The following is a 230,686-nucleotide window of genomic DNA, read 5'->3' as shown; positions in this document are numbered from 1 at the left end:
CAATCACAGTATAAAAAAACTGTGTAATTTTCAGATAGCCGATAAGGTTAGGGTCTGTCAGATCTCCATTCTGGATCTCCATGATGGTGTGCCCGGTAAGGGGTTCCAGCAGCAATTGCAGCCCTGTAATGTATATCAGAAAGAAGCCGATAAAGAATCCAATGAAGGTGACGAACTGCAAAGCGATGGGAGACTGTTTCAGATAACCGGTCATAAACACTTACTGTATTAAATTTGCGTAAATTTACATCGTGAAATCCAGTTTGCAGTGATACTGGTGATCTCCGTCATCTTTTTGTATCCTGCCTCTTACCGCGAGGTAAGGAACTGTTACTTCCCGCTGTGAAAAAGAGTAATATAAAGTATAAAAATAATAACTACAGGAAAACAGCTGTGGTATTTAATTTATGGTGAAGATAGGAAATATTGATCTGGGAGAATTCCCCTTACTGCTGGCACCTATGGAGGATGTGAGTGATCCTCCCTTCCGCGCGGTGTGTAAGGATAACGGGGCCGACCTCATGTATACCGAGTTTATTTCTTCGGAGGGACTTATCCGTGATGCCATCAAAAGCCGGCAGAAGCTGGATATTTTCCCTTATGAACGTCCGGTAGGGATCCAGATTTTCGGCGGGGATGAAGAGCCCATGACCATGGCAGCCCAGATTGTAGAGGCTACCAATCCTGATCTGCTGGATATCAACTTTGGATGCCCGGTAAAGAAAGTTGTCTGCAAAGGAGCCGGGGCCGGCATTCTGAAAGACATTCCTAAAATGGTAAAACTGACGGCAGCCGTGGTAAAAGCCACCAAACTGCCCGTGACCGTTAAAACCCGTTTAGGCTGGGATGATGATTCCAAAAATATTGAAGAGGTAGCAGAGCGTCTGCAAGACGTAGGTATCAAAGCGTTAACCATTCACGGCCGCACCCGCACGCAGTTGTATAAAGGTCATGCAGACTGGACACTGATCGGAAAAGTTAAAAACAATCCGCGTATACACATCCCAATCTTTGGTAACGGTGACATATGTACGCCGGAGCAAGCCATCGCCGCCAGACAGAAATATGGCGTAGACGGGGTTATGATAGGCCGCGCTGCTATTGGCTACCCCTGGATCTTCCGGGAAATCAAGCATTTTATGAAGACGGGCGAACATTTGCCGCCTCCAACTGTTTTGGAAAGAGTAGAAGTTTGTAAAAAACATCTGCGCCAGTCAGTGTCCTGGAAAGGAGACGTTGTAGGAATCCTTGAAATGCGCCGCCACTATACCAATTACCTCAAAGGGCTGCCCCACATAAAAGAATTCAGACAACAATTAGTAACTTACAAGACATTAGCGGAAATAGAGGACGTATTGGACGCGGTTGTTTTACAATACAAGGACCACATATTCGAAAGGACTGCTCCCTCGCTAGCTGAACATAATTTCCCGCCGGCTGATAATGAAATGGCTGGTTGTAACGTTTACGTATAAACGCTCTAACCCCATCCAAACAAAAAATAATAAATTACTTTCACATGACCACAATTAAAAATCTGAGAAATGAAGTCTGGAAAGACTTACAGATTAAAAACAAATCTGCCCTGCGTAAAAAATACGCGGTTTCAAACATGGGGAGAGTGATCAGTTATCATGAAAGTACCGAAGATGGTAAGCTGCTCACGGGTTCTACCGTGGAAGGCTATACGGTTTTAAATGTAAAACCGGCAGACAGTTACCAGTCACTCTACCTGCACAGGGAAGTGGCCAAGCTTTTCAATAAAAAACCAGGCCGTAACTATCGGTATGTTATCCATCTGGACTACGACAAGAAAAACAATAAGGCCAACAACCTCAAATGGGCAACCAAGGAGGAAATGGAGGAACATCAGCAGAACAGCCCGGCCAAACTGGCTTACAAAGAAAAACAACGTAACCGGGTAAAAGGCCTCAAGCTGAACGTAACGAAAGTGAAGAGTATCAAACGCCTGCTGAACAAGCCCGGTAAAAAAACCATGAAACAGATCGCCGAACAATTTGATATCAGCGAAATGCAGCTGTACCGTATCAAAAGCGGTGAAAACTGGGCACACGTAACACTGGATTAAAGCCTGGTTTTCCAGGAATGATCATATATGATGTTGTCTGACTATGGCCATACGATAAGTGTGGCCATAGTTGTTTGACACCGTCCTATCCAGGAAAACCCTACAGCTGCCCCCGGGTCATTTCAGCCAGTACCCTCCGGTAATGCGGACTTTCACGCAGCGCGGGCTCATAGCCCATCAGCACCACCTGCTTCCGGGCACGCGATAATGTTACCAATAATTTACGGTCTACCTCTATCTCTGTTTCTTCCCAGCGGAAGCTGCCCAGGCTTTGCAGCGTATGTACCTGTGCTGCATGGTATACCGCCAGTGATACAATAATAATATCGTTTTCAGAACCCTGAAAACGCTCTACCGTATCGATATTCACCTGCTGAAGTACCTTGTCTTCCGACAACAGCTCCCGTATGAGGCTGATCTGGGTGCGCCATGGCGTCACTACTCCCACCGTATCTTTGGTAAAAGCTTCTCCGTATTGCGCCTGAAGATATCGTAACAACGATACTACCCGCGCGGCCTCCGTTTGGTTCATCTTGGAGGTGGCCTCATAAGGACTGGGGATAAATACCTTCCGACCCAAAGCCAGCACCTGCTTCCAAGACGTCTCATCGACAGCGGGCCCGGGCTCAAAAGCAGTCTGCTGCTGCTCTCGGCCTGAAGCCAGCTGCCCCGCGTAATAGTGATTTACCAGGTTGGCGATACTGTCATGCATCCTGAAATGAGTGTTCAACATGCCCCAGGCATGCCGCCACTGAGCCTGTTTACAGCGATGCATCAGCCGTTCAAAGATGGATGCACGCAGATCATGTATGCCCAAATCCTGCAGCAGCGTGTCTTTTACCCTACAGAAAGATGCTTCCTGGGCCACAACCGGCGGTAGCTGGTTCTGATCACCGATCAGAATAAATTTCCGGAAAGGCATCAATAGTCCCAGCAGCTGGGGTTCTGTCAGCTGTGAAGCTTCGTCCACGATCAGGGTATCAGCCGGGATGCCCATCATCAGCAGCTGTTCCAGCCGGGTGGCCATAGTAGCCACTGTGGCTACAAATACATGGTGGCCGGTGATGTAGGCGCGAGCATTGTCAAGATTACCTTCCAGACACAGCTGCCGTAGCTGCTGTGCTGACTCGGAGCTACGTCCGCCCAGCCGCAGATAACGGACCTGTTTAGCCTCCAGTTTATTACATATTTCATCTACCGCCTTGTTGGTAAAGGCTACCAGCACTACGTGGCGGTGCTGTTTGACCATCTCCCCTACAATAGTGGTGAGCAAAGATGATGTTTTGCCTGTGCCGGGAGGTCCCTGTAGCAGGTAATAGTCCTGCGCTTCCAGTGCCTGCCTTACGATCTGCTCCTGATTGGCATTGAACATGGCCGGTGCCGGAAATGGTAAGGGATGCCAACGGGGTATTTCCAGGCCGAGCAACAGGCGAACGCGCTGTGCATTTAAAGGTGATAATACATGGAATAGGGCTGCAGCCGCAATCCAGTAGTTGGATTCGTAGATATCATGCTCAATAATCCATTCATCAAACTGACGAAAGAAATCCAGTGTCATCTGACGGTTGTTAAGGGAAAAGGTGAGCGTATCTTTTCCCAGATCGTCGATACGGCCTTTCAGCAGCTGTTGCTGCAGGGGACGTAGTTCGGCGCCGGTGCGCGGATAAATGATGGCAGTATCTCCAACCCGGAAGTTGTGGCTAACGGGATCGGCTATATCAAATAATACCGCACTGTTGACAGTATCAAATTCGCGGAAGCATAATCCGGAGATAATATTGAACCGGGCTTCCTTTTCCTCTTCCGTTTGCAGCCATAGGGCTGAGAATCCGTCGGCATCTTCTTCCCGGTTCACTTCAGAAAACATACCGCACTTGGCTTGCAGGTATTCCCTTAATACAAAAGAGAGGTATTGCTGATAATAAGCTTTGGCCTCTGGTGGTGCCGAGTACCAGGCTTTCTCAAAGGCTGTAAAATGGTTGGCGCTGAAAGAAGGTAGTCCGCTAGCGGCAGTGCCGGTGATAGCCGATAATATTTCGTACTCCTCCCCTGCCAGTCGCAGCAACATGGCCACTACCTGGTTACGGAGCAAGAGCAGTTCGTTTTCAGTGCGGTGGGTACTGCTTACGTTCCGGAGCGGACTGGCCGCAGCGGCAGAATATAAAATAGCGGAGCTGCCTTTGCGTTGCCGGCCAAAAGCGGAACGGAGTAACAGGTTGTAGCCTACTACCTGCATCTCGTGGTTCCTCCAGGTATTGAAGTCGGGCGCTTTGCCGCTTTTCAGTTCAAAGATTTCCTTACGATGAGGGTCCTGATCATCTTCTGTCATGAGGTCCAGCCTTCCCTGCAGACCATAACGGGCAGAGAAAAAGGTGGGCTCTATCCTGACTGGTTTATCCTGCAGATCGCATACCGTTGTGTGGAGGTTGCCCCAATGCTGCTGGCGGATGTCCCGGTACATTTCATTCAGTTGTTCGCGACCGTAGGCTGCTGCCTGTAATACGTTTTCGGCCACGGCTTCCACGAAAGAGGTTTTAAAATCTATCTCGCGGTTGCGTAACATCTCGTCCAGCAGAGCGTTGACCAGGTTACCTTTGAACGCTGCAGGAGAAGCCTGCTGCGGTGTAAGCTTTTTTACAAGATACAGCAGGCGGTTAGCGCCCTTGTGGGTAAAACATTCGGCGAGGTCACTGATATCAATGAGCAGGTCGGGCTCCAGTATGACGAGGCTTTCAGCAGTGGTGGTATAAGTGTCCTGGCTGTTGCCCTGATGGCAATGATGTACCAGGATGGTATCGTAAGGCCGCAGCAGCGGATGCAGCGCCACTACCGTAAGATCATCCAGGTGGTTGAGCAGCAGCTCAAAGTCGCCCTGTTCATCGTTCTTAACCTGTATCGCAAAAGTATGTTTCCCGCTATCGTTCAGGTGCAGTGCGCCGGTAGCGGTGACCATACATTTCAGCAATGGTATATCAGCAGGATTATGCTGATAGGACAAGGCAAGCCGGGCATTGCCTGTTGTCAGAAACAGTTGCCGTAAATTATCCGGCTCCGGTTCCTGGTAGACGCAGGCTACTGCAGCGGTGAGCGCTTTGATACACAACAGATGTTCATGGTCCTGCAGGGGGAACATGCCGGCGGTGGCCTGGTTGGTGAGGAGACGCAGGGCTGTCAGCTGCTGGCGGATCTCAGAAGGCACTACCTCTTTATCGAAGTAAAACTGCATTCGTGCAAACAGGTTCCCGAAAGACCGGGATTCTTCGCGCGTAAGGTCGCGGAAGAGGCTTTCCAGTATTTGTTTGTATTGTCGGATTTTTTCTTCGGGGCTGGATGTATGATGCGCTTCTTTTATCCTTGCAAAAAAAGCAGCTGCCTTAAATGTCGCCTGCATAGTTGCAAGATAAGCATTACAGCACTGTTTGCATCAGTGGCCCAATTGTTATACCTTCCGTGAGATTTCTCATTGAAAATATATTTTTATGTCAGCCAAGAAAATAGCCATTATAGGGGGCGGTAACCTGGGGTCTGCCATTGCACAAGGACTGGTGAAGAGTGGTTTTTCCAACCCTGCAGATATTACCGTTACCAAACGTAATACTAGTACCCTGGCCGATCTTAAGGCAGCAGGCGTACAGATAGAGACAGACAATGCCAAAGCCATCCGGCAGTCTGAAGTGATTGTAGTGGCACTGAAACCATACAATGTGCGGGAGGTGTTGCAACAGTTCAGGGAAGAACTGGACCCGGCCAGACATATTCTTATCAGCGTGGTTACCGGTGTCAGCATTGCCGACTTGTTACATATTGTACCAGACATGCCTTTGGTAAGGGCCATGCCTAATACCGCCATTGCGATACAGGAGTCTATCACCTGTATCTGTGCCACCAATACTACCGATGAACAGATCCGGTATGTAAAAACGATGTTTGATCAGCTGGGTGCAACTGTTAGCATCGATGAAAAACTCATGGACGCCGCTACCGTACTGGGTGCCTGTGGTATCGCCTTTGCATTGCGGTTTATCCGTGCCAATATTCAGGGTGGCATTGAGATCGGCTTTGATGTTCGTACTGCCAGCCTGATAGCGGCGCAAACCGTAAAGGGAGCAGCAGAGTTGCTGATCCGTGAAAACCGCCATCCGGAGGAAGAAATTGATAAGGTAACTACCCCCAAAGGCTGTACGATTGCAGGATTAAATGAGATGGAGCACCAGGGCTTCAGTTCTTCCCTGATAAAAGGTATCAGTACATCCTATAATAAGATTGTGAAGGGTTAATTATTACGCGGATAGTCGAAGAAAAGAAATTTTTTGGCGGCCATGTCAAAATCTTTCCAGCTGTCGGTATCTGCCTGAATGGCAAAGATGCCAGTGGTGGGCACATTATCGATGCGGATTTCTTCTGTGAGATAGTTGGCAAAATCGGTAATCCCGGGGTTATGGGCGAAGATGGCTACAGCGTTAAAATCATCATCTATCCGGGTGATCACTTTCAGGAAAGTGGAGGCGTAACAGAGGTACAACTCTTCTTCCAGGAGGATTGCCTGTTTGGGATAGTGCCATTCTTCGGCCATGATTTTAGCGGTGGTACGGGCGCGTTTGGCCGGGCTGGTGATGATCAGTTCGGGAACCATGCCTCTTGTTATGAGGCGCTGGGCCATTTCGGGGGCGTTTTGTTTACCTCGTTTGTTGAGCGGCCTGTCAAAATCATCCATGTCCGGATTGTTCCAGCTGGATTTTGCATGACGGATAAGTAATAGTGTTTTCATGGTCTGAAAACGAGTAATTTACATGGACGAAAATAAGATTTTAAAGGAAGTTAATGTGTTAAGGGTATAATGTTTTCTTCCAGGGGTTGATTTAAGAGAAAATTAACATGCGACAGCGCATAAAAAAAGCGAAGACCATCGGTGGTCTTCGCTTTTTTTTATGTTGATGAAAACTAGTATCCTCTTTCGTTTTTACCTTCCATGAAGTTCATGAAGGCTTTGTTTACCACGCGGTTGCCGCCAGGGGTCGGATAGTCTCCGGTGAAGTACCAGTCGCCCAGATTGTTGGGGCAGGCTTCGTGGAGGCTTTCGATAGACTGGTAGATGACTTCCACATTGGCGTTGATGCCTTCCGGGGTGAGTATTTCAGCGATTTTAGCTGAAATCTGCTCAGGTGTGAAAGGTTTATAAACATTTTTCACTACGTTCTGAGCATGGAGTGTATTGGTGCGTTGCAGCTCTTTACACAGGCCATAGGCTTCCTGCAGGATATGTTCCTTGCCATGATCTTTCAACAGTGCGATGGCAGCCTGGAAGGCAACAAAATCGCCCATTTTACTCATGTCGATACCGTAGCAGTCGGGGTAGCGGATCTGCGGTGCAGAAGACACCACGATGATACGTTTGGGCCCGAGGCGGTCCAGCATTTTAATGATGCTTTCGCGGAGGGTGGTACCTCTTACGATGGAGTCGTCTATCACTACCAGTGAGTCGATGCCGGGTCTTACAGTACCGTAGGTGATATCATATACGTGCTGTACCATTTCATTACGGCTGGAATCTTCCGTAATGAAGGTGCGCATTTTTACGTCTTTGATGGCGATTTTGTCGATACGTATACGACGGTTGACCATTTCGGTCAGTTTCTCTTCATCAAAATCCTTATCCCAGGAGAGAATCCTTTCCACCTTGATTTTGTTGAGATAGTCTTCCAGACCTTTGAGGAGGCCGTAGAAGGCTACTTCGGCGGTATTGGGGATGAAGGAGAAGATGGTATTTCTGAGATCGTTGTCGATAGCTTTGAGTACGGTGGCAGACAGGTTACGGCCGAGGGAGGTACGTTCCTTGTAGATTTTTTCGTCGTTGCCACGGGAGAAGTAAATCCTTTCAAAGGAGCAGGCTTTGCGTTCTTTGGGTTCGAGGATTTGTTCTATGGAGTACTCGCCGTTATTTTTAACGATGAGGGCGTTGCCGGGCATGAGTTCGAGCACTTCATTTTCGCCTACGTTGAAGGTAGTGCGGATGGCGGCTCTTTCGGAGGCGGCTACGATTACGTCTTCGTTGATATAGTAGTAGGAAGGACGGATGCCGTTCGGATCGCGGATCACGAAGGCGTCGCCGGTACCGATAAGGCCACAGGCGTGGTATCCGCCGTCGAACAGGGAGAATGCCTGTTGCAGGATATTTTTAACATTGAGCTCGTTGCGGTGTTCTTCATCTTCTTTAGCAAGAAAGTGATGAACGGTTTCGAGCATTGCGGCGAGGTCGCTGTTTTTATGTACTTCACCAGGGTTTACCTGAACAAATTTAAAGAGCTCGTCGGCGTTTACCAGGTTGAAGTTTCCGGCCATGGCCAGGTTGCGGGCAGGGATGGTGTTGTAGCGTACAAAAGGGTGGCAGAGTTCCACGTTGTTTTTGCCCTGGGTAGCGTAGCGGAGGTGGCCCATCAGGTTTTCACCGAGGAACCGGATATGTCCTTTAAGGAGTCCGGGGTATTTGGTGATTTCGGGCTGGTACTTTTCGATTTCCTGTATCTCTTCCCTGATCTTACTGAAAACATCGCCGATAGCCTGTGGGGCGGCGCTGCGAATCCTGTGCATGAAGGGAACACCAGGTTCTGTGTTGAGTTTTACCGTTGCCACACCAGCGCCATCCTGGCCTCTGTTGTGTTGTTTTTCCATGAGCAGGTACAGTTTGTTCAAGCCATAGAAGACAGTTCCATATTTCTGTTGGTAATAAGAGAACGGCTTTCTTAATCTTATAAATGCCAGGCCGCATTCATGTTTGATCGCATCACTCATCGCTGAAAATTGAAGGTGCAAAGTTACGCCAAAAAAATGCGAATTACGAATTGTGCGTGTTAAGTGGTGAAGGGAGGGGCAAAATGGCGGGGTATCAGGAAAAGAAGAAGAGCGAAAACAAAAGCTAATACGCTTTTATCTTCGCTCTTCAGGAGAATCAGTTTGCATCACTGTGCATCACCGTTATTGTTTGGCAAGGGCTGCCATCCACTGGCTGATGTGAGCACAGTTTTTATATTCATCATCTACGTGTACGTAGAAAGTAGGTATTTTTTCTACCAGCCATTTGTTGATGGCTTCCGCACGTTTGATGTCGAGTGTACGTTGCTGGATACGGGAGTAGTCGTCGGTCAGGTTTTCCCTGTGCGGCTGGGTCCGTGTTTTCAGGTAAACGATCCTTACGCCGGCGCGTCCGTTGTCATCCGTAAAGGATACGGGTGCGGAGATCTGGCCTGGTTTCAGGGTATCGAGCATCAGTACGATATCTCTTTCGGAGGGATCGTCGAGCTGATCAATGGAGAGCAGGGTGCCTTCACCGGTTTTGGACTGGATCATACCACCATCGAATTTGGCGGTTTGGGCATCGCTGTATTTGGCCACTGCTTCAGAGAAGGTGGTTTTATTGTTGACGATCAGGGTGCGGATGGAGTCCAGCTTGGAGGTAGCAGCTGAGAGGTCGGCTTTGGTTACCGCAGCTTTCAGCAGGATATGCTGTACGGTTACGTTGTCGCCGGAGCGTTTCAGCATCTGGATCAGGTGGTATCCGAACTGGGATTTTACTGGTGAGGATATTTCACCTTCTTTCAGACGGAAAGCAGCTGCCATGAAATCGGCATCCCATTGTTTGTCGCCGCGGTTCATGACATATACGCCTTTGTTTTCTTTTACGCCGGGGTCTTCAGAGTACAGGATGGCGAGGGAGCCGAAATCAGACTCTTTGTTGAGCACCCTTTTTTTGAAGTCCTGGAGGCGTTCGATGGCGTAGTTGTCCATTTCGCGGGTTGCTTTTGGTATGAGGACGATCTGGCCTATTTCCAGTTCAGACTCATAGAAGTGGAGGCTGTCTTTAGGGATGGCATCGAAGTAGCGTTTTACTTCGGATGGTGTCACTTTAACAGGCTCAACTACTTTATTGCGCATGGCTTGTGCCAGCAGCCCTTCTTTGATAGGCTGACGAAAACGTTCGCGGAGCTGGTATACAGAGTAGCCGGTAATTTCCTTCATTTTTTCTTTGGTGCCGTAGAGCTGTTCGAAGTAGCGTATACGGTTTTCCATTTGCGCTTCCACTTCTCCATCAGAAACGGGTAAGCTGTCCCTTTCTGCCTGGAGCACCATCACCTTTTGGGAGATCAGCATTTCCATGGTATTGCAAGGTGCCTGGTGGCTGATAGTTCCATCGGGAGAGTTCCGTTGCTGATCTGCGAGGGCGCCGTCCATATCGGATTTGAGGATGATTTTATCACCAACAACGCCGATAATTTTGTCTGCCACCAGTCTCTGGGCGACAGCGGCTTGCCATAACAGCAAGGTCCCTGCAGATAATGCCAAAAGTTTCTTCATACTATAGCGGTAAAGTCCAAAAATAACCAATTAAAGATCAGTACGGTATTAGATATCGACGGATTTAACAAAAGTTTAGATAAGCCTCTGCTTCACGTCGTTTGGGCGGGATTATCAAGAAAAAAAGCTGTCAAAAGCGGGGATATGATATCTCCTTTTCTGACAGCTTTTTTATTATTTCAGCCGGGTCACGAGGGCCTGAGACTGTTATTAGAGTGTTCTTTTTACTTCCACTTCTTCGAAACCTTCGATGATATCGTTTGGTTTGAGGTCGCTGTAGTTGCGGATACTCAGACCGCATTCCATGTTGGCTGCTACTTCCTTCACGTCATCTTTATAACGTTTGAGGGAGGCGAGTTCGCCGGTGTGGACTACGATACCGTCGCGTACTACGTTGATGCGGGTATTTCTGCTCAGCTTGCCATCGAGAACGAAGCAACCTGCCACAGTAACCTTGTCGAAGCGGTAAGTTTCGCGTACCTGTACGTTGCACACCACTTTTTTCTCGATTTTGGGTTCCAGCATCCCTTCCATCGCGCTCTTGATTTCTTCGATAGCGTCGTAGATGATGGAGTAGTTGCGGATTTCGATATTTTCTTTTTCCGCGAGCTTGGCAGCCTGGGAAGAAGGTCTTACCTGGAATCCGAGGATGATGGCATCGGAGGCAGTAGCGAGGAGTACGTCGGATTCGGTGATCTGACCTACAGCTTTGTGAACGATACTGATTACGATTTCTTCGGTAGACAGTTTCTGGAGTGAATCGCTCAATGCTTCCACAGAGCCGTCGAAGTCGGCCTTGATGATGAGGTTGAGCTGTTTAAAGTTACCCAGAGCCAGCCTGCGGCCGATTTCATCGAGGGTGATATGTTTCTTGGTACGGATACCTTGTTCGCGAACGATTTGTGCCCTGCGGTTAGCGAGTTCTTTTGCTTCAGACTCGTCTTCATACATTTTGAATTTCTCACCAGCCTGAGGAGCACCGTTGAGGCCGAGCACCTGCACCGGCATAGAAGGACCGGCTTCGTCCATGCGTTGGCCGCGTTCGTTGAACATGGCTTTGATTTTACCGTAGAAGGAGCCGGACACGATGGTGTCGCCCTGGCGGAGGGTACCGTTTTGTACCAGCAGGGAGGCAATGTATCCACGACCTTTATCGAGGGATGCTTCGACGATGCTACCGGAACCTTCGCGGTCCGGGTTAGCTTTCAGTTCGAGCAGTTCAGCTTCCAGCAGGATTTTTTCCAGCAGGATATCGATATTGAGGCCGCTCTTAGCGGATATTTCCTGGCTTTGGTATTTACCGCCCCAGTCTTCCACGAGGAGGTTCAGTTGGGCCAGTTGTTCTTTAATTTTCTCAGGGTTGGCGCCGTCTTTATCTATCTTGTTGATAGCAAATACCATTGGCAGACCAGCAGCCTGGGAGTGGGAAATGGCTTCCCTTGTCTGAGGCATGATGGCGTCATCGGCAGCTACCACGATTACTGCGATGTCTGCAGCTTTGGCACCACGGGCACGCATCGCGGTAAACGCTTCGTGACCAGGTGTATCGAGGAAGGTGATTTTTTTACCGTTGGCGGTAGTTACCTGATAAGCACCGATGTGCTGGGTGATACCCCCGGCTTCACCGGCTACCACGTTAGCACTGCGGATATAGTCGAGCAGGGATGTTTTACCATGGTCAACGTGACCCATGATGGTAACGATCGGAGCGCGTGGTTCCAGATCTTCCGGTGCATCGATGTCATCTTCCTCTTCAGATTCTTCCACAGCATCGAGGCCGATGAATTCCACTTCATAGCCAAATTCGCCGGCTACGAGTTCGATTACTTCTGCGTCGAGGCGTTGGTTGATGGATACCATGATACCGAGGCCCATACATTTGGAGATTACTTCAGCGAAGCTAACGTCCATGAGGTTAGCGAGTTCACTTACGGAAACGAACTCAGTTACCTGGAGTTTGTTGTTTTCAGTTCCCTGCTGTGCTTTCTGGCTGTTTCTTTCCTCACGTTTTTCTCTACGGTGTTTGGCTTTCACGTTTTTACCGCGACCGCCGCCACCGAGTTTGGCCATGGTTTCCTTGATCTTATTCTGGATCTCGTTTTTATCGATTTCTTTCTCTTCAACACGTTTGTCATCGCGGTTGCCTGGACGGCCATGTCCGCCTTGTCCGGGTCTGTTGAACTGTCCGGGTCTGTTGCCGCCCTGGCCCGGGCCTCTGTTGAAGCCACCGCCCTGGCCGCCGGGTCTGTTTCCACCCTGACCTTGACCCTGGCCTCTGTTGAAGCCACCGCCCTGGCCCTGACCTTGACCTTGGCCTCTGTTGAAGCCGCCGCCTTGTCCCTGACCCTGACCTTGACCTCTGTTGAAGCCGCCGCCGGTGTTTCCACCCTGACGGTTACGGTTATCGCCCTGCTGGTTGCGGTTGTCACCACCCTGCTGGTTACGATTGTGGCCACGGTTGTCACCGCCACGGTTATCGTGGTGGTGGGGGCGGTTTCCGGCAGCGCCACCTTCCTTATCTCCTTCTTTGAAGTCTTTAGGTTGGATTGGTTCCGGTTTTTTCTCGACGATAATGCGTTTGCGTTTGCGTTTTTCGTCGCGGCTGAAGTTGCCTTTGTTATTATCACGTCTGTCAGACTGAACGGGCAGTTCTATTTTACCGATTACTTTAGGACCGGTTAATTTCTCGGCCTGTATATTGGTAATAACGGCCTGTTGTTGTTCCTCCTGGGGAGGAGGAGGTGTTTGGCTGTTATTATCGGCAGCAGCAGGAGGAGGAGTGTTGCGTTGTTCTTCCTTTACGGGCTGTTTAACAGGAATGTTAGCCGGTTCTTTGATTGCAGCCGGTTTTGCCTCTTGTATTACTTCTTCCACTTTGTTAACTACAGGTTTATCTTGAACCGGTGCGGCTTTTTCCGTTTTTTCTGTCGTATCGGTTTTATCTGTTTGCGCTACTTTCTCAGCCTGTGGAGCGGGTTGAGCGGGAGTTTCCGCTTTTTCCGCTTTAGGAGCGGTTTTTTCCACTACTTCTTCGGTACGGGCAGCTGGAGCTGCGGGTTCCGGAGTGGTGACCGGTTTTTCTTCCGGTTTGATGGCTGCGGGAGGAGGAGTTTGTGGTTTTTCCTCTTTAGCCGGGACAGCAGCGGGCTGTTGCGGAGCTGGAGTTGTTTCCGGCTCTGCTTTTTTAGCTACTGGTTTTTTATTACGGTTAAGGGCGTCGAGGTCGATAGTAGTAATGACTTTCGGGCCGTTAATCTTAGGAGATTCTGTTTTAACCACTTCCGGTTCGGCTGGAGGAGGAGTTGGAGCCTTGGGAACTTCCGCAACAGGGGGAGCTGTAACAGCCGGAGGTTCTTGTTTAGGCTTGGGTTCCTCTTTTTCCTGGGCCGGAGGAGGTGTAGGTTGAGCCGGAGCAGCCGCCTGAGGTTCCTTTTTAGGGGTTTCCTTCGCAGGTTCCTGTTTGGGTTCGGGGGCTTTTTCAGCTTTGGGAGCTTCCGCTACGGGTGCAGCCTCTTCTTTTTCTTTCGTCTTTTTAGCCGCAGCCTCCGCTTCCTCTTTCTCTTTCTCCTTCTTCATCTTTGTTTCTAACACGCTTCCTTTGGGCAGGGCTATCTGGTCGCTTTTGCGTTTGTTAGCCTTGTCCTGTTGGAATTCCGACTGCAGAGCTGCGTACATGACAGCCGTAAGGCGGGCATTGGGAGAACCAAAGCCACCCATATCGAAGCCTTTATTGCCAAGGAAATCGATGAGGGTTTCCTTACCAATATTAAACTCTTTGGCTGCAGCCAGCAATCGTGGTGTGTTGTTTGTTGTTTCAGGCATATCGTAATTCGGGCCTCCCCTGTTTCCCGTTTCTTCCAAACGGGATGTTTTTTTACGTTTAAACAATAAATCGAAAAAATCAATTCCCCTTCTTATAAGCCCTTTACCTGGGAAGGGTTCTGGCTGGGCTTTATTCTTTGTCAAACTCTTCCTGTAATATTCTTCTTACATCCTGCACTGTCTCTTCTTCCAGATCCGAACGGCGAACCAGCTCTTCCGTGGTCAGCTCTAATACGCTGCGGGCAGTGTCACAACCTATTCTTTTCAGTTCGTCAATGATCCATCCTTCGATTTCATCTGAGAATTCTTCCAGATCGATATCAAATTCAGCTTGTTCCTGTGCTTCATCGCGGAATACATCGATTTCGTATCCTGTGAGTTCGCAGGCGAGTTTGATGTTTACGCCTTTTTTACCGATGGCCAGTGATACCTGGTCAGGATTGAGGTAAACGGAAGCGTATTTGTTTTCGTTATCCACTTCCATACGGCTGATTCTGGCGGGTGTGAGGGAGCGCTGAATCAACAGCTGGATGTTGGTAGTATAGTTGATGATATCGATATTTTCGTTTCTGAGTTCGCGAACGATGCCATGAATACGGCTACCTTTCATACCTACGCAGGCACCAACAGGGTCGATACGGTCGTCGTAGGACTCTACGGCTACTTTGGCCCTTTCGCCTGGTTCACGAACTATTTTCTTGATTACAATCAGACCGTCAAATATCTCAGGTACTTCAATTTCCAGCAATTTAGCCAGGAAGGATGGATGTGTGCGGGAAAGAATGATAAGTGGTGCATTGTTTTTCATTTCCACTTTCTTTACTACCGCCCTTACATTTTCTCCTTTTTTGAAATAATCTGTTGGTATTTGTTCAGATTTGGGCAAAATTAACTCATTCCCCTCATCATCAAGCAATAAAACTTCTTTTTTCCAAACCTGGTAAACTTCCCCGGTAACAATTTCGCCGGCTTTATCAGCATATTTCTTTACGAGAATGTTCTTTTTCAGGTCTCCGATACGGGCGGAGAGGGTTTGTTTGGCAGCGAGGATAGCCCTGCGGCCAAAGTCGAGGATCTCCACTTCTTCATAAAGATCTTCTCCTATCTGATAGTCTGGTTCTACTTTAATGGCGTCAGAATAAGCGATCTGAGCATTGTCGTCTTCCACTTCTCCGTCGGCAACGATAGTGCGACGGCGTAATATTTCAAGGTCGCCTTTCTCTGTATTTACAATCACGTCAAAGTTCTCATCCGAGCCATACTTTTTCCGCAGCAGTGTTTTGAACACATCTTCCAATACCTTCATCAGTGTTGGACGGTCGATGTTTTCCGCCTCCTTGAACTCGGTGAATGACTCAATCAGGTTAATACTAGCCATGTTTAGTTGTTATATTTTAAAACACGATGCACACCTTTGTGTGCTTTATTTCATTAAGTTTTAAATCCGTTTGTTTGGTCTCTTTCTTTTTGCCGACCGTTTCTTCGATGGTGATTGAGTCATCCATAACTACCAGCAATGTACCTTCTTTCACTGCACCGTCAAGTAGAGTGACCTCCACCTTCCGGCCAATGTTTTTCAGGTATTGCCTATGCAGTTTCAAGGGCTCGTCCAGACCAGGGGAAGAGACTTCCAGAGAGAAGTCGTTGTTGGGAAAGAGCTCACTGGTTTCCAGTAGTGCATAGAGTTTCCGGTTAAAAGACACCAATTTATCTACCGGCACTCCTTTGTCCCCATCTAAGAAGAGTTTTACATTGTTAGTGGGCTTAATTCTGATGTCTACCAAAAAATTGTCGGGATCATTTACCAGCAGTCCTTCTGCTAATTCCCAGATAGCTTTTATCACTTGTTCGTTTGCCATACAAAAAACGAGAAGGGGACAATCTCTCGTCCCCTTCGTTTGAATCATTTTTCCTGATGCAAATTTACAATTATTATTTTGATTGAAAAACAAATTCTTTACCTTGTATAACAAATTATTGACATTGCAGCGCAGAATGTCGACTTTTTAGCATTACTAATCGAACCGCAGCGTTGGCCTCAGTACCTACAAATATTAAACTTGTTTAATGCGAATGTCCTTGTACAGAAAGCTCAATCCAGAATTGCTGGCCTGGCCGGCAGGGTTACTGTGCTTGTTTTTTCTGGACCCTGCAGCCAACCAACCATCACTATGCCTGCTCAAAAACGTCGGCATCCCTTTCTGTCCCGGCTGCGGACTGGGACACGGGGTACATTATTTGCTACACGGACAATGGCAGGAAGCTGTACACCACCACTGGCTGGCTCCCGTAGTGGTTGCCACACTACTCTATCGCACTTTTCAGCTGGCTCGACAACAATACATCGATTTTAAATTACAATAAAACAATATGTCTGATTTTTCATTTGCCATGTTACCTGGTATCGAACAGGAAGAAATGCTGTGGTTACAGGAACTGACCAAAAGCTACAGTTCAGAAAATAAACAACGGTTCCTGGCACTGTATTCAACCCGCCGGAAAGACCCGCAGATAATACTGATCTGCAGCCTCGTCGGACTGGTAGCCGTAGCAGGCGTTCAACGTTTCCTGCTCAACCAGATACTGATGGGTATCCTCTACTTCATGACAGTAGGCTTTTGTTTTGTAGGTACCATCCTGGACGCGATCAACTACCGCAAACTGGCCTGGGAATACAATAAAAAAGAAGCGATCAGTAGCGCCGCCCTGTTGGGTCTGTAATCAGGTAAAGTTAAAGAAACCTTAAAATGGGGGCTTTGTCCGAGTATCGGAATAGTTATTCTGCTACCTTTGTCGGACTATGTTGAGATTTTTGCTATATATGTTTTTGGCGTGGCTGCTGTATAAGCTGGTATTTGACTTTATCATACCGGCTTACAAGGTCACCAGAAGTGTGCGTAAGCAGATGAGCGATATACAACAGCATATGCGCGAGCAGTATGAGGAACAACAATCCGCCCAGGGACAAGGTAGCCAACAGGCTCCTCCTGTTTCCCGCCCGGCATCCAAACCGAGCAAGGACGATTATATCGATTTCGAAGAGATAAAATAGTAATAAGAATGTTTTTTTGAAAGGCCGGTTGTTACAACCGGCCTTTTTATTATCCGGCATTTTGCGGCCTGAAAATATCCAGTATCGTTTTGGGTGCCTGCAGATGGATAGTTTGCAGCCCCACAGCCTTCGCTCCTTCTATATTAGGTAACGTGTCGTCGATAAATAAGGTTTCTTCAGCCTTTAGTCCGTTTTCTTCCAGCACCATCAGATAAGACTCCCTGTCCGGTTTGCGGTAACCCATCAGGTGAGAATAATATGCCTTGTCGAAAAATACCGCCAGAGACGGAATACCTCTGCTCTCCTGCAGTATTCTGTTGAAGGTTTCCAGGTGAATGGCATTGGTATTACTCAACAGATACAGTCCATAATACTGGCGCAGCTGTTGAAGCAACTGAAGTCGTTGTAAAGGGAAGTCGAGCAGCATGGCATTCCAGGCGGTAGTAATCTGTTCCGGAGTCACGTGTTCCGGCACATGCTTTTTCATTTCCGACAGGAAAGCTTCGGGTGTAATATGCCCGGTTTCTAGGTCGTTGAACAGGCTGGAGCCCTTAAACTGGTTGTATAACTCGTTGAAATTCTGTACTCCCAGTGAAGTAAAAGCTTCGTAAGTCCGCTGATAGTTGATATTGAGGATTACTCCACCAAGATCAAAGATGATGTTTTTAATGCCTTGCATATGCGTCTTGAATAGACTACAAAGAAAACGGTTTTTGTTAAGTGTAGGCGTTGACGTGGTTGGGGATAAAAAAAATTTAGGATAATTCGGGAAAATAATTAATTTTGCCGTCCCTTCAAAAGAGGGAATTTTAGTTCTTCGGAACGGCTCCTATAGCTCAGTTGGTTAGAGCACCTGACTCATAATCAGGGGGTCCCAGGATCATGCCCTGGTGGGAGCACACTACACTAAAAGGCTTTCGGCGGATTTTCGCTGGAAGCTTTTTTCGTTTGTATACCCTTCATACAAAGGGTGCCAAAAGATATTGACAGCTGGGGTATTGGTGCTGATATCTACTTTTACAACCGATCTTATGGCCGGATACTTATTGTTGGTGCGCCCCCTACCCCAAACAGCTATACTTATCTACTGGTTTTCCAGTATATGTCGCAGTTGTTGAATCGCCTAATTTTGTATTCCCAGATAAACTATCAGAACTATGCTTTCTCAACTTCGTAATTCGATCCTTATCGCTACTGCCCTATTGCTGCTTACGGCCATCCCGGGCAAAAGCCAGGCTCAGGGTGTATTCGACAACAAACTGCTGAAGAGTGGAAAATATACATTGGCCTGCTATAGCGTAAATGGTGGCAACGAATTGGCGATTGGTACTTTCACGATCGGTATCAACACCACCAATGATAAGCTGGCATTAACCACCGTCATGGCCCTTTCCGGACTGGAGGAGTGGAAAGATACAGCCATATCAGACCTGAGTACCTTCAAACCTATCTATCGTGCATCTCACAATACCATGAAAGAAATGGTGCTGTACTTCGGAAACGATGTTACCGGATATTATCTTGATAAGAAAACAGGAAAAAAGAACCAGATCAAAGAAGCCGGTAATCAGTATTTCATTGACAGCTATACATATCCCTTCCTCTTGTCGCTCCTGCCGCTGACTTCCGGTTACAGTACCGATCTGTCAGTGTACGAATACAAACCAACCAACAATGGCAATGTGAAAAAGGCCATCGTGGAGGAAGTAAAGAACAACATCTACATAAGTAAATTTACCGGAAAGCATGATGTTTGGGAAGTGACAGTGGTGGAACCTTCCACGAATGAAAAGTCGGTTTCCTATATTGACAAAAAGACCCGTCGCCTCTGGCAGGTGGATATGTTTAGCAATGGCCAGCAGATAAAAATGGTGGATACGGAGACAGATTTCAATTCCATTAAGGCTCCTTTCGATAAGGAGGCCACCATGAAAATGGTGAAAGGCGGCAATGCTATCATTTCCGGGCAGGTATTTGCCCGTGATTTCAACGAAAGCAATAAGATGCAGGTGATGAACATCCAGGCGAAGCAGGTAGCTCCCCGTGGTACACAGGTGATCCTGATCCCGTATAATGACTACTTTAAGGAGTGGATCCAGGTAAACGAAGCCCAGCGGAAAAAAGGCAGGGAAGGCATTGCAATTTCGGAAGAAGCGGCCCAGTGCATCAAAAGTACCAGGATATATGACGATGCCGGTCACTTTGAATTTGTCAACCTTATGCCCGGAGAGTATCTGCTGTACACCGAATTCAATTTTGCCCACTCTTATACCCAAAGTGAAGTGGTAGGATATACAGATCACTATATTAACGGAATGTTCCAGAATACTACAGCCAATACCGTGAGTCGGAATTACAGCGTAGGCACCGGGGCGACAGTGAAGAAGGTAGTGACTGTGAGTAAACCCGGGGAAAAAGTGGAGGTAAAACTCAAGAAAACACATGCCTGAGCATATATAAAATTAACAGGCTGTGAATGTAATTTTTGCCTTCCCTGATGATATTTAGCTGGCGGTGCACACTATACTAAGAGGCTTTCGGCGGTTTTTCGTCGTAAGCCTTTTTCGTTTGGGGGACGCTTAACAACCTGTTGTTTCAGATACTGAATTGTTCCGGTAAAAGTATCTACCGCTTTGACAATATTTTCTTTCTTAGCTTTTATGGAAAAAGGGATTCCATACAAAATACACCATTGTTGCTTATTCTCACGCACTGCACAAAAAGAAGCGAGTGGTGTTATATTCCATTTCATTTGGCATGGGCATCTCCATTCTGTACCGCCAGCACCGTCACCTTTTCATAGTTATCCAGGGTGGGCAAATCAGGTATAAAATAAGCCATGGCACATCCTTCCGGATGCGCCATGGGTGTCTGTAAACAATTCACCTATCTGACATTAGTAGGTATACTCCGGAGGAGTGATCCCCTTGCAGCGCAGGTAGGTAGTAGCCTGACCACGATGGTGTGTGATGTGGTCCAGGGCAGCGTAAACGCCGTGGATTTTTTTTTCGTCCGGCGTAATGGCTTCGATGCTCTGTTTCAGGATATCGAAACTTTTATTGAGATACTCTTTCGTTGCCTTTGCGTTTGGAGTGATAGCGGGTGGGTTCCAGTCTGAAGGTGTTTGGAGAATATAATTTTCATTCCACCAGATGATACCGTAACCGATATGGTGCATCAGTTCGTTGAAAGTCCAGATAGCGGTATCGGGTTTGTAGTCGTAGCTGTTGGCCGGCATTGCGGTAGCTACACTGATGGTGTAGTTACGGGCATTTTCCAGTGTGGTTAATAATTGCGCTCTCATATTCAATTGTTTGATAGCAAAACTATCTCACCACAGTGGGGGATATTTAAGGAAAATTGCTGTTTTTTAACATCGTCTCATTTGAGAGGGTGAGAGGCCATATCGTTGTTTATAGGCAGCAGAGAAATGTTCGAGGCTGTTGAAGCCGGTGTCAAAGGCGATACCTGTAATAGGCTGACTGGTATGGCGTAGTTGCAGATGGGCTTGTTTTAACCTGACTTGTAACAGATAGTTATAGGGTGTGATACCAGTCATTTGTTTGAAGGTCCGGTTGAAATGAAAGGGGCTCATATGTCCCATACCGGCAAGTTGTGGCAGGGAAATATCTCCGGACAGGTTGTCGTTGATGAATGTTTTGATGGAGGAGATAATGGGCAGATAATTTCGTTTCTGCTTCACCGTTAGTTCGGGGATGACTTTACCGTGGCCTCCTGTTAGTATGAGTGAGAAGAGATTCATCATCAGCTGTTCCACCCATAGTTGCGGGTAGTGGGGTTTCTGCAGAAGGGTGAAAATATAGTGATGCAGGTATTCCATTTCAGGAGTGGCTTTTATCAGGACAGCGTGGAGATCGGGATTTTTCAGGAACCAGGCCAGTTCACTGCCTTGTTCTTCCAGCAGTCCGATGTTTTCAGGCGGGAAAGAGAAGATGGTGCATTGGTCAGGCATATCATGAACATGGCCTACCCGATGTTCATAGCCAGGCTTGCAGACCAGGAAAAGGCCGTGGTAGGCATCCAGGTCGTTACGGAATACTTTGAAGAGGAAATTGCCCTGTCGGATAAAGGCGATGGAAAACCTCTCCTGGTGTTCCTTCCCTGATATATTACATTGCTGGCACTGACAAAGGAAATTGCGCACCTCACAGATAGGAGAATCATATATAGTTTGAATGATGGCTTCCATTTTATAATAGTTGGATATGGAGTGCTTTAAACAAAGATAGTAACATCCTTTCTTTTATGAAACCCTGGTTTGCTATTCATACCAACCCGGTAACTCCAGCACAGGCACTGTTATTTCACTCAGAAAATAAATTTCCTCCTGTTCTTCCATGAAGATGTTATGATGGTGCTGATGCTGATGCAATAATCCGGACAATTGTTTTTGCTGATAATGTTTCATTAGTGATGCCAGGTGTTCTGTGGCAACGCAGGCCTGCTTAAGTATCGCTTCTTCTTCTGCTTTACTCAGGCAGGATTTTAACCGTTTGTATGATCCGGTACTATCAGTATTTCTCATTTTCCGGTAAAAGGTTGGTTCGCTCCAATTACATTCACTACATACCATTTCCCTGAAGTCGCCGGAGAAAATACTAAAGAGAGAATAAATCTCATTGAGCAAATTATGGTCTGGTTTCATTGGTTTTTCATGTTGGTGAAGAAAAGGAGATATGTTTTAATGCTGTCATCACAGCTGCTTTCAACAAGTTACATCATCATTGCGCAAAGTATTTGCGTGCTGTCTTTTTGCTGAAAAAATATAAAGCAGGAATCCTATCATAATAGCTTTTAGTACAGCAATTATACTGCAGTATCGACCAAAAAAATATGTTTTTTATCATGGTACTATCCTGCTGCTGGCCCGACTCCCCATCGTGCTGTTTTCCCACGTGTAAATCTGTAATCCAACATTGCCAAGATCTGAAAACCTAACGATAGCATAGCTTTAACCCGTACGAATATGTCAAACACATTTAGCTGAGCACTAGTATTTATTAACCATTATCTAACAAACAAGTCTCTATGACACCAAAATCTACCAATGGAGGCACAGCTGTCCGCTGTCTCACATTCATCTGTTGGCTGTTACTGGTACTATTGGCGCCTGATAGTTTCGCGCAGGTGAGCCCTACAGTACCCGCCACGACCCATCAACACAACAAACAGGTAATCGGCTACATTACCCAATGGGATGCCTGGAAAAATGTAGCTGGCACGGTTCCTCTTGGTGGGTATAACCACCTTAATGTGGACTATTCGCAGTACACCATCCTGAACTTTTCATTTTTTGGTGTTGCCCAGGATGGCTCACTGCACAGCGGTGACTTCCGCAACAAAAACATTTATCAGGTAGGTGCTGTCCAGGCCCCTGCCCCGCTGGTGAATGAAGACATCTACAGCAGCTGGGATATGTACCTGCTGTATGGAGAACTGGACGTCCTCTACTATGTCCCTGACGGCAGTTATGCCTACTCTCTGGGATACCGTAACGGTGGTAGCGGATGGACTAATGTCAACACCGGCAAAACCGGCAGTTTCCCGCTCTCCGTGCCCAAACAGGGCGGTGCTCCCGGCATCATCGATCTTGCGCATCAGAAGGGCGTAAAAGTACTGGCTTCCGTAGGTGGCTGGAGTATGTGCAAACATTACCCTGAAGTGGCCGCCGACGCTACCAAACGCGCAAAGTTCATCGCCAGCTGTCAGCAGCTGATGAGCATGGGTTTTGACGGTATCGACTTCGACTGGGAATACCCCAATGATGCTGGTATGAACATAGAACACTACAGCACAGCGGATTATACCAACTTCGCAGTCCTGGTGGAACAGGTGAGAGCCGCCATCGGTTCCAACAAACTCATCACCGCAGCTTTCTCCCCTGCCATCAACAAACTGCCCGGATTTGACTGGCCACGGCTGAACAATGCGATGAACTATTTTAACATCATGACGTACGATTACAACGGTGGATGGTCCAATAAGGCCGGACATAACTCCCCGCTGTATGAATACCCCAATCAGGAATTTCCTGGTTTCTCCATCGATGCTACCACCAAGGGCCTGCGTGCACTCGGTGTTAATCTGAGCAAGGTAAATCTCGGTGCTCCTACCTATGGCCGTGGTGTGATCACCAGTGGCAATGCTGCTGTTAATGCTCCCACTGTGAAACGTGCCGAAACCGTACAGCCAGACGGACCTATTCAGACATCTGCTGACTACACCAACTGGACCAAAGACGTATGGGACGGTACTCCCAATTACAGTTATATAACACAGAACACCGGTGCCGGTTCCGGCTGGACTGAATACTGGGATGACGTGGCTAAAGTGCCTTATAAAACCAAAGGCAATTTTTTCCTTAGCTACGACAACGAACGCTCTGTTGCCGCCAAAGCACAATATATCAAAGACAACAACCTGGCCGGTGTTATCATCTGGCAGGTATACGGAGATATGCTTAATATGACCAGCAGCACAGTGCCAAAAGGAAAGCTGATTTATTGCCCTAACACCACATCTCCCCTTGTTAATAAAATCAATGAAACATTCGCCAGCGGTGGCGGTAGCACTAATGTACCGCCTACTGTGAGCATCACTGCTCCGGCAAATAACGCCACTTTTACTGCTCCGGCCAGTATCACGCTGCAGGCTACTGCCAGCGATTCTGACGGACAGGTCGTAAAAGTGGAGTTCTATAATGGCACTACCCTGCTGGCCACCGATAGTACTGCTCCCTATACCTATGCCTGGAACAATGTACCGGCAGGCAGCTATACTGTGAAAGCGATTGCCACAGATAACAAAGGTGCTGCTACTACATCTGCTCTGGTAAATATCACGGTTAATGGCTCCGGCACTGTTCCGGATACTTCCGGCGGCAAAGTGATTGTAGGCTATTGGCAAAACTGGGGGGCGCCTACGGATGCTTCTCCGTATATCCCTCTCCGTAATATCAACCCGAAATATAACGTGGTGGAAATTGCCTTTGCTACCAGTGGAACTGACCAGGCTACTATTTCCTTTGTGCCTGAAAACGTAACATCAGCACAGTTCCTGGCGGATGTACAATACCTTCAGTCTCAGGGTAAGAAAGTGTTACTTTCTCTTGGTGGAGAAAACGGTTCCCTTAATCTCACATCAGCTACACAGAAACAGTCGTTCATCACGTCCATGAAGGCGGTGCTCGATCAATACAACTTCGATGGTTTTGACCTGGATATTGAAGGTGGTACCAACCTGCAGCTGGATAATGGTGACAAGGATTTCACCAATCCTACTACACCAAAGGTGGTAAACCTGATCGCTGCTGTTAAAGAGATCCTTGCTTACCGTAAGGCGCAGGGTAAAAACGCATGGCTTACCACGGCGCCAGAAACCTACTATGTACAAACAGCCTATGGTTCTACCTATAGCCCGCTGGTAGGTGCTTACCTCCCGATTGTTTACGGACTGCGTAATGAACTTACCTTCATTCAGACACAATACTATAATACCGGCTCTGTAATGGGACTGGACAATGGTGTATACAATCAGGGTACATCCGACTTTATCGTGGCAATGACTGAAATGCTGCTGAAAGGATTCCCTGTTTCCGGTACCAGCCAGACTTTCCCGGCCCTCCGTCAGGACCAGGTAGCCTTTGGCCTGCCAGCTACGCCCAGCGCTGCAGGAGGTGGTTATACTGCACCTGCGAACGTTATAAAAGCACTGGATTATCTGATTAAAGGAAAGTCCTATGGTGGTGCTTACCAGCTGCGTAACCCGGCAGGATATCCTAATGTCAGAGGTATCATGACCTGGTCTATCAACTGGGATAAAGCTAATGGAGACGAATTTGCTACCAACTATTACAATTATTTCTTTGGTAGTACGCCGATCAACAAACCACCGGTGGTAAACATCACATCACCGGCCAACAATGCCGTCTTTACAGCTCCTGCAACTGTGAACATCCAGGCTGCGGCTTCAGACAGTGATGGTGTAGTAACCCGTGTAGCCTTCTACAATGGCAGCACCTTACTGGGTGTAGACAGCGTAGCTCCCTATACCTGGACCTGGAACAATGTAGCCGCCGGTACTTATAGCCTTACAGCAAAAGCTACTGATAATGCAGGCGCTACTACTACCTCTGCAGTGGTGAGCATTACTGTAAACACCGCCGGTAATAAACCTCCTGTGGTGAACATCACATCACCGGCCAACAACGCCACTTTTACTGCTCCTGCAACGGTAAATATCCAGGCTGCAGCATCCGATAGTGACGGTGTTGTTACCCGTGTAGCATTCTATAATGGTACTACGTTGCTGGGTACAGACAGCGTGGCTCCTTACACCTGGACCTGGAGCAATGTGGCTGCCGGCACTTACAGCCTCACCGCAAAAGCTACTGACAATGGTGGTGCTACTACCACTTCTGCAGCTGTGAACATCACTGTTAACGGTTCTACCGGTGGTGGTTGTGATGGTATTCCTGCATGGTCTGCTACTGCAGTTTATAATGGCGGTGCGCAGGTAGTATATAACGGTAACGTATACTCTGCTAAATGGTGGACACAAGGTGACCAGCCTGACAAAAATATAGGTGATGGCCTGCCATGGAAGTTTGTACGTAGTTGTTCCGGAGCTGCAATGACATCTGCAGCAATGGTATCTACCCAGGCAGAACAGGTAGTTGCTTATCCTAACCCGGTAACTGGTCCGGACCTGCAGATACAGGTAAGTGCCAATGCCGGCGAGAAGCTCCTGGTAGAAGTGCTGGACCTGAGAGGTAGCGCACCAATACTGAGACAGATACATACCGCCAATGGAAAAGGTAATCAGCCGCTGCGCCTGGACGTATCCAACGTACCGAATGGTACCTGGATTATACGGGTAACCGGCCAGCAAAGCAAAAAAGTATGGAATGGTAAAATCATAAGGATGTAACCCCCTCTATATATAAAATGCAAAAAGACGCAAAGGAGCTCCCCCTTTGCGTCTTTTGCATTTTATTCTGTTAAATAGGAAGACCCCCCGGTTAAGCCAGGGGGGCCGTTCTTTTCTCATAAACCCACGTTAATAAACTCGTTACTGTTGGCAAAGGTGGCCTGTTGTATCGTACAGCTCTCTGCCGGTATAAACGATCCCTGCGGATCAAACCGGGATATGGGCGATAAAAAGGAAAAAGGACTGGTACTTACAGATACTGAACTACCGTTGACGGATATACGCTGATTTGAATCAAAACCATGTAATATCAATCTGATATATTTAAACTGACTGGTATAGCTGCCAGTTACCTTTGATAGTGTGAGTTTTCCGGCAGCAGGGTCATAAGTGATAGCCCGTTCATAATAGCCACCTTTCTCATATGAAAAACTTTCTCCGTCATCTTCATAATAAACAAATGAGTTGGCCTCATCACCCTTGTAGAGATGAAGGAAAAGTGTGTCTGACGGTTTTTCATGCGTAGACTGTATCAGTGATTGCATAGGAATGATACTGCTACCCTTCACATATACCGGTAAGGTTTTAATGCTAAGGGGAGTAATCACCTCCTGCTGGCCGTTGCTGATAGCGTCTGTATACAGATTATACCACTTTCCCTTGGGGAAATAGATGCTGCCAAACTCTTTGGTGCTTTCAAAAGGAGCTACCATAAAAGCCGGACCGAACTGATACTGTTGTTGAAACCGGGTATCATATACATTAGCATCAAAAGTATTGTTGATCGCCAGTGTGCGTACTACGGGAATGCCTATACGAGATGATTCATACATGGTACTGTAGAGGTAAGGCAACAACCGGTAACGCAGATTGATATAGTTTCTGGTTATTTCAAGGGCTTCTTCACCAAAAGCCCAGGGTTCTGCTGATTTGGTGTTTACACCGGTATGGTTTCTGAAGTAGGGAATGAAGGCGCCTATCTGCATCCATCGGGTATACAGACTTACTGTGGGGTTGCCGGTAAAGCCACCTATATCCATGCCGGTGAAGGGAAAGCCGCTCAGCCCCAGACTGTTCAGCAGCCGGACACCGAGCAGCATATGGTCTTCTTCTGCACGGTTGTCACCGGTCCACAAAGCGCTATAGCGCTGGCTGCCGGCGTATGCTGCACGGGTCAGGAGGAAGGGCCGTTTTTGCAGCGCTTCCCGGGCGCCTTCATAGCTGGCACGCGCCATCTGCAGACCGTAGATATTATGTCCCTGGAGATGTGTGGTGGGATGCCCTTCGAAGTTGAAGATCACATTGTTAGGCATCTTTTGTCCCCAGGTAGCTATTTCGTTCATGTCATTCCAGATACCACTGACACCGTCACGGATATACGATTTTACTTGTTCTTTCCACCAGCTGCGGCCTTTGCTGCTGGTGAAGTCGGGGAAGTGGCACCAGCCGGGCCATACCTGTCCGGTATAGTTTTCCCCATCGCTATATTGAAGGAAGATGTTTTCCTTTTTTCCGCTTTCATAGGCGGCATAACCATTTTCCACTTTTATGCCTGGATCAACGATAACGGTTACACGAAATCCCATTTCCCGTAGACGGTTGGTCAGCTGCTGAGGGTTAGGAAAACGTTCCTTATTCCAGGTGAACAACTTGTAAGCGTCCATGTAGTGGATGTCGAGGGTGATGCCATCGGCAGGGATTTTCTTTTCCCGTAGTGTTTGGGCGATACGTAGTACTTCGGTATCAGGATAATAGCTGTAGCGGTTTTGCTGATAACCCAGACTCCAGAGTGGCGGCAGTGGCATGCGTCCGGTCAGACTGGTATACGATTTAATAATATCTGCCATTTGCGGGTGGTAGATAAAATAGTAGTTCATCTCTCCTCCCCGGGCGCCAAAAGAAGAAAAACGGTTGTTGCTGGCGCCGAAGTTGAAGTCGCTCTGGTAGCTATTATCGAAGAAAATTCCGTAGTTCAGGTGGTGGTGAATACCAATGTAAAACGGAATGGTCGCGTAAATAGGATCTTTGTTGGTAGCATAACCAAATACATCTGAATTCCAGTTCGTATATCCTTCTCCTTTACGATCTAAGTTGCCGGTTTTTTCTCCCAGTCCGATAAACCGCTCCTGCTCCTGCATTTTCTTGTAGGTGGTTACTTCATCACCAATCCACGAGGTTGTCAGTCCTGGTTCATCCTCATTAATCACTTCGCCCGAAGGGCTAAAAAAGCTGATAGCAAAAGGGTTTTTCCGGATGTGCATACGCAGGGAATCCGTAACGATGCTGATTTCGCTGTTGTTCTGTGTTATCTGTGCTTTGATGGTCTGTGGGTCTGTGGTAACGGCATAAGAGAAATCAGCAGACAGCGGCTTTTTGTCCATCCTTACACGAATAACGGCAGGGCTGTATATAGTTATTTCTGCATAAGCATTTTCGGTTTTTATTTTCACCTGTTGTCCTGAAATGCTGACGGTATTTACCTTACCGGCCGTGACGACCTGTGTTTGTGCACGGGAATGACTATACGAAAAAAGAAGCATCAATAGGAAAAATGCCGGCAGCGAAATCTTATTCATGGTCTTGTTGGTTTGCTGAACAAAAAAATCCTCTCCTGCACCCTGCAATACAGAGCGAAGTATCAGATGAGATATTGTATGGTGGATAGTTCTGACGGAACAGGAAGTCCTGTTCCGTCAGAAGGAGTATGGTTTAGTAGCCGGGGTTTTGTGTCAGATTTCTGTTGACAGCAAGATCGCTGGTTGGGATAGGGAACAACAGGTTCCTTGGGTTATCGTTTGGTTTCAGTTGCCATGGAGTGAGGAACTTGCCGAAGCGGATGAGATCCTGTCTTCTCCAGCCTTCCCAGTACAGTTCGCGGCCTCTTTCATCCAGGAGGGTGGCGAGATCGAGTGTTCCCAGAGCGGTGGCGCCGCGGGCTGTTCTGAGTTCATTTACCAGTGCCAGTGCGCCGGCGGCATCTCCTGTGCGAAGTAATGCTTCTGCTTTCATCAATACTACATCCGCATAACGGAAGAAGACGTAGTCATTGCTGGCTTCATTGTTATCTTTTGATTTCTCTGAAGTGTAAAAATCCGGTACGTATTTGATTACTCTGATACCAGTCACTTCCAGATTGTTACCGGATTCTTTGAGTTGTACATCCGGGGTGAAGATCAGCGGATTATCCTTTCTGTCTTTCAGCGGGTTGTGGTGTGCATCGTATTGCTGGCCGATGAGGAAACCTACGAGCATACCGCTGGTGTCAGTAAGTCCGGTGTATGCGCCGCCTCTTCTTCTGTCTGAAGCTTCAAATTTATTGTAGAAATCAGACAGGGTGGCAAAGCCATTCCAGCCGCTGGGGTTCATGTTATAGTGTACGGTAAATTTCCAGCGGGCGTAGGTGGCGTTACCATTGCGGACGGTGCTAAAGCCGGGGCCATTCTGCTGCGTGAAGATGTTTTCTTTTGATTTCACATCATTGTCACGGGCGAAGTTATCGAAGTAGTCGGTGCCCAGGTTATAGGCGCCGGTGGCTTTGATCTGGTCTGCCAGCTGTATCACCTTTTGCATGTCGGCTGCATCAAACGTGGGGGCTGCTCTGTTGAGAAAAGCTCCTTTGTTGAGATAACATTTCATCAGCAGGAAACGTACGGCATCCTGGTTGGCCACATAGGCGGCGGTAGCGGGACGGGTACCCAGGTCTCCCTGTATAGCGTTTAATTCCGCGATGATAAAGTCAAGCGCTTCCTGCGCTTTCATTACTCTGGGAGCGTTCAACAGGGTATCTGAAGGGTTTCTGAAAGGTACCTGGCCCCAGAGGTCCAATACGGTGAACATGGAGAGGGCGCGCAGAAAGCGGGCCTGGGCCGCCTGATTTTTATCGGGTTTAAAATTCAGTACGTTGGTGGCACTGAATTGTAAGGTCAGCAGATTGGTGAATGCATTTTGAATGTGGGCATGGTCTGAGTTCCAGGTATGTTCATGCAGGGCACGCCATACGCCGTTGTCGTCCCAGTCGCCGCCGCGGGTGGGGCCTACGGTTTCATCGGTGCTCATCTGACAGAGGCCCCAGGTGTTACTGAAGTCCTGATAAGGCATCTGAAGGTTGTCGTAAGCTCCTTTTAACAGAGCGGGTACTTTGATCACGGAGTCGGCCTGGCTTTTGGTGAGCGTGGAGCCGAGTTGTTCATTCAGACTACAGGCCTGGAAGCCCACTATTGAAGCGATTACTAAAGTGGATCGGAAAATATATTTAGTCATGATAGTAGTTTTTGTGTGAATGGTTTATAAAGAGAACAGGAGACCCAGCATCACCGTTCTGGCGGTTGGATAGGGTGAGTACTCAATACCAAAGGAGGTAACGCCATTCACATTTTTGTCTGTATTTACTTCCGGATCGAAGCCAGTGTATCTGGTGATCACAAAGAGGTTTTGGCCGGTAGCATATACGGAGGCATTTTTCAGGACACGGCCCACATTACCGATGTTGTAGGTAAGGGTGACGTTATCCAGTTTGAAGAAGCTGCCGTTTTCCAGATAGCGGGAAGATACGGTGATGGGATTGGAGAGGTTTTCTCCGTTGCCCAGCAGTGCCTTGGCGATATTTCTGGAACCGATGTTGCCGATAGGCAGTACGGTATTGGCGGTGTTGTTATATACCTGATGACCGAAGGCACCGTGGCCGCTGGCTGCGAGTATCCATTTTTTGTACACCACTTCTGTATTCACGCCCAGCAAGGTTTTGGGGTTGGGATTGGTGAGATAGTACAAGGTGTTACCATTATCGGCATAGATACCCTGACCTTTATCATCGAAGCCCTGGAACTTACGTACGTAGAAGGTATTGAGCGGATAACCGTTGGCGAGTCGTTGAGCGGTGGCGCCAGAAACACCTTGTCCGCTGATGGAGCCGGTGAGCACAGGAGGACCATCATAATTTTTCAACTCATTACGCAGAGCGGTGGCATTCACTCCCAGTGTCCAGGAGAGATCTTTTTTACGGATGATATCTCCTTTCAGGGATATTTCCACGCCTTTGTTGATCACATTACCAGGGAGATTGATCCAGTAGGTAGAAGCAGGTGCTGGTTGAATAGCGGGGAAGTTGAACAGCAGATTGCTGGTATTTTTGTAGAAGTAGTCGATGTTTCCATAGATACGGCTGTTTACCAGGGTGAAGTCTACGCCTGCATTGAATTGTTTGGACGTTTCCCATTTGAGGTTGGGATTGGCCACGTTCGTGAGTGAGGCGGCTCCGGAAGCACCCAGGCCGTATTGTTCCTGGGCTGCGCCGGCAGGAAATTCCTGGTTACCGGTAGCACCATAACCTACTCTCAGTGCGAGGTTATTGATAGTACGGTTGTGTTTCAGGAAGTCTTCACCGGTGAGGTTCCATTTGGCGGCAAAAGAGGGGAAATAACCATATTTGTTGTTAGACCCGAACTTGCTGGAGCCATCGGCTCTCATGGTACCGGTGATGATATATTTTTCATAGAAGTTGAGGGTCACCCTTCCGAAGAATGACTGCAGCTCTGAGCTGGGATTACGGAAGGAGCTGATGGAAGTGTTGGCCTGTGAAGGAGCCTGCAGGATGTCTGTGTATTTCACGGCGTAGGTAGGGAAACCGTTAGCTCCCAGACCCATACCGGAGTAATCAAATTTCTGGTACTCCTGTCCTACCATGGCGCTGAGGTTGAAGGCAGAAGTCAGTTGTTTGTTGAAGCTCAGGGTGTTGTTGAACAACTGAGTAGTCAGTTCGGCATTACCGTAGTAAGCCTGTCCCTGTTTGTTGATACCTGCGATGTTGATAAAGGAAGCAACCTGTGATTCGCGTTTGCCTACCTGATGGTTAATGCTGTAGAGTGCGCGGTATTCCCAGTTATCGTTGAATTTATAATAGGGAGAGATACTGGCAAGAACATAGCTGATATTGACTTTATCGTCGTAGGCTTCTGACATGGCAAGCGGATTTACAGACTTGCCTTCGTCGAGGATATTGAGGGTGCCATCAGCATTTCTGATGTTCATGGTAGGGTTCCACTGAAGGGCCATACCGATGAGGCTACCGGTAAAACCGGCATCGTTGGTGATGGGGGCCAGTTGTTCGGTTGTTTGGGCCGCCATGATGTTATAATCGATACCGAGTTTTTTGCTTTCGAGGAATTTATTCTGACCATTGAGGGTGGCGGTATATTTTTTCAGGCCGGATTTTTTGATGATACCTTCCTGATCAGTTACGCCGAAGGATGCTCTGTAACGGCCGGTTTCATTACCTCCACTCATGGCGACATTGATATTGTGGGTGATGCCGGTGCGGAGGATAGATTTCATACCATCGGAGCTACCGCCAAAATCGCCGCCGGTTTGATTGTATGTTTTGAGGGCGGCGCGGTATTCATCTGCGTTGAGTACCGGAAGTTGTTTCATAATGCTGCTGGCGCCGGCGGAGTAGCTGACATCCAGACGGGTGGCGCCGGGAGTGCCTTTTTTAGTGGTGATGATGATGACACCGTTGGCACCGCGGGAACCGTAGATGGCGGTGGCAGAGGCATCTTTCAGCACATCCATGGAGGCTATATCGTTGGAGTTGATGAAGTTGAGCGGGTTAGCGTCAGGAGTCTGGCCCAGTCCACTAACGTTGATGGCGGGGCGTGCTACGCGTCCATCCAGCGGAACGCCGTCTACCACATACAGGGGCTGGTTACCTGACCTTACGGAAGATACACCCCTTATACGTACTGTAGTAGAGGCGCCGGGGGCTCCGCTGTTATTGAGTACCATCAGGCCTGATACTTTACCTTGTATCAGCTGGTCGGGGGCGGTAGTAATACCGCGGTTAAATTCGCCGGCTTTCACCTGTGAGATGGCGCCGGTAATATCTTTTTTGCGGGTGGTACCATAACCTACCACCACTACATCGGTGAGGGTGGTGTTTTCGGCTACCAGCTTTACTGCTACATTCGTTTTGTTGACAATGTTGATTTCCTGGGCTGTCTGGCCGATAAAGGAAATGATCAGGGTGGTGGCATTAGGGCTTACTGATACTTTAAAGTTACCATCCACGTCTGTGGTGGTACCGTTTTGAGTGCCTTTGATCTGCACGGACGCGCCAGGGATAGCGGCGCCTTTTTCATCGGTTACCTTACCTGTCACGGTCCGGTTCTGGGCCATGGCCAGCCCCTGTAATAACAGCAGGAGTGAGCATAGGAGGAGATGTCTGAAAAGTCGTGTTTTCATCATAATGTGGATTTTTTGAGCAGTGAAAGAGCTGCCCGGTTTTACCGTGGATTTAATACATTATAAAACAGGTAGTTGCTGCATGTGGAGGCTCGCTCAACATTTTTGAACAACGTGGATCAAGTGAAATAAATGGTTTTTACGTGGGTGGCTTAATGCCCTACATCTAATTGGCGTTTAAATTCAAATTTTGGTTTTACGCTTCCTGTTTGTCAAAGTAAGAAAGCAATATTTAGGTGAACAACTTATACAAGGTAAATATAGAAAATAAAAGGCTATTTTGAGTAGTTTGAAAATGTATAATTCTGATAATCAATTTAATATAAACATATATATTTTTTGTATATATTGATACTTTAAGTCCTTTCCGACGCGTTTTCAGAGAGCTTTTATAGCCATAATCCGGTCTTCGAACTCCTCATTAGGGACCAGTGACCGTTTTTTGATTTTGGTTTTATAAGCATAAATCGTGTTGACAGAATACTCCAGAATGCGGGCAATTTTTTCATTATCAGAGATGCCTATACGAATGAGGGCGAAGATCCTGATATCGGTATTTAGTAATTCATTTTCCTTAAGCATTACCTGGTTGCCTTTTTCAAACAGGGTATTAAATTCTTCCACGAAATGAGGGAATATCTTCAGAAATACCCGGTCAAAATTGGTAAAAAGGTCTTCCCTTTCCTGACGGATATTAATATTGCTGACCAGATATTTAAGTTCTCCTGGTTTGTTTTCGGCCAGTTTCTGCTCCAATGCCTGTTTGATCTTTTCAATTTTGCTGATGTAGGAAGCGGTAATATTGAAGCAATAACCAACATATTCTTCTTTAATCTTGTTGGCTTCGAGTAGCTGACTATTGATTTCCTGTTGTTTGAGATGAGCAGCGGTGATGATTTCCTGGGCTGTTTTCAGTTTCCTGACCTGCCGCGTTACGATAACCGCCAGGATAATGACTGCGATCAGCAACAGCGTTACAATGGCTGCATAGATCAGCAAGGACCTGGTCCTTTCTTCCGCAGTATTTATTCTTTCCTGCTCAATGATGGGTAAAATACTACTAACCTGTACTTTCCGTTGTCTTGCTCCATAAAATACCGCTTCTGCGATGGCCTTTTCAATAAAGCGGGAAGCGTTTTTGATATCACCTTTTTCGAAAAGCAGGGTGGCCAGGGTATACATGGCCATAGTTTCCTTGGTAGATGATTTGATATCGGCGATGGCTGAACGGTACATCAGTTCGATAGCTGTATCGGTCTGGTGGGCATGAAGGTAGATATATCCCAGTGTACAGGCTGCCACAGCCAGCTGCCGGTAGTTGAGCCCGGGCTGATTAAGATCGGGGTAGTTGTTACGGGCGCCGGTAAGGTTACCCATTTTATAAAACTGCAACCCCTTATTGTATTTATATTCAAAGGAAGAAGGCGACATCAGGTGCAGGGCGGAATCCATATATACGCTGCCCTGGTGCGTATAGGCGGGCGAGTAGTACCGGTCCTGATTATAATCGGCCAGGTCATAATAAAACCGGCTTTTCATCAGATAAACCTGTGTACGGATGCTATCGGGCATACCGGTAACGTCTATACTATTAAGAAAAGCGGACGTTTCAGTAAACATACCCGATGACAACAGAATAAAACCAATGCGGGTGCGGGCGTAGGTAAGCCGCAGCGGGTCCTGCAGCTCTCCTGCCAGCTTTTCCATCAGCCGGGCATATACGAAGGCGGAGTCAAAATTAAATACCTTGTATTCTTCATAAAGCTGTTGGTATATACGGTACCGGGTAGCAGGATCAGCACCTGTGTTGGCAAGGGTATGTTTGATGCTGTCTATACCTTTTACCTTCATGGCATCATAAACAGGGGCTTTTTCGATGCTGCGGTTCAACTCCTTCAACAAGCTATCCTGTGGAGGTTTTCCAAATACATTCATCAACAAAGTCAGCAAAACGAGCAGGCAGCCTAAAATACGCGTCATAAAATTTGGATGATAAAAGTCACTGGTAACGCTAAATTTAAGCGACTTTTTTGAAATTATCGGAACCAGTGTTGCCGGGGTTTAACCAGTTTTCTTCAGGCTGTAGTTTAGCGTGCTTTGAATGGGTTGTTTGTCCTTGTCGAGTTGTTGTAGCTCGCTCTCCCCTACTTTCTTGTAAAAGCGTTGCAGATTCTGGTCCTTATCGGGGTTGAGCTGGATAATGACAGCATCCGGATTGTCGGATGGGCCGGGTATTATCACATAAATACCATCGCTGTTGAAGGTTTGGTCTTTTCCTTTTACTCCCTGGTAAACTTCTTTCAGTTTAAAAAACTGGCCTCCACCGGGGCCTTGTTCTTCAAGACTCAGGGTGGTAAGGATACCGTTGCAGTCAGCACAAGGCAGGATACCGGTATAGTTGATCCAGGTGGATTGTGGCGGCAGGCGTGTGCTGGCGGTATTTCCAGGCGTTTTGGCTGCGTGGTGGGGTTGCCGGCATGCAAACAGTACAAGCCCGGTTATTATCAGGAAGTATCTCATACAGTAGGGTTTTCCCGTATAACAACCAGGCGCGTCATTTAGTTAAGGCAGCATATCAGGGTACCAGCTCAAACACAAAAAACTGACTTTCTTCCGCTGCGGAAAAGTTGTTGTCTGCTACAAATACCAGGCTTTTATGGCCATTGGGCAGTACGGGGCCGAAAGTTACGCCTTCAATATTATCAATATATTTCCCCAGTGTGGCAAAATCAAAAAGTAAGGATTTGGTAACAGTCTTTACGCCGGTGGCTGTCTTCAGGGAGTTGATCTGGCTGACATCTGTTGCCTGGTCTATGTTGACGAGGAATACTTTGATTGTGCAGCTTTTTACGCCGGAGGAAAAAGACCGTTCTATTGACAACAGCTGATGCTCGGACAATACCATGATATCGGAAATACCGTTCACTTTGAAGGCGTTGGCGGGGATAGCGGGATGGGCAACGGGTTCCAGCCGGTAAGCGTATTGAGCTATAGCCTGGCGGGTATTGTTGTCAAATTTTATGATGCGGATGATAGCGGTGGTATCCCCTACATCGGCTCTGGGACCGTCTTCATAGCGTGGTTCTTCCAGGCTGACGAAGGTATAACGGTAGTCGGGTGTGAAGCCGAGGCCTTCGAAAACGCCGTTGCGGCGGGGACCGTTGTCTGTGGCCTGCATCCGGAAAGCGGGTGGCAGTGCGAAAGAATCAAGATAATGACCATCGGGTGAGATTTCATATACGCCGGGATTGGTGAGGATGGTGTCTCTGGCATTAACGATACGTTCTCCTTCACTGCTCCATACAAGACAGCCTTTTTTAGCATTGTAGCGCAGGGCCTCCGGGTCGGGTGTGAGAGCAGGATTTACTTTTGCGCCCGGATAGGTGCTGCCATCTTTTTGAAGGAGGCTGGTCATGTTGGTAAAACGAACGCTGTCGAATGACTGCGCCGTGAAATACAGTTTGGCCGTATAGAAGCGTGCAGGCGCCAGCTCGGAGCGGTCGTCGCAGATCATGTAGTACTGTTGCCGGGATGCATCGTAGTCTATCCCGGACAGGCCGCCGGTGACGGTGCCTTTGAAGGGCATGTTATGCGGGATGATCTGTTGGCCGATGAGGCGGAGCTGGCCGAAATTGTTGGCGGTAGCGGTCGTTACTTTGTGGGTGCTGGCACAGCTGGTGATAGCTGCTGTTGCAATCGTCAGCAGGAAAAAACGGATTTTTTTCATGACGGCAATTTAAGTAAAAGGGGCTACAAAAAATTGCGGACAACGTTGTGCCCGCAATCTGTAAAAATGTAGTTCATTGGCAATAGCAAGCTCACACTGCTCTTCCCCTTATTATATTGATCAGGATGGCAATAATGGCAAGTATCAATAAGGAATGTATTAAAGCGCCGGCGGAGTATACAAAGAACCCCAATGCCCATCCTATTATGAGGATCACTGCAATCAGATATAAGAGATTGTTCATGTTTTAAGGCATTTATTCTTCAAATAATATTTAAAATGTATGCCAACCCGCTTAAATGCCTTAAATACAGCTATATGCGGGCTGTTGCAGGACTTTCAGGGTGTGGAAGCTATTCCACCATACGAGAAAAAAAAGGACGGACTGAGCGGAGCGCTGCTATCAGAAAGCATTGTAACAAAAAGAGTTTGCAAAGTGGTCACATTTTTGGGACACTGTAATATTACGGCAGGCTATTTTTTAATCATAAAACGTATTGATCATGCAACAGCAGGAACAGCTTAAAGAAATACTAAGCGACCTCGTTAAGATTAACAACGACCGGATAGAAGGATATCAGCAGGCTATTGGAGCAACTGATGATGCAGACCTGAAAGCTTTATTTCAGCGTATGATTGATGACAGTGTTCGTTATGCTGACGAGCTCAATGCCGAACTGCTGGCCATAGGTGCCGAAAAATGTACTGGCACTACACCTTGTGGTAAGTTATACCATGCATGGACGGACCTTAAAACAATTTTTACCGGACAAGACCGCCATGCTATTCTTTCTTTTTGTGAATATAGTGAAGATGCTGCTCAACGGGCCTATAACAGTGCTTTCAAAACAGAAACGTCTATGCCTTACCGAATAAGGGAGCTGATAGCAGACCAGCAGAAACTCCTACAAAATGACCATGATATCATTAATGCCTATAGAAACGTACAGAAGACAGTATATTAAACCAACCCTTAGTGGTTGGTTTTTTGTGCAGAAAAAACACCAACTGTTCATTTTGTTCAAAATGGAGCAGAATACGGTTGTTCAGGAATAGCGATTTACTTTTGAGAAGCGGTATTCCAATCATACTTATTTTTATAAGTAATATGGCAACTACGGGATTTTTCGGTACAAGGCTGCTTCTTCATCGTGAAGCAGCCTTTTTATTTATCCTGTACTGATAGAGAGAGGAGAAGCAGATGATAGTTGGCTTTTAAAAACAGCTGATTTTGTTCACGCTAACGCATTTTTATTCATTTTGTTCATTTTTATTGCCCGGCTTTTTTATACCATTTACCATCTTATCTTTAATTGATTGAGAGAAGTTACAACCTTGTAATATTGCTTTTTAACCAGCTATGAAAACGACAAAGGTGGCCATAATAGCCACCTTTGTTATTTAACCAAATACCTTATCCCAGTCTTTCCATACCGGCTCATATCCTTTCTGTTTGAGCATCTGTGCGATAGCTACTGCACTTCGTTCATCCGATATTTCAAATTGTTCCAGTGACTGATGATCCGTAGCATAACCGCCGGGGTTGGTGCGGGAGCCCGCACTCATACTCGTAATACCCAGCCGGATAATGTGATCTCTGAAGGATTCCCTTTCTCTGGTAGAAATGCTTAACTCCACTTCCTGATTAAACAGACGATACGCACAGATTAGCTGTACGAGCTCCCTGTCGTTCATTTCCACTTTGGGGGCCAGCCCTCCGGAAAATGGCCGCAGACGCGGAAAAGAGATACTATAACGTGTTTGCCAGTACGTTTTTTCCAGGTATTGCAGGTGAAGGGCGGTGAAGAAACTGTCTGTACGCCAGTCTTCCAGGCCGATCAATACACCCAGCCCCATTTTATGAATGCCCGCACGCCCCAGCCGGTCGGGTGTTTCCAGGCGATAATCAAAGGATGATTTGCGGCCTTTGGGATGGTGTTTCCTGTAGTCTTCCTGATGGTAGGTTTCCTGGTATACCAGTACAGCATGCAGCCCCAGCGGGATAAGTGCCGCATAGTCAGCTTCATCCATCGGTTGTACTTCCATGGAAATATTGGAAAAATGGGGACGCAACAATTGCAGCGCGTTTTTAAAGTATTCCAGTCCCACCTGCTGATGTGCCTCACCAGTGACCAGCAATACATGGTCGTACCCCATTTCCTTGATCACGGCAGTTTCTCTTAATATCTCCGCGTTACTGAGTGTTTTGCGGGGGATTTTGTTGTTGAGACTAAAGCCGCAATAGGTACAGATATTCTGGCATTCGTTGGACAGATACAGCGGAATATACAGCTGCATAGTATTGCCGAAGCGTTGTAAGGTACGCTGTTGGCTTATTTCTGCCATTGGCTGCAGATAGGCCGCTGCTGCGGGTGATATCAGTGCCGCAAAATCGTTGAGTGTGCGGCGCTGGTTGTGCAGGGCCTGTTCCACATCTGCCGCTGTTTTAGCATAGATGCTTTCCTTTACCTCATCCCAGCTGTATTGTTCAAATATGCTTTTAAACATGACCTTGTTTTTAAGTTATACTTCATCGAGGAAGGCCACCAGCGGGCTGGAAGCTACAGCTCTTGCATTGACCGGCGCCAGTCCTGCTTCATAGGCCATACGGCCGGCCTCTACGGCTGCTTTAAAGGCAGTGGCCATTTTTACGGGTTCTTTGGTTACGGCCAGCGCTGTGTTGACCAGCACTGCATCTGCTCCCATTTCCATAGCCCTGGCAGCATGTGAGGGTGCGCCGATGCCGGCATCTACTACTACCGGCACATTGCTTTGTGCAATGATGATCTCAAGGAAATCGGCTGTACACAGCCCTTTATTACTACCGATGGGAGCGCCCAGGGGCATCACCGCGGCGGTACCCACTTCTTCCAGACGTTTGCACAATACCGGATCAGCATGAACATAAGGCAATACCACAAACCCCAGCTTCACCAGTTCTGCCGCGGCCTGCAGGGTTTCTACAGGGTCCGGCATCAGATAGCGGGGATCGGGATGTATTTCCAGCTTCACCCAGTTGGTTTCGAGGGCTTCCCGGGCTAACTGGGCCGCATATACGGCTTCTCTGGCTGTACGCACGCCGGAAGTGTTAGGTAACAACTGTATATGCGGATGCGACAGATGCGGAAGTATATCGTCTGTTTTATGATGTATATCTACCCGTTTAAGGGCTACGGTCACCAGTTGAGTGCCGGAGGCAAGCAGGGCTTCTTCCATCACCGCAGCGGACGCAAATTTGCCGGTACCTGTAAACAGGCGCGAGGTGAAGGTTTTACCTGCAATGGTCAATGGTTGTATCATCATTGCTGATTTAAAAGGTCATAAATATGCTGTACCAGCGGCTGTCGTGCTGCTGCCTGTGTGATCAGGCCACTTACGGCAATGCCGTGAATACCTGTTTGCAGAATAGCCGGTATATCATCGGTCAGGATACCACCGATGGCAACAATCGGTATCTGTATCTGTTGCTGCCGGAGTGATTGCAGAATAGTCTGGTATCCTTCCAAACCCAGTATAGGACTGAGGTTTTGTTTGGTGGTGGTGAAGCGGAAGGGACCTAACCCGATATAGCTGGCACCGTTTTTAACGTGTACAAGTATATCTTCAAGAGTGTTGGCTGTACCGCCTACGATCTTATCTGCGCCTGCAATGGCTCTGGCTTCGGCCACGGTCATGTCTTTCTGACCTACGTGTACACCGGCGGCATCCACTGCTACCGCTATATGTGGGTAGTCGTTGATGATCAGTGATGCCTGGTATTGATCACATATCTTTTTTGCGGCGATGGCTACTGGTAATATGTTTTCGTACGTTTCATTTTTGATACGCAGCTGTATCCATTTACAGCCGGCATCGCAGGCAGCCAGGATATTGTCGGTATGGCTGCCGGTAGCTGTTTGTTGTGAGATATAATGCAGTTTGTTGATCATATGTGATGGTATCCTGTTAGAGAAACATGACTTGCTAATAATTTTTCCGTGTATACTTTTCCGTTAGCACAGGCATCCGGTAATGACTGTCCCTGTGCCAGACAGGCGGTAATGGCGGCAGACAACACACAGCCGGAGCCGTGTTTGGGATATACCGGGCCATGCCCTGCCGGGAACGTATATACGTCGTTTCCGCTGTAAAGTGTGTCTGTGCCTGGTTTGCCCTCATGATGTCCTCCTTTCAGCAGTACGGCACACTGGCCTGCAAGCTGTTGTGCGGCTTCTTCTCCATCGGTCATGCCAGCCAGTAATCCGGCCTCGTGATAATTCGGCGTAAGGAGATACAGTTCAGATAGCAGTTCCTGCCAGGCCTGGTGCTGGATGCTTCCGTGGAAAGTATGTCCGGCGGAGGCTTTGAGCACCGGATCGAGGATGATACGGATGCCGGGTGACAGGTGTTTGACTGTGCGCACCAGTTCCAGCATACCGTGTACATCAGCCATGATACCGATTTTGCAATAGTGGATGCTGTTGGTGGTCAGCAAGGGGTTGGCCTGCGCCAGGATACAGGGCAGCGACAACCACTCCACCGAAATGAAGTCGCTGGCTGTTTGTACGGTGAGGGCGGTACATACGCCCAGTCCGTATACACGGTGCTGTTCAAATGTTTTGATATCTGCCAGCAGGCCGGCCCCACCGCTTGGGTCGAGGCCTGCAAAGCTCATTACGGATGGTCGTTGCTGTTCCATTGTGCCTGAATACGCTGATAATTGTTGACCGCCTGTTCCGGTTGTTGCCAGATAGCGCCCAGCAGGGCGGCGCCATCATAATGCCAGTCTTTTAACCTGCTGATGTTGCTGGCATCAATGCCACCCATGCCTAACACCTGTCTTCCCTTTTTATCGGGAAGAGATTGCGCAAAACGGCCACTGTAGCCCGCTTTGGATATACTGTCAAATACGGGGCTTAACAGCAGCGTGGTAAACTGTGGCGCCATGGAAGTGATGTCTGCCATATCATGGATACCTGTGCTGCAATTCCTGTAGCGTTGCAGACAGAGCTGTAACTCTCTGCAGTTCATGCTTTCCCGTATTTTACCACTCAGGTGGAGGCCCCCCACCGGAAACCGCTGACATACCTGGAAGTTATCGCGGACAATAATGCGTGCATAACAGGCCGGGTCTGTTTTGTCCAGCAAAGCCATGTATTCCCGCGGCTGCCAGCCTGGCTTGCGTAGCAGGATACGATGGGCTCCTGCCTGCAGCAGGTCCGCGATTATTTTTTCTTCTTCGTATATGCGTTCTGGTGAGGTGATGATCCAGATCATGCGGAAGTGTTTTTATTGATATATTTCGCCACCCTGTTCTGCAAATGCTTTTGATTGTTCTGTCATGCCGGCTTCCAGTGCTGTTGTTTCATCGAGGCCCTGTTTGGCAGCGAAGTCACGTACTTCCTGGGTAATTTTCATGGAGCAAAAGTGAGGGCCGCACATGGAGCAGAAATGGGCGATTTTGGCGCCTTCTGCAGGCAGGGTTTCGTCATGGAAAGAACGAGCTGTTTCCGGGTCCAGGGACAGGTTGAACTGATCTTCCCAGCGGAATTCGAAGCGGGCCTTGCTAAGGGCATTGTCACGGTGTTGTGCACCAGGATGGCCTTTGGCCAGATCAGCAGCATGTGCCGCAATTTTGTAGGTGATAACACCTTGCCGTACATCTTCTTTATTGGGCAGTCCCAGGTGTTCCTTGGGCGTAACATAACACAGCATGGCAGTACCAAACCAGCCTATCATGGCGGCTCCTATACCAGAAGTGATATGATCGTAGCCGGGAGCAATATCTGTAGTGAGAGGGCCAAGTGTGTAGAAAGGTGCTTCATGGCAGTGTTCCAGCTGTTTGTCCATGTTTTCCTTGATGAGATGCATCGGCACGTGCCCCGGACCTTCTATCATTACCTGCACCTGATGTTTCCAGGCTATTTTGGTGAGCTCTCCTAATGTTTCGAGTTCTGCAAACTGCGCGGCATCATTGGCGTCAGCGATGCTGCCCGGACGAAGACCATCACCCAGTGAGAAGGAAACATCATGAGCTTTCATGATTTCACAGATGTCTTCGAAGTGTGTATAAAGGAAGTTTTCCTTGTGGTGAGCCAGGCACCATTTAGCCATGATAGAGCCGCCACGGGATACTATGCCTGTTGTTCGTTTAGCCGTCAGCGGTATATAGCGAAGTAGTACGCCGGCATGAATGGTGAAGTAGTCCACACCTTGTTCTGCTTGTTCAATAAGCGTATCGCGGAAGATTTCCCAGGTAAGGTCTTCTGCTTTACCGTTCACTTTTTCGAGTGCTTGATAGATGGGAACTGTACCGATGGGCACAGGAGAATTGCGGATGATCCACTCTCTTGTTTCGTGAATGTTTTTGCCGGTGCTGAGGTCCATGATGGTATCGGTGCCCCAGCGGCAGGACCATACGGCTTTTTCCACTTCTTCTTCTATGCTGGAGGTGACGGCGGAATTGCCAATGTTGGCGTTTATTTTTACGAGAAAGTTACGGCCAATGATCATGGGTTCACTTTCCGGATGGTTGATGTTGGCGGGTATGATAGCGCGTCCGGCGGCCACTTCCTGTCTTACAAATTCGGGTGTGATGAGTTTGGGAATATGGGCTCCCATGCTATTGCCGGGATGCTGATGCCAGAGTGGGTTGTTTTCCCGGAAGAGTTTGTCTGCGTATTGATTTTCGCGGATGGCGATATATTCCATTTCAGGGGTGATGATGCCCTGTTGTGCATAATACAGCTGTGTTACATTTTTCCCGGGAAGTGCGCGGAGTGGTTTGGCGCTGATGCTCATTTGCGGCATGTTATCGCCATGTTGCTGCAGTTGTCTGACGTAGGGACTGGTGTATTGTTGCAGCTGTTCCACATCTCCCCTGTTGCTGATCCATGATTCGCGCAGCCGGGGTAATCCGCGGGTAACGTCGATATCAATAGTCGGATCGGTGTATGGGCCACTGGTATCGTATACGATCACGGGTTCATTAGGGATGGCGTCGCCATTGCGGCCGTTACTGCGTGTATCCGTTAAGGTTATCTTTCTCATAGCCACCTTTACGGGATGGATAGTTCCGCTCACATAGATTTTTTCCGAAGCGGGGAAGGGAGTACGGCTGATGGCCGCGGGTTTTTGTTGCATGATGTAAGAATTTTTGGACATGGGAATTCCGCTTCCGTTTGGTATAACGGAAAAGGGTAAACGAAGAAAATTAATACCGGTTTTTATCCGCCCTGTGTGGCGCGGATAATGGTTATACTATCGGCGTGTTGTAATGGTTGCTGGTCCCAGTTGTTTTTGGGGACCACCTGGTTGTTGACCGCGATAGCGATACCTTTTTGAGCAGAGAGTTGAATAAACTGTAATAGGGCAGCAATAGTTATCCCTTGCTGCACCGCATAAAGTTTATTGTTTACAAGCACTTCCATACGTGTTGGAATTTAAGTGAAACAATAAACTTTAAGGATGTGGAAGATGAGAAAGTTCAGTTACTTTTCCCTACGGCAGTATGAACTGCTTCAGGTACTGAGGGTATCATCTCAGCTTATCCTTATTCAGGATAAACACCCCTAAAGTGATTGTAAAAGTAAAAGAAAAAATGATAACGGAGTGGGAATATTATTTTTCTGTGAGAGATAGAGATTGGGAGCGGGCAAAAAATATGCGGTTGTATATAGTGGTAATTCGTAATTTAGTTTCATGCTAAGGAAACAGTTACCGTCACTATTGCCATTTTTATTGTTATTAATTGCCTGCAAGCAGAAGGCTGGCAGGGCACCGGAAGAGGTAGCTCATGACAGCAGCCTGATAGTTATAACAGATAGCAGCAATGCCGGCGTTACCGACAGCATCGCTGCTGTAACTGATACACTGCATATTGATGCAGCTAAGCTCATAGGGAAATGGATACAGCCCGTAGCGGGCCTGGATAAGGAAATGCAGGGTTTTCAACTGCGTAATAACGGGACAGCCCGTTCTATTAACATGTACACGCTGATATATGAAAAATGGGCGCTGAATAACGACACACTGTTATTGTGGAGTCATTCGGAGGGGGTAAAGGATACCGCTGCCATTGTGGACACCACTATTATCAGGGAGTTGTCAGATACATCGTTGGTATTGTTTCCTATAAAAGCTGCTGAAGGCTATACGGACAGGTACCGTCGTAGCAAATAAACTTCTTAGTTGTAAATCTGCCAGAGTCCTACGAGGCAGGCTACTACCGACATGAAGATGCCGGCGGCGGCGAGCTGCATATCATCGATGTTTTTTCTGCCGATAAAGAGGGAAACAAGACCGATTATGCCGGCAACAGCGCCGGATGTAGCGGCATAGGCAGGCGTTTTGGTGGTAAAGGCAAATGCTGCGGCGATAACGCCGATTACCAGTGCAGCAATGCAGGTTGTTTTTGTGAGTGTGGTTGAGTGTTGCATATATATTTCGGATTTAATAAACAGATGAAGAAAATCGTACAATTATAGGTTACTGCTTACTCCACTTACCTTGTCTTTGTCAGTTACAGGGTGTTCCCAGGGCACTTTAAGCAATGGTCCTACTTCCTGGTAACGGTTATCCGTATATTCATCCAGTCCGTAACGGATGGAGGTGGTATCCGGAACTGCTTTAAATGTGCCGAAAAGGCGATCCCATATAGAGAAAATATTGGCATAATTGGAATCCGTTTCCGGCTGGTAATGGCTATGATGCACCTTATGCATATCGGGTGATACAATTACCCAGCTGAGGATATTATCGATTACTTTGGGCAGCCGTATGTTGGCATGATTGAACTGCGACATAAATGCGGACAGGGTCTGGTAAAACATTACCATCCAGAAGGGTACTCCCATGGAGATGATGGCCGCAAAGAGGGCGGCTACCCGGAACAGACTTTCCACCGGGTGATGGCGCAGCGCAGTGGTAGCGTCAATCTGGGTGTCTATATGGTGTATTTTATGGAACTGCCACATCCAGGCGGCTTTATGTTGTACGAGATGGATCAGGTAAGCGCCGATCAGGTCGAGCATCAGGAGGGCCAGTATGGTATGGAGCCATAGCGGGAGATGGAGCCAGTACAGGAGTCCGAAATGGGAGCTGCTGGTCCACAGGGAGGCTTTGACGATCAGGAAGGCGCAGGCGGTGTTGATGACGAGGGTGGTGAGTGTAAAGAACAGGTTAGTACCGGCATGACGGTATTTGTTGTTACGGAAGTGGAAACGGGGCACCAGGCCTTCTGTGATCCACAGTAACAGTAATCCGCCCACCAGGATAGCGGTACGGTAATAAGATGGAATATTTTCAAAAAATGTTACCATATACTGGTAAGATATATTCGGAACTGTCTTTAACGCTGCTTTAATGCATACTGGAGGTTTTTTCGGGCCGGCAACAATTTCTAACGGGTGGATATTCGGGAGTAACTAATCTATACAATTACTGTTTCTACTGTCGTTTCTATAAGCTGTTTTTCTGTTTACTCCGCTTAAAAATTACAACATTTTGGGGAATAAATAAGCGCTCTTTTCCGCCATGGGCAAAGAAAAAAGCAACCTCTTTGGAAGAGATTGCTTTATATATAAGTTTTAAGCTATAAGCATGTGACTTTTAGTATATCCGTTTGCTTTAGGCGGGACTAAAAGTTACTTTTTTACAGTTTAGTTATTCAGCATCAGTGGCATTACCAGCATGAGCAGATCTTCATTTTCTTCTTTTTCGGAAGGTTTGAGGATACCTGCTTTGGTAGCGGTGGCCAGTTCAACAGTTACTTCATCCCCTTCTGCGGCGTTGAGCATTTCGATGAGGAATTTGGCATTGAAGGCGATCTGCATATCCTCGCCGGTGTACTGGCAGTTCATACGTTCGTTACCTTCAAAGGAGAAGTCTACGTCCTGGGCGGAGAGCTGCAGTTCAGTGCCGGTGATATTGAGAGCTACCTGGTTGGTGCTTTTGTTAGCGAATACGCCTACACGTTTCAGGGCGTTCTGGAAGTCGCTTTTTACCACGGTGAGGCGGTAAGGGTTGTCTTTTGGTATAACTACCTTATAGTCAGGGAAACGGGCATCGATGAGGCGGCAGATCATCTGGGCGCCTTCGTGCTGTACGAAGAAGTGGTTCTGGCTATAAGACACCTTGATTTCAGTATCGTTGTCCGGCAGGGCAGATTTCAGGAGGTTCAGCGGTTTTTTAGGAACGATGAAGCTGTCTGGCTGCGGGCATTTTACGTCTGTTCTTACATATTTCACCAGTCTGTGGGCGTCGGTGGCCACGAAGGTGAGATGTTCAGTGCCCAGCTCGAAGAAAACGCCTGTCATAGCAGGACGGAGGTCGTCGTTACTTACGGCAAAGAGCGTTTTGTTGATAGCTGTTACCAGGCCGGTAGAGGGCATGGTAAAAGATGTGGTTTCATCAGCAGCTGGTTCTTTGGGGAAGTTTTCCGGATTTTCTCCCATTACCTTGTACTTACCATTGTCTGAAGTGATTTCTACAGCGTAGGAGTTCAGATCAATGTGGAAGGTCAGGGGCTGATCGGGCAGATTTTTGAGGGAGTCCATCAAAATTTTCGCCGGGATACAGATCCGTCCGTTTTCTTTGGCTTCCACCTCCAGCTTCACCCGCATAACGGTTTCAAGATCAGTTGCAACTACGGTCAGCTCATTTTTATCAATCAGGAACAGGAAATCCTCCAGAATTGGCAGGACTGTATTGGAATTGATAACACCACTGATCTGTTGTAATTGTTTTAATAAAGTAGAGGAAGAAACAATAAATTTCATGGTCTGTCTATATTAGTTTGCTTGTCATTCTTAGTTGTTGGGGGAGATGTGCCCATCTGCCTGTCCACTCACATGGCACCCCTAAAAAGGTGTAAATGTACTGTAAACAAAGATAGGAAGTTTTGTTATTCTCCCTAATTTCATCACATCTTATACACTAAATATAATCGGTTTTGCACAAGATCTCCGCTATGGAATACATATTTAAAATTAAAATAATGCTAGATGGAAAGCAATATTTATGCAGTTTGATTAGATAAATTGCAATAATGAGTGGTTGATATTGATGGATACAAAAAGAAGGGGGCATTTCTTTTAAATTATGTTCAAATCGGTTACTTTTGCCGCGCTGAAAAATTATTCTAAAACCAACAAAAAATAGCAGGTTATGAAACTGTCTCATTTAGCCGAAACATTGATTGGATCAGAAATCATCAAGTTAGCAGCTGAAGTCAAGGAGAAACAGGCCAAGGGCGAGAAGATCTACAACTTCACCATCGGCGATTTTGACCCGAAGGTGTTCCCTATTCCGGTTGAATTTGAACAGGAAATCATAACTGCCTATAAGGAACACCTGACCAACTATCCGCCGGCCGATGGTGTCGCCGAGCTGAGAACTGCGGTAGGTGATTTTATAGCAGAACGGGAAGGGCTGACCTATGATCCGGCCAAAGAAATTGTGATCTCCTGCGGCGGACGTCCTATCATTTACGCTACCTTCAGAACTATCGTTGATCGTGGAGAAAAAGTAGTTTATGCTACTCCCTCCTGGAACAACAACCACTACACCCACTTCCTGGAAGCAGAACACGTGGTGCTGGAAACAAAAGCGGAAAATGACTTTATGCCTACTGCAGCTGAACTGAAACCGCTGCTGAAAGGTGCTACCCTCCTGGCACTTTGTTCTCCGCAAAACCCTACTGGTACCGCTTTCCACAAACAACAGCTGGAAGAGATCTGTGACTTGGTTATCGCTGAAAACAAAAGCAGGGGTGCCAACGAAAAACCGCTCTTCATCATGTTTGACCAGATGTACTGGGTATTGACTTTTGGTGAAACACACCACTACAACCCGGTAATGCTGCGTCCTGAACTGAAAGACTATACCATCTTCATCGACGGTATGAGTAAGGCTTTTGCCGCTACCGGCGTAAGAGTTGGTTGGGCGCTGGGTCCTGCCCATGTGATCGGTAAAATGAAAGCCATCCTGTCTCACGTAGGTGCCTGGAGCCCTATGGCAGAACAGAAAGCCGCCGCACGCTACCTGGTACAGAAAGAAAATGTGAATAAATACCTCCAGCACTTCAAAGCAGAAATTGAAGAAAGACTGGTGAAAATCTACGAAGGCTTCGACAACCTGAAAAAGGCCGGTCATGCTGTAGAGGCCATCGCTCCACAGGCTGCCATCTACCTCACCGTGAAGCTGGACCTGGTAGGTAAAACCACTGCCGACGGTACTATACTCCAGGACCAGGCTGCGGTAACTTCCTACATCCTGAATGAAGCTAAGCTGGCCCTGGTGCCTTTCTACGCTTTCGGCTCCTCCAAAAACTCCCCATGGTACCGCCTCAGCGTTGGTACCTGCGTGAAACAGGAGATTCCCGAAATGTTCGAAAAGCTCAAATCCGCTCTCGAAAAATTAAAATAATCATACAGGCCCGGGCGATCCCCGGGCCTTTTTTTGCCCCATATTTTTTCACTGGCGATCTGGTTTAATCCTCCACGCTGGTGAGCGCCAGGGCGCTTTTGCTCCGGCAGTCCCCAAACCATCTGGTTTATCCCCAATCTGTGCGTATCACAGAGACTTTCTGCTTTAACAAGAGGTATCTTGTTTATGTCTCAAGGCTGGTGAGCCTCCAGCAACATCCCCAAAGATCTATTCCAGCCGTGAGTACTACGGATACTTTCGGTTCCTGTAGCGCCTTGAAAGGTATCTGATGTATCCCCTGGCTTCTTATTATAACAGCTTTTGCCAGTAGTGCTGAAAAGTCTCCTCTCCTATTTATCCGATCAATCTCCCTTGTTAATTGTTTGATAAGAAGATGATCATCCCAACAAAAATCTCTCACTAAAACAATCGCTGGGTGATCATATTTTATTATTAATACTTTTAAATAACATTGAATTTCAATAATTTAATAGCTATTATTATCATGATTATGTAATTATCTAGTGAGCTATGATTGACTTTTTGACTTTTGTCATCAGAAAGTTAAATACCTGTTAAATAGTCAACCAGCTCTACTATTTTGAAAAAACTTCCTAATTTTGACCTTGAAACTAAAAAAGTCAGAAAGTTAATGCATGCAGAGAATAAAGACGAAATGAGGGACAAGATCCTGGAAGCGGCTCTGAGGCGTTTTACACATTATGGCGCTGCCAAGACCACGATGAACGAGATCGCAGATGATCTCCACTGCTCCAAGGCATCTTTATATTATTATTTCCCGGACAAGAAGGCTATGCACCTGGCTGTACTGGAGAAAATTGCGGAAGCATATTTTACAGAGATGGCCAAAGTGACAGAGAACATCCAGTCGGCTGCCCAGGCTTTATATGATTTAATAGATGTCAAAAAGGTTTTCATCAGTAAGTTTTGCCGTCTGGAGATCTTTAAGATACAGCACGACGGAGCCTCCTCTTTTCAGGAAGGTGTTAAAAGGGCCAAGCTGATAGAGATCGGTGTATGTACAGAAATCATCAAAGCTGGTATTGCCTCCGGTGAATTCAACGTAGCCGATGCAGCACAAACATCAGAACTGATGGTACAAGCACTGGTAGGGCTGCGTTTCTCCGTTCCGGACCATTTTACCAATGACGCAGACCTGGACGAAAAAACGTTTGAACACGTGATTGAAAAACAAAAAATGTTAATCGACATATTCATAAAAGCGATGAAGGCATAAATAAAAGATCATGGTAGCGAGGGAAAGAATTTTAGAGGTGGCATTAAGGCTGTTCAGAACATACGGCGTAAAAGGAGTGACCATGTTTGATATTGCCCGTGACTGCGGCATGTCCAAAAAAACTGTTTATGAGCATTTCTCTGATAAACAGTCGCTCATCAACGAGGGCATGGAGCAGATGATAAACGGCCACAGCGCCGCTTTTCAGGAAACACAGACTAATGCTGAAAATGCTATCGATGAACTGGTCCGTAATATGAAATACATCACCAGCATGGCCAGATCGTTTAACCCGGTTATGCTGTTTGAAATACAGAAATACCATCCGGATACCTGGAACAAAATTGAAAGCTTCCAGCGCAATTGTATCCTGTATGGCATCACAGAAAATCTGAAAAGGGGAATGTCGGAAGGCCTATACCGGCAGAACCTTGATCTGGATATTATAGCGCGCATGCGCCAGCTGCAGCTGGATGCCGCTTTTGACCAGCTTCAGTACCCGGCAGACAAATTTGAAATGCCGGTAGTAATGGAACAGGTCACCGCTCACTTTATACTGGGAATTGCCACTATCAAAGGCCATAAGCTGGTAAACCAGTATTTGCAAATCAAAGAAGAAGAATAACATTAACGTATGAAGCGATTAAAGTTAACGCTTATCCTCTTAATGGGGATAGGGGGATATCATGCCTACGCCCAGGCGCCACTGACTTTGCAGGAAGCGCTGAAGTTTGCACTGAGTAACAACCACCAACTCTCCAGAACAAAAATGGAAGAGGAAATGGGTAAATTCAAAACCCAGGAAGTCCGCTCCCAGGCGCTTCCCCAGGTCAATGCCAGTGCCTCTTACACTGATAACCTGAAACTGGCAAAGTCACTCATCCCCGGTACTGCTTTGGGTAAACCTGCAGACAGCTCCGTGACCATTACTTTTGGTACTCAGTATAGCGCTGGTGTAGGTGCTGAACTGGAACAACAGATCTTCAACAAATCTGTTTTCACTGGTCTGAAAGCCGCCAAAGCAGGCGAAGAGTATTATTCCCTGCAAACACAGAAATCTACTGAAGAAGTGATCTATAACGTGTCTCAGCTCTATTATCAGCTGCTGGTAACACAGGAAAAAATCACGACCATCAACAGTAATATCGAAAAGCTGACCCAGCTGGTGAATACCACTCAGTCACAATTCGATAACGGCCTCGCTAAAAAAATAGACCTGGACCGTATCAAGGTAAATCTGACAAACTATAAAACCCAGCGCACCCAGCTGCTCAACGCATCAGCTACGCAGACTAACAACCTGAAACGTGTTATGGGTATGCCTTTACAGTCCAGCTTTACTATTCCATCAGCATCACTGAAAGATATCGAAAACAAAGCCGCAGGCGTATTGCAATACGATGATATGAACCTGGACAACAGGACTGAGTTCAAACTCATTCAGAAACAGGAACAACTGCAGGAGCTTCAGAAAAAGGCCTACCAGGCAGCATACTTCCCGGTTCTTTCTGCCTTTGGCCGTTATTCCTATAACGGTATGAGCCAGCAGTTTCTGTTTGCCAAAGATCCGGCTAATTCTACTTTCTGGTACGGTGCAGCTTCCATAGGTCTGTCACTTCGTATACCCATCTTCGATGGTTTCGGCCGCCGCTCAAAAGTAAGCCAGGCCAACGTTGCGCTGCGTCAGCTCAACAAACAGAAGGAAGAAATCGCACTCGGTCTGAACACCGAATACGAAAACGCCAAACTGCAGGTACGCACCAATCTGTCTACCATCCATACACAAAAGGAAAACGTGGACCTGGCCAACGAAGTGTACTATTCTACCCAGAATAACTACAAACTCGGCCTCGCCAACCTGACAGACCTGCTGAACGCAGAAACTTCCCTTACTGATGCCCAGAACAGCTACAACGAAGCACTGCTGCAATATAAAATGGCAGAACTGGATATCATTAAAAGCAAAGGCAGTCTGAAAGACCTGCTGAACTAAACATACAAACGAATATTACGATAGACCGCAACTGTGGCGGATATAAACACACAAACTATTTTTGCAGATGAAAAAGTTTATTATCTGGGGCTTAGTAACAGTAGGTGCAGTGGTGCTGATCATGTGGAAGCTTAACGCCAATAAAAAAGCCAATGAAGCCAAAACAAATTTTGTAAAAGAAAGCAATAACGGCGCAGTACCAGTACTGGTACAACATGTATCTACCAACGATTTTACCCAGGGTTTCCTGGCCAACGGCAACTTCGCTCCTATCCGCGAACTGTCTTACCTGGCGGAAACTTCCGGCCGCATCACCAAACTCCTGGTAGATGAAGGCAGCGTGGTAAAACAAGGCCAGGCTATCGCCTACATCGACGGACAGATCGTTAGCACAGACCTTTCGTCTGCAAAAGCCAACCTCGACCAGCTGAAAGTAGATAAAGAAAGATATGAAAGCGCTTTCAAAACAGGTGGTGTTACCCAGAAACAGGTAGATGATGTACGGTTACAGTATGATATCGCTAAAACCAGGTATGAAGCCGCCGGCCGCCATGTAAGCGATACTTACGTGAAAGCGCCTATCTCTGGTATCATCAACAAAAAATATGTTGAGCAGGGTGCTTACCTCTCTCCTGGTAACAAAATGTTTGACATCGTAGATGTATCCAGGCTCAAACTGGCCGTAGCCGTGCCTGAAGCGCAGATAGTTGCCCTGAAAAAAGGACAGAAAGTGAAAGTTACTTCCAACGTGTTCCCGGAAGCCAGCTATGAAGGTACTATCACCTTTATCGCCGCCAAAGGCGACAACTCCCTCAACTATCCGGTTGAAATGGAAGTAAACAACGTAGCAGATAAAGAACTGAAAGCCGGTATGTACGGAACAGCCCATTTTGAAGCACCGCAGGCCAGCAAAACCATGTTCATCACCCGCACTGCTTTTGTAGGTGGTGTAAGCAGCAACGAAGTATATGTGATGGAAGGTAAAGTAGCCAAAAAACGTAAGGTAATTGCCGGGCAGATCATCGGTGACCAGGTGGAAATACGGGGAGGCCTGAACGAAGGTGATACCGTAATCACCAGCGGTCAGATTAACCTCACTGACGGCACTCCTGTAGAAGTACAGGGTGGTAGCAAATAAGCCTGAATCGTAACTGGTGTTTGAACTAATTTTTGCAACATGAAGATTACTGAAGTATCCATAAAAAGGCCCACTATCGTGGTGGTGGTATTTACCATCCTCACCCTGCTGGGCGTCATGAGCTATAAATCACTGAACTATGAGCTGTTGCCGAAGTTCAGTTCACCGATAGTAACCATTGCTACGGTGTATCCTGGTGCTTCTCCCAACGAGGTGGAAAGTACCATTACCAAAAAAATAGAAGATGCGATCGCATCCATGGAAAAGATCAAGAAGATTACTTCCAAATCTTCCGAAAGCCTTTCCGTGATCACGGTGGAGTTGAACAACGATGCCAATGTGGACATCGCACTGCAGGATGCCCAGCGTAAGGTAAACGCCATCCTGGCGGACCTTCCGGGCGATGCCAAACCACCTTCCCTCAATAAGTTTTCATTGGATGACCTGCCAATCATGACTTTATCTGCCACTGCTAAAATGGATGATAAAAAGTTCTATGACCTGGTAGATAAAAAACTGCAACCACTCTTGTCCCGCTTACCAGGCGTGGCACAGGTGTCCCTGATCGGTGGCCAGGAACGTGAAATACAGGTGAACGTAGATCCTTCCAGACTGCAGGCTTATGGTTTGTCTATCTTACAGATCCGTCAGGCGGTAACCAATGCCAACATGGACTTCCCGACCGGTAAGGTAAAAACAGCCAACGAACAGATCCTGATCCGTTTGGCCGGTAAGTATAAAAATGTAGACCAGCTGCGTAACCTGGTGCTGAAAACCACTGCAGACGGTACTCAGATCCGCCTGCGTGATGTGGCCGATGTGCAGGATGCACAGAAAGATGCAGAGCGTATCGCCCGTGTGGATGGTGTAAACGCTATCGCCCTGCAGGTGCAGAAACAAACAGATGCCAACGCGGTGACGGTGAGTCATGAAATGAAAAAAGCCATCGCCACTGTTGAAAAAGATTATGCAGCGAACGGACTGAAAATACTGGTGGCCAACGACTCTTCCGACTTTACCCTGGAATCTGCCGACTCTGTGATTCATGACCTGATACTGGCGGTAATCCTGGTGGCGGTGGTGATGCTGTTGTTCCTGCACAGCATCCGTAGTGCGATCTTCGTAATGATCTCTATCCCAGCCTCTCTGATAGCCACTTTCATTGGTATGAAAATGATGGGTTTCTCCCTCAACCTCATGTCTTTGCTGGGCCTCTCATTGGTGGTAGGTATCCTTGTGGATGATGCGATCGTGGTACTGGAAAATATTTACCGTCATATGGAGATGGGTAAAAACAGGGTACGTGCGGCTTTTGATGGTGTGAAAGAAATCGGGTTTACCGTAACATCCATTACCCTTGTAATTGTGGTGGTGTTTCTGCCGATCTCACTGACTAACGAGCTGGTGTCCAAGATCCTGCGTGAGTTCTGCGTGGTGGTAATGATTTCCACAATGCTCAGCTTACTGTCATCCTTCATGATCGTACCGCTGTTGTCTTCCCGCTTTGGTAAGCTGGAACATATCACAGGAAAAAATATCTTCGAAAAATTCATCCTCTGGTTTGAAGGCCAGCTGCAACGTTTCACCAACTGGATGACCGGTATACTGAAATGGGCGCTGGTTCACAAAACCATCACCCTGGTGGTGTCAATAGGTTTGTTGTTCGCTTCTTTCATGCTGGTTGGAAAAGGTTACATCGGTGGTGAGTTTATCCCCAAAGGTGACCGTGGCCAGTTTATCGTGATGCTGGAAATGCCGAAAGACGCTTCCGTACAGCAATCCAACCAGGCTACGCGTATAGCGGAACAATATCTCAGTAAAAAGAAGGAAATAGAGAGACTGATCACTACTGTAGGCCAGACCAGTGAAGATGGTTTTGGTAACTCTCAGTCTACTGCCTACAAATCTGAGATCACGGTGATCATGGTGCCACTGGAGCAACGTAATGAAGCTGCAGATATCTATGCTGCAAAAGTCAAGAAAGAACTGAAAGCGATGCTTCCGGGCGTGAAAGTGAAAACAACCGACGTAAGTATCATGGGTACTGCCGAAAGAGCGCCAGTAGAACTGGTTGTGATGGGCAGCGAGATGGACAGTGTGATGAGGTTTGCCAAAATAGCCATGGATACGCTGAAAACCATCAGCGGTACCAGCGAGGTGAAACTGTCTGTGGAGGAAGGTAACCCTGAGATCAACGTACAGGTAGACCGCGATAAGATGGCAGCTCTCGGCCTTACGCTCGATATGGTGGGTGGTACCATGCAGACTGCTTTCAGTGGTACTGCAGACGATTCCAAAGTGAAGTTCCGTCAGGGTGACTATGAATATGATATTAACATCCGCTTCGATGATTTCAGCAAAAAGAATCTTCAGGATGTTGCCAACATACAGTTTGTAAATGATAAAGGCCAGCTGATCAAATTGTCTCAGTTTGCTCAGGTAACAGAAGGCTCCGGCCCAAGCCACCTGGAAAGAAGGGATAAAAATACTTCCGTATCTGTACAGTCACAGGTAATGGGACGTCCTTCCGGTACAGTAACGCAGGAGTTTGCAGCCAAACTGGCGAAGATGGAAAAACCAGCCGGCATCAACTACGTATTTGGTGGTGATGCTGAAAACCAGGGTGACTCCTTCGGTACACTGGGCGCAGCCCTCCTGATCTCCATCGTAATGGTGTATCTGATCATGGTGGCGCTGTATGACAACTATATCTATCCTTTTGTGGTATTGTTCTCTATTCCGCTGGCCATCATTGGTGCCTTGCTGGCACTGGCACTGACCAACAATACGTTGAACATCTTTACCATCCTGGGTATGATCATGTTGATTGGTCTGGTGGCGAAGAATGCGATCATCCTGGTAGACTTTACGAACCAGATGAAAGAACAGGGACAGAGTACTTATCAGGCGTTGATACATGCCAACAACGCACGTTTGAGGCCGATTCTGATGACCACCATCGCGATGGTGATCGGTATGTTGCCGATCGCAATGGCTACCGGTGGTGTGGCATCTACCAAAAATGGTCTGGCCTGGGTTATCATCGGTGGTTTGATCAGCTCCATGTTCCTCACCCTGATTGTGGTGCCTGTGGTATACATGGTGGTAGATAAGGTGATGGCGAAATTCGGATGGGGCAAGCTGTCTTCCAAACGTTATATCAGACAACGGATGGTGGCTTCCTACGAAGAAATACCGCTGAATGAAGTACACAATAACTAAGTTATTATAAAGATATGTTACTAACAGTGTAACAGTTGTAGGTTTAGGTAATAGCCGGAATAATCATATTCCGGCTTTCTTTTTTCCGATACTTTGATTTTCACAAATATTACTTTGTTAATCATAAGTACTACCGCATCTCCTCTGGCTATTTTTGTGTAAAATCATTCGCATGAAACTATCTATAGCCCTTTTAACAACATTGATGCTGACGGGGGCCGTTTCCCGTGCGCAGGAAACCATTCACGGTCTGCAGAATCCAGAAAGCACTATTGCTTACAAAGACGGTTATTTCGTTTCCAATATTGGTGCTGGACTTGATCCCGGAGCCAAAGACGGAGATGGTAGCATTGCCTGGGTGAAATCCGGCAAAGTGCAATCACTCCGGTATTTTGAAGATACCCTGAATGCACCGAAAGGACTGGAAATGATCGGAGAAACCTTATATGTAGCCGATATAGACCACCTCAAAGGATATGATGTCCGTAGCCGGAAGAAAGTATTTGATCTGAATCTGGAAGGAAAAGCAGGTTTGTTGAACGATGTAACAGCTGTCAACGACAGCCTGTTGCTGGTAACGGACTCCTTTAAGGGAGATGTGTTGCTGGTGAATACCCGTAAGGTGACCAGCACCTTATTACCAGGTAATATTACCATGGCTAACGGCGTGCTGTACAATGCTGCCACAGATGAGGTATATGTATGCTCTATGGGCCCCAATTTCGACGGCACCGGGCAGCTGTTCCACAAAAAACTGAGTGATGCAGCGGATGCTTTCAAACCTGTGGAAAACTCTCCTACCGGTTTGTTTGACGGGATTGTACAGGTAGATGCCACCCACCTGCTGCTGTCTGACTGGATTACGGTAAAAGAGCCCAAAGGAGGCAACTTGTTTCTCTATGATCTGACGGCTAAAAATTTCCGTAAGATTCCCTTCAAACATTCTCCTGCAGATATAGCGCTGGACAAACGTCACCACGCCTTGCTGGTGCCCGTATTGCTGGACAACAATCTGGAGATATGGCCGCTGGATAAACTGCCTTTATTTCCTCGCCATTAACAACATATGTGATACCGGAAATGGTATCGCTTCTGGTTGTTCATTTTCGTTTAGGCGTAACAGTTGTACTTTTCCTTCCAGCCTGTTTTGCACGATCCATTCGTTGCGATAGGCATGCGAGAGATTATCGAGCCGCATTCCTGCTTCTTCCAGGGCTTGTTTCCAGTCCTGGAAGTTCCAGAAGCAGAAGGTTTCGTGCATTTCGCTGAGCCAGTTATCGTGATAATCTTTTTTGAAAAGGAATTCGCAGGCATCCTGCATAGATAACTGACAGTAGGTAGTATCACCGATGGTCACCCATTGGTGTGCCAGGTGATAACCTTCTGCGTGGCGGAAGTCCTGTGCAAAACGATGGAACAGGGCTTTGGTAGAAAGTTGTCCCAACCAGGCGGCGAGTGTTTGTGTGGTGTGGTTCTCCGGCATAGGCAGATCGTTGGCGCCATCCTGATCGTTGAGCCAGAGGAGTACCGTTTCTGTTCTGTTCTCAGGGCCTACCACGTCTCTATTAATCCATACACCACCGGGTACCAGTTCCTGATAACGGTTTTGTATAAACGAAATAAGATCCTTTCTGCTGCCATAGGATTCTATTTCATGTGTCAGGGAAGAAGTGTGGATGGTATTCATGCTGCCGGGCTCAAATACCAGGCTGGTAACGGCATTTTTTTGAGAGAAGAATACGGAGGGATTGGCAAATTCGCCATTATGTTTGCGTTGCAGGCAGATATCGTAGAGATGCCGGGATACCTCGATGCCATAGAAATCACATTCATGAAGGCGGTCGTCTTCACAGCCCATTTTTATCCAGGAACCTACGGCACAGCCGATATCGCCGATATTGCCGGGTTGTATGTAGGGCGCTGTTTCGCGGTATTTGAGGGCCGCGATATCGTCCATCTGTTTTACATAAACGTTATAGTCGCGGGTGGCGGTTAGGTCGCCGTCGGCCCCGATGATCGGATCTTTCAGGATCTGTTGTACTTTCTCCCCTACCCCATATAACGACCATATCTTAAAAGCGGCAGGATGCAGCTGTTCCAGTACGGTTTTGTTTTTGCGCCAGTCACCGGTCTGAGCGATGAGATGGACGAGGTCCCATGGCATTGGCTGCGTATAAGCGTTAGCGGTAGTGTCCCATTCTGCGGTGAGTATACGAAATCCGCGCTGCATATACATTTCCCGAACACTGGTAGAACAGATGACCACGGTATTTTCTGGGGTGAGAGCGTGGGCGCCTTCACTGGAATGGCGGATGGTTTTGATGGTATATTCCGCGAAATCGTGGATGACCCCTACGTCGTCGATACCGTATACATAGGCCGGTACATCCAGGGAGTTGGAAAATTCCTGGATGATCATTGCGCGGAGATAGAAGGGTACCGGGTTTCGTTTGGTGCCCAGGTGGTTGGCAGAAGTGACTGCAAAGATGACTCCTTCTATGGGCGTCGTGGCCAGTATGTGGCCACTGGCGTCTTTTTCGCCTTCCAGGCTGCATTTGATCAGGCGGTTCAGGTATTTGAACTGAAAATCCGTCAGCAGGTGGTGTCGGCCAGGTATGAGCAAGTACATAGGGTGAAGTTAACAGATTTCCGGAAAAAAGCCCGGGGGCTGAGTCCCGGGCTTTTGAAAATGGGGGTACACTTTCTGATGGAAGAAATAAGAATGATATTATAAAGCGGCTGCTTTGCGGACTTCGTCGAAAGACCAGGTTTGGGTGAGGTGGCCGTTTTCGAAGACGGTTACCAGTACGTCGTCCAGTTCCGGTGCTTCCTCGGCTCCTACAGTTTTGAAAGAACCGTTGTCTTTTACGAGTTTAAGTTTGCCTGCTTTGGATTTTTTGAAGGAGGTCTGGAGGTTGCCGTTGGCATCCATTTCCACGGGTGTTTTCTGTACTTTGATGCCCTGGCCGTTTACTTCTGCGTAAGCACATTTAAGTGCAAATTCCTGGGTGTCGCGGTTAACGCGTTGGAGGAGTGCGCCACCCATGCCCAGTACCAGGTTTTCGGCGCTGATACCGGCCTGTTTCAGGGCTTCAAAGATGGGAGGGATAGAAGAATAGCTGATGCCGTCGCCCTGGATTACGCGGACTTGCGGAGGTAACACCTTATAACCTTTTTCGTTGATGGTGTAGCCGAATTTGTTCATCAGTATTTCAAAAACCTTGAGGAGTGTTTTTACAGGATCGCCGCTGTCGGGGCGGATGACGAGGGTACCTTGTCTGCTGAGGATTTGTTCTTTCAGTTCAGTGCCCCAGTATTCTTCGCAGGCGCGGAAGATATTGTAGGAGTCGGATACACAGGCGATAGTGCCGGTTGGGAAGGTATTGAGCACATGTTTGAAGATCTCCAGCTCACCGGCTTCGCCGAGCAATGTTACGATAGAGTGTTCTGTAGCGGGGATAGAGAGGCCAGGTGCGGTGGGCGCGTTGTAGTAACGTTTGGCGAGCATAGAACCGGCAATGGTATCGCTGCCGGAGAAGCTGACCAGGTGGGCGCTGCCGCCGATACCGGCACTTTCCACAGAGCTGGCGCCACGGAAGCCAAAGTCGTTGAGTACGAAATCCATGCCTGCATAGGCGGCCTCACTGACAGTAGCTTCGTAGTAATGTTTAACCACTTTCCTGATTTCGCGTGACAGTGTAGCTACGGTGCAGGGATACCATACCTGCATCAGCAGTGTTTCGAGGAAGTTGGTGAGCCAGAAACATTCGGGGTCTGTGTTTTCTATGGTCATCAGCACATTTCGTACAGGCACCACCGTTCCTTCGGGAGCTGCTTTGATGCGTACGGGGAGTTTACCGCCGTGTTTATTGATGATATATTCGAAGCGGCTGCGGTCGAAGACGTCATCGCGACCAAAAACTTCCTGCAGTGTAGTGGCGGCTTCGTCCAGTTTTTCTTTGGTGAAGACTACACCTTCCAGGTATTCTTTCAGGAAATATTGCAGACCGTAGAACACTGTTTCGTTGAATTTACCGCCGCGGCTTTCCAGGTAGGAATAGATGTGTTGGGTACCAGGGATGTATAATTTGTGGTGGGAGTATTTGTAAGCGTCGGCCAGGAGGATGAGATTTTCCTTTGTCATATCGGTAAGTTTTAAATCTTATTTAGTGTATTTGTCAACCAGTATCTGAAATAAAGGGATATGTGTGTCAGTGAGTTCCTGTTTTTCTATCAGGGATGGTATATCCTTTACCGTTATCCAGCGGAGGGCTGCGAGATCGTCGCCAGGAGCGGGTTCTCCGAAAAGCAGATCAGCACTGAACAGGGTGGTGATGATTTTGTTTGTTTCTGAACGGTAGCGCCAGTCGTCTATCCGTTGGGAGGCAACATATTCGAGGCTGCTTGTTTCCATGCTGCCACATTCTTCCCGTAACTCCCTGGCAGCGGCTATTTCGAAGCTTTCATCTGCAGGGTCGGAGAAACCACCCGGCAGTCGCCAGTTGTTTTCATTAGGCTTGCGACCTACCAGCAGCTCCTGTTTATTGTTCCTGAACAGGGCGATATCTACTGTCGCATATACAGATGGAAAAAGATTATAGGTGTTATAGATTATACCGGCGCGGAACTCCTCAGTGTCGAATACTTTATCAGATAAAGCTTCACGTAAAGCGGTGGCATTGTAATCTTTTACCGGCGGCAGTGCTTCCGTAGTGTAACGACCGGAATAGGTGCCCATGAAACTATCGCGGCTGCCATATAATACAAATGTTTCGTGGGGGAAGTTGGTTGACAACAGTTCATCCAGCTTTCTGGACCATACTGTGTCACTTTTCTGATCGCTGAGGGGCAGGATAATAATTTCGGGGAACTGTTGTTTGATCATGCGTTCCCGGGTGTAGTAGTCCAGCGGGTTTTTCCGGCTGCCTTTTACAGGGCTTACACCGAGGATGATTAAAACACGGTTGTGTTTTTGTTTCACCTGCCTGATCAGTTCGAGGTGACCTTCATGTAGTGAAGGTGTCTGGAACCTGGCTATAATAACTCCTGTGGGCTTTGTCGTTTGCATATCCGAGCTATTTTGTGTAATTGTTACACAAATGTATAAATGGTTTTGATATCAACAAAATATTTTTTGTAAAAAATACACAAAATGGTCCCAGGGCTTAAGCCCTGGGCTATAGTTGTCTGGTGTATAGACGGTGGTTTTTATTTAAAAGATATATATAAAAGAAGATTATTTACAAGAAAGGAAGAGAAAAACGTTTGGTAGATGTTTTGGTTTACACGGACAAGGTATAGTTTAATAATGCCAGGGAGCACTTGTACATCACAAATTTCCGCAATAACAGATATGCTCCTTCTCCACTCATGAAAAAGAAACAACCTTAAAATAAAAATACCTCCCTATTTACACCAAACAAATATAGCCCAGGGCTTCAGCCCTGGGATCAAATTTCAAAGGCAATGCCCTCTTTTTTTAATTTGAAATATTGTTCTTCGTTGAAGCTGAAGAGTTTGGCGGGGCGGCCCTGAGACACTTGTTTTTGTTTTTCGTTGTGGGATATCAGGATGCCGAGGTGGTTTATTTTTTTCTGGAAGTTGCGACGATCGATGGGTCTGTCGAGGAGTGTTTCGTATAATTTTTCGAGGTCTGCGATGGGGAATTTTTTATCCAGCAGTTCGAATCCGATGGGTTCGTAGCGGATTTTATTGCGCAGGCGTGATACGGCCACATCGATGATGGTGGCGTGATCGAAGGCTAAAGAAGGGAGGTCTTTGATATTGAACCAGGAGGCGTCTTCTGCGTCGGAGCTGGCGGCCAGTTTAAAATTGGTGGGATTCACCAGTCCAAAATAGGCTACAGACACTACCCTGCCTCTGGGATCGCGGCCGGGAAGGCCGAAGGAGTATAGTTGTTCGAGATAGTTGATATTTACCCCGGCTTCTGTGAGCAGTTCGCGGGTAACGGCCGTTTCCAGGGATTCGTCGTCGAGCACAAACCCGCCGGGCAGGGCCCAGCTATGTAGATAGGGCTCTATGGTGCGTTTGATTAACAGCACTACAATTCCTTCTTTGGGAATATATCCGAATACGACCGCATCTACGGTCAGCCTGATGTTCTGTTTTACTGGCAAACTGCTGAGGGATTATTTGGCTTTAATATATTGTTCAATCTGGCCGGTGCCCTTGTGTAAATTTACGAATAAAGGGTTTTTCACCGGATCGAATACGATGATAGTATTCATAGACCAGGGATCTTGTGGTGCCGGCATTTCTATCATCACTTCGAGGCCGTTGGTGCGGTGGAACAGCAGGCTGTCTTTTCCGGCAATATGAGCTTTAAAGCCATGTTGGTCGAGGTAGTCAGTGATTTCCTTGCGCAGTTGCAGCACAGAGTCCATCAGCGGGCTGGCAGCGGGTTTGAATTCCCGGTATACATAACTTTTTTCGGTGATCACGTCATAGGCGTCTTTATTCACCTGGTGCTCACGGGTAGGGTTACACGCAAAAAGCAGGCTGGTAACCGCGAAGATGGAAAGTAATTTTTTCATGATGTGCTGGCTTTAATGTTCATAACAATCGTAGTTGCGCTGCCGGTAAATTTTTCCTTCGCGGAACTCGATAACGGTACAGATAAAGGCGTTCATAATCTGGCCTCTTCTGAATTTCCCTGCATCCACGCCTATTTCCCCGGTCCATTTGGCTTCCACCACAAGGGTATTACCATTTTGAAAGGCTTTGAGCACGCTATAATGCTGCGATTTCAGGATCTGTTTGTTGGTGGCCATACTGTCAAGCATCAACTCGAAATTCCTTTGTTTTACATCTACTGACAGCTGGTTCGGGTATTCTGTCTGTATAACGTTGGGATGAAAAATCTTGGCAAATTCAACCGGATCCGCTGAAAAATTTTCCAGCAGCTGGAAATACCGGTATACGAGGGCCAGCTTTTCGTCCATTTACAGGGATGGGTTGATGAATTACGAATAACAATTACAGCTTACCAACAGATACATATGCTATCCTGTTTGTAATGCAATCTGCGAATTTATAAAATTCGTGTAAATGTAACTCATTCGTTTCCCGGAAAATGCGGGCGGAGTTATTTTCTGGCGGGAGTGTTGTCAAAAGCCAGTTTTTCCATGTTATCCGTTTTAGTGATGATGTCGTATACCAGTTTGATAACGGTCAGGGTGCCATCATAATTGATTTTATCTGCATTATCGTCTGCAGCAGGGATACTTTTGTTGGTATTGGTGCAGAAGTACAGTACCGGAATATTTTTTTTGTAGAAAGAAGCATGGTCAGATGTGGAGGTGCTGCTGGCGTCGTATACCAGTTTGGGCTGTTTGGCGGCTACGCTGCCGATAATGCCGGACCATCCTGGGGAAGAGCCTACGCCGCCGATCTGCAGGCCGCGGGAAGTGTCGAGGTCGCCGATAATGTCCATATTTATCATGTAGTTGACCTGTGACAGGTCTATCCCTTCGCTGTGAGTGGTGAAATAACCGGAGCCAGCGAGGCCCTGCTCCTTACCAGAGAAGGCTATAATGACGAAATTATGGTTTTTAAGTTTGGCGGATTTGAGCATGCGGGCCAGTTCCAGCAGTGCGGCGGTACCGCTGGCGTTGTCATCGGCACCGTGGTAGATAGTGTGTCCCTCTCCTACCCCCAGATGGTCGTAGTGAGCGCCGATGATCACGGTTTTGGAGGCGTTATTGTCGATATAGCCGATTACGTTGGTACCGGTTATTTTCACTGGTATAAAGGCTATCCGGAGGTCTATCAGGAAAGCATCTGCCTCATCAGCACTGAGTTTTTTGCTGATATCATTGCTGACCCATATAGCGGGTATGCTCGTTACGGGCATGGACTTCTCCTGCCAGCCAAGTACTTCTGCGGGGGATTCTTTCCCGTTGAAGAAGATGACAGCCGTAGCGCCTGACTTGGCAGCTATCTGTGTTTGCTGGAGATATTGTTCCAGTTTGCTTTTATGGTTATCCGGTTCCAGCTCGCTGATATTTATGAGCCATATATTGTCCGGTTCATTGACGTTGGGAAGAACTTCGCCCTTGGCGGTTTTGCCGGCACTGAAGGGTAGCGGGATGAACTGCTGACCAGTGGTAAGTTTTTCATGGTTCAGTGTCATGGCGCAGTTATCTGCAGGTTCCCTGCCTTCGCGGATGGTGAACGTCTGGAGGAAGCCGTTGTCTCCTTTGGGGGAGATGGCCATTTGTTCCAGCTGTGTAGAGATATAGGCGGCCGCCAGCTGTTCGCCTGGTGCACCCGACTTGCGGCCTTCCAGCTTGTCACTGCAGAGATAAGTGACATGCTGTTGTAGATTAGACAAGGTTTTTCGGTCATTCTTTTTCTGTGCCTCTACGAACAAGGTAATAGATACCAGTGGTAACAGCCAGGTGATCTTTTTCACGCAATCTTTTTTTGGGTGTGCTGCAAAATTACGAATTACCCCCTGCTAATAGTACAGGGAGGGACGTTCTTTTTTAAGCCCCTATTGCATTTCAAGTATGTTTAATATGATGCTTGGTCTGAAAACCGTCATACGGCGGAAGTGGGTTGTTATTAGTAAAAGGCAAATCCCTATTTTTGCCCCGTTTTAAAAACGAAGTATGAAAAACACACCTTTTACAGAAAAACATATCGCACTGGGCGCCAAGATGGCCCCTTTTGCTGGTTACAACATGCCGATTTCCTATACAGGTATTAATGACGAGCACCAGGCGGTGCGTACAAATGCCGGAGTGTTTGATGTAAGCCACATGGGTGAGTTTATATTGAAAGGCGAGCATGCACTGGACCTGATCCAGCGTGTAACCACCAACGACGCGTCCAAACTGACTGCCGGTAAAGCCCAGTATAGCGCTCTGCCTAATAATGAAGGTGGTCTGGTAGATGATCTGCTGGTTTATTGCATTGAAGAAAACAACGTTTATATGCTGGTAGTGAATGCCAGCAATATTGAAAAAGACTGGAACTGGATAAGCCAGTTCAATACCAAAGGGGTGGAAATGCACAATATTTCCGATAAAACCTGTCTGCTGGCCATCCAGGGCCCTAATGCCACCAGTATACTGCAACCCCTGACTGAAGTGGATATTGTAAATCTGAAATACTACACTTTCGCAAAAGGTGTTTTTGCTGGTGTACCTAATGTAGTGATCAGCGCTACTGGTTACACCGGTTCCGGTGGTATCGAGATCTATTTTGAAGATACTGATGGTGCAGCAGATAAAATCTGGGACGCTATCTTCGCTGCCGGTGGTCCTAAAGGCCTGAAGCCAATCGGCCTGGGTGCCCGCGATACACTCCGCCTGGAAATGGGCTTCTGCCTGTATGGTAATGATATCGACGACCGTACTTCTCCGATGGAAGCTGGTCTGGGATGGATCACCAAATTCACCAAAGACTTCCCTTCCCGTTCTGTTTTCGAAAAACAAAAGACAGAAGGTGTTTCCCAGAAACTGGTAGGATTTGAAATGATTGACAAAGGGATTGCGCGTCATGACTACGAAATCAAAGATGCAGAGGGTAATGTGATCGGCCGTGTAACTTCCGGTACACAGTCTCCTTCCCTGCAGAAAGCTATCGGTCTGGGCTATGTGAAAACAAGCCACGCTGCACTGGACTCCGAAATATTTATCGCTGTAAGGGACAAGGCCCTGAAGGCAAAAGTCGTGAAAGTGCCATTCCTCAGCTAGGAATAGCGGGTGAAAGTTATTAATTTCGTCACGTATGTTTCACACAAAGGCGTAAAGCAGCAATGACGCAGAGACAGCAGTATCTTTATTCAGTCTTTGCTCTCTTGCTGCTTTGCGGCTTTGGGTAGTCAACGGAATTATTTATTTATTGCCATATCTATGCCTACTATTCATTTAACTACCGTTATCTATGCTCCCCAGGAAAGAGTCTATGACCTCAGCCGGAGTATCACCCTGCATAAGCGGAGCATGACGCACCGGCAGGAAGACGCCATCAAAGGTCGCACCAACGGACTGATTAAGTATAACGAAACAGTTACCTGGCGCGCAAAGCATCTGGGCAAAGTGCGGGAACTGACCACTAAAATAGTTGCCATGAAGGAATGGGAACATTTCACCGATGAAATGACAGAAGGTGATTTTACCCATATGAAACATGAGCATCATTTCAAACAGATCGGCAATGGTACGGTAATGATTGATATCATGGATTTTGGCACCCCCTATGGCTGGCTTGGCCGCATGGTGGAACGCTTTTATCTGGTGGGATACATGACCAGATTGCTACAGCACCGTAATGAAACCATTAAGGACTACGCAGAGAGTGAAAAGTGGAGAGTAGTCCTTGATTAATGCATAAATGCAATTGAATGACAGAAAGCAACAAACCCAGCCTGGAAGTATGTCTATCCCCGGCTTTATTACATTTATTTGATGTGAAAAACAGCATCGTGGTCATCATCGATGTACTGCGTGCTACCTCAACCATCTGCACCGCCCTGTACAATGGCGCTGCCAAAGTAATACCAGTAGCTACCGTAGAAGAATGTGTGAATATCGGCCGCGCAATCGATGGCATCACTGCCGGCGAACGCGATGGTAAAGTGGCGGAAGGACTGGTACATGGTAACTCCCCTTTTGAATATCCCCGGGAGTTTATCGAAAACAAAACACTGGTGCTCACTACTACTAACGGCACCAAGTTACTGCATATGGCCAAAGATGCCATTCAGATTATTACCGGCTCTTTTCCCAATATCAGCGCAGTATGCGACTACCTGATCGCGCAAAATCAAAACGTGATACTGGGCTGCGCTGCCTGGAAAGACCGGGTAAACATGGAAGATACGCTCTTCGCCGGTGCAGTGGTAAACCGCATCCGGGAACATTTTGATGTCAACTGTGATTCTGCGATTGCCGCTGAAACACTGTATGAATCTGCTAAAACAGACATCCATCAATTTATGAAACAGGCCTCTCACTACAAGCGTCTTGCTAAATATGGCCTGGAAAAAGATATTACCTATTGCCTTACGCCTGATGGCGCCAATATTCTCCCGATATTTAAAGACGGAGCACTGGTAGGTGTTTAAGGATTAAATGATTTAGGGACTTAGGAATTTGATCCGCTGCAATTCTTCGCTGCATTTCAAATTCCTAAGTCCCTAAATCCCTAAATCATTTAATCTCTAAATTTTTATGCCGTTTGTACCCGTCTTCCCCCTCCAATAATAAACGAGATAAATACAATCACCATTGCCAGCGGATAGGACACTTCCGCAAAAGATGCTCCTGAAGTTATCTTGAATAAGGTGGCGACGATCATTGTACCCAGCAGTGCAACAGCTGCAGGTCTGATGAAGAAGCCGGTAATCAATGCGATACCTCCCACCAGTTCGGAAAGAGTGGCCAGCAGACCCCAGAAAGCAGGCCATTTGCTGATGCCGATGGTTTTCAGTGTGCCGCCCAGGAATTCCCAGGTGGCGGTACCGCCCTGTAATTTCTGAATACCAAAAATCACGAACAATATGCCGAGGCCTATACGTAATACCAGAAATGCGATTTGTTTGTTGTCTTTCATAAGAAGTGTGTGTTTAAGAATGAAGACACAAAACTACAATCCCGGCAAAAGGGAAAACATGGATAAAAATGTGTTTGTGTTGCACTTTTATGCCTGAGGGGTGTTGTCCCGGAATTGCTGTGGAGAGATGCCTGTATTTTTTTTGAAGAAACGGGTGAAGTAGGCCGGATCATCGAATCCGATGCGGTAACCGGCTTCTTTAATGGTAAGTTCGTTGAGGAAGAGCAGCCGTTTGGCTTCCAGGAGGATACGTTCCCGGATGAGGGAGCCGGCGGTTTTGCCGGTGAACCGTTGGGTGATGCTATTCAGCTGCCGCGGCGTAATATGCATTCGGGAAGCATAGTCCTGCACTTCATGCAGTTCATGGAAATGCCGGTGCAATAAGAGTTTGAACTGGAGTAGCTGTGTTTGCGGGGCGCCGGGCAACAGGTGAGCTTCTCCCAGTTGACGTCGCCGGATACGCATGACTTCCATCAAAATTACACGGATATAGGAAAAGAGGATTTGTGTTGCATCATCCCCGCCTCTGTTGAATTCGTCCTGCGCAATGCCCAGCAGGTTGTCCAGGCGTGCCAGCTCCGTTTCCTCCAGCGGTATTACCGGGCAGGCCTGCATATTGTCGAAGAGGAAATGGCCCAGCAGCTGGCTGTCGGGATCATTGCCACTGCTGAAGAATGCCGGATCAAACCGGAGCGTATATCCGTTGGAACCTTCGCGGTTCAATTGATGCACCTGCTCTGGTGACAACAGGAACACCACCGCTCCTTCAAACGGATAAGCCACAAAGTCCACATAATGTACACCCTTGCTGCGATGCAGCAGCAATATCTCATAATAGGCATGCCGGTGAGGGTATTGCCTGGGCATGATCTTCCCTTCATCATTAAAACCTGCAATCAACACATTGTTGGAAAACGGTGGCACCGGAACGGTTACACCATCGTTGATCCGGTGCTGTGGAATAGGTGGTTGCATGTTCAAATGTACAAGTATTTGTTGAAGATGTCCCTTGAGCGAGGGGCTTCGACGGGATACTTTTGACATTCAAAAATGATGATTTATGCAAAAGCAAAACACGCGACGCGACTGGATCAAACAAAGCGGGCTGGCGATAGCCGGGCTGCCGCTTTTATCAAAAATGCCCTACCTTTCAAATGATAAAAACAATGTTATGAAACACTATATCTGTGTTACCTGTGGTGTGCAGTACGATGCTGCGGAGACTGCGCCGGCACACTGTCCTATCTGTGAAGATGAGCGCCAGTATGTGAATCCTGCCGGACAGAGCTGGACCACTCTTGAACAGATACAAAAAGGTCATAAGAATGTGATTGAACTGGTAGCGCCGGGTATATATGCCATTTACTCCACGCCCGGCTTCGCGATATCACAGCGGGCGCATCTGGTAGTAACACCTCATGGGAATATTTTGTGGGACTGTATTACTAACCTGGACGACTCTACGATAGATATCATCCATCGCCTGGGTGGAATCAGGGCTATTGCCATTTCGCATCCCCATTATTTTTCGACTATTGTGGAATGGAGCCATGCTTTTGACAATGCGCCGGTATATGTACATCAGCTGGATGCTTCCTGGCTGGGAAGGCATGATCCGGTGATCCGTTTATGGGAGGGCAAAACGTTGGAGCTATGGGACGGTATGAAGCTGGTGCTTTGTGGCGGGCACTTCCCCGGTGCTAATGTGTTGTACAGCCCTGCGGGTAAAGGAGCCCTGCTGGTGGGTGATGTGATTCAGGTGTCTACCGACCGGAAAACAACTTCTTTTATGTATAGCTATCCTAATAATATCCCGCTGTCTGCTGCGGAGGTGAAGATTATTCAGGAGGCAGTATCTCCGCTGTCTTATGACGCTATGTACGGAGCTTTCGGCAAGTATATCCTGACAGGGGCCCGGGAGGCGATGGATTTTTCTGTGAAACGGTATATCCGGCATATTAGCTAAAAAACGACCTTTATATATGTTTTTTATTTCATGTGAACGTAATTTATTGATAAACAGAGGTAAAATAGTATCAGTAAATATACATTATTAAAAAAATATATAAAATAAATTTTCAGTCCGCCACTGACCCCGCCAGGGGCGGGCAACGGGGAATATGCCACCACAGCGGAATTGTGATTTAACTCTCATTTTGGGTGCTGTTTATTAGAGATTTCTGCTTAGTTTTGTGGATTGCCTTTTTATCAGCGGTTAAAGATTTTTGATATATTTATTTACCCCGTAGACTGATAATAAAAGCAGGCAACAACGTATAGTATGTCGCTACCCCATTTGCTAAAATATGTTTACAATAACGGCACTGATGAAGTGATCCGCAGGGGGAAGCGTATTTTTTCTACCGGGGGCGTAGAGCTCATCGAAGCCGATCCGGTGCTTAAATCAGCTACTTTCCGCGTAAAGAGTGACACTCATGCCAATTACTACCGCGTCAACATCAATAAATATGGTGAGAGCAGCGGTATGTCTGTCCGTTGCCAATGTCCGTACAACCTGGGCGATATCTGCCGTCATGAGGCGGCAGCCCTGTTCCAGCTTCAGGAGATGCTGGACAAAAATCACTTTGAGAGCTTTGAAACCCAGTTTGATCAGCAACACACGCTGATCAAAATGAAATCCATTGATATCAAAACGATCAAGCTACTGGTATCTGCCTCCATCATGGCAGAAGCAGAAACGATCGCCAAACAGCATCCGGCTAAGATATCATCTGCCAAAGATGAAAAGATAGAAGCCATGCTGGTGCTGGATAAAAAGCAATATCCGCTGATCATACAGCGTAATGAGGAACGTTTTTTTGATACTCATTGCACCTGTGATGAAACAGCCCACGCCCTCTGTGTGCATAAAACAGCCCTTTTCCTGCAGCTGCTGCAGAAACACGGGCCTTTTTACTTTGATACGCTGCGTAACTGGGACAAAGAGAAAAATAAACTCCTCTCCCTATATGGCTACTCGCTGAGTGACGACCTCGACGGAAAGTTTGCCTTTTCCTATATGGATGGTAAGCCCTTCCTGCGGGTGCTGGACCCCAGCATCAAAAGAGTAGACGGAAACTCCGCCGGCCGCCAGCCAGCCACCGCTCCGCCGCCACCGGAAGAAACCCTGACGGTAACACAGCGCCTGGCTGCCATATTCAACGCCAACGAGGACTTATACCCTTATTTTAAAATAGATATTGTCAGCGGTGAAGTGAATGAAGACCAGACAGCCTTCGTTTCCCTGGCCAGTAAACTGGACCTCACCAAATATGTTGACTTCTATCAATACAAAGAAAAAGACAGGGAGCTCATAGCCCCTATCCGTAAGTTACAGGGTGCGGAAGTCAGTAAGTTTCTCAGTAAAAACTCCCCATTTGCGGGCATCTGGGAAAATATCACGCATGAAAATGCCGAAGAGCTGCCTACCGAAACCAAAGAGCTGATGCTGGAATACCTGCATCCCAAACTGGCTAAGCTGTTTCCGCAGCTGGCAGAACAGGGCCTGGTATTTTACCTGCCTCAGCGGCAACAGTTCAAAACCAAAAACCTGCAACCGGTCCAGATAGGCGCCGAAAGACTGAAGCTGGTCATCAAAACCAGCAGCGGCAGCAGCCATGTGGAAGTGAACTGTTTTGTAACAATAGAAGGTGAACTGGTCAATGTAGCAGACAACAAGTGGGCAAGCCCGCTGCTGTTCCTCCACCAGAACATGCTGTACCTGTTTGAAACACCGCAGGACGCCCTGCACGTAGCCCTCTTCCAGCAAAACGGTAAACTGAAAATCCCTAACAAGGAATGGCCGGTATATCTCAAGGACTATCTGCTGCCATTAAGCCGGCAGTATGATATCCGCTTCGATAAAGAGCTGCTGGCAGAAATTACCGACCTGGCACCGGAATGCCGTGTATACCTCAAAGAACTGGGCGAAACATTCATCATTCAACCCGGCTTCGCTTACCGTGGCCAGGAGGTAGAATGGAATGATGAAAGCAAGATCACCGTACAGGAAGGGAATAAAGTACTCGTCATCCGCCGTAACAAGGAAGCGGAAGAAGAGTTTGTCGGCAAACTGCGCGCACTGCATACCAACTTCGCACAGCACGACAACAACAACTATTTTTATCTGCGTGCTAAAGAAGCCCTGAAGAACAACTGGTTCTTCCTCTTCTTCGATGCACTGAAAGAAATGAATGTGCGCGTTTTCGGTTTTGATAACCTGCGCAACTTCAAATTCAGTTCGCATAAACCGGTCACCAACCTGCAAATCAGCTCCGGCATCGACTGGTTCGATGCGCAGATTGAGGTATTGTATGGCGACCAGAAAGTAAGCATCAAAGACATCAAAAATGCGCTGGCCAACAAACAGAACTATGTTCAGCTGGCAGACGGCTCTCTGGGCCTGCTGCCGGAAGAATGGCTGCGCAAATATTCACTGTTGTTTAAGGTAGGTGAAGAAAAAGACAAAGGCCTTAAACTCAGCAAATACAACTTCAGCGTAATCGATGAACTGTATGAGTTTATCGATGATGAAGCCGTTGTAATAGAACTGGAGCAGAAGCGTAAAAAACTGCTGCAGTTTGATGAGATCCGTAATATCTCGCTGCCAGATAACCTGAAAGCTACGCTGCGCCCTTATCAGGAAAGCGGCTTCCAGTGGCTCAACTATCTCGATGAAATCAAGTGGGGCGGTATCCTGGCAGATGACATGGGTCTTGGTAAAACCATCCAGGCACTCACCTTCATCCAGTATTATAAAAACAAAAATGAAGGGAAGTGTATGACGCTGGTAGTTTGTCCTACCACGCTGATCTATAACTGGGAGAATGAGATCCGCAAGTTCACTCCCGAAATCCAGCATCATATCCATCATGGACCTACGCGTATCAAAGATGCTGCGGAACTGGCCAAGTTTGATGTGATCATCACCACCTATGGTACGCTGCGTAGTGACATACAAACGCTGATGAAGCTGGAGTTTGATTATGTGGTCCTGGATGAATCACAGGCCATTAAAAATCCGCAGTCCAAGGTTACCAAAGCAGCCCAGCTGTTGCATACCAAAAACAGGCTGGCACTGAGTGGTACCCCCATGCAGAACAATACCTTCGATATTTATGCACAGATGAACTTCCTGAACCCGGGCATGCTGGGCAGCGTAGACTTTTTCCGGAATGAATTTGCTACGCCGATAGACAAGTTCCAGGATGAAGAAAGAAAAGAACATCTGCGTAAACTGATATATCCCTTTATTCTCCGCCGTACCAAAGAACAGGTGGCGAAAGACCTGCCGGAGAAAATTGAAACAGTGATCTTCTGTGAAATGGACCCTGAGCAGCGCCATATTTATGATGCCTATCGTAATACCTATCGCTCCAAGATATTGGGTGTTATTGAAGATCAGGGTATGGAACGTTCACAGCTGACCATCCTGCAAGGTTTGATGAAGCTGCGCCAGATCTGCGACTCGCCGGCTATCCTCAATGATACGGAACAGTATCCCAACCACTCTGTGAAGCTGCATGAGCTGACCCGTGAAATAGCCGAGAATATCGGTAATCACAAGGTGCTGGTGTTTTCTCAGTTCCTGGGCATGCTTGGACTTATCCGGGAAAGGTTGCAGCATATGAAGATACCTTACGAGTACTTCGATGGTAGCACCTCTACGGTAGATCGTGAAAAGGCGATCCAAAATTTCCAGCATAATGATGAATGCCGCGTATTCCTCATCTCCCTGAAAGCAGGTGGTGTGGGTCTTAACCTTACCGCAGCAGACTATGTATACATTGTGGATCCATGGTGGAACCCGGCTGTGGAACAACAGGCTATCGACCGTACTCACCGTATCGGCCAAACGAAAAACATCTTCGCTTACCGTATGATCTGTAAGGATACCGTAGAAGAAAAAATATTACAACTACAGGAACGTAAAAAATCACTTGTTAAAGAAATCATCTCCGACGATAGTGGCTTTGTGAAAAAGCTCACCAAAGAAGATGTATTGTATCTGTTCAGCTAAGGTTATCTTGTTACCTATCAGGTCGAACTTTTCATGTAAGTTTTTTATATTCAATAAATTAACTTATTTAAAAATCGATTATATCTTGTGGGCTTATTTTTAACCCGCAATTATCTCGACCTATGATGCTGAACAAATTCAGTAAAGTACTGGTAGGTACCGGACTGGTATTAGCCATGGCGGGTTGCAGCTCCAAAAACAATGATGGCAGCAACCCCGACAAACCTACAACTGTAGAAGAAGACAAAACGATGATCAAAGCTACCAGCAAGAACCTGGTAGACTGCGTGAAAAACATCAAAGACGGCCAGTTTGTACGCTCCTTGTTTAAGACTGCTGGTCTTAACAAAGGCAACATCACCAATGAAGCCTGGCTGGATGACCTGACTGATGCACTCGATGTAGCTTTCAATCACTTTGAACTGGACCCCAACAACAGTCGCTTTAATTACGCGAACTACGTGGGCAACTACACCTGGAACCCGGGCACTAAAAAGTTTGTGGTGACCAAGGCAGACAACATCACAGTGTCTTTCCCTTCAGATCCTACGACGGCCGTAAACGACTATGTATTCGCGATCACAGAATACAAGGACGCTAAATTCCAGGCGAACGCTTTAGACATTTATCTGCCTACCAGCATTAAAGGCAGCCTGAAAAAAGGAACGGAAGAACTGATGACCATCAACTACTCCGGCGAATTTGGTACCGGTAACTTCCCCATCCCTTCAAAAGTGGTGCTGAATCTGACACTGAAGCCACACAACTTCCTCGTGAAAGTGGAAAAACTGAGCAATACACAGTTCAATGTAACAACTGAACTGCAATCTGCTTCTGATTGTGTAACTGCACTCAATGCAAAAGTGACTTTCAAGGATGATGATTATAACAACCTGAAAATTGAAGAGGACCTGGTATCTGTGATCGGTTCCGTTAAAAAAGGTGACCTGACCCTGAAAGGTAGCCTGGACGCTAAAGCTTATTTCCAGTTGCCTTCCAACGCCAAAGCTGATCAGTACAACACTGTATTCAACGTGAGCGCTTACTCCAAAGAACAGGAAGTGGCACAGCTGAAACTGAAAGATGCAAACGGCTCCCAGGACCTGATCGTTTTCTACAAAGACAAATCTTCCGAAGCAGCTTCTGTTTATACCGATTCATTCATCAAGGACCTGAAAGCAATGCTGCAACCAGACTTTGGTGCAGATGTTGAAAACTGGTTTGAACGTACAGCCCAATCCAACGGTGCTTTCTCCAAAAAGATCGTGAACTTAAAAAACAAACTGAGTGGCTGGATTAACCGGAAATAAACGTACTTATTTTATGACAGCGATACTGACTTTGTTCAGTATCGCTGTTTTTGCACAGGACAGTACGGTGGCGAAATACCGTTATCAGCACGAGATTGCCATAGACGTGGCCAATATCCTTACTTTCCTGAAAAAAAATGCTAATTCCTACACTGCTAACTATCGCTGGCATTATCATCCTAAAAGAGCCTTGCGGGCCTCGCTCAATCTGGAGGTATCCGATAACCCTGTGATGGGATGGGCTCCCGAACTAAGAGTAGGACATCAATGGGGAGGTACCATCGATAACTGGACGTTATATGGTGGCTCCGATGTATCGCTGGCATACTTCCATGCCAATTCGCTCAAATCCCATATATGGCGCTATGGTGTAAGCCCGGTGGTAGGGGTTCGTTACTTCTTTAACAAACATGTTTCCCTGTCTACCGAGATCTCGTTAAATTGTATGTTTCACAAGGTCACGGAGGAAGGATCATTTGATCCTGATGCCGGCAAATCATTTTATGAAATCCGGTTTGGTTCCGTGGGTGCGTTTATGATCAGTTACCATTTTGGACGTAAGAAGGTATAACGCTCTCCCCTATACCTTTCCATTTCTGCACATACCCTTCAGATTCTGCATGGTTTCCGGGAATCTTCTTTCTCCCCTTTAATGTTGAATTTTTATTTATGATATTGAGAAACAGATAGTTATGTCTGTTTCTCTTTTCTTTTTTTAATACTGGCACCCGGCTGGTATATCTGGTAATTGTATCAAACAATTGATCACATGTTACCAGATTCGAAAATCTCACAATTGATCGGTTTACAGATCCCTGGTCTGTCGTTTCCTATGCAACAGCTGACGACCAAGGAAAGAGTGAGTAAAGTAATTCACACTTTTGCCGACTATACCGGCAACATGATCCGTCATGAACAATTGCAGGAAGTGAAACGTTGTTTTACCATTGCAGGGGTATTATATCGCAATGGCAGCAATTCCTTGCGTAATGCTATTGAAAGTGTGTTTATGTATGCGTTATCTCCTTTGTTATGTACGCAGCACCGGGACATGTTACCATCTTCTCTCAGAACTGTCAGGATTCAACATTTACAAACAATAGCACTTTAAAAACAACTTTTATGATGATGACTATTTTACTGGTATTGGCGGGACTGGCCTGCTTTGCCCTGTTCTTTGGTTCTGTAGACTATTTTGAAAAAATCTGATTAAACACACCTGTTATGACCGCATTATTTGTGCTTTCAATATTGGTTTTCGCATACATGGTGTATGTGCTGCTGAAACCGGAGAAATTCTGAGGCGGCCGCCACCTGAGCCGCTGCAAAGCTTTTAACTAACTAGAGATGACTACTGAAATTTTAGGCGTTATTGCCACCTATGGACTAACATTACTACTGGCCTGGCCACTGGCGAGGTATATCGTAAAGGTATTCAGGGGAGATAAAACCTGGTCCGACTTTATGGCGCCGCTGGAGCGTCTGTTCTTCAAAATTTCCGGCATCAATCCCAAAGAGGAAATGACCTGGAAAGAGCACCTCAAAGCACTCCTGACCATCAACATGGTGTGGTTTGTTTATGCCTTTTTTGTACTGATGTTCCAGGATAAGCTGCCGCTGAATCCGGATGGTAACCCCGGACAATCGGCCGACCTGGCATTTAACACTGCTATTAGCTTCGTTGTAAACTGTAACCTGCAACACTATTCAGGTGAAACAGGTGTTACTTACTTCACACAGCTGTTTGTGCTGGCCTTCCTGCAGTTCGTAAGTGCTGCCACCGGTATCGCCGCACTGATCGTGGTTTTCAAAGCCATGAAAGAAAAAACCACTACCAAGCTGGGTAACTTCTGGGATATCTTCCTCAAAACAATCACCCGCATCCTTTTACCTATATCTGTCGTTATTGCACTGATACTTGTTTTTAACGGTACTCCTGCCAGCTTCGATGGTAAAGATACCGTAGTAACCATGCAGGGTGATACTGTGAACGTATCCCGCGGACCAGCTGCCGGATTTATTGCCATCAAACACGTTGGAACCAACGGTGGTGGCTGGTTTGGTGCCAACTCCGCTCACCCGCTGGAAAACCCCAGCTACGTAACCTGGATGACTGAAATGTTTGCACAGGTTGTCATACCTATCGCCATGGTGTTTGCACTGGGCATGTTCATCAACCGCCGCAAGTTTGCCTATGTGATTTTCGGGGTGATGACCATCGGGATGATATGCCTGCTGGTACCGACCATGCAATCGGAAATAAACGGAAACCCTGCTATTGCGCATATGGGCATACAACAGGCCACCGGCGCCATGGAAGGTAAAGAGGTCCGTTTTGGACCCGCTGCCACCGGCTACTGGAGCACTGTTACCACCATCATCTCTACCGGCTCCGTATGTGGCTGGCACGACAGCACTATGCCAATGACCGGTATGATGCAATTACTGGGTATGATGCTGAACTGCTTCTATGGCGGTTGTGGCGTAGGTATCCTCAACTATTACATCTTTATCATCATCGCCGTCTTTATCTCCGGGCTGATGGTAGGTCGTACACCTGAGCTGATGGGCCACAAGCTGGAAGCCCGCGAAGTGAAGATCGCAGCAATTATTACGCTGTTGTCTCCTTTCCTGATCCTGGCTGGTACGGCGCTCTCCTCCTGGGTGCTGGCACATCATCCGGATGCTAATTGGGCGATGAAACCATCTGCATGGCTCAACAATCCCAACTATCACGGATTCTCAGAGATGCTGTATGAATACACTTCAGCCAATGCCAACAACGGTTCCGGCTTTGAAGGACTGGGCGACGGTAATGTGTTCTGGAACGTAACCACCGGCTTTGTGCTGATACTGGGACGATTCCTGCCCATTATCGGACCGGTGGCTATCGCTGGTCTGATGGCTTCTAAAAAATACATTCCTGCTTCTGCCGGTACACTGAGAACAGACTCGATCACCTTTGGCGCAATGACTTTCGCGGTGATCATCATCCTGACTGCGCTGTCTTATTTCCCGGCACTGGCATTAGGCCCGATAGCAGAGTACTTCTCCTTGTAAGAGGATAAACCTATAATGACTATTAACATGAAGAAGAAAGATAATACACTGTTTCCAAGGGAGCAGGTGATGCAAAGCCTGAAACAGTCCTTCGTGAAACTGAATCCGAAACTGATGATCAAAAACCCGGTCATGTTTACCGTAGAGGTAGGCACTGCGGTGATGCTGATCGTAGCACTGTATGCGCTCTTTACCAAAAACACTGACCAGGGTAGTGCAGCTTATAACATTACCATTTTTATAGTCCTCTTTCTCACCCTGCTGTTTGCCAACTTCGCAGAAGCCATTGCAGAAGCACGCGGTAAAGCTCAGGCTGAAAGCCTGCGTCGTACCAGGGAAGAAACACCTGCCAAAAAAATAGAACTGGTAGGAGAAATATTTACCAACGAAGTCAAAGTTGTTTCCTCATCTTCCCTGCGTAAGGGTGATATCTTCGTCTGCGATCCAGGCGATATCATCCCGGCAGATGGAGAAATTATACAAGGCCTGGCCAGCATCGACGAATCGGCCATCACCGGTGAATCTGCGCCGGTGATCCGTGAAGCAGGTGGTGATAAGTCCAGCGTGGTAGGCGGTACCAAAGTACTGTCTGATCATATCAAAGTAAAGGTGACCACTGAACCAGGTGAGTCTTTCCTTGATAAAATGATTGCCCTCGTAGAAGGTGCCAGCCGTCAGAAAACACCGAATGAAATTGCGCTGACCATTCTGCTGGCCAGTTTCACCCTGGTGTTCATCATTGTGTGTGTGACATTAAAACCGTTTGCCGATTACGCACAGACACCGATCACGATCGCTGCTTTTATTTCCCTGTTTGTATGTTTGATACCTACCACCATCGGTGGGCTGTTGTCTGCCATCGGTATCGCCGGAATGGACCGTGCACTGCGTGCCAACGTGATCACCAAATCAGGGAAGGCCGTGGAAACAGCCGGTGACATCGATGTGTTGCTGCTGGACAAAACCGGTACCATCACCATCGGTAACCGTAAGGCCACCAATTTTTATCCTACCAACGGTAATGCGCCGGAAGATTTTATCAGACTCTGTGCCCTCAGCTCTCTGTCTGACGAAACGCCGGAAGGTAAGTCCATCGTGGAACTGGCCGGTAAAGATATCGTCAGCAAGCTGACTGTATCCGGTGCCAGCCTGGTGAAATTCACTGCCGAAACACGTAGTAGCGGTATCGATCTGCCTGATGGCAACCGTATCCGTAAAGGTGCTTATGATGCCATCAAAAGGCTCACAGAAAGAGAAGGCTTCCAGTTCCCGACTGATACACTTACCCGTGTGGAAGCTATCTCCAGAGACGGAGGCACGCCGCTGGTGGTAGCACTCAACAGCAAAGTGCAGGGCGTTATTGAACTGCAGGATATCATCAAACCCGGTATCAGCGAACGTTTTGAGCGTCTGCGTAAAATGGGTGTGAAAACTGTGATGGTAACCGGAGATAATCCACTTACTGCCAAATATATCGCCACCAAAGCCGGTGTAGATGACTTCATCGCTGAAGCCAAGCCGGAAGATAAGATGACCTATATCCGTAAAGAACAACAGGAAGGTCGGCTGGTAGCGATGATGGGCGACGGTACCAACGATGCTCCGGCACTGGCCCAGGCTGATGTAGGCGTAGCGATGAACAGCGGTACCCAGGCAGCAAAAGAAGCCGGTAACATGGTGGACCTTGACAACGATCCTACCAAACTGATTGAAATCGTGGAAATCGGTAAACAACTGCTGATGACAAGAGGTACGTTGACTACCTTCTCCATCGCCAACGATGTGGCCAAATATTTTGCAATTGTGCCTGCGCTCTTTGTGGCTTCTATTCCTGCCCTGCAAGGCATCAATGTGATGAAGTTGCATAGCCCTGAAACGGCTATCCTGAGTGCGGTGATCTTCAATGCGATCATTATCCCTATGCTTATTCCGCTGGCATTGCGTGGTGTGGCCTACAAGCCGATAGGCGCCAGCGCGCTGCTGCGCAGGAACCTGTTGATATACGGTGTTGGTGGCGTAGTAGCCCCCTTCATCGGTATCAAACTGATCGACATGCTGATAACGCTCTTTATCCGGTAGTATAAAAGATTAAAAATTCAAGAAGATGAAAAAGTATCTCTGGCCCTCTATAAAACTGACCGTTCTCCTGCTGGTATTATTGGCAGGTATTTATCCCCTGTTTCTGGCCGGGGTTGCCAGACTGGCCCCCGGAAAGGGCGGCGGGGTAACGGTAACGCATAATGGAAGAGTTGTAGGGTATGAAAATATAGGACAGAAATTCACACAGGATAAATACTTCTGGTCCCGCCCCAGTACAGTAGATTACAATGCTGCCGGTTCCGGTGGTTCCAACAAAGCTGCCGGCAATCCGGAGTATCTGAAAACTGTACAGGAAAGAATAGATAGCTTCCTGGTGCATAACCCGAATGTGAAAAAAGAAGATATCCCGGCAGAACTGGTGACTGCTTCTGCCAGTGGTCTTGACCCGCACCTCTCTCCTGCTGCGGCATACATACAGATTTCCCGTGTAGCCAAAGCCAGAGGCATTGCTCCGGAGAAGCTGAAACAGCTGGTAGACGACAATACCAAAGGCCCGTTGTTCGGCCTGCTCGGCCCTTCTGTAGTGAACGTGTTGAAGCTGAACATCGCACTGGATGAATTAAAATAAAACCCACCGATTTCCGGTGAAGGCTCATTCACCGGAAATTCCATTTAACCTATATTTTTTTATGAAGAAGATTCTATTGCTGGCAGCCGGCCTGGCTGCTGCCATTACCCTCTTTGCCCAAACCGAACCAACAGCAGAGAAAGAAAAAGGTAAACTGACATTTTCCGGCTACGCCGAAGCTTATTACAGTTATGATATGCATCAGCCATCCAATCATACCAAACCTGGTTTCCTGTATAACTTCAACAGGCACAATGAGCTGAACCTCAATCTGGCCATGCTCAAAGCCAGTTATAATGCAGACAGGGTACACGGAAATATCGCCCTGATGACCGGTACTTATGCCCAGTACAATCTGGCAGCAGAACCCAGCATCTGGCAATATGTATATGAAGCCAATGTTGGCGTAAGAGTAGGTAAAAATGTCTGGATAGATGCCGGTATTATGCCCGCCCATATTGGTTTTGAAAGTGCTATCGGAAAAGACTGCCCTACCCTTACCCGCAGTCTGTTAGCAGAAAATTCTCCTTATTTTGAAACGGGTGCAAAAGTTACCTGGACTCCGAATGAGAAATGGTCATTTGCTGCCCTGTATCTTAATGGATGGCAACGGATCAAACGGGTGGATGGTAATCAGACACCTAATTTTGGTACTCAGATCTCCTTTAAACCAACTGACAAAATATTGCTGAACTGGAGCACTTATGTAGGCAATGATTTACCCGATACCGTACGCCGTATGCGCTATTTTAACAACCTTTATGGTACCTTTGGTATAACGGATAAATTCAGCGTGATAGCCGGTGTAGATTATGGTCTGCAACAGAAGGAAAAAGGCAGCAGCGAACTGTCAAAATGGTATACCCCGATCGTTATTGCGCGTTATGCATTTACCGATAAATTCGCTGTGGCCGGAAGAGTAGAACATTTTAACGATAAAGACGGTGTAGTGATTTCCACTGGTACATCGCAAGGATTCCAAACAACAGGTTATTCACTGAATCTGGATTTTTCACCGGTCAACAATGTGATGTTTCGTGTAGAAGGAAGGATGTTTGACGGAAAGGATAAACCATTCATCAAGAGCACAGAACTCAAAAATACCAATACAGCCCTGACAGCGTCGCTGGCAGTCTGGTTCTAACAGATCATGACAGAAAAAGAACATACCGTACAACATTACCTTAACCTGGCCAATCGCAGTGGCAGGGGCAAGTTTAAAATCTATATCGGCATGAGTGCCGGCGTAGGAAAGACTTATCGTATGCTGCAGGAAGCGCATGCTATGTTAAGGAACGGCATTAATGTCCAGATAGGGTACGTAGAAACGCATGGCCGTGTGGAAACGCAGGCCCTCGTAGAAGGCCTGCCTGCAATTCCCCGCAGGCAGGTTTTCTATAAAGGGAAAATGCTGGATGAAATGGATGTCAGCACCATCCTGCTGCTGGCGCCGGAATGGGTAGTGGTAGATGAGCTGGCACATACCAATATTCCCGGCTCTAAAAATGAAAAACGCTGGCAGGACGTACTGGACCTGCTCAACGCCGGTATCAATGTTATCTCTGCCATCAATATCCAGCATATAGAAAGCATCAACCAGGAGGTTAAATACATTACCGGTGTAGAGGTGCAGGAAAGGGTGCCCGATAGTATGCTGCAGATTGCAGATGAAGTAGTGAATATAGACCTCACCGCCGACGAGCTGATCACCCGTCTCAAAGAAGGTAAGATATACGATCAGTCCAAGGTGGATACTGCTTTACGGAACTTCTTCCAGGCCGATAAGATACTGCAGTTGCGGGAGCTGGCACTGAAGGAAGTAGCCACTCAGGTGGAACGTAAAGTGGAAACGGAAGTGCCCAGAAGCCAGCAGATGCGTCATGAGAACTTCATGGCCTGTATCTCCACCAATGATGAAGTAGCCCGCAAAGTGATCCGTAAAACCGCAAGGCTGGCAGCTTATTACCATGCCGACTGGTATGTATTGTATGTGCAAACGCCCCGTGAAAGCGTGGATAAAATACCGCTGGCCGCACAGCGCCACCTGATCAATAATCTTAAACTGGCTACAGAATTAGGCGCGGAAGTTGTGCAAGAACATCATGCCAGCATTTCAGAGGCAATTATCAACGTAGCCCTGGAAAAGCAGATCACTACTGTTTGTATAGGCAAGCCGCATATCAGTTTATTCCGTATCATCTTACGGACCAACCTGTTTAACCAGCTGCTGAAAACCCTTTCTTCCAATGATATAGATCTTATTATCCTGTCATGAGTACACTGAGGTTAAAAACGAAGATTACTTTGGGGGTGCTGTTCCTCTACATTATGCTGCTGATAGTGAGTGTACTGGGATACTACTACCTGAACCGGCTGACAGAAAAAGCCAAAATCATCCTGAAAGATAACTACGAGTCGCTGGAGTACTCTAAAAATATGCTGGTGGCCCTGGAAGAGCTTCCAGTCAACAGGGAACATGCCCTAAAGCAGTTTGCTACCAACCTCAAACAGCAGCAGACGAATGTGACAGAACGGGGAGAACGCGCCGCTACCGCTGGGGTAGAGCAGGTATTCAATAAACTGCGGCAGGACTCTGTGGCCAATCCGGCTGATGTTGCTGCGCTTAAAAAGAGCATTTATACCATCATGGACCTCAATATGAACGCTATTGTAGGGAAAAATGAACTGGTAAAAAGAACGGCAGACCATGCGCTGCTCTACATCGCCATTATCAGTGGTGTTTGTTTTCTGCTGGGTTTCACTTTTGTATATAATTTCCCCGGTTATATTGCCAATCCTATCCATACACTGACGGAAGCTATCAAAGGCATTGCTGACAAACAATACAGCAAACGGTTGTATTTCAAATCCGGGGACGAGTTTGGAGAGCTGGCCACTGCCTTTAATACGATGGCCCAGCGGCTGGATGAATATGAACACAGTAACCTGGCCCGTATCACCTTCGAGAAACAACGCGCGGAAGCGGTGATCAGCAGCTTTAAAGATGCTACTATCGGCTTTGATACTAAAAACACTATTCTGTTTGCCAACGTACAGGCCCTGCAGCTGCTCAGTATTCCTGAGAAGGAGCTGGTAGGCCGTTCTGCCGATGAAATCGCCAAACGGAATGATCTGTTGCGCTTCCTGATCAACCCACAGGAAAATGTACCCCTCAAAATAGTAGTGGAAGGAAAGGAATGTTTCTTTACCCAGGAAATAGCAGATATCCGGCATGAAGAAAAGCGTATAGGCTATGTCGTTATCCTTAAAAATATTACCGCCTTTAAAGAACAGGATCTGGCCAAAACACATTTTATCGCTACCATTTCACATGAACTGAAAACACCACTGGCTTCTTCTGATTTCAGCATCAAGCTGCTGGAAGATGAGCGTACCGGCTCACTCAAGCCGGAACAGCGGGAGCTGCTCGAAAGTATGAAACAGGACAACCAGCGGATGATCAAGATTGTCAGCGAGCTGCTGGACCTGTCGCAGGTAGAAAGTGGCAATATCCAGCTGCAACCGCAGCCGGTTACTGCGTTTAATATCGTTCAGTATGCGCTGGACACTGTACAGAAACAGGCCGCGCAGCGGGAAATCACGATCCGCCAACATGTACCGGAGGCTTTGCCCCGGGTAATGGCGGATGTGGAAAAGACAGCCTGGGTGCTGGTCAACCTGTTAACCAACGCCATCCGTTATTCCACCCTGAAATCCGCCATAGACCTGACCGTAGAGAATACCGGTACCAATATGCTTTCTTTTTCTGTGCGTGATTATGGCAAGGGGATTCCCCTGGCTTTCCGCGATAGAATATTTGAACGTTTCTTCCAGGTGCCTGGTATCAAAGGACATAAAGGTAACGGCCTGGGATTAGCTATCTCCAAGGAGTTTATAGAAGCGCAGGGCGGCGTAATCGGTGTTTCCAGCGAAGAAGGCAAAGGCAGTTTGTTTTACTTTACATTGCCGGTGGCGCAGTAAAGGTTGCGATATGCGCTTCGATATCGGGTTTGTAGCGGTTGAATAACTCCTCCATTCTGGCGGCTTTCCGGGATAACTCCTCATAGTTGGGGTCGAATACTACGCTCCTGTTGATTTCATGAGCCAGCTGTACGGCTTCGTACATACAAACATAACCCAGATTACCTTTCAGCTGATGGGAGATACTGCCAACTTCTGTCCAGTTTCCTTCTTCGATATGTTGCCGAAGCCGGGTAATATAATCCGGCATATACAAAACCAGGTCTTCCAGGATCATCTTGACTTCATCTTTCTGCATCATGAGGTATATGTCATCAAAGCTGATGGGAGGTCTTTCATTTTGGGTAGGCTGCTGTTGTGCGGGCGATGTTGTTCCGGAGGCAACAGGCGAAGAATCCGGCTGCTGCGCCGGTGAAGGCGTTGGTTCGGGGCTGGGCATAGGATTAGTATTGGCGTCGTTGCTGGCGGAAGCTTGTATTTTACGGAAAAGTTCTTCCTTCTGAAACGGTTTGGAGACATAGTCGTTCATGCCGGCCTGCAGGCAGCGTTCCTTTTCTCCGTCCAGGGCGGAGGCGGTAACGGCAATGATACTGGTGTTTATACCGTTGTTACGGATGGCGCGGGTGGTTTCATAACCATCCATACCGGGCATTTGAAGATCCATAATAATGCAGTTGTAGGATTTAACAGTTAATATTTCAAGGGCGGCCATGCCACTGTCTACTACGTCAACGCTGGCACATCCGCCTTTTTTCAGGGTATAGTAGGCCACTTGCTGATTGATCCTGTTGTCTTCTACTACCAGGATGGTTTTACCCAGCAGGGGCTGTTGCGGGGTTCCTTCGGCCGGTGCGGCAGACCGCTGCCGGGGAAACGGATCTTTCGTGAAGGGTAATTCAAAATAAAATACGGACCCTTTGCCGGGAGTACTATCTACTTTCAGCATACCGTTCTGGAGGTCTATCAGGTGCTGGCAGATGGTGAGTCCCAGCCCGGTGCCACCAAAGTGCCGGCTATTGCCTTTATGGCTCTGGGAGAAGCTTTCAAAGATCACTTCTGTTTTGTCGGAGGGAATGCCGATACCACTGTCTTCTACCTTAAAACCAATCCGTATACCGGAATGGTCTTTATCAGCAGATACCAGTGTAACCGTCACTGTTACATGCCCTTCACTAGTAAATTTGATGGCATTCTCGATCAGGTTGGTCAGCACCTGGTTGAGCCGTACTTCATCACCTAAGAGATTGGCCGGAATATTTTCGTGTATCCGTGCTGAGAAGTTAAGTCCTTTTTCCCGTGCCAGCAGCTGGAGTGGGAAAAAGGCACTATTAATGGCTTCATGGAGGTTGAACGGCTCGATAACGAGTTCGAGTTTGCCGGCTTTTATTTTGGAGAAATCGAGTATTTCATTGATGATGACCAGCAGGGTGCTGGCTGATCGTTGAATGGCGGTCACATATTCCTGTTGTACAACAGAAAGGGTGTGCTCCTGCAGCAATAACTGTGTCATGCCTACGATACCGTTCATGGGCGTACGAATTTCGTGGCTCATATTGGCCAGGAAGGTTTCCTGGCTTTTCTGGGCCTCTTCTGCCTTTTTCCGGGCTTCTTTTTCCTGTTGGAGATAAAGGGTTTTTTCTGTGAGGTCTTGTCCTAAACAACAGATACCGATCATTTCATGGTTGGTATTACGCAAAGGGAATACGGTTAACAGGAAATGATAGGTTTTATTGTTTACTGTCAGGGTTTCTTCCATTTTCTCCCGGATGCCGGTGATCATTACCTGCCGGCAGATTCCGGTATAACGGCTTACCCAGGGATAGTGCAGATCTGCATCCGTTTTGCCCACGATATCTTCCTGGCGTACCTGCATCACTTCCATGAACCGGTTGTTGACCAGGAGGTAGTTGCCGGACATGTCTTTTACAAACATCATGGAGGGCATATAGTCGAGGATAGCCTCCAGTCTGCGCTGCAGGTACTGGATACTTTCGTTTTTCCGGTATTCCTGATCGATATCCTTGACGATGCACTCGAATTCTTTTTTACCATCATCACCTGTGATGATGGAAGTGAGTTGTTCTACCCATTTTTTCTTGCCGGCGCGGGTGAGGATTTCCAGCTGTAGCGACGAGTATTCGTCTCCGTTGGACAGCTGGTGTTTATAGAAGCGCTGCATGCGCTTAAACTCATCATCTTCCAGCAACAGAGAGCAGTGTTTGCCGGTAAGGGTGGTATTGGAGTATCCGGTAATTTCTTCCGAGCGGGGGCTTACATAGGTGAAGTAGCCATCCAGTGAGCATTTGAAGATCATGGGTTCAGCTTCCTCTGCCAGTCGTCTGAAGCTTTGTTCGCTTTTCAGCAGCTGGTTGCTCCAGGTCCTTATTCTTATCAGGAGTTTAAAGATATAACGGGATTCACCTACCAGTAGGGTAAGAGTGAGGGTGCTGAGGATGATGGTGAACCAGAAGGAGTAAGTAGTATAGGAAGAATCTTTATCGATTCTTTGTACTAGTTCCTGTTGTTCGGTGCGGATATAGCTGGTGATGATCTCCTGGAGGCTGCGGCCTTGCTGGCGGAAATCGGGGCTGAGTACCATCTGCCTGGCCTCTTCCGGATTTTCGTTTGCGGTGGAGATAATATGATGTTTGGTATGGCGTCGCTGAATCAGCTGTTGTTGTATAGCCTGCAGGCGTTGTTGTTGTGCCGGTGTGTTATGCGGGTTGCCGGTGAGGCGGAGGAGCATACCGAGGATGCTGTCCTGCAGCTGTTGTTCCATCAGGTTCGTATGTCCGTTACTGAGAAGGTAGTCTTTGATGCCGGCAGTGCTTTTGTAGTCCAGGGTGCCGATAGTTCTGGCCTGGTTGGTGGTGGTTTGGCTGCTGCGTATCCAGCTGGCGGCGGCATTGGTTCTTTTTTGCACCATACCGGCATAGAAAATGAAACCGCTGAGTGCCATCAGCACGGCTATCACGAGGGTAATGACGGTAAGTGCGATTTTTCTCATGGAACTTTTTGTTTCACAGACCCGTTATCTGTTTTGGCAGGGGTGATATCCTTATTAAAGGATTCTTTCGGAAATTTAGGATAAATTACCACATTATTGTCGTTCATCTTGTTCATTGACTGGAGGGGAAAGAAGGAAAGAATATGATAGTCTATATGACTTTTTATGTAACTTTCGCCGCGAAAAGGTTATGTTTTGTAATTTTTTAACCAATTCTTTTACAATCATTCCAATATATTTGCCTAATATTCTTTTTCCTAAGTATTAAATATTTTATGAAAAAAATAATTTTTACCCTTGGCCTGATAGCTGTTGCTGTAGGTGTATTTGCACAGGAAGGCGGTTCTCCCATGAACAAGGCGGTTAACAGGGCTACCCATTCCAGGGATTTTCTGATGATTCAGTTATCCTATGATGGTTGGGCAGGCGCGCCTGATAGTATCAAGACGGGTTTTAACAGGGGCTTTAATATTGCGCTGATGTATGATTTTCCGTTCAGTACAAAATCTCCGTTGAGCCTTGCTGCTGGTTTGGGTATCAGCACCAGCGGTGTGTATCTGAAAGACCATACTTTAGATATTGCTGGAAAAGTGAATCCTAATACACCTACTTTCCCGGCTAACAGCACTTATAAAAAATTCAAGGTAGCTACCACTTACCTGGAGTTGCCTATCGAGCTGCGTTACCGCAGTGTACCGGATAACGCCAACAAAGGATTTAAAGCTGCTTTGGGTATCAAGGTAGGTACATTGGTGAACGCACATACGAAAGGTAGAAACACCGCACCTAACGGTTCCAAAAACTGGGATAAAGACCTGAACAAAGGTTTCTTTAATCCCTGGCGTTTTTCAGCTACTGCCCGCGTAGGTTATGGTAACTTTGCCATATTCGGCTCCTATGCGCTGAACACTATGCTGAAAGATAATAGTGATCTGAGCATCAGACCTTACCAGATCGGTATCTGCCTGAGCGGACTGTAATAAGTCCCCGGTTCAAAATATAACGGCCATGGTTGTATCAACCATGGCCGTTTTTTTATGGGTATTACGGAGATCAGTTTCCGTTAAACACTGGTTTTCTTTTTTCGATGAAAGCGTTGAGGCCTTCCCGGTAGTCGTTGGAGTTACCTGCTATTTCCTGACAAAAGGCCTCATAGTCGAGGGTAGCGTCCAGGTTTTCCGTCGCCCCCTTGGTCAGCATTTTTTTCATCAGGGCGATAGCTTTGGTGGGAGCGGCAGCATAATAGGCGGCTTCGGCTTCTACGGCTGCATCGAGGGCATCGGGCGCCACTACTTTATTGATCAGTCCCATTTGCAGCGCTTCTGCGGCAGATACTTTAGATGCTTTGGTGGCCAGTTCAAAAGCCCGGTGATAGCCCACCGTGCGGGGCAGGAAATAAGAAGAGCCTGAGTCGAGCACCAGAGCGATGTTCACAAAGATCTCTATCATGGTGGCCGCTTCGCTGGCGATGATCATATCACAGGCCAGTGCGAGGGAGCAGCCGGCGCCTGCAGCCACACCATTGAGCCTGCATATAACAGGCTTGGGCATATTACGGATAGCCCGGATGATGGGGTTGTAGCGTTTGTGGAGGGACTCACTGAAATTACGTTTGCCGGATTCGGTCGAGGCTTTCAGGTCCTGGCCACTGCAGAAGGCTTTTCCGGCGCCGGTGAGTACCACTACTCTTACGGCCGGATCTTTTTCTGCCTGTTTGAGGGCATCCTGCAGTTCGTAACTCAGTTCATCATTAAATGCGTTGTAGACTTCCGGCCGGTTGAGAGTGATGGTGGCTACGCCATTGGCCGTTTCCAATAGTAAGGAGTTGAACATACACGTGGTTTTAAGATCCGGCATTGCAGTGGTGTGTCTGCAATGCCGGTGAGTTTATTAAAGTGTTTCTTTAAGCCAGGAGAAAAACTCTCTCTGCCATACGATGGCATTTTGTGGTTTCAGCACCCAGTGGTTTTCTTCAGGGAAATACAGCAGTTTGCTCTTGATACCTTTCAGCTGTGCAAGCTGGAAAGCCTGGAGGCCCTGCTCTATCGGTACGCGGAAGTCTATACCACCCTGAACGATCAGGATAGGGGTATTCCACTTATTGGCGTATTCGCTTGGATTAAAATGCGTGTAGGTTTTGGCGTTAGCCGGGTCCCAGTAAGCACCGAGGTCCCAGTTGGCAAACCACAGTTCTTCGGTGGTGCCATACCAGCTTTTCAGGTCAAACAGGCCATCATGCGCAATAAAGGTTTTGAAGCGGTTTTCGTGTACGCCGGCCAGCATGTAAACGGAGTATCCGCCATAGCTGGCACCTACAGCACCCAGACGGCTTTTATCTACATAACTTTCCTTGCTCACATCATCGATAGCACTCAGGTAGTCGCGGATAGGTTGTCCGCCCCAGTCTTTACTGATAGAAGCATTCCATTCTACGCCATGACCAGGCATGCCTCTTCTGTTAGGCGCTACCACGATATAACCCTGGGAAGCCATCAGCTGGAAATTCCAGCGGTAGGAATAAAACTGAGAGAGGGCTGACTGCGGGCCACCCTGGCAGTAGAGCAGCGTCGGGTATTTTTTAGCCGGATCGAAGTCAGGAGGGAAAACCACCCAGGTAAGCATCTCTTTACCATCAGTGGTTTTTACCCAGCGTTTTTCCACTTTGCACATACCTATTCTGTCATAGGTGGCTTTGTTGACATCTGTGAGTTGACGGAGCGTGCCTTTCTGCAGGTCTACGGCATACAGTTCAGCAGCGTGGTTCATATCTGTGCGGGAAACCACCAGGGTATTACCGCTCTGGGCCAGGATATCGTGAATGTCAAAGTCGCCATTGGTGATTTGACGTATATGCTTTTCAGTTGTTTGTCCCGGATCTTTCTGCAGGGTTATTTCCAGCAGTTGCTCAGTGCCTTTCAGGACGGCCAGGAAAAAGATTTTTTTGCTGTCGGTGCTGAAGCGTACGGCGGAGGCGGTGCCATCCCAGCTTTTGGTGAGGTTGGTTTTTACGCCGGTAGCGCGGTCCAGGATGATCACATCGTTTTTATCCGCTTCGAAGCCGTCGTGGGCCATGCTCAGCCAGGTGATATATTTACCATCGGCGCTGAAGGAAGGAGCCATATCATAGCCCATCATGCCTTCGGAGAGGTTGCGGGTGGTTTTGGCAGCGATGTTATACTCGTAGATATCAGTATTGGTGCTGATGGCGTACGCTTTACCGAATTTTTTCTTGCAAACGTACAGAATGCTTTTCCCATCAGGGCTCCAGATGAAATCTTCCGGGCCGCCGGAAGGAACCTGTGGACAGTCGTATGGTTCATCTGCCATAATATCCACCGGTGTACCTATTTCTCCATTGTTATAGGTGGCATAAAAAACATGGGAGAAGTTACCGTCTTCCCAGGTATCCCAGTGGCGGTAATTGAGGTTATCATATATCTGTACGTTGGATTTTGGCAGATCAGGATAAAAGTCCTTGCCGGCCACTTTTTTAACTTTCACCTCTCTGGAAAACAGGATATGTTTACCATCGGGGGATATTCTGATGTTCTGCATCTCTTCGCCGGTTGTTTTCTGAACGGCGTTGGAGCCATCGGCGCTCATCTCCCACCATTGGCCTTTCCTGGAAAAACCAATCTTGTTGCCGGGAAGAACGGCTACATCATTTTCGGCGCCTGCAGTGTTGGTGAGTTGTTGAGGGGCACCACCTGCGAGCGGGATAGAATAGAGATTTTTTTCACTTTTGTTGTCAGCTAGGTTTACCTGAGATACACCATAGATAATGGTTTTACCGTCGGTGCTCACGGCTTCTCCACTCACTCTGCCGAGCTTCCATAGTAGTTCGGGAGTCATCTTGTCCTGGGCTGTCGCCATAGTCGAAATAAATAGTCCTGTCAGTAAAAATGGTTTATACATGATCTGCAAGGTTGTTTTGGATCGCGTAAATGTAACACTGATTCCTGTGATTTCGGTTGATTTTTCCTGATGAAAGGAGAGCGCAGCGGAGATCCGTGAGGGTTACTTTGGAAGATGCAGGATGAGGTGGGAATACGGGATCGTATTTGACTGATGGAAAGAGGTTACTATGCCTGTGTCTTCTCCCATCAGAAAAATCAGCAGAAATCACAAGAATCAGTGTGGGCAAAAACGAGTATTTTTGCAGCAAATTTTGAAACACTTTGATCGAGAAAAAACAAGCGGTCCAAAAAGAAGAAAAGGCGGTTATCGTAGGTGTCATCACGAAAGACCAGACGGAACGGCAGGTACAGGAGTTCCTGGACGAGCTGGTATTTCTGGCTGAGACAGCAGGAGCCACCACTTTAAAACGCTTCACCCAAAAACTGGCCCATCCGGACAGGGCAACCTTTGTGGGTAAAGGAAAACTGGAAGAAATACATCAATATATCGCCGGTCGTGATGTGTCACTGGTCATCTTCGATGATGAGCTGACAGGTTCTCAGATCGCCAATATAGAAAAGGTCCTGAAGGTGAAAGTTATCGACCGTAGTGACCTTATCCTGGATATCTTTGCCCGCAGGGCACGTACAGCCCAGGCGAAAGTACAGGTAGAGCTGGCTCAGTACCAGTATATCCTGCCACGTCTGCGTGGTATGTGGAGTCACCTGGAACGTCAGGGCGGTGGTATCGGTAGCAGAGGTCCCGGTGAAACGGAGATCGAGACAGACCGTCGTATCGTAAAAGACAAGATCTCGCTGTTACGTAAAAGACTGGCTGAGATAGACAAACAGTCCCTTACCCAGCGCAAGGAACGGGGTGAATTCATCCGTGTGGCCCTGGTAGGTTATACCAACGTAGGCAAGAGCACTATCATGAATATGCTCAGCAAAAGTGAGGTATTCGCCGAAAACAAACTGTTTGCCACCCTCGACACTACCACCCGTAAGGTGGTGTTTGAGCAAACACCTTTCCTGCTCAGCGATACGGTAGGGTTTATCCGTAAACTGCCCCACCATCTGGTAGAAAGCTTCAAATCCACCCTGGACGAAGTACGCGAAAGCGATATCCTGCTGCATGTGGTAGACATCTCCCATCCTCAGTATGAAGAACAGATAGAGGTGGTAAACCGTACCCTGCAAGAGCTGAAAGCCTTCGAAAAGCCCACTATCATGGTCTTCAACAAAATGGACCTTTACGAGGCCAATACCTTCGATAAATGGCTGGAAGAAGATATCAAAAAGGATATCCTCGACTCCCTGAAACAAAACTGGGACGTGAAAACGAATGGTAACACGGTGTTTATTGCAGCACTGGAAAGACGTAATGTGGAAGAGCTGCGTAAAACCATCATGGATAAAGTAAGCCAGCTTTACAAAGAGCGTTATCCCTATAAAACAGAATTTTTCTACTAATGACCAAAACGTACTCCTGGTATAAACTGGACGAAGGATACCTGCCTGTTGCCGACAATTCTATCAGTGTTCAGGTCGTAAACGGAAAAAAGATCTGCTGTGCCCTTCATCAGGGCCAGTTGTACGCGTTTGCTTATAAATGTCCGCATGCCGGCGGTATCATGGCCGATGGGTTCATTGATGCGGCCGGCAATGTGGTATGCCCGCTGCACCGTTATAAGTTCAGTATGAAAAACGGTTATAACTGCAGCGGAGAAGGTTATTACCTCAAAACCTACCCTATTGAGCAACGGGAAGATGGCGCTTATGTGGGTATGGAGAAGAGCGGGTGGCTCTGGTAACTGTGATGGATGTAATGTTTGCTGAATCGTGTGATTTTTTTGTTAAATAGCCGGAGGTTGGTTTAATCCTCAGGGGATGACAGTAACTTAAGCTCATGTTACCGAAACCTGCAACCGTTCGCCCATTTGCCTTCACTGAGCAGCAGATCTGGCTGTTTATTATTTTCCTTTTAGTCTTACTGCAGTTCAGTGCACTCCAGGTGCCTATCCTGGAGCCCGATGGCGCCCTCTATGCGGGCATCGCCAAAACCATGGTGCTGAAACATGATTATTTGAACCTCTATGCCGATGGCCATGAATGGCTGGATAAGCCCCATTTCCCTTTCTGGATGGCGGCTATCAGCTTTCAGCTGTTCGGTTTTCATACCTGGTCTTATAAGCTGCCTGCGATACTTTTCCTGTTGATGGGCGCCTGGTATACCTACCGTTTTGCAAAAGTCCTCTATGGCGATAATACCGCCCGCTGGGCCGTATGTATACTGCTCACGGCAGAACATGTGGTCATCTCCAATAATGATGTAAGGGCTGAACCCTACCTTACCGGCCTTATCATCGCTGCTGTATATCATTTTTACAAGAGTATTGGCCGGTCCTGGTCTTATCACCTGGTGCTAGGGGCCTTGTTTACAGCATGTGCCATCATGACCAAAGGGATCTTTGCCCTGGTGCCCGTAGGGGCTGCTGTAGGCGGGCATCTGCTATTTACCCGACAGTGGAAAACCATCTTCAGCTGGCAGTGGGTAGTGGCATTTGTACTGATCGCGGTCTTCATCACTCCGGAGTTATATGCGCTCTATCGTCAGTTTGATCTGCATCCGGAGAAAGTAGTGTTTGGTAAAACAGGAGTATCAGGGTTGCGGTTTTTCTTCTGGGACAGCCAGTTTGGGCGTTTTATGAACACTGGTCCTATCAAAGGTGCCGGCGATCCCTTCTTTTTCTTTCATACGCTGTTATGGGCTTTCCTGCCCTGGCCGGTGATGTTATATGCCGCCATCATCATCTTCTTCCGTAAATGGAAACAACAACAGGAATTCTATTGCATCTGCGGCGCGCTGGCGACATTCGCATTGTTCTCCTTGTCGAAGTTCCAGTTGCCGCATTATCTCAATATCATCTTCCCTTTTTTCTCTATCCTTACTGCACAGTACATCCTATCCTTACACACCGACAAAGGACTACGTTTTTTCCGTAGCACACAATATACAGTCATCATCCTGCTGGCTGTCGCCGGTGTACTGATAGATCTGCTCTATAAGCCTGCTATGGGTTACGCCTGGTTGATACCTGCCGCCGCCCTGATCGTGTTGTATATGCTGCTGCACTACTGGCTCGACAAAAGTACCAAGGAAGCCGTGTTTTACCGTACCATTGCAATGAGCATACTTCTGAACCTGTATGTGAATACAATCCTCTATCCTGATATGATGCAGTACCAGAGTGGTAGCGAAGCCGCCAGTTATGCTAATGCCACCCTTCCGGGTACACCCGTCACCCTCTATCAAAACAACTCCTACTCTTTTGAATATTATCTCAATGCTCCGGTAACCCGAACGGATACTGCAGCAACAGGTGTTGTTCTTACCACGCGGGAAAACCTTCCCAGCCTAAAGGAACAAGGTTACGACTATACCCTGATCCACTCTTTTCCTAATTTTTACATCAGTAAACTGGACCTGCCTTTTGTTAGAAAAGCAACACGTGCCAGCGCTCTCGGAGAAAGAATGCTGATCAGGGTAAAAAAAGTGTCGCCTTGAAACCCTTACTGGTGGCCTATTTCTCATAAATCTCAAAATTTTTTTTAAAAAAGTTGGAATAAGATTTTGCAGGAATGAGAATTTACCTATCTTTGCAATCCCAAATCGCACAAACGATACGGGAAACACTCCTCCTTAGCTCAGTTGGTTAGAGCATCTGACTGTTAATCAGAGGGTCGCTGGTTCAAGTCCAGCAGGGGGAGCAGAGAAAAGGTCTACATTTAGTAGGCCTTTTTTTATGCTCAGATATCTACTGTGCAGGCTTTTTGCATGATTTAGCTTTCTCAACATTTATACCCTACCAATTATAAGATGATACCTGATAGGTGCCCTGAAATTCAATTTTGGGTCACAAAATGGGTCACATTCAAAAAGCTCCTAAAGGAGAAATTGCCATTGAAAATAACAAAGGCAGAATAAGATTAAGGTGGAGATATAATGGAAAGAGATACCCATTAAGTCTACCTTATGCCTATTCTCCTGAGAATATGCACTATGCTACAATTAAAGTAGCAGAAATAGAGCTGGATATGATGAAGGGCTGTTTTGATACTTCTTTAGAAAAGTACAAGCCTCAGAAACCTAAGCCAGTAGCCTTATTGCCAGAAAAAAAGACACTCCCCCCTAACCCTGTAGTAACCTCCCTACATGAACTGTCTGATAAATTTAAAGACTGGACAAAGAATATCAGGAATATCAATATTGACCATTCTGTTGACTATTATGGCCTTTACAGGGTGCTGGTAAGGTGGGTAAATATTCCATTGGGAGAAATAGCAGGCACTATGAATGTGGAGAATTGGTCTGTTTCCACTTATAACAGGAGGCTAAATATGCTTTCTGCATTTCTTTCATGGTTGAAGGATTCTGGAATAATTACCAGCAACCCTCTTTTGCATGTTAGTAGCAGAAGGACTAAAGGGCAGGATAAACAGCAGAAAAAAAATGAAAGGAGAATCCCGTTACAGGAGAGGGAAATATTTGATTTTCTGGAAGCCATGAGACTGGATACCTATTGTCATAAATGTTCTCCTGTTAAACATTCCTTTTATTACACCTTCTTGAAATTCATTTTTCTCACTGGGGTAAGAAATGCTGAGGCAGTAGGATTAAGAGTAAGACACATCAACTTTGACCTCAATACTGTTGAAATATCAGAAGCCTTTGCCAGAACCAATAAAGGCACACACCATGCAGCAAGGATAAGCAAGGACACTAAAGCAGGAAATGTTAGGTATCTGCCAATGACTGATGAATTGAAAGAACTGCTATTAAAGCAGGTACATAGCAAAAATCCTGATGATTTTGTATTCCCTTCTCCCAAAGGGCTATCCATTGATGACAGAATGTTGCAGAGAAGGGTTATTAAGCCTGTGTTGGTACAATTGAAATTTGGGAATAGGGATTTGTATGTAGCAAGGCATTGTTTTGGAACCAGAGCAGTGCAGCAAGGAATGGCATTGACAGATGTGGCTTATTTGATGGGGCATACCACCATTAAAACAGCGATCAATAATTATGTTGATGTAAGTAGACCTGCTGTAGCATTGCCTAAAACTGCCTTAAAATCTTCTGATAATTTAAAAAAGGTGGCAAATGGAGATGTTTAGTATTATTCTGAGTGTTCCACTGCTACTGCTTATCTGTTGGGGATTAGGTGCATTAATTGGCTGTTTTCTTATTGGATCAGAACAGCATCCTTTAATACAGATTATAATAGGTTTTATCGTCTTGATAATTATAGGATTAATTGGCAAAATATAGTTGCAAATCAAACATTTATGTATATTGGGTGCAGGCATAACTAACCCTGCACCTATTTTTTATTTATGGAAAAGCACCCATTGCAATATTTCAAGGATTTGATTACCAGAAACAGGATTGGGAATGAAAGAATAAATTTTATTAACAGCCAGGATTATGGTACTGTCATAAACAGGGATTATAAGAATGGGTTCATTCAATATGCTGTCATGGATTCCTTGAATGAGGATTCAGCTGCTGAATTAATAACCGTAACATTTATTGAACATCTGGAAAGTAAGATTAATAGCGAGATGTTCAATGTACTGGATCATATTGATAATAGCTTACTTTCCATAGATGATGAAAAAAAACAGGGCGTATATCTGAAAACCATATACAAAACCTTAAACTCATTAATCCTATATGCAGAGCAGCTGGAAGATTTAAATCAGTACATTTTTATTGCTTATACCTTAAAGGATTTAAAGGCTGAATTAATTGATAAGTATGGTATTGATGATGATGCTATTGCTCAGAAGAAAATAAACCTCCCCACTTCAGCCCAAACATCACACAAATTACAATGGATGGGGAAATCCAAAGTCCTGATAACCTTATTTTACGATCTGTATTCCAATGTTGAAAATGGTGGGGAACCATTGATAAGAGCCACTAAGGAACAGGTTAAAAACTTCCTTCTGAACAATTTTATTGAAAGTGATGGCCAGCCACTTAGCCCATCCTCAGTTGACACAATACTTACCCCAAGCAAAGAGAGCAAAAGAGCCTTAAAAGGTGATAGAATTGATACCTCAAAGCTGAAGGAGAAAAAATAAAACCCTTTACCATATTTCATTTTACTAATTGATTAGTCCTGACAGTACTTGTTCAGGACTAAAGGACTTTGTGCTATTTGACACCTTTGTATCGAACAAAACAATAAGATATGATACAAAGGGAAATAAGATCACCGCCACAAAAAATCAGTACAAATCCTTTTACGCATAAATCAATTTTAAATACTAAAACATCCAAAAAATGAACACTATAAATAATACCATCGCCATAGCTGCTAATACTATTGAAGAAAAATTTTCTGAATCAGACATGATTGTAACTGATTATAATACAGGTAATATAGAGATACAGGAAGCTGGTGATTTCACTTTTTTAGTTGATGAGCCAAAGGCTAACTGCGTTGTATTAATTCCAGAAGAGTACCTATTACATAGCCTAAAAACTATAGTTTCCAATGGAGCAGCGAATGAAATATACTTTGATTCAGAAAAAGAAATAGCAAGGGAGTACTCTTTTGGTAAAATTATATATCACCAAGTTTATATAGGTAAGGCTGCAAAAGCTCATAGAGAATTGAGCCTCTTCTTACAGGAGAGATTTTAAAACCAATCCAGTAAAAAAAACAATCAGTCCTAAGCCCTTTAATAGTATGGGCTTAGGGCTTCCTGAAAATTAAAATATCGACAAAATGATTGCAATAGAAAATAAATCAGTAGCAGTAAAAAAAAGTAGTAACCCTCCTGAGATGGGTATCAGCTACAAAGGAGCTTACACTGCCAGACAGCTATATAATATGAAAATACAAGAGGTGCCATTCTTATTGGAAGGTTTAATTCCCACAACAGGACTAACCTGTTTAACAGGTGCTAGCGATTGTAACAAAAGTACTTTATTAAGACAGCTAGCAATAGATATAGCTTCACGAAAGGAATCTTTTTTGGGATTTAAACTAACATCTATATATGGTAAGTGTATCTACATATCCACAGAAGATGACTATCAAGCTATATCAGCATTACTTAATAAACAATACCCAAGTACAGCGCCAGATGAAGTATTAGACAATATTTACTTCATCTTCAAAACTGATGGACATTTGAAGGAATTGGATAAGGTATTAACCAAAACAAAAACAGATTTGGTAATACTCGATAATTGGGCAGATGTGTTTGGAGGAGATATTAACCAAACAAACAAAGTCAGAGCCAATTTTGAGCAATACAGTTGGCTATCCCAAAAGCATAATTGTGCCTTTATGTTTGTCCATCATCAGGGCAAGAGATCAGAAGAGAAAAACCCCTCGAAAAATAATCTTCTTGGTTCACAAGGTATAGAAGCTAAAATGAGGACTGTTATTGAACTTAGAAGGGAAGCAGGTAACAAAAGACTAATGACGATTACCAAAGGTAATTATACGAAAGACAGCATGAAGGCGAAATCCTTTAGGCTCGAACTCAACGAAAATAATATGCTTTTTACACTAAGTACAGATGCTGTATTAGCTACTTCATTGGGCTTTGATAATATTAAAACAGGCAAAGAAGATATAATGAAGGTAGCCTCAAAATTGAGAAAGGAAGGGGTTTCATACGAAAAAGTACATGGCAAACTTAAAGAACAGTTTGGCGAGGTTATTCCAGGGCTTACAACCTTGAAGAATTGGCTAAAATAGTAGTCAGCCAGTCGTTTCCTTAGTAAATAATGGACTGACTGAAAATATTAAGAGAGGTAGTGTTTATATGCTACCTCTCTTTACTAACATTTATATCCTGATAGTCAATTCAGGCAGTCAAAAAATGTATAGGGAAATGACTGCCTGACCAAAATCAGACCAGTTCCTCCCTATTTTATGTTTAAACCTTAACTAACATTTATACCTTGTTAGGATTATAGACAGGCCATAGGTAGGGTTAATATTAGCACTAAGGATTCATAGATGTTGGTGAAAGTTTTACCTGAATTACAGTGCCTCATAAAAAACTTTGTTCTTTCTCTTTATTAGGTGGAATAATGACACTAGTTTAGACACCTAATTCAGAATTTCCTATATTTGGTATACAACCAATGATTTATGAAATTTAGTGAGAGGATAGGAATAACTCAGTCCCAAAAAGAACTTCAACTTACCACGCTAGATGATGATTTAAAAAATGGTCTTTGGAATATATACAATGTATGTATATATAACCTTATATCAGGAAGTAATCATGGATCAAATAGTTTATCTGGAATAGGAGAACTATTTGCCAATCATCTGTGGCATAATTTTTTTAAATTAACGATTGACTCTGCTCCTAGTGATTATTATAAACTTTATTATTCTTTGAAAAAGAGATTTTATGAAGGTGAGTGGTATGAAACATTTGATCTCATTCAAGAATCATATTCATACTTAGTTGGAATTAACTTTTTCAAAGTTCCTCAAAATGTAGAAAATTCATTCAATGAGATTTTGGAAAGGGAATTCTCTGGATATAGATTTATTCAAGGCATCATTGCACCCATCACTAACAAACATGAGATTAGCGAGTTAAATAATGCCATAGAAAATACTGAAATCTTTTCTACCCTAAATGGATGCAATATTCATTTAAGATCTGCATTGGAGAAATTATCAGACAAAATAACCCCAGACTATAGAAATTCAATAAAAGAATCCATTTCAGCTGTTGAATCTATATGTAAAGTAATTTCAACAAGACCCAAAGACACTCTCAATAGCGCAATTGATCGAATTAAAGGGAAAATTAAAATTCATGCTCAATTAGAACAAGGATTCAAAAATATTTATAACTATACTAGTGATGAAGGTGGTGTAAGACATGGCATGATGGATACACCCAGCTGTGACTTTGAAGATGCAAAGTTTATGCTTATATCATGCAGTGCATTTATTAATTACCTTATTGTGAAAGCAAACAAAGCAGGAATTAACTTTCAATAGTAAAAAATGCCCCTAAAAAAGGAATATATTGAATCTCATATCCAGAAGTATAGCCCCTCCCTTGTATCACTAGGTTATTTGGAGCCTAAGTATGGATGGGGAACAGACGATGGAAAAGAAATTTATAGGTTTAAAAATTTCAATAAGTTATATATATGCCCTCTTTGTGCAAAGAGAGTTGTATATAGAGACGAAGATTTTAATTCCTTCACGAACGAACATGGCTTAATTTATGAATTTACAAAGGATCATTATCCTCCTAAAAGTGTAGGAGGCAGCACTACAATGATGATTTGCAAGCAGTGCAACAATGATTTTGGTGGTTCAATTGATCATTCGATTGAAAAGTACTTATATTCGAAAGCACTTGCAAATGGAAGCTCTATCATTGAATACCCAGCGACATTAACACTAGAAGGACTTCCAGGATTCGTAAGCATTCATACAAGGTTGATTAGCAAAAATCAAATTCAATTCATAGTTCCCAAAAATAATAAGAGGGTTATTGAATTTATAGCGAAAGCTATTGAAGCCAATAGTTCAGATAACACGACCTTTACACTACGATTAAAAAAACCTCCTGAAGATGCAATTTTTTGTAGAGCAATTCTAAAAACAGCCTTCATGCAATGCTTTTCTACATGGGGGTATGATTTTGTATTTTCACCTACAGGTGAAAGAATGAGAGAAATTATTGCAGGCCAGCAGAATCATCCTTCTAAGAAGTATGGCATCTATTTTTTAGACAGAAACTATATACAAGATGAAGGTATTTATTCATTTAAGGTTAATAAAACTGTCACTTTCTATTTGGTTGTGATCAAACTGAAATTAATAAAATACAATATAGATCATGAATTTGTGGGCGCAATAATTCCAGAAAACACAGAAGAAGCATGGAGGTATATTTCCAAACTGCCATTAATAGAACAAGAGGTGAGCATTACTACGCCATTATACAAAGTGCCAAATTACATCGACCAAATGAACTATTTTGCTTTTAAAGGAGAAAATAGAATGTATTACCATTTAGACTAGAAAATAAATGTTAATGAAGATTACTCCCTACTTTATCATAAAAGGTACAGAATTTATTACCAGCCCCCTATAAGGATAGAAGTAAATTTTGTACCCCATATATAAAAATTCTGACTATTTCTTAGCTAAACAAAAAATTACGCATTCATATAATTATGTCCAACCCTTAGGTTAGGAGGAAGTATTCCCAAAATGAAATTATATGTATCAGCAAATGTTGTTTGCTTCTGTTTCTTAGTTAACAGTGGAAATCCACTAGCTATATGCATAGCTTCTATTATCAAAAACTGTTCAGCTATATATGTCATAAGATCATTAGGCAGAATCCTTCCAAATCGCCCACAATGCTCTCCAACTAGCCCAACAAGCAGCTGAGTCAATTCTTCATGTACATTGTCATCCAATTTTTTTGGAAGAAGTTGACTTAGATCAGATTTTAATTCATCGATGTTAATCTCTTGCTTAAATATTGCTTCAGATAAATATCCACTTGAGGGTAAAGGTCTATCAATAAAAATAATAGCTGTAGTCTCATCTTTCTTAGGCACCTCAACTAATATTTTCAAATGCTGAATTTGGTAGTATAGTTTTAGCATAATTATAAATATTAAAGAAATTAATTATTGTGCAGGTTGAGTGATGTTAAAAGTACCAGTAGTGGTCTTATTACCAGAAGCATTTTTAAGGGAGAATTGGTAGGTGCCAGTAATCTTATTGGGAGATGCTTCTGTAACATTCACAGTAGCAGCATTTATAGTATAACCCATACCACCAGAGTACTTTTCCTTTACCCACCCATTAACTACATCAGTATAAGTACCAAGGCCAGATAAAGGACCATCAATCATTAGACCTATTTCAATAGGAATACTTTCTCCTTCAACAGCAAGATTAAATGTGGTGAAATTTGCAGATTTATTGATAGAAGCATCAATAAAAGTAGATTCAATCATAGTGATCCTTTTACCTTCATTTACAGTATATGTCTTACCACCAGTAGTATAGGTAAAAGTATTTTTACTTTTAGACGTTGGATTATCCTTATCATCTTTTTTACATGCAAATAATGAAAGTGATACAGCAGAAATCAATAGGATTCTTTTCATATTTAGGAAAAATTTTCAGCAATATATACTTTCCCAGAAGAAAATATCAAAGGCATAAATGTTATAAAAGGAGCCATAATACTGGTTTTTTCATAAAAATTTCCCCAGAATCAAAATGGCAAATCTTTTATTAATACATGACATAATCATAAAAAATCAGGTTGGGATGGGGCATAAATGTTATGGACATTATTTAGGAAGTGAAGCACACCAACTTATCAAGACTATATAACTATTCTTAAAATTTATCCATCAAATGAAATCTCTTACTTAATCAAAGACTGCATGTATCTCTCCCCATTGCATGAAAAACAAACACCATTTTGGACATGCATATATTCAGGTAAATAGCCATAACCATTACATCTTTCGCAGATTTTATAATCCAACTCAGTTAATTCGTCCTCACTATATACTGGTACCCTATTATTCAGGTGAAATTCAGAATGACAGTGGTTACAGAAGGTAACTAGATCATCATTACTATATTCCCAAGGAAGCCTATTCCTGATATACCTTTTATGATGGACTTCTAAATGGTAGTGTTTATCTGCAAAAACTACTTTTGGGTCAATTGAATACCTTCCTTCTCCATAATAAGCTATTTCCCCATCTTCAAACCATCCATGATTAACCTCACCTGATTTTGCACCTGGGATGGAGACTGTTTCTGCCTTCCCACAAACAGTACAGCAAAATTTATCTCGTTTTGTTATTTCAGCAGCTTTTACCCTCCATTCATCTGTAGATAGGTATTGGGCATAGGTAATGCGCTGATCTTTAAATTTATGGAGTAGTTCTTTTAAGGTCATAGAAAATCACTGTTGAATAAATATACACATATTTTAGTATATGGGTAAATACCAATGATATACAGACTTTAAAGCAGCTACATATTTCAACGCTGTTAAGCATACTGAAATGCCTGCTTTTCCTCTTATATACTGTAAAATCAAAAAAAAAATTCCAAAAAAAAATTTTAGACTGAAAATTTTTTCCTCGTATAAGTATTTAAATAATGAGCACCCCAATTCCTTCACCCTTCCTCAATTGCAGGATCAGGGTGTCCCCCCTGCTTTTTCACAAACAAATTTTTAACTCATTAAAATCTATAGCCCAATGGTAACAGTAAAAAGTTATTTTTTCAATCAGTCAGCAGATGGCAACCCTTATATCTGCCTTGAACTGATAGGAGAACTTGAAATGCTTATATCTGAAAAGTCAGGTAAGTTCTATGCAGATGTAAAAAAGTGTAAAATTCCTACCAGAATTGATGAAGCTACAGCCAAACTAATAGTAGGCAGGGAAATACCTGGCTCTATTGTAAAGAAAGAATGTGCTGCATGGGAATACACTATTCCTGCTACTGGCGAAGTAATTACCATGCATCACAGGTATGAATATGAAAGATAGGTTCATCTACTTCTATTAAAAAAATAATCCAATCAGGTGAAAGGCAGTCCTGTAAATGGATTGCCTTTTTTCATTCCTTTTAATCAAATCTAAAACCCATTAATAACATGAATACAGTAGCAGTTTTAAACAGACCTACAAACCATACTTATCTGGAATACGAAGAAGTATCCACAGACAAGCCATTCATGCAGGCTAATACTGAAGGATTTAGTCTAACAGAAATCAGGGCAAATCACACCATACCAGCCTTTGCAAAAGACAATGAACCTCTCATTTCTCATTGTGACTTTATAGATGTTACAAATCAGGCTGTAACTGATATTTTTAAAGGGGACGCTATTTTAAGCCCCAATATTAGATTAAGCCATCCTATTAAGGGCAGAATACCAGATGCCAAAGATAAGCCAGCAAAGGAGCTTTTAGAACATGAAAAGACCCTGTATTACGAAAGGATGGCTTTTATAATAGAAGTTCCTACAATTACAGCTACAATAGGTGGTAATCAGCTCACTTTAAATGTTGGTGGGGTAAAGGCATATAACCAGGACAATCTATACAACAAAAAAGGCACTGATGAACACTTTAAAGTGTTTATTGGCTTCCAGAATAAGGTTTGTACTAACATGTGTGTCTGGTCAGATGGCTTTGTGGGTGATCTGAAAGTAAAAAGTATTGATCAGCTTAAAATATCCATCTATCAATTATTTCAGGAGTATAATTCACACCAGCACTTGACAGCCCTGAAAAACTTCACCAATTACAATTTAACAGAAAGACAGTTTGTTCAATTGATTGGCAGGTGCAAGCTGTATAACTATCTGCCATCCCAAATGAAATCAGAAATTCCTGCACTTTTATTTGGTGATACCATGATTAGTACTGTATGCAGGGATTATTACAAAGACGAATCCTTCTGTAGAAATGATGATGGAAGCATCAACTTATGGAGATTCTACAACCTGTTTACTGGGGCAAATAAAAGCAGCTATATTGACAGCTTTCTCGACAGGTCTGTAAATGCTTTTCAATTCACAGAACAAATAAAACATGCTTTGGATAATCAGTATCATAGCTGGTTTTTAAATTAATTTTTTATAAGCATAGAGTTAGTAAATACAGGCTGGATTATCTAATCTGGCCTTTTCAGTTCCAATAATATATGTAAGGGTTGCCTGTCCAGGTAGCCCATTTTTATTTTATTCATTAATCAAAATTTATGAAATATGAGGTGTACAAAGACCTGTACATAAGGGATATGTATAGCATATTTGAATTCATTAGTTTTGGCTCCAAAGGCTTAATACCAAAGAGAATTGTATTTGTTCCAACTGAATATCCTGATGTTTATAACCTGGTCTTTGGTGATATAAATGTTGATGGAGAGATCAATGATTATTCTATAAGTGATAATGGTGATAGAAATAAGATATTAGCCACTGTTGCATATGCTGTCGAAATTTACTTAAATAAATATCCCAATAGATATATTTTCTTTACAGGGAGCACACAGGAAAGGACAAGGCTATATAGAATGGCTATAGGATTGAATTTTGAAGAATTGGTCTTGAAGTTTGAAATATATTGTCAAACTGATACAGGCATTATTCCCTTTCAAAAAAACATACCTGTTACAGGTCTTTTAATCAAAAGAAAAATTTAAATTTACTGTTATGGCAAAAAAAATCATAAAATACAAAAGCAGCCTATTTCGTCAAGAAGTCAACCTGATTATAGATGATAAAAAGTCAGGAATTGACCTGAAGAAAATTGCCCCTGAAAAACAAGCAGCTGCTAATAAAGCACTCAAGGGTGTAAAGCTGCCACAGTAAGGTAAAGGCATATATGTTAGTCACAAGCCACCTGATAGTTTTCAGGTGGTTTTTTTATTGTTAAAAAAAGAAAAATGACATTATCTCCGCTAAATTCTGATTAACAATTATCGATTCAGGACATGCTTATTTCCATCTTTAATAGATAGCCTTATAAATACAGGTATTTTCATATTGCAAGGCAGCTATAAACCAGCTGTCAGTCTTAAATAATGGCTAGTAGTTCAGCTTTGAATTACTGGCCATTTTGTTTCATCATATCAAACACAAAAATGGAAAACAAACAAATACAGAAATATCAGGAGTTTCTACGAACAGCCTTGCTAATAGATCAAACCAGTCTGGTAGACAGCATTCTGAAGCCCACTAGTAACCCACAGAGGGATTACCTGATACAAAACAGCACTGGTTTTTCTGTTACTCTTTCTAATGGGGAGCTGGTTGGCACAAAATCACTTCTGGAAGAAATCATTGCAGACTATGAATCTGTGATTAAAGACAAACAAGCCAAACAACATGAACACCTTGCCTGGTCTGAGCTTGGAACACTGCAACAAGAGATCAGGACACTTGAAACAGACCTGGCATTATTGGAAAAGGCTGTATTTCATGAAAGGTATGTCTACCACTGGCTGTATGTCCCCTTCTGGCTGGCTAAAGAGCTGGTTTCCTTTGGGCAGGTATTACTCAATTGTGAAGGGTGCCATTTCTGGGGAATAACAGCCATATCAGGAGATAATTCACGCAATAGTGTATTAAAATCCCTATTCGATGAATTAACTGATCTATAAATAGGTATTAATTAAATTTATTCACAATGGATAAAAACAACATGCTTTTTGAGATTCATGCAACCTTTTCAAAGCTACCTGCAAGATTCATGCATCTGGTCTTAGAGGAATGTAACTGGAGCAACCCTACATTTTATCGAAAAATGAGAGATACAGTCAAGCCAGCCAAACTTCCATATAAAAATTATCTTAGCAGTGCTGAGAGGGAGGGGGTATTGAGAATGGCAAAGATTGCTGTTAAGGAAATAAATGCCTTTATGGACAAATACTCATAATTCGAAAATTTGTATTGCTTCACTCGCTCCTAAATACATTCAAAAAATTATTATTTAATTACTTTGGGTCACATTTTGGGTATCACCTTATTATAAATGAATGGATTATAAATGTTTTTGTTTCTTTTATTATTGATTATCAGTTAATTATTAATAAAAGATATAGCTTGGCATTCTAGACTGTTAATCAGAGGGTCGCTGGTTCAAGTCCAGCAGGGGGAGCAAAAAAGCACTTACAATATTTTGTAAGTGCTTTTTTATTTTATACCACTATTTGTCTTGCGCGAAATCCCTGTAGCCTAATGAAATATATTCTTTTAATTGTTGTACTCCTTTTCTCTATCCCATTGTTCGCCCAAACTGTCGAAGATCACTGGGAAACTTATACTGCACAATATGATGATGGTGTTGGATCAACTATTGTTAACATGTCTTTACTGGCAGATGCGCCCATCGTTCAATATCCTTTCCTGGTGAAAATATCTGTGAAGATTAATCGTTGTAACCAGGATGGATTCCCAATGGAAAATGAATGGGATGGTTTATACCTGATGTCGGATAAACTGAAAGCGGTATTTGCCGTGCATGGCCCATTCAAGGCTGTGGGAACGTTTACCATTCAATGCTGGAGAACGGATTATTATTATGTGAAAGATACGGTTGCCTTACGACAGGCATTGACAGCTGCTGCCAAAAAATACCAGCCGACCCGTGAATGTATGATAGAGACGAGATCTGACCCTAAGTGGAACAGTTACCTGAAATTCCTGTATCCCAATGAAGAAACATTTGAGTATATCAAAAACCAGAAAGTTGTGATACCACTGTCCCAGAATGGAGACAAGCTGACGAAGCCCCGGCAGGTGGACCATTGGTTGTATTTTAAAACAGAAGCAGGCAGGAACCGATTTATCAGTTATGCGCAGCAACAGCGTTATAAAATAGAAGACAAAAAGCTTTCTGCAAGATCAGATTTTCCTTACCAGTTACATTTATCAAGGGTGGATAATGTAGATCTTCCAACTATTTCGAAAATAACCTTACAGCTGCGAAGAAAGGTAAAAGAGTATGATGGTACCTATGATGGGTGGGAAACGTTTGTGATAAAGAAATAGATAACGCATGAGTGTGTTGAAAGGTTTAGTTGCATTTTATGGAGTTTCTGAGGTTGCGGAAATAAGAAAATAACTCCGTTTAGATTTTTGTATGAATTTTTCTTATATGATTCCTGTGTGAGACCCAGCCCCCAACCTATGCCCCCAGCCAGGGACTAGCCCCCTGCATCCCCCCAGTATTGTTGACTTTTCCATTTTAAAATAATTCGAGTACGCACAGGGAAAGGGATGGTCTAGAATAGTATAAAACTAATTATTTCAGACCATTGGACATATAGAATGTCCCATTATTATATGTTTCAAGTAACGTTAGGGAACATAATTTTTGCCCTACCAGTCTAATATATTCTGGTTGTGTAAGATGCTAGAACCGGCTCCAGTTCATAGATCCGCTTCAAATCCTCATGAAACTGGTTCGAAATCCGTAAAGCAGGGGGAGCGAAAGAAAAGAAAGGTCTGCAGAAATGCGGACCTTTTTGTTTTATCTACTCTGGTATTGTAGCGATCAGCATTAAAGATGCTTTAAATAAAATTTCGCATTTCCCCTATAGAATGTCTTGTTCTCCCCCCTTATGCTGAAATCTTATCCGTTAGTTTTACAGAAAAAGATCATGCGGAAAATTATCGTTACCGAATTCATCACCCTTGATGGTGTAATCGAGGCGCCTGGCGGTGATGAAACCTCTCATCCCCATGGCGGCTGGCAGTTTAAATATAGGAATCAGGATCCGGAAACCGGGAAGTACAAGGTAGATGAACTTGCTGCCGTGGATACCTTGCTGTTGGGCAGAAATACGTTTGAATTGTTCGCCGGGTACTGGCCGGGGCAGACGGGCGGCGGGTTCGCCGAACGTATTAACCAGCTGCCGAAATATGTTGTATCCCGGGGCCTGCAAAAGGTGGAGTGGAACAATAGTCATATTCTTCGCAACGTGGCTAAAGATGTTGCTGCGCTGAAACATACCGATGGTGGTGATATCCTCGTCTATGGGAGTGCTACCCTCGTTAAGTCACTGCTTCACCACAATCTCGTTGACGAGTTGCGGCTGATGGTATATCCTGTCACGATCGGCGGCGGGTTACGGCTTTTCGATGACAACCTGGAATTAAAGAACTTCGCGCTGAAATACGCTCGTGCGGTCGATAACGGGGTTCTTATCCTCGAATATCAGCCGGTCGTTTGAGCCGGAACGCCCACCATGGGACTAGACAACTATTTGATTGGAGAAGCGAAAAAAGAAAAGGCAATCAGAAATGATTGCCTTTTTTATTTAATTTTAAGCCTGACCATGAAGCCCAAAGTTATCGCTATCAATCTGCTGTTACTAGCCACCTGGACATATATACTGATGTCCTTTGTTACAATGCATAAAACAGAAGTCTGGCTATTGGATACTAATCCATATTACGGTACTACACTCTGGGTATTGTATTTTCTGTCGCTGTTTTATGCTTATTTTTTTGTTACCAGAAACATCTTCTTAAATCTGTTAATCACCTCTCTCCTTTTTATGGTATCTTTTTTCATTGCTTTTGAGTCAGTGGAGGTGTTGATGAATTATTTAATAAAAATGGATAAAGGAAAAACACCATTACGCTGGACATTTAAATACCGCTTTCTGGATATTGCTATTATAAATGTATTGCTGTTAGTCTTGCTGGAAGTAATACGGAAGTTTATTCCTGCGAAATGGCGGACGAAATAAACTGCATAAATTTTTCAGAGAAGGAATAAGAAACATGATAAATAATTTTTATCTTCATGTTATTCCACATTTTTTATTTGTTTCCTAAAAATCCCCGTATGAAAAAACAGACACTGAACAACGCCAAAAAAATCACCTTGAAAAAAATGACAGTTGCTCCTTTAAATGCCAGCGCTCAGGCAGCTGTTAAAGGTGGAATTGGTGTAAGCGCGAAATGTGCCACCATTGCGGAGGTAACCTGTATTGACTGTATTCCTTCATTCTCAGGCTGTCTGCCGACATTCACTTGCGAATAATGACAGTCCCTGTTATTAATTCCACAACACTTCATTTTTTCCCGTACCTGATCCATTTTGTTATGTGGGCAGCTAAGGCATAGCTTTTAGTATGTGCCGGCGGGAAACAGAACAAGACTGGTCCGCAGCAATGCGGACCTTTTTCTTTCGTTCGATATAGCATCATAAATCAGTATCTACCTCCCCTGTGTCAATAGGGCCTGTCACAACCAAAAGATAGCCAACAATCATTATTAGCTTATGAGAAAGAACATTCCTGTATATCTGATTGCATTCATTTTATTGTTTACAAGCGCTGTGCGTGTATCCGGACAGGAGACACCCCATGCCTTTACTACTGATATTGACAATTTCTGGATTGCTTTTGATAGCATACAAACTATCAAAGAGAAAGAAAAGCAGGTAGAGGTAATGAAGGAATTGTATATCGATAAAGGAACCGAAGGCTTGAAAAGGTTTATGGAGCTTAGAAGATTTGATGCGGTCAAACTGGTGGAGGCGATCAATAAGTATCCTAAGTTCTGGAGATCGATAAGGCCCAATACGTTAACCATAGAGCGTAATTTACCTGCTATTGAGAAGCATATTAAAGAGTTTAAGGTTTTATATCCGGAACTTCGTGCCGCAAAAATATTTTTCACTATAACCGCCATTCGGGTTGCCGGCACCACAAAGGATTCGCTGGTGTTAATTGGTTCGGAAATCACCATGGGTAATAAAAGTACAGATGTATCGGAGTTTCCGGATAAACGATTGTACAACTTCTTCCAGTCGCAGGAGTCGGATAATATTATCCCGGTAGTTATTCACGAGTACGTACACACGCAGCAGAAAACAGAAGCTAAGATACTGCTGGGACAAGCCATTTGTGAAGGGGCTTGTGACTTTATTACTGAGCTTGTTCTCAAAGAGCAACTGAAGAACGCTTATCTCAGATATGGAAGAGAACACGAGGCGGAGTTGAAGCAACAGTTCAAAAAGGAAATGATGGGTGAAGATTTTTCCAACTGGCTGTATAATGGCGCCACTACAAAGACGATGGGCGATTTAGGGTATTTTATGGGTTATACTATCAGTAAGTCATATTATCAACATGCTAAAAATAAAAGCAAAGCGATAAAAGACATTATCACTTTAAATTATTCAGACCAGGCAGCTGTAGTGAAGTTCCTGGCAGATGCCAAATACTATTGAGGAATCGTGGTTAATTGATAATATACCGTGAAATGCGACGTGTAAGTTGCATGATATCTACATCAGTATTCGTTAAGATGACGATACCAGCCTTTGCTTCCGGGAAAGCTCTGATAATAGTGGTAAAGCCATAGGTGCCGCCACTATGTTCATATAGTTTGTAGGGAGTTCCGGGATTGCCTATTCCCCAGGACAGCCCGACATTTTCGGAGGTAGGTTGGTGCGTCAGCTGTATGGTAGGGTCGCTGTCTGCAATCTGATAGCTCAGGTAATTAAGCATATCGTCTATATTGGAAACCATACCGATTCCGGCAGGCAGAAAGGCCTGCTGGTGCCAGTAAGGAAGAAGATAACCATTGGAGCTATACTTTAAAGCCAGGAGCTCGTTTTTATCTTTCAGGGGTAGTACAGTGGTGCCACCCATTTTCATGGGTTGGGTAATATATTTTTCTACCAGTTTCTCGTAGGGTTGTTTGTAAACCCTGGCTAAAATGTGCCCCAGTAAAGACATGCCGAGGTTAGAATATTGAAATTTATATCCTGAGATGGTATCTGGTTTTACCCGATGCAATGCTTCCCAGAACATTTTTTCATTGTAATCATTCCATGGTGCGAGAAGGTTAACACCCCTTTGTGAAAACAGGTCATCCGGAACGGTTGGAATGCGGGAGGTGTGATTGGCCAGGTCTTTCAGCGTGATCGGATGTCCGTTGTATTCCAGATTGGGAAAGGAACCATCTAAATATTTCCGGATATCGTCGGATAAACGCACTTTGTTTTCCAGCACGGCATGTGCGAGGATGGTGCCTGTAAATGTTTTGGTAATGGAGCCTATTTCATATAGTGTTTTATTGGCCGGCAGTTGTGGTTTTGCCTTCGATGTTGTACCGTAATGATAAACATACCGTTGCCCGTTTTTAATGATTCCGATAGAAAGTCCTGTTGCGTACTGATGCTGAAAATATTCTCTGGCTGCGCTGTCTACCATGCGGTCCAGCGGGCTGCTGAGCGGGTTGCTGGAAGGTATATCAGCGGTGGCTGTTATTGGAGGATATTCATAGTGAATCAGGGCAAAGAGGCTGATCTTACCATGAGGCGTGGCTTCAAGCACCATTAACAGTGATCTGAGTTGAAATTCGGCGAGATAATATCTGGCTCTTCCGGAGTTGCTACCCTCGAAGACAGAGTCTGCCAGGAACTTCGTCTGTACAATTTCCCCACTGTTGGATTTGATATTTTTTAAAAAAGAAACAAATGCCGGCTCTTCAATTTTAAAATAAGAAGGGTCCATCAGGGAATATATGGCATGGTAGTCACTACGGCTGAATTGCGCTACGATGGAGTCTTTCAAAGTATCATATTGTTGTTGGCTAGCCTCCTGGGCATATGTTTCCGATATGAAAAGGAAGCAGGCTAATACAATGAATACTTTTTTCATGATGGATTATCTATGATTTAACTATCTCAAAGTACTGAAAATTATGACACGCCCAGTCTGGAGCGGGCTCTACAAGATGTTTATAAGCGGTTTATTTTAATACTCAGATAAATGAAATAATAAATCTTCACCGGAATATTCATCATCATTTTATTTTCTCTGGAACTTAAAAGAGAAAGAGGCTGCCTGCTATTGTTTTGCAGGCAGCCTCTTTTTTGTTGATAATATTTTCTACTAACGGACCTTTGATCTGGGTGTTAATAGTTGGTCAAAACAGCTTCTTCGATTTTTTGATGCTCAAAACCTTCGGGAATTTAATTTCCAGGTTGATATATTGGCGAAGGTGTAGCAGGTGGTCGGTCTATGTATTCCTGGATAGAGGGATAAAAGGCATCTTTCAGTCCTAATCCAATAGTTACTGTTATATCATATTTAAGCAATTTGTCGCTAACAGCCGCCAGCTTTGCTGCTTGTGACGCGTAACCTAAGCCCTTAGCACCATAACCAATCAATTCTGTTGCTGTTGAAGACCCTATACCGGAAGCTACTCCAATCCAACCCCAAACATAATCAGATGTTTTTTCGTACTTATTTCCCATGAAATCTGTATGGTCAGCAGAAATATGCATACCGGTGATATTATTGGGAATCCCGAACAAGGGATTGGCGCCCAATAATGCTTTCATTATATCCGGAGCTTGTCCGTCTCTGTAGTATTCGCCGCTTCCACGTGCCCAGGCATCCCCTATCACTGCCAGTTCTCTGACATATTGAAAGCCACTTTTGGTCATCAGCTCAGCGGTATAAACCGGTACGCCAACAGCTCTAAGCCAATCATAGTGGTTAGACCCCGGAGCAAACACGACGGCAAATTGTCCCTCCAGTTCAGGGACCCATGCCTGTGCAGAAGCCCATGTTTTTTTATCCTGTCCTTTCCATTTGTCAAAGGTTGAATTAGTCCTTTGGGCAAATTCTCTGGCTTGCCTTACGTTAGCTTTTTCCCAAAAATTCCAGAAAGCACCACCATCTTTGTCTACCCCGTTTACCGGATTATTTCCCATACCTAAATACGGAGATGCATATTGCCTTTTAGGATCAGGTGACAACCAACGTCCTGTTTTACTATCATACATACGGAGACTGAATGACTGCCATCCGGTTTCAGGATCGGCTTCACTGTTCTGTCCCTGGTATCCATAACGGTAATCGCTGGAGCCTCCATTTCTGGCAATGCTTCCAAATGGATAATAATCACCATATTGTTTAATGGTTTTATTACCATCAATTACAGCTCTGACGTTGCCCAGGTGATCTGTCAATTCATATTCATATATCCCACTTGCTTTTCTGAACAGACCAAAACGGCTGCCCGCTAACAGTGGAAGCTCAGCCAGTGCAGGAGCGCCTGTGGCAGACTGGATGTAAGTAGCAATATTATTACCGGAACCATCATTAACATAATAGGTGGTGGTATTATTGATCGCATCATTTTTTGCAATCCGTTGCCCCTGTTCATTATAAGTAAAGGTTACTTTGGGCTGTGTAAATGCGGCATCTCCATATACTCCCAGTACCCGACCCGCTATATTATACTTGATATATCTTGTTGGTCCGCCGTTTACTGATTCGGAAGTTAAACGTCCCAAAACATCATAGGTATAGTTCCGGTATGAAGCACCATTGTTGCTAATACTCTGTACCTGGTTGGTATTGGGGATATAGGAGTAAATAAGATTATCTCCGCTATTCCCTGTACCATCTGTACGTTGTAAACTGGTGATATTGCCGTTGTTATCATAACCGGGCACTTTTTCAGCAAAAGCTGTACTTGCGGTAAAAGAGGGAGAAGCACCAAAAACAGGTGTTCCCCAGGTAGCGCTGGTCAACTGGCTCTGGTTATCATAACTATAGGCATACATGCTGGGGTTTTCAATGCCAGCACCCAGAACAGCTATTACACTGGCTGGTTTACGGGAGTGCCAGTTGAGAGACTTGATATTACCACCAAATTGATCTGGCGCCAGACCGTTATCCACAGGGATGTTTCCAATGTTGCTGTTATTCCTGGAGTAATCCTGATTGTAATAATCTATATTCATCCCAAAAGCATCCTTTGCAAAACCTGCATTGGTACCGGTAATACCATCCTTGCCCGGATCCTGGTCCCGGTTGGCGTTGTTGATCGCTTTCAGAGATCCTGCAGCTGTATAGCTAAAATCGATGCCCTGGACATTACTTCCCAGTTCCACACGCTTGAGCGGACCATGGAGATAATAAATGTATTTAGCCTGAAGGGTTTTAGCAGCAGCATTATCAGAAGTAGCAGCATACACAGCTTTCAGGCGTAAATTCTGATCGTAGTCAAAGAATTGTGCAAAGGTTTCTGCCGGTGTATTTTTCTGGAAAACCCTTTTAGTCAGATTTCCCATTTCGTCGTAGGTATAATCGATCGTTTTATACCCCAGGCCTGGGATATACTGTACCATCCAGACAACCGTTTCCTGATCATTATAATTATACCATGTTTTGGAACCTGAGCTGTTCTCAGAATATGATATACCTCTGGCTAAAGTATAATCATCCTGTGTATACCCTGCAACACCCGTAGCCACTGCCACATCGTATGTCCTGCGGGTCCAGTCTGATTTTGTGCCAGCACCCAGTCCCCCATCTGTAGCTGTGCTTTCCAGATTGGACATGCCGGTAGGGCTAAATGAAATGCCTCCGGCAGATGGAGTAAATTCGCCACTTTCAATATTACGAGCTACCTTATCGTAATTAATATAGGAATATTTACCAGATGCACGCTGTTGCGCATTTTGCGAAAAACGAATGTTGCCATCCTTACGATAGGTAAATTCAATGCGTCCGCTTTCTTTGTCTGTCACTGCGCTCAGCAACCCAGCCTGATTATATTCTCTGGTTGAAATGTAGGGAATGTCAGACTTGTTGGCATAGTTGTTTATACCAGTGCCCAGTAGTTTATTTACCCCTTCTACAGGTATAAATGCAACCAGTTGACCATGCTGATTATAAAAACTATAATTGATTTTGCTAAAGCTGGTAGCGTAACGGATGTAAGGTGCTAATCCCATGTTATTGCTACCCGTGAATGCTCCTTTAACCATTTTATAATAGCCGGCAGGTAAAGTCCCGTTGGGAGATAAACTCACAGGCTGCTCTGTATTCATATCATAGACGGTGAACTGATAGGTCCCTCCATAATCGATAACAGTAGGCGTGAAAATCCGGAAGAAATAGTTGGGACTATCGAATCCATAGTAATTGTTAACAGTGAGTCCGGTTCCTGGTTGTGCACTCATCAGCACATGTCCGCTACCATCTGATATCACCACTGTTTCCTGTCCGTTTTTATTCTTATTATAACTGATAGTTGCCGGATATCCCAGTGCTCCTGGCAACTCTCCCATTTGGGTGGTGGCAAAAAACTTATTTCTTACTGCAAGGTAGTGGTCTAGTTCATTTACCACCCTTGAGTTAAAAGTTCTGGCTTCATGACCACTGCCCATTTTTAACTGTTCACCGATACCACCGCTTTTTCGTATTTCATTACTTCCATCATTGTAATAGTCGGTCATCGTATAGGGGTACCCGGTAGCTCCCACATAAGGTTCCTGTGAGTTATTGTTACTGTAATACCATCCAAGGGTACCTGGATTTGTATTGCCCAGCGCATCCGGTGTATTCATTTTGGCGAGATCGAAATTGGCGGCTGTATACGGAGTGCCGGCTGCATTTTGTACAAAGTCACTTTGGTATTCCAGTGTATTCTTCAACGTGGGAGCCATCAGGGTGGTGAGTACTGGTCTGCCCAGATAATCATAAATTATCTGGCTGGCCAGTACATTGCCGCTTACCATATCACGTTTCTGGTATTGTAACATTACTCCCCGGTCGTCATAAAATGACCTTACTTCTGCGCCCACAGCGTTATTGAGTCCAAAGGCCCTGGTCAGGCGCCAGTTTCCGGGACCATTTACAGTAACGCTACCCACTTCAAAAGTGACCTCTGCCCCCTGTTCAATTGTCACCTCCGGGTTCATTTCAATGCCAATCGCGCTTTTATAGTTCGCTACCTGACCCGCGGGGATGGTAAGACTGCTACCACTGGTTGGCAATGTGATGAGGGAGCCACTTGAAACCGTTTGAGCAGCAGCTGCCATGCTCATTAGCATGCAGGCAGCCACTGGTATTGTTCGGTTTTTAATATGTTTACTAATCAGACTAGTCATAATCTAAAAAATAATGGATAAAACAAAAATCAGACAATCAGGGTATCATCATTTTTATATCAACCCAAAATGCTGTTTATAAAAATCTACTTTGGGGATGCTCAAATTATTGGCAGCGATACAGCCTTTGCCATAATTATATTCATACTCATAGACTTTCTTCTCGCCAGTTCCAATAATTTCCTTATAAGTACCGATTAATTTCCCGCCTGAATCATAATTATATCTGGTATAGATATTCTTATTGTCCAGTATGTAAGTTAATTCTCCACTGGTTTTATCATATACGAAAGCAGTCGAGCTGGCGCTTACCGGATGTACTCTGAAATCATCAAATACCACATCTGTTGCACCTGTATTAGTGCATCCGAATTTAATGCTGGAGCCAGCACTGGCTGAAGCAGAGGTGGGCGTTACCAAGGTCAATAAGTACCAGTCGCCGGACTTACGTGTAGCCGTTACTGTTGCCGGTGTTGGGGTGCCACCATTCACCTGGTAATAGATATTAGCTGAGGGCTGGCCACCAGCTACACTTTTTACCCAAACACTTGCCTGGTATTGTACATTCAGTTGTGAGGCAGCAACAGGAACGGTATAGTTAAAACCTTGTTTGGCAGCTGCTGTACGAAGGCTGTTATACCCCGTATGTGCCAGGGTTGCAGGGAAGGTGGTGCTGGTTTCAATGGTTCCATCACCAGGATTCACTCCTGAGCTGAACGCAGATCCGATCAACTCATCTTCAGCACCGGAGAAAGCAACCTGGCTGTACTGAGCTGGTGTAACTGTCAGCACCTTGCGGCTATCTTTGTATCCATATTTGGTTGCGCCATAAGCACCGTTGATGTCTACAGTTTCCAATGGGTGGGAATTGGCGCTGTACAATGTTACCTCTACTGCTTTTTTCCACGCGGAATTGGATGCCAGCGGATTGGTCCAGTTGATGTCTGTAAATTCCGCCATAGGCACTACTCCATCAGGTTTGATTACATCCGGACGCCAGATGTATTCCTGTTGTTTTCTCCATACATTACCAACGGATGAAGTGTTTTGGACCAATGTAGTTCCACTGTTATCAGGATTGAGTACCGGAGTCTGATTTCCCCAGATGGTTGCGCTCGCACTGACTACGCCTGCATTTACACCATTGCCCAGCACATAAGTATATGAGCCGGCAGTTTGAGTCAGCATATTCTTGTTAGCACTATTATTGACCATCAGCCCCATTTGAGGATACTTCCTGTAGGCGGGAATGACTTCGGTAGCAAATGCGTTACCGTAAATATCCCTTGTGACAGTTTTAGTAATCTCTCCACTATAGAAGTCGTATCCATTATAGTATTTGGCAGTGGATGTTCCCGTTTTATAATCTGTTGTTGTTACACCTGTGGGTATTACCGGATAAGTTTCTTTTGCACTCATGGTCAGCATTACCTTATTCTGGCTGGTGGCTGGATTATACACGTATTTTTCTTCAAAAGATCTCTCCGAAGTAACACCCTGGTAATTGTACTTATTTAAACCATTGTAATAGATATCCAGGAAAGCAGGGTTGGGTGAACCAAAAGTGCCATGCTCAAACATATAGTTAGTACTGGCCAATGGTTTATCATTCACATCATAAGTGGTTGTCCGTTTTAATAATCCTACGGCAGCTGTTAGGTTCTGAATTGTCTGGTTGTTACCGACATTCAGACTTCCGGAGCTTGGATTATTATGATAATAGCCGGAGGTAGTTCCCAAACCGACTTTATGACGTGAAATCATGTTTTCATTGAATACCTCAAATTCATAAACAGTACGCCCTGCTGTAGCGCGTTCTGTACCATCAGGAGAAGTCACTTTTGTACGAACGGATACATTCTTATACACTACTCCGGGAGGAGTAACCTCCCTGGCAATAGTAAGCAGGTAGTTGATATTCTTGTACAGTTCTTTTTTATACTGATTTTCGCCACTCGCAACCGCTGGATAACGGGATACCTCGCAATAATCAAATACAGATGGTTCGTATGAGGTTACCCCTGAACTAATTGCGGGATTGTCGGCATTGGAGTAGTCATACATCGTGGTAGCAGTATTCTGTGTAGACTGTACGGAAAGTGTTTTCACCCTAAGACCACCGCCTGGGCGGTTGAAATCGTTGCTGTAGAAAAGATTTCCTGTAGAATAGACTTTACACTCAACCTTAATAACATCGGTATTGGGGACTGTATTTGGAATATTTAGCTCATTAAGTGTAGAGCAGTTAACAGTAATAGTCTTATTAACATCATCCACTGCTGTTATCACAAATTCATTCCCTCCCAGGATGGCCGTTCTTGTAACATATTGATCTCCATCCAAAATGGTCAGCGGCCAAGAGCTACCATCACTGTTTTTAGACTGTATAGTAATATCTGCAGGTTGTATCAATAATGCGTTTAATTTTGTGCCCACCTTATAGGTATTACTCAGAGACAAACCATCTCCAATGCTGTTAACCTTAAAGCTCAGCTGCTTGGTGGTTGAGTTGTAACTAAAATTGTTGATAACAGATGATGAAGAGCTATTTAATACTGCCTTGTTGTATACATCTGATTCATACTCCACTCTAATCTTGGCTCCCAGTTGCGTAGTGATTTTTCTGAGAGACCATGCATCCGCACTTCCTGCAGAAGCATAGGTTCTTGCACCACCAATATTGCTGTTTTGTGCATAAGCAGCGGCATCATAATCAGATTTGTACAATCCCCAGATATCTTTTGCATCCTGCAGATAGATTGGATTTTTTGTAATGTAACAAGTGCCGGAGCCACCTCCGGACGCCATACCCGGGAAGTATTTCACGTCATATGAAGTAGCCGAATATTTTTTTGTGATCACTCCGCTATAGCGTCCGCGACCTATATAAATATTGAGAATATCACCTACGTTATACTGGCCGTTTGCGATATTGGAGCAGGTAATGTTTCCGATACTATTGCTTCCTGGTGCAGTGGAGGCTGTGATGGTGCCCATATTTGTATCATCCACTTCATATTGAAAATCTGTTGAAGGGAGCATACAGGCCCCACCTTTGCCGCGTACTACTAACTGATTTAAGGTCAGCTTACCAGCTGTCACGCGGGTTGAACTTCCGCTGAAACTATTTGGCGTATAAAAACAAAGGCTGAGATCATATTTGAAGTCAATCACTCTGAATGCTTTCTGCAGGAAGCTGGGATCTGCCACGTCGTACTTATCTAATACATTGCCTGCGTAATGTGCTGCGATATTCAGTTCACTACTGCTGTTCATATTCAAAGCAGGAAGATCTGCATTGTTATACAACAGGATGCGATTCAGGCTGAGGCTATAGGCAGAGTTGCCATCATAGGCTCCAACACTTTCTGTATCACCTGTGCTTTGCATAATGGTGGGCGAAGCTCCACGCGCATCTGTACGGAGATCTTTCACAAACAAGGCTGTATGGCTCCTTGTTTTGATGGCATTGAGGTAATAAACTTCTTTTTGTCCCTTTGATGCATTCTGGAATTTGTTATCAATATCGGGAGCAAAGCCTGTTTCCGGATTTCTCCAGCAATAGGTATCTGTCCATTTACCATATTCAAACTTTACCCAGTATCCCCAGTCGCCTTCATCAAGAATGCCATTATTATTCTTGTCAACATAATCGGGGCCTGTAACACCTGTCAGGTACCAGGTATAAGCATACTTACCCGGTTTTACCTGACGGTTAAAGCTTTTACTTTGCCCTGGTCCTTTAGAAGGATCTATTTTTTCAGAGTAAATGCTTTCATTATAGGAATAGGCAGGCAAACTGTAGTGGTAGGTTACACCGCTGCTGTTTGTGACCGCAAATCCTCCTATGCTTTTAGCCAGTGCGGAATTATACACAAAACCGGTTGTTCCTGATGGATACAGGAATCCCTTCTTATCACTGGCTCCGAAGAGTGTGGCATAATCTATCGTACGAATACTGCGGGAACCTGCGAGCTGTGTGGTAGCCGTGTTATAACCATAAGTACCATCATTATTTCCATAAACGGGATTTGGGTCAAATGGAGCCGGCAGATTCATGGCATATACATTTACCACATCAATATCGTTGAAATTCTGGCGGTATTGATTGGAGAAGTCGTTATCAAACCTGAACTGGGGCTGCTTACCCAGCATATTAAAGGTATTGGTTTGCCCGGGACATACGTACATAATCGTAGTACGGTTGCTATTGCTTCTGTTTTGCCTTGCCACGTAGTTCTGGAAGCCATAAGGCCGCATGGTGCCGGCAAGACCCTGAGCGGTCACAACATAGTTGTCATAATCCGGAAAGGTGCCACCCTGCAATACATCCGGGTCGCTGTTATCGACGATATTAGTGGCGTTATAGTTGGCGGGATCATAGTTTAGCAGGGAATAACAATCATAGGCATGATTGTCCAGCATATTCCAGCCGGTGAGATTCAAGCTGCCGTGAGCGGGTATATTAACATTCTCATCTGACCAGTAACGGGTGTGGTTATACCCCAGCCTTATATTAACATATCCGATAGGGATATCTACAGAAAGACCGCTGGATTTAGTAGAGATCTCCCCTGACCTGTCATTATTGGTAGTACCAGTGATACCTTCTCCAACAATCATAGAAAGACCATTTGTTCCCATACTGGCACCCAGGAAAGAATTTCCTGCGCTCACACCGGCATATCCGCCGCTGGTGGAAAGCCCACCGCTTACAGATACACCCAGACTTCCACCGGATGAAGTGGAAGCGCTGAAGCCTATAGACTGATATGATTGCCCAAATGGGGTCACTCCTACTTCTGCACCGATATGAAGAGGGCCGTAGTTAGCGCCTACTCCCACACTGCCACCAACACCAAATCCCTGGTAGGTGTCCTGGGAAAAAGCAAGGCCAAAACTAACAGTGGCCGGCGTATTGGCGATACCAACGCTGACGCCTACGTTATAAGTATTGGTTTGACCACCTTCCCAATAATCTCTTCTTAATTGTGTTTCTGAAAACCAGTCATCCGGATAGCCGTTTACGTTACGGGTAATTGCTCCGGGATTCAGCGTCCATCCGAGTCCCGTCCAGCTTGCATCTTCTCCTACCTGAATACCGGCATGATAAGATAATGATAATGGGTAGCCTCCTTCCGGACCCGGTACTTCTAATAATGGAAGGTTATAGGTGAAATCTCCGGTTTGAAGATTTACCATATCTGTAGTATCCACAGGCTCAAAACTGGTAGCTTCCGGTGCTGTGGGCCCGGAAGTAAGTGCATAGGCTGCAGCTGGAAATCCAATCTGGTAAACCAGAAGAGCAAGGAAAAACATCGCAAGATGTTTTCTAAGCCGTTCTTTGCTAGTGATCATATAGGGATTTTTAGATTAAGAACTAGAGATGTTTGATTGATTGTAACGCTGATATGATGGCATAAAAAAGATACAAATCCGGGAACACTCAGCTACAATAAGCTACTGCTGGGCCAACATATAAAGGGGGATATCCCTCAGGAAAATATCAGTGCATACTCACATTTAAACATAAGATATAGGTGATAATTTAAAAGTTACAATGATATAGGGCTCATGAAAATTTGAGCACAGATAATGGGTAAAAGGAACTAATACGAATGTAATTAATTAGCCAGTATTGTACAACATTCCTTTCCAGTAGATAACCTGGTTGAAATTATTAGAGTGTTTGCCATAAAATAGACATAGGCATATACATGACTATCAAGATGATACCAGCAGCCAGTCCGGAGAAAACTGGCATAAGTAATTTGATAAAGTTACTAAGTGGCGTGGTAGTTTGTAATCTTACAAACACAAGTATCCCCATTCGGAGGATGATCTTACCTGAAAACCAAATCACCTTCCGAAACGGGGATACTCAAATAAGAACTTAGACTACTGATATCAGCAGCAAGCGTGATTTGGAGTAGCAGAACAATCAGTTGGACGACGTGTCTCGGTGGTCATGCAGATAACACCTGCAGTTGCGCCACCAGCCACTTTCTCCTGTTGTTCTGTGGTTAAGGAAGTGATAGTAAGTTTGTTGATGAACAGTTTGGGATTGAGGGTTACTTTTTTCTTTTTCATGATGTTTGGATTTTGGGTTATAAATGAAAATCGTGGATAATCAGGAAAAATTACAGGTACGTTTTATGTGACGGTTATTCTGATATGAATCGTTGGATAGATATTTAAATATAAGATAAGTTTATCTGAAAAACAAGAAACTGGTTTTGTTTAAAACCAGTTTCCGTCGCAAATTTTGAATTTGTCCAGCGTGACAACGTCATTGGCTGTACGAATATGAAATAAAGGTGTTTCTCCGATATAACTGGCCCATAACGAAAATGAGCTCACAGGCCCGATCAGGTAGTCACAGCGTGACATCAGGAAATGGTCAACATGCACTGGATTTTCTGAGAACAACACATTAAAATGCTGCGTGTAATTAGCTTTATTCAGCGCATCATCATTAGTGAAGATGATCACCTTATGTGGCGTATTCAGGTTGTTCAACAGCTGTTTTATTTTATCAATATAAACATCATCTTCAAAATAATATTCACCACCCTGGAACTCTTTGTAATCACCACGACGGATATGAACACCAATGATGGTTTCATTATTTTCTTTTTTCAGGTATTTATTGTGGAAATCCTGCTGATCGATGTTTGGTGTAAATAGCTGCTGATAAAGGCTTCTGTTTTTTTCAACAGTTTCTTTGCTGCTGAAGTACCAGCCTTCACAAAACAATCGTTTTCTCGTAAGGATCGCATTTTTATAAGCAGAAATCTGAGTGTCATCAACAAAACTAAATTCTTTATACAGTTTCGTTCTGATGAAAAACTTCATCAGCACTTTCGAATAGTTAACACCATAAGACTGCAATGCAGGATACTGATCAAAATATTTCCTGAAATAGGGACTATGGAAAGGGATATTGTTTTCCCTGCAAAATGAATCCAGGTGTATAAATTGTAAAAAGTTGTTGCTGGTTTGACCGTAGAGTTTTGTTAGTACAACCATTTTTGTTGTGTTTTAATTTGGATGCGATCTTGGAAATAGGCACAGGTATACCGAATTGTTCGGGATGAACCAGGTTCCCCTTGGATAAGCATGGTTTATGGATTTTGCAACGATGAGCGTTGTAAAAGCAGGTAAAATTACATAAATAAGCAGATTTTAGGAAAAACTCAAACTTGTCATGTGTCTGGTTCACGATTATGGCCGCTCCAGTTTTGTTAGTCGTTCATTCAATAAAGAAACCTGTTTTTCCAGTTCTTTATTTTTTTTATGTTCATCAATCAGGTATAGCGTTAGTTCTTCAATTTTCTGCAGCAGCTTCTGGTTGATTTCTCCCAGTTCCAGCCCTTCCTTTTCTACGGTAGCGGCAGCAGGAATGCCTGGCAAGTGCTGACGGGTAGTTATAAAGTTTTCCACATCCTGTAAGGAAGGGAGTACGTAGTCTTTACGAAATACATAGTCGGGCCAGTTTTCGGCAGTGACTTTTATTTTTTTTGTGGTGATAGTGCCGTTAACAGTAAGTTCTGATTTGGGAGAAGGTGTGCCAATACTTACACTGCCGTATGTGATGGCAAGATGGGAGGCATCGATATACATAGGCATATAGTGGGACGTTTGCCGGTTATAGGCTTGTAGCCCTACGATGCCATTGTTTTCAAGATAGACCTCCAGTCCTTCCTGTTCGTTATTGGAAACTACAAATTTCTGCGCGGGCCGTGTTGTACCAATCCCTACATAACCATTTTCTGTTATAGTAACTCTGGGTTGTTGATTGGTCAGTAAAAGAATACTTCTGGCGCCCTCGGCAGACAGTGATATGTTCCCTGAAGAGTTGAACTGCAAATAGCCTGTCCTGGCAGTGTTTTGAGCATTCCAGCCTGATATAAAGGCATTGTTGTTTGCTATTTTCAGGCCTTCTGCATTCGAAGTAATGATGGTTTCGGTAGTTGTATTACCATTCTTTAAAACGTTGTCAAGAGTTTGTGCCTGGGTGGTTAAGGTACAAACGAATGGTGCTGCTACAATAAGAAGAAAATGTTTCATAGATAAATAGGTTGAATTAACAAACGTTCAAGATAAAACATTTCAGAAATGGAAGAAGCATATCGTTGATGCGATATGCTTCTTGATTATTTGACTATTCATTTATTTGATTATTGATAATCTGATAACCGCACTGCAAACACCACTCTGTTATCTTGTCCGTATTTGGCTGTTTCGTATTCAGTAAGGTTCCAGAGGTAGCCTGTGGTACTGTCACGGAAAAGGTCTTCAGCACCATGAGGCCAGCGGTAACGGGTACCGGCGGTGGTGCCGTCGCTATAACGTACCAGGCGGGCAGTAGAGCCAAGGTAGGAGCTGTTGCCGGTGGTAGTCATAAACGTTTTGCTACCGGCTCTGAAAACGCCTTGCATGCCATATACATGGCCGCTGTCGTTGTCAACGGGGGTGATGATAGTAGGCTGTGTGCTGGTGCTCACCTGTCCGCTGGCATCGATCGGAAACCCGAAAACCTGTGGTATGGCTGTTTCGGAAGAAGTGATATACTGACCGGTCCACAGATATTTTTCACCCGGAGTGGCTCCCTCTCCCAGTTCAATACAGGAGAATGGTTTGGCATTGGTGATTTTGTAATAGCCTATCTGCGGCAGGATGTATCCGTAGTTGAACGCTTTGAGATCTCCATTACTTTCTTTACCAATACGGCTTTCGCTGGAGTCACCGGCGGCAGATACCATCGTGTTGAGGTCAAATACGCGGATGCCCAGGTTGGTATCGGCTACGTATATCTTACCTGCATAATAGGCCACTCCACCCGCATGGATGGTAACCGGGCAAAACGATGCCAGCTGGGTATAGGGATTGGAAGCCTTATACAATGCGGAGTTAGACATATTGGCTGCGTTTTGTACCAGCAGTATATGCCTGTACGTTATATTGCTCATATCGCTGATATCTACCAGGGATACACGAACTCCTTTATGTTGGTTGTTGATGCCGGCAATAGTGCTGGGATCAACGCCATACCAGGTTACCAGCAGGAATTTTTTTCCTCCCCAGCTGAAGCCGGTAATTCCCTGTGGACGCCAGTCCTGGGTCTGTTCGTCGCCGCTGTTCCATTTGAAACCGGTCACCTGATTGGCTGCCGGAATATTAAACCCATATACCGTATTATAACCACTGGTAGAGGCTATCCGGTTGAGGTTAAGCTGGTCCGGCGTTTTAAATCCATAGGAAGAAAGACTGTTCACAAAACTACTCTCGTCTGTAAAAGTAACAGTGCTGGCGGCCAATGGGCTTACTTGTGCTGACTGTTGCTGCTGCGTACGTGGTGGCGACACCTGGTCTACCATGTTTTTATTACAGGCAGCCAAACAAACGGATAATAACAGTGGAATCCGATAAACAGAATGTTTCATAGGGTGTTGTTTAAGCGTATATAAATGGTTGAAAAGAATTTTAAAAAACGCTGCAAATCTAAAGCGGTAGCGGTGTAAATCGTGGAACCATCAGGAAGTTAATAATAAGTTCACATTTTTGCAATAACCCCTTCAAACAATGCACCTTCTTCCTTGTTATGCTAAATGCATCTCACCCATTAAAGAAAATGTTGCAACATAAAATATCTTTCTGCACGGTGTGTATGAACCGGACCATGCACCTGAAAAAAACACTGCTTCAAAACATCCAGGACAATGCCGGTTATAGTCCGCTGGAATTTGTGCTATTGAACTACGGTTCCCGGGATGATCTGGACCAATGGGCCCGACAGGAACTGCGGCCTTATATCGAATCAGGTGTAGTGGTATACTATCATAATCCGGACCCTGCTTATTTTCATATGAGCCATGCCAAGAATATGGCTTTCCGGCTGGCTTCCGGCGATATCCTCTGTAGCGTAGACGCTGATAACTACACCGGACAAGGCTTTGCAACATATATTCATCAGACTTTTCTCCGGGAGTATCCTTGTTTTATGTCGCCGGCTGGTATCGGCCCAGGCAAAAAATGGTGGGACGTACAAGGCCGCATCTGCGTTCTCCGGGACGATTTTAATGCGCTCCGTGGATATGATGAGAGCGTGATGGACTACGGTTATGAAGATCAGGACTTCAAAGGCCGTCTGGTGGCCAATGGCAAAAAGAAGGTCATCATCCGTGACCCGGCCTATCTGCAGGCCATCCGCCATGATGATACCATGCGCATCGCCTCCGGTTTTACAACCACCCGGATGACCGATCTGCTGGTAGGCCACTATTGTGAAGATACTTCAGAGGTGATATGCCTGCAGAATGACCACACATTTGAACGTTTTTATGTAGACAGAGACCTGTTGCACTATCAGAGCACAGATGATGAACTGAAGCCTAAAAAACGATATACCGGCACCTATCGGGAAACAGACAATATCATACAGCTATACAGGGAAAACGGTCATAAATACCTGCAACTAACCCGGGAGACCAATGACGCCCTGTCTGCCGACGATCAGCGTACCTTTTACCGGATCACATCCGGTGCGTTGCGGGATACTTTTCTGTTGCAACGGGCCATTTATCTGGGCCGAAAAGTTTTTTTCCGTAACAGAAAAAAAGCCCATGCCATCAACCCTGAAGGATTCGGTAATGGAAGGGCCTACCGTAATTTCTCCGACGAAGCCATGCTGCTGGGGCGGGTATGATCCCTCCCCTGTCTTGAATTCAGAATTTTTTCAGAATCATTCGCATAACTTGCCGGTATGAAAATCTTGATTATCGAAGATGAACAGGAACTGGCACAAAGTATCGCGGACTATCTGGCCGGAGAGAACTACCTGTGCGAGTTTGCTGCCACCTTCGATGAGGCGGTTGAGAAAATCTCCATCTACGAATACGACTGTATTCTGCTGGATCTGATGCTGCCGGGAGGCAATGGTATGGCTATTCTGGAAGAACTGAAAAAACAGCAAAAGCAGGAAGGTGTCATTATCATCTCTGCCAAAGGTGCTATGGAAGATAAAATAGCTGGTCTGCAGCTGGGAGCAGATGATTATCTTGCCAAGCCCTTCCATCTGCCGGAGCTGGCCGCCAGAATCTATTCTGTCATCCGAAGAAAAAATTTCGGAAATGCCAACACCGTCATTTTTAATGAATTAAAAATAGATCTGCCCGCCAAAACCGTATCTGTCAACGAAGAACCGGTGCCACTCACCAAAAAAGAGTTCAATCTCTTACTATATTTTATCGGCAACAAAAATCGGGTCATCTCCAAAATGGCACTGGCAGAGCATCTTTCAGGTGATATTGCCGATATGTTGGATAACTTCGATTTTGTATATGCTCATATTAAAAACCTGAAACGTAAGCTGACAGAAGCCGGAGCAGGCAATTACCTTAAAACCGTTTATGGTACCGGATATAAGTGGGAAGTATGAAAAAACTGCTGAGTAAATCGCTGAAAGTATTTTCGCTGTATGCCTTTTTTGTATTGGTATGCAGTATTCCTGCCTATTATTATATCGTGGATAATATCTGGATGAACGAGTTACATGAGCATAATAAAATTGTTGCAGAGACTATAAAAGCCAATATTCACAAGGCTTACAGCAGTGACAGCGCCCTCGACCATCATATCCACACCTGGAATCAGTTGCAGCCGGATGCTGCTATCCGCAGAGCAGCGATGGTAAAGCCAGACAGTACTTACAATATCTACCGTCGCAATGCTACAGGTATCAACCGTTTTCATGGATTGGTATCTTCTTTTACAGTCAACAGTCAACCCTACAGTCTCACGGTAGAAACCAATATGGAGGAAACCCACGAAACAATCCTCGCTATTACGCTGGTGACCATCCTATTTTTTATACTCCTGCTGGCAGGACTGGTACTACTCAATAAAAGGGCGTCCAGGCGCCTGTGGCAGCCGTTTTACAATACCCTTCATAAAATAGCTGGTTTTGATCTCAACCGGCAACAACAGATTTCTTTCGATAAAACCAACATCGCCGAGTTTGAAACGCTAAATAACAGTTTACAGCAGCTGATCAACGAAAATATCTCCACCTATCAGCAACAAAAAGAGTTCACGGAAAATGCTTCGCATGAGTTGCAGACACCACTAGCTATCGCCAAATCCAAGCTGGACTTGTTATTGCAAAGCCAGCCACTGAACGATAAACAATCCTTGCTGGTGGAAGAGTCCATCAAAGCTCTGATGAAGGTGACCCGTATCAATAAAAACCTGCTGCTGCTGGCCAGAATAGAAAACCACCAGTTCCTTCAGAAAGAAAACATTTGTTTAAGTGAGTTGCTGGAAGATTGTATTGCTCCACTGTTCGACTTGTTTGCTCACAAATCCCTGCAGATAGAACAACATATACAGTCTGGTATTAACATAGAAGGTAATAAAGTGCTGGTAGAGATTTTGCTCAATAACCTGCTGCTGAATGCCGCCCGCTATGTAAATCCGGGAGGGAAAATTATTGTTCATCTCCTTCCAGGAAAACTTCGTATAGCCAATACAGGTAGTATTTCACTGGATACGGGTAATCTGTTTAAGCGTTTTACGGCGGGATCTCCTCAAAGTCCCGGTAGTGGCCTTGGACTGGCTATTGTTCAGCAGATCTGCCAACGTTATCACTGGCAGGTGTATTACACATTTGAAAACCAGCTACATCAATTCTGCATCGATTTCTGAATTCCAAATTTCTTCCAAATTGAAGGTCAACTTTGTGGCATCATTTATTTTCAACAGAATATATTATGCCGAAGAGAATGACCAATTGCCTGATTCAGATAGCTGTGGCACTGATAGCTTTTCAGGGCGCACTGTTCGCCCAGGATAGAAAAGTAGTGGTATCCGGAATTATAAAAGAAGGAAAGAATAAAACCGTACTGCCTTTTGTAAATGTGACTTTAAAGCACACAAAAGACAGCAGCCTGGCGGCTGGCACCATTACAGGTGAAGATGGCCGCTTTTCATTGTCTGCCATAAGTAGCGGCAATTATTTCCTGGAGACCACCTATCTGGGCTATGAAGTAAAACAACTCCCGGTGCAGGTGGGATCACTCAGTGCCTTTCTGGACCTGGGTTCCATAGAACTGAAGGAAAACGCCCGCACCCTCAATGAAGTGGAAGTGACCGCTCAGCAAGCTGGCATTGACACTAAAATGGATAAAAAGATCTTTTCGCTGGAAAACAATATGAGCCAGCAAGGCGGTTCTGTATTGCAGGCTATGAAAAATCTGCCGGGCATTACTACCAGCCAGGATGGTAAAGTGCAGCTGCGCGGCAGCGACCGGGTGACCATCCTCATCGATGGTAAACAAACCGCTCTCACCGGTTTTGGTAACCAGTCAGGCCTTGATAATATCCCGGCTTCCGCTATCGAACGGATCGAGATCATCAACAACCCCTCCGCCAGATACGATGCCAATGGTAACGCAGGCATCATCAACATCATTTACAAGAAAAACAAACAGGAAGGCTTTAATGGTAAAATAGGTCTCACCACCGGCCTGGGCGCATTGTGGCAAAAGGAAGAAAACCTGCCCGGCATAAGACCTCAGTACCAGGCTACCCCTAAAATTAATCCGTCCCTGTCGCTCAACTACCGGAAGAATAAGATCAATGCTTTCTTTCAGGGCGATTGGCTATACATGAAAACCCTCAATAAAAGCGAGTTCGCAGAACGTATATACGATAATGGTGACACCGTGCGGCAACAGGTAAAACGCAACCGCCGCACTTATGACGGCTCTGTAAAAACAGGCGTCGACTGGAATATCGATGATCGTAATACCCTCACAGTGTCCGGATTATACAGCCGTGAGCGTGTTCTTGATGATGGTGATATCCCTTACTTCAACGGTAAATTAACGGAAAGAAGAAGGTTATGGCAATTTCATGAAGATGAAGTGAACTCTGCTTTCACAGCCATGGCGGCCTATCAGCATAAGTTCCGGCAGCCGGGCCACCTGCTGAACATCAATTTCAACTATACATTCCATCGGGAAGATGAAAAATATTTTCTGACCGATAACCGCACTACCTACATCGGGAAAGATACCTTTATGCTGATAGCCGATGAACACGTGGCTGATCTGAATGTAGACTACGTGCGGCCGCTACGTCATGGCCGTGTGGAAAGTGGACTGAAGCTCCGCAGAAGAGTGATACCCACCAATATGCGTTTCTTCCCCGGAGAACAGTCACCCCTCGATAAAGGTGCCGCCGGATGGGCAGATTATGCCGAAACTATTCCTGCTATTTACGGCAACTATGTATATGAAAACAATCGCATTGAAGCCGAAGCCGGCATACGTATGGAGTATGTACGCCTGAATTACACTGTCAACCCCGATCACAATACCTATAAAAGCGATGGCTACAACTATGTACAGCCTTTCCCTAATGTACGCCTGGCTTATAAGCTGAATGATGCCAATAAAATCTCTTTCTTCTACAACCGAAGAGTAGACCGGCCGGATGAAGGTGATATCCGTATTTTCCCCAAATATGATGAACCGGAAATGCTGAAAGTAGGTAATCCTGCGCTGCGGCCGCAGTTCACCAATACTTTTGAACTGGGATACAAAACCAGTTGGCGTACCGGTAGCTTCTATTCGGCGTTGTACCATCGTATGACTGATGGAACCATCACCCGTATTGGCACACTGGCGCCAGGAAGTGATATTATCTACAATATCTACCAGAACGCAGGCCGTAGCTATAATTCTGGTATAGAGGCCGTACTGAATAAGGAGGTGACAGCCTGGTTTTCGTTGAATGCTAACGTGAACGTATATCGCAATATCATTGATGCCTTTACCGTGGAAAACAAATATCCGGTACCGACCTTCTATACTGCTGCCAAACAACAGCTTACTTCCGGCAATGCCAAGCTGAATGGACTGTTTCATCTGCCGGCTAAAACAGAACTTCAGGTGACCGGTATTTATCTGGCTAAGGATATCATTCCACAGGGAGAAATTGGTTCCCGCTTCTCCGTGGACCTGGGGGCTAAAAAGCTGATCCAGCAAGGAAAAGGAGAACTATTTGTGAATGCCAGTGATATCTTTAATACGCTGCGTATCAAACGGCAAGTGCGGGGAGATGGCTTTTCGGTAGTGAGTACAGACAATTACGAAACACAGGTTTTCCGACTGGGATATAGCTATAAATTCTGATAACGAGGGTGTCTCAAAAGTAAATTTGAGGCACCCTTTTTCTTTTTCAGTTTTTGAGGATGCTCATACGAAGTGCATAAATAAATCCAGTCAGGCTAAATCTAAGGATTTGGTTTTGAGGTAAATAATGCATGGCAAGAGGAAAAAGTTTATCTGTAGTTTTTAAGGCCGTGCTCCACTGGGGCGATTAACGGGCTTCAACATTTTCCAATTGACAGCAAGAAATTTTATACCTTGCTAGTCACTGATCCGATCATGAAAGTACACCGGCACATTCCAACCTATCCGCTCTCAGACTTCATTCAGCACATTGTTTACGTTAGCGGATCATTATCAACACCTTACATCAAAGAGCTTCCGGAAGGCGGAATAAACCTCGTGATCGAACTGAATGAAAATACCCTGAATACAGTTTATCCCGAAATAAATACCGATTGCAAAAAAGAGGTTAAGAATGCCTGGATCTCGGGGATGCAGAAACAGGCGATCCTTTACAAAAACAATCCCAATTCTACTATCATCAGTATCCGTTTTACGGTGGGTGGCTTTTTTTCGCTTACGAAGATACCTATTACCGTATTGGACAATGCGGGTGTTGAGGCCGAAGCTGTTTTTGGGAGTTCCTTCATGCGATTGTATGAAAAGCTACTCAATGCCACCGCCCTGGCAGACAGGTTCGCATTGATCGAAAACTACTTTTTACAATATTCGGTTGAAGAGAACATGGGATACCATATCGTGAGATTTATAAACCAGCATATCGACAAACCCATCGACTGGTTAATACAGAAATCCGGCTATTCTCAAAAGCACGTCATTCACCTGCTTAAAACATATACGGGCTTTTCACCAAAATACCTGCAAAGAGTTCATCGGCTACAGCAGGTGATTACTGAAATCCAAAAAAATAAGACCCATATCGACTGGTTCTCCATCATCCACCGGTACGGCTATTTTGACCAGGCCCATCTCATAAAAGATTTTGCCTATTTTACAGGGTTAAAGCCAATGGAGTATCTGAGATCTCAATTAGTCTTGGATGAAAATGAGTTGGTGCCCGAAATGATCCTGCAATTTCCCAATGATAATCCGGATGCAAAGTAAACCTCAACTTACCGACAAGTATCCCAGGTAAATTTTTTACAATGACAGGAGGAGCCTGCTGACTATTTTTGTACCGAACAAAACAAATACAACAGTTTATGAACCCTTTTAGCATTAATGTACCGCAAGAGACACTTAACGATCTATCAGCAAGACTAAAACAAACCAGGTGGACGGATGAACCTGAAAATGCCGGGTGGAATTATGGCACCAATCCGGGGTATTTGCGGGAACTGGTGCACTATTGGCAGACAGAGTACGATTGGAGAACCCACGAAGCAGAGATCAACCAGTTTCCCCAATACAAGACCGAAATAGACGGCATTACCATTCATTTCATTTATGTAAAAGGCCAGGGAAAAAATACCTCGCCGCTGATCCTGAGCCATGGATGGCCAGACTCATTCTATCGCTTTCTCCCGATTATTCCAATGCTGACCGATCCAACTGAAGGCGGACGTTCTTATGACCTCGTGATCCCTTCCATACCCGGGTTTGGATTCTCCCAACAAACGGCCCTGAATAGCGATAGGACGGCAGCCCTGTTCAACAAACTCATGACAGAAGTACTGGGATATTCCACCTACTTTGCCGCAGGCGGTGATATGGGTACTTTGATCACGAAGTCACTGGCAGTGCAGTTCCCGGGCAATGTAAAGGCTATTCATTTAACGGATGTAGGTTATCCCAACGGCAGCGAGGACTGGGGAACGATGACCCCCGCCGAACAGGCGTTTGGGCAACAAATACAACATTGGTTCTTTACAGAAGGCGCGTTTAATATGATCCAGTCAACTAAGCCACAAACCCTGGGTTATGGGCTCAACGACAGCCCCGTGGGACTGGCCTCCTGGATCATCGAAAAATTCCATGCCTGGAGTGACAATGATGGAAATCTCGAAAATTGCCTTAGCATGGACACACTGATCACAAACATTATGATCTACTGGATAAGCCAATCCATTAATTCGTCCATCAGAACATATGCAGAGAATGCTCGCGCCGGTTATATGGGGGGGCTGCAATCTTCCCAACGGGTAGGTGTACCAACGGGGGTGTCGCTGTTTCCCAAGGAAGCCCAATTCCCTAAAGAATGGGCGGAAAGGATGGCCAATGTCGTAAGCTTCAATATACTGGGCAAAGGAGGTCATTTTGCAGCGATGGAACAGCCTGAGATCTATTCCAGGGAGCTTGTCGGATTCTTTGGGAAAATGTGATCGCATTTCTGCGCTGAGCCTGTTTCTCCGACTGGCATAAGTGTTATCACCGACTGTGGGCCGAATCTCCTCAAGTCTTCATTACTGGAGGGTGTCTCAAAAGTAAATTTGAGGCACCCTTTTTCTTTTTCGGTTTTTGAGGATGCACATACGAAGTGCATAAATAAATCCAGTCAGGCTAAATCTAAGGGGCCCGGAATTACTTCTGAGACGGCCCCGTTTTTATGGGTATTTTTTTTATCTTTAGAGAGATACCTGCGGAAGTAGCTCACCTGGTAGAGCGACAGCTTCCCAAGCTGTAGGTAGCGGGTTCGAGTCCCGTCTTCCGCTCTGATAGAGCGCCTGAACCAATCAACTGTGCTTTGGTTTCATGGTATCTCCTGCATTTACAGTATATATTAGATCCGGATAAACGAAATTCAGATTTCGGTTCTCTTCCCCTCTCAGCTTGTAAAACGCTGTTTCCTGTTCCTTATTCGCTAATTCCAATAATTTCCCATTGGCAAAACGAGGTAAATCATCCTCAAATTGAATATACGTTTTTGATGTCCGGAATGTAATGCCTAGCCATTTATTGTCTGGTACCAATGGTTTTGGAGCAGCATCCAGGACAATTTTATGCAGGAACTTTGTGTTGGTGGATAATGAAAACAGTATGACCGAATTATGTGTTAACGAATACTCCTGCTCTTCTTCGCTTACTTTATCTTTTATCTTTAGTTTCCTAATGTGCTGCGCTGAAAGTTCTTCCGGGTTTTCATAACAGGAAAAAAGTCCTATGTATGAATCATTATCCAAATCCAGATTTTGGTCTGAATGATAATTCATTTTGGAATAACTGGCATCATAGACTTCTATTAAGGCATTATTAAAATGCAGCGCAGGTATGTCTTCCAGGTTACTCTTTCTAATAGAATCATTGATGCACTCAACAAGCATGTTATGAATGGCGGAAAAATCATGAGCGGGTATATTGTATTTTGTAGTAGTTCTCACTATCGGGATACGATTGCCGTCCATCTTTACCAGGTGATTGCCGATTCTGCCTTTAGCAACAGGTTCAAAGTCTGTTGCGCTCAGTAATTCATTGAATAAATTGGTTTCTAAATCAAGCGTAATTTTGTTAAACTCAGAACTGATCATCATCTCTTTGCCACGGGTTTACGTTAAAATATTGGTTTTTCATAGTCACCTGAATTCATGCTGAAATGAATTTTTCCGTATTTGATAACCTGCTCTGATTTATTTTCTTCTTTGTAAAAACTTCTTAAATCCTCCTGTGTTTCCGGAGTCATTTTCTCCAGTTTAATGAAGTTGTTATTTTCTCTGATGTAAGTTTGGTTATTCACATGCTGAGCTTCCAGATTGGAGCAACGAACTACATAGCCCAATCTTGTTGGAATGCTGTCAGCATTCAGCATAGATGGTCTGATTTCGTGTGTGTATAATCTATTGGTAGAAAGTGGAATCATGAATACAGAATTAGGATATAAGGTAACACTGAATTCTTTTTCCAATGAATCATCATTAACAGTGCTTTTTAATTTGAAGTGAAGCTTTGTTAAACCACTCACTTCTTTATAACACCTGTCATATCTGTCTGTGGCGGATGGTTTCAGATGTTTGATGTCAACGTTGTCGTAAAAAGTACAAAAGACAATAAGCCCATCCTGTGGCATATCCTTGGTTTTGTCAGAATGTGCTTTAATTCTTGATTTCACTTCCTTATCAGTGCCTTCTGTTCTCATTCTGTTTTCATATATCTGTGCCAATACATGATTCAGGTCCGTTTTATACTCAAAAACATATTTGACAGCCTCATTCAACGAATCGATGATTTTGTGATCAGTGGCGCGGAAATTATCAGTAGGCCCGGTTAAGTTACTTGAACATCTCAAAAGGCGATAGTGCAGAACTTCGCTCCCATCTTCATTTTCGGCTTTCGTTACTTTAGTTAGGTATATCCCTTTCCTAAATGCTTTGGATGGTTTGTTTGACTCCGTTAATTCCTGAAATTCATGCTCTGATTTGATCTTATCAAAATAATCGTTATCAGTAAATAGTTTTCTAAAATATACACCGGCATTGCTAATGATAATAGGAACTTCACCAAGTGTGATGATGTGCGTATTATTTTTATTTTCGTAATTACTGGATAGTTCTTTTATAATGTATAAAGGGCCGAACTCATCTTTGATACTGCTTATGTCGCCACATACGTAGATTCTTGTATCGCTTGGATTAGCCTGAATTTCAGAAAAACTGTTGACTACCTTTCCGCAAAATTTATCGATTAAATCCTGCATTTCTGAATTTGCCGCTCCTTCTTCTTGTAAAACAACAAGGACATTTTTGTCTTTCGAAATTTTATTTTCGATTTGTGATGTATTCATTGATATAAGGTCTATTTAAATTTTCACAGGATATTATAAAGTGTCAGATCTGCTATTGATAAGGATTTACAATGACCTAAAGCTAGATCTTTCTAACTTTGTTGTTGCCGATATCTTGAATAAAAGCTGTTCCAGTTTATCAGCTACCATAGGAAAGCGCCTGCATTCAATAAGCATCATCTTGTTATTGTACCATATTTGTAACGAAAGCGGCTTGTCATCATGTATCTCTTGTCCCCAGGATTTTAAGTGGTCCAGTTCAGATATGCTGAGAAGATACAACAGCTGCTGATAGGTAGAATCTGGTAAAATATCTGTATAACTCCCATCCTTTATGACATATATCAATCCGCTGAATTTCACTTGTTTCTTTTGATTTATCTGTATTTCCATTGTGGGGGTGGACGAATAGGAATGGGAGGATTTCAAAACAAGGCTATCGAAACGAAGATCCTTTTTAGCTGTCAGCGCCTGATCTTTATAATAAAGTATGGGCTGACCTCTTAATTTTTTGTTGGCCATCCAGTTAATGGGAACAAGGATCAGACTATCTGTGGTGAGTCGTTTTATCAAAAAATCCCCATCGCCATAGAGGGTCTTTTTTTCGCCATAATATCTGATTTTGTGTAATCTGAGTGTATCCCCTAATAACGTATAAGCGCCATCTTGGGGCCATTGACCATAGAAATCCATCGAGTATCCTTTCTGATCAAAATTCAAATAGGCCAGTTCCGGTCCTACCCATGCTTTACGAAGAAGTGCGGTGTCTGACTGTGCATGCAGGGCGAGGCCAAAAAGAAGTAGGGCAAAGGTCAGGGACAGTATCCTCATATAGGTTACATTTATGGTAATTTAAGTAAAAAGGAGTGATATTATGTCATCGAGAATTGTAAAGCAGGTAATTGTAATGCGGAAAGACCTGAATATGAGAAAAGGTAAAATGATTGCGCAGGGCGCGCATGCATCCATCGCGTTTCTTACCCGTCACGCCACCATAGAGGGAAACACACTGCAAACCAGTGTTCGTAATCCGGAAGAAGTGCAGGAATGGATGACTAAAGGATTTACCAAGATATGTTTGTCTGTGGACTCCGAAGAAGAGCTGGACCGTGTATACCAGCAGGCCCTGGAGGATGGCCTGAATGCCACGCTGATCACTGATTCCGGGCTTACAGAATTCGGAGGGGTACCTACTAAAACCTGTTGTGCTATTGGGCCTAATCTGAACACGGATATTGATAAAATCACGAAAGACCTGAAACTGCTTTAATAGCGGTGACTTTTTGCGGTGAGCATATCTTCCAGGAAGGTAATCTTTTCGAGATCAGGTCTGGCGGTGAAAATACCCTGATTGCCATTGTTGCGGATTCCACGTACAAAGCAGTAGATAATACCACCGAAATGTTTTTGATAGTTAAAATCCGGTAGTCTGCTTTCCAGGTATTTTTTTACTGCCACGGTATATATCAGGTATTGCAGATGGTAGTTGTTTTCGTTCATAGCAGCTGCTAAGGCCGATGGGGCGTAGTCTTCCACAATACCGCCCAGGTAGTTGGACTTCCAGTCGAGGATATAGTACCGATGGTTATGTTCAAAGAACAGGTCAATTTTCCCGTTCATAATACCTTCCAGCTCATGATTTCTATCTTCAGAAAAACGTTTAACCGTTACTGTTAACTCATCGTCCGAAAGTGCATTGAGCATATTGGCTCTGAAAACAGGCACCGGGAAATCGAATTCCAGTTCGGCCATCCGTTTGTATTTGCCTACAGAAGCCAGCTGGAAGCGGTTTTTGCCTATCTGGATGTTGGCATGCATCACATGCTGTAAAAGCTGCTGCAGCATGGGCAGATATACCTCTCCTTGTCCGGGAACAAAGCGGGCTATCGCTTCATTGATCCAGTAATCCCACTGGCTGTCATCAGAGAAGTTGATATTCTCGAAGATGAAGTGCAGCAGATTCCCTGTTTTGGCGCCTTTCCGCAGGGTGTGGAAAATGAAGTTATCGTATTCGCTTTCCTGCTGGGCGGAGCGCATACGGGGCTTCTGTTCGGGTTTGGCGGCCAGCATGGTATAACTCATCTTACGCCAGTTTTCTTCCCGGAGGTAAAAGGATACCGGTGCAGGTGCTATATTCCGGACTATTGCCAGCTTGCTTTTGCGGTAACGCTGTTCCGGTTCCGCAGGTAAAGCATCCACCACTTCAATTAATGAAGGGTCTGGGGGATTGAGCAGCAAGGCGCTGGTGAATTTCGCAAAAGAGGATTCGGCAGCGAGCTTGCTGTTATTTTTAAAGAGATAACATTTGTACACAGCCCTTGTGATGGCCACATAAATCAGACGGCGGTCTTCCTGTACCTGCTGTCTTTGCTGGGCTGCTTTCTGTTCAGGACTGATACGGGCAGCTTCTGCATTGATATAATCACCGGTTTCCGGATCTCTGAAACTAATGAAAGCGGCATCACTATTCCTGAAATCGAGGTAGGGCACTAGTACGATTCGGTAATCCAGTCCTTTACTCTTGTGAATGGTGACGATATTCACGGCTTCTTCATCACTTTCCACCCGTTGGGTGTACTCATCTCCTTCTACCAACATGCCATCTATACCGCGTTTGAGCCAGGAGATCAGGTCGCGCATAGACAGGTTTTTACGGTTCTGCACCTGGTGTACCAGTTCTGTCAACTGATAGAGGTTGGTAATAGCCCGTTCTCCGTTTTTGGAATGATCGCTTAGCAGGATATTGCGCACGCCGAAGTCGGCGATGAACGTCATGAGCGCTGTATAGGCCCCGTTTTCCTGCCACAGATTGCGGTAGTTGCCGAAGCGGGTGAGGGCTATTTCATCATCCAGATTGAGGATATCCTGTACACTGAAACCAGTAAAAGGAGACAGCAACGCCCGGTTGATGGTAGACCTTTCCGGCGTTTCCATCGCTTCCAGGAGATACAGCACTTCCAGGGCTTCGGCGGTATTTAATACTTTGGTATCATCTATTGTCACCGCCGGAATGCCCAGGTGGGCCAGCTTTTGCTTGATATCTTTACCTTCTTTTCCGGTACGTACAAGGATACCAATATCGGAAGGAGTGATCGTCTGGGCTTTATCTTTTACAATCCGGTAGGCCGGATCGAGCAACAGCTGTGCTACCTGCGCGGCTACTGCACTGGCAATTTCATCTTTGTTTTTACAGTTGTAGATGGTGATGGGCACCTCTTTTTCTTCAGCTCTGTATAGAAAGCCTTTGCTGCTTTCTTCGGGCGCCATCACATCAATATACCGGATACTATCTTTTTCACCGTCAAACTCGAAGGTGTCGAAATTTTCAGTAGGCTTGAAAAAGCGGTTCATAGCAGCAATCAGGTTCTCTGATGAACGATAGTTATGGTTCATATCATAGAGACGCTGAACGCTGTTGCGGGCATCGAAGTAGGTGAAAATATCCGCTTTACGCCAGGCGTAGATACTTTGTTTGGGATCACCGATATAGAACAGGATGGTGTTTTCGCCGAAAGCATGATTGAATATTTCATACTGTTGACGATCGGTATCCTGGAATTCATCCACAAACACGGCTTTGTATTTGTTTTGCAGGGATGCTATCAGGCCAGGATTATCTTTTTGTACCAGTGCCAGGTTAAGATGACTGATTAGGTCGTCATAACTCAGCATGTTACTGCGTTCCTTATGGGAGCGCACGCCGGTGATCACTTCTTGTATAGCGAGGCAGTTGAGTTGCTGATGCAGCGATTGTTTATGCTGGGAGACGGTTTCGTCGAAAGCATCTATTGCTTCCAGTTGTTCGAGGATGTCCGAAAACAATTCCTGGATATAGTCTGAATTCTTTTTTTTCTTAATGATTGCAGCAAATTCAGCAGGTTTATCTATAAATGGAAGAATGCCTTTTCTTGCATAGGTGTTGGTATTACAGGTGAAAGCTAGATCGTCCCTGTTGTTGATGATATGCTGATGCAAAGCTCCTTCTGCTACAGTCTGCTGCTGTCGGAGGGAGAATAGTTCTTCCAGCCATCTGTTCTGCTGTGTAACATTGATGCGGTAATCTTCTTTGGCGTTGAAGCCCAGGTATTTTTTCCCGCTGAGATGTTCCTGCAAAACCTGCAGGATATTGCTACGCATATCCTCGCCCCAGAGAGACTGCAGTAGGATGGGCTGTAAGGTGGTGACGTGTCTGCGCCAGAATTTATTCAGTTCGCCTTCAATGATGGGTGTGGTGTCCGGCACCATTTCGGCGCCAAATAGTTGGTCTGTTTCGAAGGCAAATTCATTCAGTGTTTGCTGACAGAAGCTATGGATGGTAAGAACAGATGTTTCGTCGAGTAACAATACGGCGTCACGCAGGCGGTGGTTGACTTCTACGGCGCCCCACTGGTCTACGGCATTCAGTACCAGGTTGACGATGGTATCATCGTCAACGGGATTGCCGAAGCTGACGGTGTAAGCCTTGCGGATAAACAGCCGGATACGGTCTTCCAGTTCGGCCACAGCGGCTTTGGTAAAGGTCACCATCAGGATGTCCTTTACAGACAGCTTTTGTTCCAATATCAGCCGCAGCACCAGGATGGCGATGGAATACGTCTTCCCTGTGCCTGCACTGGCTTCTATCAGATTGCTCCCATCCAGCGGTACATCGGTTGCTACAAAATGTTGATATCTGTTATCCGTCATCGTTTAGTCGTAATAGTCAGGAAAAATTTCGGCCAACGGAACAATCAGCAGTTCACAAGCACGCTTGTAAGCCGCCAGCACATGCTCTTCTTCGAAAAATCCTTTTTCATATTCCTGCATGATATAATTATCATTACATGGGTATTGATAATTATTCAATTTATTTTCTACCAGTTTGGCAAATTTGTCAACGTCCAGCTCTTTCAGATCGGCGGGCTTGCTGCCAAAGTCAGGATAGAAAGCAAAGATCTGGTTAAAGCCGGATTTATAAATGGCTAACAGTTCACGTAAACGGCTATACGCCAATTCCTTGGATAGGCGTGCAGCCGTAAATACGGCCTCTTTCCTGCCCCCGGAAATAAACTGCATCCCTTTGACAGCCCCGGAGGCAATACCAGCCAGATAACGGACATAAGCTTCCACCAGATACTTGGTTTCGCTTTTAGACCAGGAAATCTGTAACAGCTGATCATGGTAGATGCTGTTGATATGACCTTTCAGGAGGGTGCCGTCTATAGTTGTTTCAAAGGATGCCCTTTGTTCGGTGGCGCCCTGTGTACAGGCTTCGTACAGCGTACGCACAGGATGTACCCCCTCCTCTACCTGTTGTATGGCCACAAAAGCCATATTGCTCAACGGTAGCTGTCCTTTTTTAACAAGCGTCTTCTGTAAGGTGCGGGTATCCCCTTCCCCTACAGGCAACAGCTGATTTTTAATACCCCATTTCTGCAGGTTGTTCAGGCTGAAAAGCTCTGTTTCACTCAGCAGAATCTGTTCATCGTTATAATAGATGCCCAGCACTTTGTTGTAGTAAGCCTTGAATGGATTTTTGAAGAAGCTGACCAGCTCTTCCAGGCTTACTTCATCGAAGGTGAGCGGATCGACTTTTTTCTGTGGATTGATGACTTCTTTTCCGGAAACCGTAAAGGCGTTGAGGTAACTATACAGCCGGTCATCGCCCATGCTGTATTTGCGGCTGAAGCCCTGCAGCGGCTGCTGCGTAATCAGCAGCTCCCGTACCTTTTCCGCTCCGTCTTCAACACCGGAAACGATGTAATCCACCAGTTCATCTACCAGGGCTGATGGTGGCAACAGACTGTTATCTTTGGCATTACGGCCGGCATAGCTGATGTATAAATATTGCTGGGCAGACAGCACTGTTTCCAGGAAAAGATGTTTATCGTTTTCCTTTACATTACGATCGCCGCGCTGCCATTGCTTTTCCATGAGGTTGAAGCTGGACTTGATCTCCCGGCGGGGGAACTTGTCGAAGTTAAGGCCCATGAGTGCCACCACCTTGAATGGGATACTACGCATAGGGATCAACGAACAGAAGGTAATGCCGCCGTTGACGAAGAGTCCGGCCCTGGTGGTGCCGGTGAGGGCCTGCAACAGGCTGTGGCTGAATACTTCGAAGGCCACTGGCTGTTGCATATATTCATTCAGTGCGTTATAATCTGTTAGTTGTTTGATGAGGGTATTGTAGTCTTCATCTACTTCTTCCTGTTGTTCAAACACCAGGTTATGCACAATCTGTTCTGCATACTTCACCCAATCGGGGATGGTACGCAGTTTGCGCCGGTCTTCGATAGAGGCCATCAGCACTTCTGCGAAATGGCAGAACCGGATGGTTTCATGGGCATCGCTGCCTTCCTGCATGTCCAGCGGGAAAAAGCTATCATCACCATAACCATATTCTTCTTCCCCACTCATACAAATACCATACATGATACGCTGTATTCCATAGCGCCAGCTTACGAAGTGAGTTTCCTCCGTTTTGCTGCCTTCTATGCCAAAGCGGATATTGGCCGCTTCTACCACATTCCGGATGCGTACAGGATCGTTTAGCCCAAAACGGTTACGGATATACGAAAAATCCAACAGCTGCATCACTGTTTCCGCAGTGAAGTTTTCTTCGTTGATGGTCAGCAGGGCATATAGTGCGTTGAAGAGGTTGTCGTTATCGGTATAACTTTCATCCGCGATGGTATAGCGGAATTTATGCGGTGCGTTGTTGAACACCGCTTTGATATAAGGAGCATAAGCATCGATATCACTCACCATCACTACAATGTCGCGTGGCGACAGGGATTCCTGCCGCTGGTCTACCAGGTGTACGAGGTAGTTGTACAGCACTTCTACTTCCCGGGCTATAGTATAGCAGGAATTGATCGTGACAGTGCCGTCCTGCACATCTTCCAGGGTAAGCGGGTGCCGGTCTGTAGTGGCGGCAGAGAAGATATCGTGTTGAATCTTATGCAGCAGTGTATCGGCGATCGGCTCTTCGATGCCTATTTCTTCGTAGGCATTGATAAAAGCCTCATATTGGAAAAACAGCCCGAAAGTGTTTTGTATTACGCGGCCCCAGCCGGTGAGCAGAGGATTACCTACGTTCATCGGATCGGTGGATTTTTGTTCCTCCAGTCCTTTCTGCCGCCAGCGTGCCAGCTGTTTTTCGCTTTTGTCATCAAACCAATACACCACGGGTGCAGGATTGATGATATGAAAATGAATGTCTATATAAGAAGACAGTTCATGTAAGATCTTTACGTGATAAGCCGTGATGATAGAGAGGCCAAACAGATGCACGGCGGGCATCTTGTTGGATAATCCCGCGTGTGGCCCTTTATAGAAAAGGGTTTCGAGGATATGGTTGCCTACCAGGGTTTTATCGGGTAAAGCATTGCCGGAGAGGGCTTTTACTTTGGCCCATAACCAGGCTTGCCAGTCGTCATCCTTGAGCAGGGCCGGATTGGCCTGGCTCCACTCCCGGATCATCTCCGGACGGTATACCTGGTACTGGTCGAGCAAGTCGGCTACTTTTTCGGCCAGGCCCATACGTTTTAAATCACTCTCTCCTTCTCCTTCGTTAAAGTAGGCGGCTACTTCGGGATATTTCTCCGCAAACTCGGGTTCACCCAACAGCTTAAACAACAGCCAGCTGAGGTTTTGCGGAGAGAGCACCTGTGTAAAAGGGCCGCCCAGCAAAAGGTAAAGATGAAAGAGCAGGTCGTTGGGTTTCATAAACCGGCAGTTGGCCGCAATGCCCATTTTATAGGCCAGTTGCAGCTTTAACCAGTTGTTCATCCCCTCCGTCTGAGTGATGATATAATGAGGTTGAAACACACCATTGCCCGCGGCCTTCAGATCGTCTGAAAGACTGGATGCGAGACTGTTGAGTGAATTTGAAACCTTTAAATATATAGCCATTGTTAATTTCCTGTTTGGTCATTGCCTGCCTGGGCAATGAATCTGGCCGCAATGCCGGAAGCCCTGGCCACAAAACGTTCTGCGGCTGCCAGGATCACTTCTGCGGAGCCCTGCACATATACTTTGTTACGGGCGCGGCTGACAGCGGTATACAGCAGTTCCCGCGTCAGGATGGGTACATCTGCTGCGTCCGGCAATATCACCAGTACCTTCCCGAACTCGGAGCCCTGGCTTTTGTGGATGGTCATGGCGAAAGCTGTTTCCGCCAGTGTCAGATAGCCGGGCAGTACGCCTTTCAGCTCTCCATTGCTGTCTTCAAACCAGGCCATCAGCACCCCGTTTTCATCAGGCCGGATAATGCCGGTGTCTCCGTTGAACAACCCATGCTCATAATAGTTACGGGTAAGGATGATGGGCCGGTTTTCGTAGAACTCTGCATTGACCCTGATTTTGCCGTTATCATGCAGGTATCTTTCGATATCCCGGTTGATGGCGTAGAGGCCTTGGGCACCTTCACGGATAGCCACGAGTACGCGCTGATCGTTGAGTTTCCGAAGAGCGGTGCGGGTATCCGTTTCCTTGATAAAAGATTCGTATCCGGCGATAAAATCTTCAAACAATGCTGTCGAATTAGTTTGATCGATGACTACCTGACTATCGGCGCCGGCCGGAAAGAAGCTCCGGATGGCCAGTTGATTGTTTTGTATGACGGCTTTACTGAATTTACCGATACCGGTATGACCGGTGAAACGGTGACTGCGCCGCAGTTCCACGAGGTGTTGGAACAGCGGGTGTGTAGAATGCTGTTCTTCCTGTGCAGATGAAATTTTACGGCTGTCGTCGGTAATAAATCCGTTGATGAGCTGTAATCTTTCTCCGGAGAAGGTATTTAGTTTCTCCTGTGCCTGGCAGAGATCGCCGAAAAGACTTCCTGCTTCTACGGAGGCCAGCTGGTCTTTATCTCCCAGCAGTATCAGGCGTGTCTGCGGATGAATGGCATCCAGCAGTTTGGCGAAGAGCGCCACATCTATCATGGAACACTCATCGATGATGACTACATCATAGGTGAGTGGGTTCTTTTTGTTGTATCGAAAGTACGGACTGTTTTTGATGGACTTGAGCAGCCGGTGTATGGTGGAAGGGCTCAGTTCCTGGAATCTGGCAGCGATCTCCGGGCTTACCGGGATGGTGGTATTGCGCAGACTTTCCGCCATCCTGGCGGCGGCTTTACCGGTAGGTGCGGCCAGGGCCACTTTCAGGGCTGGGTCGGTAGCATACAGGATGGCCAGCAGTTTGGCCACAGTAGTGGTTTTACCGGTACCGGGCCCGCCGGTGATGATGGTGAAGTTGTTGAGTACTCCGGTGATGGCTGCAGCCAGTTGCCAGTCGGCCGGATCATCGCCTTCGCGTAGTTGACCGGTAGAGGCAAACAGTTGTTGTACCAGTTCCTGCTGTTGTTTAAGCAAGGCAATCCTGTCGGACTGCAGTGCTTTTTCTGTAGTAAGAAAATCATTGATATGTTGCAGGAAGTTGGTTTCGTAGCGGTAGTACCGTTGCAGGTACAGTCTGTTTTGAAACAGTACAAAAGGCTGGGAATCGTTTCCGTTTTTTCCTATCAATGGGATGCCTGCCAGCGGGGCAGCACCGTTTTCCGCGATCTGATAGAAACCGGGAAGGCTGTCCTGTTCTTCACTGATACTGTCGAGGTCCAGGCAGATATGCCCTTCACTGAGTTTTTTAGACAGCAGGTAAGCATACGGCTTCAGGACCGGTACTTCAAAGTACTCGGCAAACTGCTGGTGAACATCATTGAGGGTAGTTATATTCCGCATGTAATCTGCACTCTTGAAACGTCGTCAAAGTACGACTTTTCTGCGTGATGGTGATGGCATCATCACCTTAGAATTGATATTTATATGTAGTGAAAATGTCAGTCTTCTTCTGTGACATTTATTTCGTCTACTCTGCCTACCTGTCCGTCTTCCAGCCTTACTTTGATGCCGCGGGAATGGTAGGGTGCCGAGGTGAGGATATCCTGTACAATACCATAGGTACGCTTGCCGGTACGCTGGTCTTTTTTGAGAATGATCGCTACTTCCAGGCCTGGGTATATATCGTTTCGGTTACGTCCGTGCATAGTGTGCTAAAATTAGAAAAGAGTCAACCGCGAAGTTAACTCTTTTCTAAAAAACTATTTGCTGATGAAGATCTGCCGGAGCTGATCAATCAGTACTCCGTTGCCGGAAACACTGATGTTGTTGATTTTCTCCGCTATTTTCTCCACATATTCCATTTCTTTCAGCTTAAACAGCATGGGATTATCTTCCATCAGTTTGGCTGTATTGAGCAAGCTTCTGGTGCTGGCAGTTTCTTCCCTTCTCATGATGATGTTGGCCTGCGCTTTTTTCTCCGCTACAAGCACCTGGTTCATGATGTCTTTTACATCGCCGGGAAGGATGATATCCCTGATACCGAAAGACGCAACGGCAGTACCGAGGTCTTCCGCGCCTTTGCTCACTGCATCCAGAATGAAGCCGGACAAGGTGTCTTTTTTCTCCAACAGTTCATCGAAGCCCAGCCCAGCGATGTATTCCCGCAGTGCCAGCTGAAACAGGACGTACAGTTGTTTTTCGTAGTCTTTGTTTTCCAGCACCGCTTTTTCGATATCATTTACCTTGTACTGTGCCCAGGCATTGATCCGCAGTGCAGCCTTGTCTTTGGTCAGGATTTCCTGTCCGTTGATCTCCAGCTGCCGCTGTCTGATATCCACTTTGCTGACCATGATGGAGATATCATTTTTCCACCAGTGATACACGCCCTGAGACAGTATCATCTCGTATTTGCCATCGATCAGCAGTACGGCCTTTTCATAGTTCTCCACAGTGATGGTTCTTACGTAAGGCTGTACCAGCTTGTGATTCAGGGTGGCCCTGTTTATATTTTCGGTGATGTTTATTTTGCTGGTATCAGCTTTCACAAATTTGTGTTCGATCAGGCTTTTCCAGAAAGTATATCTTCCGGTTGTCAATACTTGTTTCAGCAAACCGTTCTGATACATCAATACGATTTCTGTTTCTTTTACTTCGATGACTTGCAGAGAATCGGCCAGAGCCTTATCCAGCAGGAGAATGTTGAGTTCTACCGGTGCGTTGAAAGGCTGATTGATGTTATACACTTCTGCCTGTTCGCCGAAGAGCCAGTAGCTTCCTTCGGTAAGCATGCGCTGGTATACGCCTCTTTTGAAGACGAGCCCGATTTCGTACGCATTGATGATTACTCTTTTCATTTTTTTGTTTTTTAGGGGGATGAAAAATTAAAGCCAGCGTTACTGTCCATCCCGTTTTCACGGAAACAGCTTTCAGTTCGTGTATGCGTACCTGTTAGTGGCGGAAGGAGACTATTAGACACGATTTTAAAAAACATTTACAGCTGTTTGCTGGTGTAGACCGGATTGTTTTACCACGCCCTTTTGACGCGGTAACAAGGCATATAACCCTGGCTTCTGTTTCGCTTTTTTGAGAAGGAGCGCGCTTCTATAAAGGATCTTCAGTCCTTCGCCTTTCCACTTGGCTAGCCTCTTGCGAGGTGGGAGTCGAACCCGTCGTTGTTGTCTATTGCTCTACCCAAATGAGCTACTGTTTTTTTAAACAGGGAGGAATCGAACCTCCTACCCATAGATCCTGATGTTGAAGAATACCTCATGCCGCAACAGCATACAACCAGTTACTACCGTTGCACTGCGGGGTTCTCTGAAACCCTCACCTGGTTTGCGTACACGACTATTCCTACTTCCCTGGCAGGGAAGTCTCTTTTGGCTAAAGCCTGGTGTGAGTGACAGGATTCGAACCTGCTAAGCCCTAAGGCGATGGTTTTACAGACCATTGCGATACACCGTCATCGCAGCACTCACAATCGGGTAAAGGTGGGGAGTCGAACCCTAATCTTCCGAACCACAATCGAACGTTCTACCATTGAACTACCTAAACCGTGAAACTGTTGGCCTGACCGGATTTGAACCGGTAACACACTGCGTATAAGGCAGCCGCTCTAACCATTGAGCTACAGGCCTGTTTCGGGGTTAACAAAACTGGGTGTGAGTGACAGGATTCGAACCTGCTAAGCCCTAAGGCGATGGTTTTACAGACCATTGCGATACACCATCATCGCAGCACTCACAGTCGGGTAAAGGTGGGGAGTCGAACCCTAATCTTCCGAACCACAATCGGACGTTCTACCATTGAACTACCTAAACCGTGAAACTATTGGCCTGACTGAGTTTTAACCAAAAACACATTTGTGGTCAGGCCATTGGGGCAACAAAAAAACCGGTCATTTTGCAACGACCGGCTTTAGATATCTTTCACATGATTGCTCATGCAGTTATACACCGGTGTCGTTGATGTTTATGCGCATAGTAATGCTTGCCGCCTAGTGGCCGAATGCTAAATTGTATGCGATATATTGATAAATTCTTCACCATTTTTCTAAAATAAAAAGCCCCGCAATCTCTTGCGGGGCCTGTGTTATATCGAATTCGTTTATTCAACTATTCTGTAGCATAACATGCCCCGCAAACGATATAGCCTCTTGAGGCTATGGCGTGTAATTGTGGTATGTGATAAAAATTGCGGTACATGTTTTTATGATTTTTTTAACACTGCAAAGATGGAATAATTTTTTTAATATCTCCAAAATAATTTTTTCATCTTGATAATTTAGATATCTTTAAATGCTTACTGGTGGCTTGTTTTAATGTATTTTAAATTTTTTATGTTGTATAACTGTTAGGACTACACGATATTTTATACACTGCATCGATTAGCGACAATAACTGATTGTACATCAATAATAACTGCGATCTTTCTGCTGCCTCTTCGTAAATAGTATCTTCCGCGGATAAAGATTCCATTAACCAGTTGTGCATGATTTGTCTTACTTCACATAACGGCATCAACATGCAAAAACGATGAAGCGTGAGGTAAGGATTGGCTTCTTCTGCTTGGGTGAGATGAGTGAAATGGAACATGGAGGTGTGCATAATGTTGGGGGTTGATTAGCTCAAAAATATAAATAAATAGCTTTTAAAGCTAATTATTGTGCTGTGTTGATCAAATATTTTGCTTTATAATATGCAATGCGCTAATTTTAAATAGGTAGTTGTGGAGAGGGGCTCTGTATTTAATCGGACCATAGAGGAATTGAAATCCGATAGCAAAGGCTACACTGGATTTTTGCCAGGCGATTTAATCGGACCATAGAGGAATTGAAATACATTGTCTTGAGGTTTAAAAACGAACCCAGCACTGTTTTAATCGGATCATTGAGGAATTGAAATTAAGATTACCGAGTTGATTGCCCCTAATTTTTAGCAATGAGTGATAAAATATATAATAGAATTAAAGCTGTTCTGGCAGAGAAGGGAAAGACCAATAATTGGCTTGCCGAGACGCTAAAAGTTAATAGAACCTCTGTCTCGAAGTGGTGCACAAACAAGATGCAACCTACAATTGAAACACTTTTCGCCATTGCCGAGGTGCTGAATGTAGAAGCCAGGGAGTTACTGGTGGAACGGAAGAAATCCTAAAAAGTCGTCGATCCCTGGGGGAAATCATGTTATTGGAGGTCGACGATCATTGAGCAGAAGAATTAGTAAATTGGAATGCTGAAATGCTTAATGGGCAAGGGAGTGTGTTTGAAGTTATTAGGGTTTTAATCGAACCATAGAGGAATTGAAATCGTTGGCTAATGCCATTCCCATATCGTACCAGGAGGTTTTAATCGAACCATAGAGGAATTGAAATGGATACCTTTCTATTGCTGCCAAAAGGTTATTTGCGTTTTAATCGAACCATAGAGGAATTGAAATAGGCCAGTCGTAGCTTCATTAAGCAGCAATATAGGCGGTTTTAATCGAACCATAGAGGAATTGAAATTTGATATTCGACGAGTATCCTACAATTTACCAACTGGTTTTAATCGAACCATTGAGGAGTTGAAACTTATTACCCATTGTTCTCTGAGTTTGAGGTCTGAATGTTTTAATCGAACCATCAAGGAGTTAAAAATAGTACCTTTATCTACCTATTGCGTTTTAATAAAAATGTCTTAATCATTGAAAGTATTAACCCAAAAAATCTTCACACATGTACATCTACAGAACTTTGCATCATCCAGATGGATGGAGAGGACAGGCTGAGTTTGAGATTCGTGATAACCAAATCTTTACAACGGTTCATCATCCCAGCGGAACGCATACGCAACCTTGGTTTGAGATTAACAACGAGAGCGTTTATCCTACCGTGTATCACCTTAATGGGCGTAGTTCTTTTGCGTGGTTTGAAATTCATGGGAATAGCCTGAAGACGGCTGTTCATCATCCGGGAGGTGTACAGGGATTACCTTGGTATAAGATACAATAGGAATCAGGATGAGGGGCTGATACTTATATCTGCCCCCTTTTTAAAGCGACTATTAGATCTTAAAGCCGTATTTAGCCAGCCGTTCGAGATTTAACTTGATTTTCTTCTGAGCTTGTATCGTTAATTGAATCTTTCCATCAGCAATATCTACCAGGTATTTGTAATGATCGGATTTAAGCCGTTTGTTGCGTTTATCCCAGTCAATAATCTTTTTAACGGTGTCAATATTTATTTCGATAGGTGGATCGGCTATAGGATTGCTGTTTCCTTCTTCATCGGTTTCATTGAGCAGTTCGGGGTTATGTTCTGCAATAAGATCAATGATTCTGAGTGCTGCATTCCTTTCATAATCTGACATTGCTGTATTGCTCCGTAATTTGGATGAAATATTCCAGGAAACGTTCTGCTGCTGCATGGAGAGTTTTCCGGATGTTCTTCCCCAGTCTTCTATTTTACTCCATACCACAGCTGGAATAGCTTTAACTTTTTCTGTTTCCAGTAATATATTAGCCTGATGGCTGTCATCATCGGTAATACGCCGTCTTACTGTCTGTTTTTTCGAATCTTCCAGGTCGTTGTTGAGTTTTGACAGATCGATACCAAAGGTTTGTTCCCTGACAGCCAGCCAGCATTCCTCTTTTTTAGCCCATTCACCATATAATGATCCGGGAGCATTGCCTTTTATATATTGTTCAATACGTATCATTATCTCATACAATGTATCGGATAAGGCTTCTGATATGGATTGATTTTTCCATATTTTATACAGATCAATTTTATTTTTGACCTGGTAGGATAACCATGCAATGCTATAAGGCACAGTGATATATCTCATATCTCCAATGGAGTTGGGCTTGATTCCGTATCTTTTCTCGGCAGCTTTGAATAACAAGGATTTTGCTACGATATCTTCAAAGTAAACATTGTCAACACTTTGTGGTAAATTATAGTTGATAAACTGTACATAGTTTTTTTGATTTCCCCTGACAACGTAGTGCGGACCGATGTTTATTTTCCGCCCATTGGCTACTTCCTGGTATGCATTTGCGTATTTGGCCAGATCTTCTTTAGTGAATACCTGATTTTTGGGATTTTTAAGATCAAATGCCTTCTGCTTATTTTTGGTAAAGCCTTCTTTAATTCTGGCATTTTTATACTGGCCTCTTGCTCTTTCATAAAACCACCTTGTTTGCAGCGACTGGCCGCCGGATGCCGGGGTCCATATATTTCTTGAGAGTTTTTCCAGTTCAATATGGAATGGTCTGTTTGAACTTAAGTCAGCAATCGAAACCTTATTTTGTGTATTGGCGTATTCTGAAATCCTGCTTACAATACTGCCGAATTGTTCCTTGTTTTTTATTACTGAAAGCTTTAACTGAACAAATACACCCGAAACATCCTTTTTGTCCTTTCTCCAGGTATGATAGATGGATGCGGTTGTCTGCCCTCCGTTAACAATCTGTAAGTCATTTATTTTGGTAATATATGTCCCTTCAACTGATAACTCGATATTAACCGCATCGGCAGTTGCGGCAATACCATTATTGAATGCCAGAAACATGTGTGGTTCATGTAATATGGTCTTTCTGATTCCTCCATTTACTTTTCCGGTAAATTGAAGAAAGGACCTTACATTTTGTTCAAGAAGTCTTGATCCGAAACGTTCATAAATATTCACTAGCGCTTCCGCAGGGATAATCGCAAGGTAGGATTCATATTCGTTATTCACTGATGGTGATTGGATACAAGGTATCCTGAAACCATCTGCTTTAAAATCAATCTCTATCGGAATATGTGACTTCTCAGATATATTGTAGAGATAGTTTATGTCTACTACTCTGTAAAATATCGGATAACTGTAAATGTTTTGTTGGGCAGGATTCTCTCCGTTATAGAGCCCGTCTGTAAGAATGATCGCATTTATTCTTACCAGATTTTCCTTAATATCCTGGGATTCACTGAGAGAAAGTGCCAGCTGGAAAATTTCAGATGATTCTTCAATGCCGGCTACATATTCCTTGTAAACTGCGTTTTTGAAGAAACTGGTGATCCTCCTGGCTGCTTTATCAATTTCTGCTTTGGATACGACTGCAATCTCATCTGTGCCATTGTAAATAGAAATAAAAAGGTCTATTGTTTCATAGTTATCAGCTACGGCATATGCATTTATTTTGTGTTGGACCCCGGTTTTAATCAGTTTTTCATCATATGCAACACGGACATTTTCAACCTCTCCCGATTCTGATAATAAATTTGCAGCAGATTGAGTAAAAATCTGCTCAAGCATTCCACCTTCCTCATCACTGATCTGGTCAGTCCGTATATCCTGTTGAAGTGTGTGATAGAATTTTTTTAGTTCATTGTTATCCATGTTGGTTGCCATTATCTGTAATTATTTTAAAAACATTTTCCTCTTCGATGAGATAAATATCCCGATCTGGTAGAATAATGCTGTAGGAAATGTCTCCTACCCCATTTCGTATATCTTTTTCTTCAATCCTTGGAAAATCACCTTTAACACTGAAAAATGATTCCTTTCGTATTTTGTAGCCCGTTGTCTCATATAAGTTGCGGTGATCAGGAAAATATCCGGCCTCCAGTAGTTTGGTCTGGAACTCCTTAAGGGCCGTTTGTTCCTGCACTAATAATTCAGCTATATTGTCAACAACGTTATTGAGGGTCTCTCCGTCCTGTTGCCGGATTTCCAGTGATAAATGAAAGAGAATCAGAGTATCAAGGTTTGTGGTATCCAGTTGTCTCTCATTACTGATATAAATTTTCTGATGATTTTTACCATGACTTGTTTTTACTTCCAGCGCCCATTTACCATGTTGAAAGTCTCTGATCGCGAAAAGCGGACCAACCCAGGATTTAACCGGGTACTCTATATAGGTTGATATTCTTAGCCACTTTCTCAGAAAATACAGTTCGCCGTATAGTCCACGTTGTTTTTCCTCTGAAAGACCTTCCTGGGATGCCTTCTCAAATAAGGAGAACCATTGTTCAAGCCTGTTCTTAAATGATCGGAAAATAATAAACTGATCCTTTACTGGGAATAACAGGGGTACAATATCCTGTATCAGTACATTAAATATTTCCCTGAGATTGTCGTCAATCAGTATGATCAACAGAAGCGTTTTGTTATCTGATTGTCCGTCAGATATTTTTTCCAGCCTGATTCCTTTGGTTTCTTTTATCTCATAGTGCTTTAAATAAGATGTCTCGGTTCGCAGAAGTAGGATGCGATAAGATTCAGGATATTTGATTCCAAGGTATAAGTCAGCCGTTAGATCTTCTGAATACCTGATTTTATCTAAGCCGGGTTGAGATTTTTTATCAGTATGCAGAGATTGCCATATTTCCTGTATCCTCTTCATTTTATGAGCTCCTTTATATTTTTTCCATCTTCAGTATATATTTCATTGAATTCGAATTCGTTATCGTATATCGTGTCATTGGATGAGCTTTTCGTACTGTCTTTGAAAATGCTTTTGCATAGTTTGTTGACGGAAGTATAATCATACTCCATTACTTCCTGAGGGCCATTGAATCGTTGTTTATATAATGATCTGCATTTTACATTTAGAAACGTATAGAATGATTTATATCTAATAAATCTGAGGCTTTCCAGGAGCTCGAACCTATAAAAATATTTAGTCTTCAAACTGTTTTCTTTTGGAGCAGTTAGCAAAACGGATTCTTCACTGTCAACCGGCAGAATTATTCTGGATTCAAAAAAAGAAAACTCTTCCAGTATTTTAAATGCCTGGATTAACTCCCGTTTAAATACTGGAGATCGCAGATTCTCATGTGACAGAGGATTTAACAAACGATTCTTGATGATGCGAAGCTCATTTGTATACCCAAAAGGTATCCTGTATTGAGTAATTAATTTTTCAAATTTTCCTATGAGCACCTCCAGTCCCATAAAATCTGAGGAATAGCCTCTGTTGAGGGCGTTGTTGTTTATATTAAAGGACCAGGTTTCCAGCGCATCAGTAATGGTAAAGTGGCTTTTGGGAATGTCGATAATTCCACTGGTGACGGAAGTATCTTTTCTTCCCGGATAAAGGAAATTATAAGGTAATATTCTGCGCAGCTCTTTTTCAAAAGCCTTTCTTAGATAATTGGCACAGGCGGGATAATCTCCATTCAGAAGATGATATTCTGCCCGTTCTTTATGTGATTGGCTTTTCTTTATATAAGGACGTTCCGGAATAGCGGAATGATCGTCTACCAGAAATTCAATGGTATCCCAGTTATCCTTTAAGTAAGACTTGGCAAGCTCAAACCACTCTTTGTCATAAGTTGTTATAAAAATCTGAAAACTTCTGAAGGAAGCTCCGTGGATATCTCCTGCTGTTAATATCTCCAGAAGTGGAATTCTGTTTGACATATCCAATCCTATAAAAATATCATCCAGAAAAAGGAATTTAAAATCGTTATCAGGAAAGGATAACAAATTGGCAAAATAAATCGATATAGCCAGAGATGTTAATCTGGCTTCATTTAGGATACCATGATGACTTTCAATTTCTTTTCCGAATAACTCAATATGAAATAATATCCGGGGACTTGTAACTGCATTGTCAATCTGCCCGTCAATATATTCAATATTTATCTTGAGTTTATTCTCGAAGAACAGCAGAAGGTGGTTCGTTTTTTCTGTTAGTCTTGCAATGAGTTGTGCGGCATTGATATTATAGTCTTCAAGCGCTTGAGTATCTTTTTCCTGTTCAATGTCGCCCCATAGTTGTCCATATGTTTTTTTGTTTCCCGGAGATGAAGGTGTGAGCAGTGTTTCTTCCGCCAGAAGACCATCTTTTCCGAAGAAAAAGGAAAAATAATCAATGGATTGTCCGATCTCATACAGATGGAGTTTTAGCAGATCTCTGTAGCTTATAAACCCATAAGTAGCCACTCCTTTTCTGATATGATGGCAGGTGTGGGAGTCTGTCAGCGCTGGATCTTCGGAGTAGAAATATTTATTATCGTCATTCTCAAACCCTACTGCAATGTATGGCTTTTCGGATACTTTATCGGCGTCGTAAAATTTGTTGGTGGCAAATGGTTGGTCAGGGTTAACTGATGAGAAAATAAAATCTCTCACGGCGTTAAATAATGATGATTTTCCGCTTCCGTTTTCACCATATATCAACAGGTTATGACCTGTTGGTAATTCGATGGAAAAATCATCCTTGTCGTTTATATTGAGGAACGCACGGTAGTTGTTTAACTGAATGGATGTAATTCGCATTGGGCTGGACTAATTTTTCAGAGAATTATAGATGGATTTTACCTTTTCAACTGAAATGAGTTTTTGTAACGTTTGATGTACTTTATGTCTGGTATCATTAAGTGCATTATATGTAACCACTATTTCGTTAATATCTATTGGGTTATTCAGTATCAGTTCTTCCAATACACTCAACATTGATAGATTATTTCTGGAAAAGTCTTCCGGGAAGTATATCTCGAATACTACAGCATTAAGTATGCCTGAAAAATAATTGATAATGATTGAATTTGTACGGTTACTTCTCTGCTTTCCAAGGAATATTATCGCCTCCGCGAAATAATTGATGTGCTTATTCTCCGGAAGCATCTTTATAGGGAAGTTCTCAATGGTCACCTGTATACTGTTTGATTCATTCTGAGCGACCCAGTAGCTAAATAAAGTAGAATTCAGAAGTGTCAGCAGATATAAGGATGGGATTTCCCCGGATTGAATCCCGATGCATCCTTCTTCCAGTACACATTCAAAATCAGATAATGAGAAAACGATACCGGATTTATGCTCAGCGGCAATTATTTTCCCAGCCTCCAGGTTCTGTACAGATGTTATGTTCCCGATATAAAAATCTGGTTTCGGAGTGCAGTAGAACTTGTTTATGTCCTGTTTCCGTATAAACGGGATTAGCTTTGATTGTATGCTTATCTGTTTATTTTCGATGAGCCTCGCTGGTATTATAATATCAGGTTGCTCGTTTGATTGATCAATGGAATTTTCATCTATTTGATTTCCTTGAATTCCTTCCTTAAATGATAGTTCAATAATGCTGTTGATGCTCCGGCTTTTTTCGATGTGATTACGAATTTCATCATCGATATCTGTAGTATTCTCCTGCAACTCAATATTGTCCTGTAAATAATCAGGTTGATCAAGTTCATCCGGATAATCAAGTATTTCTTTCAGGAATTGTTCGTTTACTGCATATTCGATCTTTTCATCCTTATTGGTATCTATATAAGGAAAGCTTATTGCCAGCCCAACAACGGGGCAATCTGCTATAGGGGATCTCTTGTTGTCAGGGCGGTTGTTTAATAGATAAACTAACAATAAAGCCTTGCTGGTATGGCGTGTCGTTTTGATTCTCAATGAACTTGGATGCATTAAACCCTTGCTGTTTATGCTTCCCTTCTTAGCCCAATCCTTCAGCGTTATGCTTATAGCATCAGAGATTTGCTCATCTGTAAGATCAATATACTCGTGGCTTGGATCAATTATATGAGATTTGGTAATTACATAAAAATCCTGGCCGTCTTCACGTGAGTTTGTTCTGGTGGTTAAACCTACATTCAGATCAGGGGCGAGGTCAAATCGCTCACCCATTTGAGCAGTTGACTTGTTGATTAATGCAACAGTCCAATCACGTAGACTCCCATGTCGTACCTGAGCTAATATATATTCACAAATAAGATTTACATTAAATGAAGGTTGAAATGAATAATAGCCTGAGAGAAATTCGATTATCTGATTATAGTTGGCAACCCCATTCCAGATAAAATGTTTTTTAAAAGCTTCTATCTGATTAACCGGACCCTGTACTTCTCCCAGTTTAGTAACAAAACTTTTAAGTGCTTTCAGATTTTCCTGGTGTTTTCTTGAGCTTATTTTAAATGAATAAGTTTCCTCAAGCTCCCCGGAAAAGCTAAGTCTCATAATCTCTTTATATCTGAACTTATTTGCTGCAGTAATATTTAGAATCCCGGGATGTGTTCTGACTTTTAATCCATAATCTCTTGGTTTTTTACCAAGATCACACATTCGGTCAAATTGAGCCCGCATTTCTTCTGTGGCTACTGTTACATGTCTATACCAGTCTACCAATTCTTCACTGGTAAATAGCCGGCACAGATCAAGGTAGCCAGGCCTGTAGCCAAACCAGCGGCCCATTTGCATTAGGGTATCATACATTTTAGATGCCCGTAAATAATAGCTGATTGTGAGCCCTTCAAGTGTGAGACCCCGTGAAAGCTTGTTACCGCCGATGGCGATTACTGATAACCCTGATTCTTTATTCTCAAAATAATCAAGAGGACGAATGTTCTTATGTTTCAGACCTTCTATTTTAGTATCACCATGGACGGCCCGAACATCGATTTTTGAAATCGCAGGATAAATATGTGGCTTTAATTCGCTCCAGGATATTTCTGTAATCGATGGGTCATCTACTGCTTTGTTTTGGATCAATTTCCTCGTTTCAGGAACAAATTCTTCTTCCCATAGATCTTTAAGGTCATCATAAATACTCCCTGTATTAAATTCTATCTGTCGTGAATAAGATTTGAAAGTATCAAACACAAGTGAGGCTATCTTATCCTGCCATTTAATAAATCGTGATACGTGAATCAGCATTGAATTATGTTCCTTGGCCTGTCCACGGACTCTCCGTGCTGCGCAGGCAAGGAAAAAGCATTTCATGGCTCTGTGAAGGCTTGGAGGTAAGTCCCTTGGAAAGGCATCATCTTTTTTATGTAGGTCAGTGATGAAATAAGGATTCGTTTTTCTTATAGATTCGATTTTTTCGTTATAATCTTTTATGGCCTCCTTATCATCTGGATCCGGTTTGGAAGGCTGGTAGTCTTTAATAATTCTAAAAAGGGAGATTGGCTCAACCTCTTTGTCTAAATCCTCACTGCTCACAATACCAAAGATTTTAGCAGGTCCTATGTAGTTGGAGGGAGCTGGGATATTTACTATAAAGTCTTTGGGGAAGATATCTCTGCCGATCTTAATATTAAGACTACCAAAGTTTTCATTCAGATCTTTGGCTTCTTCATCATCATAGTACTTGGCAAATATATTAGCATACGGTGTCGCAGTGTAGCCTATATAAGCATTTTGTTCAAATCTTTCCAAAAGTGCTCTGATGGCTGCGTTGATTTTTGAAACATGTGTTTTACTGATATTTATTGACGCATTGTCTGCTTCATCATCAATTAACAGCAGAGGAAGATCCCGTATGAGCTTCTGCCCGTCACTCATGGTTTCTCCACGGCTTGTAAGCCATAACAGCAGGTTTTTCAATACCGATGGATTTTTCTTTACCACCAGGATAATAGGATCATTACCCCGTATATTTACCCCGGAAGCTTCCGATGCCTTTCTTGTAAAATCTCCGTTAACATCACTGGTAGTAAGGGAATGCGCAGCAAGGTTGGGATTTATCCTGCCTACTCCAATTCTGTTGGACGTTTTAGAAAAATTTCTGGCTGTTTGCGTATCAAAGCCCAGAAAACCTTCGTCTATCCTGAGTTGTGTCTGACTTCGAAGGCTGTTGTGAATTCCTGCCAATACGATAATAAGTTTATACCCAACATCGGCTGCTTTGCAGATAAGTCCAATGTAATTACTGGTCTTGCCGGATTGAACATGGCCAACAATCAGCCCTTTTTTCTCAAAACGCTGGTGACTTCCAGGTTGGACCAGCCTGTCAAGAATATCTTCTGTGAGTGCGTCTAGTTTATTTATCGTGTCAGGGGCGTAGTTTCTGCTCTCCAGAAATTGTCTGTATCTGTTCCAGAATTGCCACCTGAACTCTGATTTTCTGTTTTTTACCCATGGCTCCGGGGTAGCATCATCCAGGATGCGGTATTCATCTGAAAAGACAGCATACAACGTCTCCAGCGTCTTAAACAGGGATTGCTTCTCCGGATCTGACAAGGGATAGAGCAGACTGGCTTTTTCAATGGTCTCTTTGATAACAGCCGCTGTTATCACCTGTTTTTCATTGGAGAGTATTGTTATGCAGATATTTTTGGCTTTGTCAAGAATTTCGCTCATAAACTGTCAATTAATTCCGGATAGTTATTGAAAGGCTCAATCAGATATAGTTTATCTTTTGCCTGAGATTCCGAATGATTATTTAATAGGTTTTTGTAGGTGAGCTTCAGGACTTCCAGAAGGTCATTCTTCCTGGAGTCCTCATAAGGCTGTTTAAAGGAATCCGGATCCTCGTTCTCATTTAGTACTATCAACGGAATAGGAAGAGACTCTTCCAGTAATTTTAGTATGGTGTTAATAGTTTTATTGCCTTCAAGCGCAATCTCCTTTATTACCGGATGGTCCCGGTTGATTTCATAATATCTTTTCCCATTTTGAATTTTTGCGTTCCATACCGGCTGAAAAGATGCAGTGTTGAGTTTGCGTTGTAATACTTGTCCTTTGTGCCGATACACCAGAACGGCATTACCCCGTATTCTGGTGGCATAGGCTTTTAATTGGTCCCTGAGCATATGGGGTGGGCGTGCAACGGACTTTTTAATATCTATTTGCCACTCTGCATCTAAATCATTGGGAAGATCTACCATTATTCTGGCGAGTTTATATTGCTCCTCCTGTCTGAACATGCGAAGCCACCCCCCTGCCAGTATCAAACGCTGATTTCTGTACACATAAAACCCCTGTTGACCATTCCATCCACCAGGGCCCTCTGCATTTTTGTGGTCATTCTCTGAGAGCTTTGATTTATGAGGAAGAACAAAGCCCTTTACTTTGATTTTTCCATTCAATAAGGGCTCTTCCGGGAATTTTCTTGTGGCTGTATTGTCCGATAGAAAAGGATCCCAGGGAAGGATCTCCCGTTGCTGGAAAAATAGCTTTATAGTTCTGTTCTCAATATACCTGTGAAAAACCATAGCCAGATGACCTTTGACAGACTCCATTATTTGTAAAAACTTATCAAGTGCTGAATTGTCTTCAGTCTGCATGTTCTTTACTACCCTGTCAAGATTGTTCCATATGACTATTGTCCCTGAACTGAGTTCGTCAAGTGAGGTTTCGAATTCCGGAGGGGCGTATCGGATAAGGTGCCAGTTTCTGGTTTGGCTTACGAAATCCAGATCCCAGGTCCATAAGGCCTTATCCTGACTTTCTTTTTTGGAAATAACAGTTAACTGACGGCATTGTGAAAATGAAGCCGTTTTCAGGCCGAGTCCGAATCTGCCAAGATCTTTTGGAGCTCGTTTCTCATCAGGATTTCTACTGCCGGGACGCATTGCCTGCACAAGCTCTTTATCCGTCATACCGCATCCGTCATCTTTTATCGAAAACCATGTATCACTCCCTTTCCATTGGAATTCAATCCAGACATTGCTTGCACCAGCTGATATTGAGTTGTCAATTATATCGGCCACAGCGGTTTGAATATTATATCCAATTGCCCTGAAACTTTGTATCATGGAGGCTGCTTCGGGTTCTGCACTTTCCTTTGGGTATTTGGAATAATCAAAAATCATAATGTGTATATGATCCGGGTTTTGGTATATTTTTGCTTTGGTATAGCTGTATAAGGAGCCTTATAGGTTGCTCGAAACTGTATTCACTCCGTTAAATATAGGGATATTTACAGTAATACAGCACAATGAAATGAATAGGGAAAGCAAAGAAGAGAGCTAATACGATTCAGCTATCCTGCAGGTATGAATATATCAATCACATATGGCAGATGTTCATGACAGGGAAACGCGTAGTTTCAATATGAGCCGCATCAAAGGCAAGAATACAAAGCCTGAGATGATGGTACGGAAATTTCTGTTTGCAAATGGATTCAGATTCAGAATACATGTTAAAGAGCTTCCCGGAAAACCGGATATAGTGCTTCCGAAATATAAAACGGTAATCTTCGTTCATGGCTGTTTCTGGCATGGACATGCCGGGTGTAAATACTTTGTTGTTCCTAAAACAAAAACAGAGTGGTGGCTGAATAAGATCAATGGAAATATTAGAAATGATCAGAAATATCATGCCTTATTATTGGAAAAAGGTTGGAAAGTTATATATATTTGGGAGTGTGGGTTGAAACCCGGGAATATTCAGCAAACTCTTGTTAACTTGCCCCCAGAAATACTATCTTCCAAAGATGAATTATATTGACTTATTTGCAGGTGCCGGCGGTCTCTCTGAAGGTTTTTTGAGACAGGGATATAACCCTATAGCACATGTCGAGATGGATGAAGGAGCCTGCTATTCTTTAAAAACACGTGTAGCTTATTATCACCTGAAGAAAAGAGGCAAATTTGATATCTATGTAAAATATTTAAAAGGAGAGATTACAAGAAAGGAATTATATGAGAAAGTTCCGGAGCACTTATTGAATAGTGTAATCAATCTCCCCATTGGTGCAGAGTACAACGCAAAAATATATAAAGAAATAGACAGAGAACTGGGAGACAGGAGTGTTGATCTAATTATCGGAGGTCCCCCTTGTCAGGCTTATTCTCTTGTTGGAAGAGCCAGGTCTGCCAATAATATGAAAGGGGATAAAAGAAATTATCTGTATGTCTATTATGCAAAATTCCTTGAAAGATATAAACCCAAAATGTTTGTTTTTGAAAATGTTTATGGGTTGGAGTCTGCAGGTGGAGGTATATATCTGCAGAATATGGAGAAGTTGTTTTTGAAGACGGGGTACAAAATGCAAATATTTCATCTGGAGGCGAATAATTTTGGAGTACTTCAGAACAGAAAAAGGATAATCATAATCGGGTGGCAGGAAGATCTCGAGCTGGTATTGCCTAAACTTGAATTGGTGCATATTCCCCTGAGTTGCTTTGTGAAGGACATATTCAGGGATTTACCCAAAATCAGTGCCGGGGAAGGGCTTGATAAATTCCAGAAATATAGGGGAAAACCTAATTCCTACCTTGAAACAAATAAGATCAGAAATGGGATTGATGTACTGACTCAGCATGTTGCGAGACCTCATACAGAGCAGGATAAGGAAATATACCGCATTGCGGTAACAAAATGGAACGAAAATCAGGAACGGCTAGACTATAATGACCTGCCGGATCATCTGAAAACACATAACAACCGGCATTCTTTTTTTGACAGATTTAAAGTTGTTGCGGGAGATTTGGCATCGTCACATACGGTGGTTGCTCATATTGCGAAAGATGGCCATTACTATATTCACCCTGATATTGAACAGAACCGCTCTATCTCCGTCAGAGAAGCTGCCAGATTGCAGTCTTTTCCGGATGATTATTACTTTGAAGGGGTTAAACCAGGAGGAAGCCGGACAGCAGCATTTAAACAAATAGGAAATGCTGTACCCCCTCTTATGGCAGCTGAATTAGCGAAACGTCTGAAGAGATTTTTCCTGGCAAAGAACCAGACTAAATAACCGGTTAGGAAGAACAATGATTGAAGAGTTTTAAAAGAGAAGCTATCGGCTTCTCTTTTTTGTTATATCACTTATACCCTGCGGCCTGCAACTCAAACAACTCTGCATACTTCCCTTTTCGCTCCAGCAGCTCTTCATGACTGCCTATCTCCGCCAGTTGACCCTTTTCGAGTACGAGTATACGATTAGCCATACGTACGGTGGAGAACCGGTGTGATATCAACACGGCGGTCTTATCTTTCGTCAGATCTGCAAAGCGTAGGAATACATTGTATTCGGCACGGGCATCGAGTGCGGAAGTGGGTTCATCAAGGATAAGCAGCTGGGCATCTTTCATATACGCACGTGCCAGGGCTATTTTCTGCCATTCACCGCCGGAGAGATCAATTCCTTGATTAAAGCGACGGCCGAGCATCTGCTCATACCCGAGAGGCATTTTTTCGATGAGGGGTTCAGCCAGACTTTGACGGGCCGCATCCTGTATCAGCGAAAGGTTATGTCCCTGATCAATGTTGCCGACGGCGATATTCTGGGCTACTGTCATCTGGTAGCGTTGATAGTCCTGGAAGATAACGCCAACCTGCGTACGAAGTTCATTGAGATCGTATTCACAGAGGTCTACGCCGTCGAGGAGAATGCGGCCTTCGGCCGGATCGTATAGGCGTGCGAGTAGTTTGACGAGAGTTGTTTTACCGGCACCGTTCTCTCCTACCAGTGCAAGCTTTTCACCAGCATGCAGGGTGAAGTTAAGGTGACGGATAGCCCATTTATCGGAGTTATGATATTTAAAACCTACATCTTCAAAAGTGAATCCCTGCTGTATTGGGTGAGGAAAAGGCCGGGGATGTTTGGGAGAAGTCATCCGGGGTTGTATCTCGAAAAACTCGAAAAGATCTCTGAGGTACATGGCGCCCTGTGTGACACTGGAAAAGCGTATCAGGATGCCCTGGAAGGTAGTACGCAGCTGGCGGAAGGAGCCGGCCAGGAACGCGAGACTACCGATAGAAAGCCCGCCACTGATCGTTTGCAGGATGATGATGATATAAGCGGTATAATAACCGGCACTGCCCAGTAAGGCAAAGAAAGTGCCCCAGATGGCATGCCTCGATTCCAGGTCCTTTTTATCATTATAGAACTTATCGGATATCACACGGAAACGCTGAATAAGAAAATCTGACAGATTAAATACCTTGACCTCCTTAGCTGTTTCGTCGCTGGCGCCGAGGTAGCGTATATAATCCAGTTCCCGCCGGTCGGAAGTCTGCCCCCAGGTAAGGCGGTAATGCAGATGATTAAAATGTGATTCGTTCAGAAAGGCGGGGATAACCGCTACCAGCAACAGTAATATCAGCCAGGGGTTGAACACAATCAGCCCGGCGGCCAGAAAGCCCATGGTGATAAGGTCCTGCACCTGACTGAGGACTTGTGAAAGCAGGATAGTCCGGCCAATGGTTTGTTGACGGGCCCGTTCCAGTTTATCGTAAAATTCAGAATCTTCAAACTGATCAAGATCCAGTGAGGCGGCATGCTCCATGAGTTTTACGGAGGTGTGGTTGGCTACCAGATCTCCCAGGAGGCTGTCCATCAGTGTGATAGCTCTGCTAAGGGCGTCGGAAAGTATGGCGAGTCCGAATTCGAGGGCTACCAGCTGCCACAGCAGCTGCGGGGTTGGGTGGATTTGATCTTTGGAGATAAGCACTACTTCGTCAATGATCATCTTGCCTACGTACAACAGTGATACCGGCATGGCAGACTGTGCGATACGCAACAGGATATTGGCAATCGTTAATCCGGGGCTGGTTTGCCATACCATCCTGAAAAAGGCAGGGATATTACGCAGGGCGGCCAGCCGTTCCTGAAAAGTTAATCTGTCTTCTGCTGCCCGTGCTCGTTTCTTATGTTTAGTGCCATACTTATTCATAAGATTAATTTACGTAAAAATGTCATGCAACGTGCTATACAGAAAAGACGCAAAGGTCGTACCCTTTGCGTCTTCCAGAACAACTATTCTATCTCTGTTTTCCAGGGTTTATTAAGATTCGGTTTTTTTATCTCTATCTGTATCGGCGCATTTTTCCAGTCGAGAGTATATTTCCTAATGTTCTCTACATCCAATAGATCGGCGGATTTGACACCATTGATGCTCAGTATCAGATCATTAACAGCAATGCCACTGCTGGCGGCAGACGTTTCGGGCATGATCTGTTTCACACGCAATTCACCGTTGCTGAAGCCCCAGAGGGTATTATGCAGCCAGAAATCAGACGGCACTGCGTAGTTTTTATTGGGAGTAAGATAAAACTGCCGGTCGGCCAGATTGATGATACAATTGAATTTCTGAATCAGTGTTATACCGAAGCTGCCGTCGCCGCTGGGTGACCAGCGCTCATCTCCTTCTCTGTAGGATTGCAGGGTGCCGATAAAATGATTCAGCTGTTTACTACCGATCTGAAGCGATTCGAAAATACCGTTGCTGACATTGGATGTATGACCCATGCTGTAGTTGGTACTTTGATAGAGTGTGTGGAAACCTTCCTCCAGTTTGTTACGGTGTACAGATGGCCCGAAGAGAATCAGCGGATAGCCGGCACCGGTATCAAAGTGGAAGTTGCCGTTCAACGTTTTGCCGCTGTTGAGTTTTACGGTTCCTTGTATACCAGGCACACCGGCGCTGAAGTCCAGTGGTACCAGGGCACCACCGGTAGGATAGGTAAATTTCCCCAACGTGTAGAGCCGGATTTCAGATTTATCGAAATCTATTTCAGTGATATAGTTACGGAGGAAGTTACCGCCAAACAGACCGTCGAGGTCGCCATCAAAACGGGGAAAGATGGCGCTGTTCTGCTGCCGGATAGCGAGCGTATCAAAATGCATAGTGAGGCCGGTAGCGATGCCTACCTGTGTGGAGGCGCCTACTACGCTGGTCTGTTGCTGCCGGCTGGCCTGGATGCCTATTTCATCAGCGACTTCTTTTTTAATACCCATACCATCGGCGCCGGTGTCGAAGAGGAAGCGTAGTACCCGTTTGCTGTCGTTAAGGGTAAGCTTTACTACTATTTTACCTTTGTCAAATTCAAACGGTACTACCGCCGCCAGCCGGGAGGGATTGGAGAGATTGACACCAAATAGCTGGTCAAAGAAGGGAATCCTGGCAATCTTACCGCTGCTGTCCAGCTGGATGGTGGATTCAAAAGACTTCTTTTTATAGTAATATTTCAGGGAGATGTTTTTGTTGTCTTCTTTCAGGTAGACGAGTTTTTCCAGTGTATCGTAGGAAGACAGTACCTGCCCTAGCATACCATAAGCCTGACTGCTACCGTATATGCCTACACGGAAATCTTCTGAGAGGTAAGGTTTAATAGTGGCCGGATTCCTTTCCTGGATGGCTTTTTCCATGGTGTTGACAAGTTGTGTCGACTTTTGAGCAAAAGCGAACACAGTGAAACAGGCCAGCAGGCCTGTACACATGATTGGTTTTTTCACGTTCTTTTCCTTTTAATGGTGGTTGGTGGGCGAATTTATTGCAAATATTCAGGAGTCCGGTTGCCATTCATACATTTCGCTATCTTTGTGCCCGCGAATGCAAAAAAATACGATTACATGGTAGCACTTTTTGTTTTTGTCATGGCCGTAGCCATTCTGGTTATCGGAGGCGCCATAACCGCCATCAACCTGCAATCCAGGCAGTGGTCTTCTTCTGAAGAATAGTTGTCATCCGCAGAATACCTGAATAATTGTGGTCCTTCAATAGAGGGATAAGGCTGATTATTGCGTCACATAAGCATATTATAGTATTTGAACCTACGATGAAGTACATAGCTGCGCGGGAGAAAAGGAACCTGCTGACGTATTTAGGAGAAAAGGAATGGTTGATCATGTTCCTGTGGTTTGGGTTGGCATTTGTTGGAGCCATCACGGAAATCTCAAGAGGGAATATCAATAACTTCCTCATTTTCAAGAATGTATTTTTCCATCTGATACATCAGCAACCGTTATATATCGAATATCCGCAGGAATACTACGATGTAAACCTGTACGGTCCGGTATTCAGTGTTGTCATAGCTCCTTTTGCAGGGCTGGAGACAAGACTGGGCGCTTTACTGTGGGCACTCACCGGTGCCGGCGTGTTGTATTATGCTATCCGGCAGTTACCGCTTAACCGTATTCAGCAAAATATTATACTCCTGCTCTGTACCCAGGAACTGATGGGCGCCAGCGGATGGTTTCAGATGAACCAGTTTGTAGGAGCATTCATCATCCTTACCTTCACTTCCATTGTCAAAGGAAAGGATATGTGGGCCGCGTTTTTTATCGTACTCGGCACGCTCACAAAGATCTACGGGATTGTTGGACTGGCCTTCTTCTTTTTTAGTAGTAACCCCAAACGCTTGATAGGCGGGCTTTTCCTGTGGGGTGGTATTATGCTTGCATTACCGATGCTGATTTCCAGCCCTCAGTATGTGATTAACTGTTATTATGAATGGTATGCTGCCCTGGCACATAAGAATACCCTGAACGAAGCCGTGACAACCGTTTTCCAGGATATTTCTGCCGGAGGTTTTATCAAAAGGGTATTTCATATTCCCTGGTTGAGCAATACCTATGTGCTGATACCGGCGATAATCATCTTCCTGGCTCAGTATATCATGCTGCGTTACCGTTATAACTCCCGTTACCGTTTATACATTTTGTGCTCTGTGCTGATGTTCCCGGTACTGTTTAGTACCAGCTCAGAATCACCTACCTACATTATCGCCATCCCGGCTATTTGTATCTGGTACGTGATGCAGCCGTCTACCCGGGCCAATAATATATTCCTGTTTTTTGCCATATTGCTGGTAAGCTTCTCCCACTCCGATGTGGTAACGCCCTGGGTGAGAAAGAACCTCGCGGTGCCTTATGCGCTGAAGGCCTTGCCTTGTTTGGTGTTATGGCTGATGATTGCGTATGAAATCTTTACCAGGAAGTTTCTAGTGAAACCACCTAAGCCTGAGGTAGCTGCCCCTGTACTGGAGCCGGCAGCCTAGGCATAAGGAACGGGGATATGCCAACGATATCGCTTTTACGCCAACTTATAGACGAAATGGCCACATGCCCAGGCATGTGGCCATATTTTTTTATCAGATTTCCCTGGAACAGCCTGCTAATAGTACTGTTTAGCTTTTAGGATCAAAAACACCAACTTCCTGCAGTGTCCTCTCTGCTAACAATCCTGCTTCGCTTTCTGGAATATCAAAGCATCAACATTCTGGAGTTGCCTCCTTATTGCCAATCCTGTTTAGCTGTTAGCCATCACCAGGTTTGGTACCGCCCGACCCCATCATTTGATAGGAGAAATAGCCTGTTACGCTGATGAGCTGTTGATCCATGCTCCGCGCCCTTATACCCCGTTCCCTCTGCCTTCTGCCCTATTAAAATCATCTTCAGCAGCTACTAAGCGTTCCTACCTATCTCCGCTTTTTTTTGTTAATACCATTAACAAAAAAGTCATTTTCCCAACGCCCAGAGCCCTACTCTTTCCATTCACAAAAAAAATGTTAAAAAAGTTATCCTGACCCCGTATATTAGCTTGCTAAAAGGATTTAGTTATGAACATGGGATTTAGGATCGGTGGCGCGCTGACCCTGTCGGCTATGATGCTCAACAGCATTGAAGCCGATGCACAGAAAAAGCCCGCCAAAGGCTTCAGCGAAAGCAGATCGGTAGCAGCAGTAGACCCGTACATCGGCTCTGGTGGCCATGGACACGTATTCGTAGGTGCCAGCGTACCCTACGGTGCAGTGCAGGTAGGACCTACCAACATCGTTAAAGGTTGGGACTGGTGCTCCGGATACCACTACTCCGACAGCGTTGTAATCGGCTTCTCCCAGATGCACCTCAGCGGCACCGGTATCGGTGACCTGGGCGATGTGCTGATCATGCCTTATACCGGTAAAGTCCGCACCAACCGTGGTACACAGGACAACCCGACTTCCGGCTACGGCTCCCACTATTCTCATGCCCGCGAAAAAGCCCGTCCCGGTTATTACGCGGTAAAACTGGATGACTACAACATCGACGTAGAACTGACCGCTACTGAAAGAGTAGCCCTGCATAAATACACCTTTCCTAAAAACGAACCTTCCAACATCATCATCGATCTGAAAGAAGGTATCGGCTGGGACGGCCCGGTAGAAACATACATCCACCAGGTGGATGACTACACGCTGGAAGGTTACCGCTTCTCCAAAGGCTGGTCGGAAGACCAACGGGTATGGTTTACCATCAAGTCTTCTGTACCGGTAAAACAGTTTATGGTCTTCGATGGCGAGACTAAAAATGAAGGCAAATCCCTGAAAGGTAAAAACGTAAAAGGTGTTATTTCCTTTGCTAAATCTCCCGGACAGGTAATGTTAAAAGTAGGTATCTCTCCGGTGGGCAGTGCTAACGCACTTGCTAACATCAACGCGGAAATGCCGGGCTGGGATTTTACCAAAGTTGTCAACAACGCCAACGCCAAATGGGACAAAGAACTGTCTAAAGTAGATATCCACACTAAAGACGAAGCTACCCGCCGCGTGTTCTACACCGCCCTCTATCACACCATGATAGACCCTGCGCTGTTCAACGACCACAACGGCAGCTTCCGTGGCACTGATAAAAAGGTATATCCTAACCCGGGCTTCGATAATTACTCCGTTTTCTCCCTCTGGGACATCTACCGCTCTGCGGCTCCCCTGGCCACTATCCTGCATCCTGAAAAAGTGAACAGCTTCGTGAACTCTATGCTCACTATTCACAAACATCAGGGTAAACTGCCGGTATGGCCACTCATGGGCAGTGAAACCAACTGTATGGTGGGATACCACGCAGTACCGGTGATTGCTGATGCTTACCTGAAAGGATTCTCCGGTTTCAACGCTGAAGAGGCTCTGGAAGCCATGAAAGCTACTTCCATGCGCGACGACCTGGGCGTTAAATATGTGAAGGAAAGAGGATATATCCCCGCTGATAAGGAATATGAATCTGTATCCAAAGCGCTGGAATATGCCATCGACGATTGGTGCATTGCCGCCATGGCCAAAAAGATGGGTAAAAAGGAAGATTACGAATACTATAAAAAACGTGCTTCCTACTACAAAAACTATTTCGATAGCACCATGAAATTTGTACGTCCTCGCCTGAGTGATGGCAGTTTCAAAACACCATATGATCCGTTCAACTCCATCCACGAAAAAGGTGACTTCACCGAAGGTAACGGCTGGCAATATACCTGGCTGGTACCTCACGACGTAGAAGGACTGATCGGCCTGATGGGCGGCGATGAAGCTTTTACACATAAACTCGACAGCCTTTTCACTGCAAAAGGTGATATGGGTGTACAGGCTTCCGATGATATCTCCGGCCTTATCGGTATGTACGCGCATGGCAACGAACCTAGCCACCACGTTACCTATATGTATGCTTTCGCGGGCAACCAGTGGAAGACTGCAGAAAAGGTAAGACAGGTGATGAAGGATTTTTATTTCGATCAGCCTGAAGGCCTCGCCGGTAATGAAGACTGTGGCGCGATGTCATCCTGGTACGTGTTTTCTTCCCTGGGCTTCTACCCTGTTAACCCGGCCAACGGTGTTTACGTAATGGGCAGCCCTCTGTTTGATAAAGCCACACTGAAACTGCAGGGAGGTAAATCATTTACCGTTCAAACAATCAATAACAGCAGCGAAAATATCTACATTCAAAGTATTACACTTAACGGAAAACCCTATACGAAAAGTTTTATCACTCACCAGGACCTGGTGAAAGGTGGTACAATGGTCGTAACGATGGGCAACAAACCGAATTACAACTTTGGTAAGAATGTAGCAGACAGACCTGCAAATGTTTTATAATATCTGTTAGAAGTAGTAGGGAATTAGTGATGTTGATTGACGTCACTAATTCCCAATTTTTTTCTTCACTTACACACTCTCTCCCAATACCTGCAATACTTCCGGAGTCACAGCACCGAAGATCGAAACCCCGGCAGCTCCATTATCAATAGCCAGTTTCACGGCTTCCCGCAGATCATTGTAATTGTTATGGAAGTCAGGCAGGAAAAGCCCCGCATACAGTGGAAATGCACCATGCAGTGTTTTAACCCCTTCCGCTACAGCATCTCCTATCCAGGTAATATTTTCCCGGTAGAATCCATGATAGATCATCGGCATAACGGCATTCAGCGGCCAGTTGGTCCAGTCTTGCCTTACAATACGTTTGGCAATTTCTGGTGTTGGAAATACTGCTGCTGAAATAGGTTTTTTATGCTCCTTTGCTACCTGCGCCAGATTTTTTACAACATTGGTAATGCGGTCGTAGCGGAACTTGCGCCAGGAAGGACTTTGGTCCGGATGTTCCAATTCCAGCGGATCTTTACCGTAAGCGGATTTATAAGCACTGCGGCAATCGTTGCAGTAACAGAAATCGTATTCCGGCAGCTCTCTGGACTGATCAATGCCATAGTTGCTCCACAAGTTTACCGGCAGGATCACATCACAGAAACGGACATAATCCAGATGAATGCCATCTACATAATCTTTGGAAAGGAACTGTTGTACCTGTGATTTGAGGTAGTTCACCACTTCCGGTTTACTCGGACATAACCAGCGATAGTAGTCTACATAAGGCGGGTGGTTGGCGCAGGATTCGCCTTTACGGTTGATGGCATACCATTCCGGGTGGCTGGCCAGCAGTTCTTTTTCTCCGCGGTTCATGGTCCACATCCAGCGGTGTGCTTTGATACCGTTGGCTTTGGCGGCTTTGAAATGCACTTCGCTGTCTGCTTCAAAGAAAAGATCAGTGATACCGGCTTTGCGGTAAGTAGCATAACGTTTTTGCAGATCGGCTGCTTTTTCTTTTGGATCAGGATTGATCCATACGCGGTGTTGTACACCGATTTTTTCCATTGACTGCGGCTTTTCGGCAGTAGCGGCGCTGGCAGGAAGCGATGGTTTGGCAAGGGCAAGTCCTCCGATGCCTAATGCTTTGATGAAATGACGTTTATTCATAGCTGTTATTTTCTTTCGGTGGTGATACGACCTTCCTGGTTGATACGAATAATGCCATTGAAGGTATTGCCTTGAATGCTGGCATTGAACTGGGAGCTGATGCCTTCCATTTGCAGGGAATATACGGCTCCGTCGGCAGTGGTTTGTTTGGCGGGCACTTTCAGCTCTTGCAGGCTGCTGGCGAATTTACGATGGCTTAGCCAGTACTGCAGTTGTTGATGGTAGATGTTCCACAGGTAACGTTTGGCGGGTTCAGTGGCTGGCATCTGGAAGTTGACCGTTTTTCCTCCGGTGGGTTGTGTACTGAACTGCAGGTATCCCCATCTCTCAGGAGCATGCATGTTGATGATTTCCTGTGGCGACCATACCCAGTTGTTTTCCGGTTTTTTTAGTTTGACGTACTGATTGTCTTCTACTTTGGTATCCCATTCTACCCTGGAGAAGTTAATGCGCCAGATGGTGCTGTCAGCAGGCCGGCGTACATCGTTGAAAAAGCGCAGGGCATTGAAAGGGATGGCCATTTCCACAGTCCATTCCTTGTCTTCGTCGTTGGGCTGGTTGAGTGTACCGTTTATATGAACGGCGGTCTTTACGCCTTTAGTATCCCAGTTGAGCAAAGCGTTACCACCATTGCGGTAAGGTTTGTTCATAAACAGGTCCATCACGGTGTTGTATGCATTGATTTCCAGTTCAAAATACTGGTGCGTATCACCATCAGGATCGATAAATACTTCAAAATCATTATCATGAAAGATGATGGCATCATGTTCTTTCAGCGTAGCCCAGATATGGGGCTCCTGCATGACGGCTGCAATGTAGAGGTAGTGCTGGTCCCACATCATTTTTACCTGGGTACGCAGCGGTGGTTTAGGTTTGGCATTACCTTCAATATCGGTGAAGTCTTCAGTCCAGGGCACTTGCTGCCAGGCTGTTTCAGACAGTTTTCCGTCAATGGAAATACTGTCATTGGTTTGATAACAGATGTAATGGCGCGGTGTTCCGGTAAATGGTTTGAAGGATTCTGAAAAAGTCTGTCCCATCACTGTAACTGTGATAGATGTGATGAGACTGATGAAGATGATAATGGCACGGGTTAATACCTTACGAGGGTAATGGTTTGAACTTGTCATTTTTTAAACGTTTGAATTCCAGTCTGCTGGCTCCGAAATTTATTAGCAATCCAATTTCAATATTATGAGCCTCAAGATAATTAAATGTTTGAGCAATGTGTGCATTATCTGTATTAAGTATAGCTTTCAATTCTACGACCACCACTCCTTCTACTATAAAATCAGCCCTTCTTGTTCCTACCAATTGCCTATCATAAAATATAGGCATTCCTTTTTCCTGTTCAAATGAAATCCCATTCTTATTCATCTCAATAGCCAATGCCCGCTGATAAACAATTTCCAGAAATCCATTCCCCAGTGTACTATGTACAGTCATGGCACATCCAATTATTTTGCTGGTCAATTCAGAGTAAGCATAATTCGGGTTAATCATAAAGATATTTTGTGGTTAACAATACAGATCAAAAAACAATCAAAAAATCAAAAATCAAAAATCAAAAATCAAAAAAAAAACAACACCATCAATCTACAAAAAAAACCTGATCAGGAAAAATCCCGATCAGGTCTCAAAAATTAATCTTCGCTCATCAGGAGCATCAGAAAAATCATATCTATCACCGTTGTTACCAGATCCGTACCCGCGCACTATCCGCTCTCCACATGCCATTACCTTCTTTCACATTATACACTTTATAAAAAGCATCTACATCGCTGAAAGGTCCGTTCACTCTAAATTTAGCAGGTGAGTGAACGTCGGTGAGTACACGACGGGCGAGTTCTTCTTTTTTAGTATGGCTGAGCCATCCCAGGGAGTAACCCATGAAGAATCGCTGTGGCGGCGTATATCCGGCGATAGGTTGGTTCTTTTTGAATTGTTCTGTATGCTGGAAAGCGTCCCATCCGAGGAGGATACCGCCGAGGTCGGCGATGTTTTCACCGAGGGTGGCTTTACCATTGATGTGCTGGCTGTCTACTACAACATAGCTGTCGAATTGTCTAACCATCACGGCTGCACGCTGATTGAATTTGCTTTCATCTTCTTTGGTCCACCAGCTTTTCAGGTTACCTTCTGCATCAAATTGACGGCCTTCATCATCGAAGCCATGGGTGATTTCGTGGCCGATGGTGGAGGCGCCGGCATAGCCGTATACGAGGGCGTCATCCAGTTCTTCATCGCGTTTACCGGGAACGGTGAAGATACCGGCAGGCAGTACGATTTCGTTGTTGCTGGGGTTGTAGTAGGCGTTATACGTCTGCGGAGTCATGTCCCATTCGGTGCGGTCTACTGGTTTACCCAGTTTGTTGACAGAGTAGTTATGCCACCATTGACGGGCTGCTTTGATATTCTGAGCATAGGACTGGTCTTTGATGTCCATTGCGGAGAAGTCTTTCCATTTATCAGGATAACCTACTTTTTTGGTGATCTTCGACAGTTTGTACAGTGCTTTCTGTTTGGTGCTGTCGCTCATCCAGGTGAGGTTTTCGATGCGTGTTTTGAGGGCGCCGCGGATATCCTCCACCATGTTTTCATATCTTTTTTTGGCGGTGGCGTTGAAGAATTCTTTTACAAACAGCTGGCCCAGGGCTTCGCCGATGGCGTCTTCTTCAGTGTCCAGCACGCGCTTCCAGCGTGGTTTCTGTTTCTCCTGACCTTTGAGCAGGGTGTTGTAGAAGGCGAAGTTAGTAGCCGCGATGGTGTCGCTAAGCGATGAAGCAGCGCTGCTGATCAGGTGCCATTTAAGATAGTTTTTCCAGGTGCTGAGTGGCTGCGATTTAACGGCAGTACTGAGGGCGGTATAGAATTCAGGCTGACCAACAATGATGGTGTCAGCAAACTTACTAATGCCTTGTTGTTTGATGAAGGCGGCCCAGTCGATATTACCGGCTATTTTGTTCAGCTCTGTTACAGACATTTTGTGGTAATTGGCTTCCGGATCGCGCAGATCGGCCAGTTTACGGCTGGATTTGGCCAGCAGGGTTTCCAGCTTTACAATGTCTTCAGCGGCTGTTTTGGCGGCATTAGCATCCATACCGGTGAACTGCAGCATACGGGCGATATGAGCAGGATAAGCCTGTCTTACTTTAGTAGTACGCTCATCGGTGTTGAAGTAGTAATCGCGGTTGGGAAGTCCCAGCCCACCCTGATAAAACTGCAGGGCCATAGCTTCGCTGTTTTTGCTGTCCTGGGCAATGTAAGGACTGCACATAGCGCCGGTGTAAATGTTCTGAGTGGCGGCCAGTGCTACCAGTTCCTGTACGTTGGTAACAGCATCAATAGCTTTGAGATCTTCTTCAATTGGTTTGATACCGGCAGCATTGATAGCTACGGAGTCCATACCACTTTTCCAGAAGGAGGCTATCTTATGGGAGATGGCGTCACCTGGTTTCTCAGCAGCTTGTTCGTTGATGAGACGCAGGCGTTTGTACAGCTCTTCCTGTACGAGGTTGCCGATGCCCCAGGCGCTGTATTCTGCGGGTATAGGGTTTTGTTTGATCCATCCGCCGTTGACAAAGTCAAAATAATCTTGTGCGGGGTTGACGGTACTGTCTACATTGGCGGCCAGGATATCTGGGGTAGCTTGTTTGTCGGCAGCGGCTTTTCCCTGGTTGCAGGCACTCAGATAAGCCATACCGGCTATACTCATGCCTGTGAGCAAGTATTTCCTCATATTTGATAATGTTGTTTTAAGGCTGGAAAGATAAAGGTTTTTTGGGCAGCCCCCTTTAAAATAGACAGAATACTATTGGTTTTATATTGTATTTTGGAAGATAGTCAACCAGCTTATCCCTTATGATCAACAAACTATCCACCGGTCGTATTTTATCTATTGATGCTTTTCGCGGTATTACCATCCTGGTGATGATTTTTGTAAACAGTGTAGCGGGTGTACAGGATATTCCTGCATGGATGCAGCATGCACATGCAGAGGAAGACAGGATGACTTTTGTAGATGTGGTGTTTCCGGCATTTTTATTCATAGTAGGTATGTCGATCCCTTTTGCGATCAACAGCCGGCTGGCCAAAGGCGACAGCTTCTGGCAGCTGCAGCGGCATATCCTGTGGCGTACACTGGGACTGCTGGTACTGGGCGTATTTATGGTGAATACCGGCGGGTTGAATGCTGCTGCTACCGGCATCAGCATGGCTGTATGGGCATTGTTGTTTTATGTAAGTGTGGTGCTGGTATGGAATGTATATACGTTCAAAAAAAGCTGGATAACGTGGTGCTTCAAAGGAGCCGGAATCATATCCCTGATCGTGTTGGGTTGTATATACCGGGGTGGTGATGATGGAAGCCATTATCTTACGCCGCAGTGGTGGGGAATTCTGGGGCTCATCGGCTGGGCGTATTTTTATGCCTGTGTAGTATATCAACTGTTCCAAGGCAACTCCAGCGCCATTTTCCTGATGATCGCTGCTTGTACCGGTTTTTATATTTTATGCCAACAACCATTTATGAAAGAAGGAGCATTGAACTGGCTTACTTCGCAGGAAGGTAATGCTGCGCATCTTTCGATTGTGTTGTGTGGGATGCTCCTTACCTTATTTTATTTTGATGAAGACCTTGATCTGAAAGGAAGCCGGCTGGTTTCGAGGGTAACAGGTTTTGCGCTGCTGCTGGCGCTGGCGGCGTTGTGGCTGCGTCCTTCCTTCAAAATATCCAAGATCCATGCAACGCCCAGCTGGTGCCTATTCAGCGCCGCTATCTGTGTGGTGGTGTTCTCACTTTTATATTTTTTAATAGATGTAAAGCGCGTCAGCAGATGGACTTCCTTCTTCCGCCCTGCTGGTTCTAATCCTTTGCTGACCTATATATTACCTGATATTGTTTATTTCGGGATGATTGCATTGGGTCTGAGCCTGCCGGCTGTTTTACAACAAGGTCTTCCTGGAATTATCTGGTGCATGTGTTTTGCAGTGGCTATGTTATTTGTGGTAAAAGGACTCAATAAACTGCATATCCGCCTGCAACTGTAACTATCTCCCTCCTTATTTCGTTATAGCATATACGTAGTGTAGAAATTATCTGCGTATGCAACATCCGTATGCCTTGTTTATACGTAGATATGTGTGGTATTGCGTTTGTAACCATAATTCCGTGAACAATTTTTTTATCCCAAAAACAATCCACTGATGAAAAAAATAGCGATCATATTGGTGTTGGCAGGGGTGATTTTAGCTACCTTAGCACAGTATGCCTATTCAAACGACTGGATGTGGTTCAGAATCTTCCACACCCTCGGTTTCATAGGGTACATATTTATCATCAGCGGACTGGCTTATTTTTCCCTGTGGTTGATTCATCAGCTCTCCCGCGATGAAAAGAACAGAATCAGACGTTATCATCAGCAACACAGAGAAAAAGAAGCATAGGACCGCACAACACGGTTGTAAACTATGGCAACAGATACTTTTACGCTGAAGTTTGAATATAAGGGTCACCCTCATATTCTGGAAGTGAACACGCTACACCAGACCTATAAAACAGTATACAAAGTAGTTATCGGAGAACACGAAATCACCTACGAGCCCGATGAAGAAGGATATGTAAGGGCCATATCAGACAAACCCATACACGATCATCCCCGTCCGGTAGATATCGAATTATTACATCACGTGGCCGAACTCATCGTTCATCATATCCTGTAATCACGCTTCCGGCTCACCACGGACTTCATCACGGATTGACTCCGCATCCCAGCCCTGCCCCTCATCCAGCCAGGTTTTGATACGGTCGGAAGAAATGAGCTTTTCCATTTCCTCGATCCGCTCCTTCATACTATTGACATATTGTTTCTTGTCATCACGAAGAGCAGAGAGGCTTTTCAGTGTCTGTTCATCCTGACGGAAAAATGTCCGTGCTGCCCGCTCACTGTGATAGGCCCGTGCCCCCAGCATCCGCAAGGCATCTACACCCATACGCAGTGAGGTATCTACCGTCTCCCGGTAGATATGTAATACACCCAGGTCCATCAGGTCAAAGGTATCTTCTACCTGCTGGGCTCTTACCAGCAGCTGCAGATGCGGGAAATATTTACGGGCCAGCTCCACAATCTGCCGTGTCTGATCAAAGCTGTCGGTGGCTACAATCAGCAGTTTGGCATCGTTGGCCCCGGCGGCCACCAGCAGGTCATAACGGGAGGCATCACCATAATATACTTTGATGCCCAGGTTGTGCAGCGCATCCACCCTATCGGAATCCAGGTCCAGGATAGTACATTTGATACCATTAGCCCGAATAAAACGGCCTGTCATGCTGCCAAAGCGGCCAAAGCCGGCAATGATCACCGGATTTTTCTCATTGATTTCATCAGAAGATCTTTCCTCCTTGTCGGATGCCTGCCGGGTAAACTTTGGCTGTACCACTTTTTCATACAACAGCATAATCAACGGTGTAAGGGCCATGCTGATAGCAACAATAGCTGTAAGCATCGCTGTTAGCTTCTCATCCAGCAGCCTTACCTGGCTGCTGAAAGACAACAGCACAAAGGCAAACTCTCCAATATCCGCCAGGGCAAAGGCAAACAAAAGATTCTGGTCTGTACTTAGCTTGAAAATCCTCCCCAGTATCAGCAGCACAATGGCTTTCACCAGCATTAGTCCAATTACCAATCCGAATATCAGCAAGGGCTCCTGTAGTATCAGCGAAAAATCAATAGAGGCTCCTACGGCAATAAAAAACAATCCCAGTAAGAGGCCTTTGAAGGGTTCAATGTCACTCTCCAGTTCGTGCCGGTATTCACTGTTGGCCAGTACCACACCACCCAGAAAGGCTCCCAGCGCGGAACTGAGCCCTACAAGGTTCATCAGCACCGCAATGGCTACTACCATCAGCAGCGCCATGGCGGTAAACAGTTCTCGTACCCGTGTACGGGCAATGATCCGCATCAGCGGATTTACAAGGTACCTGCCGGCGATGATAATGGCGGCAACAGCTCCCAATACCACCAGGGTCTGGCCCCAGGCGGGAAGATCGTCACGAAGCGTGTGTTCATGCAGCTCCGGTGCCGCCACCACCTGAGTGGCCAGCAGCGGAAAAATGGCCAGCATGGGGATCACGGCAATATCCTGGAAAAGTAATACAGAGAAAGAGCTTTGTCCAGCTGCTGTGCTCATCCACCCTTTCTCGTTGAGTGTCTGTAAAACAATAGCGGTGGAGGACAACGACAGGATCATACCCAATGCCAGCGACGCGTTAAACGGCTGGCCCAACAGATACGCCAAACCGGCAATGGCAGCGGCACTGCCCAACACCTGAAGCCCTCCCAGCCCCAATATGGATGTACGTAACCGCCACAGCAGCGTTGGCTCCAGCTCCATCCCAATCAGAAACAACATCATCACCACCCCAAACTCCGCAAAATGCATAATATCCTCACCCTCTTTGCCAATGAATCCCAGCAAAGAAGGGCCTATGATCACTCCCGCGATAAGATAACCCAACACTGCACCCAGCCCCATCTTTTTAGCAAGAGGCACAAATACAATAGCAGCCGCCAGGTATACCATCGACTGAAATAAAAGAGAATGTTGATTCATACTTATTGGGTTTGTGATGGAAGTTGAAGGGCTTCGTTCATATAGGTCAACTGTGGCAGGACCGATAAGTCAATTTTATCATCCCGCAGCATCTCCAGCGTCTGGCGGTATCGTTTGGCTTCCTCCCGGATGTCTGCAATATCCATCCGGTGTACACCATAGATCACATAGGGGGCTGCATAGTGCATGTTGCACAATACAGCTGTTTGAGTAAAAGGTATCAGAAACTGGTGAACAGAATATTGATGTTTTCCCTCTTTATGATAACCACTTTCAGCCCCACCAGCGGAAATAATATTGGTAAAATATTTCCCTTTCAGGGCTTTGCCGGTATGACCATAGGCCCATCCATGCTCCAGCACCAGGTCCAGCCACTGCTTTACAATGGCAGGGGCGCTGTACCAATAAAAGGGATGCTGCATCAGAATGATATCATGTTTTTCGAGCAACTGCTGTTCCCTGTTAATATTGATATCCATTTCCGGATACTGTTCGTACAGATCATTAAAGGTGATGCCAGGCATCCCTTTGATGGCAGTCAGCAGCTGTGCATGCATCCTCGACTTTTCCAGCGCCGGATGCGCAAAATTGATTAATACCCTGGCCATAAATATTTGTCTATCCTTCGGAATATTCCTGTAATAACAATCGGTACTTACTGAGGATACTTGATTTGGAGATAAAACCGATCAGCTGTTTATCCTGCACCACTGGTAAGCTCCATACATGTGCCTCGTCAAATTTTTTGAGTACCAGCGTGATATTCTCTTTTAAAGATACTACTGCCGGCGGAGCTTTCATTAATTTCTTAACAGTAACGGTGTCGTATAGTTCCGGGTTGAACAGAATAGGACGGATATCATCCAGGGTAATGACCCCTTCCAGTACCTGCTGAGCATTTACGACTGCAATAATATTATGCTGCCCTTGTTTGACCAATTCAATCAGCTCCCGCAGATTACTGTTGATATCGATCTGCTGAATATCTCTTTCTACCAGCTCCTCCAGTTTCAGCATCAGCAGTATGTTACTGTCGTGCGCTTTGGTAAACACTTTCCCTTCTTCAGCCAGTAGTTTGATTTCCGGTGAGATGGGAGAAAACCATTTGGCCATCAGGTAAGAAGTAGTGGCAACTATCATCAGCGGAATAAACAAATCATAGCCGGAGCTGGACTCCGCTATCAGGAAAATGGCTGTCAGCGGGGCGTACATCACCCCAGCCATCACGCCGGCCATACCTACTATCACCAGATTAGTGACTGGTACATCTTTCAGCCCTATCTCCGAACAAAGCAGCGCAAAGAAAAAACCCAGAAAACCACCGGCAAACAGCGATGGCGCAAAATTACCGCCGTTGCCACCACTCTGAATAGTGATAGAAGTGGCAAAAGCTTTCAGTAAACAAACACAGCCTGTAAAAACCAGCAACATCCAGCTTTGTGGCGGCAGGTAGCCAAAGAAACTGTTTTGCAGGATCGTTTTACCATGACCGCCGGCCAATGATTTCACATCAGTATAACCCTCCCCGAACAAAGGCGGTAGCGCCACACAAAGAAACGATACCAGTACCCCGCCCAGCATGGCCCGCTGCAATGGGCTCCAGGAAAGACGTTTGAAGAAATGTTCTACCTTATGCGACAGCGCTACAAAATAACGGGCATAAAATCCACACAGCACACCCAGTATAATATAAAAAGGAAGGTTGTGATAGTTGAAAGGTGTACGGGATTCAAAGTGAAACAACACCTCTTCCTGTAAGATGATCTTGGAGAGCAGACTACCACAAACCGCGGCTACGATCAGTGGCATAAAATCTGAAAACACCACGCCGGTCAACAGGATCTCGAATGCAAACATCATCCCTGCGATGGGAGCATTAAAAGCAGCGGCAATACCGGCGGTGGCGCCGGCGGCCAGCAGCAATGTCCGCTCTTTATATCCCAGCGAATAGGTCCTGGCGTAGTTGGAACCCAGGGCTGCACCGGTGACGGCTATAGGGCTCTCCAGGCCGGCGGAACCACCAAGTCCTACAGTGATGGCGCTTTGTAGAATCTGTGAATACATTTTCACCGGCGGGATCAGACTCGAGTTCTGGGCTATCTCATGTAGTATGGCTGGAATCCCTTTACGCGACTGACCTTTAAAGAAAAAGATGACGACCAGGGTAGTCAATACAATTCCCAGGAACGGAAATACAACATAAAAGACAACCTGCGTGCTGAAGTGTACTTTGTAGGTAATAACATAGTGAATATAGTGTACCAGCATCTTCAGCACCACGCCTGCCAGTCCGGCGGTACAACCTACCAGGATACCGGAGAGTAACAGGAACTGGTTGCGGTTCAGTTTGTTATGCAGCCAATGTAGGATTAGCTCATAGCTTTTAGCTTTTTTTAGGCTGAACTGCTCAAAATCTCTCTTAAACCTGAAAAAGCTATGATGTTTTCGGATACGGCTAAATTGACTCATGTGGCAAATTTATGGATCACAGCTCAATCAATGCATAAACTTTATCATTCATGTATGGGCCGCCGGGATGCCGGGCGGTGTAATCCAGGTTGATCCAGTACTCGCCTTTTAATTCGTGATAATAAAGCTCCTTGATGATGGGTTTGGGAAAAAGAGTCACGATGGCCTGCTTCATAATCTCGAAATCTTCTTTACTGCCGCAGTACAGCTCCGGATACGCATGGCCTTTGATGAGTACGATACGGCAGCGGGCCCCAACAGACTGCAGACAGGAGGTCATCAAAATAGAGTGGTCATCACAATCACCTCCCAGTCCGTTCTGAATGGTTTCCTGAGGAGTGGCAAAGTACTCATCCCTGCGGGAGTCGAGTACGTATTTGAAATTATGATTGATATAACGGAAGAGTGACAGGAAGCGGGTAATCTTCCCATATTTATAAAAATACTCGTCATAATAATCCAGCGAATGTTTTACGGAGAAGTTACGGACTACAGAATCCTGATAGTTGATTTTCTCCCGCATGCCTCTTACGGTTTTATCGCGATAGCTCTCTACCCTGCGCGGGTACAAGCTGAGGATATCGAGTTGTTTGCTGTCTTTGGTACCCCAGTTGCCTTGCACCATCCCTTTGTAATCGTTCAGTACATTGGAAAAGGTATAGCTGTCCCGGTATTTGTTGATCAGCAACAGACTACATACCAACAGGAATGCGGGTATGACCAGCGGCTGGAAAACCCATCTGAGGGCATATACCAGCAGGATACTGATGATGGTAGCAACTACCAGGTCAATATGGAAACCTCCGGCCACGATGGGCGGGATGAATCGGTTTATAAAAGGAGCAAGTGGTAACAACGTCAAGAGGCTCAATGAGTTGAGCAGTAGTTTTGTAGACGTTGAGTATTTAATTTCATCAATGGCCATTATGCTATGCAAGAAAGCAAAATTATACCACAATCACCTGGCAAAATTTGGAATGGCTTGTTTGAAAGAGGTACTGTTTCTGATTAATTCGATTTGTTGTTGTGTGTCGGTGATTTGTTTGTCCATGTTCAGATCGCGGTAGATGTTCTTCAGCAGTGCGAAATTCATCAGCGCGAGTACTTTCATGTCCAGTTTCTGTGCACTCTCGATGGCTATTTCCGCAGTGCGGATAGCCTTGTGGAATTCATGTTCATTATAATATACGGTAGCGTGCAACAGTTTCTGGAATGATTCCAGGAATTTGCCGCTGAAATAGTCAGAAGAATACTTTTTGATTATCTGATCGGCATGACGGCAGATCCTCTCAGCGGATTTGATATTTCCCAGTCCGAGATGGCCCTGTGCCTGCCAGCACAGCAGCATAAGCCGGAATGAGTCCGCTTTGCGGTAAGGCAGGGAAGGATATGCCTGGAACAGGCGCTGGGTGAAGTTGAGCAGGTGCTCATAATCTCCCATCAGCAGGAAGGCGGTGCCCATGTTACGGAACACAATTTCCTGTGCCACAGAAATATGCTGCCGGGAAGTATGTCCCCAGTACTGTTGATACTGGTAGATTTTGGCCCGGATGGTTTCATTCACAAAGCCGAATTTGAGGTATTCATAGATAAAGAGCAGTACTTCATAAGGAGTTACCCATAGTTCACCATCAAATTCATCGGCAGTATATAATTTTTTGATGCTGTTCAGTTCCAGTTCACACTGCTCGGCATCGAGCTGCAGCATGGCCATGGTAAACAACATGTTCCTGATTTTTAGTTTGTCTTCCCTGGCTTCTGCCAGTCCCAGCAGGGCGTTCAGCACTTTACGTTTACGGAAGTGCATGAATTCATCGTTGATGATCTGGCTGAGTGGGTTTTTCTTGAAGAACCCTGAAGGGAAGATCGATTTTAGTTCCACCTGATTGTTGCCTTCATGTTGATAATGAAGCACGAGGTATTCCAGCAGATGAGATTTTTCGATGTTAGCCAGCGGGAGATGGAACATTTTGATGATGCCCTCGGTTTGCCGGGAAGTGATGGCATAACGAAGGAGCCATCGGAACACACCGATACGATAGGGCGATTGTGGTAGATGTTCCAGAATGCTGCGGAGCAGGCTCTCGTTGATCTCCTGATTGCTTTGCTGCAGGTAGTGCATGGCCACAAAGTATTCCAGCAGGAAGGTATGGGCAAAACGCACTTTTACATGGAACATGATTTCCTGACTGAGGTTTTCTTCTGCCAGGATATTATCTGCCAGCAGTTCCTTATAGGCAGGGAACAGGTCCGCATTCTGATTGAGCAGCCTGCTTTTGTCTATATAGATACCGCTTCTGCCATAGTCGAGCAGGGCCAGCAGTTTTTCAATAATCCTTATTTTAAAGGAGTTGGTTTGGGAGTTGAATACACGGTGCTGTACAAACCGGGATACGATTTCAAACAGACTGAGATGTTCATCTACAAAGTTCTGATCGGGGCCGGTATTAAGCTGACAGAAGAGCTGCAGGTAATACGGGTTGCGTAGCTTCTGCAGGAAGCTCTCTGAAAACATACGTACCGTGGATGGATCGAAGTGATGGTTATACAACACAGACTTCACTTCCTGTTCAGCGAGGGCCGGCATGTTGATATTGGTTTCTTCGTCCATTTCGGGGCCCAGGTACCAGTAACGGCGGAAGGCTGGATACTGGTGGGAATGCTGGAATATCTCCGACCAGGTGCTGCTGCGTATAGAAAGGATCACTTTCACCCAGGGATAGCGGTCGTTGGAGTACACGAAGTCTTCCAGTTTGGTATATAATAGTTTGAGTTTATCACCGGATACGGCGATTTCGTCGAACCCATCTATAATAAGAATGAGGCGGCCACCTTTATTATTAAAGTGGCTGGCGAAGTACTCCCGGAAGTTTTCACCCTTACCGAGGTCCATTTGGTTGTCAAGCCAGTTGGCCAGCGAGAAGCCTTTCAGGAGGAGGCTTCCGGCAGCGTGTGCATGGATGAACCAGCATACGTCGTGTTTGAACCGGGCATCTTTGCAGAACCAGAAGTGTTCGGCCAGATGTACCAGGGCCACGGATTTACCCCAGCCTGAAGGTGCAATCAGGGCTGTGGAAGCATAATCGCTTTCGAGGAACCGCTCAATATGCGCATTGCAGAATGAACGGGGAACCGTGAATGGAAATGAAATACCGGAGCGGTTTTTAAGTGTCAGGATGGTATAATGTGACACTGCGTCCGCTTTGGTTTTGAGTTCATCCCACCTGCGTGTATCCAGTTGCTGGTTGCTGCGACTGGCATTGTTGAGCAGTTGATAATGATGTTGCTGGAAATCTTCCCAGTCCTTGAACCGGCAATACTGGGACAGGGTGTTTAATGTGTAACGTGAAAAGCTGTGTTGTGTAACAGCAAATCCGAATACCCTTTTGAGCGTTGTTTCGCTCACCAGTTTTGTGGTGTTATCCAATATGGACTGAGCCAGATTCTTGCAATCTGCTGATGACATGACTTCAACGCCGTATCTGCGTAAAACTTCTTTCTGCAGTGTCATGATGAAGTCATAGGATAGATCAATCATAGGGGACAATAAAATGGATTAGGAATTTCCGATACTTTTTTAAGTACGTATCACTCAGGCATTTAGATTTTTAAAAACTAAAATGAACAAAATGAACAGATAGTATAATCCGTGATTATATATATGTTTATTTGTAATAAAAATCATTTTGGTGATACTGTACAAATTTATTTATGTATAAATATTTGATTTTTACATAAATAGATCATTGCTCCTTGCTCATCTTTTCTAGCATCCTTCGTATAAAAAAATCTGAAAAAATCAGGAAAATTTTAGTCACCTGCATGGTCTTTTCACCCGAAGTGCCTTATAAAATATAATGGAGAATTGGGGTATTGAAGAGATTGAATGAACAAACTGAACGATATGGTTAAAGCTGAACGAGTCTGAACGATTAAGCTCAAAATGAACCAAAATGACTCATCTAATATCAATCTCTTCACTATACTTTCGTAACGCTTTTACAAAGCTTTAACATATGGTCGAAAGTAGGATGGAGTTACCACCTCCCACTTTCCACCTTCACGTCATGTAACCATATCTTTCGCATAGCCTATCCATCAACCAGAGTAATGTTGCAATTCATTGCGAAATGAATATCATTTATATTTAATATTTGGTGCTATGCATTCAAACACTACTCCTAATTGCCCTTTTATCGTTGCCCCTATTACCCGACCCTGGGCAAAAAATGCCTTGAACACACCCGTGTTTCTTACCTTCAAAAGGCATACCCGTTTTGTACTCAGCAGCCTGCTGTCACTGTTGTTGTTCTTCGGCATGAGCCAACAGCAAATCCTTGCACAGACACAAACTCAGCGCGTGTACGCTACCACCCAGAATAATGGTACTACAGGGCTCTGTCTTTCGTGTAGCGTCACTAATCCCGGTAACGCCGTGGATCAGGGTCCAGGTTTTCTGAACACCTTTTCTACCGTTAATTCCACGCTTGCGGCACTGGGAGCAACGGTATATCAGGAAATGATCTTTCCTGCAGCCGTTGCCGCCAACCAGGGGTCGATCGTAAAAGTCGGTACCGGCGCATTGCTGACCCTGAGTCTGCTCGGTGATATAACCGTCCAGGCCTACAACGGGACCACTGCAATAGGCTCTCCCGTACTCGCCAGCAACTCCATTTTAAGTCTGCTGGCAAGTGGTAACCAGGCCGAGATTTTCGTTCCCGCTCCTGGAAGTACCTATGATAGGGTACGAGTCACGATAACAGCAGCAGTAGCAAACGTAGCATCCAGTATTGGTATTTATGCAGCATACTATAACACACCGGCCTCCGGTGTGATTCCCTGTAATACACCTATTGATCTCCTCACCGGTGTGACCGGCAACGTAGCGAGCATCGGAGCCGTAACCAACCCCGGTAATGCTATCGACGGTAATACAGCCACTTTTGCCACACTCACTACCGCTGTCGGCGTGACCGGACAAGCCCAGATCACCGCTATATATCCCGGTCTTTCCAAAACAGGCGACTCAGTGAGAGTTGTCCTCTCCAACCCTGGCTCTCTCCTGACACTGCAACTGCTTAACGCCATTACCATCGTTACCTATAACGGACCAACGGTCGTCGATAGTATATCAGGAAGCAGCGGTTTGCTCCGATTGGACCTGTTGACCGGGTCAACCTCCATACAAACAATCACGTTCGCCTCCAGCGGACCCTTCGATCATATCCAGGTGGGCTTCGGTGCACTCGTGGGAGCGCTTGCCTCATTAAATGTGCACGAAATTCAACGTTTTGGGCCATCACCTACTACTGTAGGAGGTCTTACCAAAATTACCTGTCTCAATACTTCGCCATTTACATTGAATGTTAGTAATCCTGACAATACAAACTACAACTATACCTGGTATAATTCCAGTATGACCGTCGTCGGTACAGGGTCCAGTTTCTCACCACCAACGAACGTGGCTGGCACATTCCAGTACTATGTTTCTGCCAGCCTTAAAGTATGTTCGGCTTCAGAATCCGCCAAAGCGCCGGTGACAGTGATCGTAAATAACTTCGCCACTGCCGCCGATATCACCGTGCCCGCCAGCACCAGCGTCTGTGGTGATACAGCCAGGATAAAACCAACCTCTTCTACTGCTACCCGCAGCCCTATATTCAAATGGTATTTTGATATTAATAAAACAACACCCATCACCAATGGCCTGGTGCAGGGTAATGTTCACTTCTTTGTGGACACTACCGGTCAACTGACCGTCACCGGACTCACTGCTCCGTCTACTACTTACTATGTAAGCGTATCCGATAGTGGGCATTGTGAAAACCAGGCAGGAGCGCTTGCCCCAGCTACGATCACAGTAGGAACTTCTCCTGCTCCGCCACTGACGGCCACCGGCGTTTCCGGCTTCACCGGACAAACCATCACGCTGACAGCCTCCGCTCCTTCCGGCACCATCGAATGGTATACCGATACTACGGCCAGCCCGATAGCTACCGGACCTTCATTTAGCGTCGGACCTTTTGCTACACCTACTACACAAATATATTATGTAGGCGTTCGGCTGCCCGGCGGCTGTACTTCCGCAAGAGTGAAAGTGACCGTGACTGTTACTACTCCGGTTACCCCAAGCTCCTGTAATGCGCCTACCACACAGCAATATGGAACTACCTTAGGGTGCGTCTTGTGTAGCGTAACCAATCCAGGAAACGATGTCGACAACGACCCCAATAACTTCACCGAATTGAGTATTCCGGTGGGATTACTGGGTGGAGCGGCCTTCCAGCAACTCATCTTCCCACAACCTGGTGCCGCTACTGATAGCGTACGGTTTGATATTGGCATACCTAGCGGTTTGGTCAATGCAACTGTATTGGGCGGTATTGTGCTCACAGTAGCCAACGGTACCAATGTGGTGACAAGAGACACCTTGAACAATAACCTGATCACACTCTTCCTGCTCAGTGGCAACAGATATACTGTCACCATTCCGGCTACCGCAGTCTTCGACCGCGTGGAAGTAAAAGTGCTCGGTCTGGTGTCCCTGCTCTCTCAGGTGGATATTTATGGTGCCCGCATCATCAGTCCTAATCCAACTGCCTTTGTACAAAACCAACAGGCATGTGTGGGTAGTACTGCCCTGCTCAATGCAACGGCTGCACCAGGAACAAGCGTAATATGGTATGCTGACTCCACCACCACTACAGCATTAGGACCTAATCCATATACTACACCGGTATTGACTACCCCTGGTACCATTACTTACTGGGCTCAGGTAATCGGAACCAACGGTTGCCCCAATCCTAACCGTTTACGGTTGACATTGACTGTCAACCCGCTGGGTACTGCAGCAGATATCAATATTGCGGACACCACCTTCGGTTGTGTAAACTCTACCGCAGTACTGCACCCAACTTCCACTACTGTTACCAGTCCGGTATTCTCCTGGTATAGCGATCCTAATAAAGTCAATGTCATTACTAATGGCCTCACTCAGGGAGCTGTTCATTACACAGTGGACAGCGTTGGCAACCTTACCATCACCGGACTGGCTGCCGGTGACTACACCTATTATGTAGCTGTTGCCGGTATCAACCGTTGTCAAAATGCTGCCGGTGCCCTGAAGAAAGTAGTGGTACACATTGGCAGTGCTCCTGCTTCACCAGTAGTAACCGGTGATGTGATCGTGGCTACAGGTCAGCAGGCTACCCTCACCGCTACACCGGTGCCGGGAGCTACCATCAACTGGTATACCGATTCTACTACTACCACTATAGCTGGTACCGGCTCCTCCTTTGTGGTAGGTCCGTTCAGCCAGCCTGGTACTTATACCTACTTCGCAGCTGTAAGTATTCCGGGTGGTTGCACTTCCGCAAGGGTACGTGTAAACGTTCAGGTGACAGGTCCTGTGACCCCATCACCGGATTGTAATGTGCCTACCAGCCAGATATCTGGTACGACACTGGGTTGTATCCTCTGCTCTGTGGTTAATCCAACCAATGATATCGACAGTTCTCAGACTAACTTTACTACGCTGAATATTCCGGTGGGATTATTGGGTGGCTCTGTATATCAACAGCTGATCTTCCCGAACCCGGGTGCAGTTGGTGATAGTATCCGCTTTACAATGTCCTCTCCTGCCGGCCTGGCAAACTTGAGCCTCTTCGGAGGAGTAGTAGTCAGCCAATACAATGGTGCTACACTGGTACATGCAGACACATTGTCTAATGTTATCTCCCTGCGTATACTCACCGCTCAGCAGTTTAATGCTACTGTCCCGGCAGCTGGTACATTCGACCGGGTGGAAGTAAGAATCACCGGCATTGCTAATCTGCTTAACTCTATCAATATATATGGTGTACGTATCGTATATCCAAACCCAACTATCAGTACAACAGGTGATACTGTATGCGTGGGCCGGAAAGCAACCCTTTCTGTAACACCGGCTGCCGGTACTACCGTACGCTGGTATGCAGATTCTACCAGCACTACTGTACTCAGCTCTCAACCAACATATACTACAGATACGCTGAGAACCCCAGGTACTATTACTTACTATGTACAGGTAGTAGGTGCCAATGGCTGCGCTAACCCTGACCGTGTACCGGTGAAGGTGATCGTGTCTCCTGCACCGACTGTGCCTGGTCCGGATCAGACAATTAACCTCTGTCCTGGCACCAGCGCTGTTCTGACAGTACCAACTCCAAACCATAGCCTCACCTATAACTGGTACAATGTACCAACCGGTGGAACCAGACTGAATACTGATAGTGGCTACGTATTCAATGTGCCCAATATCACAAGGGACACTACTTTCTACGTGGAAGCTGTAAGCAGCTGTGGTAACGTATCTCCGAGAGAAGCATTCCATATTGTAATGTCTTCCAGCTTGAGCGGACCTGTGGTTACTCCGAATCCGGACACCGTACAGATTGGTACACAGGCCGTGCTCACTGCCACATCCAGTGCTTCCAACGCAATAATTAAATGGTACGGCAGCCAGACAGGCAACGACAGCCTGTTTACAGGGTCTGTATATGCTCCGCCTACACACAATACCCCTGGTACTGTGACCTACTGGGTACAGGCGTCTATACCTGGCTCCTGCTCTTCTATCCGTGTGCCCGAAGTAGTTGTATATAGCGCTGTTGTGGTGCCCACACCAGTGCCTTGCGAAGGAGCTACTACTTATACTGTAGGTAGCGACGGACTGCTTGTACTGGGTAACGTATACAACCCGCAACTGGCAGTAGATAACGACGCCAGTACTTTTGCTTCCCTTGTGATGGACGTGGGCCTGCTCAATGCAGACGTATGGGAAAAAGTAGGATTCAACGGTCTCTCCGCTCCAGGTGATACTGTAAGGGTATTGGTGTCCACCCCAAGCACCATCCTGTCTGCCCAATTACTGAGTGGCATACAGCTTACCACTTACAATGGTAATACACCAGGTGACTCCGTGTTGATAAATAGCCCGCTGGTGAACCTCACTCTGCTGGGAGCTGGCAACCAGGCCATCATAGAATTTGTTCCGACTCATATATTTGATGCGGTACAATTGAAACTGAAATCCGGCATCCTGGGTGCGCTGACAGAAATAGGCTTCAACTACGCACAACGTGCGCTGGTGAAACCTTCCGTACAGGCTTCCCAACTGTCGGTATGTGCTGGTAATACTGCTACACTGAACGTACTGAGTCCGGTGACAGGCATTACCTACCGCTGGTATACTTCCAACGGTACTTACCTTACCGGTAAGGACGGTATCAGCTTCACTACTGGTCCGCTCACTTCAGATACTAGTTTCTTTGTGGAAGCTTACCGCAATGGTTGCGCAAGCAAAACAAGAACCAGAATAGATATTAAAGTTGGCGCTGCACCTGTTGCTCCGCCAGTGCTCTCTACCGATGTAGAAGTATGTTCTGGCTCCAATGCCGAACTGGCCATCAGCAATCCGCTGCCAGGGTACAGCTATCACTGGTACAATGTGCCGACCGGTGGCAGCAAACTCAATACAGACAGTGGATTCACTTTCACAGTAATCAACGTTACAGCTCCGGCTACCTATTATGTAGAAGCAATGAATGACAGCTGTGGTACTGTTTCCGCTACAAGAACTGCGGTGAATGTGACCATAGCAGCTTCACTGCCGGCTCCAACTGTGACACCGCTGATTGACACCGTGGTAGTGAACCAGCAACCGGTATTCACTGCATCATCTACTACAGCAAATGCCCAGTTCTACTGGTTCAACAGCCCAACCAGCACTGATACCCTCTTTAAAGGTGCAGTGTATGCAGCACCTGCATCATCGACGCCCGGTACGGTGACCTACTGGGTAGTAGCAGCAGTGCCTGGCTCCGGCTCTTGTACCTCTGCAAGAGTATCGGTGAACGCTGTTACCATCATTCCTGGTAGTAACCCTGTACCTTGCGAAGCAGCCACTACTTATACAGTAGGCAGCTCCGGACTCCTGGTATTGGGTAATGTATACAACCCGCAACTGGCAGTTGATACCAGTGCCCTGACTTACTCTTCCCTCGTAATAGACCTCGGCATACTGAATGCCTCCGTTTGGGAAAGAGCATACTTCAACGGTCTCTCCACTCCGGGTGATACTGTCAAAGTGCTGCTTACCAACCCAAGCCAGATACTGTCAGTCTCCTTGTTGGGTGGTGTGCAACTGACAGCCTACAACGGTAATACACCTGGTGATTCCGTAATGCTGCCTAGTCCGGCACTTAACCTTGTTCTGCTGAACAGCGGCCACAGTGCTTTACTGTCCTTCGTTCCAAGCCAGCCATTCAATGGTGTGGAAGTGAAACTGAAATCAGGCATACTTGGAGCATTGAATGAAATAGGCTTCAACTACGCACAGCGCGCCCTCGTACAGCCAACCGTACAGGTCAACAATGCTACCATCTGTCAAGGTCAGCAGGCTACCCTCAGCGTGGTGAACCCTGCTGCCGGTATTACCTACAGCTGGTACGACAGCCAGAACAATCACCTGCTTGACAGCGTCGCTTTTGTGACACCAACAACCCTGAGCGTAGGTACTCATACCTACACCGTAAGAGCCAGCCGCAATGGTTGTACCAGTGTAGCTTCTGCTCCGATTCAGGTAACAGTGGTGGGTACACCGGCCAAACCGGTACCAGCGAGCGACAGTGTGACGGTTTGCGCAGGTACTTCTGCAACGCTCAGTGTAACTCCAGTTCCAGGTGTAACCTTCAACTGGTACGATGCAGCTACCGGTGGTGCTAAACTGGCCTCCGATACCAGTACATATATGACTCCGGCCAACCTCGCCGTGGGTACCTATAAATTCTATGTGGAAGCGGTGAATGGCAACAGCTGTACAAACACCGGTGGCCGCGCAGTGATCACCCTCACCGTGACCAGTACTTCCACAGCGGCAGATATCAACATCGCTAACGAAACCATCTGCCTTGGTGATACCGCCGTACTGACACCAACATCTACCACAGTGCCGAACCCAGTCTTTAAATGGTATGCTAACCCTGATAAGACAGGTCCGATCACAACAGGTGTAAGTGGCAATGGTGTACTCACCATCCCAGGTCTCTCAATAGGTACTCATACCTATTATGTGAGCGTAAGCAGCGCCGGTCATTGTGAAAACGCTGCCGGTGATCTGAAAGCAGTAACAGTAACGGTAGTAGGTCGTCCAGCCATACCGGTACCAGTGAGCGACAGTGTGACTGCTTGCGCAGGTACTTCTGCAACGCTTAGTGTAACTCCGGTTCCAGGTGTCACCTTCAACTGGTACGACGCAGCTACCGGTGGTACTAAACTGGTCTCCAATACCAATACATACACTACTCCGGCCAACCTCGCTGTGGGTACGTATAAATTCTATGTGGAAGCGGTGAACAGCAACAGCTGTACAAACACCGGCGGCCGTGTAGTGATTACCCTCATTGTAAGCAGCGCTTCCACAGCGGCAGATATTAACATCGCTAACGAAACCATCTGCCTTGGTGATACCGCCGTACTGACACCAACATCTACCACAGTGCCGAACCCAGTCTTTAAATGGTACGCTAACCCTGATAAGACAGGTCCGATCACAACAGGTGTAAGTGGCAATGGTGTACTCACCATCCCGGGTCTCTCAATAGGTACTCATACCTACTATGTGAGCGTAAGCAGCGCCGGCCATTGTGAAAACGCTGCCGGTGATCTGAAAGCAGTAACAGTAACGGTAGTAGGCCGTCCGGCCATACCGGTACCAGTGAGCGACAGTGTGACGGCTTGTGCAGGTACTTCTGCAACGCTTAGTGTAACTCCGGTTCCAGGTGTCACCTTCAACTGGTACGACGCAGCTACCGGTGGTACTAAACTGGTCTCCAATACCAATACATACACTACTCCGGCCAACCTCGCTGTGGGTACGTATAAATTCTATGTGGAAGCGGTGAACAGCAACAGCTGTACAAACACCGGTGGCCGCGCAGTGATTACCCTCATTGTAAGCAGCGCTTCCACAGCGGCAGATATCAACATCGCTAACGAAACCATCTGCCTTGGTGATACCGCCGTACTGACACCAACATCTACCACAGTGCCGAACCCAGTCTTTAAATGGTATGCTAACCCTGATAAGACAGGTCCGATCACAACAGGTGTAAGTGGCAATGGTGTACTCACCATCCCAGGTCTCTCAATAGGTACTCATACCTACTATGTGAGCGTAAGTAGCGCCGGTCATTGTGAAAACGCTGCCGGTGATCTGAAAGCAGTAACAGTAACGGTAGTAGGCCGTCCGGCTATACCGGTACCAGTGAGTGACAGTGTAACCGCTTGCGTGGGTAACTCTGCAACGCTCAGTGTAACACCGGTTCCTGGCGTCAGCTTCAACTGGTACGACGCAGCTACCGGCGGTACTAAACTGGTCTCCAATACCAATACATACACTACTCCGGCCAACCTCGCTGTGGGTACGTATAAATTCTATGTGGAAGCGGTGAACAGCAACAGCTGTACAAACACCGGCGGCCGTGCAGTGATCACCCTCATTGTAAGCAGCGCTTCCACAGCAGCAGATATCAACATCGCTAACATAACCATCTGCGCAGGTGATACCGCCGTACTGACACCAACATCTACCACTGTGCCGAACCCAGTCTTTAAATGGTACGCTAACCCTGATAAGACAGGTCCGATCACAGCAGGTGTAAGTGGCAATGGAGTACTCACTATCCCAGGTCTCACACCAGGTACTTATACCTACTACGTGAGTGTAAGCAACGCCGGCCATTGTGAAAACGCTGCCGGTGATCTGAAAGCAGTGACTGTAACTGTCAACAGAAGGTCTACTGCCGCCGATATTATCATCTCTGATACTACCGTGTGTGCAAGTACAACTGTAACGTTGACTGCTACTACCACTACTGTAACCAACCCGGTATTCAAATGGTACCAGGATGCTTCACTGCAAATATTGCTGCATACCGGCGCAACCTTCACCACTCCGGTGATCACGGCCAATACCACATTCTATGTGACTGTGGAAGGAAGCAACAGCTGTGCAAACCCTGCCGGTGCTGCAAAAGCAGTGACCGTAAGTCTCACAAGCTTACAGACACCAAGTGTCTCCGCATCCAGCACCACTATTTGCCCTGGAGACTCCGTAGTCCTCTCAGTAGTGAATCCGGTGAATGGCCTCACCTATCGCTGGTATACCGTGCCCACCGGAGGAACAGCAGTCTTTACTGGTCCGGTGTATGTGGTGAAAGGATTGACTACAACTACTGATTTCTATGTAGAAGTGTCTTCCAACGGCTGTATAGGTACTACCAGAGCTAAAGTAACCATTACCGTACGTTCTGCTCCGACACCGGTACTGGTAGCCGATAAAGTGACAGCTTGTGAAGGTGTTCCTGCAACACTGGAGATCTTAAATCCTGATAACAGCCTCACTTATAATTGGTATACCACTCCAACCGGAGGTACGCCGATCTTTACCGGACCGGTATTCGTTACACCGCCGCTGTACACCACTACACAATACTATGTGGAAGCGGTAGGTAATGGAGGTACCTGTGGCACACCTACCCGTGTGATGGCCACTGTGAAAGTTGTTCCGACGCCGCCGGCACCTGTGATAACACCAGGAGACGTAAACACCTGTGGTGCATCCAGTGTGACCCTGACCATACAGAACCCTCAGCCTGGTACTCGCTATGAATGGCAGGATGTGAATGGTAACCTCCTGTTCACCGGCACACAATACACCTTCATCGCCGACAGTACCACTACCATTTATGTAAGAGGTATTGTAGGTGGCGGATGTCCGAGGTCTTGTGGTGGTTGCCCTGGCCCAAGAACAGCTGTACAGATCAATATCATAGCTCCGCCGCCAGCACCAGTACTCTCAGCCTCTTCGCTGACTGTATGTCCTGGTGGTACAGTAACCTTCAGCGTTCAAAATCCGATCGGCGGTCTTACCTATAATTGGTTTGATGCTCCATCCGGCGGCAACCTGTTGTCTACCGGTACCAGCTACACAACCGGTCCGCTGAGCACAAATACTACTTTCTATGTAGCCGCATCCAGCAATGGTGGTTGCAGCAGCGCCCGTACCACTGCATCTGTTGTAGTCATCACCAGTGTCGATGCACCACAAGCCGATCCGGTGACTGTATGTGCTGGTCAGACCACAACACTCTCTGTGAAAAACAGAATACCAGGTCTGATCTACAACTGGTACACAGTACCAACCGGCGGTACACCGGTATTCACGGGTGCTGACTTCATGATCACTCCGACCAGCAGCACAGTATACTACCTCGAAGCTGCTACCAATGGTGGTTGTGTAAGCGCCAGCAGAACAGCAGTGAATGTGAACGTGAATCCGGCTCCGGCAGTACCGGTTGTGGCCAATGCAACACTGACGACCTGTCTGAACCAGACCGTGACACTCAGCGTGCAAAATCCTGATCCGACACTCACCTACAACTGGTATACTTCGATCACAGGCGGAACGCCGGTGTCAACAGGTGCTTCGTTCACCACACCACCGATTACCGCTAATACCATGTATTATGTTGAAGCAGTTAATAACACCGGTTGTCCGAGTGCAACCCGCGCAGCGGTTAGCATCCAGCTGATTACAGCACCAGCAGCACCAACCGTAACAGGCAACGAAAACGGTATATGCCCTGGTCATACCGCTACCCTGACGGCTTCTTCTACCACGCCAGGTGTAAACTTCAACTGGTACACAGTACCAACAGGTGGTACACCAGTATTCACAGGACCGGTATTCACTACCCCTGTACTGAACACCGCCACCACCTACTATGTAGAAGCATTCTCCAATGGTGGTTGTGTAGGGGCAGGACCAAGAACAGCCGTCGCCGTTACGATACTGCAACCGCTGGCTGCACCGCATGTGGCCATCAGCGACCTCACTGCTACCAGCGTAACCTTCCGTTGGGACCCTGTTCCAGGTGCGGTACGCTACGAAGTGACCCTCGACGGTGGTGTTACCTTCAACCCTCCAAGCTCAGGACCAACAGGTACAACACATACCATCAACAACCTGCAGCCTAACCAGGGTCTCAATTTCGGAGTAAGAGCTATCGGAGCATCAGATTGTCAGACCAGCGGATTAGGTACCCTCGCTTGTAGGACTTCCAACCCGCAAGGCAATAACGTCTTCGTTCCGAACCTCTTCAGCCCGAATGGTGATGGTATGAACGATATGTTGTTTGTATACGGAACCGCTATCGCTCAACTCGAATTCAGGGTATACAACCAGTGGGGTCAGTTGGTGTTCTCTACCAAAGACCTGCATCAAGGATGGGATGGTACCATGAATGGTCAGAACCAGCCGGTAGGTGTATATGTATACATCGTGAAAGCAACCATGCAGGATGGATCAATAGTCACTAAGAAAGGAAACGTAACGCTCATGCGTTAACGACAGGAACAGAAACCCGTAGCATTAATCAAATAAATGAACTACAGCCGGGGTGCATTCAGCACCGGATTGCACCCCGGTTAATTTTGAACAAGTAAAAAATGTTCCTATGAAAAGGATCTTTATTGTTGCAATACTTTTGTGGAGCAGTTTGCTGCCAAGGTATTCAGTTGCCCAGGTAGACCCGCACTTTTCCCAGTATTATGCTTATCCGCTTTGGTTAAACCCAGCATTGACAGGCATTATAGACGGGGACTACCGGATCAGCGGAAATTACCGCAATCAGTGGGCTAATTATGGAAAACCTTTTTCTACCGCGGGCGTTTCTGTGGATGCCGCCACCGATAAAAATATTGGGGTAGGTTTTAATATGATCAATATGGCGGCCGGGGATGCAGGGTACAACTATTTCAACGCTATGGCCAGTGTGTCTTACACCGGTGTTAGGTTTGGACAAACCAAAACCAGTCAGCTTGTTTTTGGTCTTCAGGGTGGTATTATCAGCCGCAGAGTAGATCCTACCAAGTTCCAGACTGGCAGTCAGTATAAACCGACCATTGGTTTTGATCCCAGTATCGCCAACGGAGAAAATGTAACAACAACTTCTTCTACCGTATTTGATGCTGGTGCCGGCGCCATGTTCTTCGACGGAAACCCCAATCATACGTTCAATCCTTTTGTAGGTTTTGCCGCCGCCCACCTGACTGCTCCCAAAGACCCCTTCTCCGGTAGCGGTGAATCAAAGACAATGCCGGTACGTTACCTGTTTCATGGTGGTACTAAAATAAAAGTCAATGAGGTTTTAAGCCTTACCCCTACCGGATTATTTATGCGTCAGGGAAATGCACAGGAAGTAGTGGCTGGCATGTACGCACAGCTGCTGGTAAATCCTGATGTTGATTTCCTGGTAGGTGGTAACTACCGCTTTAATGATGCCGTAATACCTTTTGCCGGCTTTCATTTTAAAGGTTTTGTCCTTGGCCTCAGTTATGATGCCAACACTTCAAACATGCGCCGCCTCGTAAATGGCAGCCAGAGCTTTGAATTGTCTCTGTCCTTTATCAGCAGAAAAAGAAGGGTACTCAATGAAGAATACTTCATTTGCCCCAGATTATAACAGACTGTTGCACACATAAGTGGGAAGTGGATATTTAATACAGTGGATACATTATTTCTTCCAGATATTTAGAATTAGAATCTTCATGAAAAAAATTACGCTTCTTGCACTGGTAATTTTTGCAGGGCTGATTAATTCGATACAAGCTCAGTATGTAATCGATTTCAAACACACGGCAGATGTTTATTACAGTGCTAAGGATTTTTATTCGGCAGCACAGTATTATAACAAGGCACTGGGCACGTTTAAAGTAAAACCAGAGCAGATATTACCTTATGCCGTTGCCAACGCAGCTCCTCCGAGTGGTAAATTCAAGGATTATCAACAGGTGGTGGCGAGGCTGGCCGAGTCATACCGGTTGTACCACGACTACGGCAATGCAGAAACCTGGTATTCTCAGGTAGTAGGGTTTAATAACCCGCTGTATATACAGGCTAAATTCTGGTATGGCGTATGCCTGCGTGCCAATGGTAAATATGATGAAGCATTGACGCAGTTAAACGATTTTAAAAAGAATTATACAGTAGCAGATGAACTGTCTACCCGCGTGCCGTTGGAGATATCTTCCTGCGAGTTTGCTTTAAGTGAGGCATCCAAACAACCAAGATACACGATAACAAAAGTTTCAGGCACAGTGAATGAAGGTGGTGCCAACTATGCGCCGGTAGTGATAGATCAGAACACACTGATGTTTACTTCTTCCCGTTCGGATGCACCTTCACTGCCAGGTGTTACCGTAAAAGAAGCGGATAAAAAGCCCAAAGACAGAAGAGGTACGCCTTATGTAAATGATCTCTACACGGCCAATGGCAACGGTAGTGCCTTTGAAGCCAGCCAGAAACTGAAGATACCTGCCACCAAAGGATATGATCAGGGCGTTTCTTCCATCTCCCCGGATGGTAACTCCCTTTATATGACCCGCTGGACGATAAAGGATGGTGTTAAACAGTCTGCTATCTACCTCAGTACAAAAGAAAACGGTGTTTGGTCGGAACCACAAAAAATGGGCAGCAATATAAATGCAGAAGGCTACAACTCCATGCAGCCTTATATTACCGCCGATGGGAAATACCTGCTGTTTGCCTCCAACAGACCCGGAGGTATGGGCAAATACGATATCTGGTACTGCGTGATGAACAGCAATACCCCTGGTAATGCCCGTAATATGGGCACCGCCATCAATACCAAAGATGAAGAGCAGGCACCCTTCTACGATGCTGAGAAAAACCTCCTTATCTTCAGCTCTGATGGTCGGGTGGGCCTTGGTGGTCTGGACTTCTTCCAGAGTGAAGGTGATTTTGGCTCCTGGTCTGCTCCGGTAAATATGGGAAAACCCCTCAACTCACCCAAAGATGATATCTATTATTCTGCTATAGATAATACCCATCCCTTTGCAGAAGGATTTATCAGCTCTGACCGTGAATCCGTTTGCTGTCTGGAAGTATTTTCCATCAAAAGAATCCGGAAAGTAGCCAGTGGTGTGATTCTGGATTGCGATACCCATAGGCCGCTGGAAGGCGCTACTATCACGCTGCTGGATACTGTAAGACAAAAGACTGTCCGTACCATTAAACTTGATGGCTCCGGCCGTTACAGCTTCGAAATAGATCCCCAGCGTTTCTATAAAATAGTAGCTGCAAAAGATAACTACTTCACCAAAAGCCTCTACTTCAACTCTGAAGAATTGAACAGAGTTGACTCACTGGATAACCCTACGCTTTGCCTCAAGCATTATGAAGTAGAAAAACCAATTGTGTTGAATAATATCTACTATGATTTTGGTAAGTCCACGCTGCGCCCGGAGTCCAGAATTGTACTGGACACCGTGGTAGAGATGCTGGTTGATAACCCCAAATTGATCATCGAAATGAGTGCGCACACGGATAGTGTCGGCACAGATAAGGCCAATATGAAATTATCTCAGGCACGTGCACAATCCTGTGTTAATTATCTGATCAGCAAGGGCATTACTTCTCAGCGTCTGATCGCAAAAGGATACGGTAAAACCCGCCCTGTTGCACCTAACTCCTTGCCCAACCATAAGGATAATCCTGATGGTCGTCAGCAGAACAGAAGAACAGAGTTTAAAGTATTACGCAAGCAGATGCCTGTCCTGACGGATGGTACAGGAGAAAATCAATCATCGCAATAAACCAAGTATGCGGAATCTGTTCTGCATTACTTCCATATCCTAACAAAAAACAGGAAAATAGCCGGCCACTGTGCCGGCTATTTCTTTTCCGCACTATACCATTCAGAACAGTTTTAATGGCATTAGTTAGCAGCCTTACCAAAATTGCCAATAGCAACGGTGTCAGCTGAGAAGGCACTATGCTTTACTTTCAGGTGGGCAGCATAAGCTACGGCATCATCATATTTGAAGCCGATTTCCTTGGTAGCGCCGGCTGCCTGACGTAAGGTTATTTTCTTTACGTTTTTGAACAGTTCTACGATCACTATGCCGCCTGTACCTTTTGCTTCTTTGGTTTGTAATGTATCAGTAGTAGGTGATGTTTTGTTACCACCAATAAAGTATACCTGATGTACAGTGTCTTTTTTGTTTTTACCCAGTACAAGTACGACGTTAATAGAGCTGTCGGTGTTTTCAGTTACAGTTAACTCACCTGTTTGCCGGGCTGCATCGGTACCGGTGCCTAGCAATTTGAAGCTCTTGGCACGCGGAGGTGGCAACTGAATGGGGTCGTCATTGTCTTTGTTGCAGGCAGTAATGGCCAGTCCAAGTACAGCAAGGGCTATAGCTCCCGCTTTGAGAGCATGTTGATGTAGCATAAGCATGATGTCTTTTTACGAAAGTTTAATTTAGATAAGTTTGAATTTGGTTTCCTTATAGGTATCGGCGCCTTACCGTGAGATTAAACGTGGAGTAACTTTAAATGTTACAATAACCGTAAGAAATATTTGAAAAAAAACGCCTAATTTTATCTTGCATCAGCATGATGTATAAATTGTAGCGTATATGAAAGACTAATCCGACTGCGGTACTTCCGACAGTTACTTTTCCCCCGAGACAAATCCCCTGCCACACTGCGGGCTTATCTTCTCATGCTTAATCTTATCGACTATGTCATTCTTTAAACAGGCACAGTTACGTGCTGTTAATTTTTTTGCGCTGTTCCGGACAGCTGTTGCCGGAACAGAAAAGGAATTTACTACTGGTGGTATCAACCGCGCTATTTTTCTGCTGGCGATTCCTATGGTGCTGGAGATGGCCATGGAGTCGCTGTTTGCAGTTGTGGATATTTTTTTTGTAAGCCATCTGGGCGTTAATGCTATTACTACGGTAGGACTTACAGAATCGGTGCTTACATTGGTATATACCTGTGCGATGGGTCTGGGTATGGCAGCTACTGCTGTAGTGGCCAGGCGTACCGGTGAAAAGAACGCCGCAGAGGCGGCCCATGCTGCTATGCAGGCACTGTATATTGCTGTTGCGATGTCTGTGCTGATTGGTATAGTAGGTGTATTTTTTGCCCGTGATATCTTATTGCTGATGGGAGCTTCCAAAGAAGTGGTTGAATACGGTTACGTATATACGAAAATATTACTGGCAGGTAATGTGGTGATTGTTTTATTGTTTCTAATCAATGGTATTTTCCGCGGAGCAGGTGATGCTGCACTGGCGATGCGTTCACTATGGATTGCTAACGGATTGAATATTTTGTTGTGTCCTTTACTGATCAGAGGCTGGGGCCCTATACCGGCGATGGGTCTGAAAGGGGCTGCACTGGCTACTTTTATTGGTAGGGGCACCGGTGTTTGTTATCAGATATATCACCTGATACGTGGTAATGATCTGATAAAGATTACAAAACAACACCTCTCACCAGTTTGGAAGATCATTGTATCGTTGCTGAAGCTGGCGACAGGTAGTACTGCTCAGATGTTGATATCCTCTGCCAGCTGGATTTTTCTGGTAAGGATTATTTCCTTTTTCGGGAAAGATGCGGTGGCAGGATATACCATTGCCATCAGGGTGGTGATATTTACGATATTGCCTGCATGGGGTATGGCCAATGCTGCTGCTGCGCTGGTAGGTCAAAACCTGGGTGCCGGACAGCCGGATAGAGCTGAAAAATCTGTATGGAGAGCTGCTTTCCTGAACGTGATATTTCTGGGGGCAGTAGGTTTGGCCTTTTTGATTGCGGCGCCTGCGGTGATACAGCTGTTTACCTTCCAGGACGAAGTGGTTCGCTACGGTGTACAATGTCTGCGGCTGATGAGCCTTGGATATGTATTTTTTGCCTATGGGATGGTGATTACCCAGTCTTTCAATGGTGCAGGTGATACCCGTACCCCTACCCTGATTAATCTGGTGGCCCTGTGGATGTTTCAGATGCCGCTGGCCTATTCGCTGGCAATATGGCTCAACTGGGGCCCCCAGGGCGTATTCTGGGCTATGGCCATTTCTGAGTCCATGATGGCGGTGGCAGGTATACTGCTATTCCGCCGCGGTACATGGAAACAAGTGAAGATTTAGCTTTACGCTTTCTGAGGAAGATCTTACCTTTGCCTGGTTTGGCAATAAATTTTTAAACAAATAAACTTCAGGAAAGTAACATGTCTCTTACAGTCGTAGGTACGATGGCGTTCGATGAAATAGAAACGCCCTTTGGTAAATCAGGAAAAATCATTGGTGGTTCAGCCACTTTTATCGCATGGGCAGCTTCTAACTTCGTGAACCCTATCAACCAGGTATCTGTGGTAGGTGAAGACTTCCCCCAGACAGAACTGGATGCACTCTCTACCAAAGGAGTAGCATTGGAAGGTGTACAGGTGAAAAAAGGTGAAAAATCATTCTACTGGTCTGGTAAGTACCACATGGATATGAACACCCGTGATTCACTGGTTACAGACCTGAACGTACTGGCTGATTTTAGCCCGGTTATTCCTGAGAGCTATCAGGGTAGTGAGTTCCTGATCTTGGGTAACCTCACTCCGCAGGTTCAGATGAGTGTACTGGACCAGTTTACCGTAAGGCCTAAGCTGATCGTAATGGACACCATGAACTTCTGGATGGAAGTAGCCATGGATGACCTGCTGAAAGTGCTGAAAAAAGTGGATGTGCTGATGGTGAACGATAGTGAAGCTCGTCAGCTGAGTGGTGAATACTCTCTGGTAAAGGCAGCCAAAAAGATCATGACCATGGGTCCGCGTTACCTGATTATTAAAAAAGGTGAACACGGAGCATTGCTGTTCCACGAACAACACGTATTCTTTGCTCCTGCCATGCCGCTGGACGAAGTATATGACCCAACCGGTGCCGGTGATACATTTGCCGGTGGTTTCATTGGATACCTGGCTAAAACACGTGATCTGTCTTTCGAGAACATGAAAACAGCAATCATCGTTGGTTCTGCAATGGCTTCTTTCTGTGTTGAAAAATTTGGTACTTCCCGCCTGAGAGAAGTTACACATGAGGAAATCACTACCCGTCTGGAACAGTTTGTACAGCTGGTAAACTTCGATATCGATCTGGTGTAGATCAATTCTACGAGTTATAAAAGCGAAGGCCGAAGCAAATATATTTGCTTCGGCCTTCGCTTTTATATTAAGCTATGATTATTTAAAAATGCCATTCAGCACAGTGGCCAGTCTCAGGCCGCCTTTCAGCAGTTGGTCATTGAGGTTGTCTACAAAAACGTAGTTGTAGCGGTAGCTCAATTTGGAGTCCGGTTTAGTGTATCCATATACTTTATCGGCCAGTACATGGGATTCAAACATCCAGTCGGCAATAGTGCCGCTTTGCAGTTCTTTTACACGGGCAGGAGAAGCGATATCAATGGCTTTGCTGTATTCGGTATAGCTAAGCTGTTGAAAATCGATCAGTTGCTCATCCCATACACGGTGGAGATTGGAGGCTTTATCGAACCACATCAGGTTGATTTTGTTGCCGCCCATGTCTTCATCACGACCTACGTGCAGTGGTTGGTGCATGTCTCCCATCATATGCACCAGGAAACTGAGGGCAAAGACCTGCTTATCTTTTGCCAGTTTCTTGTTTTTCAAATCACTGATCATTGCCTGTGTTTGTGTGTACAGGTTTTCGCCGGTGGCTTCCTTCAGCAGCTTGTCGAACTCAGCGCGGTCAATATTGGCTGGGAAATCCAGGTAATGCCATTTGCTGGTATGATCGTACTGGTGGGTGGTGTCAGATTTGATAAAATCAGGCCAGTTGGCGATCATCGGCATACTTTGGCGTCCCAGGATGCTGACAACGGCTTTTTGGGCCTGTGGAGTCAGGTGCTGCCAGGCTATTTCCGCTACAATGCGGTGTCCGTTGGGCCCCCAGGCAAAGCTGGCTAAAGGCAGTAAAAAGGAAAGGAGCAGCCCTGTCAAGATCTTTTTTCTCATAAGTCAGTTAAGATTGAAGGGGCAAAATTAAAGCTCTTTTTTTAACACTTTAGCACGCTGTTCTTTAGTATTTTTACATACTGCTCAAATGAAAGTTTCAATATGCCATTTAAGATACAAGCGCCTTATGCTCCTGCTGGTGATCAGCCGGAAGCTATCAAACAGTTGACCCTGGGATTACAGGAAGGTGAACAATATCAAACCCTGCTGGGGGTGACCGGTTCTGGTAAAACCTTTACAGTAGCCAATGTGATTCAGAATGTACAACGTCCTACCCTGGTACTCACCCATAACAAAACCCTGGTAGCCCAGTTGTACGGGGAACTGCGACAGTTTTTTCCTGATAATGCGGTAGAGTATTTCGTTTCCTATTATGATTACTACCAGCCTGAAGCATACATGCCGGTAAGTGATACATACATAGAAAAAGATCTCGCCATCAACGAAGAGCTGGACAAACTCCGTTTGAAAGCCACCTCCAACCTGCTTTCCGGCCGCCGGGACATCATCGTGGTGGCCAGCGTGTCCTGCATTTATGGTATGGGTAACCCGACCGATTATGAAAACGGGATCATCCGTATTCAACGTGGACAGGCCTTCAGCCGCAATGCTTTCCTGCATGGACTGGTTAATTCACTTTATAGCCGTACTACCGGCGACTTTAACAGGGGCAACTTCCGGGTACAGGGTGATACAGTAGACATCAATCTGCCCTATGTGGATTATGGCTATCGGATTACTTTCTTCGGAGATGAAATTGAGGAGATAGAAAGTTTTGATGTACAGAACGGAAAACGGATCGGTACGATGGAGAATGCGGCCATTTTCCCGGCTAACCTGTATCTGGCGCCCAAAGATATTCTGCAGCAGGTGATCTACGAGATTCAGGACGAGCTGCATGCTCAGGTAGAGTATTTCAAAGCTAATGGTAAATTGATAGAAGCCCAGCGTTTGTCTGAAAGAGTAAATTATGATGTGGAGATGATCCGCGAACTGGGCTACTGTAGTGGTATTGAGAACTATTCCCGTTTCCTGGACAGGCGTAAGCCTGGAACCCGTCCTTTCTGTTTGCTGGACTATTTCCCGAAAGACTTTTTACTGGTGATTGATGAGAGCCACGTGACTGTACCACAGATCAGTGGGATGTATGGCGGTGACCGCTCCCGTAAGCTCAACCTGGTAGAGTTTGGCTTTAGGCTGCCTTCAGCGCTGGATAACCGGCCGCTTAATTTCTATGAGTTCGAAAACCTGGTGAATCAGGCCATCTTTGTAAGTGCTACACCTGGTGAATACGAATTGAAGAAAACGGAAGGTGTTGTGGTGGAGCAGGTGGTACGTCCTACCGGTTTGCTGGAGCCGCCTATTGAGGTAAGACCCAGCGTGAACCAGGTAGATGATCTGCTGGACGAGATTGACAAGCGGGTACAGAAAGGTGACCGTGTGCTGGTAACTACACTGACCAAACGTATGGCGGAAGAGATGGACAAATACCTGGGCAGGATTAATATCAAGTCGCGGTACATCCACTCGGAAGTGGATACCCTGGAGCGTATTGAGATATTGAGAGACCTGCGTCTGGGTAATATAGATGTGTTGGTGGGTGTGAACCTGCTGAGGGAAGGACTTGATCTGCCGGAAGTGTCGCTGGTGGCTATTCTGGATGCAGATAAAGAGGGGTTCCTGCGTGATGAAAGGTCTTTGACACAGACAGCGGGACGCGCCGCGCGTAACGTAGACGGGCTGGTGATCTTTTATGCAGACCATATTACTGACAGTATGCAGCGTACGATCGATGAAACGGATCGTCGCCGTGAGAAGCAGCAGGCATTTAACCTGGAACATAACATTACGCCCCGTACTGTGCGCAAGAGCAAAGAGCAGATCCTGGGTCAGACTTCTGTATTGGAAATCAAACATTTCGACGAATCCTCGCCTTATGCTGTGCATGATGAAGTGACGTTGGTGGCTGAAGATGCGATGCAGGTGGCTAAGGAAACCACCGCTGCGGCGAAAACGATTCCGCAGATGGAAAAGGCGATTTCGAAAGTCAAGAGAGATATGGAAAAGGCGGCGAAGGATCTTGACTTTATGGAAGCGGCCCGTTTACGCGATCAGATGTTTGCGATGGAGCGGGAGTTGCAGGAAATGAAACAATAATGATCTCTTCCTTCTAAAATATCACATGTAATTATTTATAATATAACATTGTGAATTTGATTTCACAATGTTATATTATAAATATGTAATTGTTTGCTAGGCAATATATTGAAAGTAGTTTGGTAGAATTACAGTAGGATGTTAACCGATTTTTTTTAAATAAATCTCAACTGCTTTTTTATTGTCTATAATTGATTGATAATTATTGATTTGTATTTAAATTTTCGATTGTAATGCTTTTGTTTAGCAACCCTAAATAATAATTAATATTATTAATATTTATAATTTAATTGATGCAATCCTAATTTTTACTGTCTTAATTCAAATTTTTCTATTTTTTAGTCATTCTATTTGATGTTTTAAATTTCACTTCTACTTTTATTTAAGAAATTTAAAAATCAAATGCTATGAAGAAAAATTCATTCCAAGACTATCTCCCCTTTATTTTTTTGGCGATAGTGGCAATAATTGGAATTTTTATTCCAGCTGTCCCCAACTTTTCAGATGTTAGTAAATATAATACGGCTGATATCGCCTGGATTCTGGTAGCATCTTCTCTGGTATTTTTAATGACACCGGGACTGTCTTTCTTTTATGGCGGGATGGTAAACCGGAAGAACGTTATTTCCACTATGATGCAAAGCTTTATAGCTACTGGTCTGATCAGCATTGTATGGGTGGTAGTTGGTTTTAGTCTGGCATTTGGAAAATCGTATCATGGCATTATTGGTGACCCCTCCTCCTATTTTATGTTCCGCAATGTTGGATCAGGTGCCCCCTGGAGCCTGGCTCCTACTATTCCGTTGTTGTTGTTTGCACTCTTTCAGATGAAGTTTGCCATCATCACGCCTGCGCTGGTGGTAGGTGCTGTAGCGGAAAGGATCCGTTTTACTTCCTATGTGTTGTTCATGGTCCTGTTCAGCATACTCGTATATGCGCCAATCGCACACTGGACATGGCATCCGGACGGTATATTGTTTAAACTCGGTGTACTCGACTTTGCCGGTGGTACCGTAGTGCATATCTCTGCCGGTTGTGCGGCACTGGCAGGTGCGCTGGTGCTTAAACGCCGGAAAGACCATATCGAAAAGAAAGAACTGCAACCAGCCAATATCCCCTTTGTATTATTAGGAACCGGTTTGCTGTGGTTCGGCTGGTTCGGTTTTAACGCTGGTTCTGCCCTGGGCGCCAATGCACTGGCTGCTACTGCCTTTGCTACTACCAATACCGCCACTGCTGCTGCAGGCCTGTCATGGGTGTTCTTTGACGTGATCCGTGGCAGAAAACCATCTGCACTCGGTTTCTGTATAGGCGCTGTGGTAGGGCTGGTGGCCATCACGCCTGCTGCCGGTTATGTTGCTATCCCGCAAAGTATATTCATCGGTTTTATCGCCGCGATCATTTCCAATATGGCCGTTCACTGGAAATCTAAAACCAGCCTCGACGATACACTGGACGTATTCCCCTGCCATGGCCTGGGTGGTATGGTAGGTATGTTGCTCACCGGCATCTTCGCTACCAAAGCAATCAATGAAGGCGGTAACAATGGCTGGTTATACGGCAATTTCGACCTCTTCAAAAATCAGGTGCTGGGATTACTGCTGGTCGTTGGTTACAGCTTTATCATGTCTGTTGCTATCTTCAAACTGATCAACCTGATCCATCCGCTGCGTGTATCCGAAGATGAAGAAGCACTGGGCCTCGATGTTACACAACACAACGAACACTATCATCCTGCGATGATGAGTGTTACTGACAACGGTACACTCAAGGAAGAAGAACTGGTGCACTCCTGAAAAGTACCGCCCGTCATGACCCTCCGTGAAAGCAAGTTCTTTGAGTTTGATTCTGACCTTTATCAATTTTATTAAAACGTATATACGTTACCGTTTGAAAGATCTGGAATGGGGTAATCATATAAAAACAGCTGGCTGTTGAAAAACCCACTGCTGAACTTCTTTTATTGATTACCCGTTCCTTCTATGTAGCACAGACACGCACGCATCCCCCAAAACAATACGCAGGAGAAGGCCGCATCATTACTTACCATTTATCAACCAAACTATAAGTACATGAAACGAATGCTAACGACCTTATTGCTGATGGGCAGTAACCTGGTTGCCTGGTCACAATCCACTGACTCCCTGCCCGCGCCGGCACTTAAAATCTCAGGTTCCGCTGACGTCTATTATAAATACAACCTGAACGGCAATAATACAGATAACAAAACCAGCTTCACCAATTCGCACAACTCCTTTGAACTGGGAATGGTATCGCTGAAAGTAGAGCATGGTTTCAAAAAAGGTAGCATAGTGGCCGACCTCGGCTTTGGAAAAAGAGCGGGAGAATTCTCCTATAATGAACCACCTTCTCCGTCAAATGGATTGTCGATGGCTATCAAACAGCTGTATGTTTCTTATCTGCTTACAGAAAAAATAAAATTGAGTCTCGGTAGTTATGCCACCCATGTGGGATACGAACTGGTAGATGCTTACCTGAACAGGAACTACAGTATGAGTTATATGTTCAGCTACGGTCCGTTTTTCCATACCGGCATCAAAGCTGATATTACCCTCAGCTCATCGCTGAGCGCGATGGTAGGCGTGTTTAATCCTACCGATCTTAAATCTGTCACCTTAAACAGTCATAAATATATAGGGGCACAGCTGGGCTTTGCTCCGGCAGAAACACCCATTAAACTTTACCTCAACTACCTGGAGGGAAAAGATACCTTCGGCATACAAAACCATCAGGTGGATGTAGTGGCCACCTATCAGGTGAATAAGGTACTGGGACTGGGTTACAACGGTACCTACAGCACCTACCTGGATACCCGGACGCCTAAAGAAAGCCGTAGGAATGCCAACTGGTGGGGCTCCGCCTTGTATGTGAATTGTGATTTTACGGATAAGCTGGGTCTTACGCTGCGCGGAGAATATTTCAGTGATAAGGACGGGGTGAAAGTATTTGGTGCTGTACCAGATGGCGGTAATGTAGTGGCTGGTACGCTGTCGTTTAATTATAAGGCAGGAAACCTGACGATTATTCCGGAGTTCAGAATCGATAAAGCTTCTGCAGATATTTTTCACAAGTCTGGCGGAGCTCCTTATAATATAACGTCCAATGTATTGTTAGCCGCCGTATATCATTTTTGAAACCAAAATCTGGCGCGTATTCAGGAAAGAATAAGAACCCGGAAACCCTCATGCAGAAACCATCCTCTGGGATGGTTTTTTATCATCCACCCTGTTAATTTCAAGGCAGGTGCTTACATCATAAGCGCTTGTGTATTATCTTGCTATAAAAATTTAAAATGATGTTACAGCCTTCCACGTTGAAGTTTCTGAAATCACTGAAACTGAACAATAACAAGGTATGGTTTGATGAGCACCGGGACAATTACCTGGCGGCCAAAACCGATTTTGAAAGCATGGTACAGCAGCTGATAGATGGTATGGCTAAGCAGGATACTACCTTGGCTGGGTTGCAGCTCAAGGATTGCGTTTTTCGTATATACAAAGACGTTAGATTCTCCAAAGACAAGACGCCTTACAAAATAAATCTGGCCGCTTCATTTCAGGCGGGTGGTAAAAAATCGCTGTTGGCGGGATATTACTTCCACCTGGAACCGGGAGGCAACAGTTTCGCCGGCGGCGGGCTATGGATGCCAGCTGCTCCCGAATTGAAAAAAGTGCGGCAGGAGATAGACTACAACTTCGAAGAATTTGAAAGTATTATCTCCAACAAAAGCTTTATCAAACATTTCGGGAAGGTGGAAGGAGATGCACTCAAAACCGTTCCGCAGGGCTATCAGCCTGATAATCCCGCTATTGCCTACCTGAAATTGAAAAGCCTTATTGTCACGCATCCCATCTCTGATGAAACATGCGTACAGCCGTCTCTCGTACGGGAAATACTGAAGACATTCGCGCTCATGCAGCCCCTTATACAGTTCATAAACCGTGCAATGGACTAAGTCCCCTTTTTTGATTTTCGATTTTTTGATTTAGTGATGTTTGTCAATTCCCAAATCAAGAAATCGAAAATCAAAAATTTTCCATCTAATTTTTGTGAATAAGAAATTCGAACGGACGCGCTTTGCGGTTCTTCAGCAGATTCTCCTTGTCTGTTCGTGCATGGGCAAAACGCTGATTATAAACATTTGCCACCTCAATGATAGGAATTATTCCATCCAGAGTATCCTGCTGGTCAACGATGTTCATGATGCGTGATACCTGAGAGGAAAAATTGGTGCTCCACTCTTCGGTAAACTTGTGCATTAACAAAAGCTCACGATTGGTGTTGGTTTTCATAGGACTTAAAGGGTGTTTTCTGATTAGAAAATAACGATAATATCCGGCATCTCTCTAAAATTGGACTACTCTTTTCGCAAAAGCTTAGTTGGCATAGGATTATGTTATCAAAATTGGATTTTATAAGCCACAAATCAATACTACTTCCGTGTAATTTTTACACTTTCCGTGTTATGCAATTGTGAAATGTTCAAAAAAAAGCAAGCGCTAACACGCTTGCTTTTAATGAGTTATAGATATGTTTTCGTGTATTCATACACGAGTGCTACGTTCAGGGGGGAATTACGCCACTAAATTACATAGCACGACAGTATGATTACAGCCAGTTCTTCTCTTGCAAAAATTCCGCAATTTGAACCGCATTTGTTGCAGCTCCCTTGCGAAGGTTGTCTGCCACGATCCACATGTTCACTGTTTTAGGTTGTGTTTCGTCGCGGCGGATACGGCCTACAAATACTTCATCTTTATCATGGGCGTCTTTAGGCATTGGATATTGTGCCTTAGACGGGTCGTCTACTACGATTATGCCCGGTGTCTGGGAAAGCAGGGTCCGGATCTCGCTTACATCGTATTCGTTTTCAAACTCAATGTTCACTGATTCGCTATGGCCGCCCATTACCGGTATACGTACAGTCGTTGCAGTTACTCTGATAGTATCGTCACGCATGATTTTTTTGGTCTCGTTCACCATTTTCATCTCTTCTTTCGTATATCCGTTGTCGAGAAACACATCAATCTGCGGGATCACATTCAGATCTATAGGATATGCATAAGCCATTTCGCCACTGATACCCTGTCTTTCATTCATCAGCTGGGTTACCGCCTTTACACCGGTACCGGTTACAGACTGGTAGGTAGATACTACCACCCTTTTGATTTTATATTTTTCGTGCAGTGGTTTCAGCACCAGTACCATTTGTATGGTAGAGCAGTTAGGATTCGCAATGATCTTGTCTTCCTGGGTCAGTGCATCACCGTTTACTTCCGGTACCACCAGTTTTTTGGATGGGTCCATTCTCCAGGCGCTGGAGTTGTCGATCACGGTAATACCAGCTGCCGCAAATTTAGGGGCCCATTCCAGGGAGGTGCTACCGCCGGCAGAGAAAATAGCCACATTGGGCTTCATGGAAATAGCCGTATCAGCGCTCACCACCTTCCAGGTCTTACCCTTAAATGTTACTTCCTTACCAACGGACTTCTCAGAAGCCACGGGAATCAATTCAGTGACAGGGAAATTCCGCTCTGTCAGCACTTGTAACATTTTTGAGCCTACCAGTCCGGTCGCTCCTACTACGGCAACTTTCATTTTGTTTTACATTTTAAAATGTGGACCCCAAAATTAATATATACCCCGCGCTTTTCATAACAATGCAAAGTATTTTATTCCTGTTAAGAAGGTATTAACATACTGCCGGGAGATTACACTTATTTTGAGCATAACCCGAAAAAAGTTCACAATATGTTGATACCCATTGTTTGTATAAGCCTGCTAGGGCAGGTCACCCTGTCTGCAACGGATACTACTACCCCTGCACTGTATGATGTGGTAATCCACGAAATGATGCTGAAGCCTGCTCCTGTAGCTGGTTTACCTCCTTTTGAATACGTGGAACTGCGGAACAGGAGTAGCCGGCCGGTACAGTTGCAGAACTGGATATTAGCGGTCAATAAGCGGGAAGCTTTGCTGCCGGCCTGTTTACTGCCTCCGGACAGTTTGCTGGTATTATGTGCGCCGGCAGCAGCAGACAGCTTCCGTGCTGCCAGGGTGCTGGCGGTGCCCAAATTTCCTTCGCTGCCGGACGATACAGGACTGATCGTGCTGTATAATAACAACAGACAGGTAGTGCATGCCATCTCCTACACCCCGTCGTGGTATGGTGCCACCGTGCCCAAAGGAGGGCGTAGCCTCGAAATGCTGGACCCATCCCTGCCCTGCGGCAGTAAAATTAACTGGGCGGCTTCCTCCGCCGCTGCCGGAGGGACACCAGGGCAATATAATGCGGCTGCCCGCACTGTAACGGATGATACCTTCCCTGACCTTTATTTTGCAGAGATGCCCGACAGCCTGCACCTGCTCCTGCACTTCAGTAAAACGCTGGACAGCCTGAAAGCGGCGGTAGCAGACAAATACAGGATAAGCCGGGGCACAGTTACTGCCGTGACAGTACTGCCCCCGTTGTTTAACATTGTATCCCTGCAACTATCCACGTCAATAGATTCAGGAACAGTCATCGTCACCGGTGTTACGGACTGTCAGGGAAAGGAAAGCCGGCTGAAGAATACCCTCTCTTTTGCACGGCCTCAGCTGCCGGATACGATGGACCTGGTAATCAGTGAGCTGTTGTTGTATCCGCCTGATGGTACACCGGAGTTTATAGAGCTGTACAACCGTAGCCGTAAGGCCATTGATCTGCAGACGGTTTTTCTTTGCGCCAGAAAGGCAGATGGCCGGCAGGGGCCCTGGAAGAAGGTATGTAGCGGCCCCCGGCTGCTGATGCCGGGAAATTTTCTGGCTATTACAACCGTCGCCGACCGGCTTTGTTATTATTATACCTGCCGCCTCCCCGAAAATATCCAGGAGGTCAGCAGCCTGCCGCAGCTGCCCAGGGAGGAAGGCGGATTGCAGTTGTTGCGCCGCGACAGCCTGGTGATAGACGCCGTGCGTTATATGTCTTCGTGGCATTTTCCTCTGTCGGCCCAGCTGAAGGGCGTGTCTCTGGAACGGCTGGACTACAACCGGCCTGCAACGCTGGCGGATAACTGGCAATCGGTGGCTGCCAGCGATGGTTACGCCACCCCGGGTTATACAGGCTCCCGTCAGTTGGCAGATGGTACTCCCACTACGGTGACCCTCGGGCCAGCCGTATTTTCACCGGACAGTCCCGGCCCCGAAGGCCGCGCTACCCTCTGTTTTGAACTACCGGGTTCCGGATGGGTGGGCAATGTCACCATTTTTAATGCTGCCGGCCGTCCCGTTCGCTATTTGGTCCGTAATACCACACTCGGAAATAAAGGATGTTTCTACTGGGATGGATTTGAAGAAAATAAAGTACTTTTGCCGCCAGGTGTTTATATATTTTTAATTGAAATATTTGACCTCAAAGGCCAGGTTAAACGCTGGAGACAGTCCCTGGTCATGGCACGAAAGTTGAATTGATGCCAGCCCTCTGCTAACGGCATTTTCCACGTGAAAATTTGTCAGCGGGCAATCTATTATAATTATTTATATTTGCGCTTCCTAAAAATTTGAACATGCAGTACAGAGAAATTGTTGCAGTAACCGGATTGGGCGGTTTGTTTCAGTTAATGGCCAGTAAACAAGATGGCGCCATCGTTAGGTCACTGGAAGATAAAAGTACAAAGTTTGTATCTTCCCGCGTGCATAATTTTACTCCACTGGAAAGTATTGAAGTTTTCACTATAGGTGAAAATGTAAACCTGGCTGAAGTATTCAAAGCCATGGATGAAAAATCAGCAGAATTTCCGCTGATTGACGGCAAAGCCGACAACAATGCTATCAAAGCTTATTTCAAGAATGTATATCCTGAATTCGATGAAGAAAGGGTATATGTGAGCGATATGAAGAAAATGGTGAAATGGTTTGGTATCCTCAAAGCAAATGATCTGCTGAAATTTGAGGAAATCCTGGCCGATGGTGAAGAAGCGATAGTAGAAGCTGAAGCCGAAGGTGCTCCTGCTCCTGCCAAAAAGAAAAAAGCTGCTGAACCTGCTGCTGAAGAAGGCGCAGAAGAAAAGCCAAAAAAGCCCCGTGCTAAAAAAGCGGCTGCTGAAGAAGGCGCAGAAGAAAAAGCACCTAAAAAAGCAAAAGCTAAAAAAGAAGACGCTCCTGCTGCTGAAGGTGAAGAACCAAAAAAAGTGGCTAAGCCTCGTAAGAAGAAAACAGAAGAATAACGTATTCAGGGAATTTGTTATTAAACAAATCCTTCATACCATCATATTTCAGGCTTCCATGTTACAGTCGTTCACTGTAACTGGAAGCCTGATTCATTTTGAGGTTTTTCGATAAATAACTAAATTCCCGACTCCGAAAATTCAGTAAAACAATAGCATATGAATGCAGATATAAAAAAACTCCCCCGCCACTTCCTGCCGGCAACCTTTCAGGTGACCACCTGGGACAACCTGCAGCCATATTATGAAACCCTGCAGCAAAGACCCATTAACAATGCGGCCGATCTGGAACAATGGCTGAAAGATGTCAGTGAACTGGAAGCGGTGATCAGTGAAGACGCTTGCTGGCGCCAGATCAAAATGACCTGCGATACTACCAGTAAAGAACTGGAAGACGCGTTTACCTACTTCTGTATGGAAATACAGCCCCGCCTCCAGCCGTATGCAGATGCACTTAATAAAAAACTGGTAGACAGCCCCTTCGTGAAGGACCTGGATCAGGAGCTGTATAAAACCTACCTCCGTAACGTTAAAAATCAGATCAAGCTGTTCCGGGAAGAAAACATACCCCTCCAGGCCGAACTGAGCGTGATGGCCCAGCAATATGGTGTTATAGCTGGTAAAATGACGATCAGCGTTAACGGAAAGGAATATACGCTGCAACAGGCTGCCAAGTTCCTTGAAAATGAAGACCGCACCCTCCGCGAAGAAGTGTTTTCTAAAACCGCCGCTCGCCGCCTGGAAGACAGAAACACACTGGATGAGCTGTATACCGGCCTGGTGCTGAAACGCGATCAGGTAGCCAAAAATGCAGGCTTTGCCAACTACCGCGATTACAAGTTCGAAGAGCTGGGCCGATTCGACTATACCAAAGAAGACGCCTTCCAGTTCCATGATGCCGTGAAAACACATATCGTTCCACTGGTACAGCAGATACTGGAAAAACAACAGCAGAAGCTGCAGCTCGATCAGTTAAAACCCTGGGACACCGAAGCTGAACCAGTTGGCGTGAAACCACTGGAGCCCTTCCAGACAGGTGAAGAACTGATTACCAAAACCATCGAAACCTTCGATCAGCTGGGACCATTCTTTGGTGACTGTCTCCGCGTGATGAAAAAAATGGGCCGTCTCGATCTGGAAAGCCGTATCGGTAAAGCACCGGGAGGATATAACTGCCCGCTGGCAGAAACCGGTGTGCCTTTTATCTTCATGAACGCCGCTGGTCAGATGAAAGATCTCACCACCATGGTACACGAAGGTGGCCATGCGGTGCACTCTTTCCTGAGCCACAACCTGTCACTGAACGCATTCAAGGAATATCCGATGGAAATCGCGGAAGTAGCCAGCATGAGTATGGAACTTTTCACCATGGATTCCTGGAATATTTTCTTCGATGATGCAGAGCAACTCCGTCGTGCCCGCCTGCAACAGCTGGAAAGAGCCATCACCATCTTCCCATGGATTGCTACCATCGATAAGTTCCAGCACTGGGTGTACGAACATCCACAGCATACTATCGAAGAACGTACTGCCAAATGGGTGGAAATACTGAAGGAGTTCTCCCCTGCTATCATAGACTGGAGCGGCCTTGAAGACTATCGTGCCAGCTTCTGGCAGAAACAGCTGCACCTCTTTGAAGTACCTTTCTATTATATAGAGTATGGTATTGCACAACTGGGCGCCATCGCCATGTGGAAACAGTATAAGGAAAATAAAAAACAAGCACTTGATAACTACGTACAGGCGTTGAGTTTAGGTAATACTAAAACACTGCCGGAGCTGTACAAAGCTGCCGGTATCCGGTTTGATTTTTCACCGGCCTACGTAAAGGAACTGGCAGATTTTGTGAAGAGTGAGATCGAAAAGTTGTAGAGGCTTTGATTGTATAAAGGTCCGGTTAGCGAAAGAGCTGTTCTTCCGTTAACCGGACCTTCTCATTATTTGCAGGATTTGCATACACCATTAACGATTACTTCCACATTGTGGAAGGAATAGCCCTTAGGTAACTGTATCTGTGGTACATCAGTATCATCAAGGCAGATGGTGGTACCGCATTCTTCACATTTGAAATGCACATGATGATCATGATGATGATGTTCTGTACACTCTGACTTACAGACTGCATAACGTACAGAAGTATCGGTAGTAGGTATTTTGTGGATGATGCCCTTTTCGAGGAAAGTTTGCAGAGTCCGGTATACAGTCACACGGTCAAATGATTGGCCGGCGAGTTTTTCAAAGTCGCTGTGTTCCAGTGCCCCGTTACTTTTCATGAACAGTTCCAGGATTTTGGTCCTGGTTTCTGTTACGCTCAGTTTACTCTCCCGCAGTAAGGTGCCTATTTTTTCTGCTATTTGTTGTTGGGTAGCCATGATGAAAAACTTTATTCTTCCATTAAACGCTCAATATCATCTATCAGCTTGTTAACATCCTGTAATTTGGTGCCTTCATATAAACCGCGGATTTGTCCTGTTTTATCTACCAGCGCAAACCATTGGGTGTGTACAAAATCTTCTTCGCCGGTATAGGTGCCATCGTCTACCAGATAACCCTGGCGTGCCAGTGCATATAATTCTTTTTTGCTGCCAGTGAGGAACCACCAGTTTTTAGAATCAGCACCGTGTTTTTCGGCGTAGGCTTTCAGCACCGGTACGCTGTCATGCTCCGGATCAACGGTGTGTGACAGGATCAGGAAATCTGGTTTGTTTTTATATTTAGCATATACTTTTTCCATGTTGGCATTCATCTTCGGACAAATACCGGTGCAGGTGGTAAAGAAATATTCTGCTACATAAATTTTGCCCAGTACATCGGCCTTTGTTTTAGTACGACCATCCTGGTCGGTAAATGAAAATCCCTGTACCGTATGCCCCGGAGCCCCCAGGATCGGCAGCTTTTCTTTCCCCAGAAAAGTGCCTCTTTCACCTTTGATCACATAGCCGGCATATCCCAGAAATCCAAGGCTCAACACTGAAAAAAATACAATATATAAGATCGCTTTTTTAGACATAGGTGAAAATCCCCACTGTTTTGTTCAAAATAACTTTCAATCAATATGCAAAGGTAACACATACTTGACAGATGCTCATCAATGAAAGACAATGAGCAATTTTTAATGCATATTATCAGCCCATTAAAAAGTATATTTTTATATAATTCATTCATCTCCCCTAATCCCAAATCCTCATCTATCTCCGCTCATCAGGAACATCAAAAAAATCATAGCCATCAAAGTTGCAACATTGTTGCAAATTTACGTAGTTTTGTCCCAGGTTCAAAAAATTAAGGTAAGGTGGAGAATATATTCAAACGGATGAACTTAGATACATTAGGCATAGGAGCTTCCATTATTTGCGCGGTCCATTGCGCGCTGTTGCCTTTATTATTTGCTGCGCTCCCTCTCCTGGGAATGGAGATAACGGAACATGCCATACTGGAGTATTGTTTGTTACTGTTTTCTTTCGTGATCGGTTGCCTGGCTTTAGGGTTGGGCTACTGGCGTCATCACCGGAGGCTGATGCCGCTGCTGTTGTTTATAGCGGGCTTCGCCTTATTGCTGATGGGGCATTTCTGGGCAGAGGCGGTCGTGTTGGAGTATGCTGCTATCTGTGTGGGTGCCGGCGTTATTATGGCGGCACACTTTATCAATCAGCGGCAACGCCATTCCTGCAAGGTCCATAAACATCATTAACAATATTATATGAAAAAATTACCTGTTACGGTGCTGAGTGGCTTTCTCGGCGCAGGGAAAACTACGCTCCTGAATCACGTATTACATAACCGGGAAAATCTTCGTGTAGCCGTTATCGTTAACGATATGAGCGAAGTGAATATTGATGCTCAACTGGTGAAGAATGAAAACACACTGCATAAAACAGAAGAGCGATTGGTGGAGATGAGCAACGGGTGTATTTGCTGCACTTTACGGGAAGATTTGTTGAAAGAAGTGGAACTGCTCGCACGTGAAAACCGGTTTGATTATCTCCTGATAGAATCTACCGGTATATCTGAGCCGATACCGGTGGCGCAGACTTTCTGCTACCAGGATGAACAGAACGGTATAGACCTGAGTGCAATAAGTCAGCTGGATACAATGGTGACTGTGGTTGATGCATTCAACTTTACCAACGACTACAGCAGCATGGAACTGCTGCAGGACAAAGGACTCACAGATGAATCTGATCAGCGTACTATTGTCAATCTGCTCACTGATCAGGTAGAATTCGCCAATGTAATTGTTCTCAATAAATGCGACCTGGTAAGTCCCGAACAGCTGAGCAACCTGAAAGCGATGCTGCGTCAACTTAATGCAGGTGCCAACATCATAGAGGCTGTCAACGGACAGGTACCGCTGAACAGCATCTTGAATACCGGTTTGTTCGATTTTGATACTACTGCACAAAGTGCCGGCTGGCAGGCCGAACTGGAGAAAGAACATATACCGGAAACAGAAGAATACGGTATCTCCTCCTTTGTATACCGTAGCCGCAAACCTTTCCATCCCCAACGCTTCTGGCTGTACATCAATGAACGTTGGCCCGGCAACGTTATACGGAGCAAAGGACTGTTCTGGCTGGCATCACGACCCAAACTGGCGGTCAACTGGAGTCAGGCCGGCGGCTCCCTGCGCGTAGAAAAAGCCGGTTACTGGTGGTGCGCTATCCCCCGTCAGCAATGGAACCTGGATGAAGAATCCTATCAGCTGGTCACCAGCCGCTGGGACGAACGTTTTGCTGATCGTTATAATGAACTCGTTATCATCGGGCAACAAATGGATGTACATACCATGATCTACGAACTCGACAGTTGCCTGTGCACAGAAGCTGAGATAAATCAATATCTCAGCGGTGCTTCCTTCCACGATCCTTTTCCTATTATTTAGGCTTGTCTAAATAATAATTAAGGTAAGTATAAATTGAAAATTTAGTTTTGCAGAAAAATATCTGTAGCCACAAAGGAAAGTACAAGTACTTGTAACTATCCCGGGAATCCTTTGTGCCTGCCTCACCTACAAGTGTCAGAATTGCATGAAACATTTATTTACACTCATAGGCGTGCTTATACTTGCCTTATCGTTGCAGGCGCAACAAACAATCATCACGGGAAAAGTAACCGCCAACGGGAAACCTGTACAGTTTGCCAATATCACCATTCCTGCCTTGAAAACCGGCGCTATCGCCGACCAACAGGGCCTCTTCGTGATCCGCAATCTGCAACCGGGAACCTACGATATTAAAATATCCATGATAGGGTTTCAGCCTTTAACCCTTAAAAAAAGCATCAGCAACAAACAAACCCTCTCGCTGGACATCTCCCTGGAAGAGGACTTATCCAAACTGAATGAGGTAGTGGTAACCGGCGTTTCCCGCGCTACCGCTGTACGAAAAAATCCTATACCCATTGCCGTTATAGGTAAAAGAGACATGAATATGCATGTCAACAATAATATCATCGATGCAATCGTGAAAGGAATTCCGGGGGTGAGTGCGGTAACCACCGGCCCCAATATCTCCAAACCTTTCATCCGCGGGCTGGGTTATAACCGCGTACTCACCCTGTTCGACGGGGTGCGTCAGGAAGGCCAGCAGTGGGGCGATGAACATGGTATCGAAGTAGACCAGTATGGTATTGCCAGAGCCGAAGTGGTAAAAGGACCTGCCAGCCTTACCTATGGCTCCGATGCGCTGGCCGGCGTGATCAACATGATACCCGATATCCCCGAAACAGAGCAGGGAAAACTCAAAGGGAATTTCCTGACAGACTACCATACCAACAACGGTATGATTGGCTCTTCCCTGGGCCTGGTATACAACAAAAACGACTGGAAGTATGTAGTGCGTGGAACTGTGAAAGCAGCCCACAACTACAAAAACAAAGTGGATGGTTATGTATATGGCACCGCTTTCCGGGAGTACAACCTGTCTGCATTGGCTCGGGTGGATAAGTCATGGGGGCATTCACTGTGGGGCGTCACGCTATACGACAATACCCAGGAGATCCCCGATGGCAGCCGGGATTCGCTGACGCGTAAATTTACCCGTCAGGTATTGGATGCCGATGATGACATCAAAAACAGACCCATTGTACCGGATAATCAGCTGCGTACTTATACCCTCAATCCACTGCATCAGCATATTCAACATTATAGAGCGTATAACCGTAATCGTTATATATTAGGTAAAGGAGATATTAACACCACCATCGGTGTACAACAAAGCATCCGCCGGGAATATAATCACCCCGAAATGCCGGCACAGCCAGGATTGTATGTAGTATTAAATACACTCAACTACGACCTGCGTTACAACTTACCTGCCATCGGCGGTGTGGAAACGACCGTAGGCGTAAACGGTATGTATCAGCGCAACCGCAGCAAAAACGCTACTGACTTTCCCATCCCGGACTATGACCTGTTTGATATCGGCGGCTTTTTCTTCGCCAAAAAAACAGTCGGTCAGTTTGATATCTCCGGAGGCCTTCGTTACGACAGCCGTCACATTAAATGGAACGATTTCTATGTAGGACCCGATAAAGACAATGGGTTTGATAAAAAATACAACTTGCCCGATACCGCTGGTGCTAGTCTGCAGTTCCCTGCTTTCCGGCATAACTATACTGGCATTTCCGGTAGCCTGGGTGTTACCTGGAACCTGAGCCAGCGCGTACTGCTGAAGGCAAACATCGCCAGAGGCTACCGAGCACCCAATATTACAGAAATCGGTTCCAACGGACTAGACCCCGGCGCACATATCGTATACCTTGGCAACCGGGAATTTAAGCCGGAGTTCAGCCTGCAGCAGGACCTGGGTTTCCTCGCCTACCTGCCGGACCTGGATATCAGTGTGGAAGTGTTTAACAATAATATCAACAACTATATCTACCAGGCGAGATTGTATGATGCCAATGGCGAACCGGTGGTGATAGTGCCCGGCAATGCCACGTATCGTTACCAGCAATCCAGTGCGCGGTTGTATGGGGCAGAAGTGAGTGTAAATCTGCATCCGCGTGCTGTGTCCTGGTTGACCATGGATAACAGTGCCGCCTATACGGCAGGGCTGAACAGAAACAAAGCACTGATCGACCAGCATGGTGATGCAGCCCGTTACCTGCCTTTTATACCGCCCCTGCATATACGCTCAGCACTGAAAGCCACTGCTCCCCGGAATTTCGGGATGCTGTCCAAAACTTATGTGCGTGCAGAGGTGGACCACTATTCAGCACAGTCGCATTTTTACGGGGTGGATAATACTGAAACCTACACCGCCGGCTATACGTTGGTTAACTTCGGAGCCGGTACCGGATTCACCAATAAAAAGGGGAAGACAGTACTGGAGCTGTTCCTCCAGCTGGATAATGTGTTTGACGTGGCCTATCAGGCTAACATGAACCGTCTGAAGTATTTTGAGTACTACAGTGCTTCTCCCAATGGCCGTTATGGCATTTATAATATGGGAAGAAATTTCAGTGCTAAAGTGATTGTTCCTTTTTAGGTTTATTTGTGGAGATTGAGGCCCAGTTTGATGCCCAGGTGCAGACTGGGCCATACGGTGACAACATTGGCCTTGTTGAGGTTTGCGATGCCATTGTTGTCGCCTTCATAAATATTGGTGCGGTAAAGTTTTCCGCGGATGCCAACGCCAAAATAAGGATCCATTACCAGTTTGTGTTTCCGGAACTGCCTACCCACCAGTAACTGCAACGCATATACGTCTTTGGTGGCTGAATTCGTATAGGTGTTATTGTTAATCACCACATCTTCGTTAGGATAGAATACTTTTTTATAAACCAGTACAGGTTCAAAATAGGTCCCGGCAGCGGTGGCGGGGCCTATTTCCTTTGTGATCAGGTAGTATCGGACACCGACCCTGAATCCGAGGCCACGGCCGTCTACAAACTGTTCTGTGCTGACATCGGGTTTTTTCTGGCCAATATTGACTTTTTTGGTGAGAACATAGTCCGGATAGTCGGTATAAATGCCTATCACCCCCAGCTCTATACTAAGTTTATCGCTGATATCCTGTTCCAGAAGGATATCCAGTTCGTTGATCAGGGTGGTGGGGTTTATTTTCAGGTAAGTACACCGGAGCCGCTTAGGGTCTTGGGCATAGGTGCATGCATAGAGTAAACAGAGTATTCCGGTGAGTAACAGTATTTTTTTCATACAGTTAGTAGGTAACAAAGTGTTGAGGTGGAGTATGTAGCTTCCGGCCGGGAATAGCCTGCAGTCGGAAGCTACATGCCGTATTATTTTAGCAATATTCGTTCCACAATTACCGGAAACCATTGGTGTTCCAGTGCCTGTACCTTGCGTGCCACGGTTTCTGGTGTATCTTCTTTGGTGACGATGCAACGTTCCTGAAGGATTGTTTCACCGTCGTCGTATTTTTCATTTACGTAGTGGATGGTGATGCCACTTTCCGTTTCTCCTGCTGCCACTACGGCTTCGTGCACAAAGTGCCCGTACATGCCTTTGCCGCCAAACTTGGGGAGCAATGCCGGGTGTATATTGATGATCCGGTTGGGAAAAGCCTGTACCAGGTTGGTGGGTACTTTCCATAAAAAGCCGGCCAGTACAACGAGGTCGGTTTCCTTTTCCTTTAACAAGTTAACATAAGTGTCTGTATGGAAAAATTTTTCTTTTTCTATCAGAACGGAGGGTATCCCTTCCCGTTGGGCGATGTCCAGTATGCCTGCTCCGGGTTTGTTGCACACAATCAATGCTACTCTTGCCTTGTCTGAATTTCTGAAATGATCAATGATCCTTTGCGCGTTGCTTCCTGCACCCGATGCGAAGATGACAATATTTTTCAACGGTTCTTTTTTTAGCTGCAAAGGTACTCAGGATTGAACGGATTAATATGGTTTCGGGGATTTTTTTAGCAGAGCGCTATGCCGGGAGCTGTTCTCCCGGCATAGCGCTCCTGTCTGATCAAGTTATTTGATGTATTCTCCACAACCATGGTAAGTTTGGTCTTTCACCTTTATCTCCACGGTATTCGGGCGCATGAGCCCGCTCATGTCATCGGAGCACATGGTATTACGGATGCTGACGGTAATTTGCGGGGTGGTGTATACTTTAAGCGTGTCGGTATTAGGTTGGGCGGCAGGTAGGTTAGCCAGGATGCTATCGCCGGAGGCTGTATGGAAGAGGAGCTTACTTTTTTCCAGGTCCAGGCTCCAGAAGGGTTCATTGCCGCTGGCGGTGAAAGTGACGCCGGCGCTGGCTTTCTGTGCAAGGAGGGTTCGGCGGTCGCCGCCTTCCACAGGTTTGAGTACGTAGTTGCTGGCGAGGGCCCCTTCAATCCGTTTACCCTCGCGGTCCAATACCAGGAGTTTGTTTTCAGCGGCGAGGAAGGAACTGCTGTCTTTTTTTTTCTGTATGCGGACGATGGAGTCGTTGATTTGTTGCCAGGTACCTTTTTCAGTATAGGCGATCCCTTGACCTCTACCCTGGTAGGCTACCAGTTCGGTAAAGGTGTGGTCGTCAAACAGGCTGATCTGGTAGTCCATTCCCGGGCAGTCTGCACAGGGAAGGGTGCCCTGGTAGGTGCCGGTGATGTGGACAGCTACAGTAGTGGGTATTGAGCCAGCGGCAGCGGTACTGTCGGTGCCGGTATGGTTGTTGTTGTTGTTGTTGTTGCAAGCCATCAGTGTGGCCAGCAGGGTTGGTAAGTAAGTTAGTTTACGCATGGGAATGTTTTTTAGAGACAGATTGAACATTCTTGTCCGGTAGCAGGTTATTATGGTAAAAATAAGATACTTACCTTAATTAAAGGTGGCAGCCTATATATATAATATATAGAGGCCGGGATATAGGAGGGCGTTATTAAGTTTTGATCTGCATATAATAATACTATATCCTTTGAAGAGGGCCTACCCTACTACTTATGAGCACATCTGTAAATAGAAATTGAACTTTCAATCAAAATAATAAGTTTTGAAAGGTCCTGAATACTATTTCAATCAAATTAGCCAGCATAAAGGATTACAACAGAAATTTCGCTGAAGGGAAAGGAAAAAGCGAGGATTTCCTGAGGCAAATAATTTTATAATTGTTGGTAAATTGTCAACATTGTGTCTTATTTTTGCTGGCACTTTTAAGAAACTTTAGGTCAAATCTAAACTATATAGGCTGTGTATCGTCGTGTTTCCATTCTTTTGCGCAAGCATTTTGTGAGTGTGCTTATTCTATGCGCTAGTATAGTAATTCCGTTTTCAGCTGTAAAGGCAGCGGATCCTGCTAAGGGTAAGCAAATCTTCCAACAAAACTGCGCTTCATGTCACAATGTCCATAAGAAGCTGACAGGTCCTGCACTGGCGGGTGTAGAAGGCCGTTGGGCAGATAAGAAATTACTGCACCAGTGGATTCATAACTCCGCATCAGTATTGGCAAGTGGCGACAAGTATGCCAATAACCTCTTCAATGAGTACAACAAAACCGCGATGACGGCTTTCCCTTCATTAAGTAATGAAGATATTGACGACATCCTGGCGTTCATCTCTGTTGAAGAGAAAAAACCTGTTGGTGTTAAACCAGAAGCTGGTACCGCTACTGCCGGTGCTAAAGAAGAAGGCAGCGACAACAGCCTCCTCTTTGGTATCATTACCCTGATCCTGGCAGTGGTAGCCCTGATCCTCATGCAGATCAACAGCAACCTGAACAAGCTTGCTGGTGATAAAGAAGGTCAGCCTACTCCTGAGCCGATTCCCTTCTACAAAAACAAAGCCTACATCGCATTGGCTATTCTGGTGCTGTTCATGGTAGGCGGTTACTTCACTATTCAGGGAGCTATCGGGCTGGGTCGTCAGAAAGACTACATGCCAGAACAACCAATCTTCTACAGCCACAAAGTGCACGCCGGCATCAACCAGATCAACTGTCTGTATTGCCACGCTGGTGCTGAGAAGAGCAAGCATGCCATGATTCCTTCCGAGAACATCTGTATGAACTGTCACAAAGCCATTAAAGAGTACTCCGGCCCTGAGCTGTTTACTGCTGAAGGTAAAAAAGTTGACGGTACTGCAGAAATCGCAAAATTATACGATTACGTAGGCTGGGACGCTGAAAAAGGTAAGTATACCAAACCAGGTCGCCCTATCGAATGGACTAAAATCCACAACCTGCCTGACCACGTTTACTTCAACCACTCCCAACACACAGTGGCTGGTAAACAACAGTGTCAGACCTGCCATGGTGCTATCACCGAAATGGATGAAGTACATCAGTTCGCCGACCTGTCTATGGGCTGGTGTATCAACTGTCACCGTACTACCAAAGTGCAGTTTGCAGATAACAACTACTACAGCATCTTCGAGAAACTTCATCAGGATATTAAAGATAAGAAGATCGATAGTGTGACTGTTGAAATGGTCGGTGGTACTGAATGTCAAAAATGTCACTACTAGAAAGGATTTAGCGTTTCATGATTTTCTGGTCAAACGGGAAATCATGAAATCGTTTCAGAAGATATCATAATTCATAATAATCGTAACTCGTTAATATAACATGGAGCAAAAAAAGTATTGGAAAGGCTTGGAGGAGTTGCACAATACCGAAGCGCATCAGGAAATTGTGAAGAACGAATTCAAAGAAGAATTACCGTTTGAGAGTGAAGGCCTGTTGAATGCTACTACCCCCCGCAGGGACTTTCTGAAATACCTCGGTTTCACCACTGCTGCCGCCACTATCGCTGCCAGTTGCGAAACTCCCGTTCATAAGGCTATCCCTTACGTGAACAAACCGGAAGAAATCACTCCTGGCGTAGCCAACTATTATGCTTCTTCTTATTCAATTGATGGTGAATATGTACCTGTTGTGGTTAAAACCCGCGAAGGTCGTCCCATTAAAATAGAAGGTAACTCCCTGTCTGCTATCACAGGTGGTTCTACTTCAGCCAAGGTACAAGGTGCTGTACTGAGCCTGTACGATGTAGCCCGTCTGCGTTTCCCGACTATCGGCGGTACTGAGGCTACCTGGGCAGAACTGGATAAACAAGTAGGTGCTGCACTGGCCGGTCTGGGCGGTGCTCCTGTTGTTTTATTAAGCTCTACCATCCTCAGCCCTTCTACCAAGAAAGTAATCGACGCTTTCCTGGCTAAATATCCAAACTCCCGCCACGTAGTATACGATCCGGTTTCTTACTCCGGTATGCTGCTGGCTAACGAAGCTTCCTACGGTAAAAGGACCATCCCTTCCTACCACTTCGAAAATGCTAAAACCATCGTCAGCCTGGGCGCAGACTTCATCGGTACATGGCTCAACCCTGTTGAGTATGCCCGTCAGTTCGCTCAAACCCGTAAGATCAATGCCAAGAACCCGGAAATGTCCAAACTCTTCCAGTTCGAAAGCACAATGAGCCTTGCCGGTGCAAACGCCGACGAAAGATATACACACAGACCTTCTGAAGCTGGTGCTGTAGCACTGGCCCTGCTGGCAGCAGTAGGCGGCAGCGTAAGCGCCCCTAAACTGGACGCCAAAGTAGAAGCAGGTATTCAGAAAGCTGCTAAGGAACTGAAAGCAAACGCCGGTAAAGCACTGGTAGTAAGCGGTTCCAACGACGTAAACATCCAGCTGATCGTAAACGCGATCAACAATATCATCGGTGCCAACGGTACTACTATCGACTGGGCTTCTCCTGCCGGCTACCGTCAGGGTATCGACAGCGATATGACCAAACTGGTAAGCGATATGAACGCTGGCAGCATCGGTGCTGTAATCGTATACGGTGCTAACCCTGCTTACGACTACTTCGACGCAGCCAAGTTCTCCGAAGGCCTGGGTAAAGTGAAACTCGCTGTTTCCTTCAACGACAGACTGGACGAAACAACTGAAAAATGTAAATATGTTGCTCCTGATCACCACTTCCTGGAAAACTGGAACGATGCTCAGGGTAAACCAGGCTACTATAGCTTCGCTCAGCCTACCATCTCTCCCCTCTTTAAAACCCGCGCTGCACAAGACAGCCTGCTCACCTGGAGCGCTAACTCCACTATCTGGGCTGACTTCCTGAAAGCTGAATGGGTTGCTAAACTGGGTGGTGCAGAAGCATGGGACAAAGCCCTGCAGGACGGTGTGGTAGAACCAGCCACTGCTCCGGCTTTAGGCGGTGCCTCTTTCTCCGGCGATATCGCTGGTGCTGCTGCCAAAATCAACGGCGCTAAGAAAGGTGGTAAATACGAAGTAGTACTGTACGAAAAAGTAGCGATCGGTAACGGTAAACAATCCAACAACCCATGGTTGCAGGAAATGCCGGATCCTATCACCCGCGCTACCTGGGACAACTACGCTTGTATCTCCAACACCCTCGCTAAAACTTTCTCTGCTCAGCTGGGTGACGACTACGAAATC

Annotated in this window: 171 protein-coding genes, 8 tRNA genes and 1 riboswitch (2 of these 180 running past the window's edge); of the genes, 88 read left to right on the top strand and 91 right to left on the bottom strand. The window is 45.5% G+C overall.

What is annotated here, in order from left to right:
• Window positions 1–214: the beginning of a CPBP family intramembrane glutamic endopeptidase gene (locus DF182_RS12900; RefSeq protein ID WP_113616012.1), read on the bottom strand. Its footprint begins 737 nt before the window's first position; only the first 214 of its 951 coding nucleotides appear in the window; its start codon is at window positions 212–214; its stop codon lies beyond the left edge, outside the window.
• 193 nt (window positions 215–407) lie between these two features.
• Here DF182_RS12900 and dusB point away from each other — a divergent pair, with 193 nt between their 5' ends.
• Together dusB and DF182_RS12890 are read left to right on the top strand one after the other, a co-directional pair.
• Window positions 408–1,475 (top strand): tRNA dihydrouridine synthase DusB, encoded by a 1,068-nt coding sequence (gene dusB / locus DF182_RS12895; RefSeq protein ID WP_113616011.1) that lies wholly within the window; start codon window positions 408–410, stop codon window positions 1,473–1,475.
• 44 nt (window positions 1,476–1,519) lie between these two features.
• Window positions 1,520–2,089 carry an NUMOD4 domain-containing protein gene (locus tag DF182_RS12890; RefSeq protein ID WP_113616010.1) on the top strand — a complete coding sequence of 190 codons (570 nt, stop codon included), beginning with the start codon at window positions 1,520–1,522 and terminating at the stop codon, window positions 2,087–2,089.
• Between the two features lie 100 nt (window positions 2,090–2,189).
• Here DF182_RS12890 and DF182_RS12885 read toward each other — a convergent pair whose 3' ends face one another.
• Window positions 2,190–5,480, bottom strand: a complete 3,291-nt coding sequence (locus DF182_RS12885; RefSeq protein WP_113616009.1) for a DEAD/DEAH box helicase — start codon at window positions 5,478–5,480, stop codon at window positions 2,190–2,192.
• Between the two features lie 88 nt (window positions 5,481–5,568).
• Here DF182_RS12885 and proC point away from each other — a divergent pair, with 88 nt between their 5' ends.
• Window positions 5,569–6,366 (top strand): pyrroline-5-carboxylate reductase, encoded by a 798-nt coding sequence (gene proC, locus DF182_RS12880; protein ID WP_113616008.1) that lies wholly within the window; start codon window positions 5,569–5,571, stop codon window positions 6,364–6,366.
• Here proC and DF182_RS12875 read toward each other — a convergent pair.
• From DF182_RS12875 to DF182_RS12850, 6 genes are all read right to left on the bottom strand, one after another.
• Complete coding sequence (locus tag DF182_RS12875; RefSeq protein ID WP_113616007.1) at window positions 6,363–6,857, bottom strand: SixA phosphatase family protein; 495 nt, start codon at window positions 6,855–6,857, stop codon at window positions 6,363–6,365. The two genes, proC and DF182_RS12875, sit on opposite strands and share 4 nt — an antisense overlap.
• A gap of 173 nt (window positions 6,858–7,030) precedes the next feature.
• Window positions 7,031–8,758 carry an amidophosphoribosyltransferase gene (locus tag DF182_RS12870; protein ID WP_245957431.1) on the bottom strand — a complete coding sequence of 576 codons (1,728 nt, stop codon included), beginning with the start codon at window positions 8,756–8,758 and terminating at the stop codon, window positions 7,031–7,033.
• Window positions 8,759–9,061: 303 nt separating this feature from the next.
• On the bottom strand, window positions 9,062–10,438 hold the full coding sequence (locus DF182_RS12865) for a peptidylprolyl isomerase (protein WP_113616005.1): 1,377 nt from the start codon (window positions 10,436–10,438) through the stop codon (window positions 9,062–9,064).
• A 210-nt stretch (window positions 10,439–10,648) separates the two neighbouring features.
• Window positions 10,649–14,299 carry a translation initiation factor IF-2 gene (gene infB / locus DF182_RS12860; RefSeq protein WP_245957430.1) on the bottom strand — a complete coding sequence of 1,217 codons (3,651 nt, stop codon included), beginning with the start codon at window positions 14,297–14,299 and terminating at the stop codon, window positions 10,649–10,651.
• 91 nt (window positions 14,300–14,390) lie between these two features.
• Window positions 14,391–15,638, bottom strand: a complete 1,248-nt coding sequence (gene nusA / locus DF182_RS12855) for a transcription termination factor NusA (RefSeq protein ID WP_113616004.1) — start codon at window positions 15,636–15,638, stop codon at window positions 14,391–14,393.
• Window positions 15,639–15,654: 16 nt separating this feature from the next.
• Window positions 15,655–16,119 (bottom strand): ribosome maturation factor RimP, encoded by a 465-nt coding sequence (locus DF182_RS12850; RefSeq protein ID WP_245957429.1) that lies wholly within the window; start codon window positions 16,117–16,119, stop codon window positions 15,655–15,657.
• A 208-nt stretch (window positions 16,120–16,327) separates the two neighbouring features.
• On the opposite strand from DF182_RS12850, the gene DF182_RS32860 reads away from it, so the two are divergent.
• From DF182_RS32860 to DF182_RS12835, 3 genes are all read left to right on the top strand, one after another.
• Window positions 16,328–16,624, top strand: coding sequence for a DUF2752 domain-containing protein (locus tag DF182_RS32860; RefSeq protein WP_113616003.1), 297 nt, complete (start codon window positions 16,328–16,330; stop codon window positions 16,622–16,624).
• Between the two features lie 6 nt (window positions 16,625–16,630).
• On the top strand, window positions 16,631–16,981 hold the full coding sequence (locus DF182_RS12840; RefSeq protein WP_113616002.1) for a TM2 domain-containing protein: 351 nt from the start codon (window positions 16,631–16,633) through the stop codon (window positions 16,979–16,981).
• A gap of 100 nt (window positions 16,982–17,081) precedes the next feature.
• Window positions 17,082–17,312 carry a hypothetical protein gene (locus DF182_RS12835; RefSeq protein ID WP_113616001.1) on the top strand — a complete coding sequence of 77 codons (231 nt, stop codon included), beginning with the start codon at window positions 17,082–17,084 and terminating at the stop codon, window positions 17,310–17,312.
• 49 nt (window positions 17,313–17,361) lie between these two features.
• On the opposite strand, the gene DF182_RS12830 is transcribed toward DF182_RS12835, so the two are convergent.
• Complete coding sequence (locus DF182_RS12830) at window positions 17,362–17,991, bottom strand: HAD family hydrolase (protein ID WP_113616000.1); 630 nt, start codon at window positions 17,989–17,991, stop codon at window positions 17,362–17,364.
• Window positions 17,992–18,137: 146 nt separating this feature from the next.
• Between DF182_RS12830 and DF182_RS12825 the strand changes: the two genes are divergently transcribed.
• Window positions 18,138–18,211, top strand: a tRNA-Ile gene (locus DF182_RS12825).
• Window positions 18,212–18,469: 258 nt separating this feature from the next.
• Window positions 18,470–19,762 carry a DUF3108 domain-containing protein gene (locus DF182_RS12820; protein ID WP_113615999.1) on the top strand — a complete coding sequence of 431 codons (1,293 nt, stop codon included), beginning with the start codon at window positions 18,470–18,472 and terminating at the stop codon, window positions 19,760–19,762.
• Between the two features lie 71 nt (window positions 19,763–19,833).
• Here the strand turns inward: DF182_RS12820 and DF182_RS12815 are convergent, their stop codons facing one another.
• The 5 genes from DF182_RS12815 to DF182_RS12800 form a co-directional block, all read right to left on the bottom strand.
• Window positions 19,834–20,064, bottom strand: coding sequence for a hypothetical protein (locus tag DF182_RS12815; RefSeq protein ID WP_113615998.1), 231 nt, complete (start codon window positions 20,062–20,064; stop codon window positions 19,834–19,836).
• The gene (locus DF182_RS32325) at window positions 20,061–20,198 is read right to left on the bottom strand and encodes a hypothetical protein (RefSeq protein WP_153260004.1); all 138 of its coding nucleotides are present in this window, start codon (window positions 20,196–20,198) and stop codon (window positions 20,061–20,063) included. The genes DF182_RS12815 and DF182_RS32325 overlap by 4 nt, the downstream gene beginning before the upstream one ends.
• A 10-nt stretch (window positions 20,199–20,208) precedes the next feature.
• Window positions 20,209–20,616: a DinB family protein gene (locus DF182_RS12810; protein ID WP_113615997.1), complete on the bottom strand. Its 408-nt coding sequence runs from the start codon at window positions 20,614–20,616 to the stop codon at window positions 20,209–20,211.
• Between the two features lie 66 nt (window positions 20,617–20,682).
• Complete coding sequence (locus DF182_RS12805) at window positions 20,683–21,522, bottom strand: helix-turn-helix transcriptional regulator (protein WP_113615996.1); 840 nt, start codon at window positions 21,520–21,522, stop codon at window positions 20,683–20,685.
• A 72-nt stretch (window positions 21,523–21,594) separates the two neighbouring features.
• On the bottom strand, window positions 21,595–21,978 hold the full coding sequence (locus DF182_RS12800; RefSeq protein WP_113615995.1) for a hypothetical protein: 384 nt from the start codon (window positions 21,976–21,978) through the stop codon (window positions 21,595–21,597).
• A gap of 383 nt (window positions 21,979–22,361) precedes the next feature.
• Here DF182_RS12800 and DF182_RS32665 point away from each other — a divergent pair, with 383 nt between their 5' ends.
• A complete protein-coding gene (locus tag DF182_RS32665; RefSeq protein WP_113615994.1) occupies window positions 22,362–26,261 on the top strand; it encodes a glycosyl hydrolase family 18 protein in 3,900 nt (1,299 codons plus the stop codon).
• A 116-nt stretch (window positions 26,262–26,377) separates the two neighbouring features.
• Here DF182_RS32665 and DF182_RS12790 read toward each other — a convergent pair whose 3' ends face one another.
• The 7 genes from DF182_RS12790 to DF182_RS12760 form a co-directional block, all read right to left on the bottom strand.
• The gene (locus DF182_RS12790; protein WP_113616875.1) at window positions 26,378–28,837 is read right to left on the bottom strand and encodes a glycoside hydrolase family 31 protein; all 2,460 of its coding nucleotides are present in this window, start codon (window positions 28,835–28,837) and stop codon (window positions 26,378–26,380) included.
• A 133-nt stretch (window positions 28,838–28,970) separates the two neighbouring features.
• Window positions 28,971–30,521: a RagB/SusD family nutrient uptake outer membrane protein gene (locus DF182_RS12785; protein WP_113615993.1), complete on the bottom strand. Its 1,551-nt coding sequence runs from the start codon at window positions 30,519–30,521 to the stop codon at window positions 28,971–28,973.
• A 24-nt stretch (window positions 30,522–30,545) separates the two neighbouring features.
• Window positions 30,546–33,500, bottom strand: coding sequence for a SusC/RagA family TonB-linked outer membrane protein (locus DF182_RS12780; RefSeq protein WP_245957428.1), 2,955 nt, complete (start codon window positions 33,498–33,500; stop codon window positions 30,546–30,548).
• A 375-nt stretch (window positions 33,501–33,875) separates the two neighbouring features.
• Complete coding sequence (locus tag DF182_RS12775) at window positions 33,876–35,477, bottom strand: DUF6377 domain-containing protein (protein ID WP_113615992.1); 1,602 nt, start codon at window positions 35,475–35,477, stop codon at window positions 33,876–33,878.
• Window positions 35,478–35,558: 81 nt separating this feature from the next.
• Entirely contained in the window at window positions 35,559–36,017 is a 459-nt protein-coding gene (locus DF182_RS12770) for a copper resistance protein NlpE (protein WP_113615991.1), read from the bottom strand.
• Between the two features lie 55 nt (window positions 36,018–36,072).
• Window positions 36,073–37,224: an esterase-like activity of phytase family protein gene (locus tag DF182_RS12765; RefSeq protein ID WP_113615990.1), complete on the bottom strand. Its 1,152-nt coding sequence runs from the start codon at window positions 37,222–37,224 to the stop codon at window positions 36,073–36,075.
• Between the two features lie 91 nt (window positions 37,225–37,315).
• Entirely contained in the window at window positions 37,316–37,468 is a 153-nt protein-coding gene (locus DF182_RS12760; protein WP_113615989.1) for a lmo0937 family membrane protein, read from the bottom strand.
• A gap of 259 nt (window positions 37,469–37,727) precedes the next feature.
• Between DF182_RS12760 and DF182_RS12750 the strand changes: the two genes are divergently transcribed.
• Entirely contained in the window at window positions 37,728–38,189 is a 462-nt protein-coding gene (locus DF182_RS12750) for a ferritin-like domain-containing protein (protein ID WP_113615987.1), read from the top strand.
• 436 nt (window positions 38,190–38,625) lie between these two features.
• Here the strand turns inward: DF182_RS12750 and thiH are convergent, their stop codons facing one another.
• From thiH to thiS, 7 genes are all read right to left on the bottom strand, one after another.
• A complete protein-coding gene (gene thiH / locus DF182_RS12745) occupies window positions 38,626–39,732 on the bottom strand; it encodes a 2-iminoacetate synthase ThiH (protein ID WP_113615986.1) in 1,107 nt (368 codons plus the stop codon).
• Window positions 39,733–39,747: 15 nt separating this feature from the next.
• Window positions 39,748–40,524 (bottom strand): thiazole synthase, encoded by a 777-nt coding sequence (locus DF182_RS12740; protein ID WP_113615985.1) that lies wholly within the window; start codon window positions 40,522–40,524, stop codon window positions 39,748–39,750.
• Complete coding sequence (locus tag DF182_RS12735; protein WP_113615984.1) at window positions 40,524–41,153, bottom strand: thiamine phosphate synthase; 630 nt, start codon at window positions 41,151–41,153, stop codon at window positions 40,524–40,526. Before DF182_RS12735 ends, DF182_RS12740 begins: the two co-directional genes overlap by 1 nt.
• Complete coding sequence (locus DF182_RS12730) at window positions 41,150–41,902, bottom strand: hydroxymethylpyrimidine/phosphomethylpyrimidine kinase (RefSeq protein ID WP_113615983.1); 753 nt, start codon at window positions 41,900–41,902, stop codon at window positions 41,150–41,152. The genes DF182_RS12735 and DF182_RS12730 overlap by 4 nt, the downstream gene beginning before the upstream one ends.
• Entirely contained in the window at window positions 41,878–42,480 is a 603-nt protein-coding gene (locus DF182_RS12725; RefSeq protein ID WP_113615982.1) for a thiamine phosphate synthase, read from the bottom strand. Before DF182_RS12725 ends, DF182_RS12730 begins: the two co-directional genes overlap by 25 nt.
• 12 nt (window positions 42,481–42,492) lie before the next feature.
• The gene (gene thiC, locus DF182_RS12720; protein ID WP_113615981.1) at window positions 42,493–44,346 is read right to left on the bottom strand and encodes a phosphomethylpyrimidine synthase ThiC; all 1,854 of its coding nucleotides are present in this window, start codon (window positions 44,344–44,346) and stop codon (window positions 42,493–42,495) included.
• Window positions 44,347–44,429: 83 nt separating this feature from the next.
• A complete protein-coding gene (thiS, locus tag DF182_RS12715) occupies window positions 44,430–44,633 on the bottom strand; it encodes a sulfur carrier protein ThiS (RefSeq protein WP_113615980.1) in 204 nt (67 codons plus the stop codon).
• Window positions 44,634–44,683: 50 nt separating this feature from the next.
• A riboswitch (TPP riboswitch) is annotated at window positions 44,684–44,786 on the bottom strand.
• Between the two features lie 118 nt (window positions 44,787–44,904).
• Here thiS and DF182_RS12710 point away from each other — a divergent pair.
• A complete protein-coding gene (locus DF182_RS12710; RefSeq protein ID WP_113615979.1) occupies window positions 44,905–45,384 on the top strand; it encodes a lipocalin-like domain-containing protein in 480 nt (159 codons plus the stop codon).
• A 5-nt stretch (window positions 45,385–45,389) separates the two neighbouring features.
• Here the strand turns inward: DF182_RS12710 and DF182_RS12705 are convergent, their stop codons facing one another.
• The 3 genes from DF182_RS12705 to dnaN all read right to left on the bottom strand — a co-directional run bounded on the left by DF182_RS12705 (window position 45,390) and on the right by dnaN (window position 47,981).
• Complete coding sequence (locus DF182_RS12705; RefSeq protein WP_147243429.1) at window positions 45,390–45,641, bottom strand: hypothetical protein; 252 nt, start codon at window positions 45,639–45,641, stop codon at window positions 45,390–45,392.
• A 42-nt stretch (window positions 45,642–45,683) separates the two neighbouring features.
• Window positions 45,684–46,523 (bottom strand): sterol desaturase family protein, encoded by an 840-nt coding sequence (locus DF182_RS12700; RefSeq protein WP_113615977.1) that lies wholly within the window; start codon window positions 46,521–46,523, stop codon window positions 45,684–45,686.
• Between the two features lie 339 nt (window positions 46,524–46,862).
• Window positions 46,863–47,981, bottom strand: coding sequence for a DNA polymerase III subunit beta (gene dnaN, locus DF182_RS12695; protein WP_113615976.1), 1,119 nt, complete (start codon window positions 47,979–47,981; stop codon window positions 46,863–46,865).
• 388 nt (window positions 47,982–48,369) lie between these two features.
• On the opposite strand from dnaN, the gene DF182_RS12690 reads away from it, so the two are divergent.
• The 7 genes from DF182_RS12690 (at window position 48,370) to DF182_RS12660 (ending at window position 58,300) form a co-directional block, all read left to right on the top strand.
• Window positions 48,370–49,629 carry a pyridoxal phosphate-dependent aminotransferase gene (locus tag DF182_RS12690; RefSeq protein ID WP_113615975.1) on the top strand — a complete coding sequence of 420 codons (1,260 nt, stop codon included), beginning with the start codon at window positions 48,370–48,372 and terminating at the stop codon, window positions 49,627–49,629.
• A 652-nt stretch (window positions 49,630–50,281) separates the two neighbouring features.
• Window positions 50,282–50,887 carry a TetR/AcrR family transcriptional regulator gene (locus DF182_RS12685; protein WP_113615974.1) on the top strand — a complete coding sequence of 202 codons (606 nt, stop codon included), beginning with the start codon at window positions 50,282–50,284 and terminating at the stop codon, window positions 50,885–50,887.
• 10 nt (window positions 50,888–50,897) lie between these two features.
• Window positions 50,898–51,512: a TetR/AcrR family transcriptional regulator gene (locus DF182_RS12680; protein WP_113615973.1), complete on the top strand. Its 615-nt coding sequence runs from the start codon at window positions 50,898–50,900 to the stop codon at window positions 51,510–51,512.
• A gap of 9 nt (window positions 51,513–51,521) precedes the next feature.
• Entirely contained in the window at window positions 51,522–52,880 is a 1,359-nt protein-coding gene (locus DF182_RS12675; RefSeq protein ID WP_113615972.1) for a TolC family protein, read from the top strand.
• Between the two features lie 67 nt (window positions 52,881–52,947).
• The gene (locus DF182_RS12670) at window positions 52,948–54,018 is read left to right on the top strand and encodes an efflux RND transporter periplasmic adaptor subunit (protein ID WP_113615971.1); all 1,071 of its coding nucleotides are present in this window, start codon (window positions 52,948–52,950) and stop codon (window positions 54,016–54,018) included.
• Between the two features lie 39 nt (window positions 54,019–54,057).
• Complete coding sequence (locus DF182_RS12665; protein WP_113615970.1) at window positions 54,058–57,240, top strand: efflux RND transporter permease subunit; 3,183 nt, start codon at window positions 54,058–54,060, stop codon at window positions 57,238–57,240.
• Between the two features lie 172 nt (window positions 57,241–57,412).
• The gene (locus DF182_RS12660; RefSeq protein ID WP_147243428.1) at window positions 57,413–58,300 is read left to right on the top strand and encodes an NHL repeat-containing protein; all 888 of its coding nucleotides are present in this window, start codon (window positions 57,413–57,415) and stop codon (window positions 58,298–58,300) included.
• On the opposite strand, the gene DF182_RS12655 is transcribed toward DF182_RS12660, so the two are convergent.
• The 7 genes from DF182_RS12655 to DF182_RS12625 all read right to left on the bottom strand — a co-directional run bounded on the left by DF182_RS12655 (window position 58,283) and on the right by DF182_RS12625 (window position 65,674).
• Window positions 58,283–59,869, bottom strand: a complete 1,587-nt coding sequence (locus tag DF182_RS12655) for a class I SAM-dependent methyltransferase (RefSeq protein ID WP_113615968.1) — start codon at window positions 59,867–59,869, stop codon at window positions 58,283–58,285. The genes DF182_RS12660 and DF182_RS12655 overlap by 18 nt on opposite strands.
• A 99-nt stretch (window positions 59,870–59,968) precedes the next feature.
• On the bottom strand, window positions 59,969–61,384 hold the full coding sequence (locus DF182_RS12650; RefSeq protein WP_113615967.1) for a nicotinate phosphoribosyltransferase: 1,416 nt from the start codon (window positions 61,382–61,384) through the stop codon (window positions 59,969–59,971).
• Between the two features lie 18 nt (window positions 61,385–61,402).
• Complete coding sequence (locus DF182_RS12645; protein WP_113615966.1) at window positions 61,403–62,308, bottom strand: NUDIX domain-containing protein; 906 nt, start codon at window positions 62,306–62,308, stop codon at window positions 61,403–61,405.
• Between the two features lie 382 nt (window positions 62,309–62,690).
• Entirely contained in the window at window positions 62,691–63,377 is a 687-nt protein-coding gene (locus DF182_RS12640; RefSeq protein ID WP_113615965.1) for an NUDIX hydrolase, read from the bottom strand.
• Window positions 63,378–63,389: 12 nt separating this feature from the next.
• Entirely contained in the window at window positions 63,390–63,794 is a 405-nt protein-coding gene (locus DF182_RS12635; RefSeq protein WP_113615964.1) for a hypothetical protein, read from the bottom strand.
• Window positions 63,795–63,806: 12 nt separating this feature from the next.
• Window positions 63,807–64,202 (bottom strand): nuclear transport factor 2 family protein, encoded by a 396-nt coding sequence (locus DF182_RS12630; protein WP_113615963.1) that lies wholly within the window; start codon window positions 64,200–64,202, stop codon window positions 63,807–63,809.
• A gap of 143 nt (window positions 64,203–64,345) precedes the next feature.
• A complete protein-coding gene (locus DF182_RS12625; RefSeq protein ID WP_113615962.1) occupies window positions 64,346–65,674 on the bottom strand; it encodes a M28 family peptidase in 1,329 nt (442 codons plus the stop codon).
• A gap of 199 nt (window positions 65,675–65,873) precedes the next feature.
• Here DF182_RS12625 and gcvT point away from each other — a divergent pair, with 199 nt between their 5' ends.
• The 3 genes from gcvT to DF182_RS12610 all read left to right on the top strand — a co-directional run bounded on the left by gcvT (window position 65,874) and on the right by DF182_RS12610 (window position 68,335).
• Entirely contained in the window at window positions 65,874–66,962 is a 1,089-nt protein-coding gene (gene gcvT, locus DF182_RS12620; protein WP_113615961.1) for a glycine cleavage system aminomethyltransferase GcvT, read from the top strand.
• A gap of 159 nt (window positions 66,963–67,121) precedes the next feature.
• Window positions 67,122–67,595 (top strand): SRPBCC family protein, encoded by a 474-nt coding sequence (locus DF182_RS12615; RefSeq protein ID WP_113615960.1) that lies wholly within the window; start codon window positions 67,122–67,124, stop codon window positions 67,593–67,595.
• A 17-nt stretch (window positions 67,596–67,612) separates the two neighbouring features.
• Window positions 67,613–68,335, top strand: a complete 723-nt coding sequence (locus tag DF182_RS12610) for a 2-phosphosulfolactate phosphatase (RefSeq protein WP_113615959.1) — start codon at window positions 67,613–67,615, stop codon at window positions 68,333–68,335.
• Between the two features lie 104 nt (window positions 68,336–68,439).
• On the opposite strand, the gene DF182_RS12605 is transcribed toward DF182_RS12610, so the two are convergent.
• Window positions 68,440–68,823, bottom strand: a complete 384-nt coding sequence (locus DF182_RS12605; protein ID WP_113615958.1) for a DoxX family protein — start codon at window positions 68,821–68,823, stop codon at window positions 68,440–68,442.
• Window positions 68,824–68,910: 87 nt separating this feature from the next.
• Window positions 68,911–69,798: a helix-turn-helix domain-containing protein gene (locus DF182_RS12600; RefSeq protein ID WP_161964130.1), complete on the bottom strand. Its 888-nt coding sequence runs from the start codon at window positions 69,796–69,798 to the stop codon at window positions 68,911–68,913.
• Between the two features lie 85 nt (window positions 69,799–69,883).
• Between DF182_RS12600 and DF182_RS12595 the strand changes: the two genes are divergently transcribed.
• From DF182_RS12595 to DF182_RS12540, 12 genes are all read left to right on the top strand, one after another.
• Window positions 69,884–70,789, top strand: a complete 906-nt coding sequence (locus DF182_RS12595; protein WP_245957427.1) for an MBL fold metallo-hydrolase — start codon at window positions 69,884–69,886, stop codon at window positions 70,787–70,789.
• Window positions 70,790–71,104: 315 nt separating this feature from the next.
• On the top strand, window positions 71,105–74,842 hold the full coding sequence (locus DF182_RS12590) for a DEAD/DEAH box helicase (RefSeq protein WP_113615956.1): 3,738 nt from the start codon (window positions 71,105–71,107) through the stop codon (window positions 74,840–74,842).
• A gap of 122 nt (window positions 74,843–74,964) precedes the next feature.
• On the top strand, window positions 74,965–76,152 hold the full coding sequence (locus tag DF182_RS12585; protein WP_113615955.1) for a hypothetical protein: 1,188 nt from the start codon (window positions 74,965–74,967) through the stop codon (window positions 76,150–76,152).
• Between the two features lie 13 nt (window positions 76,153–76,165).
• Complete coding sequence (locus DF182_RS12580) at window positions 76,166–76,723, top strand: PorT family protein (RefSeq protein WP_147243427.1); 558 nt, start codon at window positions 76,166–76,168, stop codon at window positions 76,721–76,723.
• Window positions 76,724–76,921: 198 nt separating this feature from the next.
• On the top strand, window positions 76,922–77,263 hold the full coding sequence (locus tag DF182_RS12575; protein ID WP_113615953.1) for a DUF7674 family protein: 342 nt from the start codon (window positions 76,922–76,924) through the stop codon (window positions 77,261–77,263).
• Between the two features lie 113 nt (window positions 77,264–77,376).
• The gene (locus DF182_RS32855) at window positions 77,377–77,454 is read left to right on the top strand and encodes a potassium-transporting ATPase subunit F (RefSeq protein WP_113616872.1); all 78 of its coding nucleotides are present in this window, start codon (window positions 77,377–77,379) and stop codon (window positions 77,452–77,454) included.
• A 45-nt stretch (window positions 77,455–77,499) separates the two neighbouring features.
• Window positions 77,500–79,212: a potassium-transporting ATPase subunit KdpA gene (gene kdpA / locus DF182_RS12565; RefSeq protein ID WP_113615952.1), complete on the top strand. Its 1,713-nt coding sequence runs from the start codon at window positions 77,500–77,502 to the stop codon at window positions 79,210–79,212.
• A 27-nt stretch (window positions 79,213–79,239) separates the two neighbouring features.
• The gene (gene kdpB / locus DF182_RS12560; RefSeq protein WP_113616871.1) at window positions 79,240–81,291 is read left to right on the top strand and encodes a potassium-transporting ATPase subunit KdpB; all 2,052 of its coding nucleotides are present in this window, start codon (window positions 79,240–79,242) and stop codon (window positions 81,289–81,291) included.
• Window positions 81,292–81,316: 25 nt separating this feature from the next.
• Window positions 81,317–81,880, top strand: a complete 564-nt coding sequence (locus DF182_RS12555; RefSeq protein WP_113615951.1) for a K(+)-transporting ATPase subunit C — start codon at window positions 81,317–81,319, stop codon at window positions 81,878–81,880.
• Window positions 81,881–81,941: 61 nt separating this feature from the next.
• Window positions 81,942–83,024 (top strand): porin, encoded by a 1,083-nt coding sequence (locus DF182_RS12550; RefSeq protein WP_113615950.1) that lies wholly within the window; start codon window positions 81,942–81,944, stop codon window positions 83,022–83,024.
• 6 nt (window positions 83,025–83,030) lie between these two features.
• Window positions 83,031–84,155: a sensor protein KdpD gene (locus DF182_RS12545; RefSeq protein WP_113615949.1), complete on the top strand. Its 1,125-nt coding sequence runs from the start codon at window positions 83,031–83,033 to the stop codon at window positions 84,153–84,155.
• Complete coding sequence (locus tag DF182_RS12540) at window positions 84,152–85,861, top strand: sensor histidine kinase (protein ID WP_113615948.1); 1,710 nt, start codon at window positions 84,152–84,154, stop codon at window positions 85,859–85,861. Before DF182_RS12545 ends, DF182_RS12540 begins: the two co-directional genes overlap by 4 nt.
• Here the strand turns inward: DF182_RS12540 and DF182_RS12535 are convergent.
• Window positions 85,839–88,868: a response regulator gene (locus DF182_RS12535; RefSeq protein WP_113615947.1), complete on the bottom strand. Its 3,030-nt coding sequence runs from the start codon at window positions 88,866–88,868 to the stop codon at window positions 85,839–85,841. The genes DF182_RS12540 and DF182_RS12535 overlap by 23 nt on opposite strands.
• 275 nt (window positions 88,869–89,143) lie before the next feature.
• On the opposite strand from DF182_RS12535, the gene DF182_RS12530 reads away from it, so the two are divergent.
• Entirely contained in the window at window positions 89,144–89,848 is a 705-nt protein-coding gene (locus DF182_RS12530; protein ID WP_113615946.1) for a porin family protein, read from the top strand.
• A gap of 73 nt (window positions 89,849–89,921) precedes the next feature.
• Here the strand turns inward: DF182_RS12530 and DF182_RS12525 are convergent, their stop codons facing one another.
• Window positions 89,922–90,701 (bottom strand): enoyl-CoA hydratase-related protein, encoded by a 780-nt coding sequence (locus DF182_RS12525; RefSeq protein ID WP_113615945.1) that lies wholly within the window; start codon window positions 90,699–90,701, stop codon window positions 89,922–89,924.
• 57 nt (window positions 90,702–90,758) lie between these two features.
• Window positions 90,759–92,783, bottom strand: a complete 2,025-nt coding sequence (locus tag DF182_RS12520) for a S9 family peptidase (RefSeq protein ID WP_113615944.1) — start codon at window positions 92,781–92,783, stop codon at window positions 90,759–90,761.
• Window positions 92,784–93,046: 263 nt separating this feature from the next.
• Between DF182_RS12520 and hflX the strand changes: the two genes are divergently transcribed.
• The 10 genes from hflX to DF182_RS12470 all read left to right on the top strand — a co-directional run bounded on the left by hflX (window position 93,047) and on the right by DF182_RS12470 (window position 102,858).
• Window positions 93,047–94,237 carry a GTPase HflX gene (gene hflX / locus DF182_RS12515; RefSeq protein ID WP_113615943.1) on the top strand — a complete coding sequence of 397 codons (1,191 nt, stop codon included), beginning with the start codon at window positions 93,047–93,049 and terminating at the stop codon, window positions 94,235–94,237.
• A complete protein-coding gene (locus tag DF182_RS12510; RefSeq protein WP_113615942.1) occupies window positions 94,237–94,578 on the top strand; it encodes a Rieske (2Fe-2S) protein in 342 nt (113 codons plus the stop codon). The genes hflX and DF182_RS12510 overlap by 1 nt, the downstream gene beginning before the upstream one ends.
• Window positions 94,579–94,673: 95 nt before the next feature.
• Window positions 94,674–96,332, top strand: coding sequence for an ArnT family glycosyltransferase (locus tag DF182_RS12505; protein WP_245957426.1), 1,659 nt, complete (start codon window positions 94,674–94,676; stop codon window positions 96,330–96,332).
• Between the two features lie 129 nt (window positions 96,333–96,461).
• Window positions 96,462–96,535 (top strand) — tRNA-Asn (locus tag DF182_RS12500).
• Window positions 96,536–96,688: 153 nt separating this feature from the next.
• Window positions 96,689–97,942, top strand: a complete 1,254-nt coding sequence (locus DF182_RS12495) for a tyrosine-type recombinase/integrase (RefSeq protein WP_113615941.1) — start codon at window positions 96,689–96,691, stop codon at window positions 97,940–97,942.
• A 219-nt stretch (window positions 97,943–98,161) separates the two neighbouring features.
• Window positions 98,162–98,914 (top strand): hypothetical protein, encoded by a 753-nt coding sequence (locus DF182_RS12490; RefSeq protein ID WP_113615940.1) that lies wholly within the window; start codon window positions 98,162–98,164, stop codon window positions 98,912–98,914.
• Between the two features lie 202 nt (window positions 98,915–99,116).
• Window positions 99,117–99,479, top strand: coding sequence for a hypothetical protein (locus DF182_RS12485; RefSeq protein ID WP_113615939.1), 363 nt, complete (start codon window positions 99,117–99,119; stop codon window positions 99,477–99,479).
• An 85-nt stretch (window positions 99,480–99,564) separates the two neighbouring features.
• The gene (locus DF182_RS12480; protein WP_113615938.1) at window positions 99,565–100,548 is read left to right on the top strand and encodes an AAA family ATPase; all 984 of its coding nucleotides are present in this window, start codon (window positions 99,565–99,567) and stop codon (window positions 100,546–100,548) included.
• A 399-nt stretch (window positions 100,549–100,947) separates the two neighbouring features.
• Window positions 100,948–101,820 (top strand): AbiJ-NTD4 domain-containing protein, encoded by an 873-nt coding sequence (locus tag DF182_RS12475; protein WP_113615937.1) that lies wholly within the window; start codon window positions 100,948–100,950, stop codon window positions 101,818–101,820.
• Window positions 101,821–101,826: 6 nt separating this feature from the next.
• Window positions 101,827–102,858, top strand: a complete 1,032-nt coding sequence (locus tag DF182_RS12470; RefSeq protein WP_113615936.1) for an HNH endonuclease — start codon at window positions 101,827–101,829, stop codon at window positions 102,856–102,858.
• Between the two features lie 137 nt (window positions 102,859–102,995).
• On the opposite strand, the gene DF182_RS12465 is transcribed toward DF182_RS12470, so the two are convergent.
• The 3 genes from DF182_RS12465 to DF182_RS12455 all read right to left on the bottom strand — a co-directional run bounded on the left by DF182_RS12465 (window position 102,996) and on the right by DF182_RS12455 (window position 104,776).
• Window positions 102,996–103,454 (bottom strand): hypothetical protein, encoded by a 459-nt coding sequence (locus DF182_RS12465; RefSeq protein WP_113615935.1) that lies wholly within the window; start codon window positions 103,452–103,454, stop codon window positions 102,996–102,998.
• A gap of 24 nt (window positions 103,455–103,478) precedes the next feature.
• Window positions 103,479–103,964 carry a hypothetical protein gene (locus DF182_RS12460; RefSeq protein WP_113615934.1) on the bottom strand — a complete coding sequence of 162 codons (486 nt, stop codon included), beginning with the start codon at window positions 103,962–103,964 and terminating at the stop codon, window positions 103,479–103,481.
• 266 nt (window positions 103,965–104,230) lie between these two features.
• Window positions 104,231–104,776 carry a hypothetical protein gene (locus DF182_RS12455; protein ID WP_113615933.1) on the bottom strand — a complete coding sequence of 182 codons (546 nt, stop codon included), beginning with the start codon at window positions 104,774–104,776 and terminating at the stop codon, window positions 104,231–104,233.
• Window positions 104,777–105,083: 307 nt separating this feature from the next.
• On the opposite strand from DF182_RS12455, the gene DF182_RS12450 reads away from it, so the two are divergent.
• The 11 genes from DF182_RS12450 to DF182_RS12405 all read left to right on the top strand — a co-directional run bounded on the left by DF182_RS12450 (window position 105,084) and on the right by DF182_RS12405 (window position 112,586).
• The gene (locus DF182_RS12450) at window positions 105,084–105,377 is read left to right on the top strand and encodes a hypothetical protein (protein ID WP_113615932.1); all 294 of its coding nucleotides are present in this window, start codon (window positions 105,084–105,086) and stop codon (window positions 105,375–105,377) included.
• 107 nt (window positions 105,378–105,484) lie between these two features.
• A complete protein-coding gene (locus tag DF182_RS12445; protein WP_113615931.1) occupies window positions 105,485–106,468 on the top strand; it encodes a DUF3871 family protein in 984 nt (327 codons plus the stop codon).
• 128 nt (window positions 106,469–106,596) lie between these two features.
• Complete coding sequence (locus DF182_RS12440) at window positions 106,597–107,040, top strand: DUF6934 family protein (RefSeq protein WP_113615930.1); 444 nt, start codon at window positions 106,597–106,599, stop codon at window positions 107,038–107,040.
• A gap of 10 nt (window positions 107,041–107,050) precedes the next feature.
• Complete coding sequence (locus DF182_RS32320; protein WP_153260003.1) at window positions 107,051–107,209, top strand: hypothetical protein; 159 nt, start codon at window positions 107,051–107,053, stop codon at window positions 107,207–107,209.
• A 272-nt stretch (window positions 107,210–107,481) separates the two neighbouring features.
• On the top strand, window positions 107,482–108,000 hold the full coding sequence (locus DF182_RS12435; RefSeq protein WP_113615929.1) for a hypothetical protein: 519 nt from the start codon (window positions 107,482–107,484) through the stop codon (window positions 107,998–108,000).
• Window positions 108,001–108,026: 26 nt separating this feature from the next.
• Window positions 108,027–108,275, top strand: a complete 249-nt coding sequence (locus tag DF182_RS12430; RefSeq protein WP_113615928.1) for a hypothetical protein — start codon at window positions 108,027–108,029, stop codon at window positions 108,273–108,275.
• A gap of 302 nt (window positions 108,276–108,577) precedes the next feature.
• Window positions 108,578–109,390: a DUF695 domain-containing protein gene (locus DF182_RS12425; RefSeq protein WP_113615927.1), complete on the top strand. Its 813-nt coding sequence runs from the start codon at window positions 108,578–108,580 to the stop codon at window positions 109,388–109,390.
• A 611-nt stretch (window positions 109,391–110,001) separates the two neighbouring features.
• Window positions 110,002–110,574 (top strand): dihydrofolate reductase family protein, encoded by a 573-nt coding sequence (locus tag DF182_RS12420; RefSeq protein WP_113616869.1) that lies wholly within the window; start codon window positions 110,002–110,004, stop codon window positions 110,572–110,574.
• Between the two features lie 105 nt (window positions 110,575–110,679).
• Entirely contained in the window at window positions 110,680–111,096 is a 417-nt protein-coding gene (locus DF182_RS12415; protein WP_113615926.1) for a hypothetical protein, read from the top strand.
• A 98-nt stretch (window positions 111,097–111,194) separates the two neighbouring features.
• On the top strand, window positions 111,195–111,392 hold the full coding sequence (locus DF182_RS12410) for a class I lanthipeptide (RefSeq protein WP_147243426.1): 198 nt from the start codon (window positions 111,195–111,197) through the stop codon (window positions 111,390–111,392).
• A 240-nt stretch (window positions 111,393–111,632) separates the two neighbouring features.
• Complete coding sequence (locus tag DF182_RS12405) at window positions 111,633–112,586, top strand: gliding motility protein GldB-related protein (RefSeq protein ID WP_113615924.1); 954 nt, start codon at window positions 111,633–111,635, stop codon at window positions 112,584–112,586.
• A gap of 10 nt (window positions 112,587–112,596) precedes the next feature.
• Here the strand turns inward: DF182_RS12405 and DF182_RS12400 are convergent, their stop codons facing one another.
• From DF182_RS12400 to DF182_RS12370, 7 genes are all read right to left on the bottom strand, one after another.
• Window positions 112,597–114,024 (bottom strand): serine hydrolase domain-containing protein, encoded by a 1,428-nt coding sequence (locus DF182_RS12400; protein ID WP_113615923.1) that lies wholly within the window; start codon window positions 114,022–114,024, stop codon window positions 112,597–112,599.
• Between the two features lie 314 nt (window positions 114,025–114,338).
• Entirely contained in the window at window positions 114,339–118,277 is a 3,939-nt protein-coding gene (locus tag DF182_RS12395) for an RHS repeat domain-containing protein (protein ID WP_113615922.1), read from the bottom strand.
• Between the two features lie 54 nt (window positions 118,278–118,331).
• Entirely contained in the window at window positions 118,332–123,635 is a 5,304-nt protein-coding gene (locus tag DF182_RS12390) for a hypothetical protein (protein ID WP_147243425.1), read from the bottom strand.
• A gap of 549 nt (window positions 123,636–124,184) precedes the next feature.
• The gene (locus tag DF182_RS12385) at window positions 124,185–124,367 is read right to left on the bottom strand and encodes a class I lanthipeptide (protein ID WP_113615920.1); all 183 of its coding nucleotides are present in this window, start codon (window positions 124,365–124,367) and stop codon (window positions 124,185–124,187) included.
• Window positions 124,368–124,517: 150 nt separating this feature from the next.
• The gene (locus tag DF182_RS12380; protein ID WP_113615919.1) at window positions 124,518–125,306 is read right to left on the bottom strand and encodes an alpha-1,2-fucosyltransferase; all 789 of its coding nucleotides are present in this window, start codon (window positions 125,304–125,306) and stop codon (window positions 124,518–124,520) included.
• A gap of 195 nt (window positions 125,307–125,501) precedes the next feature.
• Window positions 125,502–126,347: a hypothetical protein gene (locus DF182_RS12375; protein ID WP_113615918.1), complete on the bottom strand. Its 846-nt coding sequence runs from the start codon at window positions 126,345–126,347 to the stop codon at window positions 125,502–125,504.
• Window positions 126,348–126,457: 110 nt separating this feature from the next.
• Window positions 126,458–127,723 carry a hypothetical protein gene (locus DF182_RS12370; RefSeq protein WP_245957425.1) on the bottom strand — a complete coding sequence of 422 codons (1,266 nt, stop codon included), beginning with the start codon at window positions 127,721–127,723 and terminating at the stop codon, window positions 126,458–126,460.
• Window positions 127,724–127,959: 236 nt separating this feature from the next.
• On the opposite strand from DF182_RS12370, the gene DF182_RS12365 reads away from it, so the two are divergent.
• The 7 genes from DF182_RS12365 (at window position 127,960) to DF182_RS12335 (ending at window position 136,125) form a co-directional block, all read left to right on the top strand.
• Window positions 127,960–128,985: a glycosyltransferase family A protein gene (locus DF182_RS12365; RefSeq protein WP_161964129.1), complete on the top strand. Its 1,026-nt coding sequence runs from the start codon at window positions 127,960–127,962 to the stop codon at window positions 128,983–128,985.
• A gap of 57 nt (window positions 128,986–129,042) precedes the next feature.
• The gene (locus DF182_RS12360; RefSeq protein WP_113615916.1) at window positions 129,043–129,717 is read left to right on the top strand and encodes a response regulator transcription factor; all 675 of its coding nucleotides are present in this window, start codon (window positions 129,043–129,045) and stop codon (window positions 129,715–129,717) included.
• The gene (locus DF182_RS12355) at window positions 129,714–130,982 is read left to right on the top strand and encodes a sensor histidine kinase (protein WP_113615915.1); all 1,269 of its coding nucleotides are present in this window, start codon (window positions 129,714–129,716) and stop codon (window positions 130,980–130,982) included. Before DF182_RS12360 ends, DF182_RS12355 begins: the two co-directional genes overlap by 4 nt.
• Before the next feature lie 65 nt (window positions 130,983–131,047).
• Window positions 131,048–133,474 carry a TonB-dependent receptor domain-containing protein gene (locus DF182_RS12350; RefSeq protein ID WP_245957424.1) on the top strand — a complete coding sequence of 809 codons (2,427 nt, stop codon included), beginning with the start codon at window positions 131,048–131,050 and terminating at the stop codon, window positions 133,472–133,474.
• Between the two features lie 234 nt (window positions 133,475–133,708).
• Window positions 133,709–134,578 carry a helix-turn-helix domain-containing protein gene (locus tag DF182_RS12345; protein WP_147243424.1) on the top strand — a complete coding sequence of 290 codons (870 nt, stop codon included), beginning with the start codon at window positions 133,709–133,711 and terminating at the stop codon, window positions 134,576–134,578.
• Window positions 134,579–134,676: 98 nt separating this feature from the next.
• Window positions 134,677–135,795 carry an epoxide hydrolase family protein gene (locus DF182_RS12340; RefSeq protein ID WP_113615912.1) on the top strand — a complete coding sequence of 373 codons (1,119 nt, stop codon included), beginning with the start codon at window positions 134,677–134,679 and terminating at the stop codon, window positions 135,793–135,795.
• Between the two features lie 257 nt (window positions 135,796–136,052).
• Window positions 136,053–136,125, top strand: a tRNA-Gly gene (locus DF182_RS12335).
• Between the two features lie 21 nt (window positions 136,126–136,146).
• On the opposite strand, the gene DF182_RS12330 is transcribed toward DF182_RS12335, so the two are convergent.
• From DF182_RS12330 to DF182_RS12320, 3 genes are all read right to left on the bottom strand, one after another.
• Window positions 136,147–136,941, bottom strand: a complete 795-nt coding sequence (locus DF182_RS12330) for an alpha-ketoglutarate-dependent dioxygenase AlkB (RefSeq protein WP_211327101.1) — start codon at window positions 136,939–136,941, stop codon at window positions 136,147–136,149.
• 20 nt (window positions 136,942–136,961) lie between these two features.
• Window positions 136,962–138,188, bottom strand: coding sequence for a hypothetical protein (locus tag DF182_RS12325; RefSeq protein ID WP_113615911.1), 1,227 nt, complete (start codon window positions 138,186–138,188; stop codon window positions 136,962–136,964).
• A 66-nt stretch (window positions 138,189–138,254) separates the two neighbouring features.
• On the bottom strand, window positions 138,255–139,019 hold the full coding sequence (locus tag DF182_RS12320; RefSeq protein ID WP_113615910.1) for a DUF6438 domain-containing protein: 765 nt from the start codon (window positions 139,017–139,019) through the stop codon (window positions 138,255–138,257).
• A gap of 43 nt (window positions 139,020–139,062) precedes the next feature.
• Here DF182_RS12320 and pth2 point away from each other — a divergent pair, with 43 nt between their 5' ends.
• The gene (gene pth2, locus DF182_RS12315) at window positions 139,063–139,458 is read left to right on the top strand and encodes an aminoacyl-tRNA hydrolase (protein WP_113615909.1); all 396 of its coding nucleotides are present in this window, start codon (window positions 139,063–139,065) and stop codon (window positions 139,456–139,458) included.
• Here pth2 and recB read toward each other — a convergent pair.
• The 10 genes from recB to DF182_RS12270 all read right to left on the bottom strand — a co-directional run bounded on the left by recB (window position 139,455) and on the right by DF182_RS12270 (window position 150,331).
• A complete protein-coding gene (recB, locus tag DF182_RS12310) occupies window positions 139,455–142,874 on the bottom strand; it encodes an exodeoxyribonuclease V subunit beta (protein WP_113615908.1) in 3,420 nt (1,139 codons plus the stop codon). The two genes, pth2 and recB, sit on opposite strands and share 4 nt — an antisense overlap.
• A 3-nt stretch (window positions 142,875–142,877) precedes the next feature.
• Window positions 142,878–146,084, bottom strand: coding sequence for an exodeoxyribonuclease V subunit gamma (recC, locus tag DF182_RS12305; RefSeq protein WP_113615907.1), 3,207 nt, complete (start codon window positions 146,082–146,084; stop codon window positions 142,878–142,880).
• A 2-nt stretch (window positions 146,085–146,086) separates the two neighbouring features.
• Entirely contained in the window at window positions 146,087–147,916 is a 1,830-nt protein-coding gene (recD, locus tag DF182_RS12300) for an exodeoxyribonuclease V subunit alpha (RefSeq protein WP_245957423.1), read from the bottom strand.
• A 98-nt stretch (window positions 147,917–148,014) separates the two neighbouring features.
• The gene (locus tag DF182_RS12295) at window positions 148,015–148,221 is read right to left on the bottom strand and encodes a YwbE family protein (RefSeq protein WP_113615906.1); all 207 of its coding nucleotides are present in this window, start codon (window positions 148,219–148,221) and stop codon (window positions 148,015–148,017) included.
• A 54-nt stretch (window positions 148,222–148,275) separates the two neighbouring features.
• On the bottom strand, window positions 148,276–149,370 hold the full coding sequence (locus DF182_RS12290) for a slipin family protein (RefSeq protein WP_113615905.1): 1,095 nt from the start codon (window positions 149,368–149,370) through the stop codon (window positions 148,276–148,278).
• 537 nt (window positions 149,371–149,907) lie between these two features.
• Window positions 149,908–149,994, bottom strand: a tRNA-Tyr gene (locus DF182_RS12285).
• A 6-nt stretch (window positions 149,995–150,000) separates the two neighbouring features.
• Window positions 150,001–150,065, bottom strand: a tRNA-His gene (locus DF182_RS12280).
• Window positions 150,066–150,080: 15 nt separating this feature from the next.
• Window positions 150,081–150,153: transfer RNA gene (locus tag DF182_RS12275), tRNA-Ile, on the bottom strand.
• A gap of 23 nt (window positions 150,154–150,176) precedes the next feature.
• Window positions 150,177–150,260 (bottom strand) — tRNA-Tyr (locus DF182_RS32315).
• Between the two features lie 6 nt (window positions 150,261–150,266).
• A tRNA-His gene (locus DF182_RS12270) sits at window positions 150,267–150,331 on the bottom strand.
• Between the two features lie 1,124 nt (window positions 150,332–151,455).
• Between DF182_RS12270 and DF182_RS12265 the strand changes: the two genes are divergently transcribed.
• On the top strand, window positions 151,456–151,668 hold the full coding sequence (locus tag DF182_RS12265) for a helix-turn-helix transcriptional regulator (protein WP_113615904.1): 213 nt from the start codon (window positions 151,456–151,458) through the stop codon (window positions 151,666–151,668).
• Between the two features lie 887 nt (window positions 151,669–152,555).
• Here the strand turns inward: DF182_RS12265 and DF182_RS12255 are convergent.
• From DF182_RS12255 to DF182_RS12235, 5 genes are read right to left on the bottom strand one after another with little or no spacing between them, the layout of a single operon-like run.
• Window positions 152,556–154,886: an AIPR family protein gene (locus DF182_RS12255; RefSeq protein ID WP_211327100.1), complete on the bottom strand. Its 2,331-nt coding sequence runs from the start codon at window positions 154,884–154,886 to the stop codon at window positions 152,556–152,558.
• Window positions 154,867–155,880, bottom strand: coding sequence for a PD-(D/E)XK motif protein (locus tag DF182_RS12250; protein WP_113615902.1), 1,014 nt, complete (start codon window positions 155,878–155,880; stop codon window positions 154,867–154,869). The genes DF182_RS12255 and DF182_RS12250 overlap by 20 nt, the downstream gene beginning before the upstream one ends.
• On the bottom strand, window positions 155,877–157,760 hold the full coding sequence (locus tag DF182_RS12245) for an AAA family ATPase (RefSeq protein WP_113615901.1): 1,884 nt from the start codon (window positions 157,758–157,760) through the stop codon (window positions 155,877–155,879). Before DF182_RS12245 ends, DF182_RS12250 begins: the two co-directional genes overlap by 4 nt.
• Before the next feature lie 9 nt (window positions 157,761–157,769).
• Entirely contained in the window at window positions 157,770–161,570 is a 3,801-nt protein-coding gene (locus DF182_RS12240; protein ID WP_113615900.1) for a Z1 domain-containing protein, read from the bottom strand.
• Window positions 161,567–163,024, bottom strand: coding sequence for an ATP-binding protein (locus DF182_RS12235; protein ID WP_113615899.1), 1,458 nt, complete (start codon window positions 163,022–163,024; stop codon window positions 161,567–161,569). Before DF182_RS12235 ends, DF182_RS12240 begins: the two co-directional genes overlap by 4 nt.
• Before the next feature lie 202 nt (window positions 163,025–163,226).
• Here DF182_RS12235 and DF182_RS12230 point away from each other — a divergent pair, with 202 nt between their 5' ends.
• Together DF182_RS12230 and DF182_RS12225 are read left to right on the top strand one after the other, a co-directional pair.
• Window positions 163,227–163,661 (top strand): very short patch repair endonuclease, encoded by a 435-nt coding sequence (locus DF182_RS12230; protein ID WP_113615898.1) that lies wholly within the window; start codon window positions 163,227–163,229, stop codon window positions 163,659–163,661.
• On the top strand, window positions 163,648–164,913 hold the full coding sequence (locus DF182_RS12225) for a DNA cytosine methyltransferase (protein WP_113615897.1): 1,266 nt from the start codon (window positions 163,648–163,650) through the stop codon (window positions 164,911–164,913). Before DF182_RS12230 ends, DF182_RS12225 begins: the two co-directional genes overlap by 14 nt.
• 67 nt (window positions 164,914–164,980) lie before the next feature.
• Here DF182_RS12225 and DF182_RS12220 read toward each other — a convergent pair whose 3' ends face one another.
• Both DF182_RS12220 and DF182_RS12215 read right to left on the bottom strand, forming a co-directional pair.
• Complete coding sequence (locus DF182_RS12220) at window positions 164,981–166,834, bottom strand: ABC transporter ATP-binding protein (protein WP_113615896.1); 1,854 nt, start codon at window positions 166,832–166,834, stop codon at window positions 164,981–164,983.
• Between the two features lie 83 nt (window positions 166,835–166,917).
• The gene (locus tag DF182_RS12215) at window positions 166,918–168,396 is read right to left on the bottom strand and encodes an aspartyl protease family protein (protein WP_147243423.1); all 1,479 of its coding nucleotides are present in this window, start codon (window positions 168,394–168,396) and stop codon (window positions 166,918–166,920) included.
• Between the two features lie 323 nt (window positions 168,397–168,719).
• On the opposite strand from DF182_RS12215, the gene DF182_RS12210 reads away from it, so the two are divergent.
• Window positions 168,720–169,940 carry a glycosyltransferase family 87 protein gene (locus DF182_RS12210; protein ID WP_113615894.1) on the top strand — a complete coding sequence of 407 codons (1,221 nt, stop codon included), beginning with the start codon at window positions 168,720–168,722 and terminating at the stop codon, window positions 169,938–169,940.
• A gap of 561 nt (window positions 169,941–170,501) precedes the next feature.
• Complete coding sequence (locus DF182_RS12205; protein WP_113615893.1) at window positions 170,502–172,784, top strand: GH92 family glycosyl hydrolase; 2,283 nt, start codon at window positions 170,502–170,504, stop codon at window positions 172,782–172,784.
• A gap of 69 nt (window positions 172,785–172,853) precedes the next feature.
• Here DF182_RS12205 and DF182_RS12200 read toward each other — a convergent pair whose 3' ends face one another.
• The 4 genes from DF182_RS12200 to DF182_RS12185 form a co-directional block, all read right to left on the bottom strand.
• Complete coding sequence (locus DF182_RS12200; RefSeq protein ID WP_113615892.1) at window positions 172,854–173,939, bottom strand: family 10 glycosylhydrolase; 1,086 nt, start codon at window positions 173,937–173,939, stop codon at window positions 172,854–172,856.
• Window positions 173,940–173,944: 5 nt separating this feature from the next.
• Window positions 173,945–175,069: a carbohydrate-binding family 9-like protein gene (locus DF182_RS12195; RefSeq protein WP_113615891.1), complete on the bottom strand. Its 1,125-nt coding sequence runs from the start codon at window positions 175,067–175,069 to the stop codon at window positions 173,945–173,947.
• Complete coding sequence (locus DF182_RS12190) at window positions 175,041–175,442, bottom strand: GxxExxY protein (RefSeq protein WP_113615890.1); 402 nt, start codon at window positions 175,440–175,442, stop codon at window positions 175,041–175,043. The genes DF182_RS12195 and DF182_RS12190 overlap by 29 nt, the downstream gene beginning before the upstream one ends.
• Before the next feature lie 190 nt (window positions 175,443–175,632).
• A complete protein-coding gene (locus DF182_RS12185) occupies window positions 175,633–177,678 on the bottom strand; it encodes a M13 family metallopeptidase (protein ID WP_113615889.1) in 2,046 nt (681 codons plus the stop codon).
• A 122-nt stretch (window positions 177,679–177,800) separates the two neighbouring features.
• Between DF182_RS12185 and DF182_RS12180 the strand changes: the two genes are divergently transcribed.
• The 3 genes from DF182_RS12180 (at window position 177,801) to DF182_RS12170 (ending at window position 179,660) form a co-directional block, all read left to right on the top strand.
• Window positions 177,801–178,988, top strand: a complete 1,188-nt coding sequence (locus DF182_RS12180) for a DUF5009 domain-containing protein (RefSeq protein WP_113615888.1) — start codon at window positions 177,801–177,803, stop codon at window positions 178,986–178,988.
• A gap of 156 nt (window positions 178,989–179,144) precedes the next feature.
• Window positions 179,145–179,384 (top strand): hypothetical protein, encoded by a 240-nt coding sequence (locus DF182_RS12175; protein ID WP_113615887.1) that lies wholly within the window; start codon window positions 179,145–179,147, stop codon window positions 179,382–179,384.
• 24 nt (window positions 179,385–179,408) lie between these two features.
• On the top strand, window positions 179,409–179,660 hold the full coding sequence (locus DF182_RS12170; RefSeq protein WP_113615886.1) for a hypothetical protein: 252 nt from the start codon (window positions 179,409–179,411) through the stop codon (window positions 179,658–179,660).
• Here DF182_RS12170 and DF182_RS12165 read toward each other — a convergent pair whose 3' ends face one another.
• The 5 genes from DF182_RS12165 to DF182_RS12145 form a co-directional block, all read right to left on the bottom strand.
• On the bottom strand, window positions 179,661–181,550 hold the full coding sequence (locus DF182_RS12165; RefSeq protein ID WP_113615885.1) for a monovalent cation:proton antiporter-2 (CPA2) family protein: 1,890 nt from the start codon (window positions 181,548–181,550) through the stop codon (window positions 179,661–179,663). It lies immediately after the preceding gene.
• Between the two features lie 2 nt (window positions 181,551–181,552).
• Entirely contained in the window at window positions 181,553–182,158 is a 606-nt protein-coding gene (locus DF182_RS12160; RefSeq protein ID WP_113615884.1) for an NAD(P)H-dependent oxidoreductase, read from the bottom strand.
• Between the two features lie 10 nt (window positions 182,159–182,168).
• The gene (locus DF182_RS12155; protein WP_113615883.1) at window positions 182,169–184,019 is read right to left on the bottom strand and encodes a chloride channel protein; all 1,851 of its coding nucleotides are present in this window, start codon (window positions 184,017–184,019) and stop codon (window positions 182,169–182,171) included.
• 16 nt (window positions 184,020–184,035) lie between these two features.
• Complete coding sequence (locus tag DF182_RS12150; RefSeq protein WP_245957422.1) at window positions 184,036–184,830, bottom strand: transglutaminase-like domain-containing protein; 795 nt, start codon at window positions 184,828–184,830, stop codon at window positions 184,036–184,038.
• Between the two features lie 147 nt (window positions 184,831–184,977).
• A complete protein-coding gene (locus DF182_RS12145; RefSeq protein WP_113615882.1) occupies window positions 184,978–187,557 on the bottom strand; it encodes an NACHT domain-containing protein in 2,580 nt (859 codons plus the stop codon).
• A gap of 624 nt (window positions 187,558–188,181) precedes the next feature.
• Between DF182_RS12145 and DF182_RS12140 the strand changes: the two genes are divergently transcribed.
• From DF182_RS12140 to DF182_RS12130, 3 genes are all read left to right on the top strand, one after another.
• Window positions 188,182–199,467, top strand: coding sequence for an Ig-like domain-containing protein (locus DF182_RS12140; RefSeq protein ID WP_147243422.1), 11,286 nt, complete (start codon window positions 188,182–188,184; stop codon window positions 199,465–199,467).
• A 109-nt stretch (window positions 199,468–199,576) separates the two neighbouring features.
• Window positions 199,577–200,584: a PorP/SprF family type IX secretion system membrane protein gene (locus DF182_RS12135; protein WP_113615880.1), complete on the top strand. Its 1,008-nt coding sequence runs from the start codon at window positions 199,577–199,579 to the stop codon at window positions 200,582–200,584.
• Between the two features lie 85 nt (window positions 200,585–200,669).
• Entirely contained in the window at window positions 200,670–202,736 is a 2,067-nt protein-coding gene (locus tag DF182_RS12130) for an OmpA family protein (RefSeq protein WP_113615879.1), read from the top strand.
• Between the two features lie 122 nt (window positions 202,737–202,858).
• Here the strand turns inward: DF182_RS12130 and DF182_RS12125 are convergent, their stop codons facing one another.
• Window positions 202,859–203,374, bottom strand: a complete 516-nt coding sequence (locus DF182_RS12125; RefSeq protein WP_147243421.1) for a hypothetical protein — start codon at window positions 203,372–203,374, stop codon at window positions 202,859–202,861.
• A gap of 292 nt (window positions 203,375–203,666) precedes the next feature.
• Here DF182_RS12125 and DF182_RS12120 point away from each other — a divergent pair, with 292 nt between their 5' ends.
• Together DF182_RS12120 and DF182_RS12115 are read left to right on the top strand one after the other, a co-directional pair.
• Window positions 203,667–205,082, top strand: coding sequence for an MATE family efflux transporter (locus DF182_RS12120; protein ID WP_113615877.1), 1,416 nt, complete (start codon window positions 203,667–203,669; stop codon window positions 205,080–205,082).
• 80 nt (window positions 205,083–205,162) lie between these two features.
• A complete protein-coding gene (locus DF182_RS12115; protein WP_113615876.1) occupies window positions 205,163–206,086 on the top strand; it encodes a PfkB family carbohydrate kinase in 924 nt (307 codons plus the stop codon).
• 78 nt (window positions 206,087–206,164) lie between these two features.
• On the opposite strand, the gene DF182_RS12110 is transcribed toward DF182_RS12115, so the two are convergent.
• Entirely contained in the window at window positions 206,165–206,956 is a 792-nt protein-coding gene (locus tag DF182_RS12110) for a S1/P1 nuclease (protein ID WP_113615875.1), read from the bottom strand.
• 102 nt (window positions 206,957–207,058) lie between these two features.
• Between DF182_RS12110 and uvrB the strand changes: the two genes are divergently transcribed.
• The 4 genes from uvrB (at window position 207,059) to DF182_RS12090 (ending at window position 213,089) form a co-directional block, all read left to right on the top strand.
• Window positions 207,059–209,113 (top strand): excinuclease ABC subunit UvrB, encoded by a 2,055-nt coding sequence (uvrB, locus tag DF182_RS12105; protein ID WP_113615874.1) that lies wholly within the window; start codon window positions 207,059–207,061, stop codon window positions 209,111–209,113.
• 407 nt (window positions 209,114–209,520) lie between these two features.
• Complete coding sequence (locus tag DF182_RS12100) at window positions 209,521–210,909, top strand: ammonium transporter (protein ID WP_113615873.1); 1,389 nt, start codon at window positions 209,521–209,523, stop codon at window positions 210,907–210,909.
• A gap of 276 nt (window positions 210,910–211,185) precedes the next feature.
• Window positions 211,186–212,268 (top strand): porin, encoded by a 1,083-nt coding sequence (locus tag DF182_RS12095; RefSeq protein ID WP_113615872.1) that lies wholly within the window; start codon window positions 211,186–211,188, stop codon window positions 212,266–212,268.
• A 158-nt stretch (window positions 212,269–212,426) separates the two neighbouring features.
• Window positions 212,427–213,089, top strand: a complete 663-nt coding sequence (locus DF182_RS12090; RefSeq protein WP_245957421.1) for a DUF2461 domain-containing protein — start codon at window positions 212,427–212,429, stop codon at window positions 213,087–213,089.
• 85 nt (window positions 213,090–213,174) lie between these two features.
• On the opposite strand, the gene DF182_RS12085 is transcribed toward DF182_RS12090, so the two are convergent.
• Window positions 213,175–213,426: a hypothetical protein gene (locus tag DF182_RS12085; protein WP_079471700.1), complete on the bottom strand. Its 252-nt coding sequence runs from the start codon at window positions 213,424–213,426 to the stop codon at window positions 213,175–213,177.
• A gap of 316 nt (window positions 213,427–213,742) precedes the next feature.
• Window positions 213,743–214,732 carry an aspartate-semialdehyde dehydrogenase gene (locus tag DF182_RS12080; RefSeq protein WP_113615870.1) on the bottom strand — a complete coding sequence of 330 codons (990 nt, stop codon included), beginning with the start codon at window positions 214,730–214,732 and terminating at the stop codon, window positions 213,743–213,745.
• Window positions 214,733–214,885: 153 nt separating this feature from the next.
• Here DF182_RS12080 and DF182_RS12075 point away from each other — a divergent pair, with 153 nt between their 5' ends.
• From DF182_RS12075 to DF182_RS12065, 3 genes are all read left to right on the top strand, one after another.
• Window positions 214,886–216,583, top strand: a complete 1,698-nt coding sequence (locus tag DF182_RS12075) for a lamin tail domain-containing protein (RefSeq protein ID WP_113615869.1) — start codon at window positions 214,886–214,888, stop codon at window positions 216,581–216,583.
• A gap of 95 nt (window positions 216,584–216,678) precedes the next feature.
• Window positions 216,679–217,338: a DUF5606 family protein gene (locus tag DF182_RS12070; RefSeq protein WP_113615868.1), complete on the top strand. Its 660-nt coding sequence runs from the start codon at window positions 216,679–216,681 to the stop codon at window positions 217,336–217,338.
• Window positions 217,339–217,497: 159 nt separating this feature from the next.
• Window positions 217,498–219,210 carry a M3 family oligoendopeptidase gene (locus DF182_RS12065; protein WP_113615867.1) on the top strand — a complete coding sequence of 571 codons (1,713 nt, stop codon included), beginning with the start codon at window positions 217,498–217,500 and terminating at the stop codon, window positions 219,208–219,210.
• A gap of 65 nt (window positions 219,211–219,275) precedes the next feature.
• On the opposite strand, the gene DF182_RS12060 is transcribed toward DF182_RS12065, so the two are convergent.
• Window positions 219,276–219,710, bottom strand: a complete 435-nt coding sequence (locus DF182_RS12060; RefSeq protein ID WP_113615866.1) for a Fur family transcriptional regulator — start codon at window positions 219,708–219,710, stop codon at window positions 219,276–219,278.
• Window positions 219,711–219,721: 11 nt separating this feature from the next.
• Window positions 219,722–220,309: an SCO family protein gene (locus tag DF182_RS12055; RefSeq protein WP_245957463.1), complete on the bottom strand. Its 588-nt coding sequence runs from the start codon at window positions 220,307–220,309 to the stop codon at window positions 219,722–219,724.
• Window positions 220,310–220,651: 342 nt separating this feature from the next.
• On the opposite strand from DF182_RS12055, the gene DF182_RS12050 reads away from it, so the two are divergent.
• From DF182_RS12050 to DF182_RS12040, 3 genes are all read left to right on the top strand, one after another.
• Window positions 220,652–221,029: a MerC domain-containing protein gene (locus DF182_RS12050; RefSeq protein ID WP_113615864.1), complete on the top strand. Its 378-nt coding sequence runs from the start codon at window positions 220,652–220,654 to the stop codon at window positions 221,027–221,029.
• A 9-nt stretch (window positions 221,030–221,038) separates the two neighbouring features.
• On the top strand, window positions 221,039–222,220 hold the full coding sequence (locus tag DF182_RS12045) for a GTP-binding protein (RefSeq protein WP_113615863.1): 1,182 nt from the start codon (window positions 221,039–221,041) through the stop codon (window positions 222,218–222,220).
• Between the two features lie 145 nt (window positions 222,221–222,365).
• Window positions 222,366–224,828 carry a TonB-dependent receptor gene (locus DF182_RS12040; RefSeq protein WP_113615862.1) on the top strand — a complete coding sequence of 821 codons (2,463 nt, stop codon included), beginning with the start codon at window positions 222,366–222,368 and terminating at the stop codon, window positions 224,826–224,828.
• Window positions 224,829–224,830: 2 nt separating this feature from the next.
• On the opposite strand, the gene DF182_RS12035 is transcribed toward DF182_RS12040, so the two are convergent.
• The 3 genes from DF182_RS12035 to DF182_RS12025 all read right to left on the bottom strand — a co-directional run bounded on the left by DF182_RS12035 (window position 224,831) and on the right by DF182_RS12025 (window position 227,028).
• A complete protein-coding gene (locus tag DF182_RS12035) occupies window positions 224,831–225,499 on the bottom strand; it encodes a hypothetical protein (RefSeq protein ID WP_113615861.1) in 669 nt (222 codons plus the stop codon).
• 83 nt (window positions 225,500–225,582) lie between these two features.
• The gene (purN, locus tag DF182_RS12030; RefSeq protein WP_113615860.1) at window positions 225,583–226,149 is read right to left on the bottom strand and encodes a phosphoribosylglycinamide formyltransferase; all 567 of its coding nucleotides are present in this window, start codon (window positions 226,147–226,149) and stop codon (window positions 225,583–225,585) included.
• 123 nt (window positions 226,150–226,272) lie between these two features.
• The gene (locus DF182_RS12025) at window positions 226,273–227,028 is read right to left on the bottom strand and encodes a copper resistance protein NlpE N-terminal domain-containing protein (RefSeq protein WP_161964128.1); all 756 of its coding nucleotides are present in this window, start codon (window positions 227,026–227,028) and stop codon (window positions 226,273–226,275) included.
• Window positions 227,029–227,472: 444 nt separating this feature from the next.
• On the opposite strand from DF182_RS12025, the gene DF182_RS12020 reads away from it, so the two are divergent.
• Entirely contained in the window at window positions 227,473–228,744 is a 1,272-nt protein-coding gene (locus DF182_RS12020) for a c-type cytochrome (protein ID WP_245957420.1), read from the top strand.
• A gap of 100 nt (window positions 228,745–228,844) precedes the next feature.
• A protein-coding gene (locus tag DF182_RS12015; RefSeq protein WP_113615858.1) for a TAT-variant-translocated molybdopterin oxidoreductase crosses the window boundary here: on the top strand, window positions 228,845–230,686 show its 5' portion. 1,221 nt of this gene lie beyond the right edge of the window; the window shows 1,842 of its 3,063 coding nt (coding positions 1–1,842); it begins with the start codon at window positions 228,845–228,847; its stop codon lies off the right edge, out of view.

Origin of the sequence: Chitinophaga flava, from assembly GCF_003308995.1 — a bacterium.
Taxonomy (GTDB): domain Bacteria; phylum Bacteroidota; class Bacteroidia; order Chitinophagales; family Chitinophagaceae; genus Chitinophaga; species Chitinophaga flava.
Note: the sequence above shows the minus strand (reverse complement) of the source record. Positions and strands in the feature narration are given on the sequence as shown.

Excerpts from the sequence above, each read along its gene's own strand:
- DF182_RS12160 (WP_113615884.1), bottom strand. The coding sequence starts at position 182,158 with ATGGCCAGGGTATTAATCAATTTTGCGCATCCGGCGCTGGAAAAGTCG.
- DF182_RS12170 (WP_113615886.1), top strand. The coding sequence starts at position 179,409 with ATGGCAACAGATACTTTTACGCTGAAGTTTGAATATAAGGGTCACCCT.
- DF182_RS12530 (WP_113615946.1), top strand. The coding sequence starts at position 89,144 with ATGAAAAAAATAATTTTTACCCTTGGCCTGATAGCTGTTGCTGTAGGT.
- recD (WP_245957423.1), bottom strand. The coding sequence starts at position 147,916 with ATGCGGAATATAACTACCCTCAATGATGTTCACCAGCAGTTTGCCGAG.
- DF182_RS12095 (WP_113615872.1), top strand. The coding sequence starts at position 211,186 with ATGAAACGAATGCTAACGACCTTATTGCTGATGGGCAGTAACCTGGTT.
- DF182_RS12675 (WP_113615972.1), top strand. The coding sequence starts at position 51,522 with ATGAAGCGATTAAAGTTAACGCTTATCCTCTTAATGGGGATAGGGGGA.
- DF182_RS12265 (WP_113615904.1), top strand. The coding sequence starts at position 151,456 with ATGAGTGATAAAATATATAATAGAATTAAAGCTGTTCTGGCAGAGAAG.
- DF182_RS12155 (WP_113615883.1), bottom strand. The coding sequence starts at position 184,019 with ATGAGTCAATTTAGCCGTATCCGAAAACATCATAGCTTTTTCAGGTTT.
- DF182_RS12420 (WP_113616869.1), top strand. The coding sequence starts at position 110,002 with ATGCGGAAAATTATCGTTACCGAATTCATCACCCTTGATGGTGTAATC.
- DF182_RS12075 (WP_113615869.1), top strand. The coding sequence starts at position 214,886 with ATGTTGATACCCATTGTTTGTATAAGCCTGCTAGGGCAGGTCACCCTG.
- DF182_RS12815 (WP_113615998.1), bottom strand. The coding sequence starts at position 20,064 with ATGAAATGGAATATAACACCACTCGCTTCTTTTTGTGCAGTGCGTGAG.
- DF182_RS12595 (WP_245957427.1), top strand. The coding sequence starts at position 69,884 with ATGCAAAAGCAAAACACGCGACGCGACTGGATCAAACAAAGCGGGCTG.
- DF182_RS12445 (WP_113615931.1), top strand. The coding sequence starts at position 105,485 with ATGAATACAGTAGCAGTTTTAAACAGACCTACAAACCATACTTATCTG.
- DF182_RS12120 (WP_113615877.1), top strand. The coding sequence starts at position 203,667 with ATGTCATTCTTTAAACAGGCACAGTTACGTGCTGTTAATTTTTTTGCG.
- DF182_RS12360 (WP_113615916.1), top strand. The coding sequence starts at position 129,043 with ATGAAAATCTTGATTATCGAAGATGAACAGGAACTGGCACAAAGTATC.
- DF182_RS12885 (WP_113616009.1), bottom strand. The coding sequence starts at position 5,480 with ATGCAGGCGACATTTAAGGCAGCTGCTTTTTTTGCAAGGATAAAAGAA.
- DF182_RS12460 (WP_113615934.1), bottom strand. The coding sequence starts at position 103,964 with ATGAAAAGAATCCTATTGATTTCTGCTGTATCACTTTCATTATTTGCA.
- DF182_RS12080 (WP_113615870.1), bottom strand. The coding sequence starts at position 214,732 with ATGAAAGTTGCCGTAGTAGGAGCGACCGGACTGGTAGGCTCAAAAATG.
- DF182_RS12650 (WP_113615967.1), bottom strand. The coding sequence starts at position 61,384 with ATGACAAAGGAAAATCTCATCCTCCTGGCCGACGCTTACAAATACTCC.
- DF182_RS12765 (WP_113615990.1), bottom strand. The coding sequence starts at position 37,224 with ATGAAAAAAATCCGTTTTTTCCTGCTGACGATTGCAACAGCAGCTATC.
- pth2 (WP_113615909.1), top strand. The coding sequence starts at position 139,063 with ATGTCATCGAGAATTGTAAAGCAGGTAATTGTAATGCGGAAAGACCTG.
- DF182_RS12145 (WP_113615882.1), bottom strand. The coding sequence starts at position 187,557 with ATGATTGATCTATCCTATGACTTCATCATGACACTGCAGAAAGAAGTT.
- DF182_RS12805 (WP_113615996.1), bottom strand. The coding sequence starts at position 21,522 with ATGGAAGCCATCATTCAAACTATATATGATTCTCCTATCTGTGAGGTG.
- DF182_RS12680 (WP_113615973.1), top strand. The coding sequence starts at position 50,898 with ATGGTAGCGAGGGAAAGAATTTTAGAGGTGGCATTAAGGCTGTTCAGA.
- DF182_RS12415 (WP_113615926.1), top strand. The coding sequence starts at position 110,680 with ATGAAGCCCAAAGTTATCGCTATCAATCTGCTGTTACTAGCCACCTGG.
- DF182_RS12065 (WP_113615867.1), top strand. The coding sequence starts at position 217,498 with ATGAATGCAGATATAAAAAAACTCCCCCGCCACTTCCTGCCGGCAACC.
- DF182_RS12050 (WP_113615864.1), top strand. The coding sequence starts at position 220,652 with ATGAACTTAGATACATTAGGCATAGGAGCTTCCATTATTTGCGCGGTC.
- DF182_RS32860 (WP_113616003.1), top strand. The coding sequence starts at position 16,328 with ATGCGAATGTCCTTGTACAGAAAGCTCAATCCAGAATTGCTGGCCTGG.
- DF182_RS12290 (WP_113615905.1), bottom strand. The coding sequence starts at position 149,370 with ATGAAAAGAGTAATCATCAATGCGTACGAAATCGGGCTCGTCTTCAAA.
- DF182_RS12810 (WP_113615997.1), bottom strand. The coding sequence starts at position 20,616 with ATGAGAGCGCAATTATTAACCACACTGGAAAATGCCCGTAACTACACC.
- DF182_RS32665 (WP_113615994.1), top strand. The coding sequence starts at position 22,362 with ATGACACCAAAATCTACCAATGGAGGCACAGCTGTCCGCTGTCTCACA.
- DF182_RS12550 (WP_113615950.1), top strand. The coding sequence starts at position 81,942 with ATGAAGAAGATTCTATTGCTGGCAGCCGGCCTGGCTGCTGCCATTACC.
- DF182_RS12635 (WP_113615964.1), bottom strand. The coding sequence starts at position 63,794 with ATGAAAAAATTACTTTCCATCTTCGCGGTTACCAGCCTGCTTTTTGCG.
- DF182_RS12575 (WP_113615953.1), top strand. The coding sequence starts at position 76,922 with ATGTTACCAGATTCGAAAATCTCACAATTGATCGGTTTACAGATCCCT.
- DF182_RS12705 (WP_147243429.1), bottom strand. The coding sequence starts at position 45,641 with ATGCAACACTCAACCACACTCACAAAAACAACCTGCATTGCTGCACTG.
- DF182_RS12630 (WP_113615963.1), bottom strand. The coding sequence starts at position 64,202 with ATGGACGAAAAGCTGGCCCTCGTATACCGGTATTTCCAGCTGCTGGAA.
- DF182_RS12230 (WP_113615898.1), top strand. The coding sequence starts at position 163,227 with ATGGCAGATGTTCATGACAGGGAAACGCGTAGTTTCAATATGAGCCGC.
- DF182_RS12320 (WP_113615910.1), bottom strand. The coding sequence starts at position 139,019 with ATGAGGATACTGTCCCTGACCTTTGCCCTACTTCTTTTTGGCCTCGCC.
- DF182_RS12775 (WP_113615992.1), bottom strand. The coding sequence starts at position 35,477 with ATGACGCGTATTTTAGGCTGCCTGCTCGTTTTGCTGACTTTGTTGATG.
- DF182_RS12200 (WP_113615892.1), bottom strand. The coding sequence starts at position 173,939 with ATGAATAAACGTCATTTCATCAAAGCATTAGGCATCGGAGGACTTGCC.
- DF182_RS12340 (WP_113615912.1), top strand. The coding sequence starts at position 134,677 with ATGAACCCTTTTAGCATTAATGTACCGCAAGAGACACTTAACGATCTA.
- DF182_RS12455 (WP_113615933.1), bottom strand. The coding sequence starts at position 104,776 with ATGACCTTAAAAGAACTACTCCATAAATTTAAAGATCAGCGCATTACC.
- DF182_RS12590 (WP_113615956.1), top strand. The coding sequence starts at position 71,105 with ATGTCGCTACCCCATTTGCTAAAATATGTTTACAATAACGGCACTGAT.
- DF182_RS12890 (WP_113616010.1), top strand. The coding sequence starts at position 1,520 with ATGACCACAATTAAAAATCTGAGAAATGAAGTCTGGAAAGACTTACAG.
- DF182_RS12440 (WP_113615930.1), top strand. The coding sequence starts at position 106,597 with ATGAAATATGAGGTGTACAAAGACCTGTACATAAGGGATATGTATAGC.
- DF182_RS12365 (WP_161964129.1), top strand. The coding sequence starts at position 127,960 with ATGCACCTGAAAAAAACACTGCTTCAAAACATCCAGGACAATGCCGGT.
- DF182_RS12225 (WP_113615897.1), top strand. The coding sequence starts at position 163,648 with ATGAATTATATTGACTTATTTGCAGGTGCCGGCGGTCTCTCTGAAGGT.
- DF182_RS12770 (WP_113615991.1), bottom strand. The coding sequence starts at position 36,017 with ATGAGATACTTCCTGATAATAACCGGGCTTGTACTGTTTGCATGCCGG.
- DF182_RS12040 (WP_113615862.1), top strand. The coding sequence starts at position 222,366 with ATGAAACATTTATTTACACTCATAGGCGTGCTTATACTTGCCTTATCG.
- DF182_RS12450 (WP_113615932.1), top strand. The coding sequence starts at position 105,084 with ATGGTAACAGTAAAAAGTTATTTTTTCAATCAGTCAGCAGATGGCAAC.
- DF182_RS12495 (WP_113615941.1), top strand. The coding sequence starts at position 96,689 with ATGGGTCACATTCAAAAAGCTCCTAAAGGAGAAATTGCCATTGAAAAT.
- DF182_RS12545 (WP_113615949.1), top strand. The coding sequence starts at position 83,031 with ATGACAGAAAAAGAACATACCGTACAACATTACCTTAACCTGGCCAAT.
- DF182_RS12875 (WP_113616007.1), bottom strand. The coding sequence starts at position 6,857 with ATGAAAACACTATTACTTATCCGTCATGCAAAATCCAGCTGGAACAAT.
- DF182_RS12085 (WP_079471700.1), bottom strand. The coding sequence starts at position 213,426 with ATGAAAACCAACACCAATCGTGAGCTTTTGTTAATGCACAAGTTTACC.
- DF182_RS12190 (WP_113615890.1), bottom strand. The coding sequence starts at position 175,442 with ATGATTAACCCGAATTATGCTTACTCTGAATTGACCAGCAAAATAATT.
- DF182_RS12390 (WP_147243425.1), bottom strand. The coding sequence starts at position 123,635 with ATGATCACTAGCAAAGAACGGCTTAGAAAACATCTTGCGATGTTTTTC.
- DF182_RS12700 (WP_113615977.1), bottom strand. The coding sequence starts at position 46,523 with ATGGTAACATTTTTTGAAAATATTCCATCTTATTACCGTACCGCTATC.
- DF182_RS12090 (WP_245957421.1), top strand. The coding sequence starts at position 212,427 with ATGATGTTACAGCCTTCCACGTTGAAGTTTCTGAAATCACTGAAACTG.
- DF182_RS12785 (WP_113615993.1), bottom strand. The coding sequence starts at position 30,521 with ATGACTAAATATATTTTCCGATCCACTTTAGTAATCGCTTCAATAGTG.
- DF182_RS12600 (WP_161964130.1), bottom strand. The coding sequence starts at position 69,798 with ATGCAACCACCTATTCCACAGCACCGGATCAACGATGGTGTAACCGTT.
- DF182_RS12800 (WP_113615995.1), bottom strand. The coding sequence starts at position 21,978 with ATGAAACCAGACCATAATTTGCTCAATGAGATTTATTCTCTCTTTAGT.
- DF182_RS12820 (WP_113615999.1), top strand. The coding sequence starts at position 18,470 with ATGCTTTCTCAACTTCGTAATTCGATCCTTATCGCTACTGCCCTATTG.
- DF182_RS12185 (WP_113615889.1), bottom strand. The coding sequence starts at position 177,678 with ATGAGGAAATACTTGCTCACAGGCATGAGTATAGCCGGTATGGCTTAT.
- DF182_RS12655 (WP_113615968.1), bottom strand. The coding sequence starts at position 59,869 with ATGTACTTGCTCATACCTGGCCGACACCACCTGCTGACGGATTTTCAG.
- DF182_RS12180 (WP_113615888.1), top strand. The coding sequence starts at position 177,801 with ATGATCAACAAACTATCCACCGGTCGTATTTTATCTATTGATGCTTTT.
- DF182_RS12690 (WP_113615975.1), top strand. The coding sequence starts at position 48,370 with ATGAAACTGTCTCATTTAGCCGAAACATTGATTGGATCAGAAATCATC.
- DF182_RS12355 (WP_113615915.1), top strand. The coding sequence starts at position 129,714 with ATGAAAAAACTGCTGAGTAAATCGCTGAAAGTATTTTCGCTGTATGCC.
- recC (WP_113615907.1), bottom strand. The coding sequence starts at position 146,084 with ATGGCTATATATTTAAAGGTTTCAAATTCACTCAACAGTCTCGCATCC.
- DF182_RS12195 (WP_113615891.1), bottom strand. The coding sequence starts at position 175,069 with ATGACAAGTTCAAACCATTACCCTCGTAAGGTATTAACCCGTGCCATT.
- DF182_RS12865 (WP_113616005.1), bottom strand. The coding sequence starts at position 10,438 with ATGAAGAAACTTTTGGCATTATCTGCAGGGACCTTGCTGTTATGGCAA.
- DF182_RS12395 (WP_113615922.1), bottom strand. The coding sequence starts at position 118,277 with ATGACTAGTCTGATTAGTAAACATATTAAAAACCGAACAATACCAGTG.
- DF182_RS12605 (WP_113615958.1), bottom strand. The coding sequence starts at position 68,823 with ATGAAAGACAACAAACAAATCGCATTTCTGGTATTACGTATAGGCCTC.
- DF182_RS12475 (WP_113615937.1), top strand. The coding sequence starts at position 100,948 with ATGAAATTTAGTGAGAGGATAGGAATAACTCAGTCCCAAAAAGAACTT.
- DF182_RS12615 (WP_113615960.1), top strand. The coding sequence starts at position 67,122 with ATGCCTACTATTCATTTAACTACCGTTATCTATGCTCCCCAGGAAAGA.
- DF182_RS12060 (WP_113615866.1), bottom strand. The coding sequence starts at position 219,710 with ATGGCTACCCAACAACAAATAGCAGAAAAAATAGGCACCTTACTGCGG.
- DF182_RS12165 (WP_113615885.1), bottom strand. The coding sequence starts at position 181,550 with ATGAATCAACATTCTCTTTTATTTCAGTCGATGGTATACCTGGCGGCT.
- DF182_RS12465 (WP_113615935.1), bottom strand. The coding sequence starts at position 103,454 with ATGCTAAAACTATACTACCAAATTCAGCATTTGAAAATATTAGTTGAG.
- DF182_RS12400 (WP_113615923.1), bottom strand. The coding sequence starts at position 114,024 with ATGAAAAAAGTATTCATTGTATTAGCCTGCTTCCTTTTCATATCGGAA.
- DF182_RS12760 (WP_113615989.1), bottom strand. The coding sequence starts at position 37,468 with ATGAACAATCTCTTATATCTGATTGCAGTGATCCTCATAATAGGATGG.
- DF182_RS12750 (WP_113615987.1), top strand. The coding sequence starts at position 37,728 with ATGCAACAGCAGGAACAGCTTAAAGAAATACTAAGCGACCTCGTTAAG.
- DF182_RS12480 (WP_113615938.1), top strand. The coding sequence starts at position 99,565 with ATGATTGCAATAGAAAATAAATCAGTAGCAGTAAAAAAAAGTAGTAAC.
- DF182_RS12535 (WP_113615947.1), bottom strand. The coding sequence starts at position 88,868 with ATGAGAAAAATCGCACTTACCGTCATTACCCTCGTGATAGCCGTGCTG.
- DF182_RS12730 (WP_113615983.1), bottom strand. The coding sequence starts at position 41,902 with ATGGAACAGCAACGACCATCCGTAATGAGCTTTGCAGGCCTCGACCCA.
- DF182_RS12470 (WP_113615936.1), top strand. The coding sequence starts at position 101,827 with ATGCCCCTAAAAAAGGAATATATTGAATCTCATATCCAGAAGTATAGC.
- proC (WP_113616008.1), top strand. The coding sequence starts at position 5,569 with ATGTCAGCCAAGAAAATAGCCATTATAGGGGGCGGTAACCTGGGGTCT.
- DF182_RS12205 (WP_113615893.1), top strand. The coding sequence starts at position 170,502 with ATGAACATGGGATTTAGGATCGGTGGCGCGCTGACCCTGTCGGCTATG.
- kdpA (WP_113615952.1), top strand. The coding sequence starts at position 77,500 with ATGACTACTGAAATTTTAGGCGTTATTGCCACCTATGGACTAACATTA.
- DF182_RS12510 (WP_113615942.1), top strand. The coding sequence starts at position 94,237 with ATGACCAAAACGTACTCCTGGTATAAACTGGACGAAGGATACCTGCCT.
- DF182_RS12540 (WP_113615948.1), top strand. The coding sequence starts at position 84,152 with ATGAGTACACTGAGGTTAAAAACGAAGATTACTTTGGGGGTGCTGTTC.
- DF182_RS12835 (WP_113616001.1), top strand. The coding sequence starts at position 17,082 with ATGTTTTTGGCGTGGCTGCTGTATAAGCTGGTATTTGACTTTATCATA.
- DF182_RS12135 (WP_113615880.1), top strand. The coding sequence starts at position 199,577 with ATGAAAAGGATCTTTATTGTTGCAATACTTTTGTGGAGCAGTTTGCTG.
- DF182_RS12525 (WP_113615945.1), bottom strand. The coding sequence starts at position 90,701 with ATGTTCAACTCCTTACTATTGGAAACGGCCAATGGCGTAGCCACCATC.
- kdpB (WP_113616871.1), top strand. The coding sequence starts at position 79,240 with ATGAAGAAGAAAGATAATACACTGTTTCCAAGGGAGCAGGTGATGCAA.
- DF182_RS12125 (WP_147243421.1), bottom strand. The coding sequence starts at position 203,374 with ATGCTACATCAACATGCTCTCAAAGCGGGAGCTATAGCCCTTGCTGTA.
- DF182_RS12660 (WP_147243428.1), top strand. The coding sequence starts at position 57,413 with ATGAAACTATCTATAGCCCTTTTAACAACATTGATGCTGACGGGGGCC.
- DF182_RS12520 (WP_113615944.1), bottom strand. The coding sequence starts at position 92,783 with ATGTATAAACCATTTTTACTGACAGGACTATTTATTTCGACTATGGCG.
- DF182_RS12665 (WP_113615970.1), top strand. The coding sequence starts at position 54,058 with ATGAAGATTACTGAAGTATCCATAAAAAGGCCCACTATCGTGGTGGTG.
- DF182_RS12380 (WP_113615919.1), bottom strand. The coding sequence starts at position 125,306 with ATGGTTGTACTAACAAAACTCTACGGTCAAACCAGCAACAACTTTTTA.
- DF182_RS12670 (WP_113615971.1), top strand. The coding sequence starts at position 52,948 with ATGAAAAAGTTTATTATCTGGGGCTTAGTAACAGTAGGTGCAGTGGTG.
- DF182_RS12370 (WP_245957425.1), bottom strand. The coding sequence starts at position 127,723 with ATGAAACATTCTGTTTATCGGATTCCACTGTTATTATCCGTTTGTTTG.
- DF182_RS12220 (WP_113615896.1), bottom strand. The coding sequence starts at position 166,834 with ATGAATAAGTATGGCACTAAACATAAGAAACGAGCACGGGCAGCAGAA.
- DF182_RS12350 (WP_245957424.1), top strand. The coding sequence starts at position 131,048 with ATGCCGAAGAGAATGACCAATTGCCTGATTCAGATAGCTGTGGCACTG.
- DF182_RS12130 (WP_113615879.1), top strand. The coding sequence starts at position 200,670 with ATGAAAAAAATTACGCTTCTTGCACTGGTAATTTTTGCAGGGCTGATT.
- DF182_RS12115 (WP_113615876.1), top strand. The coding sequence starts at position 205,163 with ATGTCTCTTACAGTCGTAGGTACGATGGCGTTCGATGAAATAGAAACG.
- DF182_RS12235 (WP_113615899.1), bottom strand. The coding sequence starts at position 163,024 with ATGATTTTTGATTATTCCAAATACCCAAAGGAAAGTGCAGAACCCGAA.
- uvrB (WP_113615874.1), top strand. The coding sequence starts at position 207,059 with ATGCCATTTAAGATACAAGCGCCTTATGCTCCTGCTGGTGATCAGCCG.
- DF182_RS12070 (WP_113615868.1), top strand. The coding sequence starts at position 216,679 with ATGCAGTACAGAGAAATTGTTGCAGTAACCGGATTGGGCGGTTTGTTT.
- DF182_RS12100 (WP_113615873.1), top strand. The coding sequence starts at position 209,521 with ATGAAGAAAAATTCATTCCAAGACTATCTCCCCTTTATTTTTTTGGCG.
- DF182_RS12780 (WP_245957428.1), bottom strand. The coding sequence starts at position 33,500 with ATGATGAAAACACGACTTTTCAGACATCTCCTCCTATGCTCACTCCTG.
- thiS (WP_113615980.1), bottom strand. The coding sequence starts at position 44,633 with ATGGAAGTGCTTGTAAACAATAAACTTTATGCGGTGCAGCAAGGGATA.
- DF182_RS12250 (WP_113615902.1), bottom strand. The coding sequence starts at position 155,880 with ATGAAGAGGATACAGGAAATATGGCAATCTCTGCATACTGATAAAAAA.
- DF182_RS12245 (WP_113615901.1), bottom strand. The coding sequence starts at position 157,760 with ATGCGAATTACATCCATTCAGTTAAACAACTACCGTGCGTTCCTCAAT.
- DF182_RS12580 (WP_147243427.1), top strand. The coding sequence starts at position 76,166 with ATGACAGCGATACTGACTTTGTTCAGTATCGCTGTTTTTGCACAGGAC.
- DF182_RS12585 (WP_113615955.1), top strand. The coding sequence starts at position 74,965 with ATGATGCTGAACAAATTCAGTAAAGTACTGGTAGGTACCGGACTGGTA.
- DF182_RS12385 (WP_113615920.1), bottom strand. The coding sequence starts at position 124,367 with ATGAAAAAGAAAAAAGTAACCCTCAATCCCAAACTGTTCATCAACAAA.
- DF182_RS12645 (WP_113615966.1), bottom strand. The coding sequence starts at position 62,308 with ATGCAAACGACAAAGCCCACAGGAGTTATTATAGCCAGGTTCCAGACA.
- thiH (WP_113615986.1), bottom strand. The coding sequence starts at position 39,732 with ATGTTTAAAAGCATATTTGAACAATACAGCTGGGATGAGGTAAAGGAA.
- DF182_RS12045 (WP_113615863.1), top strand. The coding sequence starts at position 221,039 with ATGAAAAAATTACCTGTTACGGTGCTGAGTGGCTTTCTCGGCGCAGGG.
- DF182_RS12240 (WP_113615900.1), bottom strand. The coding sequence starts at position 161,570 with ATGAGCGAAATTCTTGACAAAGCCAAAAATATCTGCATAACAATACTC.
- DF182_RS12505 (WP_245957426.1), top strand. The coding sequence starts at position 94,674 with ATGTTACCGAAACCTGCAACCGTTCGCCCATTTGCCTTCACTGAGCAG.
- DF182_RS12610 (WP_113615959.1), top strand. The coding sequence starts at position 67,613 with ATGACAGAAAGCAACAAACCCAGCCTGGAAGTATGTCTATCCCCGGCT.
- DF182_RS12555 (WP_113615951.1), top strand. The coding sequence starts at position 81,317 with ATGAAAAAGTATCTCTGGCCCTCTATAAAACTGACCGTTCTCCTGCTG.
- DF182_RS12790 (WP_113616875.1), bottom strand. The coding sequence starts at position 28,837 with ATGAATAAGATTTCGCTGCCGGCATTTTTCCTATTGATGCTTCTTTTT.
- DF182_RS12850 (WP_245957429.1), bottom strand. The coding sequence starts at position 16,119 with ATGGCAAACGAACAAGTGATAAAAGCTATCTGGGAATTAGCAGAAGGA.
- DF182_RS12035 (WP_113615861.1), bottom strand. The coding sequence starts at position 225,499 with ATGAAAAAAATACTGTTACTCACCGGAATACTCTGTTTACTCTATGCA.
- DF182_RS12840 (WP_113616002.1), top strand. The coding sequence starts at position 16,631 with ATGTCTGATTTTTCATTTGCCATGTTACCTGGTATCGAACAGGAAGAA.
- DF182_RS12175 (WP_113615887.1), top strand. The coding sequence starts at position 179,145 with ATGAAAAAAATAGCGATCATATTGGTGTTGGCAGGGGTGATTTTAGCT.
- DF182_RS12410 (WP_147243426.1), top strand. The coding sequence starts at position 111,195 with ATGAAAAAACAGACACTGAACAACGCCAAAAAAATCACCTTGAAAAAA.
- DF182_RS12405 (WP_113615924.1), top strand. The coding sequence starts at position 111,633 with ATGAGAAAGAACATTCCTGTATATCTGATTGCATTCATTTTATTGTTT.
- DF182_RS12330 (WP_211327101.1), bottom strand. The coding sequence starts at position 136,941 with ATGATGATCAGTTCTGAGTTTAACAAAATTACGCTTGATTTAGAAACC.
- DF182_RS12210 (WP_113615894.1), top strand. The coding sequence starts at position 168,720 with ATGAAGTACATAGCTGCGCGGGAGAAAAGGAACCTGCTGACGTATTTA.
- DF182_RS12110 (WP_113615875.1), bottom strand. The coding sequence starts at position 206,956 with ATGAGAAAAAAGATCTTGACAGGGCTGCTCCTTTCCTTTTTACTGCCT.
- DF182_RS12295 (WP_113615906.1), bottom strand. The coding sequence starts at position 148,221 with ATGCACGGACGTAACCGAAACGATATATACCCAGGCCTGGAAGTAGCG.
- DF182_RS32855 (WP_113616872.1), top strand. The coding sequence starts at position 77,377 with ATGACCGCATTATTTGTGCTTTCAATATTGGTTTTCGCATACATGGTG.
- DF182_RS12025 (WP_161964128.1), bottom strand. The coding sequence starts at position 227,028 with ATGCGTAAACTAACTTACTTACCAACCCTGCTGGCCACACTGATGGCT.
- DF182_RS12710 (WP_113615979.1), top strand. The coding sequence starts at position 44,905 with ATGCTAAGGAAACAGTTACCGTCACTATTGCCATTTTTATTGTTATTA.
- DF182_RS12740 (WP_113615985.1), bottom strand. The coding sequence starts at position 40,524 with ATGATACAACCATTGACCATTGCAGGTAAAACCTTCACCTCGCGCCTG.
- DF182_RS12725 (WP_113615982.1), bottom strand. The coding sequence starts at position 42,480 with ATGATCTGGATCATCACCTCACCAGAACGCATATACGAAGAAGAAAAA.
- DF182_RS12485 (WP_113615939.1), top strand. The coding sequence starts at position 99,117 with ATGAACACTATAAATAATACCATCGCCATAGCTGCTAATACTATTGAA.
- gcvT (WP_113615961.1), top strand. The coding sequence starts at position 65,874 with ATGAAAAACACACCTTTTACAGAAAAACATATCGCACTGGGCGCCAAG.
- thiC (WP_113615981.1), bottom strand. The coding sequence starts at position 44,346 with ATGCAACAAAAACCCGCGGCCATCAGCCGTACTCCCTTCCCCGCTTCG.
- DF182_RS12375 (WP_113615918.1), bottom strand. The coding sequence starts at position 126,347 with ATGAAACATTTTCTTCTTATTGTAGCAGCACCATTCGTTTGTACCTTA.
- DF182_RS32320 (WP_153260003.1), top strand. The coding sequence starts at position 107,051 with ATGGCAAAAAAAATCATAAAATACAAAAGCAGCCTATTTCGTCAAGAA.
- DF182_RS12735 (WP_113615984.1), bottom strand. The coding sequence starts at position 41,153 with ATGATCAACAAACTGCATTATATCTCACAACAAACAGCTACCGGCAGC.
- dnaN (WP_113615976.1), bottom strand. The coding sequence starts at position 47,981 with ATGAAATTTATTGTTTCTTCCTCTACTTTATTAAAACAATTACAACAG.
- DF182_RS12685 (WP_113615974.1), top strand. The coding sequence starts at position 50,282 with ATGCATGCAGAGAATAAAGACGAAATGAGGGACAAGATCCTGGAAGCG.
- nusA (WP_113616004.1), bottom strand. The coding sequence starts at position 15,638 with ATGGCTAGTATTAACCTGATTGAGTCATTCACCGAGTTCAAGGAGGCG.
- DF182_RS12325 (WP_113615911.1), bottom strand. The coding sequence starts at position 138,188 with ATGAATACATCACAAATCGAAAATAAAATTTCGAAAGACAAAAATGTC.
- DF182_RS12255 (WP_211327100.1), bottom strand. The coding sequence starts at position 154,886 with ATGGCAACCAACATGGATAACAATGAACTAAAAAAATTCTATCACACA.
- DF182_RS12430 (WP_113615928.1), top strand. The coding sequence starts at position 108,027 with ATGGATAAAAACAACATGCTTTTTGAGATTCATGCAACCTTTTCAAAG.
- dusB (WP_113616011.1), top strand. The coding sequence starts at position 408 with ATGGTGAAGATAGGAAATATTGATCTGGGAGAATTCCCCTTACTGCTG.
- DF182_RS12140 (WP_147243422.1), top strand. The coding sequence starts at position 188,182 with ATGCATTCAAACACTACTCCTAATTGCCCTTTTATCGTTGCCCCTATT.
- DF182_RS12490 (WP_113615940.1), top strand. The coding sequence starts at position 98,162 with ATGGAAAAGCACCCATTGCAATATTTCAAGGATTTGATTACCAGAAAC.
- DF182_RS12870 (WP_245957431.1), bottom strand. The coding sequence starts at position 8,758 with ATGGAAAAACAACACAACAGAGGCCAGGATGGCGCTGGTGTGGCAACG.
- recB (WP_113615908.1), bottom strand. The coding sequence starts at position 142,874 with ATGACGGATAACAGATATCAACATTTTGTAGCAACCGATGTACCGCTG.
- DF182_RS12435 (WP_113615929.1), top strand. The coding sequence starts at position 107,482 with ATGGAAAACAAACAAATACAGAAATATCAGGAGTTTCTACGAACAGCC.
- DF182_RS12830 (WP_113616000.1), bottom strand. The coding sequence starts at position 17,991 with ATGCAAGGCATTAAAAACATCATCTTTGATCTTGGTGGAGTAATCCTC.
- DF182_RS12425 (WP_113615927.1), top strand. The coding sequence starts at position 108,578 with ATGAAATATATTCTTTTAATTGTTGTACTCCTTTTCTCTATCCCATTG.